At 64.0% G+C, this 228481-nt stretch carries 213 protein-coding genes and 1 riboswitch (2 of these 214 cut by a window edge); of the genes, 111 read left to right on the top strand and 102 right to left on the bottom strand.

The window, feature by feature from the left end; all coding sequences use genetic code 11:
* Window positions 1-195, bottom strand: the 5' portion of a protein-coding gene (crtI, locus tag MA07_RS24595) for a phytoene desaturase family protein (RefSeq protein ID WP_036358342.1). The gene continues 1356 nt to the left of window position 1, outside the view; only the first 195 of its 1551 coding nucleotides appear in the window; it begins with the start codon at window positions 193-195; the stop codon falls past the left edge of the window.
* 318 nt (window positions 196-513) lie between these two features.
* Here crtI and MA07_RS24600 point away from each other — a divergent pair, with 318 nt between their 5' ends.
* From MA07_RS24600 to MA07_RS24630, 7 genes are all read left to right on the top strand, one after another.
* Window positions 514-903, top strand: coding sequence for a septal ring lytic transglycosylase RlpA family protein (locus MA07_RS24600; protein WP_244445347.1), 390 nt, complete (start codon window positions 514-516; stop codon window positions 901-903).
* A 58-nt stretch (window positions 904-961) separates the two neighbouring features.
* Entirely contained in the window at window positions 962-1318 is a 357-nt protein-coding gene (locus MA07_RS28180) for a hypothetical protein (RefSeq protein ID WP_052003507.1), read from the top strand.
* Between the two features lie 72 nt (window positions 1319-1390).
* Window positions 1391-1696, top strand: coding sequence for a hypothetical protein (locus MA07_RS24610; RefSeq protein WP_200879427.1), 306 nt, complete (start codon window positions 1391-1393; stop codon window positions 1694-1696).
* 168 nt (window positions 1697-1864) lie between these two features.
* Entirely contained in the window at window positions 1865-2176 is a 312-nt protein-coding gene (locus tag MA07_RS24615) for a polyhydroxyalkanoic acid system family protein (protein ID WP_036359130.1), read from the top strand.
* Window positions 2177-2384: 208 nt separating this feature from the next.
* A complete protein-coding gene (locus MA07_RS24620; protein WP_244445348.1) occupies window positions 2385-3587 on the top strand; it encodes a glycosyltransferase family 1 protein in 1203 nt (400 codons plus the stop codon).
* Between the two features lie 6 nt (window positions 3588-3593).
* Window positions 3594-4748: a UDP-galactopyranose mutase gene (gene glf / locus MA07_RS24625; protein ID WP_036358351.1), complete on the top strand. Its 1155-nt coding sequence runs from the start codon at window positions 3594-3596 to the stop codon at window positions 4746-4748.
* 73 nt (window positions 4749-4821) lie between these two features.
* Complete coding sequence (locus MA07_RS24630; protein WP_036358353.1) at window positions 4822-6996, top strand: family 1 glycosylhydrolase; 2175 nt, start codon at window positions 4822-4824, stop codon at window positions 6994-6996.
* A 123-nt stretch (window positions 6997-7119) separates the two neighbouring features.
* Here MA07_RS24630 and MA07_RS24635 read toward each other — a convergent pair whose 3' ends face one another.
* Complete coding sequence (locus MA07_RS24635) at window positions 7120-9870, bottom strand: glycoside hydrolase family 2 (RefSeq protein ID WP_052003508.1); 2751 nt, start codon at window positions 9868-9870, stop codon at window positions 7120-7122.
* Between the two features lie 328 nt (window positions 9871-10198).
* Here MA07_RS24635 and MA07_RS24640 point away from each other — a divergent pair, with 328 nt between their 5' ends.
* From MA07_RS24640 to MA07_RS24660, 5 genes are all read left to right on the top strand, one after another.
* Window positions 10199-10489, top strand: coding sequence for a hypothetical protein (locus MA07_RS24640; RefSeq protein WP_036358356.1), 291 nt, complete (start codon window positions 10199-10201; stop codon window positions 10487-10489).
* A 199-nt stretch (window positions 10490-10688) separates the two neighbouring features.
* A complete protein-coding gene (locus MA07_RS24645) occupies window positions 10689-13244 on the top strand; it encodes a DUF3772 domain-containing protein (RefSeq protein ID WP_036358359.1) in 2556 nt (851 codons plus the stop codon).
* Window positions 13241-13738: a CAP domain-containing protein gene (locus MA07_RS24650; RefSeq protein WP_036358362.1), complete on the top strand. Its 498-nt coding sequence runs from the start codon at window positions 13241-13243 to the stop codon at window positions 13736-13738. The genes MA07_RS24645 and MA07_RS24650 overlap by 4 nt, the downstream gene beginning before the upstream one ends.
* Window positions 13739-13839: 101 nt before the next feature.
* On the top strand, window positions 13840-15636 hold the full coding sequence (locus MA07_RS24655) for a glucan ABC transporter ATP-binding protein/ permease (protein ID WP_036358365.1): 1797 nt from the start codon (window positions 13840-13842) through the stop codon (window positions 15634-15636).
* Window positions 15633-16502: an alpha/beta hydrolase gene (locus MA07_RS24660; RefSeq protein WP_036358368.1), complete on the top strand. Its 870-nt coding sequence runs from the start codon at window positions 15633-15635 to the stop codon at window positions 16500-16502. The genes MA07_RS24655 and MA07_RS24660 overlap by 4 nt, the downstream gene beginning before the upstream one ends.
* Window positions 16503-16548: 46 nt before the next feature.
* Here the strand turns inward: MA07_RS24660 and MA07_RS24665 are convergent, their stop codons facing one another.
* Genes MA07_RS24665 through MA07_RS24675 form a run of 3 tightly spaced genes read right to left on the bottom strand, consistent with a single transcriptional unit; the run spans window position 16549 to window position 19620 of the window.
* On the bottom strand, window positions 16549-17847 hold the full coding sequence (locus MA07_RS24665; protein WP_036358371.1) for an HlyC/CorC family transporter: 1299 nt from the start codon (window positions 17845-17847) through the stop codon (window positions 16549-16551).
* Window positions 17848-17851: 4 nt separating this feature from the next.
* A complete protein-coding gene (gene aroB, locus MA07_RS24670; protein ID WP_081929156.1) occupies window positions 17852-18991 on the bottom strand; it encodes a 3-dehydroquinate synthase in 1140 nt (379 codons plus the stop codon).
* Window positions 18988-19620, bottom strand: coding sequence for a shikimate kinase (locus MA07_RS24675; protein WP_081929157.1), 633 nt, complete (start codon window positions 19618-19620; stop codon window positions 18988-18990). The genes aroB and MA07_RS24675 overlap by 4 nt, the downstream gene beginning before the upstream one ends.
* Before the next feature lie 138 nt (window positions 19621-19758).
* Here MA07_RS24675 and MA07_RS24680 point away from each other — a divergent pair, with 138 nt between their 5' ends.
* Window positions 19759-19908, top strand: a complete 150-nt coding sequence (locus MA07_RS24680; protein WP_036358377.1) for a hypothetical protein — start codon at window positions 19759-19761, stop codon at window positions 19906-19908.
* Window positions 19905-20837, top strand: coding sequence for a site-specific tyrosine recombinase XerD (gene xerD, locus MA07_RS24685; RefSeq protein WP_036358380.1), 933 nt, complete (start codon window positions 19905-19907; stop codon window positions 20835-20837). The genes MA07_RS24680 and xerD overlap by 4 nt, the downstream gene beginning before the upstream one ends.
* A gap of 163 nt (window positions 20838-21000) precedes the next feature.
* On the opposite strand, the gene metW is transcribed toward xerD, so the two are convergent.
* Both metW and MA07_RS24695 read right to left on the bottom strand, forming a co-directional pair.
* Window positions 21001-21645, bottom strand: coding sequence for a methionine biosynthesis protein MetW (gene metW, locus MA07_RS24690; protein ID WP_036358383.1), 645 nt, complete (start codon window positions 21643-21645; stop codon window positions 21001-21003).
* The gene (locus MA07_RS24695; protein WP_036358385.1) at window positions 21642-22811 is read right to left on the bottom strand and encodes a homoserine O-acetyltransferase; all 1170 of its coding nucleotides are present in this window, start codon (window positions 22809-22811) and stop codon (window positions 21642-21644) included. Before MA07_RS24695 ends, metW begins: the two co-directional genes overlap by 4 nt.
* A 625-nt stretch (window positions 22812-23436) precedes the next feature.
* Between MA07_RS24695 and MA07_RS24700 the strand changes: the two genes are divergently transcribed.
* Genes MA07_RS24700 through MA07_RS24710 form a run of 3 tightly spaced genes read left to right on the top strand, consistent with a single transcriptional unit; the run spans window position 23437 to window position 26373 of the window.
* Entirely contained in the window at window positions 23437-24276 is an 840-nt protein-coding gene (locus MA07_RS24700; RefSeq protein WP_036358386.1) for a chorismate mutase, read from the top strand.
* Between the two features lie 47 nt (window positions 24277-24323).
* Entirely contained in the window at window positions 24324-25430 is a 1107-nt protein-coding gene (gene hisC, locus MA07_RS24705) for a histidinol-phosphate transaminase (protein ID WP_036358388.1), read from the top strand.
* Window positions 25423-26373 (top strand): prephenate/arogenate dehydrogenase family protein, encoded by a 951-nt coding sequence (locus MA07_RS24710; RefSeq protein ID WP_036358391.1) that lies wholly within the window; start codon window positions 25423-25425, stop codon window positions 26371-26373. Before hisC ends, MA07_RS24710 begins: the two co-directional genes overlap by 8 nt.
* 241 nt (window positions 26374-26614) lie before the next feature.
* Here the strand turns inward: MA07_RS24710 and MA07_RS24715 are convergent, their stop codons facing one another.
* On the bottom strand, window positions 26615-27667 hold the full coding sequence (locus tag MA07_RS24715; RefSeq protein WP_036358394.1) for a DUF2125 domain-containing protein: 1053 nt from the start codon (window positions 27665-27667) through the stop codon (window positions 26615-26617).
* Window positions 27668-27739: 72 nt separating this feature from the next.
* On the opposite strand from MA07_RS24715, the gene MA07_RS24720 reads away from it, so the two are divergent.
* Window positions 27740-28276, top strand: a complete 537-nt coding sequence (locus tag MA07_RS24720; protein ID WP_036358397.1) for a gamma-glutamylcyclotransferase — start codon at window positions 27740-27742, stop codon at window positions 28274-28276.
* Here the strand turns inward: MA07_RS24720 and MA07_RS24725 are convergent.
* From MA07_RS24725 to ftsE, 5 genes are all read right to left on the bottom strand, one after another.
* The gene (locus MA07_RS24725; RefSeq protein WP_081929158.1) at window positions 28264-28662 is read right to left on the bottom strand and encodes a hypothetical protein; all 399 of its coding nucleotides are present in this window, start codon (window positions 28660-28662) and stop codon (window positions 28264-28266) included. The genes MA07_RS24720 and MA07_RS24725 overlap by 13 nt on opposite strands.
* A 330-nt stretch (window positions 28663-28992) precedes the next feature.
* Complete coding sequence (locus MA07_RS24730; protein WP_036358399.1) at window positions 28993-29760, bottom strand: lysophospholipid acyltransferase family protein; 768 nt, start codon at window positions 29758-29760, stop codon at window positions 28993-28995.
* Between the two features lie 70 nt (window positions 29761-29830).
* Entirely contained in the window at window positions 29831-30610 is a 780-nt protein-coding gene (locus MA07_RS24735; RefSeq protein ID WP_081929159.1) for a YdcF family protein, read from the bottom strand.
* 69 nt (window positions 30611-30679) lie between these two features.
* Window positions 30680-31654 (bottom strand): ABC transporter permease, encoded by a 975-nt coding sequence (locus MA07_RS24740; protein WP_036358406.1) that lies wholly within the window; start codon window positions 31652-31654, stop codon window positions 30680-30682.
* Between the two features lie 5 nt (window positions 31655-31659).
* Window positions 31660-32370 (bottom strand): cell division ATP-binding protein FtsE, encoded by a 711-nt coding sequence (gene ftsE / locus MA07_RS24745; RefSeq protein ID WP_036358409.1) that lies wholly within the window; start codon window positions 32368-32370, stop codon window positions 31660-31662.
* A gap of 471 nt (window positions 32371-32841) precedes the next feature.
* Between ftsE and hpt the strand changes: the two genes are divergently transcribed.
* Window positions 32842-33414 carry a hypoxanthine phosphoribosyltransferase gene (gene hpt, locus MA07_RS24750; protein WP_036358411.1) on the top strand — a complete coding sequence of 191 codons (573 nt, stop codon included), beginning with the start codon at window positions 32842-32844 and terminating at the stop codon, window positions 33412-33414.
* A gap of 164 nt (window positions 33415-33578) precedes the next feature.
* Here the strand turns inward: hpt and MA07_RS24755 are convergent, their stop codons facing one another.
* Entirely contained in the window at window positions 33579-34088 is a 510-nt protein-coding gene (locus MA07_RS24755; protein ID WP_052003509.1) for a TspO/MBR family protein, read from the bottom strand.
* 72 nt (window positions 34089-34160) lie between these two features.
* Here MA07_RS24755 and MA07_RS24760 point away from each other — a divergent pair, with 72 nt between their 5' ends.
* From MA07_RS24760 to MA07_RS30310, 4 genes are all read left to right on the top strand, one after another.
* The gene (locus MA07_RS24760; protein ID WP_036358417.1) at window positions 34161-35312 is read left to right on the top strand and encodes an aminotransferase class V-fold PLP-dependent enzyme; all 1152 of its coding nucleotides are present in this window, start codon (window positions 34161-34163) and stop codon (window positions 35310-35312) included.
* Between the two features lie 157 nt (window positions 35313-35469).
* A complete protein-coding gene (locus MA07_RS24765; RefSeq protein ID WP_036358419.1) occupies window positions 35470-37413 on the top strand; it encodes a bifunctional 2',3'-cyclic-nucleotide 2'-phosphodiesterase/3'-nucleotidase in 1944 nt (647 codons plus the stop codon).
* A gap of 130 nt (window positions 37414-37543) precedes the next feature.
* Window positions 37544-37768: a hypothetical protein gene (locus MA07_RS24770; protein ID WP_036358422.1), complete on the top strand. Its 225-nt coding sequence runs from the start codon at window positions 37544-37546 to the stop codon at window positions 37766-37768.
* Between the two features lie 162 nt (window positions 37769-37930).
* On the top strand, window positions 37931-38074 hold the full coding sequence (locus tag MA07_RS30310) for a hypothetical protein (RefSeq protein ID WP_160195495.1): 144 nt from the start codon (window positions 37931-37933) through the stop codon (window positions 38072-38074).
* 134 nt (window positions 38075-38208) lie between these two features.
* On the opposite strand, the gene MA07_RS24775 is transcribed toward MA07_RS30310, so the two are convergent.
* Window positions 38209-39099, bottom strand: coding sequence for a YihY/virulence factor BrkB family protein (locus MA07_RS24775; RefSeq protein WP_036358425.1), 891 nt, complete (start codon window positions 39097-39099; stop codon window positions 38209-38211).
* A 199-nt stretch (window positions 39100-39298) separates the two neighbouring features.
* Between MA07_RS24775 and MA07_RS24780 the strand changes: the two genes are divergently transcribed.
* Entirely contained in the window at window positions 39299-40165 is an 867-nt protein-coding gene (locus MA07_RS24780) for a DMT family transporter (RefSeq protein WP_036358428.1), read from the top strand.
* Window positions 40166-40429: 264 nt separating this feature from the next.
* Here MA07_RS24780 and MA07_RS30550 read toward each other — a convergent pair whose 3' ends face one another.
* The 5 genes from MA07_RS30550 to MA07_RS24800 all read right to left on the bottom strand — a co-directional run bounded on the left by MA07_RS30550 (window position 40430) and on the right by MA07_RS24800 (window position 45167).
* Entirely contained in the window at window positions 40430-40594 is a 165-nt protein-coding gene (locus tag MA07_RS30550) for a hypothetical protein (RefSeq protein ID WP_200879428.1), read from the bottom strand.
* A 220-nt stretch (window positions 40595-40814) separates the two neighbouring features.
* Window positions 40815-41906, bottom strand: a complete 1092-nt coding sequence (locus MA07_RS24785; protein ID WP_036358431.1) for a twin-arginine translocation signal domain-containing protein — start codon at window positions 41904-41906, stop codon at window positions 40815-40817.
* A 262-nt stretch (window positions 41907-42168) separates the two neighbouring features.
* Window positions 42169-42783 carry a hypothetical protein gene (locus MA07_RS24790; RefSeq protein ID WP_036358435.1) on the bottom strand — a complete coding sequence of 205 codons (615 nt, stop codon included), beginning with the start codon at window positions 42781-42783 and terminating at the stop codon, window positions 42169-42171.
* A 304-nt stretch (window positions 42784-43087) separates the two neighbouring features.
* Entirely contained in the window at window positions 43088-43813 is a 726-nt protein-coding gene (locus MA07_RS24795) for a DUF4142 domain-containing protein (protein ID WP_036358437.1), read from the bottom strand.
* Window positions 43814-43892: 79 nt separating this feature from the next.
* Window positions 43893-45167 (bottom strand): glycoside hydrolase, encoded by a 1275-nt coding sequence (locus tag MA07_RS24800; RefSeq protein WP_200879429.1) that lies wholly within the window; start codon window positions 45165-45167, stop codon window positions 43893-43895.
* A gap of 185 nt (window positions 45168-45352) precedes the next feature.
* Between MA07_RS24800 and MA07_RS24805 the strand changes: the two genes are divergently transcribed.
* The 4 genes from MA07_RS24805 (at window position 45353) to MA07_RS24820 (ending at window position 48618) form a co-directional block, all read left to right on the top strand.
* Window positions 45353-46456, top strand: a complete 1104-nt coding sequence (locus MA07_RS24805; RefSeq protein ID WP_036358440.1) for a trypsin-like peptidase domain-containing protein — start codon at window positions 45353-45355, stop codon at window positions 46454-46456.
* Window positions 46457-46555: 99 nt separating this feature from the next.
* On the top strand, window positions 46556-46990 hold the full coding sequence (gene raiA / locus MA07_RS24810; protein ID WP_036358443.1) for a ribosome-associated translation inhibitor RaiA: 435 nt from the start codon (window positions 46556-46558) through the stop codon (window positions 46988-46990).
* A 180-nt stretch (window positions 46991-47170) separates the two neighbouring features.
* Window positions 47171-48064, top strand: coding sequence for an NAD(P)/FAD-dependent oxidoreductase (locus tag MA07_RS24815; RefSeq protein ID WP_036358446.1), 894 nt, complete (start codon window positions 47171-47173; stop codon window positions 48062-48064).
* Window positions 48065-48156: 92 nt separating this feature from the next.
* The gene (locus MA07_RS24820) at window positions 48157-48618 is read left to right on the top strand and encodes an Rrf2 family transcriptional regulator (RefSeq protein ID WP_036358450.1); all 462 of its coding nucleotides are present in this window, start codon (window positions 48157-48159) and stop codon (window positions 48616-48618) included.
* Window positions 48619-48681: 63 nt separating this feature from the next.
* Here the strand turns inward: MA07_RS24820 and clpB are convergent, their stop codons facing one another.
* Complete coding sequence (gene clpB / locus MA07_RS24825) at window positions 48682-51303, bottom strand: ATP-dependent chaperone ClpB (RefSeq protein ID WP_036358453.1); 2622 nt, start codon at window positions 51301-51303, stop codon at window positions 48682-48684.
* Window positions 51304-51481: 178 nt separating this feature from the next.
* Between clpB and MA07_RS24830 the strand changes: the two genes are divergently transcribed.
* From MA07_RS24830 to MA07_RS24845, 4 genes are all read left to right on the top strand, one after another.
* Window positions 51482-51805 carry a hypothetical protein gene (locus MA07_RS24830; protein ID WP_036358455.1) on the top strand — a complete coding sequence of 108 codons (324 nt, stop codon included), beginning with the start codon at window positions 51482-51484 and terminating at the stop codon, window positions 51803-51805.
* 7 nt (window positions 51806-51812) lie between these two features.
* A complete protein-coding gene (locus tag MA07_RS24835; protein ID WP_036358459.1) occupies window positions 51813-52076 on the top strand; it encodes a hypothetical protein in 264 nt (87 codons plus the stop codon).
* A gap of 90 nt (window positions 52077-52166) precedes the next feature.
* Window positions 52167-53528, top strand: coding sequence for an NAD(P)/FAD-dependent oxidoreductase (locus MA07_RS24840; protein ID WP_036358462.1), 1362 nt, complete (start codon window positions 52167-52169; stop codon window positions 53526-53528).
* A gap of 200 nt (window positions 53529-53728) precedes the next feature.
* Window positions 53729-54511, top strand: coding sequence for an MOSC domain-containing protein (locus MA07_RS24845; RefSeq protein ID WP_036358465.1), 783 nt, complete (start codon window positions 53729-53731; stop codon window positions 54509-54511).
* 219 nt (window positions 54512-54730) lie between these two features.
* Here the strand turns inward: MA07_RS24845 and MA07_RS24850 are convergent, their stop codons facing one another.
* The 6 genes from MA07_RS24850 to MA07_RS24875 all read right to left on the bottom strand — a co-directional run bounded on the left by MA07_RS24850 (window position 54731) and on the right by MA07_RS24875 (window position 62103).
* Window positions 54731-55768, bottom strand: a complete 1038-nt coding sequence (locus MA07_RS24850) for a DUF4167 domain-containing protein (protein ID WP_052003510.1) — start codon at window positions 55766-55768, stop codon at window positions 54731-54733.
* Between the two features lie 384 nt (window positions 55769-56152).
* The gene (gene prmC, locus MA07_RS24855) at window positions 56153-57001 is read right to left on the bottom strand and encodes a peptide chain release factor N(5)-glutamine methyltransferase (RefSeq protein WP_036358470.1); all 849 of its coding nucleotides are present in this window, start codon (window positions 56999-57001) and stop codon (window positions 56153-56155) included.
* Window positions 56998-57423 (bottom strand): FosX/FosE/FosI family fosfomycin resistance hydrolase, encoded by a 426-nt coding sequence (gene fosX, locus MA07_RS24860; protein ID WP_036358478.1) that lies wholly within the window; start codon window positions 57421-57423, stop codon window positions 56998-57000. The genes prmC and fosX overlap by 4 nt, the downstream gene beginning before the upstream one ends.
* Window positions 57420-58508, bottom strand: a complete 1089-nt coding sequence (gene prfA, locus MA07_RS24865; protein ID WP_036358481.1) for a peptide chain release factor 1 — start codon at window positions 58506-58508, stop codon at window positions 57420-57422. The genes fosX and prfA overlap by 4 nt, the downstream gene beginning before the upstream one ends.
* The gene (gene ptsP, locus MA07_RS24870) at window positions 58508-60775 is read right to left on the bottom strand and encodes a phosphoenolpyruvate--protein phosphotransferase (protein ID WP_036358484.1); all 2268 of its coding nucleotides are present in this window, start codon (window positions 60773-60775) and stop codon (window positions 58508-58510) included. Before ptsP ends, prfA begins: the two co-directional genes overlap by 1 nt.
* A gap of 89 nt (window positions 60776-60864) precedes the next feature.
* Window positions 60865-62103: an aspartate kinase gene (locus tag MA07_RS24875; protein ID WP_036358487.1), complete on the bottom strand. Its 1239-nt coding sequence runs from the start codon at window positions 62101-62103 to the stop codon at window positions 60865-60867.
* 133 nt (window positions 62104-62236) lie between these two features.
* Here MA07_RS24875 and ubiG point away from each other — a divergent pair, with 133 nt between their 5' ends.
* Window positions 62237-62980, top strand: coding sequence for a bifunctional 2-polyprenyl-6-hydroxyphenol methylase/3-demethylubiquinol 3-O-methyltransferase UbiG (gene ubiG, locus MA07_RS24880; protein ID WP_036358490.1), 744 nt, complete (start codon window positions 62237-62239; stop codon window positions 62978-62980).
* Here ubiG and nhaA read toward each other — a convergent pair.
* The 7 genes from nhaA to MA07_RS24915 form a co-directional block, all read right to left on the bottom strand.
* Entirely contained in the window at window positions 62949-64169 is a 1221-nt protein-coding gene (gene nhaA / locus MA07_RS24885; RefSeq protein WP_036358494.1) for a Na+/H+ antiporter NhaA, read from the bottom strand. The genes ubiG and nhaA overlap by 32 nt on opposite strands.
* Window positions 64170-64270: 101 nt before the next feature.
* A complete protein-coding gene (locus tag MA07_RS24890) occupies window positions 64271-64792 on the bottom strand; it encodes a metallophosphoesterase family protein (protein WP_036358496.1) in 522 nt (173 codons plus the stop codon).
* A 58-nt stretch (window positions 64793-64850) separates the two neighbouring features.
* Window positions 64851-65084 (bottom strand): hypothetical protein, encoded by a 234-nt coding sequence (locus MA07_RS24895; protein ID WP_152569015.1) that lies wholly within the window; start codon window positions 65082-65084, stop codon window positions 64851-64853.
* Window positions 65085-65248: 164 nt separating this feature from the next.
* Window positions 65249-65695 carry a DUF1178 family protein gene (locus MA07_RS24900; RefSeq protein ID WP_036358502.1) on the bottom strand — a complete coding sequence of 149 codons (447 nt, stop codon included), beginning with the start codon at window positions 65693-65695 and terminating at the stop codon, window positions 65249-65251.
* 44 nt (window positions 65696-65739) lie between these two features.
* Window positions 65740-66603 carry a carbon-nitrogen hydrolase family protein gene (locus tag MA07_RS24905; RefSeq protein WP_036358505.1) on the bottom strand — a complete coding sequence of 288 codons (864 nt, stop codon included), beginning with the start codon at window positions 66601-66603 and terminating at the stop codon, window positions 65740-65742.
* 16 nt (window positions 66604-66619) lie between these two features.
* Window positions 66620-66877: a glutaredoxin 3 gene (grxC, locus tag MA07_RS24910; RefSeq protein WP_036358508.1), complete on the bottom strand. Its 258-nt coding sequence runs from the start codon at window positions 66875-66877 to the stop codon at window positions 66620-66622.
* Window positions 66878-66930: 53 nt separating this feature from the next.
* Window positions 66931-67713: a ComF family protein gene (locus MA07_RS24915; RefSeq protein ID WP_036358511.1), complete on the bottom strand. Its 783-nt coding sequence runs from the start codon at window positions 67711-67713 to the stop codon at window positions 66931-66933.
* A gap of 225 nt (window positions 67714-67938) precedes the next feature.
* On the opposite strand from MA07_RS24915, the gene MA07_RS24920 reads away from it, so the two are divergent.
* From MA07_RS24920 to MA07_RS24935, 4 genes are all read left to right on the top strand, one after another.
* Window positions 67939-68817, top strand: coding sequence for a methyltransferase domain-containing protein (locus MA07_RS24920; protein ID WP_036358514.1), 879 nt, complete (start codon window positions 67939-67941; stop codon window positions 68815-68817).
* Window positions 68818-68898: 81 nt separating this feature from the next.
* On the top strand, window positions 68899-69264 hold the full coding sequence (locus tag MA07_RS24925) for a DUF427 domain-containing protein (protein WP_036358517.1): 366 nt from the start codon (window positions 68899-68901) through the stop codon (window positions 69262-69264).
* Between the two features lie 94 nt (window positions 69265-69358).
* Window positions 69359-70507, top strand: coding sequence for an iron-containing alcohol dehydrogenase (locus tag MA07_RS24930; RefSeq protein WP_036358521.1), 1149 nt, complete (start codon window positions 69359-69361; stop codon window positions 70505-70507).
* Between the two features lie 8 nt (window positions 70508-70515).
* Complete coding sequence (locus MA07_RS24935) at window positions 70516-70950, top strand: thioesterase family protein (protein ID WP_036359141.1); 435 nt, start codon at window positions 70516-70518, stop codon at window positions 70948-70950.
* Here the strand turns inward: MA07_RS24935 and MA07_RS24940 are convergent.
* On the bottom strand, window positions 70934-71860 hold the full coding sequence (locus MA07_RS24940; RefSeq protein WP_036358524.1) for a DMT family transporter: 927 nt from the start codon (window positions 71858-71860) through the stop codon (window positions 70934-70936). The two genes, MA07_RS24935 and MA07_RS24940, sit on opposite strands and share 17 nt — an antisense overlap.
* An 8-nt stretch (window positions 71861-71868) precedes the next feature.
* Complete coding sequence (gene mutT / locus MA07_RS24945; protein ID WP_036358527.1) at window positions 71869-72279, bottom strand: 8-oxo-dGTP diphosphatase MutT; 411 nt, start codon at window positions 72277-72279, stop codon at window positions 71869-71871.
* Window positions 72280-72302: 23 nt separating this feature from the next.
* Here mutT and MA07_RS29815 point away from each other — a divergent pair, with 23 nt between their 5' ends.
* A complete protein-coding gene (locus MA07_RS29815) occupies window positions 72303-72797 on the top strand; it encodes a hypothetical protein (RefSeq protein WP_152569016.1) in 495 nt (164 codons plus the stop codon).
* Here the strand turns inward: MA07_RS29815 and MA07_RS24955 are convergent, their stop codons facing one another.
* A complete protein-coding gene (locus MA07_RS24955) occupies window positions 72798-73190 on the bottom strand; it encodes a hypothetical protein (protein WP_036358534.1) in 393 nt (130 codons plus the stop codon).
* 352 nt (window positions 73191-73542) lie between these two features.
* On the opposite strand from MA07_RS24955, the gene MA07_RS24960 reads away from it, so the two are divergent.
* Both MA07_RS24960 and MA07_RS29820 read left to right on the top strand, forming a co-directional pair.
* Complete coding sequence (locus MA07_RS24960; RefSeq protein ID WP_052003511.1) at window positions 73543-74253, top strand: hypothetical protein; 711 nt, start codon at window positions 73543-73545, stop codon at window positions 74251-74253.
* 86 nt (window positions 74254-74339) lie between these two features.
* Window positions 74340-74711 carry a hypothetical protein gene (locus MA07_RS29820; RefSeq protein ID WP_152569017.1) on the top strand — a complete coding sequence of 124 codons (372 nt, stop codon included), beginning with the start codon at window positions 74340-74342 and terminating at the stop codon, window positions 74709-74711.
* A 33-nt stretch (window positions 74712-74744) separates the two neighbouring features.
* Here the strand turns inward: MA07_RS29820 and argJ are convergent, their stop codons facing one another.
* Window positions 74745-75986 carry a bifunctional glutamate N-acetyltransferase/amino-acid acetyltransferase ArgJ gene (gene argJ / locus MA07_RS24965; protein WP_036358539.1) on the bottom strand — a complete coding sequence of 414 codons (1242 nt, stop codon included), beginning with the start codon at window positions 75984-75986 and terminating at the stop codon, window positions 74745-74747.
* Window positions 75987-76150: 164 nt separating this feature from the next.
* Between argJ and MA07_RS24970 the strand changes: the two genes are divergently transcribed.
* The gene (locus MA07_RS24970) at window positions 76151-76363 is read left to right on the top strand and encodes a hypothetical protein (protein WP_036358542.1); all 213 of its coding nucleotides are present in this window, start codon (window positions 76151-76153) and stop codon (window positions 76361-76363) included.
* Window positions 76364-76445: 82 nt separating this feature from the next.
* Here MA07_RS24970 and MA07_RS24975 read toward each other — a convergent pair whose 3' ends face one another.
* A complete protein-coding gene (locus MA07_RS24975) occupies window positions 76446-77339 on the bottom strand; it encodes a peptidylprolyl isomerase (RefSeq protein WP_036358545.1) in 894 nt (297 codons plus the stop codon).
* Window positions 77340-77588: 249 nt separating this feature from the next.
* Between MA07_RS24975 and secA the strand changes: the two genes are divergently transcribed.
* The 4 genes from secA (at window position 77589) to MA07_RS24995 (ending at window position 83393) form a co-directional block, all read left to right on the top strand.
* Complete coding sequence (gene secA, locus MA07_RS24980; protein WP_036358548.1) at window positions 77589-80399, top strand: preprotein translocase subunit SecA; 2811 nt, start codon at window positions 77589-77591, stop codon at window positions 80397-80399.
* Between the two features lie 91 nt (window positions 80400-80490).
* On the top strand, window positions 80491-82113 hold the full coding sequence (locus tag MA07_RS24985; RefSeq protein ID WP_036358551.1) for an ABC-F family ATP-binding cassette domain-containing protein: 1623 nt from the start codon (window positions 80491-80493) through the stop codon (window positions 82111-82113).
* Window positions 82114-82296: 183 nt separating this feature from the next.
* Window positions 82297-82680: a response regulator gene (locus MA07_RS24990; protein WP_036358554.1), complete on the top strand. Its 384-nt coding sequence runs from the start codon at window positions 82297-82299 to the stop codon at window positions 82678-82680.
* 5 nt (window positions 82681-82685) lie between these two features.
* Entirely contained in the window at window positions 82686-83393 is a 708-nt protein-coding gene (locus MA07_RS24995; protein WP_036358558.1) for a protein phosphatase CheZ, read from the top strand.
* Window positions 83394-83541: 148 nt separating this feature from the next.
* Here the strand turns inward: MA07_RS24995 and MA07_RS25000 are convergent, their stop codons facing one another.
* From MA07_RS25000 to MA07_RS25010, 3 genes are all read right to left on the bottom strand, one after another.
* On the bottom strand, window positions 83542-84801 hold the full coding sequence (locus MA07_RS25000) for a murein L,D-transpeptidase family protein (RefSeq protein ID WP_036358561.1): 1260 nt from the start codon (window positions 84799-84801) through the stop codon (window positions 83542-83544).
* 259 nt (window positions 84802-85060) lie between these two features.
* Entirely contained in the window at window positions 85061-86014 is a 954-nt protein-coding gene (locus tag MA07_RS25005; protein ID WP_036358564.1) for an acetyl-CoA carboxylase carboxyltransferase subunit alpha, read from the bottom strand.
* Between the two features lie 136 nt (window positions 86015-86150).
* Window positions 86151-86885 (bottom strand): class I SAM-dependent methyltransferase, encoded by a 735-nt coding sequence (locus MA07_RS25010; RefSeq protein ID WP_036358567.1) that lies wholly within the window; start codon window positions 86883-86885, stop codon window positions 86151-86153.
* Window positions 86886-87002: 117 nt separating this feature from the next.
* Here MA07_RS25010 and gloB point away from each other — a divergent pair, with 117 nt between their 5' ends.
* Together gloB and MA07_RS28185 are read left to right on the top strand one after the other, a co-directional pair.
* Window positions 87003-87770 (top strand): hydroxyacylglutathione hydrolase, encoded by a 768-nt coding sequence (gene gloB / locus MA07_RS25015; protein ID WP_036358570.1) that lies wholly within the window; start codon window positions 87003-87005, stop codon window positions 87768-87770.
* Window positions 87771-87939: 169 nt separating this feature from the next.
* Window positions 87940-88704 (top strand): GNAT family N-acetyltransferase, encoded by a 765-nt coding sequence (locus tag MA07_RS28185; protein ID WP_052003512.1) that lies wholly within the window; start codon window positions 87940-87942, stop codon window positions 88702-88704.
* Here MA07_RS28185 and MA07_RS25025 read toward each other — a convergent pair.
* The 3 genes from MA07_RS25025 to MA07_RS25035 form a co-directional block, all read right to left on the bottom strand.
* Window positions 88676-89551, bottom strand: a complete 876-nt coding sequence (locus MA07_RS25025; RefSeq protein WP_036358573.1) for an EamA family transporter — start codon at window positions 89549-89551, stop codon at window positions 88676-88678. The genes MA07_RS28185 and MA07_RS25025 overlap by 29 nt on opposite strands.
* A 73-nt stretch (window positions 89552-89624) precedes the next feature.
* Window positions 89625-90350: an acetoacetyl-CoA reductase gene (gene phbB / locus MA07_RS25030; RefSeq protein WP_036358575.1), complete on the bottom strand. Its 726-nt coding sequence runs from the start codon at window positions 90348-90350 to the stop codon at window positions 89625-89627.
* 173 nt (window positions 90351-90523) lie between these two features.
* Window positions 90524-91702: an acetyl-CoA C-acetyltransferase gene (locus MA07_RS25035; RefSeq protein ID WP_036358578.1), complete on the bottom strand. Its 1179-nt coding sequence runs from the start codon at window positions 91700-91702 to the stop codon at window positions 90524-90526.
* Between the two features lie 224 nt (window positions 91703-91926).
* On the opposite strand from MA07_RS25035, the gene phaR reads away from it, so the two are divergent.
* Window positions 91927-92502 carry a polyhydroxyalkanoate synthesis repressor PhaR gene (gene phaR, locus MA07_RS25040; protein ID WP_036358580.1) on the top strand — a complete coding sequence of 192 codons (576 nt, stop codon included), beginning with the start codon at window positions 91927-91929 and terminating at the stop codon, window positions 92500-92502.
* 9 nt (window positions 92503-92511) lie between these two features.
* Here the strand turns inward: phaR and MA07_RS25045 are convergent, their stop codons facing one another.
* From MA07_RS25045 to mtgA, 3 genes are all read right to left on the bottom strand, one after another.
* Window positions 92512-94146 (bottom strand): GGDEF domain-containing phosphodiesterase, encoded by a 1635-nt coding sequence (locus MA07_RS25045; protein WP_036358583.1) that lies wholly within the window; start codon window positions 94144-94146, stop codon window positions 92512-92514.
* A 209-nt stretch (window positions 94147-94355) separates the two neighbouring features.
* Complete coding sequence (gene rpmF, locus MA07_RS25050) at window positions 94356-94541, bottom strand: 50S ribosomal protein L32 (RefSeq protein WP_036358586.1); 186 nt, start codon at window positions 94539-94541, stop codon at window positions 94356-94358.
* Window positions 94542-94690: 149 nt separating this feature from the next.
* Window positions 94691-95377: a monofunctional biosynthetic peptidoglycan transglycosylase gene (mtgA, locus tag MA07_RS25055; protein ID WP_052003513.1), complete on the bottom strand. Its 687-nt coding sequence runs from the start codon at window positions 95375-95377 to the stop codon at window positions 94691-94693.
* Window positions 95378-95480: 103 nt separating this feature from the next.
* On the opposite strand from mtgA, the gene MA07_RS25060 reads away from it, so the two are divergent.
* Complete coding sequence (locus MA07_RS25060) at window positions 95481-96407, top strand: polyprenyl synthetase family protein (protein ID WP_052003560.1); 927 nt, start codon at window positions 95481-95483, stop codon at window positions 96405-96407.
* Here the strand turns inward: MA07_RS25060 and MA07_RS25065 are convergent.
* The 8 genes from MA07_RS25065 to MA07_RS25100 form a co-directional block, all read right to left on the bottom strand.
* Window positions 96404-98077 carry a PAS domain-containing hybrid sensor histidine kinase/response regulator gene (locus MA07_RS25065; RefSeq protein WP_036358590.1) on the bottom strand — a complete coding sequence of 558 codons (1674 nt, stop codon included), beginning with the start codon at window positions 98075-98077 and terminating at the stop codon, window positions 96404-96406. The two genes, MA07_RS25060 and MA07_RS25065, sit on opposite strands and share 4 nt — an antisense overlap.
* Window positions 98077-98898, bottom strand: a complete 822-nt coding sequence (locus MA07_RS25070; protein WP_036358593.1) for an alpha/beta hydrolase — start codon at window positions 98896-98898, stop codon at window positions 98077-98079. The genes MA07_RS25065 and MA07_RS25070 overlap by 1 nt, the downstream gene beginning before the upstream one ends.
* Before the next feature lie 155 nt (window positions 98899-99053).
* Window positions 99054-99599: a GNAT family N-acetyltransferase gene (locus tag MA07_RS25075; RefSeq protein ID WP_036358596.1), complete on the bottom strand. Its 546-nt coding sequence runs from the start codon at window positions 99597-99599 to the stop codon at window positions 99054-99056.
* A 154-nt stretch (window positions 99600-99753) separates the two neighbouring features.
* The gene (locus MA07_RS25080; protein WP_036358599.1) at window positions 99754-101700 is read right to left on the bottom strand and encodes a potassium transporter Kup; all 1947 of its coding nucleotides are present in this window, start codon (window positions 101698-101700) and stop codon (window positions 99754-99756) included.
* A 183-nt stretch (window positions 101701-101883) separates the two neighbouring features.
* On the bottom strand, window positions 101884-103170 hold the full coding sequence (gene ispG, locus MA07_RS25085; protein WP_036358602.1) for a flavodoxin-dependent (E)-4-hydroxy-3-methylbut-2-enyl-diphosphate synthase: 1287 nt from the start codon (window positions 103168-103170) through the stop codon (window positions 101884-101886).
* 157 nt (window positions 103171-103327) lie between these two features.
* Window positions 103328-103831: a Fur family transcriptional regulator gene (locus MA07_RS25090; RefSeq protein ID WP_081929161.1), complete on the bottom strand. Its 504-nt coding sequence runs from the start codon at window positions 103829-103831 to the stop codon at window positions 103328-103330.
* A gap of 156 nt (window positions 103832-103987) precedes the next feature.
* Window positions 103988-104632, bottom strand: a complete 645-nt coding sequence (locus MA07_RS25095; RefSeq protein ID WP_152569018.1) for a methyltransferase — start codon at window positions 104630-104632, stop codon at window positions 103988-103990.
* A complete protein-coding gene (locus MA07_RS25100) occupies window positions 104629-105795 on the bottom strand; it encodes a glycosyltransferase family 4 protein (protein ID WP_081929162.1) in 1167 nt (388 codons plus the stop codon). The genes MA07_RS25095 and MA07_RS25100 overlap by 4 nt, the downstream gene beginning before the upstream one ends.
* A gap of 108 nt (window positions 105796-105903) precedes the next feature.
* On the opposite strand from MA07_RS25100, the gene MA07_RS25105 reads away from it, so the two are divergent.
* The 7 genes from MA07_RS25105 to MA07_RS30315 all read left to right on the top strand — a co-directional run bounded on the left by MA07_RS25105 (window position 105904) and on the right by MA07_RS30315 (window position 111584).
* Window positions 105904-106233 carry a SemiSWEET transporter gene (locus MA07_RS25105; protein WP_036358605.1) on the top strand — a complete coding sequence of 110 codons (330 nt, stop codon included), beginning with the start codon at window positions 105904-105906 and terminating at the stop codon, window positions 106231-106233.
* A gap of 27 nt (window positions 106234-106260) precedes the next feature.
* Complete coding sequence (locus MA07_RS25110; RefSeq protein ID WP_036358609.1) at window positions 106261-107433, top strand: DNA topoisomerase IB; 1173 nt, start codon at window positions 106261-106263, stop codon at window positions 107431-107433.
* A 128-nt stretch (window positions 107434-107561) separates the two neighbouring features.
* Window positions 107562-107912: a hypothetical protein gene (locus MA07_RS25115; protein WP_152569019.1), complete on the top strand. Its 351-nt coding sequence runs from the start codon at window positions 107562-107564 to the stop codon at window positions 107910-107912.
* A gap of 83 nt (window positions 107913-107995) precedes the next feature.
* Complete coding sequence (locus MA07_RS25120; protein ID WP_036358615.1) at window positions 107996-108874, top strand: MBL fold metallo-hydrolase; 879 nt, start codon at window positions 107996-107998, stop codon at window positions 108872-108874.
* Window positions 108875-108946: 72 nt separating this feature from the next.
* Window positions 108947-110383 carry a cytochrome ubiquinol oxidase subunit I gene (locus MA07_RS25125; RefSeq protein ID WP_036358618.1) on the top strand — a complete coding sequence of 479 codons (1437 nt, stop codon included), beginning with the start codon at window positions 108947-108949 and terminating at the stop codon, window positions 110381-110383.
* A gap of 11 nt (window positions 110384-110394) precedes the next feature.
* Window positions 110395-111444: a cytochrome d ubiquinol oxidase subunit II gene (cydB, locus tag MA07_RS25130; RefSeq protein ID WP_036358621.1), complete on the top strand. Its 1050-nt coding sequence runs from the start codon at window positions 110395-110397 to the stop codon at window positions 111442-111444.
* Complete coding sequence (locus MA07_RS30315; RefSeq protein ID WP_160195496.1) at window positions 111444-111584, top strand: hypothetical protein; 141 nt, start codon at window positions 111444-111446, stop codon at window positions 111582-111584. The genes cydB and MA07_RS30315 overlap by 1 nt, the downstream gene beginning before the upstream one ends.
* Here MA07_RS30315 and MA07_RS25135 read toward each other — a convergent pair.
* A complete protein-coding gene (locus tag MA07_RS25135; RefSeq protein WP_052003514.1) occupies window positions 111575-112432 on the bottom strand; it encodes a hypothetical protein in 858 nt (285 codons plus the stop codon). The genes MA07_RS30315 and MA07_RS25135 overlap by 10 nt on opposite strands.
* A gap of 406 nt (window positions 112433-112838) precedes the next feature.
* On the opposite strand from MA07_RS25135, the gene MA07_RS25140 reads away from it, so the two are divergent.
* From MA07_RS25140 to MA07_RS25175, 8 genes are all read left to right on the top strand, one after another.
* Window positions 112839-114608, top strand: a complete 1770-nt coding sequence (locus tag MA07_RS25140) for a type I secretion system permease/ATPase (protein ID WP_036358624.1) — start codon at window positions 112839-112841, stop codon at window positions 114606-114608.
* Window positions 114609-115934, top strand: a complete 1326-nt coding sequence (locus MA07_RS25145) for an HlyD family type I secretion periplasmic adaptor subunit (RefSeq protein WP_036358627.1) — start codon at window positions 114609-114611, stop codon at window positions 115932-115934. It begins immediately after the preceding gene.
* Between the two features lie 245 nt (window positions 115935-116179).
* Complete coding sequence (locus tag MA07_RS25150; RefSeq protein ID WP_036358629.1) at window positions 116180-118414, top strand: trehalose-6-phosphate synthase; 2235 nt, start codon at window positions 116180-116182, stop codon at window positions 118412-118414.
* A gap of 22 nt (window positions 118415-118436) precedes the next feature.
* Entirely contained in the window at window positions 118437-119189 is a 753-nt protein-coding gene (gene otsB, locus MA07_RS25155; protein WP_036358632.1) for a trehalose-phosphatase, read from the top strand.
* 1 nt (window position 119190) lies between these two features.
* Window positions 119191-120999, top strand: coding sequence for a glycoside hydrolase family 15 protein (locus tag MA07_RS25160; protein ID WP_036358635.1), 1809 nt, complete (start codon window positions 119191-119193; stop codon window positions 120997-120999).
* A gap of 45 nt (window positions 121000-121044) precedes the next feature.
* Window positions 121045-122043: a glucokinase gene (locus MA07_RS25165; protein WP_036358638.1), complete on the top strand. Its 999-nt coding sequence runs from the start codon at window positions 121045-121047 to the stop codon at window positions 122041-122043.
* Window positions 122044-122109: 66 nt separating this feature from the next.
* Entirely contained in the window at window positions 122110-123225 is a 1116-nt protein-coding gene (locus MA07_RS25170) for a succinylglutamate desuccinylase/aspartoacylase family protein (protein ID WP_036358641.1), read from the top strand.
* 273 nt (window positions 123226-123498) lie between these two features.
* Window positions 123499-125082: a peptide chain release factor 3 gene (locus tag MA07_RS25175; protein ID WP_036358644.1), complete on the top strand. Its 1584-nt coding sequence runs from the start codon at window positions 123499-123501 to the stop codon at window positions 125080-125082.
* 320 nt (window positions 125083-125402) lie between these two features.
* Here MA07_RS25175 and MA07_RS25180 read toward each other — a convergent pair whose 3' ends face one another.
* Both MA07_RS25180 and MA07_RS25185 read right to left on the bottom strand, forming a co-directional pair.
* The gene (locus MA07_RS25180; protein ID WP_081929163.1) at window positions 125403-126869 is read right to left on the bottom strand and encodes an HWE histidine kinase domain-containing protein; all 1467 of its coding nucleotides are present in this window, start codon (window positions 126867-126869) and stop codon (window positions 125403-125405) included.
* A 72-nt stretch (window positions 126870-126941) separates the two neighbouring features.
* Window positions 126942-127892: a sugar kinase gene (locus tag MA07_RS25185; RefSeq protein WP_052003515.1), complete on the bottom strand. Its 951-nt coding sequence runs from the start codon at window positions 127890-127892 to the stop codon at window positions 126942-126944.
* Window positions 127893-128067: 175 nt separating this feature from the next.
* Between MA07_RS25185 and MA07_RS25190 the strand changes: the two genes are divergently transcribed.
* Window positions 128068-128796 carry a Crp/Fnr family transcriptional regulator gene (locus tag MA07_RS25190; protein WP_036358650.1) on the top strand — a complete coding sequence of 243 codons (729 nt, stop codon included), beginning with the start codon at window positions 128068-128070 and terminating at the stop codon, window positions 128794-128796.
* Between the two features lie 38 nt (window positions 128797-128834).
* Here the strand turns inward: MA07_RS25190 and MA07_RS25195 are convergent, their stop codons facing one another.
* The 4 genes from MA07_RS25195 to MA07_RS25210 form a co-directional block, all read right to left on the bottom strand.
* Window positions 128835-129743 (bottom strand): BadF/BadG/BcrA/BcrD ATPase family protein, encoded by a 909-nt coding sequence (locus MA07_RS25195; RefSeq protein WP_036358653.1) that lies wholly within the window; start codon window positions 129741-129743, stop codon window positions 128835-128837.
* A 33-nt stretch (window positions 129744-129776) separates the two neighbouring features.
* Entirely contained in the window at window positions 129777-130667 is an 891-nt protein-coding gene (locus tag MA07_RS25200) for an N-acetylmuramic acid 6-phosphate etherase (protein WP_036358655.1), read from the bottom strand.
* 109 nt (window positions 130668-130776) lie between these two features.
* Window positions 130777-131796, bottom strand: a complete 1020-nt coding sequence (locus tag MA07_RS25205) for a serine hydrolase (RefSeq protein WP_036358658.1) — start codon at window positions 131794-131796, stop codon at window positions 130777-130779.
* Window positions 131797-131803: 7 nt separating this feature from the next.
* Window positions 131804-132901 carry an anhydro-N-acetylmuramic acid kinase gene (locus MA07_RS25210; protein WP_036358661.1) on the bottom strand — a complete coding sequence of 366 codons (1098 nt, stop codon included), beginning with the start codon at window positions 132899-132901 and terminating at the stop codon, window positions 131804-131806.
* Between the two features lie 140 nt (window positions 132902-133041).
* On the opposite strand from MA07_RS25210, the gene MA07_RS25215 reads away from it, so the two are divergent.
* The 4 genes from MA07_RS25215 to MA07_RS28190 all read left to right on the top strand — a co-directional run bounded on the left by MA07_RS25215 (window position 133042) and on the right by MA07_RS28190 (window position 136815).
* Window positions 133042-134541 carry an ABC transporter substrate-binding protein gene (locus MA07_RS25215; protein WP_036358663.1) on the top strand — a complete coding sequence of 500 codons (1500 nt, stop codon included), beginning with the start codon at window positions 133042-133044 and terminating at the stop codon, window positions 134539-134541.
* Window positions 134542-134604: 63 nt separating this feature from the next.
* Complete coding sequence (locus MA07_RS25220; protein WP_036358665.1) at window positions 134605-135552, top strand: ABC transporter permease; 948 nt, start codon at window positions 134605-134607, stop codon at window positions 135550-135552.
* Window positions 135553-135556: 4 nt separating this feature from the next.
* Entirely contained in the window at window positions 135557-136381 is an 825-nt protein-coding gene (locus tag MA07_RS25225; protein ID WP_036358668.1) for an ABC transporter permease, read from the top strand.
* Window positions 136378-136815, top strand: a complete 438-nt coding sequence (locus MA07_RS28190; protein ID WP_052003516.1) for a GNAT family N-acetyltransferase — start codon at window positions 136378-136380, stop codon at window positions 136813-136815. The genes MA07_RS25225 and MA07_RS28190 overlap by 4 nt, the downstream gene beginning before the upstream one ends.
* A gap of 4 nt (window positions 136816-136819) precedes the next feature.
* Here the strand turns inward: MA07_RS28190 and MA07_RS25235 are convergent, their stop codons facing one another.
* Genes MA07_RS25235 through MA07_RS25255 form a run of 5 tightly spaced genes read right to left on the bottom strand, consistent with a single transcriptional unit; the run spans window position 136820 to window position 141742 of the window.
* Complete coding sequence (locus MA07_RS25235; protein WP_036358671.1) at window positions 136820-137887, bottom strand: Gfo/Idh/MocA family oxidoreductase; 1068 nt, start codon at window positions 137885-137887, stop codon at window positions 136820-136822.
* 13 nt (window positions 137888-137900) lie between these two features.
* Window positions 137901-139034: an N-acetylglucosamine-6-phosphate deacetylase gene (gene nagA / locus MA07_RS25240; protein ID WP_036358674.1), complete on the bottom strand. Its 1134-nt coding sequence runs from the start codon at window positions 139032-139034 to the stop codon at window positions 137901-137903.
* The gene (locus tag MA07_RS25245; RefSeq protein ID WP_244445349.1) at window positions 139034-140089 is read right to left on the bottom strand and encodes an SIS domain-containing protein; all 1056 of its coding nucleotides are present in this window, start codon (window positions 140087-140089) and stop codon (window positions 139034-139036) included. Before MA07_RS25245 ends, nagA begins: the two co-directional genes overlap by 1 nt.
* The gene (locus MA07_RS25250; RefSeq protein ID WP_036358679.1) at window positions 140079-140864 is read right to left on the bottom strand and encodes a GntR family transcriptional regulator; all 786 of its coding nucleotides are present in this window, start codon (window positions 140862-140864) and stop codon (window positions 140079-140081) included. The genes MA07_RS25245 and MA07_RS25250 overlap by 11 nt, the downstream gene beginning before the upstream one ends.
* Entirely contained in the window at window positions 140861-141742 is an 882-nt protein-coding gene (locus MA07_RS25255; RefSeq protein WP_036358682.1) for a BadF/BadG/BcrA/BcrD ATPase family protein, read from the bottom strand. Before MA07_RS25255 ends, MA07_RS25250 begins: the two co-directional genes overlap by 4 nt.
* A 354-nt stretch (window positions 141743-142096) precedes the next feature.
* Between MA07_RS25255 and MA07_RS25265 the strand changes: the two genes are divergently transcribed.
* The 4 genes from MA07_RS25265 (at window position 142097) to ugpC (ending at window position 146376) form a co-directional block, all read left to right on the top strand.
* Complete coding sequence (locus MA07_RS25265) at window positions 142097-143386, top strand: extracellular solute-binding protein (protein ID WP_052003517.1); 1290 nt, start codon at window positions 142097-142099, stop codon at window positions 143384-143386.
* A 69-nt stretch (window positions 143387-143455) separates the two neighbouring features.
* Window positions 143456-144418, top strand: coding sequence for a sugar ABC transporter permease (locus MA07_RS25270; protein WP_052003518.1), 963 nt, complete (start codon window positions 143456-143458; stop codon window positions 144416-144418).
* A 13-nt stretch (window positions 144419-144431) separates the two neighbouring features.
* Entirely contained in the window at window positions 144432-145259 is an 828-nt protein-coding gene (locus MA07_RS25275; protein ID WP_036358687.1) for a carbohydrate ABC transporter permease, read from the top strand.
* A gap of 25 nt (window positions 145260-145284) precedes the next feature.
* Window positions 145285-146376: a sn-glycerol-3-phosphate ABC transporter ATP-binding protein UgpC gene (gene ugpC, locus MA07_RS25280; RefSeq protein WP_036358690.1), complete on the top strand. Its 1092-nt coding sequence runs from the start codon at window positions 145285-145287 to the stop codon at window positions 146374-146376.
* 10 nt (window positions 146377-146386) lie between these two features.
* Here ugpC and MA07_RS25285 read toward each other — a convergent pair whose 3' ends face one another.
* The 4 genes from MA07_RS25285 to MA07_RS25300 all read right to left on the bottom strand — a co-directional run bounded on the left by MA07_RS25285 (window position 146387) and on the right by MA07_RS25300 (window position 152236).
* On the bottom strand, window positions 146387-147088 hold the full coding sequence (locus tag MA07_RS25285; protein ID WP_036358692.1) for an ATP-binding cassette domain-containing protein: 702 nt from the start codon (window positions 147086-147088) through the stop codon (window positions 146387-146389).
* A complete protein-coding gene (locus tag MA07_RS25290) occupies window positions 147075-148652 on the bottom strand; it encodes an ABC transporter permease subunit (RefSeq protein WP_052003519.1) in 1578 nt (525 codons plus the stop codon). Before MA07_RS25290 ends, MA07_RS25285 begins: the two co-directional genes overlap by 14 nt.
* Window positions 148653-148658: 6 nt before the next feature.
* Window positions 148659-149663, bottom strand: coding sequence for a thiamine ABC transporter substrate binding subunit (thiB, locus tag MA07_RS25295; RefSeq protein WP_081929164.1), 1005 nt, complete (start codon window positions 149661-149663; stop codon window positions 148659-148661).
* A 70-nt stretch (window positions 149664-149733) separates the two neighbouring features.
* Window positions 149734-149840: riboswitch (TPP riboswitch) on the bottom strand.
* 50 nt (window positions 149841-149890) lie between these two features.
* Window positions 149891-152236: a Tex family protein gene (locus MA07_RS25300; protein ID WP_036358695.1), complete on the bottom strand. Its 2346-nt coding sequence runs from the start codon at window positions 152234-152236 to the stop codon at window positions 149891-149893.
* 183 nt (window positions 152237-152419) lie between these two features.
* On the opposite strand from MA07_RS25300, the gene MA07_RS25305 reads away from it, so the two are divergent.
* The 3 genes from MA07_RS25305 to MA07_RS25315 all read left to right on the top strand — a co-directional run bounded on the left by MA07_RS25305 (window position 152420) and on the right by MA07_RS25315 (window position 155550).
* A complete protein-coding gene (locus MA07_RS25305; protein ID WP_036358698.1) occupies window positions 152420-153730 on the top strand; it encodes an Hsp70 family protein in 1311 nt (436 codons plus the stop codon).
* 99 nt (window positions 153731-153829) lie between these two features.
* Entirely contained in the window at window positions 153830-154753 is a 924-nt protein-coding gene (locus tag MA07_RS25310; protein ID WP_036358701.1) for a dihydrodipicolinate synthase family protein, read from the top strand.
* A gap of 17 nt (window positions 154754-154770) precedes the next feature.
* Window positions 154771-155550, top strand: a complete 780-nt coding sequence (locus MA07_RS25315; protein ID WP_036358704.1) for an SDR family oxidoreductase — start codon at window positions 154771-154773, stop codon at window positions 155548-155550.
* A 33-nt stretch (window positions 155551-155583) separates the two neighbouring features.
* Here MA07_RS25315 and chrA read toward each other — a convergent pair whose 3' ends face one another.
* From chrA to MA07_RS25330, 3 genes are all read right to left on the bottom strand, one after another.
* Window positions 155584-156984 carry a chromate efflux transporter gene (gene chrA, locus MA07_RS25320; protein WP_036358706.1) on the bottom strand — a complete coding sequence of 467 codons (1401 nt, stop codon included), beginning with the start codon at window positions 156982-156984 and terminating at the stop codon, window positions 155584-155586.
* A gap of 1 nt (window position 156985) precedes the next feature.
* Entirely contained in the window at window positions 156986-157810 is an 825-nt protein-coding gene (locus tag MA07_RS25325) for a sulfurtransferase/chromate resistance protein (protein ID WP_036358709.1), read from the bottom strand.
* A 136-nt stretch (window positions 157811-157946) separates the two neighbouring features.
* Window positions 157947-158735, bottom strand: a complete 789-nt coding sequence (locus tag MA07_RS25330; protein ID WP_036358712.1) for a TIGR00730 family Rossman fold protein — start codon at window positions 158733-158735, stop codon at window positions 157947-157949.
* 492 nt (window positions 158736-159227) lie between these two features.
* Between MA07_RS25330 and MA07_RS25335 the strand changes: the two genes are divergently transcribed.
* From MA07_RS25335 to MA07_RS25345, 3 genes are all read left to right on the top strand, one after another.
* Window positions 159228-160424: a fumarylacetoacetate hydrolase family protein gene (locus tag MA07_RS25335; RefSeq protein WP_052003520.1), complete on the top strand. Its 1197-nt coding sequence runs from the start codon at window positions 159228-159230 to the stop codon at window positions 160422-160424.
* Between the two features lie 2 nt (window positions 160425-160426).
* A complete protein-coding gene (locus MA07_RS25340; protein ID WP_036358715.1) occupies window positions 160427-161902 on the top strand; it encodes an aldehyde dehydrogenase family protein in 1476 nt (491 codons plus the stop codon).
* 415 nt (window positions 161903-162317) lie between these two features.
* Window positions 162318-163106, top strand: coding sequence for a hypothetical protein (locus MA07_RS25345; protein WP_052003521.1), 789 nt, complete (start codon window positions 162318-162320; stop codon window positions 163104-163106).
* 53 nt (window positions 163107-163159) lie between these two features.
* On the opposite strand, the gene MA07_RS25350 is transcribed toward MA07_RS25345, so the two are convergent.
* From MA07_RS25350 to MA07_RS25360, 3 genes are read right to left on the bottom strand one after another with little or no spacing between them, the layout of a single operon-like run.
* The gene (locus MA07_RS25350) at window positions 163160-164005 is read right to left on the bottom strand and encodes a lytic transglycosylase domain-containing protein (RefSeq protein ID WP_036358718.1); all 846 of its coding nucleotides are present in this window, start codon (window positions 164003-164005) and stop codon (window positions 163160-163162) included.
* Between the two features lie 48 nt (window positions 164006-164053).
* On the bottom strand, window positions 164054-164521 hold the full coding sequence (locus tag MA07_RS25355; protein WP_036358721.1) for a hypothetical protein: 468 nt from the start codon (window positions 164519-164521) through the stop codon (window positions 164054-164056).
* 6 nt (window positions 164522-164527) lie between these two features.
* Window positions 164528-164881: a DUF6152 family protein gene (locus tag MA07_RS25360; RefSeq protein WP_036359191.1), complete on the bottom strand. Its 354-nt coding sequence runs from the start codon at window positions 164879-164881 to the stop codon at window positions 164528-164530.
* A gap of 193 nt (window positions 164882-165074) precedes the next feature.
* Here MA07_RS25360 and MA07_RS25365 point away from each other — a divergent pair, with 193 nt between their 5' ends.
* Together MA07_RS25365 and MA07_RS25370 are read left to right on the top strand one after the other, a co-directional pair.
* Window positions 165075-165374: an HlyU family transcriptional regulator gene (locus tag MA07_RS25365; RefSeq protein WP_036358725.1), complete on the top strand. Its 300-nt coding sequence runs from the start codon at window positions 165075-165077 to the stop codon at window positions 165372-165374.
* A gap of 232 nt (window positions 165375-165606) precedes the next feature.
* Complete coding sequence (locus tag MA07_RS25370; protein ID WP_036358729.1) at window positions 165607-167322, top strand: catalase; 1716 nt, start codon at window positions 165607-165609, stop codon at window positions 167320-167322.
* A 54-nt stretch (window positions 167323-167376) separates the two neighbouring features.
* Here MA07_RS25370 and MA07_RS25375 read toward each other — a convergent pair whose 3' ends face one another.
* The 4 genes from MA07_RS25375 to MA07_RS25390 all read right to left on the bottom strand — a co-directional run bounded on the left by MA07_RS25375 (window position 167377) and on the right by MA07_RS25390 (window position 171639).
* A complete protein-coding gene (locus MA07_RS25375) occupies window positions 167377-168240 on the bottom strand; it encodes a YihY/virulence factor BrkB family protein (protein ID WP_036358732.1) in 864 nt (287 codons plus the stop codon).
* 59 nt (window positions 168241-168299) lie between these two features.
* Window positions 168300-170099, bottom strand: a complete 1800-nt coding sequence (locus MA07_RS25380) for a hypothetical protein (RefSeq protein ID WP_052003522.1) — start codon at window positions 170097-170099, stop codon at window positions 168300-168302.
* A 19-nt stretch (window positions 170100-170118) separates the two neighbouring features.
* Complete coding sequence (locus MA07_RS25385) at window positions 170119-171183, bottom strand: NAD(P)-dependent alcohol dehydrogenase (RefSeq protein WP_036358735.1); 1065 nt, start codon at window positions 171181-171183, stop codon at window positions 170119-170121.
* A gap of 111 nt (window positions 171184-171294) precedes the next feature.
* Window positions 171295-171639 (bottom strand): hypothetical protein, encoded by a 345-nt coding sequence (locus MA07_RS25390; RefSeq protein WP_036358737.1) that lies wholly within the window; start codon window positions 171637-171639, stop codon window positions 171295-171297.
* 87 nt (window positions 171640-171726) lie between these two features.
* Here MA07_RS25390 and MA07_RS25395 point away from each other — a divergent pair, with 87 nt between their 5' ends.
* From MA07_RS25395 to MA07_RS25425, 7 genes are all read left to right on the top strand, one after another.
* Entirely contained in the window at window positions 171727-173673 is a 1947-nt protein-coding gene (locus tag MA07_RS25395; protein WP_036359196.1) for a PrkA family serine protein kinase, read from the top strand.
* Between the two features lie 29 nt (window positions 173674-173702).
* Complete coding sequence (locus tag MA07_RS25400; protein WP_036358738.1) at window positions 173703-175010, top strand: YeaH/YhbH family protein; 1308 nt, start codon at window positions 173703-173705, stop codon at window positions 175008-175010.
* Window positions 175007-176551: a SpoVR family protein gene (locus tag MA07_RS25405; protein ID WP_036358741.1), complete on the top strand. Its 1545-nt coding sequence runs from the start codon at window positions 175007-175009 to the stop codon at window positions 176549-176551. Before MA07_RS25400 ends, MA07_RS25405 begins: the two co-directional genes overlap by 4 nt.
* Before the next feature lie 132 nt (window positions 176552-176683).
* Window positions 176684-177145 carry a hypothetical protein gene (locus tag MA07_RS25410; RefSeq protein ID WP_036358743.1) on the top strand — a complete coding sequence of 154 codons (462 nt, stop codon included), beginning with the start codon at window positions 176684-176686 and terminating at the stop codon, window positions 177143-177145.
* 71 nt (window positions 177146-177216) lie between these two features.
* Complete coding sequence (locus MA07_RS25415; RefSeq protein WP_036358745.1) at window positions 177217-177507, top strand: hypothetical protein; 291 nt, start codon at window positions 177217-177219, stop codon at window positions 177505-177507.
* A 154-nt stretch (window positions 177508-177661) separates the two neighbouring features.
* Window positions 177662-178615: a zinc-binding dehydrogenase gene (locus MA07_RS25420; protein WP_036359199.1), complete on the top strand. Its 954-nt coding sequence runs from the start codon at window positions 177662-177664 to the stop codon at window positions 178613-178615.
* On the top strand, window positions 178615-179643 hold the full coding sequence (locus MA07_RS25425; RefSeq protein ID WP_036358747.1) for a Gfo/Idh/MocA family oxidoreductase: 1029 nt from the start codon (window positions 178615-178617) through the stop codon (window positions 179641-179643). Before MA07_RS25420 ends, MA07_RS25425 begins: the two co-directional genes overlap by 1 nt.
* An 85-nt stretch (window positions 179644-179728) precedes the next feature.
* On the opposite strand, the gene MA07_RS25430 is transcribed toward MA07_RS25425, so the two are convergent.
* The 6 genes from MA07_RS25430 to MA07_RS25455 are packed head-to-tail and all read right to left on the bottom strand — an operon-like array spanning window position 179729 to window position 185052.
* Window positions 179729-180658 carry a beta-xylosidase gene (locus MA07_RS25430; RefSeq protein WP_036358748.1) on the bottom strand — a complete coding sequence of 310 codons (930 nt, stop codon included), beginning with the start codon at window positions 180656-180658 and terminating at the stop codon, window positions 179729-179731.
* Window positions 180655-181428, bottom strand: a complete 774-nt coding sequence (locus MA07_RS25435) for a TIGR04290 family methyltransferase (protein ID WP_036358750.1) — start codon at window positions 181426-181428, stop codon at window positions 180655-180657. Before MA07_RS25435 ends, MA07_RS25430 begins: the two co-directional genes overlap by 4 nt.
* Window positions 181429-181436: 8 nt before the next feature.
* On the bottom strand, window positions 181437-182249 hold the full coding sequence (locus MA07_RS25440; protein WP_036358752.1) for a nucleotidyltransferase family protein: 813 nt from the start codon (window positions 182247-182249) through the stop codon (window positions 181437-181439).
* 2 nt (window positions 182250-182251) lie between these two features.
* Window positions 182252-183361, bottom strand: a complete 1110-nt coding sequence (locus MA07_RS25445) for a glycosyltransferase (protein ID WP_036358754.1) — start codon at window positions 183359-183361, stop codon at window positions 182252-182254.
* Window positions 183358-183957, bottom strand: a complete 600-nt coding sequence (locus MA07_RS25450; RefSeq protein WP_036358756.1) for a histidine phosphatase family protein — start codon at window positions 183955-183957, stop codon at window positions 183358-183360. The genes MA07_RS25445 and MA07_RS25450 overlap by 4 nt, the downstream gene beginning before the upstream one ends.
* A gap of 12 nt (window positions 183958-183969) precedes the next feature.
* Complete coding sequence (locus MA07_RS25455; protein WP_036359202.1) at window positions 183970-185052, bottom strand: inositol-3-phosphate synthase; 1083 nt, start codon at window positions 185050-185052, stop codon at window positions 183970-183972.
* 407 nt (window positions 185053-185459) lie between these two features.
* On the opposite strand from MA07_RS25455, the gene MA07_RS25460 reads away from it, so the two are divergent.
* The 7 genes from MA07_RS25460 (at window position 185460) to MA07_RS25490 (ending at window position 193309) form a co-directional block, all read left to right on the top strand.
* Complete coding sequence (locus MA07_RS25460; protein ID WP_081929165.1) at window positions 185460-186572, top strand: SDR family NAD(P)-dependent oxidoreductase; 1113 nt, start codon at window positions 185460-185462, stop codon at window positions 186570-186572.
* Window positions 186569-187684: an SDR family NAD(P)-dependent oxidoreductase gene (locus MA07_RS25465; protein ID WP_052003524.1), complete on the top strand. Its 1116-nt coding sequence runs from the start codon at window positions 186569-186571 to the stop codon at window positions 187682-187684. The genes MA07_RS25460 and MA07_RS25465 overlap by 4 nt, the downstream gene beginning before the upstream one ends.
* A gap of 42 nt (window positions 187685-187726) precedes the next feature.
* Entirely contained in the window at window positions 187727-188860 is a 1134-nt protein-coding gene (locus tag MA07_RS25470) for a glycosyltransferase family 4 protein (protein ID WP_036358759.1), read from the top strand.
* Window positions 188857-189969, top strand: a complete 1113-nt coding sequence (locus tag MA07_RS25475; protein ID WP_036358762.1) for a glycosyltransferase — start codon at window positions 188857-188859, stop codon at window positions 189967-189969. The genes MA07_RS25470 and MA07_RS25475 overlap by 4 nt, the downstream gene beginning before the upstream one ends.
* Complete coding sequence (locus MA07_RS25480; protein WP_036358764.1) at window positions 189966-191060, top strand: glycosyltransferase; 1095 nt, start codon at window positions 189966-189968, stop codon at window positions 191058-191060. Before MA07_RS25475 ends, MA07_RS25480 begins: the two co-directional genes overlap by 4 nt.
* Window positions 191057-192166 (top strand): glycosyltransferase, encoded by a 1110-nt coding sequence (locus MA07_RS25485; protein WP_036358767.1) that lies wholly within the window; start codon window positions 191057-191059, stop codon window positions 192164-192166. Before MA07_RS25480 ends, MA07_RS25485 begins: the two co-directional genes overlap by 4 nt.
* 108 nt (window positions 192167-192274) lie before the next feature.
* The gene (locus tag MA07_RS25490) at window positions 192275-193309 is read left to right on the top strand and encodes a UDP-glucuronic acid decarboxylase family protein (RefSeq protein ID WP_036358771.1); all 1035 of its coding nucleotides are present in this window, start codon (window positions 192275-192277) and stop codon (window positions 193307-193309) included.
* A gap of 206 nt (window positions 193310-193515) precedes the next feature.
* Here MA07_RS25490 and MA07_RS25495 read toward each other — a convergent pair whose 3' ends face one another.
* Complete coding sequence (locus MA07_RS25495; RefSeq protein WP_036358773.1) at window positions 193516-194706, bottom strand: YihY/virulence factor BrkB family protein; 1191 nt, start codon at window positions 194704-194706, stop codon at window positions 193516-193518.
* A 211-nt stretch (window positions 194707-194917) separates the two neighbouring features.
* Here MA07_RS25495 and MA07_RS25500 point away from each other — a divergent pair, with 211 nt between their 5' ends.
* The gene (locus MA07_RS25500; protein ID WP_036358775.1) at window positions 194918-196096 is read left to right on the top strand and encodes a glycosyltransferase family 87 protein; all 1179 of its coding nucleotides are present in this window, start codon (window positions 194918-194920) and stop codon (window positions 196094-196096) included.
* 12 nt (window positions 196097-196108) lie between these two features.
* Here MA07_RS25500 and MA07_RS25505 read toward each other — a convergent pair whose 3' ends face one another.
* From MA07_RS25505 to MA07_RS25535, 7 genes are all read right to left on the bottom strand, one after another.
* Complete coding sequence (locus tag MA07_RS25505) at window positions 196109-197731, bottom strand: hypothetical protein (protein WP_052003525.1); 1623 nt, start codon at window positions 197729-197731, stop codon at window positions 196109-196111.
* Window positions 197732-197733: 2 nt separating this feature from the next.
* A complete protein-coding gene (locus tag MA07_RS25510) occupies window positions 197734-199350 on the bottom strand; it encodes a hypothetical protein (RefSeq protein WP_152569020.1) in 1617 nt (538 codons plus the stop codon).
* A complete protein-coding gene (locus MA07_RS25515; protein ID WP_052003527.1) occupies window positions 199347-200963 on the bottom strand; it encodes a hypothetical protein in 1617 nt (538 codons plus the stop codon). Before MA07_RS25515 ends, MA07_RS25510 begins: the two co-directional genes overlap by 4 nt.
* Window positions 200964-200989: 26 nt before the next feature.
* A complete protein-coding gene (locus MA07_RS25520) occupies window positions 200990-201733 on the bottom strand; it encodes an SDR family oxidoreductase (protein ID WP_036358778.1) in 744 nt (247 codons plus the stop codon).
* Window positions 201733-203067 carry an FAD-binding oxidoreductase gene (locus tag MA07_RS25525; RefSeq protein ID WP_036358780.1) on the bottom strand — a complete coding sequence of 445 codons (1335 nt, stop codon included), beginning with the start codon at window positions 203065-203067 and terminating at the stop codon, window positions 201733-201735. Before MA07_RS25525 ends, MA07_RS25520 begins: the two co-directional genes overlap by 1 nt.
* A complete protein-coding gene (locus MA07_RS25530; protein WP_036358783.1) occupies window positions 203064-203459 on the bottom strand; it encodes a GtrA family protein in 396 nt (131 codons plus the stop codon). Before MA07_RS25530 ends, MA07_RS25525 begins: the two co-directional genes overlap by 4 nt.
* Before the next feature lie 80 nt (window positions 203460-203539).
* Window positions 203540-205087: a UbiA family prenyltransferase gene (locus tag MA07_RS25535; RefSeq protein WP_348270425.1), complete on the bottom strand. Its 1548-nt coding sequence runs from the start codon at window positions 205085-205087 to the stop codon at window positions 203540-203542.
* 359 nt (window positions 205088-205446) lie between these two features.
* On the opposite strand from MA07_RS25535, the gene MA07_RS25540 reads away from it, so the two are divergent.
* Complete coding sequence (locus MA07_RS25540; protein ID WP_036358786.1) at window positions 205447-205662, top strand: hypothetical protein; 216 nt, start codon at window positions 205447-205449, stop codon at window positions 205660-205662.
* A gap of 43 nt (window positions 205663-205705) precedes the next feature.
* On the opposite strand, the gene MA07_RS25545 is transcribed toward MA07_RS25540, so the two are convergent.
* Window positions 205706-205942 carry a hypothetical protein gene (locus MA07_RS25545; protein ID WP_152569021.1) on the bottom strand — a complete coding sequence of 79 codons (237 nt, stop codon included), beginning with the start codon at window positions 205940-205942 and terminating at the stop codon, window positions 205706-205708.
* A gap of 73 nt (window positions 205943-206015) precedes the next feature.
* On the opposite strand from MA07_RS25545, the gene MA07_RS25550 reads away from it, so the two are divergent.
* The gene (locus MA07_RS25550) at window positions 206016-206399 is read left to right on the top strand and encodes a response regulator (protein WP_348270423.1); all 384 of its coding nucleotides are present in this window, start codon (window positions 206016-206018) and stop codon (window positions 206397-206399) included.
* Window positions 206400-206418: 19 nt separating this feature from the next.
* Here MA07_RS25550 and MA07_RS25555 read toward each other — a convergent pair whose 3' ends face one another.
* Together MA07_RS25555 and MA07_RS25560 are read right to left on the bottom strand one after the other, a co-directional pair.
* Window positions 206419-207303 carry an aldose 1-epimerase family protein gene (locus MA07_RS25555; protein WP_036358794.1) on the bottom strand — a complete coding sequence of 295 codons (885 nt, stop codon included), beginning with the start codon at window positions 207301-207303 and terminating at the stop codon, window positions 206419-206421.
* Between the two features lie 144 nt (window positions 207304-207447).
* Window positions 207448-210099, bottom strand: coding sequence for an EAL domain-containing protein (locus MA07_RS25560; RefSeq protein WP_348270424.1), 2652 nt, complete (start codon window positions 210097-210099; stop codon window positions 207448-207450).
* A 1164-nt stretch (window positions 210100-211263) separates the two neighbouring features.
* On the opposite strand from MA07_RS25560, the gene MA07_RS25565 reads away from it, so the two are divergent.
* The 5 genes from MA07_RS25565 (at window position 211264) to MA07_RS25585 (ending at window position 217105) form a co-directional block, all read left to right on the top strand.
* The gene (locus MA07_RS25565; protein ID WP_036358797.1) at window positions 211264-211950 is read left to right on the top strand and encodes a response regulator transcription factor; all 687 of its coding nucleotides are present in this window, start codon (window positions 211264-211266) and stop codon (window positions 211948-211950) included.
* 698 nt (window positions 211951-212648) lie between these two features.
* Window positions 212649-215450: a hybrid sensor histidine kinase/response regulator gene (locus tag MA07_RS25570; RefSeq protein ID WP_036358799.1), complete on the top strand. Its 2802-nt coding sequence runs from the start codon at window positions 212649-212651 to the stop codon at window positions 215448-215450.
* Between the two features lie 2 nt (window positions 215451-215452).
* Window positions 215453-215941 (top strand): chemotaxis protein CheW, encoded by a 489-nt coding sequence (locus MA07_RS25575; protein WP_036358802.1) that lies wholly within the window; start codon window positions 215453-215455, stop codon window positions 215939-215941.
* Between the two features lie 59 nt (window positions 215942-216000).
* Window positions 216001-216384 carry a response regulator gene (locus MA07_RS25580; RefSeq protein WP_036358805.1) on the top strand — a complete coding sequence of 128 codons (384 nt, stop codon included), beginning with the start codon at window positions 216001-216003 and terminating at the stop codon, window positions 216382-216384.
* 19 nt (window positions 216385-216403) lie between these two features.
* Window positions 216404-217105, top strand: a complete 702-nt coding sequence (locus MA07_RS25585; RefSeq protein ID WP_052003563.1) for a protein phosphatase CheZ — start codon at window positions 216404-216406, stop codon at window positions 217103-217105.
* Between the two features lie 75 nt (window positions 217106-217180).
* On the opposite strand, the gene MA07_RS25590 is transcribed toward MA07_RS25585, so the two are convergent.
* The 3 genes from MA07_RS25590 to MA07_RS31340 form a co-directional block, all read right to left on the bottom strand.
* Window positions 217181-219925 (bottom strand): heparinase II/III family protein, encoded by a 2745-nt coding sequence (locus MA07_RS25590; protein WP_052003529.1) that lies wholly within the window; start codon window positions 219923-219925, stop codon window positions 217181-217183.
* A 182-nt stretch (window positions 219926-220107) separates the two neighbouring features.
* On the bottom strand, window positions 220108-220728 hold the full coding sequence (fixJ, locus tag MA07_RS25595) for a response regulator FixJ (RefSeq protein WP_036358807.1): 621 nt from the start codon (window positions 220726-220728) through the stop codon (window positions 220108-220110).
* A complete protein-coding gene (locus MA07_RS31340; RefSeq protein ID WP_081929167.1) occupies window positions 220697-223432 on the bottom strand; it encodes a PAS domain S-box protein in 2736 nt (911 codons plus the stop codon). Before MA07_RS31340 ends, fixJ begins: the two co-directional genes overlap by 32 nt.
* Before the next feature lie 393 nt (window positions 223433-223825).
* On the opposite strand from MA07_RS31340, the gene flgB reads away from it, so the two are divergent.
* The 8 genes in view from flgB to flgH are tightly spaced (at most 32 nt apart) and all read left to right on the top strand, a layout consistent with a single transcriptional unit that may run on beyond the window.
* The gene (gene flgB / locus MA07_RS25605) at window positions 223826-224215 is read left to right on the top strand and encodes a flagellar basal body rod protein FlgB (RefSeq protein ID WP_036359235.1); all 390 of its coding nucleotides are present in this window, start codon (window positions 223826-223828) and stop codon (window positions 224213-224215) included.
* On the top strand, window positions 224212-224628 hold the full coding sequence (flgC, locus tag MA07_RS25610) for a flagellar basal body rod protein FlgC (RefSeq protein WP_036358809.1): 417 nt from the start codon (window positions 224212-224214) through the stop codon (window positions 224626-224628). Before flgB ends, flgC begins: the two co-directional genes overlap by 4 nt.
* 1 nt (window position 224629) lies before the next feature.
* A complete protein-coding gene (locus MA07_RS25615) occupies window positions 224630-224962 on the top strand; it encodes a flagellar hook-basal body complex protein FliE (protein WP_036358811.1) in 333 nt (110 codons plus the stop codon).
* A gap of 12 nt (window positions 224963-224974) precedes the next feature.
* Window positions 224975-225763, top strand: coding sequence for a flagellar basal-body rod protein FlgG (flgG, locus tag MA07_RS25620; protein WP_036358814.1), 789 nt, complete (start codon window positions 224975-224977; stop codon window positions 225761-225763).
* A gap of 24 nt (window positions 225764-225787) precedes the next feature.
* Window positions 225788-226252 carry a flagellar basal body P-ring formation chaperone FlgA gene (gene flgA, locus MA07_RS25625; protein WP_036358817.1) on the top strand — a complete coding sequence of 155 codons (465 nt, stop codon included), beginning with the start codon at window positions 225788-225790 and terminating at the stop codon, window positions 226250-226252.
* On the top strand, window positions 226252-227349 hold the full coding sequence (gene flgI / locus MA07_RS25630; protein WP_036358820.1) for a flagellar basal body P-ring protein FlgI: 1098 nt from the start codon (window positions 226252-226254) through the stop codon (window positions 227347-227349). The genes flgA and flgI overlap by 1 nt, the downstream gene beginning before the upstream one ends.
* Window positions 227350-227381: 32 nt before the next feature.
* Window positions 227382-227858 carry a MotE family protein gene (locus MA07_RS25635; protein ID WP_244445350.1) on the top strand — a complete coding sequence of 159 codons (477 nt, stop codon included), beginning with the start codon at window positions 227382-227384 and terminating at the stop codon, window positions 227856-227858.
* A protein-coding gene (flgH, locus tag MA07_RS25640; RefSeq protein WP_036358823.1) for a flagellar basal body L-ring protein FlgH crosses the window boundary here: on the top strand, window positions 227855-228481 show its 5' portion. Its footprint extends 72 nt past the window's final position; the window shows 627 of its 699 coding nt (coding positions 1-627); its start codon is at window positions 227855-227857; the stop codon falls past the right edge of the window. Before MA07_RS25635 ends, flgH begins: the two co-directional genes overlap by 4 nt.

Consider the following 228481-nt stretch of genomic DNA (forward strand, 5'->3'; position numbering starts at 1 on the left):
GAGGAAGAAGGTGGGGCCGATGTCGAACTTATAGCCGCCCGGGGCGTGGATCGTGCGGGTGCGGCCGCCGACGGCCGGCTCGCGCTCGAAGATCGTGACCGGGATCCCCTCACGGGCCAGCAGCATGGCGGATGCCAGGCCCCCCGGGCCCGCCCCGATGATGGCGACGTGCTGTGACTGCGTGGAAGTCGGCATGAACCGGCAGCCTTACCCTCGTGGAACGATGGCTGCTGGAATTAGAACACCTTGACGGTCCTGGTAGGGGCGGCATCGGGTGCTCACGGAAAGGTGAAACATTCCCCCGGGGCAAAAAGAAACAATGTTCCAAATATAAACAGAGTGGCAAAAAAATCTTCAGGCTAGTTTTGCCAATAATTCCATATCTCTGAAGTATGAAAGGCATCTGAAAAAATATAAGCGCCTTATTCTTGCCTTTTTGAAGATCAGCTTCACTTCCAATCAAAACGGAAGGGGAGACTGTCCTTGAAGAATATCCTCACCCGAGCATCTGCAATGGTGCCACTTCTTTTCATGGCGGCCTGCAATACAACCGCCTCCAACGACCCCACGGTCACGGGATCCATCTCGACGGCCAATATCGAGACAGGCAAAGCCTTTCAGCGCGGCACCGCGTCCTGGTACGGGCCCGGTTTCCATGGTCGCAAGACCGCCAGCGGCGAGCGCTTCAACTCCTACGACATGACGGCCGCCCACCGGTCCCTGCCGTTCGGGACGCGCCTCAAGGTCGTCAATGAGAACAACGGCCGTTCCGTGGTGGTGCGGGTGAACGACCGCGGTCCTTTCGCCCACCGGCGCATCATCGACCTCGCCAAGGGGCCGGCACAGGCTCTCGGCCTGACCTCGTCCGGGGTCGGGTACGTGTCGCTTCATCGGCTCGATTAGGCGCTTCTTAATCCCTTGCGGCGATTCTTGGCCCGATTCGGGACCAAGGGTTGCTTACATGGAATCGAGATCGTCTCAGCCGACGAACGTCATCCGCTTTCCGGGCGCGCGCTCGTCGGCCAATCCGCGCGACGACCAGAAAAGCCTCATGGATGCGGTGTATTCCGCAGGCTCGCTGACGATCGGGGCCGGTGATCGCGCGACGAAGGCCATGGCGACGCGGCTCACCATCTTCGGCTTCGTGGTCATCGATGAACTCCAAGCCGACGGCATGGGCCGGCGGCTGCGCCCCTCCGAGGCTTTTCATGCCTCCACGGCCTTGCCCTGGCGGATCTCGAAGCCTTCCGGCCGTTACCGCATCGATGACGGCATTCCCGAAACGGACAGGGATCTGTTCGCGGTCCTGCAGGCCTGAGGCGCCGGGTCTCGCCTTTCCCTTTGGCTGAACTATGTCCTGCATCTCTCCGTGGCGTTTCAGGAGATAGCGATGCATCTGGTTCAGATCCTTCTGCCGCTGGCCGATAATGCGGGCCGCCGCTTCGACGGCGCGGCCTATGGGCGCGTGCGCTCGGAGCTGGCCGAGCGGTTCGGCGGCATCACGAGCTTCACTCGCGCTCCGGCCGAAGGCGTCTGGAAGGAAGGCAGCCACACGACCCACGACGACATCGTCGTGTTCGAGGTCATGACGCGCGAGATCGATCATTCCTGGTGGGAACGATATCGCGCCGATCTGGAGCGCCGCTTCGATCAGGAAGCCATCGTGATCCGGGCGATTCGCGTGGAAATGCTCTAGTGCATCGTGCGAAAAGTGGATCCGGTTTTCGCCCAAACGATACGCTATCTTGGGAATTGGAGCATCGAGCGGGCCCCAAAAGTGGCGTCCACTTTCGGGTTGGATGCTCTAGCGATGGAACCGATACGGCACGGCTTCGCTTGTTCCCTCAAAAAGCGGAGCACCCTTATGTCGAAGCCCCTCGTCGTCTCCATTCCCCATAACCTGGGCCAAGCCGAAGCCATGCGGCGGCTCCAGGGCGGCATGGCGGGCGTGAAATCGCAGTTCGGGGACAAGGTCGCGTCCATTCAGGAAACCTGGAGCGGAAACAGGATGGATTTCCGCGTCGGCGCCATGGGCCAGAATGTCAGCGGCCATCTCGAAGTCATGCAAGATCAGGTGCGCGTCGAAGTCCAGTTGCCGTGGATACTTGCGATGGTTGCGGAGAAGGCAAAGACCTTCATCCAAAAGCAAGGAACGCTTTTGCTAGAAAAGAAGTGACGTCCACTATTCTCATGAATAGCCGTTCACGAAGATGAACGCAGATGGAACCAAACTGCTCCGTCTGAGTTATAAATTCGATTGCGACCGCGACCCTTCGCCGGTGCGCTTCATTAAAGACATCGCTTTATTCGCTCCGGACCGGGTTCTTCTGTCCGATCGTGACAACACACCTTTATCTGAGGTTCGCGCTATGCATGAGCGTTTGATGACGCAGTCCCATGCCCTTCGTATGCCTATCAAGGCCGGTTCAGAAAAGCCCCTCCTTGTCTGCTTTTCCCACCTCCGCTGGGACTTCGTCTGGCAGCGCCCGCAGCATCTCCTCAGCCGGGCCGTCAAGCATTACAACGTGCTGATCATCGAAGAGCCGGTGTTCAAGCCGGGTGCAAAGCCGCATGTGGATGTGAGCGACCGGCCCCAGGGCGTTACGATCGCCGTGCCGGTTCTGCCGGAAGGCTTGTCCCATGAGGACATTCTTGTCGAGCAGCACGACCTCATCGAGGAACTGATCGGGCGCGAATCCACCGGCTCGCGCGTGTTCTGGTACTACACGCCGATGGCCATGGCCTTCACGAGCGATCTTGAGTGCGACCTGTGCGTCTACGACAACATGGACGAGCTCTCGCTCTTCCGCGGCGCGTCGCAGGAGCTTCTCGATCTCGAGAACGCTCTGTTCGCACGGTGCGATCTGGTCTTCACCGGCGGCATGAGCCTCTACGAGGCCAAGAAGAGCCGTCACCGGAGCGTTCACGGCTTCCCGTCCTCCATCGACTTCAACCACTTCTCCCAGGCTCGCTCCATCGACAAGGATCCCGAGGATCAGGCGCATATTCCGCATGTCCGCCTCGGCTTCTTCGGCGTCGTGGACGAGCGCATGGACATCGATCTGCTCGCGCAGGTCGCCGAACTTCGCCCCGATTGGCAGTTCGTGATGATTGGCCCGGTGGTGAAGATCGATCCCGCCAGCCTGCCGCAGGCGCCCAACATCCATTGGCTCGGCGGCAAGTCCTACAACGAGCTGCCGCATTATCTCGCCGGCTGGGATGTGGGCTTCATGAACTTCGCCCTCAACGAGGCGACGAAGTTCATCAGCCCCACCAAGACGCCCGAGTTCCTGGCCGCCGGCGTTCCCGTCGTGTCGACGGCGATCACCGACGTGGTGCGCCCCTACGGCGAAAAGGGTCTGGTCGAGATCGCAAGGAACGCCAAGGAAGTGGTCGCTAAGGTCGAAACCGTTCTGGCCCGGCCGAAGGATCCCTGGCTCGCCAGGGTGGACCGGCACCTCGCCGCCGGCTCGTGGGACAAGACCTGGGGTTCCATGCACAAGCTGATGCTGGATGCCACCGGCGGAGCCGCCACGGATCGTCCCGCCTCGTCCCTTCCCGTTTATGCCACCACGCCTGCGGAGTGATCTGGAATGTATGACTGGCTGATTGTCGGCGCCGGCTTTGCGGGCAGTGTTCTGGCTGAACGTCTTGCGAGCGAGCGCAACGAGCGCGTCCTCCTCATCGATCGCCGCCCCCATATCGGCGGCAACGCCTATGACCGTTACGACGATGACGGGTTGCTGATCCACCAGTACGGACCGCACATCTTCCACACCAATTCCAAGCAGATCTTCGACCATCTGTCGAAATTCACCGAATGGCGCTTCTACGAGCACCGAGTGCTGGCCGAGGTGGACGGCATGCAGGTGCCGATCCCGATCAATCTCGACACCGTCAACAAGCTCTATGGCCTGAACCTCACCTCCGAGCAGTTGCAGGACTGGTTCGCGGAGCGCGCCGAGTCGATCGGCGAGATCAAGACATCCGAAGACGTCGTGGTGTCCGTGGTCGGCCGCGAGCTCTATGAAAAGTTCTTCCGCGGCTACACCCGCAAGCAATGGGGCCTCGACCCGTCCGAGCTCGACAAGTCCGTGACCTCGCGCGTGCCGACCCGCACCAACCGGGACGACCGCTACTTCACGGACGAGTTCCAGTTCATGCCGAAGCACGGCTACACGCGGATGTTCGAGAAGATGCTGAGCCATCCGAACATCGACATCATGACGCAGACTGAGTATGACGACGTCAAGAATGTCATCCCGCATCGCCGCGTCATTTATTGCGGGCCGATCGACGAGTACTTCAATTTCCAGTTCGGCAAGCTGCCCTACCGCTCGCTGCGCTTCGAGCACGTGACGCTCGACAAGGCCTGGCACCAGTCCGTCGGCGTGGTGAATTTCCCGCAGACCAACGACTACACCCGCGTCACGGAATACAAGCACCTGACCGGTCAGGAACACGCCAAGACGGCACTCACCTACGAGTATCCGGCGGCCGAAGGCGACCCCTATTATCCGATCCCGAAGGCGGAGAACCAGGAGCTCTTCAAGAAGTACGAGCGCCTGGCCCTGGCCACCCCCGACGTTTGGTTCGTGGGGCGGCTCGCCACCTACCGCTACTACAACATGGATCAGATCGTCGGCCAGGCGCTCGCCACCTTCCGGCGCATCAACGAGTCCTTGCCCGTCGGCGCGGACACATCGTCCGTCAAGGTCGTGTCGGCATCGGCAGGTCTTGTTTCGTAATGAAAAAATTCATCGAACAATCCGCGCTAAGAATTGTTGAAGAACGCTTAGTGAAATAGCTCGGAGTTGTACGATGAAGCGACCACTAGAGCTTTGGGGCGGTTTGGAATGTACTGTCGCAAGAGTAGGCGACGACTACCGCGACCAAAGCCTGGAGACCGGTTATCAGGATCGGATCGAGGATCTCGATCGGATTGCTGAACTCGGAATCCGCACTCTGCGTCATCCGGTGCTCTGGGAGAAGATCTCTCCCGAGAGCCCGGACCGGACGGACTTCTCCTGGCATGATACGCGCCTGAAGCGCCTTCAGGAACTGAACATCCGCGCCATCGCGGGGCTGTGCCATCACGGCAGCGGCCCGCGCTACACGAACATGCTCGATCCCGCCTGGCCCGAGCTTCTGGCGCGCCACGCTGCCCATGTGGCGCAGCGCTATCCCCACCTCGACCTCTACACGCCCGTGAACGAGCCGCTCACCACGGCGCGGTTCTCGGGGCTTTATGGCCATTGGTATCCGCACGGTACGAGTCTTGAGACATTCCTCAGGATCCTCGTCAACGAGTGCAAGGCGACCGTTCTGTCCATGCGGGCCATCCGCAAGGTGCGTCCCGATGCGCAACTCGTCCAGACGGACGACATGGGCAAGACCTTCTCGACGCCGACGCTCGCTTATCAGGCGGAGCACGAGAACCAGCGCCGTTTCCTCAGTTTCGATATCCTGTGCGGCATGGTCGATCGGGACCACCCATGGTGGGACAAGTTCATCAAGAGCGGCGTTGCGCAAGCCGACCTCGAGCTCTTCCTCGATGCGCCCGATGCAGCCCCCGACATCATCGGCATCAATCATTACCTGACGAGCGAGCGCTATCTCGACGAGCGCATGAAGCGCTATCCCGAGCACCATTGGGGCGGCAACGGCACGCATCGATACGCCGACGCGGAAGCCGTGCGCATGCCGCTGCCTGCGGCGGATCTCGGCCCGGCCGCCCGCCTGCGGGAGGTGTGGGAGCGCTACCGGCGGCCGATCGCCGTCACGGAAGCCCATCACGGCAGCACCCGCGACGACCAGCTCCGCTGGCTCATGGAGGTGTGGAACGACGTCAACACGCTGCGTGACGAAGGCGCCGATATTCGCGCCGTCACCGTTTGGTCTCTTTACGGGGCGGTGGACTGGAACAGCCTTCTCACCCGCCGCAACGGCTTCTACGAGCCGGGGCCCTTCGATGTTCGCACAACCGTGCCACGGCGCACGGCGCTGGCGCATGCCGCCGAGGCGCTGGCCAAGACCGGCACCTTCGATCACCCGGTTCTCGACCGTGCCGGCTGGTGGAAGCGCGACATCCGCTTCTACAAGCCGCCGGCACGGCAGTCGAAATCCTGCTGGCTGGCCGACGAGCCGCGCCAGCTCCTGGTCACGGGTGCCACGGGAACCCTGGGGCGCGCCTATTCGCGCCTGTGCGATTTCCGCGGCCTCAATCACGCTCTGCTCTCGCGGCAGGATATGGACATTGCCGATCCGGCGAGCGTTGCCAAGGCCCTGGAATGCTACCGGCCCTGGGCGGTGATCAACACCGCCGGCTACGTGCGTGTCGCGGAGGCCGAGAACGATCGCGAAGCCTGCTTCCGCGAGAACGCCAGGGGCGCCGAGGTTCTGGCCACGGTCTGTGCCGATCTCGGCATACCGCTCGTGACCTTCTCGTCCGATCTCGTCTTCGACGGCTCGCTCGAGAGGCCGTATGTGGAGAGCGACGCGGTCAACCCGACCACGGTGTATGGCGAAAGCAAAGCCGAGGCGGAGCGACGCGTTCTGGAAGCGCACGACAGGGCGCTCATCCTGCGCACGAGCGCCTTCTTCGGCCCGTGGGATCGCTACAACTTCGTCTGGTCCATCCTCAATACCCTGAGCAAGGGCGAGGGCGTGGAAGCCAGCCTCGATGTGGTGTCGCCCACTTACGTGCCCGATCTCGTGAACACCTCCCTCGATCTGCTGATCGATGGCGGCACGGGCATCTGGCACATGGCCAATATCGGCGAGACCTCCTGGCGGGATCTCGCCGCCATGGCGGCCGAGCGCGCGGGCTTCGATCCTAGCCTCGTCACTGATGCAGGCGGTCCGCCTGCACTCAACACGGCGCTGTCCACCGAACGCGGCATCCTCATGCCGCGCCTTGAGAGCGCTCTCGACCGCTTCTTCACCGACAACGAAGTGGAGTGGTCGGAGAGCGTTATGAAAATGGCGGCCGAGTAACCATCCTCATCCTGATGATGCCCAGAAAAGGCCGGCCTTGCGCTGACCTTTTCCATATGAGGTGCAAAGAAAAGGGCGGCGCAGAGGTTCTGCGCCGCCCTTTTGCGGGTGGTGTGGAGCGCCTTAAGCCGCCGCTTCCGCGGCCCGGACCGCTTCTTCGAGACGGGCAGCCCGCGACTCGACCGCGAGCTCCACCAGGGCATCCATCAGCATCGTCGCCGTCGGGTCGGCCATCGGCGCATCCCGGAACAGGCGCAGAGTCGAGGCGACCAGGCGGCCGCGCCCGTAGGAGCGCTCGACGCCGAGCGCCACCGGCTTGTGGATCCAGCCGACCACGAGACCGGCGAAGACACGGGCCTGGAAATCGAGCAGGTTACAGCCCGAGATCACGTAGTCCGGCAGCACCCGGTCCATGGTCTCGTCGAGCAGCGGCCCGGAGGGGAAGCGGGCGAAATGGCCCGACCGCCGCAGCCAGCCGAAGGACGAGGCCCAGTCGCCCGACCAAAGCGTGCCGTGACGGGCCTGCACCTTCACCGCCTGCCAGTGCGGGAAGAACGGGTACAGGCTCATGTCGCTCTCCGGCAGCAGCAGGAGCTTGGCGCCGGCTCGCACATGGTCGGCAATCGCCTTCGTGTGCGTACGGGCGACGACGAGGGTCGATTCCTCGAAGGCGCGCGCCAGGGTGTAGCCCAGCGCCTGGAAGCGCTCGCGGATATCCTCGTCCGGCGACCACACCAGCTCACGTGCATGAACGGGCCGCGTGCGCTTGGGATGGATCGCGATGTCGTGGTGGTTGTGCGCGATCAGGCGACCGTCGGAGCCACGCAGATCGAAATTGATCCGCCGCAGGGAGGGCTCGTCCATGACGGGCAGCTTGATCTCCACGCGACCGAGATCCAGCACGTCCGGCGCCTCGATGCGAGGCAGAGGCAGCGTCTGGCTCTCGCCGGCGACCGTGACCTCCAGCTGGCAGTCTTCCAGAACAGGGCCCGCTCCATGCGCCACCGCCAGGTCCAGGGCGACCGTTTCGCCCGACCAGTAGGAGGCGCGCTCCCACTTGGGCACGATGACCGTGTCCGAGTTGATGATGGGGAACAGCTCGTGGAACACGCGCGTGTTGCGGCGCATGTCGAGAAGGCCGTTCGATTCCCAGTGGCAGTCGTGCAGCTCGGTGATGACGTAGCCGGCGAGATTCGGCTTCCGGCGCATGGATTCGATCTCGTACTTGAACGCCCGGAACTGCTGCCACTGAGCCGCGATCACGAAGCGGCGCAGATCGCCGAAGACCCGGTCCAGGCTCCAGTCCGAGAAGCGGTTCTCGACCCCGTGGGCGTACATCACGCCCTCGCCCCAGTCGTGACCGGTCTCGAACCACCAGGGCTCCTCGCCCTTCTCGTCGCGCAGGTCCTTCGGATAGGGCAGGCCCCAATTGCCGAACTCCGAGCACATGAGCGGCTCGCGGCCGGTGATGACCGCATCGCCATGGGGCGAGTAGAGCCAGGAGGCGCGGCCCGACAGCTCGTCCACGAACTGGTCCCACTGGTCCCGGTGATCCGGATAGGCGGCGTAGAAGTGATAATCCGCGATGTCGGATTCCACGTGGAAGCTCGGCGCCAACGGCGAGTTGTCGACCACGAGGCGCGTGGGATCGTAGGCCTTCAGCCACGCGAAGGTGCGCTTGAGCCAGTCGCGGTGATCCGCGTCGTTGACGAGGTCGACGCCCCAGTTCTCGTTGATGATCGTCCAGATGATGATCGACGGATGGTTGCCGTCGCGGTCGACGATGCCCTTCAGGAGCTTTTCCTTGCGCCCGCGCGAGCGGTCGGTGGCCATGCCGCCGTTGGGCAGCTCGGTCCAGATGAGCAGGCCCATCCGGTCCGCGACCTCGTAGTAGCGCGGATCGGCCGCCTTGATGTGGCAGCGCAGGCAGTTGAGCCCCATCTCCTTCGCCTTGCGGAACTGGTCCTCCAGGAACTCCACCGAGGGCACGGTGCAGATCGTGTCCGGGTAGTAGTCCTGGTCGAGCGCGGAGCGCAGGTAGAGCGGCTCGCCGTTGAGATAGAACTTGCCGTTGCGCGTCTCGATGGAGCGGAAGCCGAAATTGTCGGCAATCTCGTCCTTCACCTCGCCGTCACGCATGAGCTCCAGGCGGATGCGGTAGAGATGGGGATGATCGGGCGACCAGGCGCGCACGTCGTCGAGGGTGAACTCGAACGGCATGGAGGTGACGCCCACCTGCGTCTCGTGCATCTCGTCGAGCACCACGTCGCCCGAGGGATCCGTCACCTGGATGCGGATCTGCGTCGCGTCCGTGAGCGGACGCGCGAAGAACACGCCCGAGGTCACGCGGCCAGTGGTCAGGTTGGGCACGAGGCGCACCCGGTTCATGTGGTCCGGGATGCGACGCTCGAGATAAACCGACTGCCAGATGCCGGAGAGCGGGCCGTACCAGCTCTGCTTGCCGAACGGGATCTCGGCGAAGGGCGAGTCCGGGAACTCGGCCGGGTTGTCGGTGGGGCTGTCGACGCGGACCTTGATCTCGTTCGCACCGGGCTTGAGATAGGCGGTCACGTCGAAGGAGAAGGGCAGGAAGCCGCCCTCGTTGTGGCCCACCGCCTCGCCGTTCACGAAAACCTTCGTGTTATGGAAGACTGCGCCGAAGCGGATCCAGATGCTGTCGTGGAGCCACTCCTCCTCGACCTCGATCGTCCTGCGATAGATGCCGATGCCGGCCCGCATCCGCAGGTCCGAGAACTGGGCCTGCCATGGACTGGGCACCGTGATCTGGCGAACCTCCGCCGGGCCAGCGAGACGGTCGTCGGCCACATGCAAAAATTCCCAAGTCCCGTCCAGACTGATGCGATTGTCCAGCATGATCTCTCCTTGAATCAGAGATTACCCAAGGGTCCCGAAAACGGCGAAAACATGGCTGAGAGCAGCTCGGCGGGGGCTGTTGCCCACCCTGCGACACCTCGTGCACGCCCGCTTGCTCGACCCATCGGCCCCTCGTCTCTGACCGTGATTGGCGGCCTGTGTCGGACAACGGGAAAAAGCTTCGTTGGATCCAGCGGGCAGGAGCGCACGGAACGCCGAACGGTCAAGATCGTGTCCGGCAGGAACCGCCACTCCCATCTGGCGTTGCCCTGATAACGCCGAGCCTTGCTGCTCGCTCAACAGACACACCTACTGAAAGAGGCTGGAGATGGCTCAATTGATCCCCGACGATCGGACCCGCCAGGGAGGCTCCGGCCGCCCGGTTCTGGGCGTGCTGATCGGCTCACTCCTGCTGCTTGCCGTTGCCGTCGGCGGGTACATGATCTGGGTTGGGTCGACCTCGCCCGACGATCCGGGCACGGATGCCGCCCGTGCACAGACGACCGGCTCCACGACCGGCTCGTCCAATGCCAACCCCACCAACCGGATCTCGCCCTCGAACCCGGCCTATCCGGCGCCCAACGCGCAGCCCTCGGCCAATCCGACCCCGCAGCAGTAACGCATCTTCCCTAAAGGCAGCCGGGCGAGGCCATGTGCCTCCCCGGCTTTTTTGTTGCGCGTGGTCTGCCCTGCGGCGAGTTTTCGCCGTAATGATTCGCAAAGAACCGTCCCGCTTACGCTTCGTGCGAGAACGGAACCGGCAGAGCGGGGGCATGGGACAAGCCCCATGCTCCAAGGAATGCGATAGGGTAGACCGAATGACGAGTATTGGCTTCAAGCGGCTCTTCCAGGCCGCCGTGATCGTGCTGGCGGTTGCCACGGGCGGCACGTCCGACGCGCAGCAGACTCAGCCTGCTCCCAATCCTCCGGCGCAAGCACCGGCTCAACCGCTGCCCCAGGCGTCTCCCGCGCCTGCACCTGCAGCCGCCGCACCTGCCCCTACGACCATTTCGGCTGAAACCAAGGCTGCCCGTGCCAAGCTCGACGGCTACAAGGCCGATCTCGACCAGAAGGAGGCGGCGATCCAGGGCCGCGCCATGGCCGACGCGGATCTGCAGAACATCCGCCAGCAGATCGAGCCCATCATTGCCGAGATCCGCACCGTCGTGGACGAGCAGACCCCAAGGCTCGAAGCCAGCAAGCAGCGCCTCAGCCAGCTCGGGCCCAAGCCCGAGAAGGGACAGCCCGAGGAGAGCGCCGACGTCGCCCGCGACCGCGCGGAGCGCGAGGCGGCCGTGGCGGAGCTCGACGAGACCCAGCGCCTCGGCCGCGCCCTGCTGGTGCAGGCCGAACAGCTGAGCACCCAGATCGGAGATCTGCGTCGTGCGGGGTTCACCCGCGCCCTGTTCGAGCAGAGCGACGGCCTGCTCAGCCCGAGCCTCTGGATGAATGTGGTGCAGGCGGTTCCGCGGGAACTGCGGGCGCTCCGGATCATCGGCGAGGACGCCCTGGATCAGCTCCGGCGCAGTACGACGCTGGGCGTCCTGCTGCTGCTCGGATTGGCTACCGGCATGGCCGTGGCCCTTTATGTCGGGCGGCGCTCCATCGCCCCCCGCCTCGTGCGGCGCGACCGCGCCATTCTCGATCCGTCGCGCCGCAGCCGTCTCCTGGCGGCCCTGGGCGTGCTGCTTCTCGGAGCGGCTCCGGCCATTGCCGGCAGCTGGATCGTGTGGGTGGTGTTCGATGCCGTCGATATCGTGCCGAGCCGCCTGGAGCAGGTGGTCAAGGCCATGCTCAGCGGGCTCGCCTTCATTGCCTTCGTGCGGGCCCTGATCGACGCCATCCTGGCGCCGGATCACACCTCCTGGCGGCTGATCCCGGTGCGGGATGCCTCCGCCACCCGGATCATGAGCTTCTCCATCACCCTCGCGACCGTCATGGTCGTCGGCAAGGTGATCGAGGCCTTCAACAAGGCCATTGCGGCGGCCCTGCCGATCACGGTGATCACCCGGGCGGTCTTCGCGCTCGCGGCGGCTTTCGTCTTCGCCGAGCTGCTGCGCCGGTTCGCGGCCCGCGAGTCGCAGGACGAGGCCTGCCTCGGGCCTTATGTTCCGCAGGAGGTCGATATCGGCGGTCCCCTGCGCAGCCTGGGCTGGTTCATCGTCGCGTTGATCATCGGCAGCGTGGTGGGCGGCTATATCGCCCTGGCGTCCTTCCTGGTCGATCAGGCGGTGGGGATCTCCATCATCATCGCCCTGCTGGTGCTGGGCATCGCCTTCGCCGACGAGTTCATCGGCGGTTCCCTGCGCAGCCAGAGCCGGATCGCCACTACGCTCCAGGCCAATACCGGGCTTCGCCGCCGCTCCGTGGAGCAGATCGGCATTCTGGTGAGCGGCGTCGCGCGTCTTGCGCTCATCATCATCGCGATCCTGCTCGTGCTGCTGCCCTGGGGCATCGAATCGGCCGATGTGACCGGATCGCTCCGGGCGCTGTTCTTCGGCTTCAACGTCGGCGACGTCACCATCTCCCTGTCGTCGATCCTGATCGCGGCCCTGCTCTTTGCGGGCGGCTTCACCATCACCCGCATCATTCAGCGCTGGCTCGACAACACCTTCCTGCCGGCCACCGATCTCGATGCGGGCCTGCGCAACTCGATCCGCACGGCGGCGGGCTATGTGGGCATCATCACGGCGGGCGTGGTCGCCTTCACCTATCTGGGCCTGAGCCTGGAGCGGCTCACCATCGTGGCCGGCGCGCTGTCGGTGGGTATCGGTTTCGGCCTGCAATCCATCGTCAACAACTTCATCTCCGGCCTGATCCTGCTCTGGGAGCGTCCGATCCGCGTGGGCGACCTCGTGGTGGTGGGCGATGCGGAGGGGTATGTGCGCCGGATCAACGTGCGCTCCACGGAGATCCAGACCGGCGACCGCGCCATGCTGATCGTGCCGAACTCGAACCTGATCTCGGGGGTGGTGCGCAACCGCGTGCGCAACGACCGCGTCGGCCGGGTCCTCGTCACCGTTCCGGTTCCCCGCGCGTCGTCCGACCCGGATCAGGTGGCGGAGATCATGCGCCAGGCGGCCCTGGCCCATCGCGAGGTGATGAGCGAGCCCAGTCCCCGCGTGCTGTTCAAGAAGGTGACGGAGAACACCATCGATTTCGATCTCGTCTGCTTCGTCGACGACATCGATGCGGCGGGCCGGGTGTCGAGCGATCTCTATTTCGAGATCTTCCGCGGCCTGCGAAAGGCCGGCATCGGGGTCCCCGCGCCCGCGGCGGCTCCCGAGCCCGAGGAGGAACCGAAGGATAAAGCTCCGAAAGCGGACGAGGAGGACGAAACCTTAACCCTTCTCAAGGATAAGACGCCCGCATGAAGCGTCTCGTCCTCATCAGCCTGTCCGCCCTTGTCCTGGCCGCCTGCCAGAGCGAGAAACCCGTCGCCCGCAGCCAGACCCCGAGCTTCTACGTCTCGATGGCCAAGGCCGACGCGCAGGTGGATGCCGCCATGGCCCGCGACATGATCAGCGCCTACCGCGGCAACAACGGCCTGCGCCCCCTGGCTCTCGATCCGGACCTCCAGGCCGCCGCCCAGGCGGAGGCCGACGCCATGGCGCGGGCCGACAAACCGAGCTCCGCCGACAGCTTCAAGGCGCGGCTTGCCTCCACGGGCTTCGCCCAGCCGGCCGCAAACCTCTCCGCCGGCTATCATACCCTGGCCGAAGCCTTCTCCGGCTGGCGCGAGAGCGCGCCGCACAACCGGGTGCTCCTCGACGCCAGAGCGACCCGGATCGGCATCGCCACGGCCTATGCGCCGAACTCCAAGTACAAGGTCTACTGGGCTCTGGCCGTCGCGGCCGACAGGCGCTGAGCCGGATCTCCCGCCTTGCGGGGGTGCGAACGGGCATGCAACCCTGGAACGGGGGCGGAGTTTCCCAGACTCGCGCTTCTTGATGTTTCAGGCAAAGCCCCATGCGGCTGATCAGGCTCTATCTTCGTGTTCTCGGCCAGCTCGGGTCCGATCTCCGGGTCGGCGCCCTGCTCGCGCTGGCCAATGTGGCGCTGGCGATCTCGGCCTTTGCGGAGCCCATCCTGTTCGGCCGCATCATCGACGTGCTCACCCGCGGTCAGCTGCCTGATACGCCGCCCGTGACTTTCGGGGTCCTGACGCCGCTCATCCTCGCCTGGGTGGCCTTCGGCATGTTCTCCATCGGGGCCGGCGCCCTCGTGGCGCTGCACGCCGACCGGCTCGCCCATCGCCGGCGCCTGGCCGTGGTGGCCAATTACTTCGAGCACGTGCTCGAATTGCCGCTCGCCTTCCACACCTCCACCCATTCGGGCCGCGTCCTGAAGGTGATGCTGGAAGGATCGGGCAGCATGTCATGGCTGTGGCTCGGCTTCTTCCGCGAGCACATGTCGGCCCTAATCGCCCTTGTCCTGCTGTTGCCGCTCACGGTGTTCCTGAACTGGCGCCTCGGGCTTCTGCTGGTTGCGCTCGTCGCCGTGTTCGCGGTGCTCACCGCCATTGTCCTGCGCAAGACCGAGACCCTGCAGGGTTCCGTCGAGCGCTACCACTCAAACCTCGCGGAGCATGCCTCGGATGCGCTCGGCAACGTGCCGGTGATCCAATCCTTCACCCGCGTCGAGGCCGAGACGCGCTCGCTTAGGACAATCATCCATCAGTTGCTCCAGGCCCAGAACCCGGTTCTGTCCTGGTGGGCGCTAGCCGCAGTCGCGTCGCGGGCGTCGGCCACCATCACGGTCACGGCGATCTTCCTGCTCGGCACATGGCTGCACCTGAACGGGCTCGCCACCATCGGCGAGATCGTCATGTTCATGAGCATGGCCACCATGCTGATCGGGCGGCTCGAGCAGGCCGTGAGCTTCATCAACCAGCTCTTCATGCAGGCGCCGAAGCTGCAGGAGTTCTTCGAGATCCTTGACACCACACCGGCCGTGCGCGACCGCCCCAACGCCAGGAACGTGGAGCGCTACCGGGGCGACGTGGTCTTCGACAATGTCAGCTTCTCCTATGACGGCAAGCGCTCCGCCGTGCAGGACGTCTCCTTCACCGTTCATGAAGGAGAGAACGTCGCCCTGGTGGGCGCCACCGGTTCGGGCAAGTCGACCACGCTGGGGCTCCTGCATCGCGCCTTCGATCCGCAATCGGGCTGCATCCGCATCGACGGGCTCGACATCCGCGACGTCACCCTGTCGTCGCTTCGCCGCAACATCGGCGTTGTGTTCCAGGAGCCGATGCTGTTTGCCCGCACCATCCGCGAAAACCTGCAGGTCGGCCGGCCTGATGCGACGGACGCGGAGATGATCGAGGCCCTGGAGCGGGCGCAGGCCATCGAGTTCATTGCACGACAGACGGACGGCCTCGACACGGTGATCGGCGAGCGCGGGCGCTCTCTGTCCGGCGGGGAACGCCAGCGCCTGTCGATTGCCCGCGCGCTTTTGAAGAACCCGCCCATCCTCATTCTCGACGAGGCCACGAGCGCCCTCGACGCCGCCACGGAACGCAAGCTGCAGATGGCCCTCGATGAGGTGATGAAGGGCCGCACGACCTTCGTCATTGCCCACCGCCTCGCCACGATCCGCAACGCCAATCGCATCCTTGTGTTCGATCAAGGCCGCGTCATCGAAAGCGGCACCTTCGACGAGCTTGTCGCGACAGGCGGCCGCTTCGCGGAACTGGCCAGGGCGCAGTTCATGGCCTCAGACGATCCACCGAAGCGGCCAGCAAAGGTGTCGGCACACGCATGAGTCAAACCTTCGATCCCAGCACGCCCGGCCATCGCACCCGCACCAACGGCATCACGCTTCACGGCGTCGAGGCGGGGCCGGAGGACGGCCATCTCATCATCCTCCTGCACGGCTTCCCTGAATTCTGGTGGGGCTGGCGCTATCAGATCGGCCCGCTGACTGACGCAGGCTTTCGCGTGCTCGTGCCCGACCAGCGCGGCTACAATCTCAGCGACAAGCCGGAGGGCCGGCGGGCCTACGATCTCGACATTCTGGCCAAGGACGTCGTCGGCCTGGCCGATGCTCTGGGGCGGCAGACGTTCTCCATCGTCGGCCATGACTGGGGCGGGCTCGTGGCCTGGTGGACGGCCTCGCGCTACCCGGATCGCGTGAAGAGCCTCGGCATCCTCAACGCACCCCATCCGAACGTCGCCGGCGCTTACATGCGCTCGCATCCGAGCCAGATGGTGCGAAGCCTCTATGTAGGCTTCTTCCAGATCCCGCTCCTGCCTGAAACCATGCTCTCGGCCAACGGCCACCGCAGTCTCAAGGATGCGCTCCAACGCACGAGCCGCCCCGGCACGTTCTCGGACGACGACATCGCTGTTTACGAGAAGATGTGGTCGCAGCCCGGTGCGCTCACCGCGATGCTGAACTGGTATCGCGCCCTGCCGTTCAAGCCCAGCATGAAGGATGCGACGGTGCGCGCCCCCACCCTGGTGATCTGGGGCAGCAAGGACCAGTTCCTGGAGAAGGGGCTTGCGGAGGCGAGCCTTGCCTTGTGCGAGAAAGGCAGCATCCGCTGGATCGAGAGCGCCACCCACTGGGTCCAGCATGAGGAGCCGGAGGCGGTCAACGCGGCGCTGGTGGAGTTCCTGAAAGTCTAGTGTGCCGACGGAAGAAGCGTAGAGCCAACCGTCGAAGTTCCAACACTCACTCGGCCCTTGGCCGCACCAGCGACAGCGGCGTGATCCTCACCGCCATGATCCGGTTGCGGGACTTTCGGAGCACCTGAAAGCGGAAGCCGTGGAAGGTGAAGATCTGGCCCGTGTCGGGAATGGCCTGCGCCTCATGGATGATGAGGCCCGCGATGGTGGTGGCCTCCTCGTCCGGCAGGTTCCAGTCCATGGCGCGGTTGAGGTCGCGGATCGGCACGCCCCCGTCCACGTTCACCGAGCCGTTGGGCTGAGGCCGCACGCCCTGCACGGAGAGATCGTGCTCGTCCTTGATGTCGCCGACGATCTCCTCGAGGATGTCCTCGAGGGTGATGAGGCCCATCACCTCGCCGTACTCGTCGACCACCAGGGCGAAGTGCGTCTTCTTGGCGAGAAAGGCCTTGAGCTGATCGCGAAGCGACGTGGTGTCGGGCACGAACCAGGTCTCCAGCGCAATCGCCTCCACCTTCAGCTTGCTCGCATCGCCGCCCACCGCATCGAGCGCGCGCAGCAGGTCCTTGGCGTGGAGCAAGCCGACGATGTTCTCCTGGCTTTCGCGCCACAGGGGCATGCGCGTATAGGGCGAGGAGAGAACCTCGCGCACGATCTCTTCCGACGACAGATCCGCGTTGATCGTGCGCATCTTGGTGCGGTGGACCATGACCTCCGAGACGCTCAGGTCCTTGAGGTCGAGCAGGCCGCCAAGCATGTCGCGGTCGGCCTTGGCGACGCCGCCCTCCTTGTGCAGCAGGGCCACCTGGCCGCGGATCTCCTCGCTGGCGGAAAGGATCGGCGTGTTCTCGCCGATCCGGATGCCGAAGGGGCGCAGCATGAGGCGCACCATGCGCTCGATGGCGATGGCCAGGGGCCCTAAGAGCGCCACGACCCAGGACATGGGCCGCGAGAGGAACAGGGACGCCTGGTCCGAGAAGGAAATGGCGATGGTCTTCGGCAGCACCTCGGCGAACACGATCACCAGGATCGACATGATCACCGTGGCATAGATCGCGCCCTCGTCGCCGAAGATCGCCACCAGCACGCTCGTGGCGAAGGCCGAGACGCCGATATTGACGATGTTGTTGCCGATCAGCACCGTGCCGATGAAGCGCTCGCGCATTTCGAGCAGGCGGTTCACCAGCTTGGCACGCCTGTCGCCGCCCCTCTCCAGCACGAGCATGCGGGAGCGGGAGGCGGCCGTGAAGGCCGTCTCGCTCGCCGAGAAGAAGGCCGAGAGCAGAAGGCAGAAAACGACGACCGCCGCTGCAAGCCAAAGATTGCCGGATGATTCTTCGACCATGACCTTATGCGCTGATCTCACCTGCAAGGAACGTGCGAACCTCGTCGGCCGCGATGCCCGGCGCGATGAAGCTCCGGCCGATGCCCCGGGCCAGGATGAAGGTCAGAGCGCCGCCCTTGACCTTCTTGTCCTGAGCCATGGCGTCGAGCAGCTCGTCGACCGTGCCGCAGCTTCCCGGAACCTGGGACAGGCGCGTGGGGAGCCCAGCGGCTTTCAGATGAGCCTCGACGCGCTCCGCGTCCGCCTGTGGGCTGAGCCCAAGGGACGCGGAGAAGCGGAAGGCGAGCGCCAACCCGATGGCGACGCCCTCGCCGTGCACGAGGCGTGTGGAATCGTAGGCCGTGATCTTCTCGAGCGCGTGGCCGAAGGTATGGCCGAGATTGAGCAGAGCCCGGTCGCCGTTCTCGTGCTCGTCGCGCACCACGACAGCCGCCTTGGCGCGGCAGCTCTGAGCCACGGCCTCGTCGCGCGCGTGGTCACCGGCAAAGACGCCACGCCAGTTCGCCTCGCACCAGGCGAAGAAGCGCGCGTCGTCGATGAGGCCGTACTTCACCACCTCGGCATAGCCGGCGCGCATTTCACGCAACGGCAGTGTGTCGAGCAGCGCCGTGTCGGCGAGCACGAGGCTCGGCTGGTGGAAGGCGCCGACGAGATTCTTGCCGTGACGCGAGTTGATGCCGGTCTTGCCGCCCACCGAGGAATCGACCTGGGAGAGCAGGCTGGTGGGCACCTGCACGAAGCGCACGCCCCGGCGCACCACGGCCGCGGCAAAGCCTGCGAGGTCTCCGATCACGCCGCCGCCCAGCGCCACGACGAGATCGCCGCGCTCGATTTTTGCCGCCAGCACCGCATCGCAGACCCGCTCCAGGCTGGCATAGGATTTGGTGGCCTCGCCGGGGGGCAGGGTGGTCACGGAGACGCGCAACCCTTGAGCCTCAAGGGAAGCCGCCAGGGCGGCGGCATAGAGCGGGCCCACATGGTCGTCCGTCACGATGGCGGCGGCGCGCGCGCCCAAGGCCGCAATGCGTGCGCCGGCGGACTCGATCAGGCCGCGCCCGACCAGGATGTCGTAGGCCCTGTCGCCGAGGGGCACCGGCACCGTGATGAAGGACGGGTTGTCCATCCTGGCGGATGACAGCGTCATGTCCGGGCGCTCTCCTGCTGTTCGTGCTCGAACCAATGGCGCAGGGCCTTGATGAGTTCGGCAACCACCTTGTCGTGCGGAGCCTCGTGGGAATCGATCGTGACGTCGGCCGTGGCATAGACCGGGTAGCGCAGGTCCATGAGGCGGCGCATGGTGCCCTCGGGATCCGGGTTCTGCAGCAGGGGGCGGGTCGAGCGCTTGCGCACCCGGCGCATGAGAACGTCGAGATCGGCCTTGAGCCAGATCGAGATGCCCTGCTCGGCGATCCGCCCGCGGGTCTCCTCGTTCATGAAGGCGCCGCCGCCCGTGGCCAGCACGATGGGGCCCTCCTGCAGGAGGCGGGCGATCACGCGGCGCTCGCCGTCGCGAAAGTGCTCCTCGCCGTGAACGGCGAAGATTTCGGGGATCGTCATGCCGGCCGCGGCCTCGATCTCGTGATCGGCGTCACGGAAAGGCAGCTTGAGCGCCTGCGCGAGCCTGCGGCCCACGGTGCTCTTTCCGGCGCCCATGAGGCCGACGAGCACAAGCGATCGCGTGCCGAGCAGGCGGCTGATGGGATGGCCGCGCTGGCTTGCCTGGTTTTGCCCGCCTGCTTCATCGAGCGAGTTGAAGCGGCTGATTTTGTTCATGGCTCCATGTCCTAGCATGGGCGCGTCGGCCTGTCACAAGGGTGTTACCTTCCGGCCCTCCGAAACTTAACCGAACACAGGGGGTTGCCTTCCGGGCCTTGGCATGGTTCTAGCGGGTTAACGGTTCAAGAGGCTCAGGTGCCCACGCTCTTTCGGTTTCTCCTCGTCGTCGCCATTCTCGCAGGCCTTGGCTTTGCCGCCATGTTCGCCTTGGCGACCCTTGTCGATCCCGACCCGCGCGAGATCAGCGTTCCGGTCCAGACCAGCCGTCCGCCTTCCTCTTCATGAGCGGCGCCCGCCAGGCCAGCCTCTTCCTCGACATGCTTGCCGCCGAGCGCGGCGCCTCCAAGAACACGCTCGATGCCTATCGGCGCGACCTCGACGATTACCTGAGCTTCCTCGCCGAGGCAGGCGCCCAGCCCGACAGCGCCACCTCCACCACGGTCCGGGGCTTCATGGCGAGCCTGGAAGAGCGGGGCCTGAAGGCGTCCTCCGCCGCCCGCCGGCTCTCGGCCGTGCGCCAGTTCCACAAGTTCCTCTACGTGGAGGGCTTTGCCCCGGCCGACCCGACGGCCACCGTGTCGGCGCCCAAGCGGGGCAGGGCGCTGCCCAAGGTGCTGTCCGTCGCCGAGGTCGACCGCCTGCTGCAGGTGGCCTCCGAGGGGATTACCCATCCCCAGGCCACGCAGCCTGAGCGCCTGCGGGCCGCGCGCATGACCTGCCTGCTGGAGCTTCTCTATGCCACGGGCCTGCGCGTGTCCGAGCTGATGGCCCTGCCGAAAAGTGCCGCCAAGACCCGCGACCGTTTTCTCGTGGTGCGAGGCAAGGGCGCCAAGGAGCGGCTGGTGCCGCTCACCGACGCGGCCCGCGAGGCGGCGCGAACCTATCTCGCCCTGCTGGAGGAGCAGAAGAAGGCCAAAGGCCCCTGGCTGTTCCCGGCCGACAGCGAAAGCGGCCACCTGACCCGCCAGGCCTTCGCCCGCGACCTGAAGGCGGTGGCCGGCGCGGCCGGCCTTCGCGCCGACAAGGTCAGCCCCCACGTGCTCCGCCACGCGTTCGCCAGCCACCTGCTCCAGAACGGCGCCGACCTGCGCGTGGTGCAGGAATTGCTGGGCCATTCCGACATCTCGACAACGCAGATCTACACCCACGTGCTGGACGAGCGCCTCAAGAGCATGGTGCGGGATCTGCACCCGCTGGCGGAGGGCGGGGAGTAAGCTTGCTCCCACTGTCATTCCGGGGCCGCATAGCGGAGCCCGGAATCCATAAACACGAGGTTGCCGGAAAGCGCGATTAGCGTTGCGCCTCTGTTTGCACCGTTAGCGGTTATGGATTCCGGGCTCTCGCTACGCTCGCCCCGGAATGACAGTGCTTGGAACGTTACCGCCGCTTCAGCAGAAACACCCCCTGGTCGCCGAACAGGTTCCACACCCACCAGGGCAGGGTGACGCGCATGGGCTGGCCGCCGGCATTGAGCGCCACAGCCTTTTCCATCTGGGCGCCGACCTCGCGGCACAGCTCCACGAAGTCGCGGATGGTGCAGAAATGGATGTTGGGGGTGTCGTACCAGGAATAGGGCAGGTTCTCGGTCATGGGCATCCGGCCCCGCAAGCCGAGATCGACGCGCACCCGCCAATGGCCGAAATTCGGGAAGGACACGATGGCCCGGCGCCCGATGCGCAGCAGATGCTCCAGCACCACCCGGGGCTGGCGCGTGGCCTGGATCGTCTGCGAGAGGATCACGTAATCGAAGGCATCGTCCGGATAATCGGCGAGGTCCGTGTCGGCGTCGCCTTGGATCACCGGCAGTCCCTTGGCGAGGCAGGCATTCACGCCCTCCCGCGAAATCTCGATGCCGCGCCCGTCGACGCCCCTGCGGTCGCGCAGGAGCGAGAGCAGCGCCCCGTCGCCGCAGCCGACATCGAGCACGCGGGAGCCGGGCTCCACCATGTCGGCGACCAGCAGGAAGTCGAGGCGGTGGCCGCTTTCCGTGTCGGTGAGGGGCAGGGTCGTCGGCAGATTCATGCGATCCCCCGCACCCGCGCGGCCGCATCGATGAAGCCGCGGGCGGCCGCGAACATCTCGGGCTCCTCGAGCAGGAAGGCGTCGTGCCCCTTGTCGCTCTCCACCTCCACGAAAGCGACGGACGCCGCCGCCGCATTGAGTGCGTGGACGATGGCGCGCGAGTCGGAGGTGGGGAACAGCCAGTCGGAGGTGAACGAGATCACGCAGAAGCGCGTGGGAGTGCCCTTGAAGGCGTTGGCCAGCGAGCCGCCATGCTCGGCCGCGATGTCGAAATAATCCATCGCCCGCGTCACGTAGAGATAGGAATTGGCGTCGAACCGCTCCACGAAGGCGATGCCCTGGTAGCGCAGGTAGCTCTCGATCTGGAAATCTGCATCGAAGGAGAAGGTGGGGGCGGCCCGGTCCTGGAAGTTGCGCCCGAACTTCCGGTGCAGGGCGACCTCGGACAGATAGGTGATATGCGCGCCCATGCGGGCGACCGCCAGCCCCTTGGAGGGGCGCGTCCCCTCGTTCAGGTAGCGTCCGGCGCGCCATTCGGGATCGGCCATGACGGCCTGGCGGCCGACCTCGTGGAAGGCGATGTTCTGGGCCGAGTGACGGGCCGCGGTGGCGATGGGCAACGCGGCAAATACCCGGTCCGGATAGCTCACGGCCCATTGCAGCACCTGCATGCCGCCCATGGAGCCGCCGACCACGCAGAACAGCTTCTCGATGCCGAGCCGGTCGATCAGCGCGGCTTGCGCGCGCACCATGTCGGGAATCGTCACGACCGGGAAATCGACCGCGTAGGGCTGGCCCGTGGCCGGATTGATCGAGGCCGGGCCCGTGGTGCCCATGCAGCCGCCGATCACGTTGGCGCAGATCACGAAGAACCGGTTGGTGTCCACCGGCCGGCCCGGTCCCACCATGGTCAGCCACCAGCCGGGCTTGCCCGTCACCGGGTTGTCGTTCGCCACATGCTGGTCGCCGGTGAGCGCGTGGCAGATCAGGACCGCGTTGGACTTCTCGGCGTTCAGCGTGCCGTAGGTCTGGTAGGCGATCTGCCAGGGCGCGAGCGCGATCCCGGCATCCATCATCAGGGGCTCGTCCGGGCCAAAGCGCATGACCAGGCTCGACGGATCGTCGACCTGGTTTCGCGGTTCGGAGACAAGGGGGGCAAAGGACATATTTCAGCGGAAACGTTCGTTCTTTCGAACAACCGGTACTGCGGGGCGGCAGTTGCGTCAACGAACATAACGCCTCTCCCGTCGTTCCCGATGAGGCGCGCGAACCCTCCCCCCTTTGCGGGGGAGGGTGGCGAACGCAAGTGAGCCGGGAGAGGGGCAGTCCGGCTGAGCGCGACCCCTCTCCCGACCTGCTACGCAGGCCACCCTCTCCCGCTGAAGGGGAGAGGGAAGACGAGTTCGTGTTCTTATTTTGTTCTTGACTATTGCTCTAAGCTGGGCTATAGCTATGGACATCCTCGCCCGACGAGGGGCGCGCTCGCGAGGCGTCGCAGATGCGGGGTGAGGAGCGGTCCCGCCGCAGGTCTCGCAAGCCTGCGATCGCGGGTGGCCGATCCTGGCACGATCCAGGTCCGCTGAAACAAACCGCGCGTGACGAGCAGTCTGGCTCTCACCTTCCACACCATAGCATCGAGCCGGGCTGCCCAACGCACCACCCTCGACTGACCTTCAGGCTCGCAGCGCAAGCTGCGGGCCCCAAGGTGCTGGCTCAAACCCATTGCGCAATCGGAGATGACAAGCCCGGCCAAAGCCGTCAAAGAAGAGCCTCTCCCTGAGGATTCCGCCCATGTCCGCCGAGAAGCCCGCGCCTGCCCTTGCCGAACTCCGCCAGGAGATCGACCGCCTCGACGAGGCGATGCACCGGCTGCTCATGGAGCGCGGCACCATCATCGACCGGCTGATCGCCTCCAAGAAGGCCTCGAAGACGGGCATTGCCTCGGCTTTCCGCCCGGGCCGCGAGGCCTCGATGATGAAGGCCCTGGCCGAGCGCCACGAGGGCCTGCTGCCGCTCGACACGGTGGAGAGCATCTGGCGGGTGATCATCGGCACCTTCACCTATGTGCAGTCGAACTATTCCGTTCATGCTGACGTGTCCGGGGGCGACGCGCCCATGCGGGACTCGGCCCGGTTCCATTTCGGCTTCACGGTGCCGTATGTGACCCATCCCAGCGCTGCGGCGGTGATCGAGGCGGTGGCCTCCTCCGGGGGCGATCTCGGCATCTTCCGCCTCGACCAGGGGGCGACGAGCGGCGCCTGGTGGCGCACGCTGGCCGACCGGGAGCGCCCGAAGGTCATCGCCCGCCTGCCCTTCATCGAGCGGCCCGACCATCCGGCCGGCACCCCGGTCTTCGTGATCTCGAAACCCCTGGTGGACGCCGCCGTGCGTGACGTGGTGCTCTATGCCGCCCAGTTCGAGCGCTGGCACCGGGGCGCCAACGAGGCGCTCGTCCGCCTCGGCGGCGAGGTGGTGGCGAGCGCCGCCGATGCCCATGGCCTGTCGGAACTCATTGCCGTTCCCGGCGCCGTCGAGCCGGCGCAGCTGCACGAGACCCTGACCAAGGCAGGCGCCAGCCTCGCCCAACTGGCCGAGGTCGGCAGCCATTCCGAACGTTTCCACGTGAAATGAACCCCGACCTGCGCTAGAGCCTGTCCCGTTTGATCGATCCTTAGGAAATGAATATGTCCGTTCGTCCCCAACCCCGTCCCGGCGTGATGCAGATCGACGCCTATGTGCCCGGCAAGAGCAAGGCCGCAGGGGTTGCCAAGATCCATAAGCTCTCCTCGAACGAGACGCCGCTCGGCCCCTCACCGAAGGCCATGGAAGCGATCCGGACTTTCGATCATCTCGAGCTTTACCCGGACGGCGCCGCCACCAAACTACGCGAGGCGATTGCGGCCCGCTACGGGCTCGATCCGAACCGCATCGTCTGCGGCACAGGCTCTGACGAATTGCTGTCGCTGATCACGAACGCCTATGTAGGCCCGGGCGACGAGGGCATCTTCACCGAGCACGGCTTCCTCGTCTACCGCATCGCGATCCAGGCTGCCGGCGGCACGCCGGTGGTGGCGCCGGAGAAGGATCTGCGCACCGACGTCGACGCGATCCTCAAGAAGGTGACGGACCGGACCAAGATCGTTTTCCTCGCCAACCCCAACAACCCGACCGGCACCTACATTCCCTTCGACGAGGTCAAGCGCCTGCATGCAGGGCTGCCGCCGCATGTGCTGCTGGTGCTCGACGCGGCTTATGCGGAATACGTGCGCCGCAACGATTACGAGGCGGGCTTGGAGTTGGTCGCCACCTCCGAGAACGTGGTGATGACCCGCACCTTCTCGAAGATCTACGGACTTGCCAATCTGCGTCTCGGCTGGATGGTGGCGCCTCCCCACATCGCGGATGCGATCAACCGCATCCGCGGCCCGTTCAACGTGAGCGGCCCGGCAATCGCCGCCGGCATCGCGGCGATCCAGGACGAGGCGCATATCGCAAAGGCCATCGAGCACAACGAGCGCTGGCTTGCTTGGCTCACCCGCGAGATCGAGGCGCTCGGCCTGAAGGTGACGCCGAGCGTCGGCAATTTCCTGCTCGTCCATTTCCCGCAGGAAGCCGGCCGGACGGCGAAGGAGGCCGATAGCTTCCTCTCCTCACGCGGTCTCATCCTGCGCCAGGTCGAGGCCTATGGCCTACCCGATGCCTTGCGCCTGACCGTCGGCAGCGAGGAGGCGAACGGCCTCGTCGTGGCGGCGTTGCGCGATTTTCTCGGTGGCAAGAATGCCTGAGCGTCTCGGCCCCCCGCGCGATACGCCGCTCGTCGAGCGCGTCGCCCTCGTCGGCCTTGGGCTGATCGGCTCGTCGATTGCCCGCGCGGCCCGGCATCTCAATCTCGCCCGCACCATCGTTGCGGTCGATGCGAGCGAAGCCGTGGTGGCGCGGGTGCGGGAGCTCGGCATCGCCGACGAGGCGACCACCGACGTGGCGGCCGGCGTGCGGGATGCGGATCTCGTGATCCTTTGCGTGCCGGTCGGCGTCTGCGGCAAGGTGGCGGAAGCCATGTGGTCGGGATTGAAGCCCGGCTGCATCGTATCGGATGTGGGGTCGGTGAAGGCGTCCGTGGTGGCGCAGGTGCAGCCGCACCTGCCGGACGGCGTGCATTTCGTGCCGGCCCATCCGGTGGCCGGTACGGAGCATTCGGGGCCTGACGCGGGTTTCTCGACGCTCTTCCACAATCGCTGGTGCATCCTCACCCCGCCCGAGGGCACGGACGAGGTGGCGGTCGAGCGCGTGCGCGCCTTCTGGGAGGCCATGGGCTCCAACGTGGAGGTCATGAGCGCGCAGCATCATGACCTTGTGCTCGCCATCACCAGCCACGTGCCGCATCTGATCGCCTACAACATCGTCGGCACGGCGGCGGATCTGGAGACGGTCACGCAGGGCGAGGTGATCAAGTTCTCGGCCGGCGGCTTCCGCGATTTCACCCGCATCGCGGCCTCCGACCCGACCATGTGGCGCGACGTCTTCCTGCACAACCGCGAGGCCGTGCTGGAGATGCTGGGACGCCTCAACGAAGACATCGCCCTGCTCGCCCGCGCCATCCGCTGGGGCGAGGGCGACAAGCTCTTCGATCTCTTCACCCGCACCCGCGCCATCCGCCGCGGCATCATCTCGTCAGGCCAGGAAACCCCGGAGCCGGATTTCGGCCGGAGGCGTGAGGACAAGGCCTAAGGCGGCACCTTTGTTGGTAGACGACATCTCCGCTGTCATTCCGGGGCGAGCGCAGCGAGAGCCCGGAATCCATAACCACGACGCTTCAAAACAGAGCGATCGGCGTCGCGCCTCTTTCTGTAACGTTAGCGGTTATGGATTCCGGGCTCGTCTCTTACGAGCCGCCCCGGAATGACAGTGGGTTCACCCCTCGCATCGAGATCACCGGCACAAGGCCGGTGATGGCGCGGCGGAAAAGCCCTCAGTAAAGCGGCAGCAGCCTCACGTTCGGGATCACGAACGGCCCCATGGCGAGAAAGCCGTTTTCAAGCCGCAACGGCGGCAGGGAGGCGAGCTGCGGCTTGGCGTTCGGCTGAGCCGCATTGGCGCGCGGATTCTGTCCCAGCAGCATGCCCAACAGATTGCCGCCGAGCCGCCCGCCCGTCAGATTGCCGAGAAGACCGTCGAGGCCTGCAGCCGCCACGTTGATCTGACCCGCCGGCCGGTGCTGCTCGTCGAGGCGCAGCTCGCCCTTGGTCTCGATCTGGCGCGTGCCCTTGGTGGCTGAGAGCATCAGGATGTCGAGCTTGCCGCCGGCTTTCCGCCACAGCTCCATCTCGTCCGCAATGGTGCCGCCCTTGAAACCATCGGCTTGCGTGACCGTGACGTCCGCGTTGAGGTTCGTCGGTTCGGCACCGCCGATAAAAGCATCGAGAAGGGGAATGCGCGCCTCCGTCACGGAGGCCGCCACGTCGCGCGCCTGTTCGGCCGCCCGCGAAGGATTGGGCCGGACATGGAGCTCCAGACGCTTGCCGGATCCGGTCACTTCGCCGGCCGGCAGGCCGGTGACGGTCACCTTCGGGGCATTGGCGGCAATGGACACGCGCTGCAATCCGGTCTGCGAGGCATTGACGCTGGCCTGCAGCAGATCCCAGCTGCCCTGCACCGTCACGGTTCCGTCCGTAACCTTCAGGGGACCGGCTACCTCTGTGATGATTCGGCGGGGCTGATAGACCTGCGCCACCGCCTCGGTGCGACCGAAGGAGGCCGTCACGGCACCGCGCTTGAAGTCGAGCGCGTTGCAGATCACCTCGATGCGGAACGGATAGCCCACAATGCTGCGGTCCGCGCAGGTCCATTCCCGACCCGCGCGCGCTTCCGCGGCGAGCCAGCCGTCCAGCGCCTCCGCGGTGCGGTTGCGGATCACGAACCAGGCGACGCTCCAGGCGATGGCCAGCAGAAGCAGCAGGACGAAGGGCGTGTAGAGCCAGAAGCGACTGCGGCGAACATTCCCCGTCGGGGCGGCCTGATCCATGCGCGATCTCCTGTTGTGTTGGCGCTTGGTAACTGGTAGCGCGCGAACCTGGCAAGGTTCGGGCGGGGTGACATGGACGACCTCACGGAGGATTTATGGGTGTTCGGCTACGGCTCGCTCATGTGGCGGCCGGGCTTTCCCTATACCGAGCGCGTGCATGCCCATCTCTACGGCTATCACCGTTCGCTGTGCGTCTTCTCTCATGTCCATCGCGGAACCCCTGAGCATCCCGGGCTGGTGCTCGGTCTCGACCGCGGCGGGCGGTGCCACGGCGTGGCCTTCCAAGTCGCCCCGGAGGAGGCTCAGGCCACGATCCAATACCTGCGCGAGCGCGAGCAGGTCACCGCCGTCTATCTGGAGCGCCGTCTGCCGGTGCGGCTGGCCGATGGCCGCCGGGTCCGCGCCCTGGCCTATGTGGTCGATCGCTATCACGGGCAATATGCGGGGCGCCTGTCCTTCGAGGACGTGTTGAAGCATGTCCGGCAGGGCAACGGGGTGTCCGGGCGCAACCCGGATTACGTGCGCAACACCTACGATCATCTCATCGGCATGAGCGTGGTCGACCCGCTGCTGCACAAGATCCTGGATGCGTTGGATCAGGAGGCCTGAGTCTCGTCTTCGCGCAGATCCTCGAAGATCGCGCGGCGATCCTCGTCCGTTTCGGCCAAGCGATGGATGTGAAGCTCGGTGGCGCCCGATGCCTGCACTTTGGCGAGCCAGCGCATGCGGGTGTGCTCGGCCGGCTCGGATGCGGCCATGGCGGCATCAACCACCATGCCGGTCCCGTCCCGGTCCCGCTTGACTGCCAGGATCACGGCGTCGGTGACGTCGAGCAGCTCCGCCTCGTTGAGAGGATGCACGCCGACGATGTAGCGCCGGCCCGAACGGCCGCGCCAGGAACTCAAGGTGGAAGAGGAGCGAAGCCCTGCGGTCGCCCGTAGCCTTTCCTCGCGCACACCAGCCCTCCGCATTCGGTCGTTGCGGAGATCCCGCATGGCCGCGTTCCAGGATATGGTTCGTTTGTTCGCCATATGTTCTTATATGTAAGAACGAGCAAGTGAGTCGTCAAGGTTGATGAAAGCTTGGCAGGGCTTGGGTTTTGCGGGTTTTTGAAGGGTTTCGTCGTCCCCGGCGCACGCAGTGCGGGAAGGGGATCCATTCACACGCGCTGAGCCATGGATTCCCTTCCCTCGCTGACGCTCGCCGGGAATGACACCCTCCACGTCATGGCCGGCCTTGTGCCGGTGATCCCGACTCGAAAGGCGCGGCACGCTTCAAAACGAGATGGCCGGCACAAGGCCGGCCATGACGAGATGAAGTGGTTGTTACGCCTTCGACAGCGATGCTTCGGACGGCGACGCAGGACTGAGGCCGAGCTCCTGCCGACCCTCTTCGTAGAGCCGGTTCGAGGCCGTCTCGATCTCGGCTTGAACCCGCTGGAAAAATTCATCGCGCGGCAGGTCCGGCGGGATAGGATCGAGCACCTCGATACGCACCGTGCCGGGGCGGCGGATGAACTGGCGGCGCGGCCAGTAGAGCCCGGCGTTCAGGGCGATCGGAATGCAGGGAAAGCCGAGGTTCTGGTAAAGATGCGCCACGCCGTACTTGTAGGCCGGCGGCGCCCCCGGCGGGCGGCGGGTGCCCTCGGGGAAGATGATGATCTGGCGCCCGTGCTGGGCCTCTTCCTTCGCCCGCTGGGTCATCTGAACCAGGGCGACCGTGCCGGCCTTGCGGTTCACCGGGACGCAGCGAGCCTTGGCCAGATGCCAGCCGAAGATCGGAATCCACATCAGCTCCCGCTTCAGAATGTAGGTGGGATCGTCGAGGATCGTCACGATGGCGAAGGTCTCGAGGAACGATTGGTGCTTGGCCGCCACCAGCGCCCCGCCCGGCGGGATCTTCTCACGGCCGGTGATCTCGACCCTGACGCCGGCAATGACCCGCAGGAGCCAGATCGACGTGCGGCCCCAGAGCTTGACCATTTCCATGAAGGTCCGGCGCGGCGCCAGGAGGCCCGGGATCAGCAGGAACAGCCACAGGATCAGGTTGGCGTAGAAGGCGACGTTGAACAGCAGTGAGCGGAGGATCAGCATGGCGTCTTGAAGCGGAAAAGCGGAGCAAGAGGCTCCGGGGCGCTCACCATAGAGGGTTTTCGCCAGGGGTCTAGCGCCAGAGAGGTTCCGCGATCAGCTGCTTCTTGACCGGGGACCCGCCGCTGATGAGGTGGGCCACCGAGGAGCGCTCCGGATCGTCCTCCAGGTGGGTGCGCACCCAGACGGCCAGGAACTTCAGGTATTCGGTGAAGATCACCCGGGCTACCGCCGGGTTGTGCCACCAGTCGTGCGGGTCGATGGTCGCCGCAACCGGGTAGGGGATCTTCTGCAGGTTCGGCAGGGCGTGGTCGAGCTCCGCCAGGGTGCGGGGCATGTGGTAGTTCGAGGTCACCACGATGATGGTGTCGAAGCCGTTCTTTTCGGCCCAGCGCCGGGTTTCGATGGCATTGCCGATGGTGTTGCGGGCCCGGTAGTCGAGATCCACGCAGCAATCGAACAGGCGCCGCTGGCCGGGATTGAGCCGGGCGATCTGGTCGCGGCTGGTGTTCTCGTTGACGCCCGAGATCAGGAGGCGCTTGGCATAGCCCTTGTCGAGGAGGTCGATGGCATCGCCGATGCGCTGGGCACCGCCGGTGAGCGCAACGATGCCGTCGGCCCGGGTTTCCGGCCGCTGCTCCGACCGGTCGAGCCTATAGACGAAAGCGAGAAAGCCCAGAAAGCCGATGAGGGCGGCACATGTCGCGGTCCAGAAGCCCAGGCCCAGGACGCGACGCGCCCACGACCGCCGGGCGGGAACCCTAGGCGATTCCGGCATCGTCCAGCCCCAGCCTACGGCTTCCGTGGTGTCCATGGCGTCCGGCGCAACCCAACTCTGCGTTCGCGAGGTCATTCTGGACGAGGATAGTGGAGATTGCGGCAATGGAGAGGCAGCCCGCTTTTTCCTTGTTAACTCTCACTATCAACCATTCTCGTTAAGAAAGCGTCTCACGGTCAGGCGCGACACGATGCCCGTGATGACGGCCACGAAGAGTGCGATCAGCACCACAATCGCATAGCCCCGCCAGCTGATCGTGAAGGCGCCGAACAGAGCCTCGATCTGGTCCCCCGTGGGGCTTGCCCGCCAGGAGCGGGTCACGAGCCCCAGGATCAGGGTCAGGACCATGGCGCCGCCTGCCCCGATGGCCGCTCCGCGCAGCCCGAGCCGGAAGAAGCGGCGCTGGAATTCCTTGGCGATGAAGTCGTCGTTGGCGCCGACGAAATGGAGCACGTCCACCACCTCCCGGTTGCTCGCCATGGCGCCCCGGGTGGCGAAGATGACGGCAAGCCCCGCCGCGACCAGCACCAGGCTGACCAGGAACACGCCGACGCCGATGATGGTGTTGGCCATGGTGGAGAGCCGCGAGACCCAGAGGGCGTGGTCGTCGAGGGTCGCCCCCGGCACGTCCCGCTGCAGGAATTGCCGCAAGGTGCTGAAATCCGGCTTCGCGCCCTCCCGGATCTTGATCACGATCAGGCGAGGCACCGGCAGGTCGTTGAAGTCGAGACCGGTCCCGAGCCACGGCTCGAGCAGGCGCTCGGATTCCTCCTTGGTAAAGGCCTGGGCCGCCTCGACCCCCGGCGCCTGACGGGCCAGCGCCACAGCGCGTTCGACATCCTGGTCGATGGAGCGCTGGGCGTTGGGACGGATCTGGATCGTGACCTCGCGGGCAATCTCGGAACGCCACTGGGCGGAAGAGGCCGCGACAAGCTCCGCGCCGCCGGCGCACAGGGCCGCCAGGAAGGTGAGGATTGCGATGACGGCCGCGAGCGCCTGGCCGCCGGCCGAGTCCACCGGCACGAGGGGGGCGTTCCGGCTCAACGAGGCGGGCAGGGAGCGTTTCTGCCCGTCCGGAGCGGCAGCCTTCTTGAGGCGCGGTTGCGGGGAAGCGCTCATCCGGCTCACTCGTCGATGTGCAGCCGGCCGTCGCCGAGCACGAGGCGGCGCACGTCGAGCTGATCCATGAGGCTGAAATCGTGGGTGGCGATCACCACCGAGGTTCCGAGCCGGTTGAGTTCGATGAAGAGGCGCAGCAGGCGGCGGGCGAGCGAGGGGTCCACGTTGCCGGTGGGCTCGTCGGCAAGCAGCAGGTCGGGGCGCACGATGAGCGCGCGGGCGATGGCCGCGCGCTGCTTCTCGCCGCCAGAGAGCACGGGCGGCAGCATGTGCATGCGGTCGCCGAGGCCTACCCAGCGCAGCAGCTCGACAACCTCGGCCCGGTAGCTCGCCTCCTCCTTGCCCTGCACCCGCAGCGGCAGGGCCACGTTCTCGTAGGTGGTCAGGTGATCGAGCAGGCGGAAGTCCTGGAACACCACGCCCATGCGACGGCGCAAGGCGGTCAGCTCGTCCTTCGAGATGCGGGAGACGTCCTCGCCGAACATGGAGATCAGGCCGCGGGTCGGTCTCACCGAGAGCAGGATGAGGCGCAGCAGCGTCGTCTTGCCGGCGCCCGACGGGCCGGTGAGGAACTGGAAGGAGTTGGGCTCGATGGAGAAGGTCAGGTCGCGCAGGACCTCGGGCCCCATGCCGTAGCGCACGCCCACATTCTCGAAATGCACGACTGGCGCCGTGTTCTCATCGTAGTGATAATCGTCGTGATCGAGCGGTTTCAAACGTGTCCGAGCCATCCTTGAGCGTTTCAGGCCTGTGGCGGGAGAAGTCCACGATTCGCTTCCTTATCACCCGGTTATGGTTAGCAAGCCATAAACTTGCAGGAGTGTAACGGGAAGCGAGGCTCTCGCGGGATAGTGCCGCAGGAGGCCAATCAATAACACCCCTGTCATCACCGGCCTTGTGCCGGTGATCCCGATTGGAGAGGCGTCGCGCTTTTCATGATCGAGATGGCCGGGACAAGCCCGGCCATGACGCGGAGGGTGTCATCCCCGGCGAGCGTAGCGAGGGAAGGGGATCCACTCACACGCAGTGCGCTAGGGATTCCCTTCCCGTCCGCTTCGCTACGGCCGGGAATGACACTGGTGTTCAGGGATTCGCCCGAAAAACAACCAACTCCGTTTGACATCCCGAACCAAGCATGGTCGTGAAGGGGCGGCTTTGAGAGCCTAATATTTCTTTTCTGGACGATCATGATGAGCACTGCCCACCGCATCCGGGTTCTTTTCGACGAAGATACCATCGCCAAGCGCAACGAGGCGCTGGCCCAGGAGATCGCGGCCGCCAAGCCCGAAAACCTCCTCGTCGTGGCGATCCTCAAGGGCAGCTTCATGTTCGCCGCGGACCTGATCCGCGCCCTGCATCGGTCCGGGCTCGCGCCCCAGGTCGAGTTCGTGCACCTGTCGAGCTACCTGAACGGAACGGTCTCCACCGGCAACGTCACCATCCTGCGCGACATCGAAAGCGACGTGCGCGGGCGCGACGTGCTGCTCGTGGACGACATTCTTGAATCCGGCCGCACCGTCACCTTCGCCAAGGATCTGCTCATGGCGCGCGGCGCCAAGAGCGTGAAGACCGCCGTGCTGCTGGAAAAGCCCGGCAAGCGCGCCGTGCAGATCCACCCGGACTACGTGGGCTTCACCTGCCCGGACGTGTTCGTGATCGGCTACGGCATGGACGTGGCCCACTCTTACCGGCAGCTGCCTTTCGTCGGCGTCCTCGATCACCACGACAAGGACCCGGATCTGTTCGACAAGCCGGAATAGCGCGCTTCAAAATATACGGCTCTCGTCCTGAGAGGCTGCTGAAGACTTAGTCTCCCCGTCATCACCGGCCCTGTGCCGGTGATCTCGATTAGGAAAAGCGCTGAGTGTCACAGCATCGGGATGGCCGGGACAAGCCCGGCCATGACGGTGAGGGCGAAGCAAGGCTAAGCGTTCAGCCGCCAGATCGTCCCGTTGAGCAGGGCCGCATAAGCCACCCAGGCGAGATAGGGCACGAGCAGCCCGGCTGCCGTGCGGTCGAGCCTCCAGAAGGTGCGGATTGTCGCGAGGATCGCCACGATCAGGGCCGCGATGACCACGAGGCCGGCCGCGGGGCTTTTGCCGCCGAAGAACGCGAACGACCACGTCCCGTTCAAGACCAGCTGCACGAAGAACGCCACGATCGCAGCCCTGCGGCCGGGCCGGTTCGCGGGCAGCGAGAGGATGCGCCAGAGCGCATAGGCCATCATCGCGTAGAGGATCGTCCAGGCGACCGGGAAGGCCCAGTTCGGCGGCGTGAAGCCGGGTTTCTGGAGGCCCGCATACCAGGCAAGGATGTTCGGCTGCGTGATGAGGCTTGCCGACACCGCCACCGCCACCACCGGCAGCACCGCCACCAGGAACCGTGGCAATGGCGCCATTGCATGGCTCCCCGTCGCAGTTTGATCTGTATGCATCCCCGAATTCCCTTTAAGGACGTTGCGTCATTTCTCTCGTGACGCAACCGTCACGCTTGCCGGAGGTTCCCCATGTCGTCATCGCGTTCCCCATGGTCGAAGCGCAGCCTGACCGCTCAGGCCATGGGCCATGTGGATCCGATCACCAAGGCGGTCGTGCCGCCGATCCATGTGGCGACCACCTATATCCGCGATGAGGACAATGCCTATTCGTCCGGCTTCGTCTATGGCCGGCCGGACAATGCCACCATCCGCGAGGCCGAGGAAGTGCTGGCCATGCTGGAGGAGGCCGAGGCCGGCGCGCTGCTGTTCTCGTCCGGCATGGCAGCCGCCACCGCCGTGTTCCAGGCCCTCGATCCGGGCGACCACATCGTGGCCTCCAAGGTCATGTACTGGGCCCTGCGCAGTTGGCTGATGACTGAGGCCGTCCGCTGGGGCCTCAAGGTCAATTTCGTCGAGACCGACAACCTCGACGCCCTGCGCCAAGCCGTGAAGCCTGGCGAGACCAAGCTGGTCTGGATCGAGACGCCCTCCAACCCGCTCTGGACCATCACGGACATCGCCGGCGCCGCCGAAATTGCGCACGCGGCCGGCGCGCGACTGGCCGTGGATTCCACCACCGCCTCGCCAATCCACACCCGTCCGCTCAACCTCGGCGCCGACATCGTCATGCATGCGGCGACGAAAGTGCTGAACGGCCACTCCGACGTGGTGGCAGGCGCTCTCGCGGGCGCCAAGGCTGACGCGTTCTGGGCGCGGGTGGCCAATATCCGCAAGATGCAGGGCGCGATCCTCGGGCCGTTCGAGGCCTATCTCCTGATGCGCGGCATGCGCACGCTCCATGTGCGCACGGCAGCCCAGGCTAAGAGCGCCCTCGACCTCGCGCAACGCTTCGCCGCGCACCCGAAGGTGGCCCGCGTGCTCTATCCCGGCCTGCCGCAGCATCCCGGCCACGACATCGCCGCCCGGCAGATGGAGAACGGCTTCGGCTACATGCTGTCGATCCAGGTGAGTGAAGGCGAGGCCGCGGCGATCCGCACGGCGGCGCGGGTAGGCCTGTGGAAGCGGGCGACGTCGCTGGGCGGCGTCGAGAGCCTGATTGAGCACCGCGCTTCCATCGAGGGGCCGGGCACCCCCTGCCCGCCGGATCTCCTGCGCCTGTCCACCGGCATCGAGGATGTCGAGGATCTCTACCGCGACCTCGACGAGGCGCTGAGGGGCTGACGCTCTGTTACCCCTCTCCCGTTTGGGAGAGGGAGCTTGCGTCAAAACTAATTGGGCGTCTCCTTTGCCAGCTATATTGATTCTGTCACAAAACCTGTGCTTCTGTCGTGTAGAGGCGAATTAAGTTTCACTGCACAACAAGACCAAAGGGAAGATCATGACCCAATCCATCACCCGCCGCCGCGTCCTGCAGACCGGCGTGGCCGCTGCCGCTCTCACCGGAATGTCCGGGGTCAGCTGGGCTGCCGGCCCGGTCGTGAAGCTCCGCATCCTGGAGACCACGGACCTTCACGTGAATGTCTTCCCCTACGACTACTACCGCGACGCGGCCGACGACACGGTGGGTCTCGCCCGCACCGCCACCCTGGTGAAGGGTGCCCGTGCGGAAGCCAAGAACACCATGCTGTTCGACAACGGCGACCTGATCCAGGGCTCGCCGCTGGGCGACTTCATCGCCTATCGCCGCGGCATGAAGAAGGGCGACGTGCATCCCATGGTCGCCGCCATGAACGAGCTGAACTACGATGCCGGCACGCTGGGCAACCACGAGTTCAACTACGGCCTCGAGTTCCTGCAGAACGCCATGGGCACGGCGAAATTCCCGCTGGTCTGCGCCAACGTGCTGAAGGCCAATGGCGAGACCCTGCAGAAGCCCTGGATCGTGCTGGACCGCGAGTTCACCGACGAGGCCGGCGCCAAGCAGACGATCAAGGTCGGCGTGATCGGCTTCGTGCCGCCGCAGATCGTCCAGTGGGACAAGTCGCATCTCGACGGCAAGGCAACCACCATCGACATCGTGGACGCGGCCAACAAGCATATGCCTGACCTGAAGAAGGCCGGGGCCGACATCGTCGTGGCGCTCTGCCACTCGGGCATCGCCGGCGGCGAGCGCAAGGGCGGCGAAGAGAACGCGGCCCTACATCTGGCCAAGGTCGAGGGCATCGACGTGATCCTCACCGGCCACCAGCACTTCACGTTCCCGGGCGGCAAGGAATTCAACAACATTCCGGGCGTCGACGCGCAGAAGGGCACGCTGCACGGCAAGCCCGCCGTCATGGCCGGCTTCTGGGGCAGCCACCTGGGCCTCGTCGATCTCGAACTGACCAAGGAAGGCAATGCCTGGAAGGTTGCGAACTTCCGCACCGAGGCGCGCCCGATCTACGACCGCGTCGACCGCAAGGTCGTGGCCAAGGTGGAATCCGACGCGGCCGTGATGGCGGCCGCCAAGGAAGGCCATGAGGCGACGCTGAAATACGTGCGCGAGCCCGTCGGCACGACGGCGGTGCCGATCCACTCCTACTACTCGCTCGTGTCGGACGACGCCTCCGTGAAGCTCGTGACCGAGGCGCAGGCCTGGTACGTGGCCGATCAGCTCAAGGCCTCGGCCTTCAAGGACCTGCCCATCCTCTCCGCGGGCGCTCCCTTCAAGGCCGGCGGCCGCGGCGGCCCGAACTACTTCACGGAAATCAAGCCGGGCCCGCTCGCCATCAAGGACATGGCGGACATCTACATCTACCCGAACACGATCCGCGTGGTGAAGATCACCGGCGCCCAGGTGCGCGAGTGGCTCGAGCGTTCGGCCGGCATCTACAACCAGATCGACGTGGCCAAGGGCGGCGAGCAGGATCTCATCAATCCCAAGTTCCCGGCCTACAACTTCGACGTCATCGCCGGCGTGCAGTACAAGATCGATCCCACGCAGCCCGCTCGCTACGACGACAACGGCAAGGTGGTGAACCCCGATGCCCGCCGCATCAAGGACCTGACCCACAACGGCAAGCCCGTGACGGACGACCAGCAGTTCCTCGTGGTGACCAACAACTACCGCGCCGGCGGCGGCGGCAACTTCCCGGGCGCCGACGGCTCCACCATCGTGTTCGAGGCGCCGGACCTGACGCGCGACGCCATCATGCGCTTCATCATCGAGAAGAAGGAAGTGGCCCCGAAGGCCGACGGCTCCTGGTCGCTCGCGGTTCCGGCCGGCGTGACCATGACGTTCACCACCGGCCCGAACGCCGCCAACTACCAGCCGGCCGGCATCAAGGTCGAGAAGATGGGCGACGCGCCGGAAGGCTTCGTGAAGTACAAGATCGTGAGCTGATCCTCACATCATCGCGAGAAGATGCGGCCGGGCACGTGCCCGGCCGTTTTCATTTGGGGCGAAACGGCCGAACCCGAACCCGTCAGGCTTTCAACCGTTGGGTTCTCGATCCTCGTGACCGGAGAACACCGTGGGACAGATCACCTTCGATGGCCTCGGCCCCTATGACCTGCCCGACGCCACCCATGCCGATGCCCAGAAGGACGGCGATGGGTTCATGCTCTCGTTCCGCATGTGGAAATCGGACAAGGAATGGACCCTGGTGCGCATCCGCGTCGGCGCCAGGGAGGCCGACAAGCTCGTGCGCCAGATCGGGGACGAGCGGGTGAGAACGGACGGCTCGACGATCATCTGACGAAGCTATCGCGGAGATCGGTCATAACGCATGGACGCCGGCTCCACTTACAAATGACGCATTGGTCCTGTATGGTTCATCCATCAGCGATTCCTTAGTCGGCCGCTGCCCTTTTGGGCGCATCATGCGTCTCGAAGCTGTCCAGGCTTTGGAGCATGAACCATGCCTGTCGATCTCCCCCCGCAGAAGAAGCTCGCCCAGGCCGTTCCGGCCTCCTGGAACCTGGTCTTCGATCGTTCGCTCAACTGGCTCGCCGTGGTCGTGGGTCTCGGGCTCTGCCTCTGGATCGTCACCCTCGGCGCGTGAAGGGAGACCGGTTCTTGGACCCCGACCGTGGAAGCAAGTACCCCTGGCTCAGCCTCATCGGCATCGCCGCCATCGGCCTGTTCGGGCTCGTGCTGATGGCGATCCTGACTCCCTGAGCATGGACGGGCGCCCCGTTACGGCAATGCGATCACGTCGTTCAGGTGCTCGGGCTTCGGCTCCTTGCCGAGCCGGCGGCGCTTGGCCAGGATGATGGTGCCGTTCAGTTCCCCGCCGAACAGGAAGATGGCGGAGAGCGTATAGAGGAAGATCAGCGCCACCATGGCGGTGGCGAGCCCCCCATAGGTGGAGGCATAGGCCCCCGGGTAGAACGCGAGATACCAGCTGAAGGCGAAGCCGCCGAGGAGCCAAAGCACCAGCGTCACGCCCACGCCCGGCAACACGGCGCGGAAGCTCCGCCGCCCTGACGGGATGAGCTTGTAGGCGAGGAGCAGGCCCACCACGATGACGGTGCTCGCCACCCCGATCCGCAGGAATGCAATGAGCCCATCGAAGGGTTGCAGCGCCGGCACCCAGTTGAGCACGATGCGCCAGAGGAAGGGGCCGAGCACCACGAGCAGGGCGAGCGCCATCAGCATGAGGGCGCCGGCGATCACGAAGGCGATGGATTCGAGCCGCGTCAGCCACCAGGCGCGGGTCTCGCGCACCCCATAGGCGCGGTTGAGCCCGACCCGCAGGCTCTCCACGCCGCTCGATGCGAAATAAAGCGCGAGCACGAGGCCCAGCGTCACCACGTCGCTGCGCTTGACCGAGAGGATGGTGTGCACCTCGCCCGCGATGGGACCGGCGATCTCCCGCGGCCAGGCCTCAAGGATGATGTCCGCCACCTCGTCCGCCAGGGTCCCGGTGCCGAACAGGCTCGCCAGCGCCGTGACCAGGATGAGGAACGGGAACATCGAGGTCAGCACCGAGAGGGCGATATGGCTCGCAATCGCCCAGGCATCGTGCAGCACGAAGCGGGTGGACGCGATGGCGACGAGTTCGAGCCAGAGGCGAAGGCGGTTCAACAGCGAGGTCTCCAGGAGGCTGGAGATGGTGCGGCAGGGGTCGAGGGCAAGGAAATGTCTCGTATCAGGTCTCGGGGAGTCGGGCCACTTTGCCGTGACCCTGAGGGCGACGTTTGGATGAGGCTGGATGCATCGACAAAGGATGCGGCTCGGGCCTACAAGGCCATTCCTCTCTTACGGTATCGTTCCACGTCCCGCCATGAGCCCGACCCTTTTCGCCCGCCTCGCGCCGCCGCTCTTCGTGCTCATCTGGGCCACCGGCTTCATCGTGGCGCGCCTCGTGGCGCCCCATGCCGAGCCGCTGACGTTCCTGTTCGTGCGCTATGTACTGGCCACCCTCGTTCTGGCCGTCATCGTCGTGGTGGCGCGGGTCTCCTGGCCGCGCCAGTGGAGCGACTGGCGCAACAGCATGATCGCCGGTGTTCTCCTGCACGGGTTCTATCTCGGAGGCGTGTTCTGGGCGGTCAAGCACGGGCTTCCGGCCGGGATCTCGGCCCTGGTGGCGGGGCTTCAGCCGCTGGCGACGGGCCTTCTCGCCGGGCCCCTGCTGGGCGAGCGGGTGTCGCCGCGGCGCTGGGCCGGCATCGGCATCGGCTTCATGGGGGCGGCCCTCGTGGTGGCCCCGAAGCTCGGGGATGGCGGCGTGCCGCCGCTGGCGCTCTTCATCTGCGTGCTCGGCATGCTGTCGATCACCTTCGGGACGATCTGGCAGAAGCGCACCGGCAGCAATCTCGACCTACGGGTCAATGCGACGATCCAGTATATCGGGGCCGCCATCGTCACCTTGCCGCTGGTGCTGCTGCTGGAGGAGGGGCACATGGATTTCACACTTCCGCTCCTCGGCGCGCTCGCCTGGGCGGTGTTCGGCCTGTCCATCGGGGCCATCGGGCTGCTGCTGTTCCTGATCCGTCAGGGCGCGGTGGTGGGCGTGGCGACGCTGCTCTATCTCGTGCCGCCTGTCGCGGCCCTTATGGCCTTCGTGCTGTTCGACGAGACCCTGAGCCCGATCCAGCTCGCCGGCATGGCCCTCGCGGCGCTGGGCGTCGCGGTGGCGAGCCGGAACTGACACGGATAGGAGCGTCTGAACTTACCACTTGGACCTCATCCTGAGAGCCTGGTTCGCTATTCGCGTCCCTTGCCGTCATGGCCGTCCCCGGACTTGATCCGGGGATCAGTCCCGGCCATCCCGATGCTGTGAGTCGCGGCGCTCAAGCAATCGAGATCACCGGCACAAGGCCGGTGATGACGTGAGGAGTCTCTTTCGAGGCGATCGCTTACGCGACCTCCTCAGGATGAGGGCACAATTTTGAGGTCAGCCTCTGAGAGCGGGTTACTTCGTGATCTTCACGGACACCGGGTCGCTGGCGGGAAAGGTCTCTTCCACGCCCTCGTCGAGAAGCTCTTCCTGGTGCTTCTTGGTGTTCTCGGACTGCGTGTCGTCCTGAGCCTTGTTCTTGTCCTGAGAGTTCTCGTCAGGGCGGTTCTTGTCGGTCATGGCCTGCCTCCTGTGTTGGATTGCTCGTCTTGTCAGGAGGACAACGCAAGGCGCCAAGCTTCGATCCAGTTCCGGACACTTACTCACGTCATCACCGGCCTTGTGCCGGTGATCCCGATGCGAAGGGCGCAGGGCTCTTCTAATCGAGATGGCCGGCACAAGGCCGGCCATGACGAGGAGTGTATCGTCCCCAGGTGAGGGTAACGAGGGACCGGAAGCCTCAGCGCGGCTGGCCCTGCTGCTGGTTGACGAAGTAGTCGAAGGGCAGCTCGGCGATGCGGAACCAGGTGAGCTCCTTCTCGCGGAAGGCGTTCCAGGAATCGAACACCTTCTTGAACTTGGCGTTCGATGCCGCGAGCTCGCCGTAGAGCTTGTAGGCTTCCTTGTAGCTCTGCTCCATCACGTCGCGCGGGAACGGACGCAGCTGCACGCCCTGGCCCACGAGGCGGCGGATCGCGTCGGCGTTCTGCGCGTCGTATTTCGCCACGCACATGGCGTTGGCCTCCGCGCAGGCAGCCTCGAGGATCGCCTTGTAGTGGGCGGGCAGCTCGTTCCACTTGTTCATGTTCACGTAGAGCGAGGGCTGTGCGCCGCCTTCCCAGAAGCCCGGATAGTAATAGTACTGGGCCACTTTCACGAAGCCGAGCTTCTCATCGTCATGCGGGCCGGAGAACTCGACCGCATCAAGGGTGCCGCGCTCCAGCGCCGGGTAGATGTCGCCGGCGGCGAGCACCTGGGGCACCACGCCGAGCTTCTGCATGATCTGGCCGCCCATGCCGGCAATGCGCATCTTGAGGCCGCTCAGGTCCGCGATGGACTTGATCTCCTTGCGGAACCAGCCGCCCATCTGCGCGCCGGTCTGGCCGGCCGGGATCGGGTACACGTTGTAGTCCTTCATGAACTCGCGCATGAGGTCGAGGCCGCCGCCGTAATACATCCAGGCATTGTGCTGGCGCACATTCATGCCCCAGGGCACCGAGGTGTCGAACATGAAGGTGGGGTCCTTGCCGATGAAGAAGCTCGACAGGGTGTAGGAGCACTCGACCGTGCCGTTCTGCGTGGCGTCGAGGGTCTGGAGCGCGCCGACGATCTCGCCCGCGGCGAACGGCTGGATCTGGAACTTGTTGTCGGTGGCGGCGGCCACCCGCTTGGAGATCATCTCGCCCGCGCCGAAGAGGGTGTCGAGGCTCTTCGGATAGGCCGACGCCATGCGCCAGCGGACATCCGGCTGGGCCTGCGCGATGGCCGGGGACGCGACCGCGCCTGCTGCAGCTGCCAAGCCTGCGCCTTTGAGAACTTTTCTTCTGTCCATGAGCGTTTCCTCAACCGTTTTATGTCGTCACTGCCGGTTCGGCTGAACAATCCATAAAGCGGGAGGCACGGGGCTGTCACTCCACCTTCCGTAGAGACAGCTATGCAGTGGCGTCATTGGGTCATCCCTGACGCAGGGTGTTGGAGGAGGGGCGTGTCATTCCCGGCGGCCGCAGGCCGGGAAGGGGATCCACTCACACGCACTGCGCCATGGATTCCCTTCCCCTCTGCTACGTGTCCCTCCGGGAATGACACTGTTGGAGCTACCGCTCCTCGCTGCCGCCCTTGGAGAGGGGACGCTGACCCTGCGGACCGCCGGCGCGGCCGGACCGCTTCGGAGGCTTCTCGTCGCCGGTGGAGGAGGTCGACTTTCCGCCGGACTGGCTGGCCGTGGGATGGCCGCGCACCAGGGTGCCCTTGGGCACGTCCACCGCGTTGCCGGGCGCCGGCACCCGGGCCCGGGAGGCCGCGCCGCCGCTCATGCCCGTGGGGCCCGTCGTGCCCTCGGTCTGAGCGGCGCGGGGAGCCGGGCTCTTGTTGGCCGTGGTATTGACGCCTTCGGCGATCTCCTCGTTCGACATCTGGAAGCCGGCGTCGTCGTCCTCCTCCTCGGGCACTTCCTTGAAGGAGTGGAGGCCGGCCTTGGAGCCGCTCTGGACGCGGTTGTCGTCCACGTGGCTGATGTCGAGATCGGGATCGAGCTTCTTCGAGGCGCCCATCACGCCGGTGGCCTTGGCGGCCGCGCGCTTGGTGTTGCCGACATCGTTGCGCTGGGTCGGTCCTGCGACGAAGTCGTCGCCGGTCTCTTCCCGGACCAGCTCGTTCATCACCTCATCCACGTCCGGCTCTGTGGGCTGTCCGCGCTTGTCTCGCGCCATGAGCTATTCCTCTTCTTGGTTTTGATGCAGGCCGGCCGGCCTGCCGCTTCCGCATCGGACCCAAAAGTGGATCTGCACTTTTGGGATCCATCCGATGCTCAATTCTTAGAGCAGCGCATCGTTGGACGCGGAAAACCGGATCCACTTTTCACTGACGCGGCCCTCCGGGTCTGCACGATGCGCTAGAGGCAACGTCCTTTTCAGGACGGGTGTTCCGGCCCTGCGACAGTGAAAAGGCAGGGCCGGTCGATCATCGTGATGCGTCGTCCTGTCGGCGAACCGGCATCCGCTTCACGGAAGGATGCTACTGGCTAAGCTCTTTCTGGATGTCCTGTAGCATCGCGAGATGCTCCTGGATCTGGTTGCGCGCGAGCTTGGCCACGTTCGTGGTCTCGCGGTTGCCGGAGCCCTGCTGCAGATAGGTCTCCTGCAGCTTCAGCAGTTCCTGATGTCCCTGGATCTGCAGGGCGACGTAATCCTTGTCGAACGCCGCTCCTCCTTGAGCCTTCGACAGTCGCTCCATGGCCTGGGCGTCCTTGGCGGGCAGCTCGGGTGCGGTCGAGGCTGCAGCCTGGGCGCCGCGGGTGGTGGACGCGGTGGCGTTCGGATCGGCGAAGGAATGCATGATCTCGGTGAGCAGGTTCTGCTCGCCCACCTCGAACTCCGCGAACTGCTTCACGCGCGGGTTCTGCGCCTTGCTCAGCGCGAAGTTCGACTGCTGCAGCGACACGGTGCTGAGCGCCAGCGCCTGCTGGATGTACTGCCGGTCGGCCTGCGACTGCTCCTGGCCCATGGCGGCCGGTGCGCTGTTCGCCTGACCCTGGCGGGCAGGGGTCTGCGTGTCCTGCGGGGCGCCGCCCTGCTGCGTGCGCTGCTGACGTTCCTGCGCGTTCTGCCCGAGGGCTGGGTTGACCCGCTGTTCCGTGGGCTGCGGCGCGACGGAAAACGGAATGGCCTGGTTCTGCTGCTGGGCGAAGGCGGGTACGGCAACGGCGGCCATGAGGCCGGCGATCACGAGACGGCGGGACATGAAGGATTCTCCTGCAAAGGAACTGTGAGAGCGAACGTTTGCAGGTGGGTTTGGTTCAGGCTTCAGGGCGAAGCCGTGATCAGTGCCAATCCTTGTCCGAACTCATCTGCATCTCGTCGGCCGCTTTCCTGATGTCGGCGAGATCCACCGAATCGCTGAACGGGTCTTCGTCGAGTTCCGTCACCCGGTTCAGGCGTTTCTGCCAGTGCCGCAGCTCGTCGATATAGGGCCTGTAGGGCACGCGCTTGAGGCGCCCGTTCTCCTCCACCAGATCGCACAGGCCGTTGTGCAGCCATTCGCCAGTGTGCCAGTCAGGCATGTCGACGGCGGGAAACAGGCACACGCCGTGCAGGTCGATGCCCTTGCGCACGGCGGCAAGCGACTCCTCGACGATGTCGCGCAGCCAATCCGGACGGCCCTCGCGCAGGCCGCTGGTCTCACCCACGATCATCGGGCGGCGATAGCGCTCCCACGCATAGGTGAGCAGGTCGCCGAGCGGACGGATGCGCTCGTCATGGGGCTCGAGCGAGGCGTGCGGGCCGTTCTCGCGATATTCCATCTGGCCGAACGCGTAGGCGTTGACGCCCACGATATCGAGCACCTCCGGCGAGCCGCCAAGCTCCGGGTGGCGCCGTCCGGCGATCACGTCCCAGGCATAGAACGTGTCCGTATACGTCTCGTGCTCCGCCTCGTCCTTGAGGTCGGGGCGGTCCCGCGGCGCGACCACGAGAATGAGCGGATCGATATGGACCATGCGGGCTTGCGCATCGACCGCGCGGATCGCCTTCACGGCCGCGATATCGGCCCGGCAGAGCGCAAGGCGCAGGCGCCGGCGATCCTCGTCGGACTTGCGGAACGGCGCGGTCCAGGCCCATTCGCCGCCCATGAAGGCGAAGAAGGTGATCTCGTTGATGGGCGTGAAGAAATGCGGGCCGCGGATCCGCGGCGTCACGTACTCCGCCGCCGCTTTCGCATAAGATGCGAAGCGATCGGAAAAATCCTCGGCGAAAGGATCGACATCGTCCGGATAACCGTAATGGCACAGGTCCCAGATCGGCAGGATCTGATGGCGGTTCATCGCCGCGATGAAGGGATCGAGCCCGGAGAAATCGTAAGTGCCGCCCTTGTCCACGAAGGGCCACGGAATGCCCTGGCGCGCCACCGCGATGCCGAGCGAGCGGAGGAAGGCGTAATCCTCGTCCACATGCTCGCGGTGCTGGGTCTCGGCCACGAGATCCCGGCGGCCCTGATCCTTCCAGATGAAGGTGGAGCACTCGAAGCCCGACAGGAAGAAGGTCGGGAAGATGCCGGCATGAACGGCGGGACGGCTTCCTGACAGTGAGGGATCATGCAAGGCAGCATCCTCCTGGGCAAAACGAACAGGTGAGGGCTTGTCCGTCGCCGGACACGCTCAACCATCATTCGCTGGGACAAGCGGATTAGGCTGGCCGGGTTCCTCCGACGGGTCGCGCCGATGTGAGATGAACTTCGCTCAAGCGTGTCCGTTGTGAGAGGGGGTGATCGGACACAGGAGACACAATGCAGGACCGGACGACGCGAATCATCATGCTGGTCGTGGCGGTGCTGCTCGCGATCCTGGTGCTGCAGCCTTACGTGAATTCCTATCTCTATTCCGCCCGTGAGCCGCGGCCCGTGGCGGCGCGGGGCGACTTGGCGGAGTTCGAGCGCACGACGATCCAGGTGTTCGAGACCGTGGCGCCCTCCGTGGTGCAGGTGGTGGCGCTGCAGGGCCGCGGACCCGCCGGCGGAGAGCCGGCCGGCTCCGGCACGGGCTTCGTCTGGGATGCCGCCGGTCACGTGGTGACGAACCAGCATGTGGTGGAAAACGGCTCCTCCTTCGCGGTGCGCCTGGCATCGGGAGAAGTTCGTCCGGCCGAGGTGATCGGGCGCGCGCCGAACTACGACCTCGCCGTCCTGCGGCTCCAGCGCCAGGGCGCCCTGCCGGCGCCCGTGAACGTGGGAAGCTCGGCCGATCTGAAGGTGGGGCAGACCGCTTACGCCATCGGCAATCCGTTCGGGCTCGACCAGTCGCTCACCACCGGCATCATCAGCGCCCTCAAGCGCCGCCTGCCGACGAGCGGCGGGCGCGAGGTCGCCGATGTGATCCAGACAGACGCAGCCATCAACCCGGGCAATTCCGGCGGCCCGCTGCTCGATTCCGCCGGGCGCCTGATCGGCGTCAACACGGCCATCTATTCCCCGTCCGGCACGAGCGCGGGCATCGGCTTCGCCATTCCCGTCGACGTGGTCAACCGGGTAGTGCCGGAGCTCATCCGCACCGGCCGCGTTCCCACGCCGGGCATCGGCATTCTCGCCGGTGACGAGACGCTGGCCGCGCAGCTTGGCGTGACCGGCGTGGTCGTGGCCGACGTCGTGCCGGGCTCGCCGGCCGACCGTGCAGGCCTGCGCGGCGTCGATCAGCGGGCCGGCATCATCGGCGATGTGATCGTGGGTGTCGAAGATGCGCCCGTGCGCCGCCTGTCCGATCTGACCGACAGGCTCGAGCGGATCGGCGTCGGCAACACGGTCTCGCTCAAGATCGTGCGGAACAACCGCTCCGAGACCGTCGCGGTCACTGTCATCGATGTGGAGCAGCAGGGCGCGCGGGCACGCAGGCCCTAAACAACATACAACCTTGGCAGGAACGGTTTTGTTTCAGGGCGGCGAAACCTTCTTGCAGCCGCGCCGTTAGCCATCGAACCTTCACCCAAGGAGGAGCGAATGGATCTCGAAGGCGCCGATAACAACATTCTGGTGCAAAGCTCGACTGTCGATCTGGGCGACAACTTCCCCGAATATGCCAAAACGAACATCCGTCAGGTCGCCGGAAAATATTTCGGGCGGTTGAGCACGGCCTCCGTGCACGTCACCCGCGAAGGCATCACCTATCGGTGCACGGTCAACATGCAGATGGGCGCGCTCAAGATGATGAGCGGCGAGGCCAAGGACAAGGATCTCTACACCGCCTTCCGGGCTGCCCTGCAGAAGACCGCCAAGCAGCTCCGCCGCTCCAAGCGCGAGCTGCGCGAGGACAAGGCCGAGCGCATCGACAAGGACATGCTCCTGCGCGAAGGCGCCCGATCCTCCGGACGCGACCGCGACGATGCCGGCCTGCCCATGAACGACGAGGGCGATTACCGCGCGGCCGCGGAGTAACCTCCAACCCATCGATTCAACATCATGGCCGGCCTTGGGCCGGCCATTCTCGTTTTGGTTGCCCCATCCACGTTGCTCCATAGCTATCGATGGCTCACGATACATCAAAAGTATCATGACTCTCCCCATTGTGCCGGTCATGTGTCATATGATGTCACGTGATAAGCAGAGGAGTGAACCATGAGCTATGATGTCATCATTATCGGGGGCAGCTATTCTGGACTGGCGGCGGGACTTCAGCTCGCCCGTGCCCGCAGGCGCATTCTGGTGATCGACGCCGGCATGCGCCGTAACCGCTTCGCTGCGGCGTCCCATGGTTTCCTGACACAGGACGGAACCCCGGCTGCGGATATTGCTGCCAAGGCCCGCTCGCAGCTCATGGCCTACGACACGGTTGAGTGGGTATCCGGCCACGCCACCGATGCGCAGGCGACACCACAGGGCTTTCGCGTTGCGATTGGAGCCGAGGAGCGACAGGAGACCGGGCAGCGCCTCATTCTGGCGCTGGGCATCAAGGACGAGCTGCCCGCCGTTCCCGGGCTGGAGGAGCGCTGGGGCAAGAGCGTGTTCCATTGCCCCTACTGCCATGGCTATGAACTCGACCGGGGGCGCATCGGCGTTCTGGCCACATCGCCCAAATCCATCCATCACGCGCTGATGCTGCCGGACTGGGGATCGACCACTTTCTTCCTCAACGATGTCTTCACGCCTGATCCGGAGCAGCTGGAGCAGCTTCGACGGCGCGGTGTCGTGATCGATGACGGGACCGTTGAGCGTCTCGACGGCGAGGGGGCCACGATCGTCATGCGCGACGGGCGCATCGTTCCCCTCGACGGTCTGTTCGTCATGCCGCGGACGAGCATAGCGAGCCCCATTGCCGAGGAGCTCGGCTGCGCGTTCGATGAAGGAGCGACGGGGCCTGTCATCCGCACCGATGCCATGAAGGCCACGAGCGTTGCGGGCGTCTTCGCCTGCGGTGATGCCGCCCGGATGGCCGGATCGGTGACCTTCGCGGTCGCGGACGGCGCCATGGCCGGCACGGCGGCTCACCAATCCCTGATGTTTGCAGGCTGAGACATCCGTGCCCCGTCGACGCCGAGGAGCGTCGCGTGACGATGGTTCGGGAAATGTGGTAGCAACAGGCGGTTTGAAGGAAAGCGTTCCCTTTGCGACAGAACGGAAGCCTCTCCCGGATTCTCCACGTGCTGCTCCACATGGACCAGCACCGGGACACCCTGACCTCGGAGCAGATCGGCCAGATGCTGGGCACCAATCCGACCGTGGTGCGCCGGACCATGGCGGGCATGCGCGAGGCGGGATATGTCAGCTCGGTGAAGGGACACGGCGGTGGCTGGACCCTGGCGCGGCCGCTCTCCGAGATGACGCTGCTCGACGTCTACAAGGCACTGGGCGCGCCGGAGCTGTTCGCGCTCGGCCTTGCCACGGATGCACCAGCCTGCCTCGTGGAGCAGGCCGTGAATACGGCCCTCGGGCGGAGCCTGGAAGAAGCCGAGCGCCAGCTTCTGGCAGGCTTCGGTCAAGTGAAGCTGTCGGAGATCGCGGCCGATTGCGAACATCGCGCCGCGCGCTCGAAACATCGGACCTGCAAGGTGACGCACATGGCCTGACGGCCGCGTCTTCATCGCAAATGCAAAATGGCCGGGCTCTGCACCCGGCCATCGTCTTGAGCGTTAGTTCAACCGCACGCCCTGCGGCGGGCGCTCCGTGCCGCTGACGGTCACGTCGCCGATCATCAGGCCCATGGGGCCTGCATGCACCGGCACGGTCTCGCCGTCCTTGATCTCGCCGGCGAGAATCAGCTCCGCCAGTGGATCCTGCACGTGCTTCTGGATCACGCGCTTCAAGGGACGCGCGCCGTAAGCCGGGTCGTAACCCTTGTTCGCGAGCCAGGCGCGCGCCTCCTCGTCGAGCTCCAGGGTGATCTTGCGATCGGCAAGCAGCTTCTGCAGGCGGCCGAGCTGGATGTCCACGATGGCGCCCATCTCCGAGCGCTGCAGCCGGTGGAACAGGATGATCTCGTCCACGCGGTTGAGGAACTCGGGCCGGAAGTGCTGGCGCACCACGCCCATGACCTCGTCGCGCACCTCGTCGGTGTCATGGCCTTCCTGCTGGTTCACCAGATACTCGGCGCCCAGGTTCGAGGTCATGATGATGAGCGTGTTGCGGAAGTCCACGGTGCGACCTTGCCCGTCCGTGAGGCGTCCGTCGTCGAGCACCTGCAGCAGGACGTTGAACACGTCCGGATGCGCCTTCTCGACCTCGTCGAACAGCACCACCTGATAGGGCCGGCGGCGCACGGCTTCCGTCAGAGCGCCGCCCTCCTCGTAGCCCACATAGCCGGGAGGCGCGCCGATGAGCCGGGCGACCGAGTGCTTCTCCATGTATTCCGACATGTCGAGGCGCACGAGCGCGGTCTCGTCGTCGAACAGGAAGCTCGCCAGCGCCTTGGTGAGCTCGGTCTTGCCGACGCCCGTGGGGCCGAGGAACATGAACGACCCGATGGGCCGGTTCGGATCCTGCAAGCCTGCACGGGCGCGGCGCACGGCAGTCGACACCGCCGCCACCGCCTCGGCTTGGCCGACCACGCGCTTGGCGATCGCCTGCTCCATCTGCAGCAACTTCTCGCGCTCGCCCTCCAGCATCTTGTCGACCGGCACGCCGGTCCAGCGCGACACGACGCCAGCCACATGGTCGGGCGTCACCGCCTCTTCCATCAGACCGCCGCCATCGGCATGGGCCTCGACATCGGTGAGCTGCTTCTCCAGGCCCGGAATAACCCCGTAGGAGAGCTCACCGGCCTTGGCCCAATCGCCCGCGCGCTGTGCCTGGCTGAGCTGGTTGCGGGCTTCCTCAAGCTTCTTCTTGAGATCGGCCGCGGTGCCGAGCTTGTCCTTCTCGGCCTTCCAGCGGGCCGTGATGGAAGCGGACTGCTCCTCAAGCTCTGCCAACTCCTTGGTGAGGCGCTCCAGGCGATCACGGGAGGCGGCATCCGTCTCCTTCTTGAGGGCTTCCTGCTCAATCTTGAGGCGCACGATCTCGCGGTCGATGTTGTCGAGCTCCTCCGGCTTCGAGTCGACCTGCATGCGCAGGCGCGACGAGGCTTCGTCGACGAGGTCGATCGCCTTGTCCGGCAGGAAGCGGTCGGTGATGTAGCGGTTCGACAGCGTGGCGGCTGCAACGAGCGCCGAGTCGGTGATGCGCACGCCGTGATGCTGCTCGTACTTTTCCTTGAGGCCGCGCAGGATCGACACGGTGTCCTCCACCGTGGGCTCGCTCACGAAGACCGGCTGGAAACGACGGGCAAGCGCCGCGTCCTTCTCCACGTGCTTGCGATACTCGTCGAGAGTCGTCGCGCCGACGCAGTGCAGCTCGCCGCGGGCGAGCGCGGGCTTGAGCAGGTTCGACGCGTCCATGGCGCCGTCCGCCTTGCCGGCGCCGACCAGCGTGTGCATCTCGTCGATGAACAGGACGATGCCGCCCTCTGCCGACGTCACTTCGCTGAGTACGGCTTTCAGCCGCTCCTCGAACTCGCCGCGATATTTCGCGCCCGCGATCAGCGCGCCCATGTCGAGGGCCAGCAACTGCTTGTCCTTCAGGCTCTCAGGCACGTCGCCGTTGACGATGCGCAGCGCCAGGCCTTCCACGATAGCGGTCTTGCCGACGCCGGGTTCGCCGATCAGCACCGGGTTGTTCTTGGTGCGGCGCGAGAGAACCTGGATGGTGCGGCGGATCTCCTCGTCGCGGCCGATCACCGGATCGAGCTTGCCGTCGCGGGCAGCCTCCGTGAGGTCACGGGCATACTTCTTCAGCGCATCATAGGCGTTCTCCGCCGTCGCGTTGTCGGCCGTGCGGCCCTTGCGCAGGGTGTTGATGGCGGTGTTGAGGCCTTGAGCGGTCACGCCGGCCTGGGCCAGCATTTTTCCGGCCTCACTGTCCTTCTCAACGGCGAGCGCCAGCAGCATCCGCTCGACGGTGACATACGAGTCGCCCGCCTTTTCGGCTGCCTTCTCGGCGGTGTCGAAGAAGCGCATCAGGTCGCGGGTGGCCTGGGGCTGGGCTGCGGAGCCGGACACCTTCGGCTGCTTGGCGAGCCATTGCTCGACCGCCGCATGGGCATCGCGGGAGCGCCCGCCGGCCCGGTCGATGAGACCGGCGCAGAGACCTTCCGGATCGTCCAGCAGGACCTTGAGCACATGGCCCGGCGACAGCTGCGGGTGGCCTTCCCGCATGGCGAGATTCTGGGCCGCCTGAACGAAGCCCCGGGCCCGCTCGGTGTATTTTTCGAAATTCATCAATCATCCCTCCTCAGGTCAGCCCGCCCTCTTGGAGGCACAGGCCGACCCTGCGATGTCGGACCTCCTCAATGGAGCGTCCGCTTCCGCTTAGTTGGTGTGTCCCATTCGCCACAACAAGAGGGGGAACCTGCTCGCAGTGCTGGCATTGACCCCACGACAGTTTGAGGAGGTTCTCATGACACGCGACCCGCGCTCGGAGGCCGAAAAAGCCCGTGCCGCCCTTGCCCGCAACGCGGAGATGGGCTTGGGCGTGCCGCAAAGCCCGGTCGAGCAGCAGCCCTCCGTGACGCCGGAGACCTTCGGCGACACCACGGAGAACGGCCGGGTGATCCGGGACGACAAGGGACCGGCGGGCAACGAGGCCGGCCGTGACATCGGCGATTCCACCGGCACCATCGCGACCTCCCGCGACATTCCCGTTTCGCGTCAGAACGTTCAGTCCCCGCCGACCCATCGCAGCGACGAGAGCGACCACGTCCTCTCCCGCGCCAAGGAGTGATCACACCATGGCTCTTTCCGATATTTTCTCCATGTTCAGCCCCAAGAAGCGCAAGGCCGAGAAGGCCCGCGAGGAGCTGATGGCCAATGCCGAGAAGGCGCTGCGCATGAAGCAGGAGGCCGGCCCGCAATCCACCATCCCCGAGCATCAGACTGCCAACGAGGGGATGAATCCCAAAACCACCAACGAGGATCACATCCCGGCTCGTGAAGGGTACTTCACACCTGAGCTCAAGCGCACGAACGTGGCCCGCTCGGGGGACGCTTCGTAAGATCGGATTGCGTGCGTGAAGAAAAGCCCTGCCGCTTCGGCGGGGCTTTTTCTATGATGGGGAGACTTTCCTCGACCAAGCGAGGGCGCCATGACGGCTGACGTGCCGAAGGTTGTGATTGTGGGGGCCGGGTTCGGCGGGCTGACGGCCGCTCAGGCGCTCGCCCGCGCTCCGGTTGATGTGACCCTCATCGACCGCCACAACTTCCACTATTTCCAGCCGCTGCTTTACCAGGTCGCGACCGCGGCCCTGTCGCCGGCCGACATCGCTTGGCCGATCCGCGGCATCGTCCGGCGCCAGAAGAACATCACGGTCCTCATGGCGGAGATCGAAGGCGTGGATCCGCAGGCGCGGCTCATCCACGCCGGCGCGACCGCCGTTCCCTATGATTTCCTCGTCCTTGCCACCGGCGCCACCCACTCCTATTTCGGCCACCCGGAATGGGCCGCCGTCGCGCCGGGGCTGAAGCAGATCGAGGACGCGACGCGCATCCGCCGCAAGGTCCTGCTCGCCTTCGAGGAGGCGGAGCTGATCGATGACGAGGACGAGCAGCGGCGGCTGCTCACCTTCGTGGTGGTGGGCGGCGGCCCCACGGGGGTCGAGATGGCGGGAGCCATCGCGGAGGTGGCCCATTATGCCCTGCCGTCCGAGTTCCGGCGCATCGACCCGCATGCCGCCCGCGTCATCCTCATCGAGGCCGGGCCTCGCCTGCTGCCGACCTTTCCGGAAGACCTCTCGGCCTATGCCGCGCAGGCCCTCGGGAGGATGGGCGTGGAGGTCATGACCTCGGCACGGGTGACCGATTGCGACGGGCGCGGCGTCGATCTCGAAGGAGCGCGGATCGAGGCCGGCACCCTCGTCTGGGCTGCGGGCGTCATCGCCTCACCGGCCGGCGAGTGGCTCCAGGCGGAGCGAGACCGAGCGGGACGGGTGACGGTGGGGCCGGATCTCACGGTTCCCGGCCGCCCCGAGGTCTTCGTCATCGGCGACACGGCGGCGGCCGTGGATGCACAGGGCAAGACCGTGCCGGGCATCGCGCCGGCCGCCAAGCAGATGGGGGCCTATGTGGCCAAGGTCATCGCCGCGAGGGCCTCCGGCCGTATGGCACCGGGGCCTTTCCGCTACCGCCACCAGGGCGATCTCGCCACCATCGGCCGCAAGGCGGCGGTGGTGAAGCTCGGCAGCATTCATCTCACCGGCTTCATCGGCTGGCTGTTCTGGGGCATCGCCCACGTGTACTTCCTGATTGGCCTGCGCAACCGGGCCGTGGTCGCCTTCACCTGGCTGTGGAACTACCTGACCTACCAGCGCGGCGCACGCCTCATCGTCGACGGGCCGGGCGGCCAGGAGGAGGCACGGGCCGAGAAGGCCAGGCCGCAGGCGCCGGCCGTCGAGGCAGGCCGCGCCCGCAGCCGGGATCAGGCTCCTGCCGAGGGAACGGACTGGCGCTAGGGCGTCGGGCCGGCCTCGTCAGCGCTGGACGAAAGTGGCGCGCCCAACCCTCTCCCGCTAAAGGGGAGAGGCAAGCCCACGCTCCATCCTGCACCCGATCCCGGATCTCCGCTGCGCTCCGTCCGGGATGACGAAGGCGGAGAGGAGAATGCACGATCCATTCCCTTGCCCCGCTTACCCACGCGCTTTATCGCTAAGCCATGACCATCCGCATCGCCTCCCTCCAGCGCTATCCGGTCAAGGGCCTGTCGCCCGAGACCCTGTCCTCCGTCACCCTCACCAAGGGCGACTACTTTCCCGGCGACCGGCTGTTTGCCGTGGAGAACGGACCGGCCGGGTTCGAGCCGGACAACCCGCAGCATCAGCCCAAGATCAAGTTCCTGATGCTCATGCGCAACGAGGGCCTGGCGCGGCTGAAAACCCGCTACATCGACTCCATCACGACGCTCTTCATTGAAGAGGGCGGGCGCCAGGTGGCCAGGGGCGATCTCTCGACGCCCGAGGGGCGGCTCGCCATCGAGGCCTTCTTCCGCCGCTTCATGCCGAAGGAACTGCGCGGCCCGCCGAAGGTGCTGACGGCTCCGCAGGGCTTCCGCTTCACCGATTCCCGGCGCGGCTTCGTCTCGCTCATCAACCTCGCGAGCGTGCGGGAGCTGGAGAATGTGGTCGGCGCGACTATCGATCCCCTGCGCTTTCGCGGCAACATCCACATCGAGGGGCTCGCGCCATGGGCCGAGTTCGACCTCGTGGGCAAGGTGCTCACTGCGCCCTCCGGCCTGCGCCTGAAGGTCACCAAGCGCATCGAGCGCTGCGCGGCCACCAACGTGGACCCGGACACGGGCATCCGCGACCTGGAGATCCCGAAAAGCCTGATGAAGGCCTATGGGCACTTCGACTGCGGCATCTATGCCGAGGTGGTGGGTGATGGCCCGCTGGAGGCAGGCGAGAGCCTGGAGCCGGAGCAGGCGGAACTGGCGCTGTAGAGGACGGGAGGCGGCCAAGCTGCCTCGGTGTCATCCCCGGCGGCCGTGAGGCCGGGAAGGGGATCTACCGGCACGCTCGGCACTATGGATTCTCTTCCCCTCCGCTCCGGCTGGGAACGACACTGAAACGATCCAGGCTGCGAAAGCGATAAGGCACTGTCGCCAATAAAAAAAGGGAGAGCCAGGCTCTCCCTTTTCATGTCTCAGGTCCGGTGCGCCTTACTCGGCGGCCGGGGTCTCGGCCGGATCCGGCGTGAAGCCGGCGTTCTCGGCATTGGCCGCGTCGATCATCTCCTGGCGGGTGCGGCGGCGGCGGCGCGGACGGGCCACGGCCTCGTCGTTCGCTGCTTCCTGCATCACCGGTGCGGGAGCCGGAGCCTCCGTCTCGGCAGCCACGGGAGCGGGGGCGCGGACCGGGTTGGTCAGGAAAGCCGGCAGGGTGCCCTGGTCGGATGCCTCGTCGTCCCGGCGGCGCTCGCGCGGGAAGCGCTCGCGGCGCTCGCCACGGTCGAAGCGGTCGTTGCGCTCCGGACGGTCGCCACGCTCGGGACGATCAGCCCGATCCTGACTACCCCGATCTTGGCGGTCGTTGCGCTCGGGGCGGTCCCCACGGTCGAAGCGGGCAGGGCGTTCATTGCGCTCAGGGCGTTCGCCATTCTCGGAACGGGCCTCGAAGGGCTGCTCGTCGCGGGGCTGGTAATCCTGGCGCGGGCCGCGGTCACGGGGCTGGAAGCGCTCGCGACGGTCGCCGCGGTCCCCGCGATCAGGACGATCGCCACGGTCCTGGCGGTCACCACGCTCGGGACGATCGCCACGATCCTGACGATCGTAGCGCGGCTGGCGCTCGGCCCGGTTCTCGTAGGGCTGCGGCTGGGAGCCGAAATCGCCCTCGTCGCCGTTGCCGAAATCCTGGCCGCCGGCACGCTCGAAGCTCGGGCGCTCACCCTGGGTGAAGCCCTCTTCCTCGTTGCCGTCCTCGTCGAAGGACCGCTGCTGCTGGTAGCCGTACTGCTCGCGCAGCTGCTCCTGGGCGGCCGCGATGATGCGGAAATAGTGCTCGGCGTGCTGGAAGTAGTTCTCGGCCGCCACCGGGTCGCCGCTGGACTGGGCATCGCGGGCGAGCTGGCTGTATTTCTCGGCGATATGCTGAGCCGTGCCGCGGATCTTCACGTCCGGGCCGTTCGACTCGTAGCTCTTCGTCAGGGGATTGGGCCCCTTGTTGTTGTTACTGCGGTTGTTGTTGTTACGACCGCGCATACGCCTGTTTTGTCCTGGTCTCATTTTTCGCTCTACGAGCCTCGCTGGTTCTTAAAAGCCCACGCGATATGCAAGCCAATGGTCAACGAACGGGCTTAACGCCCACCGTTCGCGTGGCAAACCGTCTGTCGTTCAGCCATAGCCTTCCAGAGGCTCGGCCATCCTTCAGTGTCGGGTTCAGGTGATCGCGCCAGGCCGTTTCGTTCAAAAGCCCCTGCCTGCGCGATTGATATCGTTTGGTCTTCCGGCATGCCCCCGAGGGGCTGCCGATTTGTTTAGACCGAGGACGATCTCTACGCTCGAATCTAGCGGGTTCCTCTCGGTCCAACAAGGGCTATTTCCGACTTTATCCCGTCCTGGGACAAGAAAGCCTCACCCGGGCCATCACAATCGCTTCATGGCGATGCAGCGCGGGTTGCCTGATAGATCGTGTGCGATCCGCAGGATTTCAAGGTCATGAAGCTTGGCCAGGCCCGCCAGGGCCTCGGCCTGATCGTAGCCGATCTCCACCGCCAGCAGCCCTCCGGGAGCCAGCAGACGCTTCGCTTCGCCCAAGAGAATCCGGTAGGGCTCCAGCCCATCCGGGCCGCCGTCGAGGGCGAGCCTCGGGTCGTGCTCCCGCACCTCCTCGTCCAGACCTGGGATCACCCCGGAGGCGATGTAGGGCGGGTTCGAGACGATCAGGTCGAACGGCCCCGATACCGCATCGGCCCAGCGGGACAGGGCGAAATGGCTGCGGCTGCCGACCCGGTTGCCAATGGCATTGGTACGGGCTGTCACAAGGGCGCCAAAAGACAGGTCGATCCCGAGCCCGGTGGCGTTCGGCAGTTCATGGAGCAGGGCGACCAGGATGCAGCCTGACCCGGTCCCGAAATCCACCATCCTGAGGGGTGCCTGACGATCGGGAAGCAGGTCGAGGACAGTCTCGACCAGAGTCTCGGTGTCCGGGCGAGGGACCAAGGTCTCCGGGGAAAGGCGGAACGGCAGGCCCCAGAACTCCCGTTCGCCGACGATCCGGGCCACCGGCTCATGGTTCAGGCGGCGCTGGGCGAAGGCCGCGAGGGTCTCGGCCTGCTCCGGCGTCAGGGGCACGTCAGATCCGGTAATCAGCTCCGTGGCGGAGATCCTGAGGGCCTCGAGCAGGAGCAGCCGGGCGTCCAGGGCCGCGGTGTCGAACCCGGCCCCGGTGAGGGTCCGGCGCAGCTCCCTCAAGGCGCCAGAGCGGGTTTTCAAGGATTTCGGCCCCGCCGGTAGCGTTCCAGCCGCTCCTCCAGGGTGCCGGTATGCAGCTCGAACAGGTGGTTGTCGTCATCGTAGAAATAGAGCGAGTGGCCTTCGCCCTCGACCCGGGGCCGGGATTCGCGGATCTCCAGGCCCAAGGCCTCGATCCGCCGACGGTACGCGTCGATGGCGGCGGCCGGGATCTTGAAGGCGATGTGGTTGTAGGTCCTGCTGGGAAGGCTCTCGCCCTCCATCACGGCGATCCAGAGCCCGCCCACATCGAAGAATTTTTCGCGGGAGAGGGAGAAGGTATCGTCGCCGGACGCATAGATCTCCCGGCCGCCGAGCGCCCGCTCAATGATGGCACTCATGCGGGCAAGATCGCGGGTGATGAGGGTGATGTGGCTGAGGCCCTCAATCCTGCCCTCGCTCATGCCGCCTGATCCTGAGCGGCGAGCTGGGCCGCCTGGTGCTCGGTCACAAGGGCATCGATCAGCTCGTCGAGAGCGTTGCCTGCAACCACCTCCTCCAGCTTGTAGAGGGTCAGGTTGATGCGGTGGTCGGTCACGCGCCCCTGCGGGAAGTTGTAGGTGCGGATGCGCTCGGAGCGGTCGCCGGAGCCCACCTGGGCCTTGCGGTCGGCGGCACGGGCCGCGTCCTTGGCGGTGCGTTCGGCGTCATAGAGGCGGGCACGTAGGAGCGCCATGGCGCGGGCGCGGTTCTTGTGCTGGGAGCGCTCGTCCTGGACGAAAACCACCATGCCGGTGGGGATATGGGTGATGCGGATCGCCGACTCGGTCTTGTTCACGTGCTGACCGCCGGCACCCTGCGCGCGCATGGTGTCGATCTTCAGGTCCGCATCGTTGAGCACGATGTCCACGTCCTCGGCTTCCGGCAGCACGGCCACGGTGGCGGCGGAGGTGTGAATGCGGCCTTGCGTTTCCGTATCCGGCACCCGCTGGACTCGGTGGACGCCGCTCTCGAACTTGAGGCGGGCGAACACGCTCCGGCCCTTGATCTCGGCCACCACCTCCTTGTAGCCGCCGGCCGTTCCCTCGCTCTCGGAGACGATCTCGACCTTCCAGCCCTTCAGGTCCGCGTAACGGGTGTACATGCGCAGCAGGTCGCCCGCGAAGAGGGCTGCCTCGTCGCCGCCGGTGCCGGCGCGGATTTCCAGGATGGCGCTCTTCTCGTCCGCCTCGTCCTTGGGCAGCAGCATCAGGCGCAGGTCCTGGGCTGCCTTTTCCAGATCATCCCGGGCCTGAGGCAGCTCGTCCTCGGCGAGCGAGCGCATCTCGGAATCCATCGACGGATCATCGAGCATGGCCTGAAGGCCATGCAGGTTGTCCTCCATGGCCCGATAGGCGCGGATGGCCTCCACCACCCCGTCGAGCTCGGCGAGCTCACGGGAGAGCGACACGAAGGTCTCCGGGTCGGGCCCGGCATTGAGCGTCGCCGTGATGATGTCATGGCGGGCGAGAATAGCGTTCAGGCGATCAGAGGGAGGGGCAATCGACATCAGACCGGGATACCATGCGTTTCCGCAAAATGAGCGAGCTTCGGGCGCAGCGTCTCGCCGCCCCCGGCATGTTTCAGTTCCTCGCGGATCAGAGCGCTGATCTCCGCGACGTTCATCTCCAGCAGCATGGCCTTGACCGGGCCGATGGAGGCCGGGGACATGGAGAGCGACCGGAAGCCGAGACCGATCAGGGCCATGGCCTCGAGGGGGCGTCCGCCCACCTCGCCGCAGACCGTCGCCACGCAACCGGAGGCCTCGGCATGCTCCGCCACCATGTTCAGGGCCCTCAGCATGGGCGCGCTCAAGGGATCGAAACGGTCGGCCACGCGCCGGTTCTCGCGATCGCTGGCGAAGAGAAACTGCATCAGGTCGTTGGTGCCGAGCGAGATGAAATCGGCGCTTTCGCAGATTTCCTTGAGCTGGAACAGGAGGGACGGCACCTCAAGCATCACGCCGAGCTTCAGGTCCGACGGAAGCGGATAGCCATGATTGGCGAGATGAATCTTCTCCCGCTCCACGTACTGCTTGGCGCGCTCGAACTCGTCGCAGGTCGCCACCATGGGGAACATGATCTTCAAGGGCCGTCCAGCGGCCGCCTTGAGCAGAGCACGGATCTGGGCGCGCAGCAGGCCCGGACGGTCGAGGCCGATGCGGATGGCGCGCCAGCCGAGGGCCGGGTTCTCCTCCTCGACGGACTGCATGTAGGGCAGGATCTTGTCGCCGCCGATGTCCAGGGTCCGGAAGGTGACGGGCCGGTCGCCGGCCTCCGCGAAGACGGTGCTGTAGAGCGCCTGCTGCTCGGAGGCCGAGGGCATGCGCTCGGCGATCATGAACTGCAGTTCGGTGCGGAACAGGCCGACGCCCGCAGCCCCGGTCTCGGCCAGGTGCGGCAGGTCGACCACGAGGCCGGCATTGAGCTGCAGGGTGATCTCGACGCCGTCCTTGGTGACGGACGGTACGTCCCGCAGCTTGAGATACTGCTCCTGCCGGCGGGCGCGCAGCCGCGCCTTCTCGGCATAGGCGGCCTCGACGTCCGGGTTGGGCCGGATCTGCACCTCGCCGGCGGCGCCATCGACGATGATGGCATCGCCCGGTTCCGTGAGCGAGGTGGCGTTCGACACCTCGCCGACCGCCGGGATGCCCAGCGCTCGCGCCACGATGGCGATGTGGCTCGTCGGCCCGCCTTCTTCGAGCACAAGGCCGCGCAGGCGCGAACGGTCGTAGTCGAGGAGCGCCGCCGGACCCATGGAGCGGGCCACGAGGATGGCGTTCTCGGGAAGGTTCTCGCGCTCGGTGACGAAGTCCCGCCCCACCAGCCGGTGGAGCAGGCGGTTGGCAAGATCGTCGAGGTCGTGCAGGCGCTCGCGCAGGTAGGGATCCGTCTGGCGCAGCATGCGGGCGCGGTTGTCGGACTGCACCCGCTCCACGGCTGCTTCCGCCGTCAGGCCCGACGTCACCGCCTCGCGCATGCGCCGCAGCCAGCCCTGGTCATGGGCGAACATGCGGAAGGTCTCCAGAACCTCCCGGTGCTCGCCGTGATGGGCGACGTCGCCGCGCTCGATGAGCTCGTCGATGGACAGGCGCACCTCGCCTATGGCGGCATCCAGCCGCTTCAGCTCCGCCTCGATATTCTCGGCGATGAGGTTCTTGACCACCACCCGCGGCTCGTGGAGCACCACGTGGCCGAGACCCACGCCGTCGGCCAGGGCGACGCCCTTCTGATAGACGGGGCGGCGAAGCGCAATGCCGGTATCGACCGGAGCCAGCGCCTGGAGCTCGCCCGTGGCGAGCATCTCGGCCACCACCATGGCGGTGGTCTGAAGGGCCTCGACCTCTTCCTCGGTGTAGACCCGGTAGGTGCGGTTCTGGACGACCAGAACGCCAAGCGTGTTGCCGGCGCGCAGCAGCGGCACGCCTAGAAAGGCGTGGTAGATCTCTTCGCCCGTTTCGGGCTTGTAGGAGAAGGCCGGGTGGCTCTGGGCGTCGGACAGGGCCAGGGGCTCCGCCGTCGACGCGATGAGGCCGACGAGGCCCTCGCCCGACCGCATGACGGTGAGGTGGACGGCTTCCCGGTTCAGGCCCTCGGTGGCGAACAGCTCGAGCACGCCGTCGCCGCGCATCACATAGACGGAGCACACCTCCGCCACCATGTTGGCGGCGATCTGGGTGACGATCTTGTCGAGACGGTCCTGCGCCCCGACCGGCTCCGCCATGATCTCGCGGAGGCGGCGCAGCAGAAGGCGCGGACCGCCGGGAGCGCTTGGCATGAGCTTCTCTGTTCCCGTCCTATCAGGGCCGGCAGGGCGGACCGGCGGCCGGCAGGTTCACTGTCGCAGCCCGACCAATCCCTCGTCAATCAGGCTTGATCAAGGCCGTATAGCGAGTGGAGCGTGCGAACCGCAAGCTCCGTATAAGCCGATTCGATCAGGACCGAGAATTTAATCTCAGAGGTCGTGATCGCCCGGATGTTGATGCCCTTGTCGGCCAGGGCCTTGAAGGCCCGGGCGGCCACGCCCGCATGGCTGCGCATGCCGACGCCGATCGCCGAAACCTTCACCACGTCCGTGGCGCCCTGGAGATCCTGGAACCGGATCTCGTCCCTGCGGGCGGTCAGGATCGCGCAGGCCCGCTCGTAATCGGCAGTCGGGACTGTGAAGGTCAGGTCCGTGGTGGCCGCGTTGTCGGACACCACCTGGATGATCATGTCCACGTTGATGTTGGCGTCGGCCAGGGGCACGAAGATCGAAGCGGCGATGCCCGGCTTGTCGGCAATATCCCGCAGCGTGATCTGGGCTTCGTCGCGCGAATAGGCGATGCCCGTGACAATCTGCTGTTCCATGATGTCTTCCTCGTCGCAGATGAGGGTGCCGAGCTTGGGATCGGCAGGATCGTCGAAGCTGGAGCGTACATAGGTCGGAACGCGGTGCATCATGGCAAGCTCCACCGAGCGCACCTGCAGCACCTTGGCTCCGAGCGAAGCCATTTCCAGCATTTCCTCGTAAGAAACCCTATCCAGGCGGCGCGCCTTGGGCACGATGCGCGGATCGGTGGTGTAGACGCCGTCGACGTCCGTATAGATGTCGCAGCGCTCGGCCTGGATGGCGGCGGCCAGCGCCACGGCGCTGGTATCCGAGCCGCCGCGGCCCAGGGTTGTGACGCGGCCCGTGGGCTGGTGGACGCCCTGGAAGCCGGACACGACGGCCACTTCCTTGCTGTCGGTGAAGCCCTTGAGGATCCCGGTGCCGTCGATGGCGGCGATACGGGCCGAGCCGTGGGCCTCAGACGTCATGATCGGGATCTGCCAGCCCTGCCATGAGCGGGCCTTGAGGCCCATCTCCTGCAAGGCGAGCGCCAGGAGGCCTGAGGTCACCTGCTCGCCGGAGGCGACGACCACGTCGTATTCCTTGGAATCATAAAGCGGGGAGGCTTCCTTGACCCAGCCGACGAGCTCGTTGGTCTTGCCCGCCATGGCGGACACCACCACGGCCACGTCGTAGCCTGCCTCGACCTCGCGTTTCACATGCCGGGCCACGTTGCGGATGCGCTCTACGGTGGCGACGGATGTTCCGCCGAACTTCATGACGAGACGGGGCATGGTCGAAGAAGGCCGTTAAGGGTTCAGGGAAAATTTTGCCCTTCGCGGCGCGAAAGGCGCGTATACATGACGGTAGGGCCGCGCCCTGTCAACGCGCGGGAATCATTTCTTCCTCTTAAGGAATCAGGCTCCGATGACCCACGGCGCATCCACCACCATCGACCCCGCCGAGGTCGCCCGTTTCGATAAGATCGCCGACACCTGGTGGGACCCGAAAGGACCCATGAAGGTCCTGCACAAGTTCAATCCGGTGCGTCTGGCCTATATCCGCGACGAAGCCTGCCGCCGCTTCGGACGCGACCCCCGTTCGGCGCGCTCGCTCGAAGGGCTGACCATTCTGGACGTGGGCTGCGGCGGCGGCGTGCTCTCCGAGCCGCTCGCACGCCTGGGAGCAAGCGTGACGGGGCTCGATCCCGCCCCCACGAACATCTCCGTCGCCCGCCTCCATGCGGAGCGTGCAGGGGTGGCGGTCGATTACCGCAACGACACGGTGGAGGCGGTGGTCGCCAGGGGGGAGACCTTCGACATGGTGCTCGCCATGGAGGTGGTGGAGCACGTGGCCGACCGGCAGGCTTTCGTGCAAGCCTGCACCAAGGCCGTGAAGCCAGGGGGGGTTCTCGCCATGGCGACGATCAACCGGACCCTGCGCTCCTTCGCGTCCGCGATCGTCGGAGCCGAGTACATTCTGGGCTGGCTGCCCAAAGGCACTCACGAATGGGACAAATTCGTCACCCCCGAGGAGCTGAGAACCGCCATCGAGGGTGCGGGCTTCCGGGTCGATGACCTCAAGGGCGTCGCCTACAGCCCGCTGCGGGACAGCTGGTCGCTGTCCCGCGATACGGCCGTCAATTATATGCTGCTGGCCTCGAAGGCTTGAGCGGGATTTCCCGCGGGGCGAGGCTGAGGAGCAGGAAGCCTGCGAGCGCCGACAGGATGGAGCCCATGAGAACACCGATCTTGGTGGCATCTCCCAGCTCCGGCTGGCCCGGGAAGGCGAGCGCACCGATGAACAGGCTCATGGTGAAGCCGATCCCGCACAGAAGCGCGACGCCGTAGCATTGGACGCGCGTCGCGCCGGCCGGCACATCGGCAAGGCCGAAGTGAATGACGGCATGCGTGAAGCCATAAACACCTATCTGCTTGCCGATGAAGAGACCCATGGCGATGCCGAGGGGCAGAGGGCTCAAGAGTGCGTCCAGGGAGAGTCCGGAGAGCGACACGCCCGCATTGGCGAGGCCGAAAATCGGAATGATCCCAAACGCAACAGGGCTATGAAGCGCATGCTCCAGCCGGTGCAGCGGCGCATCCTCGGCTCGCGTTTCCTTCGGCTTGGCATGAAGCGGGATTGTGAGCGCCAGGGCAACGCCTGCGAGGGTCGCATGGATTCCGGATTTCAGGACGAAGAACCACAGCACGGCACCCACGGCGAGATAGGGCAGGAGCGCCGTCACATTGAAGCGATTGAAGGCGATGAGCACGAGAAGGCAGATGCCGGCTGCACCCAGCATCGCAACGGAGAGGTCGCTGGTATAGAAAAGGGCAATGATGATGATCGCGCCGAGATCATCGAGGATCGCCAGCGCCGTCAGGAAGATCTTGAGGGAGGTCGGCACCCGGGAGCCGAGGATCGCCAGCACGCCGAGCGCGAAGGCGATGTCGGTGGCGGCCGGGATCGCCCAGCCCTGGCGCAGATGCGGCTCGTTCCAGGTAATCGCTAGATAGACGATAGCCGGCACGACCATGCCGCCCAAGGCGGCGACGCCGGGCAGGATCCGCCGCGGCCACGTGGAGAGCTGCCCGTCGAGCATCTCCCGCTTGATCTCGAGGCCCACCAGCAGGAAGAACACCGCCATGAGCCCGTCGTTGATCCAGTGTAGGACGCTGAGACCCAGGACATAAGTCTTGAGCAGGCCGAAATAGGCGTCTGCCAGGGGCGAGTTGGCGATCACGAGGGCGATCACCGTCACGCCCATGAGAATCATGCCGCCGGAGGCCTCGCTGTCGAAGAACCGGCGCATCAGCGAGATGCGTCGGGTGGGCCTCAAGTCGCTCTTCGGCAGATCCATACCTGTCTCCTTTTGAACCCAACCGGTCATAAGGCGAAATGTTCGAAGGGAAAGCGCCGAGCGCCCTTTTCCCATCACAAAACCAGGAGCAACCCCGCGAATTACACCGTCTTAGAGGCTACACGCCGACGCCTCGTGCCGAGCACCGTATCAAGAGTGACAGGCCTATAGTCCCAGGCATCCACGCCCACATCGTATTGCCGGGTCTGTGGCCTGAGCTTGCCGTGCGAATGCCCGTGCAGGTCGATCCAGCCGCGGCCCATGTTCTTCCAGGTGCGGAAGGCGTAGTGGCACATCACCACCGCCTGCCCATCGAGCATCAGTTCGGCGTAAGATTGCACGCTCTCCCAGCCTTTGGCCGCAAGGGTCGCCGCACCGTCGTTGTTGCCGGTGATCAGGTGCTTGCGACCGTTGAGAACTCCCAGCAACTCGTCGATGCGCTCCGGACGCACATGCAGGGCGAAGTCCCCCAGATGCCAGACCTCGTCGTCGGGCGAGACGACCTCGTTCCAGCGGATGATGAGCGCCTCGTCATGCTCGGGGATCGTCTTGAACGGGCGCTTGTCGATGCGCAGCACCCTGGGGTCGCCGAAATGGGTGTCGCTGGTGAAGAAGACGGTCAAACGCAATCCCTGAACTGCCGCTCAGGCACAGATGGGGCATGAGCCGGAAAGGTCGAGATCACAGGCAGACGAGCCGGTAATGTCCGAGAACGTCCTGCAAGCGATGAGCATCATCGAACGTGAGCTGGACGATGAAGCGCTCGACGCAGGGAAAGTCCTGGCGCTCGAACAGAAATCTCCGGTCCTTGTCCTCAGCCGATCCCACAGCCTTGAAGCCTTGCGAACTCAAGGTTTCGACCACGCTCTCTTCCCTGCTGCCCGGAGGCAGGTTCCGACGAAGCTGCTCCGTCATCGTGCGACTCACCTGATCCCATTCCGCAGGATTTCTGCGCACCGGGAGATCCCCAAGCAGGTCAGGGATGGGCTCCGGTCGGAGCATCCAGAACGCCACGCCGAGCAAGGCTGCCAGGATGATGGAAGAAGCGGCCGCGAACTTGAGGATCAGGGTCGTGATCTTCAGTTCCGGTCATCCGGCACGACCGGCAGGGGCAGCACGTCGATGCCTTCCTCCAGGAGCGCCTTGGCCTCGGCGAGATCCGCCTCGCCGTAGATGGAGCGCTCCTCCGTCTCGCCGTAATGCATCTTGCGCGCTTCCTCGACGAAGTCCTTGCCCACGTTCTCGGAGTTCCTCATCACGTGCTCGCGCAAGGCCCGCAGGGCCGCCCGCAGTTCGCGCTCCCGGTCCGAGAGAACCGCCATGGGCTGGGGCTCTGGAACAGGAGCCACCGGCGCCTTATCCGTGCGTGCGACGGAAGGTGCCATGATCTGCTTCTCGACCTTGGCGGAGTCGCAGAACGGGCAGGTCACGAAACCGCGCTTGCGCTGCGTCTCGAACGCTTCGCTCGAAGGAAACCAGCTCTCGAACTCATGGGCCTGCTCGCAGGCCAGGGCGTACTTGATCATGTCCGGTTGAGACGTAAGGACTCAGGCTTGGAAAGGGAAGGGGATCAGGCAGTGGCGGCCCGATCCGTCTCGATGGTGGGCACGACCTCGACCTTGAACGGCCGGGCATTCTTGAGCGTGGGAATGCGCCCGCGCACCTCCGCCACGAGGGCGGTGTCGATCTCGGCCAGGAACACGCCGGGCTCCGTGCCGCCTTCTGCCAGCACGCGGCCCCAGGGATCGACGATCAGGGAGTGACCGTAGGTCTCGCGCCCATCCTCGTGGAGCCCTGCTTGCGCGGCGGAGATCATGAAGGAGCCCGTCTCGATGGCGCGAGCCCGGTGCAGCACGTGCCAGTGCGCCTCGCCCGTCTGCTTGGTGAAGGCGGCCGGGGCCGACAGGAAGGAGGCGCCGTTCTCGGCGAGAGCCTTGTAGAGGGCGGCAAAGCGCACGTCGTAGCAGATCGTCATCCCGAGATAGCCCCAGGGCGTCTCGGCGGCCACGGCCGAGGCACCGCCCGTATAGGTGGCCGATTCGCGCCAGCTCTCGCCGTTCGGCAGGTCCACGTCATAAAGGTGGATCTTGTCGTAGGATGTGATGACCTCGCCGTCCTGGTCGATCAGGAAGGCCCGGTTGGCGACCTTGTCGCCCTCCTTCACGGCGATGGAGCCGATCTGGATCACGATGCCCCGCTCCCGCGCGACCTGGCGCAGAGCTGCGAGTACCGGATCCTGCGCCTCCGGCCCGACTTTGTCGAACAGTTCCGCCCGATCCCGGCAGACGAGCGACGTCATCTCCGGCGTCTGGGCGAAATGCGCGCCCTGGTCGGCCGCCTGGCGCACGAGGGCCACGGCATCGTCGCGGTTCTTCAGGACATCGCGCCCGGAACGCATCTGGATGCAGGCGGCGGTGAAGCGGGTCGGGCTCATGAACTATCAGTCTCCGTCAGGCCTGCAATAAAGGCTCAAGCTGGCCCCTGTCATCAAGATCATACAGGTCATCGCAGCCGCCAACATGCTTTTCGCCGATAAAAATCTGCGGAACGGTGGAGCGGCCCTTGGCCTTCTGGATCATCTCGGCCCTGGCTTCGGGCTTCTTCTCGATGTCGATCTCGGTGAACTCGGCGCCCTTCTCGGCGAGAAGTTTCTTGGCGGCCGAGCAATAGGGGCACCAACTCTTCGTGTAGATCGTGATGGCAGGCATCGTCAGACAATCTCCTGTGGTCGGGAGGGGATATAGGAAGCTTTGCGCCTCCGTCACAACTCCTTCACCACCCGGGCGAAGGCCAGAACGTCGACGGAAGCCGCCCCGCCGCGCAGGAGCGCCCGGGAGGCGGCGTTGGCTGTGGACCCGGTGGTCAGCACGTCGTCGATGAGGAGCACCCGCTTGCCTTTCAGCCGCGCCTTCACTTCGGCGGGGACGCGGAAGGCCCCTTGCAGGTTCTCCTGCCGCTGCGCCTTGGTGAGCCCCACCTGCCGCCGGGTGCGCTTGACGCGGGCGAGCAGGAACGGATCGCAGGGCACGCCGCTCTCGGCCGAGACGGCTTTCGCCAGCGCCATGGCTTGGTTGAAGCGCCGCCACCAGAGCCGCCAGCGATGGAGCGGCACGGGCACGATCACGTCCGCGTCCGCCAGCAACTCCATCCCGGCGCGCGTCATCCTCCCGCCGAGCGCACGGGCGAGTTCGAGGCGGTCATTGTATTTCAGGCGGTGAATGAGGAGGCTCGCGGTGCCGTCATATTCGGCGACGGCCCGGGCCCGGTGAAACACCGGCGGGTCGGCGATGGCAGCCGGCGAGAGCAGGGGCTGGCCGAGATCGACGGCAAACGGCGTTCCGAGCCGCTCGCAATAGGGACGTTCGATGAAGCGCACCCCCGACCAGCAGACGGCGCAGAGTGTGTGGGGCTCCCCCGTGGCCGCCTGGCAGGCGATGCAGGTCGACGGGTAGAGCAGGCCGAGCGCCGAGCGCCAGGCCTCCCGCGCTCCATGACGGAGGCGGGCGCGGAGCTGGATCGGCTCAACGTCGAGGGGCTCGCTCATGGGCGAAGCTTAGCCGATGAGTTTGAGAAGGGCGAGAAAGGATCATTTGGAGTTATAGGGTCCTGGTGTCATTCCCGGCCGGAGCGCAGCGGAGGGGAAGGGAATCCACCCGCACACTCGGCGCTATGGATCCCTTCCCGGTCCTGCGGACCGCCGGGGATGACAAGGGCGTGTACCTAAAAAATCCTTGGTTCCTGAGCCCGCACACGCCATATCCAGCGCCTCATGAGCACGCCTCTTGTCTTCGACCGCCCCCTCGTCCGCCGCCGCATGGCCCGCGCGATGCGCCAGCGCTATGCCGATTTCCTGCTGGTCCGCGCCGTTGAAGACCTGGAGGAGCGGCTCTCGGCCGTGCTGAGGGAGTTCCCGCTCGCCCTCGATGTGGGCACCCCCACAGCGGCCGCAGCAGGAGCCCTGCGCCGGAGCGGGCGCGCCGGGACGGTGATCCGCCTGTCGCCGGTGCCGGAGCCGGGGAGCATCCTAGGCGACGAGGAGCGGCTGCCGTTTTCCGGCGAGCGCTTCGATCTCGCCGTGTCGCTCCTGTCCCTGCATTCGGTGAACGACCTGCCGGGCTCCCTCATCCAGATCCGGCGCGCCCTCAAGGCCGACGGCCTCTTCGTCGGAGCGCTGCTCGGCGGGAACACGCTCACCGAGCTGCGCCAGTCCCTCACGCAAGCCGAATCGGAGCTGGAGGGCGGCGTCAGCCCCCGGGTGGCGCCCTTCGCGGACCTGCGCGACATCGGCGGCCTGCTCCAGCGCGCGGGCTTTGCCCTGCCGGTGACGGATTCCGATATCGTCCGGGTGCGTTATGCCAATGCCTTCGCGCTCATGCGCGACCTGCGCCAGATGGGGATGACCAACGCGCTCAACGACCGCCGCCGGATCCCGCTGCGGCGCGCCACCCTGATCCGGGCGGCGGAGATCTATGCGGAACGCTTCGGCGAACCGGATGGCCGGATCCCGGCGACCTTCGAGATCGTGTGGCTCTCCGGATGGACGCCCCACGAGAGCCAGCAGAAGCCCCTGCGCCCCGGCTCCGCCAAGGTGCGGCTGGCCGATGCCCTCGGCGTAAAGGAGGGCGCGCCCAAGTCTGAGAAGGATTAGCCGGCCCGCTCGCGCCTTGGGGTGCAACCAGGTTGCCCTATCTTCATTCTCCAGAGAGCCTGTCTTGGAGAAGGAAGCGCCATGAAGGAGCCCGGCCCGGATCATCCGATCACCATCACGCAGAACCCGCACCGCATCCGGGTCATGCTCGGCGGCTTCATCGTCGCGGAAACCACGCAGGCGCTCACCCTGCAGGAGGCGAATTACCCGCCGGTGCAGTACATCCCCCGCGAGGATGTGCACATGGACCTGCTGGACTCCACGGATCACCACACCCATTGTCCCTACAAGGGCGAGGCCTCCTATTTCACCGTCAATGGCGGCGGGCTCGTGCGGGAGAATGCGGCCTGGAGCTACGAGGAGCCGTTCCCCTCCGTGGCCACCATCAAGGAGCATCTCGCCTTCTATCCGAACAAGGTGGATGCCATCGAGGAGTTCAAGGATTAGGGCCTTTCTCCTAAGGACGTAACGGATCCGGGTTGCTGCTTCGGCAAGCACGAGGCATCTTCGGCGCACACAAATCCCATCTCGGGAAACACCCATGTCGCCGTTCACCTTCAACACCGCTCCGTCCCTGGTCTTCGGTTCCGGCAGCATCGCACGCTTGGGCGAGATCGCGGCCCAGCGTCTCGGACCCCGGGTGGCGCTCGTCACCGATGCCGGTCTCGTGAAGGCCGGGCTCGTCGCACCGGCCCTGCACGCGCTGGAAGAGGCAGGCGTCGCCGTCGACGTGTTCGATGCGGTCGTGGCCGATCCGCCGGAAGACGTGGTGCTGGCTGCTGTCGAGAAAGCGAAGGCATTCGACGCGCGCGCCGTGATCGGCTTCGGCGGCGGCTCTTCCATCGATGTGGCAAAGCTCGTGGCGCTGCTGGCCGCCAGCGGCGAGAGCCTGCCCGACATCTATGGCGTGGGAGCCGCGAAAGGGCCGCGACTGCCGCTGCTCGCCATTCCCACCACTGCCGGCACTGGGTCCGAGGTGACGCCGATCTCCATCGTGACCACCGGGGCGCACGAGAAGAAGGGTGTGGTCTCGCCTCTCATCATTCCCGACATCGCGCTGCTCGATCCCGAACTCACGCTCGGTCTTCCATCTCATGTAACGGCAGCCACCGGCATCGACGCGATGGTGCATGCCATCGAGGCCTATACTTCGACGAGCGCCAACAACAATCCGGTGTCGCAGGCGCTCGCCAAGGAGGCGCTGCGCCTGCTCGGGCGCAACATCGAGCGCGCGGTGCACCAGGGGCAGGATGTGGAGGCGCGCTCCGCCATGCTGCTGGGCTCCATGCTGGCCGGTCAGGCCTTTGCCAATTCGCCGGTCGCCGCCGTGCATGCCCTGGCCTATCCCATCGGCGGGCATTTCGGCATCCCGCACGGGCTTTCCAACGCCCTCGTGCTGCCGCACGTGCTGCGCTTCAACGCGAGCGCCTGCGAGGCGGCTTATGCGGAGCTCGCCCCATACTCTTTCCCGGAGCTCGAAGGCCGCGCGACGGGATCGGCCTTCGTCGAGGCTTTGGCCTCCCTGTGCAAGAAGGTGGGCTTGCAGCCGCGCCTGCGCGATGTGGGCATCCCGCAGGATGCGGTGCCGATGATGGCCGAGGATGCGATGAAGCAGACGCGTCTGCTCGTGAACAATCCGCGCCCGCTCACCCTTGAGGATGCGCGCGCGATCTATGAAGCGGCCTGGTGAACGGCACCATGTCGGACCGCCCCTCACGCCCCGATCGTTCCGCCTTCCGGCTGTTTCGCCCCATCGCCACGCGCTGGATGGACAACGACGCCTACGGGCACGTGAACAACGTGCATTACTACTCGTATTTCGACAGCGCCGTGAACGGCTGGCTTGTCGAGAAGGGACTCCTCGCGATCACCGAAAGCCCGATCATCGGCCTCGTGGTGGAGTCGGGCTGCACCTATTTCGAGAGTGTCGCCTTCCCCGACGCGCTGGAGGCCGGCATTGCGGTGGCGCATCTCGGGCGCTCGTCCGTGCGCTACCGAATCGGAATCTTCAAGCAGGGTGCTCAAGTAGCCGCCGCGCAGGGGCATTTCGTCCATGTCTATGTGGATCGTGACACCCAGAAGCCGGTGGAGATTCCGCGCGAGACCCGCGTCATGCTCAGCGAGCTGACTTGAACCGCCCGCTCAACGACACGAGAGCCACGCCCGACAGCACGACGGCGCCGCCGATGATCTCGCGCAACCCAATGGTCTCGTTAAGGAACATGACGGCGAGGACGGCGGTCCAGACCGGCTGGAGATAACCGACCATCGAGGCCCGGGTCGGACCGGCGCGACGGATGAGTCGCATGAAGAGCAGGATCGGCAGGGCGGTGGAGACGATGCCGAGCGCCAGCAGCGAAGCCGCGCTGTTCGGCACGCCCGCGAAGGCGGACGGGCCTGCGACGACGAGTGCCAGCACGGTTGCCGGAATGGCCGAGCAGATCTGCTGGCCGAGGGCGAGGCGGGCCGGGTCCGCCTGCTTGATGGAGCGGACATAGAGGTTCGCGGTCGCATAGCTGAGAGCGGTCGCCACCATGGTCATCGCGCCCCAGGCGCTGATGCCGCTGTCCGGCAGGGCGGCAGGTCCGATGAGGATGCCCATGCCTGCAATGCCGACGATAACCCCCACGAAGCGCTGCGGGGTCAGCCGCTCGTCCGCGTAAAGCAGGTGCGACAGGACCGCGACGATGAGCGGCCCGGACGCCTGGATCATGGCCGCCGGTGCGGTTCCGATCTGGGTCAGCGCATGCGCCACGAGGACGTTCGGAATCCAACCATTGAGCGCGCCGAGCACCACCCAATGGTGCCACTGTCCGTTGTCGGGGCGGATGCTCTTGGCCTGCACACCGAACCAGACGAGGAGGGCGGATGCACCGACGAGGCCACGGATGGAGGCAAGCACGAAGGGGTTTATGGTTCCGCTCAGCTTGATGAACAGGAACGAGGTGGACCACAGCATCGAGCAGACGAGGAGGTTCGCCGCCAGGAAGACTGGAGTCGGGGCTGTGGGAAGCGCTGGTGCTTCGCCAGGTGTGGCGGACATGCGCGATCTCAGGCCAGGAGATCGACGAGAAAGGGGATCAGCGGCTCATCGGCCGGCGGCATGGGATAGGAGCGCAGCTCCTGCGGCTTCACCCATTTCAGCCCCTGTCCCTCCAGGGGCTGCACGAAGCCTTCCCAGCGGCGGCAGATATAAAGCGGCATGAGCAGGTGGAAGGTCTCGTAAGCATAGCTCGCAAAGGTCAGAGGCGCGAGGCAGGGCTCCTTCACGGTGATCCCGAGCTCCTCGCGCAGTTCGCGGATCAGCGTCTCCTCCGGCCGCTCGCCCGGCTCGACCTTGCCGCCGGGGAACTCCCACAACCCCGCCAGCTGCTTTCCTTCCGGACGCTGCGCCAGAAGGATGCGGTTGTCGGTGTCGATCAGGGCGACGGCGACGACGAGGGTGAGCTTGAGTGAGGACACTAATCTTGAACCGGGAGGTTGGTATGTTTCATTCGAGCCGCTCTCATATCCTGATTTTCATCTTGAGGCGAACCGGCAGCCTGAGCTTGACAAAGGTAACTTCGGAACGCAACTTGGGATGGTATAACGAAGTATGTTCCGGGGCATCTATGCGTAAATTTCCTGTAGCAACTCTCAGCGTTTTCATTGCTCTGGGAGCCAACGCTCAAGCGCAGGACTGTTCCGTCACTCCAATGTCCTTCAACTCGCATATGGCCAACATTGAAGGCGAGATGACCGTGAGGGCTGGGAAAGGCTGCGGCTTCGGCCTCAACGGAATTCAAGGGGCGATCACCGAAGCGACCATCGTCCAGAAACCGAAGGCGGGCATGGCTGGTGTGCGTGGCATCATGCCCTTCTATGTGGCCAAGCCCGGCTATCAGGGAGCGGACGAGTTCTCCTACGCGATCATCGGAACGGATCAGTATGGCGGACCGATGAGGGTGACCACGAAGATGAAGGTTACCGTCGTACCCTGATCAGGGCATTGTCACCGAGCCGCCTGTTCCCGTGCCGCCGGTGGCCGACCCGCCGGTAGACCGGGCGGACGATGTGCCCTGCACGCTGACTCTCGTCTTCGTTCCGTGTGCTCCGATGCCGAGGGCAACGCCTGCGCCGGCTCCGTTGAGAAACGCAGTCACGGGAGCCTGCGCGAAACCTGCCGCGACTGGCGTGTAGCGGCCGGGGCGCTCCTCCAACAGAACCACATTGGTCGGCGGGGTCACCCCATCCCCGGGGTTGGATACCATCGCGACGCGCTGGTTGGTGGACAGGACGCTCTCACGAACCGTCATGGTGTTGCAGGCGGACACCAGGAAACCCAAGAGGCAAACAGCGGCGATACGGGACTTGGGAGGTGCTTCTGCCGGCATCGACGATACTCCCGGATCAGGTCTCTGCTGAATCTAGGCAGGGCTCGGCACGATAGCCAGAAGCTATGCTGGATATTCTGTAACCCTTGGTCAGTACCTCCTAGGCCCAAGGCGCTGAAGTGCCAAGGCTGTTCGGTTAATGGCCTAGTGCACTGCCATCTTGGCAATAATAAATTTGATTTAATCGTTGTGAACAAAATCGAGTTGTTATAGTTTTCGCGGCAGTCGGGGTAGTAATCGCCGTCCAATGCTTCCCTGAAGGCGGGATATCTTCAAATCACGGGGCAATATTCACATCCGAAAGCTATGGGCCATTGGAATTTCTATGGTCTTGGCATGAAGGAGAGAAGCCATGGATTTCCCTAAGATCGCACGATATGCGTTGATTACTGCTTTCCTTGCCGGCAGCTCATCTTTTGCTCTCGCACAATCGACAGGCGGATCTGCCAGAGGCGGTGACGCCACCAGCGGCGATGCCACAGGCGGGAGCGCCTCCGTCGGAGGAGGCGATACCGGTGGTACAGGCGGCGGTGGAACCGCAACCGGAGGGAGCGCCACCAGCGGCGAGGCTACAGGTGGAGCCGGCACCTCCGATGGCTCCGGGGGCACCGCTACGGGCGGCAATGCGACCAGCGGCAACGCCACGGGCGGCAACGCGTCTGTCGGCGGCAGTGGTGGAGGTACGGCCACAGGCGGAAACGCCACCAGTGGTAATGCCACGGGCGGTGCCGGCAGTGTCAGTGGCGGCACGGGCGGCGGCAGCGGAACCGGCGGCAGCGCCACGAGCGGCAATGCCACCGGCGGAAATGCAAACGTAAATGGCAATGTCGGCGGTGAGGCGATCGGCGGGTCCGCTCTCAGCGGGAACGCTCTGGGCGGTGCAGGCAGTGTGACCGGCAGCGGCAGCGGCGGCGGCACGGCCACGGGCGGCAGCGCCACGAGCGGGACCGCGCTCGGCGGTGCCGCTTCCATCGGCGGTGCCGGCGGCGGCAACGGCGGCAATGGAGGCACGGGCGGCGGTACGGCCGCACCCGTGATCAACACGGATCGCAGTTCGGACTAACAGGTCGAAGAGGCGGCTCGGCTGAGGCTGAATGTCGGCCGAGCCGCTTCCACATGGTCCTTGCAGGTCAGCACCGGAGGTGCGCCATGAACCGGGGAATCCTAGCTGTGCTGCCGTTTATGGTTGCATTCTGCTTCTGGCCTCACGATGGAGGTCTTGCCCAAGACGGGCCTGCTCCCCGGCACCAACCCTTCCATCCCGGAACGGCCATAGGCGGCACGGCTCGCGGCGGCGATGCAGTGGGAGGCAGCGCCCGCGGCGGAGACGCCCAAGGCGGACGGGCTGTCGCCGGTCGGTCGAATTGCGAGTCGGCCCTCGTCAGAGGGGCTGACGCCAGGGGGCTCGTTGCGGCGGGTGCCGGCGCACGAGGCGGTGATGCAACAGGCGGGGACGCGATAGGATGCAGCGCCAAAGGCGGGGATGCCGTCGGCGGCAGCGCTACGGGCCGCTCCAACTGACCCGCCGCTCGGCAGGCGGCGTTCGAGCCGGGATCAGCTCCGGTAGTCGCCGTTGATCTCCACATAGGCCTTGGTGAGGTCGCAGGTCCACGCGGTCGCCTCGCCGCGGCCGAGGCCGAGATCCACCCGGATCGTGATCTCGTCGCCCTTCATGTAGGCGGAGGTCCTGGCCTCGTCGTAGTCCGGATCCCGGGCACCCTTCACGGCGACGCGGATGTCGCCGAACCAGATCGCGAGCTTGTCCCGCTCGGCGGGCTCGCCGGCTTTGCCCACCGCCATGACGACGCGACCCCAGTTGGCGTCCTCGCCCGCCACCGCGGTCTTCACCAGGGGAGAGTTGGCAATCGCCATGGCGATGCGCTTGGCGGACGTTGCGCCCGTGGCGCCGGTGACCTTCACGGTCACGAACTTGCGCGCGCCCTCGCCGTCGCGGGCAACCTGCTGGGCCAGATCGCACAGGAGGCCCTCCAGCGCCGCGCGGAACTCCTTGAGGCGCCGGTCGCTCGGCAGCGAGATCGTGGGCGCTCCCTTGGCGGCCGCCGTGCCCGTGGCGAAGAACAGGAGCGTGTCCGACGTGGAGGTGTCGCTGTCCACCGTCACGCAGTTGAAGCTCTTGTCGGCACCCTTCTTCAGCAATGCCTGCAACGCGGGAGCGTTGATCGGCGCATCGGTGAAGATGAAGGAGAGCATGGTCGCCATGTCGGGGGCGATCATGCCGGCGCCCTTGGCGATGCCGTTGATCGTCACGTCCACGCCGCCAATCTTGGCCGTGCGCGTCGCCACCTTCGGGAAGGTGTCGGTGGTCATGATGGCCTTGGCCGCGTCGGTCCAGCCGGTGGATTTTGCCTTCTTCTCGCAGGCCGCGAGAACGCCCTGGAACTTGGTGGCGTCGAGGGGCTCGCCGATGACGCCGGTGGACGCGATGAAGATCTGCGAGGCGCGGCAGCCTGCGGCCTCGGCGGCGATGTCGGCGGTGAGCTTCACCGCTTCCGCGCCCTTCTTGCCGGTGAAGGCATTGGCATTGCCGGAGTTCACCACCAGCGCCCGCGCGATGCCCTTCGCCAAATTCTTGCGGCACCAGTCGACCGGCGCGGAGGGGCATTTGGAGCGAGTGAAGACACCCGCGACAGTCGTGTCCTTCGGCAGCGTCACATAGAGAACGTCCGTCCGGTTCTTGTATCGGATGCCGGCTTCCGCGGTGGCGATCCTGATGCCCTCGAGGGAGGGAAGCGTCGGGAACGACGTAGGCGCGAGCGGAGACACGGTCTTGGACATGGAGGATCCGGACAAGAGCTGTTGGGATACGACGTTGCGAGCGCGACCTGTGGTTTTTTAAGGCTTTTTGTCAAGTCAAAGCTTCACCGAGCGTCCCTGCCGCAACGCGGAACGACCCCTCGCGCCTGCCGTTGACCCGGTCTCAAGAACAACGGAGGCCTTCCGTGACAGGCAAGCACCCCAAGACCCAACCCCAGGACCGCCCCCGCAGCGATCTCGACGTCGATCCCGGCATCGGTCGGTCGAAAGGCTCCACCATGGCCGGCGAGGATCCCCGCGACCTCGACGGCGGCTCGACCTTCCAGGGCGACGTGGAGAACCAGACCAACCGCGAAGGCGGCGTCGATCCGAACCGCATGGGCCGGACGAACAAGTGACATTGCCCGGCCGGGCAATGTCACTCCGAAACGAAAAGGGCAGCCCCCGGGGCCGCCCTAAACTCTTCTGAAGCTGAAAACCTTACGGCTGCTTCTGCTCGACGAGGTTGCCCTTGGCGTCCAGGCGCTCGACCTTGGCGTTCTTGCGCAGGCCGAGGATCAGGTCCTGCTGGGCCTTGCGGGCGAGGTAGGTTTCCACCTGGTCCTTGGTCTCCTCGAAGGTCGGAGCCGGCTTGTTGCGCTTCTCCTCGACCTTGATCACGTGCCAGCCGAACTGGCTCTTGACGGGATCGGAGATCTGGCCGGCATCGAGCTTGAAGGCCGCTTCGGCGAAGGGCTCGACCATGCGGTCCTTGGTGAAGAAGCCGAGGTCGCCGCCGTCGGTCTTGGAGCCTGGGTCCTTGGAGACCTCGCCGGCCACCTTGGCGAAGTCCTCGCCGCCCTTCACGCGGGTTGCGATCGCCTTGGCCTCATCTTCGTTCTCTACCAGGATGTGGCGGGCGCGAACCTCCTGCTCGGCCGGCACGCTCTTGACGGTCTCGTCATAGAGCTTGCGCGCGGCCTCCGGGGTCACGGCCTTCTTCGATTCCTGCTCGAGATACTCGTCGAGAAGGGTCTTGTCCCGGTTATAGGCGAGCTTGCGGGCGAATTCGGCGCCGCTGCCGACCTTGGCAGCCTCGGCCGCCTTGGCGCCGAGCTTCAGGTCGATCAGGTAGCCGGTGAGAAGCTCGCGCTTCTGCTCATCGGGGACGTTGGGCATCTGCAGGGCCGAGTCCTCGGCCGCGATGGCAAGGTCGCCTTCCGTGATCTCGATGCCGTTCACGCGGGCGACCACCTTGGCGGGGTCGACGGCCGGAACGGCAGCCGCCGAGGTCGCGGGAGCAGGAGGGGTCTGGGCGAGGGCGGGACCGGCCAGGAGCGGCAAGGCGGCGCCGAGGGTCAGAAGGCTCTTCCGGACGTTCAATGAGCGATTCATTCGTGTTTCCTCTGGTGAGCGTGATCGCCCACGGACAGCGACGATCAGATGGCCGAATGTGTTTACGTTTGCAAGAGATGGCATATTTATGTCACAGCATCGCCGCTCGCGGGGTCTTGAACGACCCTCTGGGAGGCCCTTGAGGCTGCGCCACTATAGGCACAGCCTTTAAGATGCACTCCGGCATGATTAGGTCTATAAGGCGGCGCAAACGCTCCTGTCTCTTTACGGAATTTTCGAAGGCTCCCGATGTTCGGCTCTCTCGCGAAGAAAATCTTTGGCTCAGTCAACGATCGCCGGCTGAAGTCCTACCGGCCCAAGATCGCGGCCATCAACGCGATGGAGGCCGAGCTCGAGGCCCTGTCCGACGAGCAGCTCCGCGCCCGCACGGAGGACTTCAAGGCCCAGCTCGCGGCCGGCAAAACCCTGGACGACATCCTGGTACCGGCCTTCGCAACCGTCCGCGAGGCGGCCAAGCGGACCCTGGGCCAGCGCCACTTCGACGTGCAGCTCATCGGCGGCATGGTCCTCCACGAGGGCTCGATCGCCGAGATGCGCACCGGAGAGGGCAAGACCCTGGTGGCGACGCTTCCGGTCTACCTGAATGCGCTCGCCGGCAAGGGCGTGCACGTGGTCACGGTGAACGACTACCTGGCCAAGCGCGACTCGGAGTGGATGGGCCAGATCTACCGCTTCCTCGGGTTGTCCGTCGGCGTGATCGTCCACGGCCTCGACGATGTGGAGCGCGCCCAGGCCTACGCGGCCGACATCACCTACGGCACCAACAACGAATACGGCTTCGACTATCTTCGCGACAACATGAAGTACGAGATGGCGCAGATGGTCCAGCGGGGCCACAACTTCGCCATCGTGGACGAGGTGGACTCGATCCTGGTCGACGAGGCCCGCACGCCGCTCATCATCTCCGGTCCGCTCGACGACCGCTCCGATCTCTATAACGCTATCGACGTGGTGATCCCGCGCCTCGACAAGAGCGATTACGATCTCGACGAGAAGCAGCGCTCCGTGTCGCTCACCGAGGCCGGCACCGAGAAGATCGAGGGGCTGCTGCGGGAGATCGGCCTGCTCAAGGAGGGCGACCTCTACGACGCTCAGAACGCCACCCTGGTCCATCACATGAACCAGGCGCTGCGCGCCCACACCCTGTTCCAGCGCGACAAGGACTACATCGTCCGCAACGGCGAGGTGGTCATCATCGACGAGTTCACCGGCCGCATGATGCAGGGCCGCCGCTATTCGGAAGGCCTGCACCAGGCGCTCGAGGCCAAGGAAAAGGTTCAGGTCCAGCCCGAGAACCAGACGCTGGCCTCCATCACGTTCCAGAACTATTTCCGCCTCTACGAAAAGCTCGGCGGCATGACCGGCACGGCCGCCACCGAGGCCGACGAGTTCATGGAGATCTACAACCTCGAAGTGGTCGAGATCCCGACCAACCGGCCGGTCTCCCGCATCGATGACGACGACGAGGTCTACCGGACGTTCGAGGAGCGCTATCAGGCGGTGATCCGCGACATCGAGGAAGCCTCCGCCAAGGGCCAGCCGATCCTGGTGGGCACCACCTCCATCGAGAAGTCGGAGCATCTGGCCGAGATGCTGGTCAAGGAGGGCTACACCCTCATCGACTTCGAGAACCCGCAGGCCCTTGAGCCCCTCTATCGCGATGCCCGCGCCGGTCGCGGCACCAAGCACTTCGCGGTGCTGAACGCCCGCTTCCACGAGCAGGAGGCCTTCATCGTCGCCCAGGCCGGCGTGCCGGGCGCGATCACCATCGCGACCAACATGGCCGGCCGCGGCACCGACATCCAGCTCGGCGGTAACGCCAAGATGCGCGTCGAGCGCGAGCTTGTCGGCGTCGAGGGCGAGGAGCGCGCCCGCCGCGAGAAGGAAATCCTCGACGAGGTGGCGTCCTTCAAGGAGAAGGCGCTCGCCGCAGGCGGCCTCTACGTGCTCGGCACCGAGCGTCACGAGTCGCGGCGCATCGACAACCAGCTGCGCGGCCGCTCCGGCCGCCAGGGCGATCCCGGCCGCTCAAAGTTCTACCTGTCGCTTCAGGACGACCTGATGCGCATCTTCGGCTCCGACCGCATGGACGGCATGCTGCAGAAGCTCGGCCTGAAGGAAGGCGAGGCCATCATCCATCCGTGGATCAACAAGGCCATCGAGCGGGCACAGGCGAAGGTTGAGGCACGCAACTTCGACATCCGCAAGAACATCCTGAAATACGACAACGTCATGAACGACCAGCGCAAGGTCGTGTTCGAGCAGCGCAAGGAGTTCATGGCGCAGGAGAGCGTGCGCGAGACCATCGACGACATGCGCCACGGGGTGATCGAGGACATCGTCGCCCGCGCCATCCCCGAGAACGCCTATGCGGAGCAGTGGGACGTCGAGGGCCTCAAGGCGAACGTCCTCAACTTCCTCAACCTCGACCTGCCGGTCGAGGAATGGGCCAAGGAAGAGGGCATCGCCGACGACGAAATCCGCGAGCGCATCACCAAGGCGGCCGACGAGGCTTATGCCCAGCGCATCGAGGCGAACTCGGCCGAGGTCATGAACTACGTGGAGAAGCAGGTTCTGCTGCAGAGCCTCGATCACCTCTGGCGCGAGCACCTCGTGACCCTCGATCACCTGCGTCAGGTCATCGGCTGGCGCGGGCTCGCCCAGCGCGATCCGCTCAACGAGTACAAGTCCGAAGCCTTCGAGCTGTTCAACGGCCTGATCGGCCATCTGCGCGAGCAGGTCACGGGTCAGCTCATGCGCATCCAGGTGGTGTTCCAGCAGCCGGAGCCGCAGGAACTGCCGCCCATGTTTGCCCAGCACCTCGATCCGGCCACCGGCGAGAACGAGTTCGACATGCCCCAAGGCGCGGGCTTCGGAGCCGGTTCGGCGCTCGGCTTCGCGGCCGCAGCAGTCACCGAGCCGACGCCGTCCCGCGACCCGAACGACCCCTCCAGCTGGGGCCGCGTCAGCCGCAACGAGCCCTGCCCGTGCGGTTCGGGCAAGAAGTTCAAGCACTGCCACGGGCAGTTCGTGGCTTAAAGCCGCCACACGCTGAACCCATTCCATGAAAAGCCCGGCCTCATGGCCGGGCTTTTCTGCGCCGCCCACCATCTTCAAGTTTCAAAGACCCATGATTCGCATCGAGAACGTCAGCAAACAGAGCAGCCACCGGATCCTCTTCATCGAGGCCTCCGGCACCCTTCAGAAAGGGGAGAAGATCGGCCTCGTTGGCCCCAACGGGGCGGGAAAGACCACGCTGTTCCGCATGGTCACCAAGGAGGAGTTGCCGGACGAAGGCCAGATCTCCGTCGATCGCGGCATCACCATCGGGTATTTCAGCCAGGATGTGGGCGAGATGGCGGGCCGCAGCGCCGCCGCCGAGGTGATGGAGGGCGCAGGCCCCGTGAGTGCCGTGGCGGCTGAGCTGCGCGAACTCGAAGCCGCCATGGTGGACCCGGACAAGGCGGACGAGCTCGACAAGATCATCGAGCGCTACGGCGAGGTGCAGGCCCGCTACGAGGAGCTCGACGGCTATTCGCTGGAGGGCCGGGCGCGCGAGGTTCTCGCAGGCCTCGGCTTTTCGCAGGAGATGATGGACGGCGACGTGGGCGCCCTCTCGGGCGGCTGGAAGATGCGCGTGGCGCTCGGGCGCATCCTGCTCATGCGCCCGGACGTGATGCTCCTCGACGAGCCGAGCAACCATCTCGATCTCGAGAGCCTGATCTGGCTGGAGGAGTTCCTCAAGGGCTATGACGGCGCGCTGCTCATGACCTCGCACGACCGCGCCTTCATGAACCGCATCGTCAACAAGATCATGGAGATCGACGGCGGCTCGCTCACCACCTATTCGGGGAATTACGAGTTCTACGAGCAGCAGCGCGCGTTGAACGAGCAGCAGCAGCAGGCGCAGTTCGAGCGCCAGCAGGCGATGCTCGCCAAGGAGATCAAGTTCATCGAGCGCTTCAAGGCGCGCGCCTCTCACGCCGCTCAGGTTCAGAGCCGGGTCAAGAAGCTGGAGAAGATCGACCGGGTGGAGCCGCCCAAGCGCCGGCAATCGGTGGCGTTTGATTTCCTGCCCGCGCCGCGCTCGGGCGACGATGTGGTCAGCCTCAAGAACGTGCACAAGCGCTATGGCAGCCGCAGCATCTATGAGGGCTTCGACTTCGGCGTGCGCCGGAAGGAACGCTGGTGCGTCATGGGCGTCAATGGTGCCGGCAAGTCCACGCTCCTGAAGCTGGTGGCAGGTGCCACCGCGCCCGACGAGGGGTCGGTGACCATCGGGGCGAGCGTGAAGATGGGCTACTTCGCCCAGCACGCCATGGAGGTGCTGGAAGGCGACCGCACCGTGTTCGAGTTCCTGGAGGACTCGTTCCCGCAGGCCGGGCAGGGATCCCTGCGCACGCTCGCCGGCTGCTTCGGCTTCTCAGGGGACGATGCGGAGAAGAAGTGCCGCGTGCTCTCGGGCGGCGAGAAGGCGCGCCTCGTGATGGCCAAGATGCTCTACGATCCGCCGAACTTCCTGGTGCTCGACGAGCCCACGAACCATCTGGACATCGCCACCAAGGAAATGCTGATCGACGCGCTGTCGAAGTACGAGGGCACCATGCTCTTCGTCTCGCACGACCGCCACTTCCTGGCCGCCCTGTCCAACCGCCTCCTGGAGCTCACGCCGGACGGCGTTCATCAATATGGCGGCGGCTACACAGAATACGTGGCGCGCACCGGCCAGGAGGCGCCGGGGCTGCGACACTGAACCCTGAACATCATACGATTGAAGCTTCGAAGCCCGGCCCCTTGGCCGGGCTTTTTGCTGCGGCGACGCCAGCTTGAGGCAAGCATCGTGAGGGATAAGGCAGGCACCAAACAACCTTTTCGAGAAGCGTCCCTCACAGGTCCTTCTTCGCATTTCCTTTCTCACTTTGCAGGCCGAACCATCATGGCATTGAACACGTCTCTCCCGGTGCTCATCGTTGACGACTACCAGACGATGCTGCGCATTATCCGCAACCTGCTGAAGCAGATCGGCTTCAACGACGTCGACGAGGCGAAGGACGGCTCGGAGGCTCTGGGCAAGCTCAAGGAGAAGAAGTACGGGCTGGTGATCTCCGACTGGAACATGGCGCCCATGACCGGCTTCGAGCTTTTGCAGCAGGTGCGGGCCGACGCGGAGCTGGGCAGCCTGCCCTTCATCATGATCACCGCCGAGGCCAAGACCGAGAACGTGGTCGCGGCCAAGCAGGCCGGCGTCAACAACTACATCGTCAAGCCCTTCAACGCCGATACCCTGCGCTCGAAAATCGCCGCCGTGCTGGGTGAGTAGTCGCCATGCGTCTCCCACCGCCTGTTTCCTTTGACCCCCTGAGCCTGGATCTCCTGGCCCAGTCCCGCGAGAGCATCGCCGCCCGTCGGCATGCCGAGATCATGCGGGGCATGGCTGCGATCCATGCGGCTCTCGAGCCCAGCAGCGGGGCCTCTAAGGCCCTTCTCGACCAGATCCGGACCGATCTGCGCGAGGCGCTCCACCTCAAGGACGAGCTCGACGCCATCACCGAGTCGATCCAGCGTACCAAGCGCGAGATCGCAACCCTGCACTCCCACAGCCCGGGCGGGCAGGTGACCAGCGTCACCGACGAACTCGGAGCCGTGGTGTGCGGCACGGAGGCTGCCACCAACAGCATCCTGGCGGCCGCCGAGGAGATCGACGAGATCACGGGAAAGCTGGCCGCCCAGCTATCCGGCCCCGACGCCGAGATGGCGCGGCAGATCTCAGACCGGGTGATCACGATCTTCGAGGCCTGCAATTTCCAGGACATTACCGGCCAGCGCATCAGCAAGGTCGTGGGCTCCATGAAATTCATCGAGGAGCGCGTGACCCAGATGGCGCAGATCTGGGGCGGCCTGGAAAGCTTCAACGACGTGGAAGCCTTCAAGATGCCGGAGCGGGAAGGGGACGAGGCTCTCCTGAACGGGCCGGCCCTGGACGGCGACCCGAACCGCACCTCGCAGGATGCCATCGACGCCCTGTTCGGGTGACGGAGAACCCGGAGTCCGGAGCCGATCAGCGCCGCCTCACAGGGCGGCGTTTTTCGTCGGTCTCGCAATACCGGGTCGATGCCCCCGAGCGCGGCAGCAAAAAGCCCGCCGGTGAGGCGGGCTTTTCATATTGTGATGAGCTGTCAGGTCAGTTCGCGTTCGCGACCTTCACGGCTGGTCCGGCCTGAGCCCGCTTCTGCAGCACAGGCTTCGCCGCGGGAGCAGCTGGCGCCACCTGCACCGTCTCGGCCACCGGCTGTGCTGCCGAGGTGCTGAAGAGGTCGGCGACGCCGCCGAACATCTTCTTGTAGAACGGGGTCTCGCCGGACGCGGGCGCTGCTGCGGTCGCGGCCACCGGGGCCGTCTGCTGGGTCACGGCCTCCCGGGTCTCGGCCTGCGAGACGGGGACTTCCTTCATGGATGCGAAGGCCAAGGCGGTCGGCGGCGCCTCCGGCACTTCCTTGCCGGTGTCGTTGAGGGCGATCACCCGCGGGCCGGACGAGATGCCCTCGGTCCGGCTCACATAGCCGAGCTTGGTGTCGGTCACGCCCGTGACATTGGCGAGCGCCGTGCGGAAGGATTCGTGCGTGTCGCCATCGTGGTAGACGAGCTTGATCGGCTTCTCGCCCTTGGCGACCAGTTCCGCCACTTCCTGCTCGTCCCGAGCGCGCTTCTGCGTCACCACGGAGGCGGAGTCGGGATCGAGGTTGAACTCGTAGCGACCACGACCGACGGCCACCCGGACCTCGTCCTTCGTGACCTCGAAGGCGTCGGCACCTTCCTTCAGGTTCTTCCAGAAGGCGATGTTCGGATCGAGGCGGTGCTTGGCCAGGTTCTCGGCCGTCATCCGGAACGGATAGGACTGGAACTGGAAGCCGCGCTGGCCGGCGCCGAGCGCCTCGCGGGCGATGGCATAGATCTCGGCCACGTTCTGGTCCGTCATGGCGAAGCAACCGCGCGACGAGCACGAGCCATGGACCATGATGTCACCGCCGTTACGGCCCAGCGAGCGGTCGAACGCGTTCGGATAGCCGGTATCGAACGAGAGGTAGAAATTCGAGTTGGGGTTCATCTGCGCCGGAGTGACCGTGTAGAAGCCTTCCGGCACCTGACGGTCGCCCTCGCGGTTCTTGGGGCCGAGCTGTCCTGACCAGCGGCAGACCGGGTAGGTCTTGAGGAGCGCGTACTTCCCGTTGGAGCCGCGCTTCCAGATCTCCAGCTCCGATTCCTTCTTGTAGGCCCGGATCAGGATCGGGTCTTCCTTGGACATGCCCTTGGTCGACATCAACGCCATGGTGGCTGACGGAATCGGCACAAGGTGGCGCGTGGAGCCACGGGAGAGATTATCGTCCTGGCAGGCAGCAAGCGCGAGCACCAGGCTCGCGGCCAATGCGATACGCTTCATCATGGGGACCCCGCAATTTTTGATCTGCCCGGCGCCTTTGCCGAACAGTTCCCCTTTACCCCTAAATCGTTAGCCTTAACCCGCCCTTACTGCAAGCGGGGCCATGATGGAGTCGTGGTGAATGGAAGGTAAAAAATCCGCCTTTGGCGGCTTTTCAGCCCGTCTCTTTGGAGAGGGCTACTCTCTTTGGAGGTAAAGCGAGGCCAAGGGCGCCGGAGCCCGCCCTTATCAAGCGCACTCCGTCTGTCCTTGGGAGGCCAGATCAGAGCTTGCGGCCGATCGCCAGGAACTTGTCGGCCCGGTGGTCGCGGATTTCGGCCGGTCCCATGTTGCCGAGGTCGTGCAGGGCTTCCTCGATGGCGGTGCCGGCAGCCTCGATGGTGGCCTGCGGATCGCGGTGGGCGCCGCCCACGGGCTCCGTCACGATGCCGTCGATGATGCCGAGCCGCAGGAGGTCCTGGGCCGTGATCTTCATGTTGGTGGCGGCGTCCTGGGCCCGGGCCGCGTCGCGCCAGAGGATCGAGGCCGCGCCTTCCGGCGAGATCACGCTGTAGATGGCGTGCTCCAGCATCAGCACCTTGTTGGCGGTGGCGATCGCGATGGCGCCGCCCGAGCCGCCTTCGCCGATCACGAGAGCGACGTTCGGAACACCGAGCGAGAGCTGCATCTCGGTGGACCGGGCAATGGCCTCCGCCTGCCCGCGCTCCTCCGCCTCGATGCCCGGATAGGCACCGGCTGTATCGACGAACGAGATCACCGGCAGGCTGAAGCGGTCGGCCATCTCCATCAGGCGCACGGCCTTGCGGTAGCCCTCGGGGCGGGCCATGCCGAAATTGTGCCTGATGCGGGTCTCGGTGTTGTGGCCCTTCTCCTGACCCATCACGCAGACCGGCTGGCCGCGGAAGCGCCCGAAGCCGCCGACGATGGCCTCGTCCTCGGCGAACTTGCGGTCGCCGGCGAGCGGGGTGAACTCGGTGATGAGCCCGGCGCAGTAATCGACGAAATGCGGCCGCTGGGGATGCCGCGCCACAAGGGTCTTCTGCCAGGGGGTGAGCCTGCCATAGAGATCCTTCAGGGCATCGGCCGCCTTGACCTCCAGGCGGGAGATGTCATCGGCGATGGAAACGGCGTCCCGGTTCTCACCGAGCGCCCGAAGCTCCTCGACCTTGGCTTCCAGCTCGGCGACGGGCTTTTCGAAATCGAGATAACTGCGCATCGAACTCTATGGGAAAATTGAAGACCGGCGTGGCCCGATAGCCCTGCCGAAGCGGGGCGGACACTGGCGTTTCAGGCAGCCCAAGTCAAGTTGAGCCCTGCTTTAGTCCTGTAAAACGCGGCGGAATCAAGGACAATCAGCCTAGATGCGAGGCGGGAGCCGGCACGAAAACCGGCGAGAAGCGGCGCGAGCGCTGCACGGCCCGCACGGCGCCGGGCCGATAGAGCTGTTTGGTCGCCTCGACGATGTGGAGGCCCGCGAAGGGCAGGGAGAAGCTGGCGCCGACCTGCTCCCAGGCCTGGGCGGTCTGGAGCAGGAAGCGGTTGCGTAAGGGCGGAACGTAAAGGGTCTCGGCCCAGCCCTCGGGAGAGAACCAGGTCTGGCGCATGAGGCTTTTCAGCTGCGAGCGGCTGTAGGGCTGGCCATAGCCGAACGGCGTGGTATCCATGCGGGCCCAGAGCCCGCGCCGGTTGGGCGCCACCAGAATGATCCGGCCGCCCGGCGTGAGAATGCGCCAGATCTCGTGCAGGAGCTCGCTCGGGCTCTCCACGGTCTCCAAGGCATGGACCACGAGAACCCGGTCGATGGAGGCGTCGGGCAGGGGCATCATCAGCGGGTCGACGAGGGCCGAGGCCGAGGCCCCGGTGCTGGGCCAGTTCACCACGCCCTGGTTCGCCGGCATGAAGGCGAGTGTCCGTTCGCTCTCGTCCTTCACGGCCGAGAGGTAGGGCGGCGCATAGCCGAGGCCGAGCACGCGCAACCCGGTCAGCGGGCCCCAGAACCGGTCGATGGCCCGGCCCACGAAGCGGCGCGTCACGGCCCCGAGGGGGCTGGCATAGAAGCCGCGCAGATCGGTGATGTCGATGCTCATGACCTCAACAGGCTGCCTCTCGGGCTCGTCCGACACTGGCAATCGAGGGTTCGGGGTCTGGTTTCACGGGCCGACTGTCCCATGATAGCTCAGAGCACATCAAGACAAGGTTCCTCGATGTCAGCCCAGATCCACGCCTTTCTCTGCCTGCAGGACAATATCGGTGTTCTGATCCACGATCCCAACACAGGCGCCTGCGCGGCCATCGATGCGCCTGACGAGGGAGCGATCCTGGCGGCCCTGGCGGAAAAAGGCTGGCAGCTCACCGACATCCTCGTCACCCACCGCCATGGGGATCATGTGCAGGGGATCGACGGCCTGAAGCGCCGCACCGGCTGCCGGGTGGTGGCGCCGATCAAGGCCCGCGAAGCGGTGCCTCATGCCGACTCTTACGTGCGCGAGAGCGATACGGTGCATGTAGGCGGCCTGCAGGCGCATGTGTGGGAGACACCGGGCCATTGCCTCGACCACGTCTCCTACTGGTTCGCTGCGGATCGTGCGCTCTTTGCGGGAGATACCCTGTTCACCCTCGGCTGCGGACGCATGTTCGAGGGCACCTACGCGGAGTTCTGGCACTCGCTGCAGCGCCTGGCGGCCCTGCCGGACGAGGCGCGGGTCTATTGCGGGCACGACTATACGCTCTCGAATGCGCGCTTCGCGCTGGCAGCCGATCCGGATAACGCGGCGCTGAGGGCCCGAGCTGAAGAGGCGGAGGAGGCCAAGGCCGAGGGACGCTTCCTGGTGCCGTCGACGATCGGCCAGGAGAAGGCGACCAATCCCTTCCTGCGCACCGGGGAGCCTGCGCTCGCGAAATCCGTTGATAAGCAGGGGGCCAGTCCCGTGGAGGTGTTCCAGGCCTTGCGCGAATGGAAGAACCGGTTCTGACTAGAGCATCGGACCCAAAAGTGGAATCCACTTTTGGGATCCAATTCGATGCTCCAACTCTTTGCTGGCGCATCGTTGAGTGCGGACCCAGAGGGCCGCGTCAGCGAAAACCGGATCCACTTTTCCGCACGATGCGCTATTGCGGGACCCTGCAGGAGCGGACAGCCTCATGAGCGACCACAGCCTCATCATCGGACTTGAGAGCCGGCTCCTGAACGCCTGGCCCTCGTTCGATTACCAGACCTATGACGGCTGGATCCTGCGGCTCGCCAACGGCTATTCGAAGCGCGCCAATTCGGCCACGCCTTTCCTGCCTGGTGCAACCCTCGACGACGAACTCATCGACACCATGACGGCCCGCTTCGTCGAGGCCAATGTGCGCCCGACCTTCCGCCTCAACGGGGTGGAGGCATCCGATGTGGACGAGCGGCTGAAGCTGCGCGGATTCAAGGAGATCGAGGCGACGCATGTGCTCACCGCGCCCATCAGCAGCGAGGATTGCGAGCGCGATCCCGAGGTGGCACTCGAACCGCAGGTCTCCAAGCGCTGGGTGCGGGAGGCCGCGGGGTCCTATGGCGGCGACAAGGCCGATGACGAGACGCTGATGAAGATCGTCTCCCGCATCCGCCAGAAGGCGGCGTTTGCCACGCTCAGCCTGGACGACAGGCCTGTGGCCTGGGGCCTGGGGGTGGTGGAGCGTGGCTATGTCGGCCTCTACGACATCGTCGTCGCGCCGGACCTGCGCGGCATCGGGCTGGGCCGTCGGGTGGTCTCGAGCCTCATGGCCTGGGGCTGCGGGGAGGGGGCGCACACGGCCTATCTTCAGGTGCGGGAGGAGAACGAGATCGCCCGCTCGCTTTATGGGGCGCTCGGTTTCGGAACCGCCTACCGCTACACCCACCGGGTCATGCCGGGACGCTCTTCTTCGGCGTGAGCGTGGCCACGAGCGCTCCTGCCACGATGAGGCCGCAGGCCAGCGCCAGCGAGAGGGTCAGCGCCGCATAGCCGGCCACCACCAGCAGCAGGGTCGAGAGCACCGGCGTCGCGTAGGAGGCGACGCCGAGGAAGCGGATGTCGCCCTGCTTCATGCCGATGTCCCACACATAGAACGCCGCGCCCACCGGGCCGATGCCGAGCGCCACAAGGGCGAGCCATTGCGTCGTCGTCTCGGGCCACACGGTGGTCTCGAAGGCGAGATGGCACACGAGGCTGAGCAGCGAGGTTACGAGGCAGAAGCCCGCCACCGCGTCGGTCGGCACCTGGCCGAAGCGGCGCGAGAGCACCGAATAGCCGGCCCACACGAAGGCGGCCACGAAGGCGCACAGATAGCCCGGCATGTATTCCGCCCGCGCGTCGAAGGCGCCGCGTCCTGCGATCAGCACGATCACGCCGGCGAAGCCCAGCAGCGCTCCGACGAGATGCGCCCGACGCAGGTGCTCTCCCGGCAGGAAAGACGAGAAGAGCACGATCAGGAGCGGCCAGAGATAGTTGATCAGCCCCGCCTCGGCCGGCGGCGCCCAGCGGAGCGCAGCGAAGTAGAGGGCGTGATAACCGAACAGGCCGCCGACGCCCAACGCCCAGACGACCGGCTTCTGGCGCAGGGCCTTCAGCCCCTGCGGTCGCGCGACCCAGCTCGCAACGCCCACCAGCCCACCGACCAGGAAGGTCATGGCATTGAGCTGAAACGGCGGGATCGTGCCGGTCGCCGCCGTGAACAGGGCGAGCATGGACCAGAGTAGGATGGCCGTGAGGCCGATGGTGGTGGCGGTGCGAGTCGTCATGCACCCGCCATAAACGAAAGCCCTCCCGATGAGGAGGGCTTTCAGTGCTTTGCCTAAAGTTGAATGAGAGCCTTCAGGCCATGTACTGACCGCCGTTCACCGACAAGGTCGAGCCGGTGACGAAGCCGGCATCGTCAGCGGCCAGGAAGAGCACGGTGCGGGCGATCTCTTCCGCCTCGCCGAGGCGGCCCACCGGGATGAGCGGCAGGATCTTCGATTTCAGCACCTCTTCCGGCACGGCCTTCACCATCTCGGTGGCGATGTAGCCCGGAGCAATGACGTTGACGGTAACGCCCTTGTTGGCATTCTCCTGGGCCAGCGCCTTGGCGAAGCCGATCACACCGGCTTTGGCGGCGGAATAGTTCGCCTGTCCCATCTGACCCTTCTGGCCGTTGATGGACGAGATGATGATGATGCGGCCGAAACTGCGCGAGCGCATGCCGTCGATGACGGGACGCGTGCAGGTGAACATGGAATCGAGATTGGTGCGGATGACGGCCGACCACTGGTCGAAGGTCATCTTGTGGAACATGCCGTCGCGGGTGATGCCCGCATTGTTCACGAGAATATCGACCGGGCCGAGTTCGGCTTCGACCGCTCTGATGCCTGCCTCGCAGGCGGCGGCATCCGACACGTCGAACTTGAAGACCGGGATGCCGGTCTCACCCTTGAACTGGTTTGCGGCTTCATCGTTGCCGCCGTAGTTCGCAGCAACCTTGTAGCCTGCCTGCTTGAGGGCTGTTGAAATCGCGGCACCGATGCCGCGAGTGCCGCCGGTGACCAATGCAACGCGCGCCATGCTGTTTCCTTCCCAGGATCGTTCTGCGGATCTCTCAAGGATCCATTCATTGTGGGGCGGACCGATTCAGCCCGCCCCACAACATAGCTTACGATATGTGGCAGAACGTGGAAGGGTGAAGCTCCGTAATTTCCCCTAACGGAGCCTCCTATCGTCTTAGCGCTCGAGGCAGCTTATCTCTCAAGGCACATGGCGACGCCCATGCCGCCGCCGATGCAGAGAGTAGCGAGGCCCTTCTTCGCGTTGCGGCGGCCCATCTCGTGCAGCAGGGTCACGAGCACGCGGGCGCCCGATGCACCGATGGGATGCCCGATGGCGATGGCGCCGCCGTTCACGTTCACGATGGACGGATCCCAGCCCATGTCCTTGTTGACCGCAAGGGCCTGCGCGGCGAAGGCCTCGTTGGCTTCGACGAGCTCAAGGTCCTGAACCTTCCAGCCGGCCTTCTCCAAGGCCTTGCGCGAGGATGGGATCGGGCCCGTGCCCATGATGGCCGGGTCGACGCCGGCGGTGGCCCAGGAGGCGATGCGGGCGAGCGGGGTGAGGCCGCGGCGCTCGGCCTCCGCTTCCGTCATCAGCACGAGGGCGGCGGCACCGTCATTGATGCCCGAGGCGTTGCCGGCCGTGACCGTGCCGTCCTTCGAGAAGGCGGGCCGCAGCTTGCCGAGCGCCTCGACCGTGGTGCCGGCGCGGATGTACTCGTCCTGATCCACCACGATGTCGCCCTTGCGGGACGCAATCGTGACGGGCGTAATCTCGTCCTTGAAGCGGCCTTCCTTCTGGGCGGCCTCGGCCTTGTTCTGGGAGCTGGTGGCGAACTCGTCCTGCTCCTCGCGGGTGAGCTGCCAGCGCTGGGCCACGTTCTCGGCGGTGTTGCCCATGTGGTAGCCGTTGAAGGCGTCCATCAGGCCGTCCTTCAACATGGTGTCCACGAGCTTGAAGTCGCCCATCTTGGTGCCGGAGCGCATATGCGCTGCGTGCGGAGCAAGCGACATGGACTCTTGCCCACCCGCCACGATGATGCTGGCGTCGCCGTTGGCGATCTGCTGCATGCCGATGGCGACCGTGCGCAGGCCCGAGCCGCAGAGCTGGTTCAGCGCCCAGGCGGTCTTTTCCTGCGGGACGCCTGCCGCCATGGCAGCCTGACGGGCCGGGTTCTGGCCCTGGGCCGCCGTGAGGATCTGTCCGAGGATCACCTCGTCCACTTCCGAGCCGTCGACCTTGGCGCGCTCCAGGGCCGCCTTGATGGCGATGGCGCCGAGATCATGGGCCGGGGTATTGGCGAAGGCCCCGTTGAACGAGCCGACGGGGGTGCGCGCCGCTCCGACGATGACGATGCTGTCTCCGGCCATGCCTCTCTCCTATGCTGATCCGTGTGGTGCTGGAACGTATGTAGTGCTTGCTCGATGAAAGCCCCAGGGGGTTGGATGTCAAGGATAGGATCATCCGACCCGGTCTCAAGAAGCCTTAGACTTTTGGCGCTTTGCACCTCTCTTATAAGGCTTATAATCAAGGAAGGCCGACATCCGAAAGGGTGCCGGGCCCGGTGGATTTCCCAGGAGCGTATCGGGACAACATGGCGACGGACAAACAACCGACGGTTATCAAGAAATATGCCAACCGCCGCCTCTATCACACGGGCACCTCGACCTATGTGACGCTGGAAGATCTGGCTGGCATGGTGCGCAAAGGCGAGGACTTCGTGGTCTATGATGCGAAGTCGGGCGAGGAGATCACCCGCTCGGTGCTGGCCCAGATCATCTTCGAGCAGGAGAACAAGGAAGGGCCGAACCTCCTGCCCGTGACGGTTCTCCGCCAGCTGATCCGCTTCTACGGAGACAGCATGCAGGCCCTGGTGCCGAGCTATCTCGAGTTCTCCATGAACAACCTTTCCCAGGAGCAGCAGAAGCTCCGGGAGCAGATGGCGCAGGCCTTCGGCCCTTCGGCCTTCCAGGCCATGGAGGAGCAGGTGCGCAAGAACATGGGCTTCTTCAGCGAGGCCATGCGCATGTTCTCGCCCTTCCCGAACGGGGCCCCGGGTGTGCCGGAGACAAAGCCCGCTCCCAAGGGAGAGGGGCCCGATGACCTCAATACCTTGAAGCAGCAGATGGCCGACATGCAGGCCAAGCTCGACAAGCTGGCGAGCAAGTGACCTGATGGTTTAGCCGCGCGCCTTCTTCAGCATCCGCTGCAGCGAGGACGGCTGCGCGATAGCCTGGGGCTCGCCGAACAATCCGCCTTGCAGATAATCCACGCCCCAGGCGGCGAGCAGCCGGGCGGCTGCCTCGTCGTCGACCCATTCGGCCGCGATGGCGATGCCCATATTATGAGCCCGGTCGATGAGGGTGCGCACATGGAGCCGGTCGTCCGTGGAGCGCTTGAGCGGCTGGATGAACACCCCGTCGATCTTCAGGAGATCGATCGGCAGCACTCGCAGATGGGCCGGCGGCACATGACCCGCTCCATAGCCCGTCAGCGCGATGCCGACGCCGAGCGCCTTCATGGCATGGAGCCGGCCGAGATTGCGCCGGCACTCCACGATGGCGACCTCCGGAATCTCGAGAACGAGCCGTGCCTCGATGCCCGGGCGGGCGCCGAGATGCGCCGCGAGAAGCGGCAGCCATTCCGCATCCTGAAGGGTCTTGGCTGAAACCGGCAGCGCGAGGCGCTGATCCGGATGCCGGGCAAGGTGATCGGCGGCCAGTTCCAGCATGCGCCCGTCGACGAGCAGGGGAAGATTCGCCTGCTGCAGCCCGGGTGCGGGACCCAGGGCGGTGATGCGTCCGTCGGCTCCAGCCACGGAGGCGCAGGCGTGAGTCAGCATCGGCGCACGGGTCTGTGCATCCACCACGGGCCTGCAGGCCAGGGTCAGGCTGCGGTCGTTGAGGGCAGAAATCCAATCGAAGGGCGCTTGCTCGACAGCATGCGCCGCCTTGGCGGAACGGGCCCTGTAGAGAGCCGACCCTTCATTCCGCTCCGTGGCGGCTGCCAGAGACTGCTCGGCAAAGCGCAGCAGCTTGGTGGCCTTGAAGGTGTGGTCCGGCGCGCAGGCGGCGCCCAGGCGCAGAGAGGATCCGGCCGGATGATCCTGCAGGAGCCCGGACAGGCGCCGCATGGCGCCTGCGGCGTCCGCAGCCGGGCAGCAGGTGAGAGCCAGGGCGAAGCGGTTCGGCCCGAGTACCGCGAAAAGATCGTTGCGGCGCATCATCGGGCGGATCCGGCGGGCAATCTCCGCCATCTCGTCCGCTTCGTCCCGGTCGAACGCACCGAGGATGAGGGTGCAGGTTTGGGAGACGCGGACAGCCTCGTTGATGGCGTCCTGAATGCCGCACAGAAGCGCCGAGCGCTCCTTCAGCCGGGCAGGCAGAAGATCCCGGGCGCCGGAGGCGGGATCGACGCGCAGCTGGCCCCGCGCGAAAGCGGGGCGGCCCTGGACATCCGGCTGCCAGCGACCGGCATCCTCGATCATGACGACCCGGTCGGGCTCGAGTCGGAGCGCGTAGCGGGTCTCATAGGCGTGGTTGGAGGTGTCCGAGGCCGCGATGGCATCCTGGCGGGACGGGCCGCAGCCCGGCTCGATCAACTGGGCGAAGGCGTGACCGGTCTTGGGCAGGTCCCTCGGCGAGAGCTTGAGGGCTTCGGCAGCGCCGGGTCCCCAGGCTAGGGCATCCGTAATCATGTCCCAGGCATAGAGCACGCCGGCGCCGGACGAGCGGGGGGCCGCAGCCTGGCTCTTGCGCGGCAGCCGGGAAGCTCCCTTGAACAATCCCATCGGGCCCTGCCGCTTCGCTGCCATCACTCTCACCCTCGGAAATACGCAACAGATCCAGGATGGCGACACAGGGGTCGCAGGTCGGGGCCGGTCCTGGAGAACAAGGGGGCAGGATCGGCCCTCAGGCTTAATGAAGTGTAAAAAGCCTTGGAAAATCAGGAGTGTTGGGGATTGCGGGCATAAAAAAACCGGCGCTCTAAGCGCCGGTTTTTGATATACGCATCGCGCAAGAATTACGCGTCAGCCTTCACCTTCAGGACCTGACGGCCACGGTACATGCCGGTCTTCAGGTCAACGTGGTGAGGACGGCGCAGCTCGCCGGAATCCTTGTCCTCGATGTAGGTCGGGGCCTTCAAGGCATCGGCGGAGCGACGCATGCCACGCCGCGAGGGCGACGTTTTTCTCTTAGGAACGGCCATTTCTCGTCTCCGGTAAAAAAGCGGAGCGCCCGCTCAACCGGGGAACGCTCACATCTCAAACTTGATGAGGTTGCGCCTCATACAAGGTCTTCGGGCAAATATCTAGTCCCCTGGCGCATTCGGCATGCTTTTCATTGCCGCAGGGAGCGTCAGGGCCTGAGGCAGTCGGTAAAGGGCGCGGCCCTCACCATCCGCACCTGCAGCTGCCCGGCGAGCGCCCGGTGCCCCGGCCTTGGGTTAGCCGGGTTGCGCACCAGAGGATTGGGCAGGGCCCTGGCCAGGAGAGCGGCTTCACGGGCATTCAGGTTCCTGGCCGACTTTCGGAAGTACTTTTGCGCGGCGGCTTCCGCCCCGAATACCCCATCGCCCCATTCGGCGATGTTGAGATAGACCTCCATCATCCGGCGCTTGGACCAGATCAGGTCGAGATAAAGCGCCACCGGGATCTCGAGCCCCTTGCGGATGTAGGAGCGGCTCGGCCACAGGAAGAGGTTCTTGGCCACCTGCATGGGAATGGTCGAGGCGCCCCGGGCCGGGCCCTCCCCGTCGGCCGCCTCAACGACCTCCCTGAGGGCATCCCAATCGACGCCATTATGCTCGCAGAAGCGGCTGTCCTCGGCGGTCAGAACCGCCAGCGGGAGGCTCGGCGAGATTTCGTCGAGGCTCACGAAAGTCCGCTCCACGGGCTGGAAGGTGAGCCAGCGGCCGAGCATCAGGGTCGAGGCCGGCGGCACGGCCCAGTACAAAAGCCCTAGCCAAAAGACCGCGCCGACCCATAAGAGAACGAGACCGAGGCCGATCGTGACGATGCGGCGGAGGAAGCGGCCAGCCGTCATGGGCTTCCTGGGCCGTCCCGACCGCAGCGTCCATTTCGGCGTCGATCGTTCACCCACGTTCCCCTCGGGCGGAGCGGCGGCCCCACCCGAATCCAGGCTCATCATGATGCCATCTACCCCTACTTTCACGACGCGGCTCTCCGAGGCCGCCAGAACCGTCGAAGCCAGCCTCGAAGCCTTGCTATCAGACAAAGCCGCTCCCGGCGAGATTGCCCGGCCGCCCCGGCTCATGGCCGCCATGCGTCACGCGGTCCTCGGGGGCGGCAAGCGCCTGCGCCCGTTCCTGACCATCGAGGCGGCGCGCCTTCTCGGTGTGGAAGGGCAGGGAGCCCTGCGGGCCGGCTGCGCGGTCGAGCTTCTGCACTGCTATTCGCTGGTGCATGACGACCTGCCCTCCATGGACGACGACGACCTGCGCCGGGGCCGTCCCACGGTGCACAAGGCCTTTGACGAGGCCACCGCCATTCTCGTGGGCGACGCCCTCCAGACCCTGGCCTTCGAGGTGTTGGCCGATCCGGCGACGGATTCGGATCCGGGTATCCGCTCCGACCTCGTGCTCGGCCTTGCCCGTGCCTCGGGTCTCGGCGGCATGGTGGGCGGCCAGCTCCTCGACCTCTCGGCGGAGGGGCGTTACGGACCGGCGGAGCTGGGAGAGGCGGATGTGCGCCTGCTCCAGATGATGAAGACCGGCGCGATTCTCACCTTCTCGGTGGAAGCAGGAGCGATCCTCGGCAGGGCCGATGGTTCTGCACGCCAGGGCCTAGTGGACTACGGCCGCGCGCTCGGCGCCGCCTTCCAGGTTGCCGACGATATCCTCGACCGGGAGGCCTCCGCGGAAGCGCTCGGCAAGCGCACCGGCAAGGACCAGGAGAAGGGCAAGGCCACTCTCGTCGACCTGCTTGGCATGGACGGCGCCCGCCGCGAATGTCGCCAGCTCCTGGAAAAGGCGCATGCCTCCATCGAGAGGTTCGGAACAGAGGCGGACACGCTGCGGGAGGCGGTGCGGTTCGTGGTCGAGCGGGAGGTTTAGTCCTCAGCCTCGTTGTCGAGCATCTGACGCACCTTGGCGGCAAGGTCCGCGTATGTGAAGGGTTTACCGATCAAGTGCATGCCGGGGTCGAGGCGGCCATGGTGGACGATGGCGTTCTGCGTGTAGCCGGTCGTGTAAAGAACCGGGAGCCTCGGATTGCGCCGTGTGACCTCGTCTGCGAGCGCGCGTCCATTCATGCTGCCGCCGAGAACAACGTCCGTGAAGAGCAACTCGATCTCAGGATGTTGCTCGACGATCGACAGAGCTGCTCGCCCATCAGCAGCCTCAAGCACACGGTATCCAAGGTCGCGGAGTGCCTCGACTGCATAAACCCGAAGGGCGGGCTCATCTTCCACCACCAGAATCGTCTCGCCCGATCCTCTCACCATCACGGGAGGCTTGGCCGGCATCTCCGCAGGCGCGTCATCCGAGCCGAGCAGACGGGGCAGGTAGATTTTGATCGTGGTGCCTTCGCCGAGCTCGCTGTAGATTCGGATGTGTCCGTTGGACTGGCGGACGAAGCCGTACACTTGGCTTAAACCAAGGCCGGTTCCCTTGCCTACGCCCTTGGTGGTGAAGAACGGCTCGAAAACCCTCTCCATGGTCGCCCTATCCATGCCGGTTCCGGTGTCTGAGACAGCCACAAGAACATATTGCCCGGGCGGGACGGGTTCGGCCAAGACCTCGACATAGGCCTGATCCAGACGCGCGTTGGCCGTCTCGATGGTGAGCTTGCCGCCACCTGGCATCGCATCACGGGCGTTCACCGCCAGATTGACGATGGCGTTCTCCAACTGGTTCGGGTCGGCCTGCGTGCGCCAGAGGCCGCCGGCGAGAACGGTCTCCAGCACGATCGTCTCGCCAAGGGTCCGCCGCAGCAGTTCCGACATCCCGGCCACCAGCTTGTTGGCGTCGATGGGCTTGGGGTCGAGCGGCTGGCGCCGGGAGAAGGCAAGCAGCCGTTGTGTCAGAGTTGCCGCTCGGCGTGTCGCCTCCATGGCATGATCGGCAGCTCGCAGGAGCCGCTCGCTGCCTTCAGGCAGGCGGCGCTGCAGCAGTTCGATGTTGCCGACGATGATGGTGAGCAGGTTGTTGAAGTCGTGGGCGATGCCGCCTGTGAGCTGACCGACCGCCTCCATCTTCTGAGCCTGCCGCAAGGCCTCCTCGGCCTTGATCCGCTCGGCGACTTCCTCCGCGACCCGCTCCTCGAGGGTTTCGTTCAGGCGCTTGAGTTCCTCGGTGGCCTGCTCCGCCTTCTGGCGCGCAAGGAGCAACTCCCGCTCGTACTTCCGCCGATCGGTGGCATTGAAGAGGGTGATGCGATGAACGAGCGGGCGACCGGCCGCATCCCGCTTCTGGACGGTGTTGGCCAGAACCGGCAGCTGTCGCCCATCCGCACAGGTCAGATCGAAAGCGATCTCATTCACGAAACCCTGCATTCGCAGCAGCGGCGCGAAGTGCGTATCGTAGAAGATCTTTCCGCCGATGTTCAGGAAGTCCTGAAAGCATTTATGGCCGATGAGATCCTGCCGATCGATCCCGATCCAGGTGAGGAAGGTCTGATTGGCGCGAACGATGGTGCCGTTTGGCAGAGTCGAGAGATAGCCGCAGGGCGCACTTTCGTAGAGCTCCTCGACCGTCTCGATGAGCGAGCCCTGGTCGATGGTCACTAAGCTGCCGTCCTGATAGGGGCCGGATCCCGCAGAAAGGCTTTCATGGCCGCGATCGTCTCCTCAGGTGCGCTCAGGTTCGGACAGTGCCCCGTCGCCTCCATCAGGACGAACTCGCTGCCCGGAAGGTTCTGATGCATGTAGCGCCCGACCGCTTCGGGGGCAATGACATCCTGCGAGCACTGGAGGATGAGCGCCTTTGTCTTAAGGCTGGGCAGGTCGGCCCTGTTGTCGGAGAGAAACGTCACGCGCGCAAAGTGTTTGGCGATGTCCGGGTTGGTGCGGCAGAAGCTGTTGGTGAGCTCCTCGCCGAGTTCCGGCCGGTCCGGGTTGCCCATGATCACGGGAGCCATGGTGCTGGACCAGCCGAGATGATTGCCGTCGAGGAAGTCGAGCAGCCCCTCGATGTCCTCCTGCTTGAAGCCTCCGACGTAGTCGCCATCGTTGATGTAGCGTGGCGAGGGGCCGATCAGGACGAGCCGATCGAACCGATCCGGCTCCCTGATGGCCGCGAGAACCCCGACCATGGCGCTGACCGAGTGGCCGACGAAGATGACATCCTTCAGGTCCAGTTCCCGGCAGATCGCCAATACGTCTTCCGCGTAGCCATTCAGCGTGGCGTACTTCGCCGGGTCAAAGGCACGCGCATCCGACTGGCCGTGCCCGACATGGTCGAAGAGGACGACTTTGTACTGCTCCTCGAAGGCAGGCGTGATGAAGCGCCACATGTTCTGGTCGCAGCCGTATCCGTGGGCGAAGAGCATCGGCTGCTTGCCTCTCCCGGTGACTTTCACGTTGTTCTGCTCGAGGGCGGAAGACATAAGCGCTCCTTGCGTTTCGAACCGTAGCCGGGACCATGCCGGGTTTCAATAAAGGCTGCAAAGCCAAGCTTCGCGTTTTTCCGACCGAGTTAGCGTTCACTGGCTCTCGATCAAGAGTGGATCCGTGTACGGCATGGCCTGTGCTTCGGATAGCCTCATTGTGTCGGCACCCAGAACCGGAGCTTCACATGACCAGGTCTCGTGCTGTGCGGGACCGTTCCGGCAGCCTCGCCGCCATTGGCGAGAATCACCTTGCGCGATGCCTCGTTGTCATCGTCGCAGGTGATCAGGACACGCGAGAAGCCCTCCCCACGGCAGACCGGCAGGATCATGCGCAGGGCCTGGGTGCCATAGCCGCGCCGCTGCTTCCACGGCACGATGGTGTAGCCGATGTGACCATAGGCACTGGGCGGCAGCTCTTCCGTGCCGCGCTGGAAACGAAAGCCGATCCGGCCGCAGAATTCGCCGTCGCTGATCCAGAAGTCGTGCGCGGGCAGGCGCGGAACTTCCCGGCCATCCGCCAGTCGGATCATCGGGCTGTTGTAGAGATCGTGCAGGAAGCGTTCGGGATTGCGGCGCAGCTGCCAGAGCTGCTCGCGGCTCACGTCATGGTCCGTGTTGGGCGACCAGCCGCGGGCAAGAGCGTCTTCGTAAGCGGGCAGCCAGGCGAGGCTTGGGCGGAGGAGGGTAATGTCGGTCATGGCGGCTCGAAGGTGACATCCGGCCGCCACGAGGGCAATATGCTCTCGCATCGTGCGAAAAAGTGGCCCCGGTTTTTCGGCCTACACGATGCGCAAGTTTTAGATCAGGCATCGGATGGATCCCAAAAGTGCATTCCACTTTTGGGTCCGATGCCTATACCGTCACCTGCGTGCCAACCTCGACCACGCGCCCGGTGGGAATCTGGAAGAAGTCCGTCGCGTCGCTTGCCGATTTCGCAAGGCTGATGAACAGCTTGTCCTGCCAGAGCGGCATGCCCGACTGGCTCGCCGGGCGGATCGATCGCCGCGACAGGAAGAACGATGTCGCCATGATGTCGAACTTGAAGCCCCGCTTGCGCAGGATCGCCAGCCCGCGCGGGATGTTGGGCGTTTCCATGTAGCCATAGCTCAGGCGGATCCGCCAGAACGAATCGCCCACATGCTCGATGGAGACGCGGTCCTCGTCCTCAACGCGCGGGATATCCGCGCTGTTGACCGTGAGGATCACGTTCTTCTCGTGCAGCACCTTGTTGTGCTTGAGGTTGTGCAGGAGCGCGGCCGGCGCTGTGTCCGGATCGCTCGTCAGGAACACGGCCGTGCCCTTGACCCGGTGCGGCGGGCTCTTCTCCAGCATCTGCACCAGCTCGACGAAAGGCACGTCGATCTTGCGGGTCTTCTCGAACAGGATCCGGGTTCCCTTCACCCAGGTGAACATGACCACGAAGAACGTGCCGGCGATCAGCAGGGGCACGTAGCCGCCGTCCAGGAGCTTCACAAGATTCGAGGACAGGAAGGTGAGGTCGATGAGCAGAAGCGGGATCATCACCAGGCCTGTCTTCACCGGACCCCAGCCCCAGCTCCGGCTCATCACGATGCAGGCGAGCAGGGTGGTCACGACCATGGTGCCGAACACCGCGATGCCATAGGCGCTGGCGAGGCTGCTCGACGAGCCGAACAGGATCACGAGGGTCACGACGGCGGCAAGCAGGAGCCAGTTCACGCGGGGCAGATAGATCTGCCCCTGGTGGGTCTCCGACGTGAAGCGCACCTCAAGGCGCGGCAGGATGCCGAGCTGGATCGCCTGCCGGGTCAGCGAGAAGGCGCCTGTGATCACGGCCTGACTCGCCACGATGGTCGCAAGCGTCGCCAGGATGACGAGCGGCAGGAGCAGCCATGGCGGCGCCAGCAGGAAGAACGGATTGGCGATGGTCTCCGGGTTCGACAGGACCAGGGCGCCCTGGCCGAGATAGTTCAAGGCGAGGGCCGGGAAGACCACCGTTCCCCAGGCCATGCGGATGGGCTTGCGGCCGAAATGGCCGAGATCCGCATAGAGGGCCTCAGCTCCGGTCACCGCAAGGCACACGCTTCCGAGAATGGCGAAGGCGGTTCCCGGATGGGTGACCAGGAAGGACACGCCGTAATACGGGTTGAAGGCGAGAAGAACCTCCCAGTCATCCGCAATGTGGAGAAGGCCGAGACCGGCCATGGTCACGAACCACAGAAGCGTGAGAGGCCCGAAGAAGGCCGCCACCTTTCCGGTGCCGCGGCTCTGGACGGCAAACAGGCCAATGAGGATCAACAGGGCGCCCGGCAGAACATAGCTCTCGAAGGAGGGAGCGACGAGCTTCAGGCCCTCCAAGGCGGAGAGCACGGAGATGGCCGGCGTGATGGCGGCGTCGCCATAGAACAGGGCCGCTCCGGCCATGCCCATCACGAGCACGGGCAGGCTTCGGCGTCCAAGTGCCAGCTGCGTCAGGGCCACCAGCGTCAGGGAGCCGCCTTCGCCCTTGTTATCGGCCCGCAGCAGCAGAATGACGTATTTGATGGTGACCGTCAGGATCAATGCCCAGAGCAGCAGCGACAGGATGCTGATGATCAGTTCACGGGTCAGGTCCACCGGCACGCCGTGATGCCCTCCGGTGGCGGCTGCCACCGTCTCACGCATGGCGTAGAGCGGGCTGGTGCCGATATCGCCATAGACCACACCGATGGCGCCAAGGGTCAGGGTCCAGAAGCTCGCCTTGTGGTGGCTCTCGGGAAGGGTAGCCTCAGGGACTGCGGAATCCGCATGTCCAGGGGCGACGGCGTGCTGTTCTGCCATAGGTGCTTTTCTTTGCGGATGTGCCCGCGGACGGCCCTTGTTGAAAGTCCCTGCAAGCGACGAAGGGCGGCCCCTTCTTGAATAACGCAGCGGCCGTCACTGCCGGCGCGGCGGGCTTCTAGCACATCGCGCCTGAGCTTAAAACGGAATTTCTCTCAGGGTTCCACGGTCCAGCTTGCAGCCTCATTCCGCGGCATCGCGACCGGGCTGACCGTAATTCTTGTCGATGTAGTCGATGACGATCTTCTGGAAGTCCTGGGCAAGGGTCGGCCCGCGCAGGGTCATGGCCTTCTTGCCGTCGATGAAGACCGGGGCCGCCGGCTGCTCGCCGGTGCCGGGAAGCGAGATGCCGATATTGGCGTGCTTCGACTCGCCCGGCCCGTTCACGATGCAGCCCATCACGGCCACGTTCAGGTTCTCGACGCCCGGATGGGTGCGGCGCCATTCCGGCATCGAGGTGGAAATCCAGGTCTGGATGTCGCGGGCCAGCTCCTGGAAGACGGACGAGGTGGTGCGCCCGCAGCCGGGGCAGGCGGCCACCAGGGGCACGAAGGTGCGGAACCCCATTGTCTGGAGCAGCTCCTGGGCTGTCTTGACCTCCAGGGTCCGGTCGCCGCCGGGCTCCGGCGTGAGCGAAAAGCGGATCGTGTCGCCGATGCCCTGCTGGAGCAGGATGCCGATGGCGGCCGACGAGGCCACGATGCCCTTCGACCCCATGCCGGCTTCGGTCAGTCCGAGATGGATGGCATAGTCGGAGCGGCGGGCGAGGTCCTGGTAGACGGCGATCAGGTCCTGCACGGCCGAAACCTTGGCCGACAGGATGATCCGGTCGCGCCCGAGGCCGATCTCCTCCGCGCGGGCGGCCGAGAGCAGCGCCGACTGGATCATCGCCTCGCGGGTGACCCAGCGCATGTCGCGCGGGTTCGCCGAAGCGGCGTTCTCGTTCATGAGATGCGTAAGCAGTTCCTGATCGAGGGAGCCCCAGTTTGCGCCGATGCGCACGGCCTTGTCGTGCCGGATCGCCTGCTCGACGATGGCCCCGAACTGCCGGTCCTTCTTCTCCTTGAAGCCCACGTTGCCGGGATTGATGCGGTACTTGGCCAGCGCCTCGGCGCAGGCCGGGTGATCGGCCAGCAACTGGTGGCCGATATAGTGGAAGTCGCCCACGAGGGGCACGTCCACGCCGAGCCGGTCGAGCCGCTCGCGGATCTTCGGCACGGCGGCCGCGGCCTCGTTGCGATCCACCGTGATGCGCACGATCTCCGAGCCCGCCCGGGCGAGCGCCGCCACTTGGGCGACGGTGGCGTCCACATCGGCCGTATCCGTGTTGGTCATCGACTGGACCACGATTGGAGCGCCGCCGCCGACCATGACGGAGCCTACGCGCACGCCTACCGTGCGGTGGCGCGGAGCGGGGCCGCCTAAGCTCTCGGATGCGGGATCGGTCTCAGGAGACGAGATGAAGGACATGCTGCAATCCACGACGGCAGCTCCGGGCTGCCGCCGTTTAGCTGATGCCAAAAGCCCTCCTCGTCAAGCGCGGCTTAGAGCATCGGTCCCGAAAGTGGACCTGCTCGTCTGGGGGCTCCGCCGAACTCCACCCCCCTGAGCGGCGAAAGCTCACGGATTAGTGAACATCCTGGCAATGAGGGCACTGGCCGGTGATCTCCAGGGCGCGGGCCAGAGGCTGGTAGCCCTGCGCCGTCAGCACCCTGCGAACGGTTTCCGCCACGTCGGTGCAGGTGATCTCGGTCGCCTCGCCGCAATCCTCGCAGATCAGGAAGGCCGGGACCCCATGGCCGCTCGTGCTGGCGATGTAGGCGTTCCGGCTCGCGAGGCGATGAGCCAGGCCGTGCTCGATCAGGAAGTCCAGGGCGCGGTAGACCGTGATAGGGGCCATCCGCCGTCCCTGGGAAACGAGGGCATCCGCCAGGTCGTAAGCCCCGAGCGGCTTGGCGGCGCCGAGAAGCACCTCGAGCACGCGCCGGCGGATCGGCGTCAGCCGCACGCCCTTGGCCCGGCATAGAGCCTCGGTGTCCGCCAGGATCTTCCCGGTGCCGGAGGCCGGGGAGGCCTGGAAGCGAGCGGTTTCGCCAGGAAGGTGGTGCTGCAGGGATGGAGTGTGGACCATCGGGATCCCTCTTCGAATAAGGCTGAAGGTTGAAGGCGATGCGGCACCACACCTGAAGTTCAGGCATATCCACCTCGTTCATAGATGTTATAACACTACATGTTTCGAGGGGTAAACAGCAAAGTCTGTTGTTCGACACTTAAAAGTCGATCGCGACTACCGAAAACGCCAGACACTCGACTTCTTGATGTCGGAGTCCTCTAGGGTCCGCGTGACCGGCACCTCGTACATGGCCAAGCTCTCGAGCCGATCCTTCGGCAGATAGCTGCGCCCCGGATCGCCGATCAGGACCGTCGCTCCGCGATTGCTCAGGCTGAGCAGCCACTCAATCACGCGGGCGGCAAGATCATGCTCGTAGCAGATATCGCCGGCCAGCACCGTGTCCCACCCCCGGTCCTGTCCGACGATATCGGCGGCAAGGGGGGCGACGGCAACGCCGTTGGCCTGCGCATTCACACCGATGGCCGCGATGGCGAAGGGGTCGATGTCGCAGGCAATCACCTCGGCAGCCCCGGCCTTCATCGCCGCGATCGCCACGAGGCCTGACCCAGAGGCAAAGTCGAGCACGCGTCGCCCACTCACCGTGTCGGGATGATCGAGGATATAGCGCGCCAGCGCCTGCCCGCCCGCCCAGGCGAAGGCCCAGAAGGGTGGGGGTAAGCCGATCTCACCGAGCTCCTCCTCGGTCCTCTGCCACAGCTCCGTGGCCTCGTCCGCCACGTGGAGCATGATCTCCGGCGCATGGGGGACCGGGAGGAGCCGGGTCTCGGCAAGGATGAAAGCGACCGGATCGGTGATCATGAGGCCAGCATGGAGCGGTACAGCTCCTTGACGCTGTCCATCACGTCCCGTTCCGTGAATCCGTCGAGAACCCGTAAGCGGACGGCCTCGCCCATGCGGACGACGCGATCCGGCTGGCCGGAGAGAGTCAGGAGGGCTTCGGACAGGGCTCCGGCATCGCCCGGCGGCACGAGCAGTCCCTCGACGCCGTGCCGCACGAGGGTCCGGCAACCGGGCACGTCGGTCGTCACGATGGCACGGCCACAGGATGCTGCCTCCAGAAGCGTGCGCGGCAGGCCCTCGCCGCCGCGGGAGGGCAGGCAGGCCACGTGATGCTCCCGCCAGACGCCCGCGATATCCCGCGTCGCGCCATGCCAGGCGATGCCGGGCTCCTCGCCCCAGGCCTTCAGGGTCGCTTCGGGGATCGCCTTCGGGTTCGACGGGTCGGGGGCGCCGTAGAGGGAGAGCTCGATGGGTGCCCCTTTCGCCCGCGCCGTGCGGACCGCCTCCACGGCCACGTCGATGCCCTTGGACCAGAGCATGCGGGCGACCACCGCAACCTTGAACGGTGGCTGGACCCGCAGGGGGCTGGGCTTGAGGGCTTCAGGATCGACGCCGGCTCCGCCCAGGATGGTGACGTGGGCCCCTGCCGGGTCGAGGCCGAGGAGCTTCGGATCGTCGGTGTTCTCGAAAACGTAGTGGGTCCGGCTCGTCTGGAGGCCGCGCATCAGCAGACGGATCGCTCGCTGCGACAGGCGTCCGACCATGTCGGTCCGGGCGCCGAGAAACCCAAGGCCGGTGAGCGCATAGACCCGCCGCCCGACACCGGCCAAGGTGGCGGCAAAACCGCCGAGCAGGATGCCCTTGAGGGCAATGCAGTGGACGAGATCGGCTTTCTCGGCCTTGAGAATGGCCGCCAGCTGTCCGGAGGCATCGCCCATGGTGATCGGGTTCAGGCTGCGGCGCTCGATGTCGAGCGGAACGATCTTGACGCCCAAGGCCTCGATCGCTTCCCGGTGCGCCCGCACCCGTGTGACCACGGTCACTGCAAGCCCCAGTTCGCGGGCGGCCCTCACCATCGGCAGGAAATGGGAGGCGAAGAACCAGTCCTCGGTCACGACGAAAACGAGCTTGCGGCCAAGGATCTCGGGAGCTTGGGTCTCAAGAGCGGGAGAGGAGGGCAAAGGACGATCCGGGTGAAGCAAGGCGCCCTTGTAACCTCCCCATGAGGGAAAAGGGAACTCCCCTCGGCTGCACCCGTTGCCGTCAACTTGTGCAACGGGAGGAACCTCATGGCGGATTGGCTGCCGACAGTTCTGGCGACCATCGCGGGCATTCTCTCCACGTCGAGCTTCGTTCCCCAGGTGCTGAAGGCCTGGCGCGAGAGGGACACGGCCGCCATCTCCAAGCACATGTACATCGTGACCGTCACGGCTTTCATCCTGTGGACGGCCTATGGATTCCTGATCGGTGCTTGGCCGCTCATCGTCTTCAACCTGTTGAGCCTGGGCCTCAGCGCCACGATTCTCATCCTGAAGCTCCGCAACGATCGCAGCGGGACCGGCGCGCCGTCCGCTGCGTCGACCTCACGCAGGGAACCTGAGGCAGCACGGCCCGGTTGACGTTCTGCTCTTCAGACAAGGCGCCCCATGCTGCTGGAACCCAACGCCACCACCGAGAACATCGTCGACCCCCGGGATGCCGCCGAAACGGCAGGCCTGCTTTACGTCTCGGACGAGGAGCCCGGCATCCGGCGCAAAAAATCCGGCAAGGGCTTCACCTATCAGAAGCCCGATGGCTCAAGGGTTGCCGACAAGGCGACGCTCGATCGCATCAAGTCGCTGGCCATACCGCCGGCCTACACGGACGTGTGGATCTGCGCGAAGGCGAATGGCCACATCCAGGCGACGGGGCGCGATGCCAAGGGCCGCAAGCAGTATCGCTACCACCCGGCGTTCCGCGAGGTCCGCGAGAGCACGAAATACGAGCACATGCTCGAATTCGCCCGAGGGCTGCCGGCCATCCGCGAGACCATCGACGCGCATATGAGCCTGCGCGGGCTGCCGCGGGAGAAGGTGCTGGCCACCGTGGTGCACCTGCTCGAGAACACCCTCATCCGCGTCGGCAATGCCGATTACGTGAAGCAGAACAAGAGCTACGGCCTCACCACCCTGCGCGACCCGCATGTGAAGGTCGAAGGCGGCGAGCTGCGCTTCCAGTTCAAGGGCAAGAGCGGCAAGATCTGGAAGCTACAGGTGAAGGATCGGCGCATCGCCAGGATCGTGAAGGCCTGCCAGGACCTTCCCGGACAGGATCTGTTCCAGTATCTCGACGAGAACGGCGAGCAGCAATCGGTCACGTCCGCCGACGTGAACTCCTATCTCAAGGAGATCACCGGCCGCGAGATCACGGCCAAGGATTTCCGCACCTGGGCCGGCACGGTGCTCGCCGCGCTCGCTCTTGCGGAGTTCGAGGAGTTCGACAGCGACGCCAAGGCCAAGAAGAATATCCGGGCCGCTATCGAGAAGGTCTCGGCCCGGCTCGGCAACACCCCGAGCATCTGCCGCAAATGCTACGTGCACCCCGAGGTGTTCTCCTCCTATCTCGACGGCGAGCTTCTTCTTGAGGTCAAAGAGGAGATCGAAACGGAGCTGCGCGAGGAGCTGCCATCCCTCAAGCCCGAAGAGGCCGCGGTTCTCACCCTGCTGCAGGAACGCCTCTCCCGCGAGGTGAAGAAGCAGGAAGAGGCGAAGCCTGCCAGGAAGCGACGTGCATCGTCGGGCAAGGCGCAGGCCAAGGTCCAGGCCGAGTTGCGCCCCTGAAATTCACCGTCATCCCGGATCGGCTTCGCCGTCCGGGATCGTCAGAAAAAGTTCAAGGCACCTACAGTGACTTGACCCGCCACAGCTCCCATGGTCCATCGCATCCACATCAAGCGTGACCGGATGAGATGACTCGTTCTCTGAAATCAATAATCTCTCTTGCGGGGTTGCTGGCCGCCATCTTTGCCGGCGGTGTTTCGCATGCCGTCGCTCAGAGCACCCCGCCAAAGTCTTGGCCCGAGGTGAAATGCGAGCGCTATGGAAAGGCCTGGGCAGAGGCGCTTATGCGGCGGGGCAGGCAGGGCCTGAGCCCGGAGTTCATCGAGCGTCACGAGGCTTTCCTCGCATCCGGCTGCACGACGAAGGCCGATGTCTGCCCCAGGTCCACGGAGGAACTCGACATGGCCAACATCATGGTGGTCGCAGCCATGAATGCCGGCACGGCGAGCACCTTTCCGCCCTTCGCCTGCCGCAAGTGATCGTCGGCCTGGGATTTCAGCCTCTCGAACATTTTCCTCAAGCCCCGCGTTAGGCCCTCGTCCCTTCTTTCAGCGAGGTTCCCATGCGCATCCATCACCTCAATTGCGGCTGCATGTGCCCGGTGGGCGGACGGCTCTGGGATGGGGTGAGCCGCGGGCTGACGGCGCATCTGGTCTGCCACTGCCAGCTGATCGAGACGGATCGCAACGGGCTCGTACTCGTCGACACGGGGATCGGCGCCCGTGACGTGGAGGATCCCTACGAGCGCCTGAGCCCGCTTTTCGTTCACGTGAACCGCATTCAGCTGGAGCACCGCTACACCGCTGTCGAGCAGGTGAGGAGCCTCGGCTTCTCTCCGCGCGATGTGCGCCACATCGTGCTGACGCATCTCGACTTCGATCATGCGGGCGGCCTCGAGGACTTTCCGGATGCGACGGTGCACGTGCTGCGCGCCGAACTGGAGGAGGCCGAGGTTCGGCAGGGCTTCATTCATCGGCGCCGCTACCGTCCGGAGCAATGGGACGGCGTTCGCGACTGGCGATTCTACGACCGGACAGGTGAGCGCTGGTTCGGCTTCGGCTCCGTGCGCGACCTCGACGGCCTGCCGCCCGAGATCCTGATGATTCCCCTGCCGGGCCACACGATGGGCCATGCGGGCATCGCCATCGACACGCCCCAGGGGTGGCTGCTGAACGCGGGCGACGCCTATTTTCACCGGCACGAGATGGACGAGGACCCGTCCTGCACGCCGGGGCTGCTGGCTTACCAAAAGCTGATGGAAGAGAACCGGCCGCTGCGCCTTCACAACCAGGAGCGCCTGCGGGACCTGGCGAACGATCCTCGCAGCAACGTGAAGATCTTCTGCAGCCACGATCCCGTGGAGCTCGAAGCCCTGCAGCGCCTGAGCAACGGATGGCGTCCGCTTCGCTCGGACCACGGGGCCGGAATGGGGGTCCGCTAGCCGTCCGACCCCTGGTCCCGGCCTGCCGCCGCCCTAAAAGCAGGCAGGTACGTCGACAAGGGGAAAGCGGATATGGAATTTGATGCCCTGCTGCTCTCGCGCATCCAGTTCGCGTTCACGATTGCCTTCCATATCATCTTTCCGGCTTTCACCATCGGTCTCGCCAGCTGGCTCGCGGCGCTGGAATTCAACTGGCTGCGCACGGGCAACCCCCTCTACCGCAATCTCTTCCGCTTCTGGGTGAAGGTCTTCGCGGTCTCCTTCGGCCTCGGCGTCGTGTCCGGCATCGTCATGAGCTACCAGTTCGGCACGAACTGGTCGCGGTTCTCCGAGTTCACGGGCAACGTTCTCGGGCCCGTCATCGCCTACGAGGTCATCACGGCGTTCTTTCTGGAAGCGGCATTTCTCGGGATCATGCTGTTCGGCTGGGAGCGTGTCGGCGACCGCCTGCACTTCTTCGCCACCTGCATGGTGGCCCTGGGCACGCTCATTTCCGCGTTCTGGATTCTCTCCGCCAATTCCTGGATGCAGACGCCGGACGGCTTTGCCATCGAAAACGGCAAGGCGGTTCCGGTCGACTGGTTCAAGGTGGTGTTCAATCCATCCTTCCCCTTACGCTATACCCACATGGTGATGGGCTGCTATCTGACAACGGCCTTCGCGGTTGCTGGCATGTCCGCCTGGATGCTGTTGCGCCATCCGCACGATGCGCCGGAGTCAAAGCTCGCCGCCTCGCGGCGTTCGCTGTCCATGGCGCTGTGGTTTGCCACGATCTTTGTGCCGGTCCAGATCATCATCGGCGATCTTCATGGTCTCGGCGTGCTGAAATATCAGCCGACGAAGCTTGCCGCCATCGAAGGCAACTGGGATCGCATGTCCAACATGCCCCTGCGGCTCTTTGCGATCCCCGACGAGGTGGCGGAGACGAACCATTACGAGATCGGCATCCCGAAGATCGGCAGCTGGATCCTGACCCATGCCTATGACGGCGAGGTTCCCGGGTTGAAGGAAGTGCCGCCCGAGGATCGCCCGCCGGTCTGGCCTGTCTTCTTCTCCTTCCGCATCATGGTTGCCATCGGCTTTGCGATGCTGGGCATCGGTCTGTGGAGCCTTTACCTGCGGTGGAAGGGCACGCTGTTCACCAACAGAACCTTCCTGACCGCAGCCATGATCATGACCCCGTCGGGGTTCGGTGCGGTGCTCTTCGGCTGGTTCACCGCCGAGATCGGCCGGCAGCCCTGGGTGGTCTACGGACACCTGCGCACGGCGGATGCGGTCTCGCCCGTCACGGCCGGCGCGGTCACCGCGTCGCTCCTGACGTTCGTCGTCGTCTATGCCTTCGTGTTCGGCTTCGGCTCCTACTACCTCGCCAAGCTCCTGCGGCGCGGCCCCGATCCGATCGAGGACATCCGCGGCGATGATCTCGGCAAGAAACCGAAGCGTCCGTTCTCCGTGCCGGACGAAGGCATCGAAGGACGGCCCGGCGACAAAGCCCTGCCTGCGCGATAGGAGACGGCACCATGTTCGGTTTCGGAACGGAATACGAGGGAATGGCCTTCTGGCTGCCGCTGATCTGGTCGGGCCTCATCGCGGTCGCGGTGGCCATGTACGTGATCGTCGACGGCTTCGATCTCGGCGTCGGCATCCTGTTCAAGGCGGCTCACAACGAGAACTGGCGCGACCGCATGATGTTTTCCGTCGCGCCCATCTGGGACGGCAACGAGACCTGGCTCATCCTCGGCGGCGGCGGGCTCTTCGCCGTGTTCCATGTAGCCTATGCGGTTCTAATGCCGGCGCTCTATGTGCCGATCATCCTCATGCTCATCGCGCTCATCTTCCGCGGAGTGGCGTTCGAGTTCCGCTTCAAGGCGGACCGCTCGAAGTTCCTGTGGGACAACGCCTTCTTCTTCGGCTCCCTGCTCGCGACCTTCTTCCAGGGCATGGTGCTCGGCGCCTTCGTGCAGGGCTTCGCCAATGATGGGCGCCAGTTCACCGGCGGCACCTTCGACTTCCTCACGCCGTTCAGCGTGCTCACGGGCATCAGCCTGATCTTCGGCTATGCCCTTCTCGGTGCGACCTGGTGCGTGATGAAGACCACCGGCGAACTGGAGATCTGGGCGCGGCGCATGGCGGTGCGGTTCTTGGCTCTCACCATCATGGGCATGGCGGCGGTGTCCCTGTGGGTGCCGTTCCTCGGCCGCGAGATCGAGACGCGCTGGTTCTCCTGGCCCAACATTGCATTCCTGGCGCCGATCCCCCTGGTCACGGCCTATCTGGCCTACCGGCTCTTCCGCGATCTGGAGGAGGGGCGCCATTACCGCCCGTTCTTCCTGACGATCGGCCTGTTCCTGCTGGGCTACCTGGGACTGGGCATCAGCCTCTTTCCCTACAACGTGCCGCCGAACCTCACGATCTGGGACACGGCCAACACGGTCAGTTCCCAACTCTTCGCCCTGGTGGGCTTCGCCATCGTGATGCCCATCACATTCGCCTATACGGCCTACGCCTATTGGGTCTTCCGCGGCAAGGTGGCGGAGGAGATCTCGGGCGGCGGCTACGGGTATCACTGATGCGGGACGATACGCATCGGTCTGGAGAGCGGCGCGGGAAGCGCCTGCTCTGGTTCGTCTTTCTCTACGTGGCGAGCCTCGCGATCTTCGCGGGGCTCGTCTACAGCCTGCGGGGCTTGGTGGCTGACGTTTACCGATAGGTACCGATGAAGCCCTTATCGGTCAGCACGACCCAGCGGGCGCCGCGACGCTCGATGGCCTCGACCTTGCCGACACCGGGAAGGATTCCGCCCGGCATGACCTCATAGAGACGGCGGTTGCGGCTCTCCACGAGCGCTGCGCCGTTATAGACCTCGCGCAGCACCCAGCCGTCGACCGGCTCGCTCTTGACCGGCTTCGGCGCGGGCGCCTCCTCACGGGCTGCGGCCTCGGTGACCGGAGGTGCCGGGGGTGTGGCGGGAGCAGCCGGTGCGGCAGGCTTCGTGTTCAGGGCCGCCAGGGTGGTCATGATCTGGCTTTCCATCCTATCCAGCCGCCCCTCGAGGGAGGAGAGCTTCTTGGCAGGCTCCTGAAGGCTGATCGCAAGCCGCTCGACCTTGTCGGTGAGTTTCGCCTGGTCCGACTTCGCCGCGGTGGACGACGTGTGCTCGATCTCCCTGAAGGCCGTGGCCGTGTTCTTGAGTGTCTCGAGGTCGCTGCTCAGGCGGGCCAGGATCTCCTGGCTGCGGGCCGTCTCGGCTTCCAGCTTTTCGATCGCGTCGCGGTTGGCGAGCGTTCCCAGATAGGAGGCGGACCAGCCGGCGCCGACCAGCAGCAGGGCGATGGCCGCCTGGGCGATGACCTGGGAAGGGACAAACCGGCGGCTCGCAGCATCGACCGCCTTCGCGCCGGAAGTCGGCGGTACGGGCTTGGCGCTCTCACGCGCGCTATTGACGGCCTCGGCCAGGGCAGCGCTTGCCGGAGAGACGATCTGGACAGCGCCGTCGGACGACGCGCCGGTCTCCGGCTTGGCTGGGCTGCGATCCTGAAGACGTTTGTTGGTGTCCATAATGCGACCTCATTTGCAGGTCACAGACGATTAACCACGAATGTTTACCAAAGCGTTATGGTTAAGTTTTTTGGCTGCATCGCAACCCCCTCTAAACAAAGAGGAAAGGTAACTTTGCGCACATTGATAAACTTCTACTAAGAAATTTATATTGACATAGTTACATATAATAGGGTTACAACAGGTGGCGTAACGGAAAGCGACACCTTAGGGGCATCTCAATACCCATAAGAGTAAGAGCAACGCAGGCCCCTGGGCCTAACTATGAAGAGATACTCTTGTGGGGCCAAAATCCCCGATAAGGCAGCCATCGCCAAATGGCCTCCGCTATGCTAGGTAATAACCTTGCTGAGCGGCACTGCAATCAAGCTGGCGCCGGTGACGCGTGCGCTGATGGAAAGAAGACATGAAGCAGGCATCCAGAAATCGGGAAGAAAGCACAGAGGTCCAGGACGCTCTGAAATCCTGCCTTCCCTCATTCACGGGGGTTGCCGTCTTTTCGGCGGTGGTCAACCTTCTGGCGCTGACGGGCTCCATCTACATGCTCCAGGTCTATGACCGGGTGCTGTCGAGCCAGAGCATCGCCACCCTTATCGGCCTCTCCCTGATCACGCTCGCGGCCTTTGCCCTCTCGGGCGGCCTCGACATGATCCGCAGCCGGATGCTGGCGCGCATCGGCGCCCGCTTCGACGAGCTCCTGTCGCACCGGGTGTTCGACCTCGTGGCCACGATGCCGCTGAAGGGCGCCAAGCAGACGGAGAGCATGCAGCCGATCCGCGATCTCGACACGATCCGCGGCTTCCTCTCGAGCCTCGGTCCCACGGCCCTGTTCGACATGCCCTTCATGCCGATCTTCCTCATCGGCTGCTTCATGATCCATCCGGGCATCGGCGTCCTGTCGGTGGTGGGCGGCGTCATCATCATCGGCCTGACCATCTACACGGACGCCAAGAGCAAGGGCCCGTCCTACGAGGTGACCAAGAGCGGCGCCGAGCGGCATGCGATTGCCGAAACCAGCCGCCGCAATGCCGAGTCCATTCGCGCCAACGGCATGCTGGGCTTCCTGGCCAAGCGCTACGACGAGGTGCATGTCCGCCACGTCAATGACGGCCTGATGGCGAGCGAATCGTCTGCCGGCATCAGCGCCTTCGCCAAGGTCTTCCGCATGGTCCTGCAGTCGGCCGTCCTGGGTCTGGGCGCCTATTACGTGATCAAGGGCGAGATGTCGGGTGGCCTGATGATCGCCGGCTCGATCCTGATGTCCCGCGCTCTGGCGCCCATCGAAATCGCCGTGGCGCACTGGAAGGGCTTCACCGCCTCCCGCCAGGCCTATCGCCGCCTTGCGCACATCATGTCGATCGTGCCGGCCCAGGGCCAGCGCATGCCGCTGCCCGCACCCAAGTCGACCCTGCTGGTGGACGAGGTCTATGTCAGCGCGCCCGGCGCCTCGCTGCCCATCGTGCAGGCCGCCACCCTCCAGCTCCAGGCTGGTCAGGGCCTCGGCCTCATCGGCCCCAGCGCATCCGGCAAGTCGACGCTCGCCCGTGCCCTCGTCGGCGTGTGGCCGACCCTGCGCGGCGAGATCCGCCTGGACGGTGCGGCTCTCGACCAGTGGGAGGCCGATCCGCTCGGCCGTCACATCGGTTACCTGCCGCAGGACGTGGAGCTGTTCGAAGGCACCATCGCCGAGAACATCTCCCGCTTCCAGCCCGATGCCAAGCCGGACGACGTCATCGCGGCGGCACAGACGGCTGGCGCCCATGAGCTCATCCTCAACCTGCCCGACGGCTACGACACCCGCATCGGCGAAAGCGGCGCGTCGCTCTCGGGCGGCCAGCGCCAGCGTGTGGCGCTCGCCCGTGCCCTCTACGGCAACCCGTTCCTGGTCGTGCTCGACGAGCCGAATGCCAGCCTCGATGGGGCCGGCGACGAGGCCCTGAACCAGGCCATCCTGTCGGTGCGCAAGCGCGGCGGCATCGTGGTCGTCATCACGCACCGCCCGGCCGCGCTCGGTCAGGTCGATCAGGTCGCCATCATGGAAGAGGGCCGGATCAAGGCCGTGGGCCCACGCGACGAGGTCCTGCAATCCGTCATGAAACGCAATGCGGCGCCGGCACCGGTGCGCCCGCAGCAGGCGCCGGCCGCCCAGGCTGCTAACCTGCGAGAGGTTGGTTAAATGTTGGTCATTCAAGCTCCCGAAAAGAAACCCTCCACCCACCAGCGGATCCTGCGCCAGTCCACCATCGGCGGCATCGCCATGATCGCCCTGTTCGGCGGCACCATCGGCCTGTGGGCGGCAACCTCGACGCTCTCCGGCGCCGTCGTGGCGGGCGGTCAGTTCGTGGTCGATACCAGCGTCAAGAAGGTCCAGCACTCCACCGGCGGCATCGTCGGCGAGCTGAAGGTCAAGGAAGGCGACCGGGTCTCCCAGGGCGATCTTCTGGTCCGCCTCGACGAGACGGTGACCCGCGCCAACCTGCAGGTCGTCTCCAAGCAGCTCGACGAGTATCTCGGCCGCCAGGCCCGCCTGGAAGCCGAACGCGACGGCGCGTCCGAAGTCGCGATGCCGGTCGAGTTCGCCAACCGGCTCAACGACCCGGCCGTTCAGAAGATCATGTCGTCCGAGAAGACCCTGTTCACCGCGCGCCGCGCCTCGCGAGAGGCGCAGAAGGATCAGCTCAAGAAGCGGATCACCCAGTCCCGGGACGAAATCGTGGGATTGAAGGCGCAGCAGAACGCCAAGACCCGCGAGGCCGAGCTGATCGTGGACGAGCTGAAGGGCGTCCGGGACCTCTACCAGAAAAACCTGGTTCCGATCACGCGCCTCAACGCCCTCGAGCGGGACGCCGCCAGCATCGAAGGCCAGCGCGGCCAGCTCATCGCTGCCGTGGCCCAGGCTGAGAGCCGCATCGCCGAAACCGAGTTCCAGATCATCCAGATCGACGAGCAGATGCTGGCCGAGGCTGTTCAGGAATTGCGCGAGATCCAGGGTAAGGTCGCGGAATACACCGAGCGGCGCGTGGCCGCCGAAGACCAGCTCAAGCGCATCGACATCCGCGCGCCGAGCGACGGCTTCGTCCACCAGCTCAACGTTCACACCATCGGGGGCGTGATCTCGCCTGCCGAGCCGGTGATGAACATCGTGCCGGTCAACGACAAGCTCGAGCTCGAAGCCCGGGTTCTGCCGAACGAGATCGACCAGGTGAAGATCGGCCAGAAGGCCAATGTTCGCGTCCATGCGTCTAACGCCCGCAACACGCCGGAACTGCATGGCAAGGTCAGCCGGATCTCGGCGGACGTGACCAAGGACCAGCAGACCGGCATGACCTTCTATACCATCCGGGTCGACCTGCCCCAGGATGAGGTCAAGAAGCTTGAAAACGTGCACCTCATTGCCGGCATGCAGGCGGAAGTCTTCGTCGAGGTGAACCAGCGCACCCCGCTGCAGTACTTCTTCAAGCCCATGCAGGAGCAGATCGCCCGCGCTTTCCGCGAGCACTGATCGTCCTGTCATGACGTGATCAAGCGCGGCCGGACCCACCAGTCCGGCCGCGTTTTTTGTTGCAAGTCCGGGCTGAGCCTGTCTCAAGCTCCGCCCAAGTCTGGAAAGTTCCGTCCGAGAACCCATAACAGGGGGCGAAGGCCGCATCCCCGTGGCTCTCCGTCGAAGGCAAATGTCGAAGGCTCGCTTTGAGGCCAGGCCTCCTCCTTCGACGATGGTGCAGGTTTCTTGAGGAACTGAGTGTTTTGAGGATCATCTTCCGCTTTGGCGGCATCGCATTGCTGGTTGCGGCCATCGTCATCCTGGCGGTGCTGCCCTTTGCGACATCCTTCGTGGAACAATGGTCGCGCCGCGATGTCGAGCTGCGATCCCGCCTTGTGTTCAACTCCGTCCGTGATCAGGTCACCGGCCTTCTTGCCCGCAACGATGCCCAGCAGGTGGCTGGCCTGTTCGAGCGAATCGCCTCCGACGAGCGCGTCCTGGCCATCGGCTATTGCGACGGACAGGAGTTGCGCTACCCCACAGTCAACATGCCCAAGTCCTTCTCCTGCGCGGAGGCCGCCCGCTCCGATGCGGAGAGCTTCTCCACAGTCAGGAACCAGGATCACAACGTTCTGGTCAGCTCCTTTCCCCTGAGCGCCGGCGGACGCTCGGGCCATCTCGTGGTCCTGCACGATCTGAGCTATGCCGATCAGCGCGGCGGGGAGGCGAGAAACTATCTCTTCCTGGCCCTTGCCGGCGTCGCTTTCGGCGCGGCGGCCCTCGCGGCCATGATCGCCGCCCTGATCATGCGGCGATGGCTCGCCTCCATCCGGCAGGCGCTGGAGAACGCCCGCGCGGGCAATGCGCAACCGGCCGCCGAGGAGAACATCATCCCCCTCGGCAAGGAAATCCGCGACGTGCTCCAGGAACTGGAGGCCTCCCGGCGGACCATTGATGCCGCGCACACGGATTGGAGCCCGGATACATTGCGGGCGGCGCTCGCCAACGAGCTGTCAGGCTCCGAGGTCATCGTGGTGTCGAACCGCGAGCCCTATATCCACAATCGCACCGAGGCAGGGGAGATCTCCCTTCAGATCCCCGCAAGCGGCCTCGTGTCGGCCCTGGAGCCGGTGGTGCGCGCCTGCGGCGGCACCTGGGTGGCCCATGGCAGCGGCACGGCGGACCGGGAGACGGTGGACGCCAACGACCGGGTGCCCGTCCCACCGAATCACCCGTCCTATACCCTGCGCCGGGTCTGGCTGACGGAGGAGGAGCAGGATGGCTATTACTATGGGGCTGCCAATGAGGGCCTCTGGCCGCTCTGCCACATTGCCTTCGTGCGGCCGATCTTCCGAGAGGCGGACTGGCAGCTCTACCGCTCGGTGAACGAGAAATTCGCCGAGGCCATCGTGGCGGAGGCCAAGCGCGAGGATCCAATCATTCTGGTGCAGGATTATCATTTCGCCCTGTTGCCGCGCTTGATCCGGGACCGGCTGCCCCAGGCCACCATCGTGACCTTCTGGCATATTCCCTGGCCCAATGCCGAGACCTTCGGCATCTGCCCATGGCGCGAGGAGATCATCGATGGTCTGCTCGGCTCGTCGATCCTCGGCTTCCACACCCAGGCCCACTGCAACAACTTCCTGGACTCGGTCGATTCCTATGTGGAAAGCCGCATCGACCGGGAGAGGGATTCGGTGTTCTTCGGCGGCGAGGAGACCCTGATCCGCCCCTATCCAATCTCCATCGAGTGGCCTCCGACCGCCATGGAAGGCCAGAAGCCGGTGGAGGAGTGCCGCCGCATCGTGCGCGAGCGCCTCGGCCTGCCGCCGGACATGCGCCTCGGCGTCGGTATCGAGCGGTTCGACTATACCAAAGGGATCATCGACCGCATGCAGGCCATCGACGCGCTGCTGACGGAGCATCCCGAGTGGCACGGCAACTTCGCCTTCGTTCAGGTCGCGGCGCCGACCCGCAGCAAGCTGACGAACTACCGCCTGTTGCAGGAAGAGGCGGAGGCGCTCGCCCGCGACATCAACGAACGCCATGGCGGCAATGGGTACGAGCCGATCAAGCTGCTCATCCGCCATCACGAGCCCAATGAGGTTTTCGAACTCTTTCGCGCGGCGGATCTCTGCATCGTGTCGAGCCTGCACGATGGCATGAACCTCGTGGCCAAGGAATTCGTGGCGGCCCGCGACGACGAGCAGGGTGTGCTCATCCTCTCGGCCTTTGCGGGAGCCTCCCGCGAACTCTCCGAAGCGCTGATCGTGAACCCGTATAATGCGCACGCCATGGGACAGACCATCAACCGCGCGCTGACCATGGCGCAACCCGAGCAGCGCGAGCGGATGCGGCTGATGCGTGATCAGGTCAAGGAACGCAACGTTTATCGCTGGGCCGGGCAGATGCTGCTCGCGGCGTCGCGCTTGCGCAAGCAACAGCGGATCAGGCGACTGATCGCCAGGGGGCGCAGGCAGGCGGTAGCCAATGCGTAATGTTTCCGCAGGACAGAAGGTCATGGCCAAGACAAACGAAAATTTCGCGCTGTTCCTGGATTTCGACGGGACCCTCGTCGACATCGTCGAGCGTCCCGACGCGGTTGCGGTCGATCCGGCCTTGCCCAAGGTGCTCACGGATCTGCAGAACCGGCTCGGCGGTGCGCTCGCCATCATCAGCGGGCGCCCGATTGCCTTTCTGGACGGGCATTTCGTTCCGCACGCGTTCGACATCGCCGGGCTTCACGGGCTTGAGCAGCGTATCGCCGGGCGGCTCTCCATGTGCGATCCGGACGAGCATCCGGCCTTGCGCGAGATGGTCGAACGCTTGAGCACGATCGTTGCGGATAAGGAAGGCGTCCTGATCGAGGACAAGGGCTGCTCGGTGGCCATCCATTGGCGGCTGGCCCCGCACGAGAAGGACTTCGCGCTGGCCACCGCGCGCGCCGCCGTCGAAGCGCTGGGTGCGGATTATCGTGTTCAACACGGGAAAGCTGTGGCAGAAATCCTGCCCTCGGCGGCAGGGAAGGGCAAGGTGATCGAGCGGTTTCTTCACGAAGCTCCGTACAAGGGGCGGCGCCCGATCTTCATCGGCGACGATCTGACCGACGAGAACGGCTTCAAGACCGTGAACGCCCATGGCGGCCTGTCCGTGCGCATCGGGGGCGGCGAAACCATCGCCAAGATGCGCCTTGGAACGCCCGCTGACCTGCGCCGCTGCCTGTCCGCATGGGCAACTGAGGGTTCTCTTCCTTTCAACGAGGATGATTGTTGATATGAGTTCGTTGGATCTTGCCGTCATCGGCAATTGCATGATCTCGGCCCTGGTCGATCGCCGCGCGCAGATCGTCTGGAGCTGCTTTCCGCGCTTCGATGGCGACCCCGTCTTTTCGGCCCTGCTCGATTGTCCGGAAGGACGGAGCGATGCGGACCAGAAGGGCGTCTTCGCCATCGACATGGCCGGCCTGGTGAGCTGCGAGCAGCGCTATCTCCAGAACACCGCGGTTCTCGTGTCGCGCATGACGGATTCCCACGGCAACATCGTCGAGGTCACGGACTTTGCGCCGCGCTTCAAGCATTTCGACCGCACCTTCCGCCCACCCATGCTGATCCGCCGGGTTACCCCTGTGAAAGGACGCCCGCGCATCCGCGTCCGGCTGCGCCCTCATTTCGAATGGGGCGAGCATCCGCCCGGACTGACCCGCGGCAGCAATCACCTGCGCTTCGTCGGCCCCGACTCGTCGCTTCGCCTGACCACCGACGCGTCGATCTCCTATGTCCAGGATGAGCGCTTCTTCGTGGTGGACCGGCCCATGTCGTTCTTCTTCGGCGAGGACGAGCCCCTGCGCTCGGAGGCCGACACCACGGCCCGCGCCTTCCTCGACAGCACGGTCGATTTCTGGCGCGACTGGGTGCGCTCGCTTTCCGTCCCGTTCGACTGGCAGGAGGCGGTGATCCGCGCCGCCATCACCCTCAAGCTTTGCAACTTCGAGGAGACGGGCGCCATCGTGGCGGCGCTCACCACCTCGGTGCCGGAGGCGCCCCATACGCAGCGCAACTGGGATTATCGCTATTGCTGGCTGCGCGACGCCTATTTCGTGATCCAGGCCCTCAACCGGCTCGGCACCACGAAGACGATGGAGGAATACCTCACCTATATCACCAACATCGTCGACGACATGGATGCCGATCCGAACCAGAAGGACATGCCGCCGCTCTTCAGCATCACCCGCTCGCCCGATCTCGAGGAGCGGGAGGCGACGGCGCTGGCGGGATATCGCGGCATGGGGCCGGTGCGCGTCGGCAACGCGGCCTACACGCAGATCCAGAACGATGCCTATGGCAGCGTCGTGCTCGCCTCCGTTCACGCCTTCCTCGACAAGCGCCTGATCCGCACCGGCAACCAGGCCCTGTTCGAGCATCTGGAAAAGCTCGGCCACAGGGCTATCGAGGTGTTCGACAAGCCCGACGCCGGCCCCTGGGAGCTGCGCACCAAGGCGGCCGTGCATACCTTTCCGAGCGTGATGTGCTGGGCGGCCTGCGACCGGCTCATCAAGATCGCCGAGGCCATGGGTCGCGAGGACCGGGCCGTCTTCTGGCGCGAGAACGCCGAGCACATGCACCGGGTCATCGACGAGCGCGCCTACAACGCCGACACGGGCACTTTCGTGTCGTCCTTCGACGGTGCGGACCTCGACGCCACGCTCCTGCTCCTGGCGGAACTCGACTTCGTGAAGGCGGACGATCCGCGCTTCATCGCCACCGTGGAGGCCGTCGGGACGAAGTTGCGACGGGGCGACCTCCTTCTGCGTTATGATGTGGAAGACGATTTCGGGCTCATGCACACGGCTTTCATGATCTGCGGCTTCTGGTACGTGGATGCCCTGAACGCCATCGGGCGCAAGGAGGAGGCGAAGGAATTGTTCGAGCACATCCTGAGCCTGCGCAATTCCTTCGGCCTCTTCTCCGAGGATGCGGATTTCACCACCGGGGAACTGTGGGGCAATTTCCCCCAGACCTATTCGATGGTCGGTCTCATCAACTCGGCGGTGCGCTTGAGCCGGAGCTGGGAGGAGGCGTTCTGATCGTAATGATCGGGCGTCAAAGGCAACAAAGGACGATAGGATTCGATGTTCGCATTTCCCGTTCTGCTCGGCGATATCGGCGGCACCAATGCCCGCTTCGCCGTTCTGCCTGCCCCCGGCGAGCCGGTTCAGCTCCTGCCGCGTGCCCTGACGGCCCAGACGCCGGATCCGGTCGGGGCGATCAGGATCGCGCTCGAGGCCTACACGGGCGCAGCCCCGCGGTCGGCCATCATCGCTGTCGCCACCCGGGTGGATGCGCCCGCCATTCGCCTCACCAACGCCCACTGGCTGATCGATGCCGAGGCCATCGGACGGGCGCTGAATCTCGAGCGCGTGACCCTCGTCAACGACTACACGCCGGTCGCAGCCTCGGTGACGGTGCTCGATGAAGCCAAGGGCGATCTCGCGGCCCTTGGGAGCTTCCCGCAGGCCAGGTCCGGCGCGCGGGTGGTGCTGGGGCCGGGCACGGGACTGGGCGCGGGCGCCCTGGTCCCGGTGGAGGACCGCTTCGCCATCCTGGCGACCGAGGCCGGTCACATGGAGTTCGGCCCGACGGATGACGAGGAAACCGCCCTCTGGCCGCATCTGGAGCGGGTCGGCGGGCGCGTCTCAGGAGAGGTCGTGCTCTCCGGTCCCGGCCTCTTCCGCATCGCCAAGGCGCTGGCCGCCCATCGATGCGTGGACTGCCCCTTCACGATGCCCAACGACGTCCTGGCCGCAGCCCGCGAGGGCGACCCTCTGGCGAAGGATGCGCTGGACCTGTTCGCGCGCTTCCTCGGGCGCTTCGCCGGAGACCTCGCGCTGACCTTCGAGTCCTCCGGCGGCGTCTTCATCGCGGGCGGCATCGCGCCCCGGATGGTCGACATCCTCCAGGCCGGCGGTTTCCGCGAGGCCTTTGACCGCAAGGCGCCGCACGATGCCTGGGCCAGGAAGGTGCCGGTCTATGCGATCACCAACCCAGAACCGGCCCTGCAGGGCTTGGCCGCCATCGTGACGAATCCCGACCGCTTCGTCTTTCCATCGCAGGGGTGGAAGGCTACCTGAAAGAGCCTGCCGCAAACGCGCCGAACGGCCCATGGGGCCGCCGGCGCTTCAACCAGCTGATTGGTGATGAGAACAGAACAGATCGCCCTTGCTCCGCTGGCTCCCGGAGCCGACCTCTCCCTCACGGTCCAGCGCTTCGGCGGGCAAGGCGCCCGCCCGCGCATCTATGTCCAGGCCTCGCTCCATGCGGACGAGATCCCCGGCATGATCGCCGCCCACCACCTGCGCGAGCGCCTCGTCGCCCTCGAGAACGAGGGCCGGATCACGGGCGAGATCGTGCTCGTGCCCTCGGCCAATCCCATCGGCCTGGCGCAAAGGGTGCTGGGAGATCATATCGGCCGCTTCAATCTCTCGGACGGCATCAACTTCAACCGCGGCTATCCCGACCTCGTGCCGAAGGTCGCTGATCGCATCGACGGCAAGCTGACGGGCGACGGGGACGCAAATGTGCGGCTGATCCGCGAGGCCCTGCAGGCCGAGCTCGAGGCCTGGGAGCCTGCCAACCCGGCCGAGGTGATGAAGAAGGCCCTGCTGGGCCTCGCGCAAGGTGCCGACATCGTCCTCGACATGCACTGCGACTCGGAAGCCGTCGTGCATCTCTATACGCACACCCGCTCGGAGGAGGCGTTCGCGCCGCTCTCCGGGCTGATCGGCGCCCATGCCTATCTGCTGGCGGATGTGTCGGGCGACGAACCGTTCGACGAGGCCTGCAGCCGCCCCTGGGCGGAGCTGGCCGACCGCTTCCCGGATCACCCGATCCCCTTCGGCTGCCACTCCACGACCCTGGAGTTCCGGGGCGAGCGGGACGTGAGCCACGAGACGGGCCGGGCTGATGCGGCCGCCATCGTCGATTATCTGATCCTGCGCGGTGCCATCGCCGGTGAGGCTCCGCAGGTGCCGGAGGCACTGTGCCAGGCCACGCCGCTGGCAGCCTCCGAGCCGGTCCAGGCTCCGGCCTACGGCATCCTGGTCTTCAAGGCGAACATAGGGGACCGGGTGAGGGAGGGCGACGTGATCGCCGATGTCATCGACCCGCTGACGGGTGCTCTGGCCGAGGCCAAGGCGCCCTGCGACGGCGTGATGTTCGCCCGGATCGCCCAGCGCTTCGCCACGAAGGGCATGCGCCTCGCAAAGGTGGCCGGCATCGAAGCACGGCGCACGGGCAAGCTGCTCAGCGCCTGAAACAAGAAAGGCCGCCCCGAGGGGCGGCCTTTCCATTGTCGGTTCCACGGCCCCGAAGAGCCGCCCTTAAAGGTGCGTTACGCACAAATCTCAGCAGAGGCCAAGATCCAGGTCGCGGCAACCGGGGAACGTAGGGTATGACAATGAGACACTAGATCACCTCCTTTCGTTGTTGACGGGAAACCCCCATATGGGGTGAGAAGAGCCCAGCGAAAGGGCAGGGCGCTGCGGCGTTCTGTCCCCCATGTCGATCCCAGAGAATTTTTGAAAACCATGACCGATCTTCCGGCCCCTGTGGGCCGCCGCCGAACCTTTGCGATCATCTCCCACCCGGACGCGGGCAAGACCACGCTCACCGAGAAGCTGCTGCTGTTCGGGGGCGCGATCCAGCTTGCCGGCGAGGTGAAGGCCAAGAAGAACCGCGTCTCGACCCGGTCCGACTGGATGGGCATCGAAAAGGAGCGCGGCATCTCGGTGGTGACCTCGGTCATGACCTTCGAGTACGGCGACTGCGTCTTCAACCTGCTCGACACGCCGGGGCACGAGGACTTCTCGGAGGACACCTACCGCACGCTCACCGCGGTCGATTCCGCCATCATGGTGATCGACGCGGCCAAGGGCATCGAGGCGCGCACCCGCAAGCTGTTCGAGGTGTGCCGCATGCGCGACATCCCGATCGTGACCTTCATCAATAAGATGGACCGCGAGGCGCGCAGCCCCTTCGACCTCCTCGACGAGATCGAGAAGACGCTGGCGCTGGATACCGCTCCCGTCACATGGCCGATCAGCCAAGGCAGGAGCTTTGCCGGCACCTTCGACCTGCGCCGCAACATGGTCCGCCGCATCGACACGGACGAGGAGCCGACGGAGGTCTCAGGGCCTGACGATCCGAACCTCATCAGCCTGCTGCCGCCGGAAGAGAAGGATGCGTGGCAGGAGGAGGTCATGCTGGCGCAGGAGGCCTGCAAGCCCTTCGACCTGGAGGCCTTCCGCGAAGGGCACCTCACGCCCGTGTTCTTCGGCTCGGCCCTGCGCAATTTCGGCGTGCGCGATCTCATCGACGCGCTGGCCGCCTACGCGCCGCCGCCGCGCGGCCAGGAGGCCGACAAGCGCCTTGTCGAGGCGAGTGAGCCCAAAATGTCGGGGTTCGTGTTCAAGATCCAGGCCAACATGGATCCCAACCACCGCGACCGCATCGCGTTCATGCGCATCTGCTCAGGCAAGCTTCAGCGCGGCATGAAGGCGAAGCTCGTGCGCACGGGCAAGCCCATGAGCCTGAACTCGCCGCAATTCTTCTTCGCGCAGGATCGCGCGATCGCGGACGAGGCCTGGGCCGGCGACGTGGTGGGCATCCCGAACCACGGGACGCTGCGCATCGGCGATACGCTCACCGAGGGCGAGGACATCGTCTTCCGCGGCGTGCCGAGCTTCGCGCCGGAAATCCTGCGCCGCATCAAGCTGCAGGACGCCATGAAGGCCAAGAAGCTGCGCGAGGCCCTGCAGCAGATGGCCGAGGAAGGCGTCGTTCAGCTCTTCGTGCCGCAGGACGGTTCCGGGGCGATCGTGGGCGTTGTCGGCGCGCTGCAGCTCGACGTGCTGAAGGAGCGCCTGGCTGCCGAATACGGCCTGCCGATCGATTACGAGCCGACGCGCTTCTCCATCTGCCGCTGGATCACGGCGGACGACCCGCGGGAGCTCGACAAGTTCATCGAGAGCCACCTGTCGTCCATGGCGCGCGATCTCGACGACGCACCCGTGTTCATGGCGCCGAACCAGTTCAACCTTCAATATGAGGTGGATCGCTACAAGGCGATCCAGTTCTCGGACGTGAAGGATTACCAGAAGAAGGCGGCGTAAAGCGCGAGCGTCCTTCTGGGATTGAAACTCCTGTCATCACCGGCCTTGTGCCGGGGATGACCATAACATGATGGGCGTAGCACTCACTGTCATTCCGGGGCCGCGCAGCGGAGCCCGGAATCCATAACCACTAACAGTGCAGGATGAGGTGTGACGCTGCTCACCCTCCCTTGAGACGTCGTGTTTATGGATTCCGGGCTCGGCCATGGGCCGCCCCGGAATGACAGTGAGGGAAAGGGATCCGCGATCAAGCACCGAACAATGGATTCCCTTCCCCTGCGATGGCTTTGCCATCTCCGGCCGGGAATGACATTTCCGGATCAGGCTTCCAACTGATTCAGCGGCAGGTCGATGCGCACCTGCAGGCCTTCCGCGCGCCAGTCATACGCGATGGCGCCGCCGAGCTGGTCCGTTACGCTCCGGCGCACGAGCTTTGAGCCGAACCCTTCCGTGCCCGGCACGCTCTGGATCGCCGGCCCGTTCTCCTCCTGCCATGTGAGCGTCAGCGTCACACCGCGCACCCAGCTGATCCTCAGGTGGCCCTCGGGAACGGAGAGAGCCCCGTATTTCAACGCGTTGGTGGCAAGCTCGTGGAGCACCAGGGTCAGGATCGTCGCGGCCTTCGGGCCGATCCGCACCGGCGGCCCTTCGAGCGTCATCGGGGAGGGGGAGCCCTGGCTGATGTGCGGGGCCAGGATGGCCTGCACGATCCCGTCGACCGAGGTCTCACCATCGGTCGGCTCGCTGCCGGTGATGGCCGGGCGGATCAGCTCATGCGCCCGGGCCAGGGCGTCGATGCGTCCCCGCAAGGCCGCTGCCATCTGCTTCGGCGACTCCGCCGTCCGTGCCGTGAGAGCAATCATGCCGCTCGTCATGGCGAAGAGATTCTTGACCCGGTGGTTGAGCTCCTGCACCAGGAGCTGCCGAACTTCTTCGTTCCTGCGGCGCTCCGTGATGTCGATGATCGTTCCGAGAACCCGGGCAGGCTTCAGTTCGCCGTTGACGATCTCGTAGAGCATGCGCCCGCGGCTGAGGATCCAGCGGACTTCCCCGTCGGGGCGGACGACCCGGTGCTCGACCTGGATCTGCCCTCCCGAGCGGGGATCGCTCAAGGACCCGACGCTGCTCACCACTTGCTCGCGATCCTCAGGATGAATGGCCGAGTACCAGAACTCGTAAGATGCGGGCTGATCCTTCGGCAGGCCGAAGATGTCCTTCTGCCGGTCCGACCAGAAGGTCTCGCCGGTCTGGGCGTTCCATTCCCACAGTCCCATCTCCGTCGCCTCGACGGCGAGCGCCAGACGCTCGTTGTGGAGCGCGACCTCCCGGGCCTTGATCTCGGCTTCGCCGCGGGCCCTGACCCGCTCCGTCACATGGGCGGCCAGAGCCAGGATGCCGCTGATCTGATCGCCCCCATCGCGGACAGGCAGAAACTTGATGTCCCAGTAGGTGGTGATGCCGGGGGTAAGGACGAGGGGATGATCCTTCAGCTCCTGCGATTCGCCGATCTGGAACACCTTCTCGCGCAAGGCCCAGAGCTCAGGGGTGTATCGTTCCCCCATGACCTCGGGCACGGTCCGGCCGACGATGTCCTCGTCGGGGATAGCCAGGGCCGACCGGAACAGGCGGTTCGCAAAGGCGAATTGCTGGTCCGCCCCAAGGGTCACGGCGATGGCCAGCGGCACATTCTCGAGAAGCTCGGACAAAGCCTCCCGGCTGAACCCCTCCGCTCCCCCCTGGAGGCGAATCTCATCCAGTCCATAGGCCCAGGGTTGAGAGGGACTCACGCGGACATCCTTTACGAAGGCACATGAACGAGAGGCGTCAATGCCACAATGATCGTGGGTTGCAATATTGTTCTAGGCAGTCAGCTTGCTTTGTCCAGCCATATCCGAGGCATCCAGCAAGGCCCTGGACGCAGCCTTCTCCGGAAACTGCGTCTGCACCTGTGCGATGTCAGCGATCGTCGGCAGGCTCGCCTCGTTGCCGAGGTGCTGGATGGCATGGGACGAGGCGCCTCGGGCGAAGATGAAGTGCTCGCGCCAGGGCAGGTCGGGCCGGGCCATGGCGGAATAGACATAGGCGCCGTGGAAGATGTCGCCGGCGCCGTTGGTGTCCACCACCTTGTCGCCCGGAACGTCGAGGGCGGGCAGGACACCTTCCTGGCCGGTCTCGTCGTACCAGACGAGGCCGCGCTCGCCCAGGGTTACGCCGCCGATCCTGCAGCCGCGGCTCTTCAGATAGCCCAGCATACCGGCCGGACTCAGGTCCATCTGCTCGCACAGGCGCTCGGCCACGATGGCCACATCGATGAATTCCAGGAGCTCGTGGGTGTTGGAGCGCAGGCCCCCGCCATCCAGCGAGGTGAGGATCCCGGCCTCGCGGCAGGCCTTGGCATAGTGCATGGCCGCATCGGCCTGGTGGCCGTCGAGATGCAGCGCCCGGCAGCCCTGCAGGTTCAGGGGCGGGACAGGATGCAGGTAATGGTCGTCGCGGCAGCGCACGATGGCGCGCTTGCCGCCGCGGGGCATGATGAAGGACAGGGAGGATTCGTGAACCTTCCGGTGATGGACCGAGATGCCGTATTTCGCCGCCATGTCGATGAACATGCGGCCGAGCCAGTCATCGGCAATCGATGTGAGCAGGTCCGGTGGCAGTCCCAGCTTGGCGCAGGCGAAGGCCGCCGTGACCGCATTGCCGCCGAACGAGATCGCATAATCCCGGGCCACGGTCTTCTCGTCCCCAGTCGGCAACTCGTCCGCCAGGAAGGTCACGTCGATATAGGTCTGTCCGACAAAGAGAGCATGCATCGCTAAACATCGTTTCGCTGGATTCGCCGCCAAAGTCTTGGACGAGCGGGCATGAATAGGCAAGCCGTAGAGATTTGATGGGGCGATCAAGCCCCCCATCGAAATTACCGCTTGCTTGAAAGTCCCCCCCCCCCCCCCGCGCATAACGTAGCAGGGGTGAAGGAAAGACGAACCCGTGGTCAAGCCGCTCATCCAGAAGCTGGAACAATTCGCCAAACTGTCGGACGAGGACAGGCAAGTGCTCGAGGATGCCGCCCGTGACGTGAAGGTGATCGGCCCTCGTCAGGACATCATCACCGAGGATGACGAGCCGAATGACGTTCACCTGATCCTCGACGGGTGGGCGGCCCGCTACAAGATGATCCCGAACGGCGATCGCGCCATCCTGGCCTACCTCATTCCCGGGGACCTCTGCGACATCCATGTGACCCTGCTCAACCAGATGGACCATTCCATCGGGGCGCTCTCAACCTGCAGGGTGGCTTTCATCCCGCGCCAGAAGATGGACGAGATCATGCGCCGGGACGGACAACTCGGCCGTGCGATCTGGTGGTCCACCCTTGTGGACGAAGCAATCCTGCGCGAGTGGCTGGTCAACATGGCGCATCGCTCCGCCGACAAGCGGCTGGCCCATTTCATTTGCGAGATGCTGCTGCGGTCCAAGGCCGTGGGCCTCACGGACGACGACAGCTTCGAACTGCCCCTCACCCAAGAGGAGTTGGGCGACACGATGGGCCTGTCCACCGTTCATGTGAATCGCACCCTGCAAGACCTTCGGGCGCAGGGCCTCATTACGAGCAGGGGCAAGCGTCTCATCGTGAACGACGTGGACCGGCTTTTCGAATTCTCGGATTACAATCCAAACTACCTCCACCAAGTCGGCGGGCATAAACGCGACCGGTAGGCTCGACCTCTCCATCGACACCCATGAGTCGGGGTCCGTCACACCCTGTTGAGCGTCGCGGCCAAGCGGGCCGCCGTCAGGGCTGCGTCCAGATCGGTCGCGATGAACTCGACGGGAGCAACAAGCCCCTTGCGAAAGGCGCTTGAGACGATCGGGTGGAGGCGTGCGCTGCCGCCCACCAGAGCAACCGGCCGGGGACCGAGGCGCTTGATCAGAGCATTGGCCAAGCGCGCCAGTTCCTCGCCGGCTTCTCTGAGGATGCGAAGGGCCGTGCCGTCGTCCGCATAGGCCGCCTCGCCCACGGCGCGGGCCAGCGACCCGATCTTGCCGCGGTCGCCGCCATAGACGTAGGAGCGGACGGTGTTCCAGTCGGTGCCCCCGAGCGCCCGGGCCAGGCAGGTGCCGAGCGTCGAGGTCCAGCCCGTGCCGGGGCTTTCCTCCTCCACGCGCAGGACGGCCTTGAGCGCCTCGCGGGCGATCCAGAAGCCGGAGCCGCCATCGTCGATGAGGTTGCCGCGCCCGCCGACCCGGATCACCTGCTTGTCCTCGGACAGATAATAGCCGATGGAGCCGGTGCCGCTATAGACCAGGATGCCTTCGCCAAGGGCGAAATAGGCCAGGTAGGCGATCCACATGTCCTCCGCGACGAAGACCTTGTCGGGCGTCAGCTCGAACGTCTCCGCGAACATCGCCCGCATGGTGACCTCGGCCGGAGTCTCACGGGTGAGCCCGGTGATGCCCGCGATGATGCCCAGCGGCTTGCCGGTCTTCAGAACGGCTTGAGCCATATCGAGGACGATCTGCCGGGCGCGCTCTTCCGCAGCGGCGGAGAAGAGATGGCCGGTCAGAGGCGCAACGGAGCCCTCGGCGACGCATCGGCCTTGTGTATCCGCCAGCCGCCAGCGCGTGGCGGTTCCGCCCGCATCGATGCCCAGCCCCAGCCCCATGCGCCCGCTGCCTTCTTGTCCGTGTCAGCTTTGTTAGGACGTCTTGGCGAGATCCGCCAGGGCTTTGCGCAGATTGCCATCGTGGCGCTCGAGAGCGGCTTGCGCATCGGTTGGGTTGCCGCCCATCGCGATGAGAACGGCCGTCTTCAGGTCGCCGCCGGCCTCCAAGATGGCGTCCGTCGCCGTTGCCTCGTCGCAATCGGTGATCTGCATGACCATGATCTCGCTGCGGCGGCGCAGCTTGGCGTTCGTCGCGCGCATGTTCACCATGAGGCCGCGATAGACCCGGTCCATCCTGACCATGATCAGGGTGGAGAGCAGGTTGAGAATCACCTTCTGGGCGGTGCCGGCCTTCATGCGCGTCGAGCCCGCCACCACCTCCTCGCCCGTGTCGGCCAGGATCGGATGGGAGCAGACCTCGAGCAGCGGCGTGTCGGGGTTGTTGGAAATGCCGATGGTCTGGGCGCCTCGCGCGGCTGCTTCCTTGAGGGCCGCGATGGTGAACGGCGTCCGGCCGCTGGCCGCCACGCCGATCACCACATCGTCGGGTCCGATGGTGTTGTCGCGGATGCCCGCGATGCCGTCCTCGACCGAGTCCTCGGCATTCTCGACCGCCTGCATGATGGCGCCTTCGCCGCCGGCGATCAGGTAGACGATACGGTCGTCGGGCCAGTTGAAGGTCGGCGGAAGCTCCGTCCCATCCTGAACGCCGATGCGGCCCGAGGTGCCGGCACCCGCATAGACGAGGCGCCCGCCACGGCGCAGGCGCGGCACGGCCTCTTCCGCTGCGGAAGCAATCGCCGGGAGAGCAGGCCTGACGGCCGCAACGGCGGAGAGCTGTCCCTCAAGAAACGCCGAGAGCACATCGAGGCTCGGCCAGGTGTCGAGGTCTTGGTAGCGGGTACTGAAATGTTCTGTCGCCATTATGCCAACTTTCTTCCAGACCAATATAGGACCAGTTGAGATCCGCAACAATCGCCTGGAGAGGCCTGACAGGCCCTAGCCATCAACTTTTCTGTTGGCATCCTTGAAGTCACGACTGTCGGTCGAACAACGCGATCACCTGCTCGCCCGTTGCACGGCGGAGGGGAAGGATTCCGCTGTCCTTGTGCCGGCTCGGATGGACCCGGTTGGTGAGGAGCGACCAGGCCAGCCCACGTTCGAAATCGATCCACAGGCCGGTGCCGGTGAAGCCGGTGTGGCCGATGGTGTCGGGCGAGCAGGAATCGCCGCCGTGCCAGCCGGGATAGGAACCTTCCCAGCCTACGGTTCGCTTCTCGGATTCCCGCGTACGAATGGCCTTGATGGAGGCTGGCGACAGTCCCGTGCTGTCGAGGAGCGAGCGGGCGAAGTCGAGCACGCCGTCGATGGTGCCGAAGAGGCCCGCATGGCCTGAGGCGCCGCCGAGCGCAAAGGCGTTCTCGTCATGCACCTCACCGCGGATCACGCGCCCGCGCCACGTGTCCTTTTCGGTTGCGGCACAGAGCTTCGGATCCGGCCGGAACGAGAAGCGTTCGGGAAGCGGCTGATCGATCAGCGCCTGTCCGGTGACGCGCTCGATGGCGATGCCGAGCAGCATGTAGTTGATGTCGGAATACACCGGCGGCCCGGGCTGCCAGACGCGCTGCAGGATGAAGGCGCGCAGGGTGTTCGGATCCTGGCCATAGGTGTAGAGCGGTTCCACCGCCGGCAGATGTGTCTGGTGCGCGAGGCACTGGCGAAAGGTGAGCCGCCGCTCGGCTGCGTTCATGTCGTACTGGCGCAGATCCGGGATGACCTTGACCAACGGATCGTCGAGGGCGATCCGGCCTTTTTCGACCAATTGCAGAACGCGTGTGGTCGTGAAGATCACCTTCGTGAGCGAGGCGAGATCGAACCATATTTCACGGGAAACATCTTCGCGCTCCGGCTCGATCTGCGCGTAACCGGCCCATTGCACGGCACGCTCGCCATCCGTCGTGACCAGCCCGAGAACCGCGCCGGGAATGTTGCCGCTCCGGATCGAAGCGGCAGCGGGCGCGAAGGCCTCCTTGATCAGATCCATCAGCGCCATGGCTGTCTCACGCAGCGCGGTGCAGTTCACCGCCGGGCATCGGCTGCGGCACGCCGGTTGTGGTCGGCAGGCTCAAAGGCAGGCCGAGGGTCGACCGCACGGCGAGATAGCCGAACGCCTGCGCCTCGATGAAATCGCCGTCCCAGCCCACGGCTTCCACCGGATCGACAGCAACACTGAGTTCCTCATGCAGGCGCGTCATGAAATGAGCGTTGCGCCGCCCGCCGCCGGTCACCAGCCAGCGCTGTGGTGCACGCGGCACATGGCGCAGGGCTGCGATGACGGATTGAATCGTGAGCTCAGCCAGGGTCGCCGCGCCGTCCTCGTCCGAGAGCGCTTCAACGCCTTTGGCGCGGGCATGAAAATCCTGGCGGTCGAGAGATTTCGGTGCGGGCCGGTCAAAGAACGGGTTCTGCATGAACGCGGAGACGAGTGTCCCGTCGACCGTGCCGGAGGCGGCGAGCTGCCCGTTCTCGTCAAAGTTCAGGCCCCGGCGGCGCAGCACGAAATCGTCGAGCAGCGCGCTCGCCGGTCCGGTGTCGAAGGCGATCACCACGTCGCCGTCGATATAAGTGACGTTCCCGACGCCGCCGAGATTGAGGATCATGACCGGCTGCGCGAGGTCGCTGGCGAGCGCACGATGGTAAAGGGGAACGAAGGGTGCCCCTTCGCCGCCAGACGCAACATCCGCATGACGGAAGCGATCAACCGTATCGATGCCGAGTGCCTCGGCGACTTTCGCGCCAAGACCGAGCTGGCGCGTGAAGCGGACCTCCGGCCGGTGGTAGACGGTCTGACCATGGAATCCGATGAGCTTCACCTCCGCGGCGCTGATCCCGGTCTCCTCCATGAAGCGCCGGACAGCTCCGATATGAGCCTCCGTCACGGCCTGCTCGAGATCCTCCAGCGGTTCGCTCTGCGCCCGCGCCGGCTCGGCAATCAAGGCCTGAAGGGTTTTCCTCAAATCATCCGGATAGGAGAAGGTGCGTCCGGGCCCCGGCCTCACCACCGTGTCGCCGTCCGTCTCGACGATGGAGACGTCGATCCCGTCCATCGATGTGCCGCTGATCACCCCGATGGCTTTGACGATGGAACGATCCGACATCTGTTTCTCCGGCCTTGTCTATCTGTCGCGACCATAGCACAGCCGAGGAGCCGGTCCAGAGTGGTATGATATTGGACCATGACAGGTCCGCCACGATGACCTATAAATCGTTCTGCGGCTTCCAAGGGAGGAATAGACGGATGGTCAGGTCAGCTCTGCGCGGCGCAATCGGCGCAGGTTTCATGGTGGCGGCAATCGCCTCCGCCTCGGCTCAGGTTCTGGAAATCGGCGCGGATGCCGGCCCGACGGGGCTCGATCCGCATCTCATCACCGCGTTCCCGAGCTTCATGGTGGTGAACGGCAACATCTATGAGGGCCTCACGGCCATCGACAAGGATCTCAAGACCGTCCCGGGGCTGGCCGAATCCTGGACCGTCGCGCCGGACGGCAAGACCTATACGTTCAAGCTGCGCTCAGGCGTGAAATTCCACGACGGCTCCGACATGAACGCAGAGGATGTGGTGGCCTCCATCAAGCGCGTGCAGAGCAAGGACATCGCCTCGCCCCTGGCGAGCCGTCTCGCTGCGGTGGAAAGCGCCAATGCGGTCGATCCCCAGACCGTCGAGCTGAAGCTCAAGGAACCGTCCGCTGCGCTTCTGTCGTCGCTCGCGACCATTGCCATCGTGCCGAGCGCCATGGAGGCGAACAAGGACGCCCTGCAGAAGGCGCCGGTCGGCACGGGTCCGTTCAAGTTCCAGGAGTGGCAGCCCAACGGCTTCATCCTGCTCACCAAGAACGACGCCTATTGGGAGAAGAGCCTGCCAAAGCTCGCCGGGCTCAAGTTCAACATCGTGCCTGAATCGGCCACCCGTCAGGTGGGCCTGAGCAACGGACAATACGCTCTCCTGCCCAACATCGATGCGGCCACAGCCCTGCAGCTCAAGGGCAAGCCGAACGTGAAGCTCGCCGAGACCATGGACCTCGCCTACACGCTCATCGGCATGAACGTGTCGAAGCCGCCCTTCGACAACGCGAAGGTGCGCGAGGCGGTGAACTACGCCATCAACCGGCAGGAGATCGTGGACGCAGCCCTCTTCGGCGCCGGCGTTCCGGGTGGTCCGCTCTCGCCGGCCCTGAAATCCTGGGCGCTTAACGTCAACCAGTTCGCTTGCTACAAGCCCGATCCGGCGAAAGCCCAGGCGCTCCTGAAGGAGGCGGGCGTCGCGACACCGGTGGCCGTCACCCTGAAGGTCCTGCCGCGCCAGGACGTGAAGGACATCGCCCAGGTGGTGCAGGAGCAGCTGAACAAGGCGGGCTTCAAGGTCGAGCTGGTCAACCAGGAGCAGGGCCAATTCATCCAGGACTGGCGCAACAGCAATTTCGACATGTTCGCCTCGATCAATGCCGGCCAGCCGGATCCGGACGAGTATTTCTACCGCACCTTCCGCACCGGCGGCTCGACCAACGTGTTCAAGTACTCGGATGCGGAGATCGACGGCCTGCTCGACCAGGCGCGCAGCCAGCAGGACCAGGCAGCGCGCAAGACGGCCTACGACAAGGTGCAGCAGAAGCTCGCCTGCTCCGGCCCCGTGGCGCATCTGACCTACGGCACCCTGTTCTCGGCCATGAACAGCAAGCTGCAGGGTTATGACGTGATGCCGAACCGGTCACTCCTGACCCTGCGCAACGCTTCCTATTAAGAGCCGACGATTGCCCCGGCGCCGCATCTGTGGCGCTGGGGCGTATTTTGAGAGCCCCTCTGTATGAACCGAGTCCTGCTCGCGCGCCTCATCGATCTGGTCATCGTCCTGTTCGGCGTGTCGATCATCGTGTTTCTGATGATCCGCCTGATCCCCGGCGATGCGGTGGCGATCATGCTCGGGGCGAACACCGAGATCACCCCTGAGCGCATGGCGGAGCTCAACCGCCGAGTCGGTCTCGACCGTCCCATCGTCGAGCAATACCTGCTTTGGGCGGGCTCCGCCCTGCGCGGCGATTTCGGGACCTCGCTGTGGACAGGCCGGCCCGTGGCCGGCGAGATCCTTCTGCACCTGTGGCCGACGCTGGAACTCACATTTCTTGCGCTTCTCATCGGCGCCGTGCTGGCGGTGCCCGTCGGCTGCCTGATGGCGCAAACGCGCGGCGGTGCTGCCGACGTGACGATGCGCGTGACAGCCATCGCCGGCCTGACGATTCCCTCCTTCTGGCTCGGCATCGTGCTGATCCTGCTGCTTGCCAGCTGGGCGCCGGGCTTCGCATCCCTCGGCTACGTGCCGTTCTCGGAAGATCCTGTCGGCAATCTCCAGCGGATGACCTTGCCGGCCATCGCCCTGGCGCTGCCGATCCTCGCCAATCTCTCGCGCCTCGTGCGCTCGGCCATGCTCGATGCGCTGGGTCAGGACTATGTCCGCACGGCGCGTGCCAAGGGCTTGGCTGAGCGCAAAGTCGTCTACAAGCATGCCTTACGCAATGCGCTGATCCCGTTCCTCACCAGCGTCGGCATCATGACGGGCTATCTCCTCGGCGGCGCCATCGTGGTCGAGCAGGTCTTTGCCATTCCGGGCCTCGGCCGACTCATTCTCGGAGCCATCGCCGAGCGCAATTACCCGCTCATCCAGGCCACCATCCTGGTGGTCACGGCAGGCTTCGTCTTGGTGAACTTTCTCGTCGACCTTCTCTACATCGTCGTCGATCCTCGCGTGAGGGCTTAGAGCCGTGCAGCGTCTGGCCAAGAACAAGCTACTCACCTTCGCGGTCGTCCTGGTGGCGATCCAGATCATCCTCGCTCTCGGCGCGCCCGTGTTCGCACCTTACGACCCGATGGCGCAGAGCGTGGCGCGACGCCTGCGCGCGCCGACCGAGCTGAACTGGTTCGGCACCGACCAGCTCGGCCGCGATGTGCTGACCCGGATCCTCTACGGCTATCGCACCTCGCTCATCGCCTGCCTGCTCGCCGTCAGCGTTGCCCTCTTAGCGGGAGGGGCCCTCGGTCTCGTGGCCGCCTATTACCGCGGCTGGCTCGACCGGATCATCATGCGCATCATGGATGTGCTCTTCGCCTTTCCGGTGATGCTGCTCGCCATCGGCATCATCGCGGTACTGGGGCCGCACACCTACAGCGCAGCCGCCGCCATTGCGGTCGTCTACACGCCGATCTTCGCCCGGCTCCTGCGCGGCCCGGCGCTGGTGCTGTGCGAGAGCGAGTACGTGGCAGGTGCCCGCGCCATCGGAGCGTCGGATGCCCGCATCATCTTCATGCACATCCTGCCGAACCTCGCATCCGTCATCCTGGTTCAGACGACCCTGCTGCTCTCCGCCGCGATTCTTGTGGAGGCCTCACTCTCGTTCCTCGGTCTCGGCACCCAGCCGCCCACGCCGTCGCTCGGCCTGATGCTGTCGGAAGGCCGCAACTTTCTCATGCTCTCGCCCTGGAGCGCGATCTTTGCTGGCTTTGCCATCCTGTTCCTGTCCTTCGGCTTCAATCTCCTGGGCGACGCCCTGCGCGACACCCTCGATCCGCGCCTGAGAGGACAACCGTGATCGTACGGTCTGCCGGAGCGGATGATGTCCCGGCCCTAGCAGCTATCGCCGAAAGGTCTTACCGGGCTGCCTTTGAGAACATCCTGGAACTGGATGTGATCGAAGGCCGAGACGCCACCTTCTTTGCGACGCGCTTCGCCTCCTCATGGGAGCGCGTGCTGGTGGTTGCCTCGGAAGGCAGACCTGTCGGCTTCCTGCTCATGACCGACGGGCATATCGACATGCTGTTCATGGATCCTCCGGTGAGCGGCAGGGGAGGTGGCGCGCTTCTCCTGAAAGAGGCTGAGCAGCGAGGGGCGAGAAGCCTCGAGTGCTTCCGCGACAACCATGCGGCCCGTCGCTTCTATGAGCACCATGGTTGGCGCGTGGAGCGGGAATACGACCGGGAGTTCGCCGGAAAAAGCCGCAGCTTTGTCTTCTATGTGAAGGACTGACGCCTCAGAGCGTCACCACCCGGCCTGTCCGCACCGCCTCGTCGGCGGCGAGCACGATGCGCAGGGAGCGAACGGCATCGTTCATATGATCCGTCAGGTCCAGATCCTCCTGGATTGCCCGCAGAAGGTACCGCTGCTCGCGCTCGCACAGATCGTCGTGGTCCGGTTCGTCCGTGGTGCTGATCCGCTCGTCCGCCTTTGCGAAGGCTCCATCATCCTTCAGAGCCGCATGGTGGAGCAGGATCTGGTTTGTCTTGGTATGAGCGTTGATGTCGTCGGAACGGATGTCGCCGACCGTCTCGGCCATGACGATGCTGACGCTGCCCTTCGGGCCGATCACGTCCTTCACGAAATAGGCGGTCTCACTCATCATCGGGCCCCATCCGGCCTCGTACCAGCCGACGGAGCCGTCGTCGAAGGTCACGTGGAGATGGCCGTAATTGTACATGCCGGCCGGCATGTCCTCGGTCAGGCGCGTGCCCACGCCGTGAACCTGCACGGGCTTCGCCTTGGTGATCTGGCACATGACGTCGACATAGTGCACGCCGCAATCGACGATGGGCGAGAGGGATTGCAGCAGCCGCTTGTGGGCCTCCCAGGCGGCGCCGCTCGATTGCTGATTGAGGTTCATGCGGAAGACGTGCGGCGTGCCGAGCGTCCTGGCGATCTCGATGAACTTGATCCAGGACGGGTGGTGGCGAAGGATATAGCCGATGACGAGCTTGCGCCCGGTGCGCATGGCCGTATCGACCACCCGCTGCGCATCCTCGACGGTATCTGCCAGGGGCTTTTCCACGAACACGTGCGCACCCGCTTCCATTGCCCGGATCGCATAGGGCGCATGGGTGTCCGACCAGGTGTTGATCGACACCACGTCCGGCTTTGTCGCCGTCAGCGCTTCCTCGAAATCGCTGAACCGGGGAGCCCCGCGCAGAGCCTCGGGAAGCTCCATGCTGTCGATGTTGCGCGTGCAGAGGCCTGCAATCTCGTAGCCCTCGATCCGCGTATAGGCGAGGGCATGGGACAGGCCCATATTGCCGAGGCCGACGACCAGAACCCGCTGCACGCTCATCGACGCTTTCCCCTTATTCGCTTTGACCACCGATCCAAGTCTGCCGCACCTGCAGGCTTTCGTCGAGAAGGACGAGGTCGGCCCGATAGCCCGGCGCGATGCGGCCGAGTTCATGATCGAGCCGCAGGAAACGCGCCGGCGCAAGCGATGCCATGCGCAGCACATCCGGCAGGGCAAGGCCCAGACGCTCGACGCTGTTGCGTACGGCGCTTGCCATATCGAGATCGGAGCCCGCGAGCGTTCCGTCCTCCGTGGTGAGCCGTCCGTCCTTGCGGTAGATCGTGCGGCCATGGAGCTCGAAGCTCGTCAGGCTCGTGCCGGTCACCGACATGGCATCGGTCACGAGCATCATCCGCTCCGTGCCCTTGGCGGCAATCGCCACCCGCAGCGATGCATCGCTCACATGGTGCCCGTCGATGATGAGGCCGCACCACGTGTCCTGGCTGTCGAGGGCAGCACCCACCGGACCGGGATCCCGGCCGGCAAGCGGCGGCATGGCGTTGAAGAGATGCGTGAAGCCGCGCAAGCCATGACGTGTGGCTTCCATGACGGTGGCGTAGTCGCTCGCGGTATGTCCCGCGCAGATCAGCACGCCGGCCGAGGCGAGCCGCGCAATGGCCTCCATGCTGTTGCGCTCGGGCGCGAGCGTCACCAGAGTGCGGCCCTCCTTCAGCGAGGTCAGGATCGCGATGTCCTCCTCGTCCATCGGGCGCATGAAGGCGGGATTGTGCACGCCCTTGCGCTCGGGGCTGATGAAGGGACCTTCGACATGGATGCCGAGAACGCCGGGAATACGGGAAGCCAGAGCTTGCCGCATGGCCTCAACCGCTTCCGCCATCGTCTCGCGCGTGTCGGTGATGAAGGTCGGCAGGAGGCCGGTGGTGCCGTAGGCCCGGTGAGCTTGCGCAATTTTCCCGATGCCCTCGACAGAGCGCACGTCATTGTAGAGAACGCCGCCGCCGCCATTGACCTGCACGTCGATGAAGCCGGGAGCGAGCAGGCCGCTCACCGCGCGGCGCTCGATTCCGGCTCCGAGATCCTGCTCATGCGGCACGCCGACGATGCGGCCGTTCTCGATGACGACAGCGCGGCCGTCGAGCATGTGCGACCCGTCGAAGACGCGGGCACCGGTCAGAGCAACGGCCATCAGACGGTCTCCGTCACCTTGCGCAGCCGCGGCGGGCTGTCGGGGTTTCGCCCACGCGCCAGCGCAACAGCGTTTACGAGGGGATAGAAGCTCTGGATGAGGGCGATCGGTGCGAGATAGGGGTGCACATCCTCAACGGGCGGCAGCATGACCGAGGCGGGACCCTCGGCCGCACCCGCGACCACGACGGGAACGCCCTGTTCGTTCAGCTTCGTCACGAGATCGTTGACGCCGCTCAGGGTCTCGTCCTGTTGGCTGAGCACCAGGATTGGAAAGTGGTCGCCGGCCAATGTCCAGGGGCCGTGCATCAGCTCGGCGGCGCTCATGGCTTCCGCATGCACGCCCGACGTTTCCTTGAGCTTGAGGGCTGCTTCCTGCGCGACCGCAAATCCCACGCCGCGTCCGACGACGAAGAGGTTGTCGGCATCCGACAGGAGAGGCAGCGCGGGCGACCAATCGACGGCGGAGGCCTTGGCGAGAACGTCCGGCAGCGTGTCGAGCGCGTTCAGCAGATCCTGATCTTGAGACCAATGCGCGACGAGCTGCAGGCCCGCCGCGAGCGCCGCGATGAAGGACTTCGTGGCCGCCACGCTCTTCTCGGGCCCCGCGTGCAGCGGCAGCACCACCTCGCAGGTGGAGGCGAGCGGCGAGGTGGTGTCGTTCACCAGCGCGACCGTTAGCGCGCCGTCATCGCGTCCCGCTTGAGCGAGGTTGAGAATATCCGGGCTGCGGCCCGACTGTGACACGGCGAGGAACAGCGCATCGCGCATGCGCGGACGCGCCTCGTAGACCGATGTCACCGAAGGGCCGACGGAGGCGGTCACCAGGCCGGAATGGATCTCGAGCAGGTATTTGACGAAGGTCGCCGCATTGTCCGAGCTGCCGCGCGCGCAGGTCACTGCGAAAGGCGGAGGAGAGGCACGCAGGCGCTGGCCCAGCTCCCGGCAGAGGGGCGCATTGCGCTCGAGCAGGGATGCCACCACCTGCGGGGCCTCCTGCGCTTCGCGCAGCATGGCCGTGATGGTGGAAACAGCGCTGTTCGTTTCAAGTGTCATCATTGTGCATCCGTTCGGGCTGGCTGATGGTCAGCTCAGCCACGAAATCATAGGCATCGCCCCGGTAATAGGACGAGGTGAACTCGACCACTTCGCCGGTGGCCGTGAAGGAGCGGCGCTCGATGTAGAGCGCTGGGCTCTGGGGCGGAACGCCGAGGAGCGAGGCCTGTTCCTCGCTCAGGAGCACCGCGTGCAGCCGCTGCAGGGCACGGGTCGGCATGTAGCCCTGCTCGTGCAGCACGGCATAAAGCGATTGTTTCACGAGCGAGGGGTCAGGCAGGACGCGCGACGGGATGACGGCGTTCTCGATCGCCATGGGAATGCCGTTCGCCATGCGCAGGCGATTGACGCGACTCACCAGATCTCCAGGCGAGAGACCGAGCGCCATCAGCTCGTCCGTCGAGGCTTGGCCGGTCGACTGGCTCAGCATCACGGCCGAGGATTTCAGGCCGCGGGCCGACATGTCGTCCGTGAAGCTCGACAGGCGGGACAGGGGCTGCTCCAGCCGCATCTGCTGAGCGATGAAGGTGCCCGAGCCCCAGCGCTGGACGAGCACGCCCTTCTGCACGAGGCCCGTGATGGCCTTGCGCACGGTGACGCGCGAAATGCCGAGTTGCTTGGCGAGATCCCGCTCGCCGGGCAGCGCGGCATCGGCCTTGAGCGCGCCCTTTCGCACCGCCTCCTCAATGGATTGCTGGAGCTGAAGGTATAGGGGTGTGGGATTGGCCTCGTTCAGCGGAAGAAGCGACAGGGCCTCGCCGGCTTGATCGCTCATGAGGGCCTCCCTGTCAGGGCCGTGCGGGCGAGCAGGATCGCGCCGTCGACCGCGTCGGCCTTGGGGGCCGCAATGGTGCGCTGGACCGGGGGCGGGAGCCAGGGCCGTATGGGCTCGGCCAAGCCGCCGAAGAGGCAGATTGCCGGAGCGCCGAGGTCGAGGAGACGCGTGGCGATCAGACCCAACCCCGTGGCCGCATTCGCAACAAGGTCGATGGCGAGCGGGTCCCGCCGTTCGGCATAGTCAAGGACGAGCGGCGCATAGCGCCCGTAATCGCTCGGTCGGGCTTTGCCGACCCAGTCGACCAGGGTCTCAAGGTCGTTCTTGAACTCGGCCAGCACGGCATCCGAGAGCGGGGTCGAAGGCGCGCGTCCGTCATGGGCCCATATGCAGCGGCGCAGGAGTTCCCGCCCGATGGCGGCACCACTCCCCTCGTCGGAAACTTCATAGCCCCAGCCACCCACATAGTGGCATTGGCCGCTCACGCCGCCATAGCCGCAGGAGCCGGTACCGACGATGAGAATCGCCCCGTCGCCTCCGTTGAAAGCGCCGAGCCAGGCGGTGTGGGCATCCGTCTCGATCTCGAAGGATGCAAAGGGATGGGAGCGTGCCAGCAGGCGCTCGACCGCGCTTGTCTGGCCCGCGCCTGCAGCACCCATGCCGGCATGAATCCGGCCGAGGTCGCTCTCCTGAAGCCCAGCCTGGGACAGCGCTTCGCGGCATGCGGTCAGAAGGGAGTTCCAGACCACGTCAGGGTCGAGGCGGATGTTGGACGGGCCGCCCGTTCCTTCCCCCAGCAGATCGCCCTGCGCGTTGCGCAGACGCGCCCGGCACTTTGTGCCGCCGCCATCGATGCCAAGGAACAGGAGGTCGGTCATGCGCGGATGGATCTCAGGAACGGACAATCGGACGGCACAATGCCACTTAATATCCAGTTCGGGAAGGGGCGGCAGCTTCATTGCCGGGAGCCTCGTGCACCTGCCCTGTGGATGCAGATTCGCGAGAGCGGGGAGGGAAGCCGGCGATTTCCAGAGGATCCGGCCGAGGGGGAGTTGTCTTTGAATTTTGTCGATACCAATATGAGGTCACTTGTCCAACGCATCGACCAGTGAAACAGTCATGGCTGCCTGCTGGGAAGCACAAGAATGCACATAATGGGCACGGGGCAACAAAAGGGAACATGCTCGGAGGTGGGCTTCGACGCCGCCTCTGGGGTACGGAGGACGAAAACGATGAAGACGCTCCATTCGAAGGCTTTCCGGCGCCGTGCGGGACAGCTGCTGGCGACGGCATCCGTCGTGGCGGCCGCTCTGGCTTTCGCCAACGCCGCCTCGGCCCAGACTCTCACCATCGAGAGCTGGCGCAACGACGATGCGGATGTGTGGAACACCAAGATCATTCCAGCCTTCAACAAGAAGCACCCGAACATCAAGGTGCAGTTCAAGGCCGATCCGCCGACCGAATACAACGCCGCCCTCAATGCACGCCTCGCCGGCGGGACGGCCGGGGATCTCATTACGTGCCGTCCGTTCGACGCATCCCTCGACCTGTTCAAGAAGGGCAATCTCGTCTCTGTCAACGACGTGAAGGGCCTTGAGAACTTCTCCGACGTGGCGAAGAGCGCCTGGTCCACGGACGATGGCAAGACCACCTTCTGCATGCCGATGGCCTCGGTGATCCACGGCTTCGTCTACAACAAGGAAATCTTCGACGAGCTGAAGCTCACGCCGCCGAAGACCGTGGCCGAGTTCCACGCGGTGCTCGACAAGATCAAGGCTGACGGCAAGTACACGCCCATCGCCATGGGCACGGCCGACCAGTGGGAAGCCGCCACGATGGGCTTCCAGAACATCGGCGTGAACTACTGGAAGGGCGAAGAGGGCCGCAAGGCGCTCATCGAAGGCAAGCAGAAGTTCACCGATAAACCCTATGTGGATGCCTTCAAGGAGCTGGCGAGCTGGGCTCCCTATATGGGCGACGGCTACAAGGCGCAAAAATATCCGGATACGCAGAACCTGTTCACCCTAGGCCGTGCGGCCATCTATCCGGCCGGCTCCTGGGACGTTCCGATCTTCCGCAAGCAGGCCGATTTCGAGTTCGACGCCTTCGCGCCGCCCGTGGTGAATGCCGGCGACAAGTGCTACATCAGCGACCACACGGACATTGCCATCGGCATCAATGCCAAATCGCAGAATATGGAAGCCGCCAAGACCTTCCTGTCCTGGGTGGCGTCACCTGAATTCGCCGAGATCTACGCCAACGAGCTGCCGGGCTTCTTCCCGCTCTCCAAGGCGAAGGTCGATGTGAAGGACCCGGTGGCGGCCAAGTTCGTCGGCTGGCGCGGCACCTGCGAAAGCTCGATCCGGAATTCCTACCAGATCCTGTCGCGCGGCACGCCGAACCTCGAGAACGAGCTCTGGAACGTGAGCGCCCAGGTGATGAACGGCAGCATGAAGCCCGAAGAAGCGGCCAAAAAGGCCCAGGACGGGCTTGCCAGCTGGTACGAGCCGCACAAGAAGTAAGTGAAGCATTAAGAGCGGGCCGCTCGGATGAGCGGCCCGCTTTGACTTTCCTCGGTTTTCCAGGGCAGCATGACGGATCTCACGGCCCCCAGCGTACACTCGACGGACGTGGTTTCCGCCCGCTCGCGTTTTCCGGTCCATATCGCGGTGTTTCTCGCACCTGCGCTGGCGATCTATACCCTGTTCTCAATCTATCCGCTGATCGACACGATCCGCCTGAGCCTCTATGCCGGCGACGAGACAGGTGCGCGCAGCTTCGTCGGCCTCCGGAACTTCTACACGCTCCTGACGGATCCCAACTGGTCGGGCCAGTTCTGGAATGCATTCACCAACAATCTGATCTTCTTCGCCATTCACATGGTGGTGCAGAACGGCATCGGCTTGGGATTGGCCATGCTGCTCAGCCTGCCGCGACTCATCGGCGGCAGTGTTTACCGAACGCTGATCTTCCTGCCGACCATGCTGTCCGTGGTCATCATCGGGTTCATCTGGCAGCTGATCCTGAATCCGCTCTGGGGCATCGCGCCGAGCCTGTTGAAGGCGGTGGGGCTCGGCAGCTTCTTCGGTCCCTGGCTGGGACAGGAATCGACCGCCCTGCTGACGGTCTCGCTCATTTCGGTGTGGCAGTTCGTCGGCATCCCGATGATGCTGATCTACGCGGCTCTCCTGAACATTCCCGACGATCTGCTCGATGCCGCGACCGTTGACGGGGCAGGGCCGTTCAGCGTGTTCTGGTTCGTGCGCCTGCCGCTCATCCTGCCGACTCTCGGGGTCGTGTCGATCCTCACATTTGTCGCCAATTTCAACGCCTTCGACCTGATCTACGCCATCAAAGGCGCGCTCGCCGGCCCGAACTTCTCCACCGATATTCTCGGCACCTTCTTCTATCGCACCTTCTTCGGCTTCCAGCTCCAGGTCGGCAGCCCGACCATGGGTGCTGCCGTGGCGACCGCCATGCTGGTCATCATCCTGATCGGCGTGCTGATCTATCTGTTCGGCGTGCAGCGGCGCCTGCAGCGGCATACGTTCTAAAGGAGACCGGGCCATGACCATCAGACCCGGCCGCATCGCCGTTCACATCGCCCTGGTCCTCTACACGATCCTGGCGCTCGGCCCGATCTTTCTGATCCTGATCAATGCCTTCAAGACGCGGCGGGCGATCTTCGCCGACCCGCTCGGGCTTCCCAATGCCCAGACCCTCACCACAATCGGCTTCGACCGGGTCTTTGCCAATTCCGATTTTGGCCTCTACTTCTTCAACAGCCTGACCGTCACGGTCGTGTCGCTGGTGCTGATCGTGCTCATCGGAGCCATGGCAGCCTGGGCGCTGACCGAATACCGCTTCCGCGGCAGCACGATCCTCAGCCTTTATCTCGCCATCGGCATCATGGTGCCGATCCGTCTCGGGAGCGTCAGCATCCTGCGCATGATGGTAGAGCTCAACCTCGTCAACACGCTGACGGCGCTCATCCTCGTCTATGTGGCGCAGGGGCTGCCGCTCGCCATCCTGATTCTCGGCGAGTTCATCCAGCAGATTCCGAAGGACCTGCGCGATGCGGCCCGGTGCGATGGGGTCAGCGAGTACCGGATCTTCTTCAGCATCATCCTGCCGCTGATCAGCCCAGCCATCGCGACGGTGGCGGTATTCACCATGGTGCCGGTCTGGAACGATCTCTGGTTTCCGCTGATCCTCGCACCCGGCGACGGCAAGCAGACGATCACGCTCGGCGTGCAGCAGTTCATCGGCCAATACGTAACGGATTGGAACGCGGTGCTCGCCTCCCTGACGCTGGCGATTGCGCCCGTTCTCGTTCTCTACCTTCTCTTCTCGCGCTATCTCGTGCGCGGCCTGACCGCCGGCGCCGTGAAGTGACAGCTTCTTCCAGGAATTGACCGCAATGGCTGATGTTTCCCTCCACGGAGTTGCCAAGTCCTTCGGCGCCACCGAGATCCTGCGCGATATCAATCTCTCCGTCGAGGATGGGGAGTTCGTCGTCTTCGTCGGCCCATCGGGCTGCGGCAAGTCCACGTTGCTGCGGATCATTGCGGGTCTTGAGACAGTCAGCGGCGGCGAGATCAGGATCGACAAGAAACGCGTGAATGAGCTGCCGCCAGCAGATCGCAAGATTGCCATGGTGTTCCAGTCCTATGCGCTCTACCCGCACATGAACGTCTACAAGAACATGGCTTTCGGGTTGAAATTCGCCAAGACCGACAAGGCGGAGGCCGACCGCCGGGTGCGGCAGGCAGCCGAGATCCTTAAATTAACGCCGCTTCTCGACCGCAAGCCGCGCGAACTGTCGGGCGGCCAGAGGCAGCGCGTCGCCATCGGCCGCGCCATCGTGCGCAACCCCAGCGTCTTCCTCTTCGACGAGCCGCTGTCCAATCTCGATGCGGCGCTTCGCGTCAACACGCGCCTGGAGATCGCCAAGCTGCACCGGGATCTCGGCGCCACCATGATCTATGTCACCCACGATCAGGTCGAGGCCATGACGCTTGCCTCCAAGATCGTGGTTCTGAACCAGGGCCGGATCGAGCAGGTCGGGGCGCCGCTGGAACTCTACCGCTCTCCACGCAACCTGTTCGTCGCCGGGTTCATCGGCTCGCCGCGCATGAACTTCATCAAAGGGCAGGTTCTTCGCGCGGAGGGGAGCCGCGTCACCATCGGCTTCGCCGGCACGGAGGCTGCCCTCGACGTGAGACCCGGCAGCGTGAAACCCGGCGACCCTGTAACGGTGGGCATCAGGCCCGAGCACATGGAAGCGGGGGGAACGGATTCCACCTCTCTCAGAGGCACCATCGACGCCGTGGAGCAGCTTGGCGAGTCGAGCTATGTCTATATGAGGCTGGCCAGCGGAGACGATGTGATCGTCCGGGCTCCCGGTGAAACCGAGGCGACGCCGGGCGGCACCTATATCGCCCATGTGCCGAGCCGTGCGCTCCATGTCTTCGATGCATCAGGCCTGTCGGTTCTGCCTGACCGTTCTTGACGCGCGACCTCTACGAATTCGATACGGCTGCCGCGATCCTCGGCGCCAGCGCGCTGTTGAGAATTTCGGCGGGCCGGCCTGAAGCAACGACCTTGCCGTCCGCGACGAATGCCATCTGATCGGCCATGTCGGCCGCATCCTCGGGCGTGTGGATGGTCATGAGAATGGTGACGGGGCGCTTGCGCCGCATCTCATCGACCAGGAGGATCATGTCGCGCCGCAGGGTGGGGTCGAGGCTGCTGAAGGGCTCGTCGAGCAGGATCAGCGGGCGGCCCGAAACCAGGGCGCGGGCGAGGGCCACGCGCTGGCGCTGACCTCCCGACATCTCGCCGGGCCTGCGGGAGCCGAAACCCTCAAGACCGACGGCTTCGAGGGTTTCTTCGATGAGCAGCTTTTCATCGTCGGCCAGACGCAGCGACGGCCGCAGGCCCAATCCCACATTCTGCGCGACGTTCAGGTGCGGAAACAGATTGTGATCCTGGAACACGATGGCGACGGGGCGCTTGGCCGGTGCGAGCGGCAGCAGGTTCTGGCCATCGAGGGTCAACGAGCCGCTCTCCGGCGTCTCAAAGCCGGCGATCATGTGCAGCAGGGTCGTCTTGCCGCCGCCCGAGGGGCCGATGACGGCGCAGAGGTGTCCCGCCTTCACCGTCAGTGAGTAATCGGCCACGAAGTCGGGCCAGAACAGGCGGCAGTTCTCAATCACCAGCATGGGACAAGCGACCTGAAATGTGGGCGAGAAGGAAGGCGACGAGAACGATAACGAGGCCGACGGCCGAGGCCTCATCCAGACGATAGGCGCCGAGGCGCTCATAGAGAAGGTAGGGCAGCGTCACCAGCTCCGTGCCGCCGAAAAGGGCGATGATGCCAAAGTCACCGAACGACAGGGCCATGGCGAGGGCAAAACCGGCCGCGAGCGGGCGCTTGAGCACGGGCCAGTCCATGATGTTCAGCTTCGCCCAGCCGGTGACGCCGAGCGAAGCCGCCACCCGGCCATAGCGCTCCTCCACGGTGAGCAGATGCGGCGCGACAAAGCGGTAGGCGAAGGGTACGGCGGCCAACCCGTTGATGAGCGGCAGGAGAATGAGACCGGCGGATGACCGATCCCCGAAGCGCTGGATCAGCAGGAATAGGCCGGCCGTGAGGGCAAAGGGGGGAACGGCCAGGAGCGTGTCGGGCAGGAAGTCATAGAAGGCAGCAATCCTCGGTGAGCGTAGGACGAGGCGCCTCCGCCGTGCCGCAGAGGCAAGCGCGAGAGCGAGCAGGCAGGCGATCGCGGCCGCTGCGGCGGCGATGATCATGCTCGTGACAAAGGCCTGGAGAAGGTCCGTTCCAAGGATGTCGGCGATATTGGGAAGGCCGGTTAGGACGCTGAGAGCGAGCGGCGCAATGAACAAGGCGGCAATCGCGAGAACAACGCCGTCCAGAACCTTCAGGCGGCGATCCTCCGCATCCGGCCGGCGGACGAGGCTGCGGATGGTGTGGCCGACGGGCGGCCGCGTGAAGGCCCAATGCAGCAGCACCGTCATCGACAGGCAGATCGCGAGCTGGATCAGCGCCAGCCAAGCGACGCGACCGAAATCAAGATCGATCTTGAGCGCCTCGTAGATCGCCACTTCGAGAGTGGAGCGGCTAGGGCCTCCACCGAGAGCCAGCACGATGGCGAAGCTCTTGAAGCACATGAGAAAGATCAGGCCCGCGATGCCGGGCAACTCGGCGCGCAGCACGGGCCAGTCGAGATGGCGGAAAACCTGCGCAGGCGTGAAGCCGAAGGCAGTCGCAAGCCGCCAATGCTCGGTGGGGATCTGGTTCAAGCCGTCCAGGGTGATCCGGGCCACGAAGGGAGCGTTCAGGAACACATGGGCGATGAGAATGCCCGGATAGCCGAAGATGCTGATGCCGCCCGGCCAGCCGAAGAAGGCGAGCCCTTCGGAAAGCCATCCGCTCCGGCCATACACGGCGAAGACCGCAAAGACCGCGACAATGGTCGGCATCACCATCGTGGTGCTCAAGGCAGCCAGAACGATGCCTCGTCCGGGGAATGAGCGGCGCACGAGGGCAAGCGCCAGCGCGATGCCGAGGGCAAGCGACAGAACGGTCGAGAGGGTGGCCTGGATGATCGAGAAGGCGAGCACGCGACCAAGATAAGGTCCGATGGAGAAAAGCGTCGGCGTTCCTCCATCGAAGGTGGCAAGCGCGATGAAGCCGCCCGCAACCAAGCTTAAGATGGCGAAAGCCACCAGGGTTCCGGGATGGGGCAGCCTCAAGGTCAGCATGGGCGATCAGCGCGCCGTGGCGTTGAGCCAGGCGTCGGTAAAGGCGCGGCGGTTCTGCTGCACCTCCTCGGGCGTGAAGAGAAGCGCCTGACTCGGCTGGATCATTCCTTTCAGAGCCTCCGGCATGCCGGAGGGCGGGTTCTTCGCTGGATACATCCAGTTGGTTTCGGGGATCGCCGTCTGGAACCCTTCGCTGAGGATGAAGGCCATGAACTGCTTCGCGAGTTCCGGCTGCTTCGTGGTGCGGGTCATGCCGGCGAGCTCCACGTGAAGGTAATGGCCCTCCGTAAAGGCGGCAGCCTTGTAGTTGTCCTTCTTCTCCGCGACGATGTGATAGGCGGGAGACGTCGTGTAGGACATCACCATGTCGGCTTCGCCCTTCATGAAGAGGCCATAGGCCTCCGACCAGCCCTTGGTGAAGGTAACGATGCGCGGCTTCAGCTTGCCCCAGGCCTCACCGGCGTTGTCGCCATAGACCTTCTGCATCCAGAGCAGGAGGCCAAGGCCCGGCGCGCTGGTGCGGGGATCCTGCAGGACCACCTTTGGGCCGTTGGGATTGTCGACGAGTTCCTTCAGGCTCTTCGGCGGATTGGGCAGCTTGTTGGCGTCGTACACGAAGGCGTAGTAGCCCCAGTCGAAGGGAATGAAGGTGTCGTCCTTCCATTCGATAGGAAGCGACAGGTCCTTCACCTCGGCGCCGTGCGGGGCGAAGAGGTTGAGGGATTTTGCCTCCGCCACGAGGTTCATGTCGAGGCCGACGACTGCATCGGCCTTGGTGTTCTGGCCTTCGAGGCGCAGCCTCCCGAGCAGGCTGCCCGCATCCTCGGCGGTGACCCAGGTGAGGTCGCAGTTGCAGGTCGCCTCGAAGCGTTCCTCGACGGTCTTGGCGGGACCGTACTTCCCGGCAAACGAGCTGTAGGTGTAGACGGTGAGCGTCGGCTTGGTCTGGGCCTGGGCAAGGCCTGTGGCCAGCCCGAGCGAAACGAAGGTGAGAAGCAGTCGGCGTAACATCTTAAGGGCGCTCCCATGCATGCGGCAGGCCGGACAGGCGGCGCAAATTGCACGGGGCATAGCTTTTATGGCGATGTCGCATGCTCATTCCCTCCGCCGGCATGACCCGGATCAGGTTCGACGGGTCGGTGGCCTGGCCACCTCTCAGCCTCGTATGAGGCTCCCCGTGAGACGCTTCGCTTCTAGAACACTTCAGGGGCGGCCACAAGCCACCCCTGTTTTGATTGTCAGCGGCGGCTGCCCTTGTCCTTACCGTTGGCCATTGAGGCCCGGCGCAGGGCATCCGCCAGGGCGCCGCCGGAGGAGGGAGCCTGCGCGGCAGGCTTCCTCTCATTCTGAGCCTTGTGCTTCTGAAAAGCCCCCCGGTTATCGTCCTGCCGACCGGCCGGCCGCTTCTCGGCCGGGTCGCTCATGCGCATGGTAAGCGAGATGCGCTTGCGCGGGATGTCGACCTCGAGCACCTTCACCTTCACGATATCGCCCGGCTTCACCACGGTGCGGGGATCCTTCACGAAGGTGTCGGCGAGCGCCGAGATGTGCACGAGACCATCCTGATGCACGCCGATATCGACAAAGGCACCGAAGGCCGCCACGTTGGTGACGACGCCTTCCAGCATCATGCCGGGCTTCAGGTCGCTGATCTTTTCAACACCTTCCATGAAGGTCGCGGTCTTGAACTCGGGACGCGGGTCACGGCCGGGCTTTTCCAGTTCGCTCAGGATGTCCTTGACGGTTGGGACGCCAAACTTCTCGTCGGTGAAGCTCTGCGGATCGAGCTTCTTCAGCACCGCGCCGTTGCCGATCACGACCTTGATGTCGCTCTTCGTGGCTTCCAGGATGCGGCGTACCACCGGATAGGCTTCCGGGTGAACGCCGGAGGCATCGAGCGGATCGTCCCCATTCGGGATGCGCAGAAAGCCTGCGGCCTGCTCGAAGGTCTTCGGCCCCAGGCCCGAAACCTTGGTCAGCGCCTTGCGGGTCTTGAACGGGCCGTTGGCATCGCGATGGGAGACGATGTTCTGCGCCACCCAGTCGCCGAGGCCGGAAACGCGGGCGAGCAGCGGCGCGGATGCCGTGTTGAGATCGACGCCGACGGCGTTCACGCAATCCTCCACCACCGCGTCAAGGGAGCGGGAAAGCTTGTACTCGGCGAGATCGTGCTGGTACTGCCCGACGCCAATGGATTTCGGGTCGATCTTCACGAGCTCTGCCAGAGGATCCTGCAGGCGGCGGGCGATGGACACGCCGCCGCGTATGGAAACGTCGAGATCCGGCAGTTCCTGACTGGCGAAGGCGGAGGCCGAATAGACGGAGGCGCCCGCTTCCGAGACCATGATCTTGGTGAGCGTCAGGTCCGGGTGCTTCGACACCAGCTCGGCCGCGAGCTTGTCGGTCTCGCGGGATGCCGTGCCATTGCCGATGGCGACGAGTTCGACCTTGTGCACGCGGCAGAGACGCGCCAGGACCGCGATGGATTCGTCCCATTGCCGCTTCGGCTCGTGTGGATAAATCGTGTCGGTGGCCACCACCTTGCCGGTGGCATCCACCACCGCCACCTTCACGCCGGTGCGATAACCCGGATCGAGACCGAGGGTCGGGCGGGCGCCGGCGGGCGCCGCCAGCAGCAGGTCGCGCAGGTTGCCGGCGAACACCTTCACGGCCTCGTCCTCCGCGAGCTGCCAGAGCTTCATCTTCATGTCGAGTTCGATGGAGAAGCGCAGCTTCGTCCGCCATGCCCACCGAACGGTATCGAGCAGCCACTTGTCGCCGGGGCGGCCCTGATCGGCGATGTTGAAGGCAAGCGCGACCCGACCCTCGTAGCGGCTCACATAACCCGGCTCGGCAGCATCCTTGTCCTCCTCCATGCGCAGATCGAGGATCTCCTCCTTCTCGCCGCGGAAGAGCGCGAGGATGCGGTGGGAGGGCAGCTTGGGCAGAGGCTCGGCGAAATCGAAGTAATCGGAAAACTTCGCGCCGTCGTTCTGCTTGCCGTCGCGCACCTTGGAGGTGAGGCTGCCGCGCTCCCAATAGATGTCACGCAGGGCGCCAAGGAGTTCGGCATTCTCGGCAAAGCGCTCGACCAGAATGGACCGTGCGCCTTCAAGAGCCGCTTCCGGCGTTGCCACTCCCTTCTCCGGATTGACGAAGGCAGTCGCAGCGTCCTTCGGCTCGCGGGTAGGATTGCCCAGGAGCTGGTCGGCCAGCGGCTCCAGGCCGGCCTCCTTGGCGATCTGTGCCTTGGTGCGGCGCTTGGGCTTGTAGGGCAGGTAAAGGTCTTCGAGCCGCGCCTTGGTATCGGCGGTGTTGATCTGGAGCGCCAGCTCGTCGGTGAGCTTGCCCTGCTCGCGGATGCTGTCGAGGATCGTCTTGCGGCGGCTCTCCAGCTCGCGCAGATAGCTCAGGCGCTCCTCCAGGGTGCGCAGCTGGGCGTCGTTCAGGGTGCCGGTGACTTCCTTGCGGTAGCGCGCGATGAACGGCACGGTCGAACCGCCGTCGAGGAGGTCGATGGCCGCCTTGACCTGCCATTCCTGAACATTCAGTTCGTCCGCGATGCGCTGACCGATGGATAGCATGGAAGTCTCCGAAAGGTTGAGGCGCGGCTTCTACGGTGCGGGGCACCCTCGGGTCAACGGCCCGTCCACAGCGCCGGGGTCGCAGTAACTGAAGGGAAAGCACTTTCTCCGGCGATTTCGCTTGGCTCCGAAAGCCTTGGCGTATAGACCGTCCGGCCCTTCCCGCCCGATCCCGAGGTCCTCATGCCCCATTCCAACGATTTTTCCATCGGCATCGATTTCGGCACCAGCAACACGGTCGTGGCCATCGCGGGGCCGGACGGTCAGGTGGAGGCGCTGACCTTCGAGCACGGGGGCGAGCGCCTCAAGGTCTTCGTGACCGCGCTCTGCTTCTGGGACGAGCGGCACGGCAATGGCCTGCGGACCGAGGTCGAGGGCGGCCCCTGGGCCATCGAGCAGTTTCTCGAAGGGCTCCACGCCCATCGATTCATCCAGTCCTTCAAGACCTTCGCGGCGAGCGCCACCTTCAAGGAGACCCGCATCTTCCGGGAGCGTTACGGTTTCGAGGACCTGCTGAGCGCCTTCCTGCGCACCCTCGTACGTCATGGCGGCTCACGCCTGGATTGGGGTGCACGGAACGTGATCATCGGCCGGCCGGTCCAGTTCGCCGGCTACAACCCCGATGACGATCTCGCCATGCAGCGTTACCGGGCTGCCTTCGGGCGGCTTGGGGCGGAGCAGGCGCGCTATGTCTACGAGCCTGTGGGGGCCGCCTTCTTCTATGCGCAGCAGCTCGATCACGATGCGACCGTCCTCGTGGCCGATTTCGGCGGCGGCACCAGCGACTTTTCCGTCATGCGCTTTTCCAAGAAGGGCGGAGTGCTGCGGGCCGAACCTCTGGGCCATGCGGGCATCGGGATTGCGGGCGATGCCTTCGATTACCGGATCGTCGACCGGGTGGTCTCGCCCCGCCTCGGCAAGGGCGGGCTCTATCGCTCGATGGACAAGATCCTCTCGATCCCCAACCACTACTACGCCAACTTTGCCCGTTGGAACCAGTTGGCGATGATGAAGGGCAGCGGAGATCTGAAGGAACTGCGGGAACTCGCCCGTGCGGCCATTGAGCCTGGACCGCTCGAGAAGTTCATCGACATCATCGAATACGATCTGGGCTTTGCCCTCTACCGCGCCGTGTCCTCGGCCAAGGTGGCTCTCTCGAGCCAGGAAGAGACGGATTTCCGGTTCGAAGGAGAGGGCGTCGATATCCGGGCGCGGATCACCAGGGCCGATTTCGAGGGCTGGACCGGCGAGGATGTTCAAAAAATCGCCGGCACCGTGGATGAGGCGCTCACGAAGGCCGGCGTGAAGCCGGAGCAGATCGAGCGTGTGTTCCTCACCGGCGGCACGTCCTTCGTGCCCGCCATTCGCCGCCTGTTCGTGGAGCGCTTCGGCGAGAGCTGCCTGACGTCTGCCGACCAGTTCGAGTCCATTGCCTACGGTCTTGCTCTCATTGGCCAGACGGAGGAGCCAGGCCGCTGGGCTGTTGCCAATTAGAGTTCGCGATCTAACGAGTCTGGCTCCGGTCGCGTTAGGGTAGTGCGCCGGGCGGAAAGCAGGTGTATGAGGGTCCCAGACCCTTTGCCAAGCTCTGCCATGGAGGAAGCCTTGCTCACGAGTTCAGCCGCCGGCGTCTATGTCATCTGTCCCACGCCCTTCGAGAGCGACGGGCGGGTGGACGTCGCCTCGACCGACCGTATGGTCGAGGCCTACCTGAAGGCCGGGGCTACCGGACTGACCATCCTCGGCATTATGGGCGAGGCGCCGAAGCTTGCCGCCGACGAGGCGCTCGCCTTTGCCCGCCAAGTCATCAAGGCGGTGGCCGGCCGTGTTCCCGTCATTGTCGGCGTCTCGGCGGCGGGTTTTGCCGCCATGTCGGGCCTGTCCTCCAAGGTGATGGATGCAGGCGCTGCCGGCGTCATGATCGCCCCGCCGTCGACCCTCAAGACCGACGATCAGATCGTGTCCTACTACGCCGATGCAGTGGAGGCCATCGGCACGGATGTGCCGTGGGTCATTCAGGATTACCCGCTCACCACCAACGTGGTCATGAGCCCGAAGGTGATCATGCGCATCATCGAGCAGAGCCCCTCTTGCGTCATGCTCAAACATGAGGACTGGCCGGGCCTCGACAAGATCACGACGTTGCGCCGTGCGAGCGATGCCGGCCAGGTTCGCCGCGTGTCGATTCTCTGCGGTAATGGCGGCATGTTCCTGCCCTTCGAGATGGAGCGGGGCGCCGACGGCGCCATGACGGGCTATGCCTACCCTGAGATGCTGGTGGGCGTGGTCAACCTCATCAACGAGGGCAAGCGGGCGGAGGCGCACGATCTCTTCGACCGGCATCTGCCGCTGGTGCGCTACGAGACCCAGCCTGGCGTGGGGCTCGCCGTGCGCAAGTACGTGCTGAAGCGGCGCGGCATCATCGCGACCGACACGCTGCGCAAGCCTGGGCCGAAGCTGAGCCCGGAGACGATCGCCGACATCGAATGGCTGATGGAGCGCATCGAGCGCCCGTAACAACAAGGGATTCTAAGATGAAAACAGGATTGGAAGGCAAGCGCGCGCTCGTTCTCGGCGCGAGCAAAGGTTTGGGCTTCGGCATCGCCCAGGGACTGGCGGAGGAGGGCGCCCGTGTGGCTATCGCGAGCCGCACGATGGAAGGCTCGAAGGCCGCCGCCGACAAGATCGGCAAGGATGTTCTGCCGTTCGTCTGCGATACGGGCAAGGTCGATCAGGTCGATGCTCTGGTCAAGGATCTGACGAATGCGTTGGGCGGTGTCGACATCCTCGTCCTCAACAGCGGCGGTCCCCCTCCCGGCAAGGCGCAGGGCGTGTCGTCCGATCAGTGGCGGCAGTCGTTCGATGCGATGTTCGTCAATCTGGTGCGGATCGCCGATCAGTTGCTGCCCGGCATGATCGAGCGCAAGTTCGGCCGCATCATCTCGGTGATCTCGTCCGGTGTGATCCAGCCGATCCCAAATCTTGCTATCTCCAATGCCATCCGTCCCGCGCTTGTGGGCTGGGGCAAGACGCTGGCGAGCGAGGTTGCCGCCTCGGGCGTGACGGTGAATGCCATTGCGCCCGGCCGCATCGCCACCGACCGCCTGAAGCAGCTCGACGCCGCTAATGCCGAGCGCACGGGCCGCTCCGTGGAGGATGTGGCCGCAGCCGCTCGCGCGGGCATTCCGGCGGGCCGCTATGGCGAGATCGAGGAGTTTGCGGCAGCGGCCGTGTTCCTCGCCAGCGAGAAGGCCTCGTTCATGACGGGCTCGATCCTGCGTGTGGATGGCGGTCAGATCTCGTCCGTGACCTGATGAAAATGGGTGAGGCAAGATCCTGCCTCACCCTCACGCGATGGCACCGGCTGCGTACAGAGCAATCCCCGCAGCCGACGTCGCGGCCAGGGTTGGCAGCATCCCGACCTTGAAGCGGAACATGGCGACGATGGCGGCGGCCGACAGGAGCAACGCCCAGAGATTCACGCTCTCCCACACAGGCGCGTCAAAGTTGAGAACGCCCCATTCTACGGGTCGAACGTCCCTGAAGATCGTGTGGATGCCGAACCAGATAGCGAGGTTCAGGATCACGCCCACGACGGCTGCCGTGATAGCCGTCAATGCGCCGCTTAAAGAGCGATTGCCGCGCAGCACCTCAATGTAAGGGGCGCCGAGAAAGATCCACAGGAAGCAGGGCGCAAAGGTCACCCATGTGGCGAGAAGGCCGCCCAGCGTGCCTGCAAGAAGCGGAGGAAAGGCGCCGGCATCCCGAAAGGCTGCCATGAAACCCACGAACTGCAGCACCATGATCAGCGGCCCCGGCGTCGTCTCGGCCATGCCGAGGCCATCCAGCATCTCGCCGGGGTTTAGCCAACCATAGGTCTCGACCGCCTGCTGCGCCACATAGGCCAGAACCGCATAGGCGCCACCGAACGTCACCAGCGCCATCTTGGAGAAGAAGACGGCAATCTGACTGAAGACATTGCCGTCGCCGAGAAGCAGCAGGAGGGCTGCGACGGGCACGAGCCAGAGCGCCAGCCACACGGCGGCTATGCGCAGGCTTCGTCCTGTATTGGGTCTTGCGTGAGCTGGCAGCTGCTCTCCAAGGAGGTTGTCGCCTTCCTCTGCGCTTTGACTGCCATGCCCACCGACCTGGAACTGCGGCAGGCTTGCTCTTCCTCCAAAGAAGCCCACCAGGCCGGCGGAGAGGATAATCAGCGGGAAAGGAGCGTCGAGAAAGAAGATCGCCACGAAGGCAGCCGCCGCAATCCCGATCAGGACCGGGTTCTTCAGGGCGCGTTTGCCGATCCGCACGACCGCCTCGAGCACGATGGCGAGCACGGCCGCCTTCAAGCCGAAGAAGAGCGCCGCGACAAAACCGATCTTGCCGTAGAGGGCATAGATCCAGCTCAGGCCCATGATGGCGATGATGCCTGGCAGGATGAACAGGCCGCCGGCCATGAGGCCACCGCGCGTGCGGTGCATGAGCCAGCCCACATAGGTGGCAAGCTGCTGCGCTTCGGGACCGGGCAGGAGCATGCAGTAGTTGAGCGCATGCAGAAACCGGCTCTCCGAGATCCAGCGCTTCTCCTCGACCAGGACGCGATGCATCACGGCAATCTGGCCCGCAGGTCCGCCGAAGCTTAGCGCGGCGACCCGCAGCCAGACGCGAAAGGCTTCTCCTAAGGAGACGCCATGGCTTGGCGAGAACTGAGGATTTGAGTTCTGCCTATCCTGTATTGTCTCGCTCATATCAAGTTCCCGGCTTCTTTGACGGCCAGTTGTGGGTTTCGTCCGTTGCATCCCGACACCAGCGGTAGAAGGCGTCGTAGAGCAGAAGCCCAGCCTCGAGTTGGGCGAGATCGTCCGAATACATGCGCGATAGTCCCAGGGAGGCGGCCAGCAGGCCTGACGACTCAGGGGCGAGGTCGAGCCGAGCCGTGTCGGCGCCTCTCACGATCAGGGCGAGGCGTCTTAAGGGATTGGTGCCAAGCCCGAACTCCTCGACCATGACATCGAAAGTGCAAAGCTCCCCGCGATGGCTCCAGAAGATGCCTTCACCGTCAATATCAAAAGGCGTGGCTCCAAACCGCTCCACGACACCGGGAACTTCCGAAGTCGGAACGAACAGGAATACCGCATTCGGATCGACGAAGCGGCGGATCAGCCACGGGCAGGCAATCCGGTCGATCTTCGGGCGCGAGCGCGTCACCCAGATTGTTCGTCCCTGCAGATCGCGGGGTGGGATCCTAGCGGTGGGCACCATAGGCAAGTTAGCTCGAGCCCAGGCTAGACTCCCTCCTTCAAGGGTGTTGGCCGGGATGCCTGCATGACGGAGCCAGGCTGCAACGCCATGGCTGAGCTTCAGCCCTTTTTGGCAGATCACGATGGCGGATCTATCCGTAAAGTCATGTGCCCAGTCTGAAACCGTATTGAATGGGCGTCTGATGGAGCCTGGAATGAGACGCGGGTCGCCTTCAAAATCCTCTTCAGTGCGTACATCGATGAGGACCGGGCACTTGGGTGTGCCGACAAGGCGAGCAAGCTTTTCAGCCGAGATGGTGTTGAATGACGACATGATGCATCCGTGAGTGTCTGGTGCGGATGCGATGCTTGGGCATGTCGCCTCGTGGGGAGATCGCGGTCCCCATGACTGCCATCAAAGTTCAGCCCTGCGGTTTTGTCAAATCAATTCAAAGGTCTCTGAAACAACCTCAGAAGTCCTGCTCGGCGCTCCGCTCCAGCGTCTGAACCACGAGGCCATTCTCGACAAGCGTGTGCCAAACGTCTTCGGCGGTATCGGCGAAGTTGACCAGTTCGCGATCTCTCTCGCTCACCATGCCGTGTTCGAGGAGTGCGTCGAACTTGATGACGGATTGCCAATAGGCTTTGTCGAAGAGCACGATGGGCAAAGGCGGCGCCTTGCCCGTCTGCCGGAGGGTCAGGATCTCGAACAGTTCGTCCAGGGTGCCGAAACCTCCGGGGAACACCACGAGCGCATTGGCCCGCATGGCCAGGTGCATCTTGCGCATCGCGAAATAATGGAAGCGGAAGTTCAGGTCCGGGGTCGAATAAGCATTCGGCTCCTGCTCGTGCGGCAGGGTGATGTTGAAGCCGATCGACGGCGCCCCCACGTCGGACGCTCCCCGGTTGGCCGCCTCCATGATGCCGGGTCCGCCGCCCGTGGCGATGACATTGTCGCGCGTTCCGCTGGTGACGGTCAGGGCGCCTCCGCGCTGCGAAGCGATGGCGCCGAAGGACCGGGCCTGCCCGTACCAGAACGGGTGCCGCCCGGGCCCATCCTCCCGGATGCGCGCGCTGCCGAACACCACGATGGTCGAGCGCACGCCCCAGGTGCGAAGATGCTCCTCGGCTTTGGCGTATTCCAGCATGAACCGCACGCCCCGCGTGGAGTCGCCGAGCAGGAAATCCTGATCGAGCGCGGCTAGACGATAGGAGGGCGAGGCCATGTTGGCCGCAGCCGAACGCTTGCTGTCATCCATGGGGTGGGGCTCCTTTGACCCGGCCACGCACAAAGCACAGTTTCGAAGCCGCGTTAATTCCCCATTGGGCCGATTGGGAGTTCCTGAGGTCCGGAGGGAGGAATCCCCACCGGCTCGGCTGGACTGGGTGCCTCGCTGGGGGTGACGGGCGGGACGCCGACCGGTTCCTCAGGAGCCGGGATGCCCGCAGGTCCCGGATCGGGATGCACGGGCTGGGGCATCGGACTGGGCACGTCGGGTTGTGGATTGGGGGACGGCGTATCGGACATGTCTCGCATCCTTCCTGGCTCGGTGCCGGCCGGCACCCCTATGGCATCGCAATGGCATAACTAGGCTGCGAACGGGGGATGAACTGGGTTTGTTCCGAGCCCTCCCTACAGGGCAAGGCTGCAATGAATTTTCCCTATAGCCCCTCGCGTCGCGCTCGCTATATCAAAGGCGCACGAAGGAAGAGGGCGAAGCACAGCCCTCAAGGAAAGCGAGCGCCAGCCGATGGACCACCTGTCTTCAACGAACATTGCCCGTATTCTGCCGGTGGACGGGTTCCAGGGGGCCCTTGTCGGGCGTGTCTGGCGTCCGGGTCTCGGGCCTTCGGTGGTAGCCGTCAGAGAGGATGGCCTCTTCGACATTTCCTCCACATGCTCCACGGTCAGCGATCTTGCCGCCATGGATGATCCGGCGCGTGTCGTGAAGACCGCACAGGGCGAGAGGATCGGCTCACTGGAGGAGATTGCCGCCAATACGGCTCCCGACAGCCGCGACTCCTCGAAGCCCTGGCTTCTGGCGCCGATCGACCTTCAGGTCGTCAAGGCTGCCGGCGTCACTTTCGCGGTCTCCATGCTGGAGCGCGTCATCGAGGAGCGGGCGCGTGGCGACGCCAGCGCGGCAGCGGCGATCCGGGCCGAGGTTCTCCGACTCGTGGGCGATGATCTCAGCCGCCTCAAGCCGGGCTCGGCCGAGGCCATGGCGCTGAAAAAGGTTCTCATGGCCCAGGGAGCCTGGAGCCAGTATCTCGAGGTGGGCATCGGGCCGGACGCGGAGGTCTTCACCAAGGCGCCGACCCTGTCCTCCGTCGGTGCCTTCATGGATGCCGGCCTGCATCCCAAATCCACCTGGAACAACCCTGAGCCGGAAGTGGTGGTGATCGTCACCGCTGAAGGAAAGATCGTGGGCGCGACCCTGGGCAACGACGTGAACCTGCGCGATTTCGAAGGACGCTCGGCTCTGCTGCTCTCGAAGGCGAAGGACAACAATGCGTCCTGCTCGGTCGGCCCCTTCGTGCGGTTCTTCGACGAGACCTTCTCCCTCGATGATGTGCGCCAGACCACGGTGACGCTCACGGTCGAAGGGGAGGATGGGTTCAGGCTCGAAGGTTCGTCCTCGATCACGAAGATCAGCCGGGATCCCGAGGATCTGGTTGCACAGACGGTCGGGCCGCACCATCAGTACCCGGACGGTTTTGCGCTTTTCTTAGGGACGATGTTCGCTCCCACGCAGGATCGGGGCGAGCCCGGCATGGGCTTCACCCACAAGCATGGTGACATCGTCACCATCGCGGCTCCCAAGCTCGGCGCGCTCGTCAACCGCATGAAGCCCAGCTCCGAATGCGAGCCCTGGACCTTCGGGTTGCGCGCACTCATGTCCAACTTGGCCCAGCGGGGCCTCATCAACACCAGACAGGCAGGTTAACGATGACGAAGAACTATATTGCGGGCGAGTGGCTTGCCGCGTCGGAGGCCTCGCCGAACATCAACCCGTCCAATACCAACGACGTGCTGGGCGAGTTCGCCCGCGCGTCTGCGGCTGAAGCCGAGCGCGCCATTGCTGCGGCCTATGACGCCTTCCCGGCCTGGTCGCGCTCCTCGATCCAGCAGCGCCACGACATCCTGAAAACCGTCGGCGACGAGATCCTGGCCCGCAAGGAGGAGCTGGGACGTCTTCTCTCCCGTGAGGAGGGCAAGACACTGCCCGAGGGCATCGGCGAGGTCACCCGCGCGGCCCAGATCTTCCACTTCTTCGCCGGCGAATGCCTGCGCCTGGCCGGCGAGAAGGTGCCGTCCGTGCGCCCGCTCATCGACGTGGAGATCACCCGCGAGCCGGTGGGCGTCATCGGCCTCATCACCCCCTGGAACTTCCCCATCGCCATTCCGGCCTGGAAGATTGCCCCGGCGCTGGCCTACGGCAACACCGTGGTGTTCAAGCCTGCCGAACTCGTGCCGGGCTCCGCCCACGCGCTCTCCGAGATCATCATCCGGGCCGGCGTGCCGGCCGGTGTGTTCAACCTAGTCATGGGCAAGGGCTCGGTGGTTGGCGAGGCGATGCTGCAGAGCCCCAAGGTCTCGGCGATCTCCTTCACCGGCTCGGTGCCCACCGGACGCCGCGTGGCCCAGACCTGCATCACGGCCGACCCCATGAAGAAGCTACAGCTGGAGATGGGCGGCAAGAACCCGATGGTGGTGCTCGATGATGCCGATCTCAAGGTGGCGGTGGACTGTGCCGTCAACTCGGCCTTCTTCTCCACCGGCCAGCGCTGCACCGCCTCCTCGCGGCTGATCGTGACCGAGGGCATTCATGACCGGTTCGTGGCCGCCATGCAGGAGCGAATGGCCGGTCTGGTGGTGGACGATGCCCTCAAGGCCGGCACCCATATCGGCCCGGTGGTGGATCAGGGCCAGCTCGATCAGGACCTGAAGTACATCCGCATCGGCCAGGAGGAAGGCGCCAAGCTGGTGGCGGGCGGCGAGCTTCTGAAGCGAGATGCCCCCGGCTTCTATCTGGAGCCTGCCCTGTTCACTGAGGTGGACAACCGGATGCGGGTGGCGCGCGAGGAAATCTTCGGGCCAGTGGCCACAGTGATCCGGGCGAAGGATTACGACGAGGCGCTGGAGATCGCCAACGACACGCCGTTCGGCCTGTCGTCCGGCATCTGCACCACAAGTCTGAAATACGCCTCCCACTTCAAGCGCAATGCGGAGGCCGGCATGGTGATGGTGAACCTGCCAACAGCAGGCGTGGACTACCATGTGCCGTTTGGCGGGCGCAAAGGCTCATCCTATGGTCCGCGCGAGCAGGGCCGCTATGCAGCCGAGTTCTACACCACGGTGAAGACCGCCTACACCTTCGACGGAAACTCACCCTACGTGCCGAAAACCACAGCAAGCGAGTAGGCTCTTCTCACAGCTTTCAACTCCGGCATCTCATTCATGCAGATGCCGGAGCCAAGCTCTTTAACCTATGTGATTGGTTCACGCCGGCCTGCCACGTCTTGTTGAGCAACATGGGCGGTCTCCGGCAGCGGCGCGTTGGCCGTCGGCCATCATGTTCTGAGCTGCATTAACTCTATCGACAAAACTCGGGCAGCTTTTTGCCACATCCATTGAACTTTGCCACGCGAACGCCATCATAGGCTTTCAAAAGAATTCGGCTTACACGCTTGGAATTCCGCAGTATCAAACGTTGTTGCATGTCAAATCCAGGCGAGTTGCCTCGGGAGTATGAATTGTAACCTCGTTGTTTTGGGGCAGGATGCTGTAAATTCTTCGAGCTGGTACGCGGCACTCGGTTAATAGTAGAGAACTTAATATGGTTACTTCCCGGCGTTACCTCATTGCCTCTTCCCTCGCGCGGCTCATTCGCAAGGAGAGAGGAGGCAATCGTGTCACGGAAGGCCACTTCCCCAATCAGGCCGACCGCAGTTCGTTCGTGGTCGTGGAGGGTGACAAGGGGAGCCTCGTCCTGGTTCACGCGAGCGCCAGCGGGCCCATTGAGGAGCGCACCGAGGTTCCGCGGGCCCATGCCGAGGCGCTTCTCGACGTCACGCCAGGCAAGCTCGATTACCTGCTCACGCATCTGACGGTCGGCACCCGCGACATCCAGATTCTCCGCTTCGTGACGCCGGGTCCCCTGGACCTGATCTCCGTGTTCTTCGAGAGCGAAGATGAGGCCCGGGATTTCCGTCCTCTGTCATGGTTCGGTGCGGACGTCACGACGGAAGTTCCTTATCAGAACCGCTCCATCGCCCTGGAAGGCGCCCCTCAGGCGCCGGACGTTCCCATGTCGAACGCCGCTCTCAACAGCCTGCTCGACGCTCTGGAAAACCGCTACGTGGCGCCCCGGGGCTATACGGCTCATGCGCCGGCGCGCAATCCCGTGGAGCAGGCAGGTGGGCAGCAGCGGAATGCCCCTCCGCCGCCACCGGCGGCCCAGGCCAATGAGAGGCCGGCGGCTCCGCAGCGCGGTGTGCTGTCCAGGCCCGCCGCTGATGCTGACATGCATGACGACGACAACAACGATGACAACGACCTGAACCTCAACATCGAGGACAATGTCATCCGCGAGCTGGCCCGATCGCTCCGGCCCCAGCGTCGCTGATCCGGGTCATTCGAATTCGAGAAAGCCCCGATGGAAGCATCGGGGCTTTTTATTTAGCTCGGCAGCACGATGCAGCTGCCTCCCGCCGAGCGGATGTCGCGGCACAGCTGCTCCGCCGCCTGGCGCGTTTCGGCAGGCGCCCGCACGCGATAGAAAGTTCTGGTTCCGCGGTAGCGCAGGCGCGTGCCGATGATCATCGGTCGCGCGTCCTTGATCAGGGACGCATAAGTCCGACTCGCACGCCTGAAGCTTGCCAGCGCTTTATCCTTCGAGAAGTTGCCGGCAAGCTGAACGCCCCAGGGGGCGAACGGAGCCTCGATCGTGTCGCCACGGCCGGGCACACGCAGAGTGGCGACGATCTGCAGGCATGTCTGTGGCTCGGTGGCGGACGCCTCTTGGCCCGTATCCTTCTTCTCCCTTGCATCCGAAGCCCATTCCTCCGCCGAGCGGCCCGTCACGGCCACAACGTAATTCTGGGTCTCCGCCGGTAATCCTCCTCGACCGGCCAGCCATGTGGCGACCCGAGCAGGGCCGCCGTTATAGGCAGCAGCCGCCAGGCCCAGATTGCCGAATTGATCTGCAAGCTGAGCGATGAATTCTGCCGCCTTCGGAATGGCCTGCTCGGGATCGAAGGGGTCAGCCAGTCCGCGTTCCTTGGCCGTGCCTGGCATGAACTGCGCAATGCCCTGGGCTCCCGCCGGGCTGACCACATGCGGGCGGAACGAGCTTTCCTGCCAGATCAGCTTTGTGAGCAGGTCGCGCGGTATCTTCTGCGTTCGTGCAGCGCCCTCGATCAGCCGGCACAGGGCCTGCTCCACCGTTTCACCGGATGATGGGGAATTGGCGGAGACGGCGCCGCAGCAAAGAAGGATTCCGCAAAGCGCCAGCTGCAAGCGCATGAATACCTCAATGGTGAACGGGGGCGTGTGACAACAGAGTGTGCCAGGCTACAGATAGGCGATCATGCGTCCTGCCAAGAGCGTGACGATCCATGCGAGGAGCGACACGAGAGCATAGGTGCGAGCTTCCGGAGGCAAGGCTCCGGCACGCAGGGCCGATCCGAAGCGGGCATGAAAAAGAGCGACATTGACGAGGCCCAGCGCAATGAATGCGAGCTTCACGTAGAAGGCAGGGTTGGTCCCAAGCGCGCGGGCCTCCACGGCGAGGAGAAGCACGCCCGTTGGGATCTGCAGGAGCAGGCCGGCAGCCGCGATGGGAATGGCATGGCGCCCCACCTGCCAGGCATGTTTGCCATGTTCCGCCAGCACCTTGAGGTCGAAGACCGCGATGCCGCCGACCACGAAGGCAGCCCCGAGCACATGCAGCAGGTTCGCGGCCGTATAAAGCCATGCGGAATGGCGCCCTGCATGACCGAGCCATGAGCCCTCCAAGGCGGCGAGCAGGTCGAGATACATGAGGTGCTAGCGCAGTTCGTAGGTCTTGCCGCCCACCACGATGCGCTCGGCCCTCATCTCGGTTTCCATGCGGGTAGAAGGGTAGCCCTCGAGCCGAACGGACGTTCCGGGCTTGAGCATGTCCGGGTTCAGGCCTCTCGCGCTCATTCGGAAAGGCGGCGCCAGCACCGCGTCCCAGTTCTTGTTCTCATGAGTGACAACCACCGTCACGTGGGGATTTTCCCAGTTGGCCTGCTGGATATTGCTCGTGACCGAAACGAGCCGGCCCGCGTCGTAGCTCCCCCAGCCATGGTGTGCAGCAGCGAAGCCGCCGGTCAGAAGGGCCCCTGAGAAGAACAGACCGAACAGAGGATACTTCATGATCGTAGGCTCCATAATCCCGCAAACAGCATACTTCCTCGCAGAGTTGGCTGGAGCACAAGCGCCGTCAAGGCGCCGACACGAAAAGCCCAAGCCTGATCATGGGATCGTGAAGGGATAGGGCACGATTCGCTCCTCCGCCGAAGCCCGATTATGCTTCGGCCTCGCGAATCATCACAGCTTGAGTTCAGTCATGCCCTCGATCCTCAAAGACCTCTGGAACCGTTTTGCAGGCGGAGGCAGCGCGGGCGGCCGCGAGGAACCTGCCGCCGAGGCGGTCGAGTACAAAGGCTTCCGCATCCGTCCTGCGCCCTACTCGGCCAAGGGCGGCTACCAGACGGCGGGGATCATCGAGAAGGATTCCGAGGCCGGAACAAGAGAGCACCGGTTCGTGCGCGCCGAGACGCACCCCAGCAAGGATGATGCGACCGCCTTTGCGATTACAAAGGGCAAGCAGATCATCGACGAGCAGGGCGACCGCATCTTCGGCTGAAGCACATAAAGGTGCAAAGCCCCGAAATTTTCCGGCGTATCATCTGCATCCGTGGCGAAACCAATGCCGATTCCGGCTGTTGCCTTCGCGAACGTGCGGCAGCCTGCTGGACAGCCCAATCAGATAATCTGATCGGGCCTCATAGAAATATCGATTGGTGTTGATCACTGCGGGACATTTAAGGTGCCTCGGGGGCGCATCGCAATCAACCGTTCACCCAAGGGAGAGAGCCATGGACAAGAGCCCCAAAGCACCGTCGGGAACACCGGATCAGGTCCTGACGAACCGGCAGGGCCATCCGATCACCAACAACCAGTCCCAGCGCACCGTTGGAAGCCGCGGCCCGGCCACGCTGGAGAACTACCAGTTCCTTGAGAAGATCACCCATTTCGACCGCGAGCGCATCCCTGAGCGTGTCGTCCATGCCCGCGGCTTCGTGTGCTACGGCGAGTTCGAGGCGACCGGCAAGATCGGCGACGAACCCGCCTCCAGGTACACCCGGGCCAAGCTGTTTCAGGAGGCCGGCAAGAAGACGCCGCTCGCCATCCGCTTCTCGACCGTGATCGGCGGCCGCGACTCCTCCGAGACCGCCCGCGATCCGCGCGGCTTTGCCGTTAAGTTCTACACGGAGGATGGCAACTGGGATCTTGTCGGCAACAACCTTGCCGTTTTCTTCATCCGCGACGCTATCAAGTTCCCGGATGTGATTCACTCCCTGAAGCCCGACCCGATCACGTTCCGCCAGGAGCCGAACCGGATCTTCGACTTCATGAGCCAGACGCCTGAGTCCATGCACATGCTGACGCACCTGTTCAGCCCGCGTGGCATCCCGGCCAGCTACAGGCACATGGAAGGCTTCGGGGTCAACACCTACAAGATGGTCAATGCCCAGGGCGACACCGTGCTGGTGAAATACCATTTCCATCCGCGCTGCGGCCTGGCGAGTCTGACGGCCGAGGAAGCCGCCAAGGTGCAGGGCCAGGATCTCGGCTCCGCCTCGAAGGATCTCTATGAGGCGATCGAGCGCGGCGAGCACCCGCAATGGGACATGTACGTTCAGATCATGGAGGATCACGACCATCCCGAGCTCGAGTGGGATCCGCTCGACGACACCAAGATCTGGCCGGAGAAGGATTTCCCGCTGCGCCACATGGGCGTCATGACTCTCAACCGCAACGTCCAGGATCACTTCAACGAGAACGAGCAGATCGCCATGGGCACGGGCGTTCTCGTGGACGGGCTCGACTTCTCCGATGACAAGATGCTGGTGGGCCGGACCTTCTCCTATTCCGACACCCAGCGCTACCGCGTCGGCACCAACTACCTGCAGCTGCCGGTGAACCAGGCCAAGAACGCCAAGGTCTCCACCAATCTGAACGGCGGGCAGATGTCCTATCGCCGCGACCTGGCGCCGGGGCAGAACCCGCATGTGAATTACGAGCCGTCGATCCATAACGGACTGCACGAATCGCCGCGCGAGGAGCCGAACAATGCGCCCGAGATCCGCGGGCGCCTGACGCGCAGCGTCCTTGAGCGCCGCAACGATTACGTCCAGGCGCGGGGCCGCTACTGCACCATGATGGATTGGGAACGCGACGACCTCGTCCTAAACCTGGGCACCCTGCTCGGCCAGTGCGAGCGCGACGTGCAGGAGCGGATGGTTTGGCACCTCCTGCTGGTCCACGATGACTACGGCAACCGGGTGGGCGAGATGATCGGCATCACGGCGGACGATGTGCGCAACCTTCAGCCACTGCCGAAGCAGGTGCTGACGGACGAGGACAAGCGTCGGCTGCAGAACCTGGGCAGGAACGGCGACACAATCGACCCGACCGTCTGGGGGCAGTGGACGAGTTCCGTGAAGAACTACAAGGCCTCGGCCGAAGAGGTGCTCGGCGGTATGCGCGACGTTCCGACGGAGCCCGCGACGAAAGAGGCTGCCGAGTAGGCAGCACTGCCGGACGACAGCTGAACGGGCCAGGGCTTCCTGGCCCGTTCCTCGTTATGGTTCCGTGGTTGGGCGCCCCCTTCGGCTCCCGCGGCTTTCCGCATAAGCCTTCGTGAACTCCGCGCCGAAGAGCAGGATCAGGGACGAATAATAGATCCAGAGCAGGATCGTGATGATCGAGGCGGCGGCTCCGTAGCTCGAGGCGACGTTGCTCTTGCCAAGATAGTAGCCGATCAGGAACTTGCCCACCGTGAACAGGAGTGCCGTGACCAATGCGCCCGTCCAGACGTCGCTCCATTGGATCTCAACGGCCGGCAGCAGCTTGAACATCATCGCGAACAGCAGCGTGGCGACCGCAAAGGCGACGAGGCTGTTGAGGAAGCGAAGGAGGATCGTTGCGCCCGAGAAGTTTGCTTCGAGATAGGACCCGAGCGCCGTCAGTCCGGTGTCGACGACCAGGGAAACGAGAAGCAGAAAGCCGATCCCGAGCACCAGCGCGAGGCTGACGAGTCGTGTGCGGACGAAGCTCATGACGCCGTAGCTGGCAGGTGGCTTTGCCTTCCAGATGATGTTCAGATCGTCCTGGAGCTCGACCACGGCGCCCGTGACCAGCAGCAGAAATGTCACGATGCCCACAGCGGTGCCGATAATGCCCGAGCCTACATTGCCGGCGCTGGCAATCATGGTTTCCAGGAAGGAGGCTTCGTTATTGCCGATCATGCCGCCGAGTTCAGCCACGATGGCGCCCTGTGCCGCCTCGCGACCGAAGGCAAGCCCGGCGACCGCAATGGCAGCCAGCAGCATCGGGGCCAGCGAAAAAACGGTAAAGAAGGCAATGGACGCGCCAAGGCTCATGGCGCGGTCATTCCACCAGCCTGCGAATGCCACCTTCAGGAGCTGCCATGTTTCGGAAAGCATGCAAGAACCGATCCTGCCGGACAGATCGGTCCGGCCACGCAAGTGTATTGCCTTGGCGTTTAACTGGCCGGCACTTCTTCTTGTTCCTGCAAAGGTTCAGGTCCGCCTATGCGAGCTAGGTGATCGTGGAGGAGACGCCCGTACCGGTTGGCGGCCCGGCGCAGGCGGGTGACCTCTGGTCCATCCCCCAGTGCCCCGGCCGCCATGAGGTGGGCACCGAGCTGGAAGGCGAGATAGCAGGGAAGCATGAAGGCGAGCAGGCCCTGATCCAGCGGTTGCCCGCTCTCCTGCTGCACGATCTGGCACAGCCGTGCGGCCTCGTCCTGGGAAAAGTCCAGTTCGACGATTGCGCCTGCAACATCCCAGCTCACGTCCTGGTGGCCGACGAGATCGTGGGCCGCGCTGTGATCGAGCGCGTCCGTCTTGATCAGCCTGTCGCCTGAAACGAGCCATTCCCAGACATGGAGGCGATTGTCGGTGCAGATCCGGCGCAATTTGTGCTCGAGGATGCTCGGGTCTGCCAGGGACTGCTCCAGGTCTGCGGCCGCGGCTTCGCCGAGGGCTTGGCCGGTATTGTAGATTGCCATCTGGTGCAGTGCGTCGAGGGAGGCACCCTGATGCTGGGCTGACGGGAAATGCCGGGCGCGGAAGCCCAGATAGGCGCCGACCTGATCGACGAGGCTCTTGCGGCTGATGCGGGCCTGATCGAGGCCATCCAGCTCTTCGTGCCAGCGCTCCACGAGAAAGCCATGGCGGCAGCCAGCCGGCTCCGGCGTGAAACCCGCCTCGTGAAGCTTCTGAGCGATGCGGAATTTCTGCGCGCCGATCTCACCCAAGCCTGCAAACTTGACCAGCCATGCCGTGCCGTTCGCCCGCGCGAGGAACTTGCGCCGTTCCTGCTGGATGTTGGCCGGGGGCCACGAGCCTTCGTCCGGGTAGCGACGGGATCGCCAAGCGCCGCCCGAGATCTCTTCCAGAGATTCATCCAACGGGCCGAGGAGGCTCTCCACCCAGCTCTCGATGCGGTGGGCAGGCGATCCGCGCAGCAGGAGGTCGTCCATGGTGACGAGATGGCGCGGAGCGGAGCTCCATCGCTCGCGATGCTCGGCACTGGCCTGCGGACCGAGCCCGCCGCCGTGGCTTGGGAAGAAGTGGATCTGGTGCCTCGGGATGCCAGCTTCCTCCAGCCAGTCGGCTACCGCACCGAACGAACTTCCGGACAGTCCTGGACCCTCGTCGACGATGGCAAAGGCTTTCCGGCCATCGGATACAAGGTTTTTGGTGAGGTCTAGATCAACCTTCACTTCGCGTCCGAAGGGATGGCCAACCGGGCGCAGGGTGATGGGAGCAGGAGCGCCGAGTTCTGCCGCCACGAGGGCGCTCAGGCCCGTGCCGATGCTGCGGATGCCGATGACCTGGGTGTTGGAGCTTAAGCCTGAAGCTCTGGCGGCCTCCAGGTAGCTTTCAGGATAGAGGGCATAGAAGGCATAACCTTCCGCATGCTTGGTGCGAATGGTGCGCGACGGAGCGAACCCGTGGAGCTTCTCGGAAAAGGCAGGAGGCAGCGGTGAAAGCTGCCGGAAGCCGCTGTGCCAGGACTCACCGACGGCTCGAGCGAGGATGGAAAGGCATTCCATCCCTGCTGCATGGTCCTTGGTCCAGGCATCGAAGCCGCACTCGTGAAACTCCGCATCGATGATGCCCTGGACGAGTTCGCTTGCGCTGATGAAAGCGGTGACGAGAACTCCATGCCGCTCGATGCCAGGCGGCATGGAAAAGGTCTCTGTCAGGAGGCTCGTGATGGCGGCCTGCTTGGCTCCAACCGTCTCGACCCGCTCGATATCCCCGTAGACCAGCATCTGAGGCTGCTCGCCGGGTTTAGGCTGCGGCCTCCTGCTTCAGCGAGGCCATGTCGATCACGAAGCGGTACTTCACGTCGCTCTTGAGCATCCGCTCATAGGCCTCGTTGATCTTATGGATCGGGATGATCTCGATCTCGGCGGTGATCCCGTGCTCGGCGCAGAAGTCGAGCATTTCCTGCGTCTCCGCGATGCCGCCGATCAGCGAGCCGGCGAGCTGGCGCCGCTTCATGATCAGGTTGAACACCGTGGTGGCCGGATGCGGCTCGGCGGGCGCGCCCACGAGCACCATGGCACCATCACGGGCGAGCAGCACGAGGTAGCTGTCGAGGTCATGTGGGGCGGCGACGGTGTCGAGGATGAAGTCGAAGCTGTTGCGGTGCGCCTTCATGGCTTCCCGGTCCTTGGACACGACCACTTCGTGGGCGCCCAGCTTCAGGGCATCCTCGCGCTTGTTGGGAGAGGTGGTGAAGAGCACCACATGGGCGCCCATGGCGCGGGCGAGCTTCACCGCCATGTGGCCGAGTCCGCCAAGGCCCACGACGCCCACCTTCTGTCCGGCCTGAACGCGCCAGCGGCGCAGGGGCGAGAATGTGGTGATTCCGGCGCACAGGAGGGGCGCCGCAGCGGCTGGATCGAGACTGTCCGGCACGCGCAGGACGAAGCTCTCATCGACCACGACAGAGTCGGAATAGCCGCCATAGGTATTGGCGCCGGTCCCCTGTTCCGGACCGTTATAGGTGCCGGTGAATCCGACTTCGCAGTATTGCTCAAGACCCTCTCGGCAGGAGCGGCAGGTGCGGCAGGAATCGACCATGCAGCCGACCCCGACAATGTCGCCTGCCCTGAACTTCTGCACCCCTGAGCCGACCCGGGCGACACGGCCCACGATCTCATGGCCCGGAACGCAAGGATAAAGCGTGCCGCCCCATTCTTCCCGAACCGTGTGCAGGTCGGAATGGCAGACGCCGCAATAGAGGATGTCGATCTGAACGTCGCGCTCGCCTGGCTCCCGGCGCTCGAAGCTGAAGGGGGAAAGCGGCGTGGATGCATCCTGGGCGGCGTAGCCGAAAGCTTTGATCACAGGAAAGTTCTCCAGGTGGAGCGGACTGAAGGGGTAAGCCCGCTGGGTATTCAAGCGCTACAGACGATAGGTTTGATCGACCCGTCGTCAATGGAGGCGCGCGGAGTTTGTTCAATCTGAGGCCAAGCTTTTGCTGCATTGCAGCGGATGCGGGCTTTCCACATGGTCACGGGCAATTGAAGTGCCGATGACTGGCTTCCTCACCGGTTCTTCCCACATCTTGATAAGGGCTTGCGCCTGCTTGAGGAAAATTCGCTCCATGGCACTGCGGGCGGCAATGCGGCACATCGAAATAGGCTGCTGGTGAGAAACTTTAACTTGCCGTTGCGCCCGCAATCCGCGACGCTGTTCGTCAGGGCGGGCGAAATTCCAAGTCGCACAGACGGACCCGAGATAAGCCCGATCTGTCGCGACCTGAACATCAGCCGCCACAACGAAAGGGTTATGCCGCACCATTTGGCCGCATCATAGTATCGCATGGTCTGGGCAACCTTAGCGGTGCACAATCGTTGTCTCTGAGAGGGATTGGATTTCGGTGGCGCCATGCTTCATTCCGACGACCTGTTCTCGAGTTTCCTGAAGGCCTATGAGACCCGCCGCGAGGCGGAGATGTCCCTGGCGGAATACCTGGAAGGGTGCCGCACCGATCCCATGATGTATGCAAGCGCTCCAGAGCGCATCCTGGCGGCCATCGGCGAGCCTCAGCTCGTCGATACCTCGAAGGATGCGCGGCTCGGCCGCATCTTCATGAACCGCACCATCCGGGTTTATCCGGCCTTTTCCGAATTCTACGGCATGGAAGAGACGATCGAGATGATCGTAAGCTTCTTCCGACATGCGGCCCAGGGACTGGAGGAGCGCAAGCAGATCCTCTACCTGCTCGGGCCTGTCGGCGGCGGCAAGTCCTCCCTGGCCGAGCGTCTGAAAGCCCTGATGGAGGTGAATCCCATCTACGTTCTCAAGGCCGGCGATGAGATCAGTCCGGTTTTCGAGAGCCCGCTTGCGCTGTTCGATCCGGAGCAGATGGGAGACGCCCTGGAGGAGCGCTACGGCATCCCCCGGCGGCGTCTGACGAACCTGCTCAGCCCCTGGGCGATCAAGCGTCTCGACGAATTTAAGGGCGACATTTCCAAGTTCCGGGTGGTCAAGATCAACCCTTCCCGGATGCGGCAGATCGGTGTCGCCAAGACGGAGCCGGGCGACGAGAACAACCAGGACATCTCGTCCCTGGTCGGCAAGGTCGACATCCGCAAGCTCGAGACGCTGTCCCAGAACGACCCCGACGCCTACAGCTATTCCGGCGGCCTTAACCGGGCGAACCAGGGTATCCTGGAATTCGTCGAGATGTTCAAGGCGCCGATCAAGATGCTCCACCCCCTGCTCACGGCCACGCAGGAAGGGAACTATGTCGGCACGGAGAATATCGGCTCCATCCCGTTCACGGGCATCATCCTGGCCCACTCCAATGAGGCGGAATGGCAGACCTTCCGCACCAACAAGAACAACGAGGCGTTCATCGACCGCATCTACGTGATCAAGGTGCCTTATTGCCTGCGGGTCACGGAGGAGCAGAAGATCTACGAGAAGCTGATCCGCGGCTCCGAGCTGTCAGGCGCCCCCTGCGCGCCGGCCACTCTGGAGATGCTGGCCCGGTTCTCGGTCCTGTCGCGCCTGCGGGCGCACGAGAACTCCAACTTCTATTCGAAGATGCGGGTCTATGACGGCGAGAGCCTGCGCGAGGTCGATCCGCGCGCGCGCAGCCTGCAGGAATACAAGGACTCGGCGGGCGTCGACGAAGGCATGGACGGAATCTCGACCCGCTTCGCCTTCAAGGTTCTGTCCGCGACCTTCAACCACGACACGATCGAGGTTGCGGCCGATCCGGTGCACCTCATGTACGTGCTCGAACAGTCGCTCCGGCGTGAGCAACTGCCGCAGGACGTGGAGAGGCGCTATCTGGAGTTCATTAAAGCGGAGCTTGCCCCGCGATACGCCGACTTCATTGGCCATGAGATCCAGAAGGCCTATCTCGAGTCCTACCACGATTACGGCCAGAACCTCTTCGACCGCTACGTGGCCTACGCGGATGCATGGATCGAGGATCAGGATTTCAAGGATCCCGATACCGGCCAGCTTCTCAACCGGGAGCTCCTGAACCAAGAGCTGACCAAGATCGAGAAGCCGGCAGGCATCGCCAACCCTAAGGACTTCCGCAACGAGGTGGTGAAGTTCTCGCTGCGCGCACGGGCCGGCAATAACGGCCGAAACCCGTCCTGGACGAGCTATGAGAAGATCCGCGACGTGATCGAGCGCCGGATGTTTTCCCAGGTGGAGGAACTCCTGCCTGTGATCAGCTTCGGCTCCAAGAAGGATGGCGAGACCGAGAAGAAGCACGGAGAGTTCGTGCAGCGGATGATGGAGCGTGGCTACACCGAGCGCCAGGTCCGGCGTCTCGTGGAGTGGTACATGCGGGTGAAGCAGGCGGGCTGACAGAAAGCGGAGGCAGATCAGGCGTTCCTATGTACATCATCGACCGGCGCCTCAACCCAGGAGGCAAGAGTCTGGCGAACCGCCAACGCTTCCTTCGTCGCGCGAAAGCGCAGATTCAGAGGGCGGTGCGTCAGACCGCAGGAGACCGGGACATCACCGATCTCGAACGGGGAGGGGAAGTCACGATCCCAGCCGATGGTGTTCGCGAGCCCAGCTTCAGACGTTCGGGCGAGGGGGGCGTGCACGATCACATCCTGCCCGGCAACAAGCGCTTCGTCGAAGGCGATACCATCGACAGGCCCCCAGGCGGCGGTGGCGGCAGCTCCACCGGTGGCGATAATGGCGAGGGTGAGGACGATTTCCGCTTCGCCCTGACCCGCGACGAATTCCTCGATCTCTTTCTCGATGACCTCGAACTCCCGGATCTCGCCAAGCGGCGGGTCGCCACGGTCGAAACACAAGGCATGCGGCGGGCCGGCTATACGGTCACGGGCTCCCCGGTGAACCTGGCCCTGCTGCGCTCCATGCGGAATGCCCTGTCGCGCCGCATCGCCATGCGGCGTCCCAAGCCTGAGGAATTGCTGCGCCTCCAGGAGGAGATCGAATGCCTTGAGAAGCAGGAGGGTCCGTCCGATCAGCTTACTGCGCTGCGACAGGAACTCGAGCAACTGAAGCTGCGCACCAAGCGCTTTCCTTATATCGACCCGCTCGATCTGCGCTATCGCCGCTTCGAGCCGGTTTCGCGGCCGGTCGCGCAGGCGGTGATGTTCTGCCTGATGGACGTCTCGGGCTCCATGACGGAGCACATGAAGGATCTCGCCAAACGGTTCTACATGCTGCTCTACATCTTCCTGACGCGCCGCTACAAGCACGTGGAGATCGTCTTCATCCGCCACACGCACGAGGCGAAGGAGGTGGACGAGGAGACCTTCTTCAACAGCCCTGAGACGGGCGGTACGGTGGTGTCGTCGGCGTTACGCGAGATGCAGCGGATCGTGGAGGAGCGCTACTCTCCCGACAGCTGGAACATCTACGCGGCTCAAGCCTCGGACGGCGACAACTCCCCCAACGACGGCAGCACCAGCGCAGCCCTCCTCAGGGACGTGATCCTTCCCGTCTGCCAGTATTACGCCTACCTGGAGGTCGGCAGCGACAGCGACCGGATGCAGACCGGCTTCATCAACCACAAGACGTCCCTGTGGCAGACCTACGAGACGCTGCAGGAGCAGGGTGCCAACCTCGCCATGCGCAAGGTGAACCACAGGCGCGAGATCTATCCCGTCTTCCGCGAACTCTTCCGCCGGCGCGACGCAGAGGCAGGAGCCAGGGTGCCATGAGCCTGATGGAGCACGATCATCTTCTGTTCCAAGGCGCTGACTGGGACTTCGGCCTCATTCAGCGCATCCACGACGCCATCGAGACGATCGGCGTCGGCGAAATGGGGCTCGACGTCTACCCCAACCAGATCGAGGTCATCACCGCCGAGCAGATGCTCGATGCCTATGCCTCGATCGGTATGCCCCTGTTCTACAAGCACTGGTCCTTCGGCAAGCGCTTCGCCCTTCATGAGGCGAGCTACCGCCAGGGATTCATGGGACTGGCCTACGAGATCGTCATCAATTCGAACCCGTGCATCTCCTACATCATGGAGGAGAACTCGGCGACGATGCAGACGCTCGTGATCGCCCACGCGGCCTTCGGGCATAACCACTTCTTCAAGAACAACTATCTCTTCCGGGAATGGACCGACGCCGACGGAATCCTGGATTATCTCGAATTCGCGAAAGGCTACATCACCCGTTGCGAGGAGCGGTACGGCCATGCTGCGGTGGAGCGGGTGCTCGACGCGGCCCATGCGCTGATGTCCCACGGCGTCCACCGCTATCCGCGCAAGAAACGCCCCGATCTGCGCTCCGAAGAGCGGCGGGAGAAGGAGCGGCATCTCCATCTGGAGCAGACCTTCAACGACCTCTGGCGCACGGTGCCCACGAAGGGAGCGGCCGCAAAGCCGCAGCTGAGCGATGAGCGCCGCCGTGCCCTCCTGGAACTCCCGCAGGAAAATCTCCTGTACTTCCTCGAGAAGTCCGCCCCGCGCCTTCAGCCCTGGCAGCGCGAGATCCTGCGCATCGTCCGCCAGATCGCGCAGTATTTCTACCCGCAGCGGCAGACCAAGGTGATGAACGAAGGCTGCGCCACCTACTGCCACTACCGCATCATGACCCGACTGCACGAGACGGGGCAGATCAGCGATGGCTCCTTCCTGGAGTTCCTGCAGTCCCACACGAACGTCACACGCCAGCCGGAATACGACGATCCACATTACGGCGGCATCAATCCCTATGCCCTCGGTTTCGGCATGATGCAGGACATCGAGCGCATCTGCATCAAGCCCACGGCGGAGGACCGGGAGTGGTTCCCAGAGATCGCCGGCCGCGGCGATGCCATGGCGGTCCTGCGCGATGTGTGGGCCAACTACCGGGACGAGAGCTTCATCTCGCAGTACCTGAGCCCGCACCTGATGCGTCAATGGCGCATGTTCCATCTCGTGGATGACCCCGACCAGCCCGAACTCAGGATCGAGGCCATCCATGACGAGCGGGGCTATCGCCGGCTGCGGCGCTCCCTGTCGCGCCACTATGATGTCGGCTGGAGCGATCCCGACATTCAGGTGATCGATGTCGACCTTGCCGGCGACCGGCGCCTGATCCTTCACCATCATGTCCTGAACCGAACCCTCCTCCACAAGGACGATGCGCAGAGGGTCTTGCAGATGGTGGCCAATCTCTGGGGCTATGCGGTCGTGCTCAAGGAGGTCGAGCCCGCCACCGGCGCGATCTTCCAGGAGCACGTGGCTCATCCGCACGAAACTCTCTTCTGACGTGCGGAAAACCGGGGCCACTTTTCCGCACGAAGCGCTCGTTTGACGCAAAAAAGCCAGGGACTCGGAGGATCATAGGTTCCCCTGGGCTCGGCCCGGATCGCGGGTCGGCTCCCTTGCAGGAGAATACCTATGGAACACAAGCCTGTAGAGAAGCTGCGTAGCGTCGCTGAGGTGCATGAGTTCAACCAAGGTTTCCTGTCCCGCCGCGAACGCCTCGAACGCTGGGCCGAGGTGCTGGAGCGCCAGCCGAAGCGGCGCCTGAGGTCTCTGGGAGAGATCGAGTTCGTCCCGAAAGACAAGCGACCGCAATTGCGGTCTGACGAGTCGCCGATCACGGTCGCCTTCGAGGATCCGATCCTGCGCGCCGCAGGCTTGAAGGGCGATACGCTCGGAGACGCCATGGAGTTCTTCGAACTGTCCGAGGGAGCCTCTCACCGCCTACTCTGCTCCTGCATGAACGGCTGGAGCATGGAGGCCGGGAGCACCGCCCGAAAAGTTCATCGTATCGCGAACCCCGATCATCGGTTCACGTTATTGACGGCAGCCGGGTTGCTGACCGCGGCACCCGCTGTGCTCTATATGCTGAGCTGAGGAAATGCTGCAGCGTCGAGCCCTCCCGGAACGAGAGGGCTCGATGGCTGGGTTAATGTGGGGCAACGGGAATGACCAACGAGCCGGCGCGTCGGATCGGATTGCCATGGTACAGTCGTGAGGATTACCAGCGCATCCGCGAGATAATGGCCGACCGGCACAACCTGGCGCCCACCTACGAGAGCTGGCTTGCGGCCGCCGAAAATAATGAGGCCGTCGGCAGACAGGCCGGTCTTCACGTCAGCCGCATCCTGATCGAGCCTGAAGCTTTCGCCCGCTGGTGCGCGGAGAAGAACGTGGAGCCCGACAGCGCAGCACGCAGGGATTACGTCGCCCAGAAGAACTCCGAAAACGCTCCTTGATAGCGGCCATAAAGCCAAGCCTTGAAGTCTCCTCCCCGGTTCCTAATTGCTCGGGCATCACAGTGGAGGGCCAGACTTGCTGAACGAGAGCGGCACGAGCAGCGATATTTCCACACTTTCGCATAAGAGCGATCAAGCCGGAGCGGCTCAGGCCATGCGGGCGGCTATCCTGACAGGACCTGGTCAGATCGAGGTGCGCCGAGTGGCACGCCCGGAGCCCGGCCCCGGTCAGGTCCGCCTGCGCCTGGAGGGTTGTGGCGTCTGCGCCTCGAATCTGACCCCCTGGGCCGGCCCGGAATGGATGCAGTACCCCACCGAACCGGGTGGGCTTGGACACGAAGCCTGGGGCTTCGTGGATGCCCTCGGCGAGGGTGTCGACGGTCTGTCGGTCGGTGATCGCGTCTCGGCGCTCTCCTACAAGTCCTATGCCGAGTACGATCTCGCCGATGCAGAGGCAGTGGTGCCGCTGCCGAAGGCGCTTGAAGGGCAGCCGTTTCCTGGCGAGCCGCTCGGCTGCGCCATGAACATCTTCCGCCGCAGCGAAATCGAAGCCGGGCAGACTGTTGCCATCATCGGCATCGGCTTCCTCGGCGCCATCCTGACGAAGCTTGCAACCGACGCCGGTGCCCGCGTGATCGCGATCTCGCGCCGGCCCTTCTCGCTCGACCTCGCCCGCCGCATGGGCGCGGCCGAGACGATCCCGATGGACGATCACAACGGGATCATTGAGAAGGTGAAGGAGCTGACGGCCGGCACGTTCTGTGATCGCGTGATCGAGGCTGTCGGCAAGCAATGGCCGCTGGATCTTGCCGGAGAACTCACCCGCGAGCGCGGCAAGCTGATCGTCGCCGGATACCATCAGGACGGTCCCCGGCAGGTGAATATGTGGCTGTGGAACTGGCGTGGCATCGATGTGATCAACGCCCATGAGCGCGACCCGAAGATCTACATGCAGGGTCTTCGCGAGGCGGTGGATGCCATTGCATCGGGCAGACTCGATCCGAGTTTCCTCTATACTCATACTTATCCCCTGGACCGGCTGGACGAGGCGCTCGACGCCACGCGTGACCGGCCGGATGGATTTCTCAAAGCTCTGGTAACCTACTGATGGCGCAGCAGGCTCTTCAAAAGGAACAGTCCGAAACCTCTCTTGCCCGCCCCCGCCTCGGCTTTCTCGGGGTCGGCTGGATCGGCCGGCACCGCATGCAGGCGATCCTCGGCACAGGAGCGGTTGACGTGGCTGCCATCGCCGATCCGTCGCCGGAGATGGCCTCGGAGGCCGGCAAGCTGGCGCCGGATGCAAAGCTGGTCTCGACGCTCGACGAGATCCTCGATGCCGGCGTCGACGGTGTGGTGATCGCAACGCCCAGCGCCATGCACGCGGAGCAGTCGATCCGCGCATTGGAGCGCGGTGTTGCGGTGTTCTGCCAGAAGCCGCTCGGCCGCACGACCACGGAGGTGCAGGCGGTGGTCGATGCCGCCCGCAAGGCCGACCGGCTGCTCTGCGTCGATCTCTCCTACCGCTTCACGGAAGGCATGCAACGCATTCGCGAGATCATCGACTCGGGAGAGCTGGGGCACATCTATGCCGTGGACCTGGTGTTCCACAACGCCTATGGCCCTGACAAGCCGTGGTTCTACGATCCGGCTCTCTCCGGCGGCGGCTGCGTGATGGATCTCGGCGTCCACCTCGTGGATCTCGCCCTGTGGAGCCTGAACAACCCCGCCATTGCCAGCGTCACGGGCAAGCTCTTCGCGGGCGGTGCGCCCCTCAAGGATACGGCCAATCAGGTCGAGGACTACGCGGTTGCAACCGTGGAACTGGAAACCGGCGCCGTGGTGCAGCTCGCCTGCTCCTGGCGGTTGCAGGCCGGATGCGAGGCTGTGATTTCTGCCACCTTCTACGGTACTCAGGGCGGCGTGTCGCTGCGCAACGTGAACGGCTCCTTCTACGATTTCACCGCGGAGCGTTATCATGGCACGTCCCGCGAGGCGTTGACGACACCTCCCGACGAATGGGGCGGACGCGCGGCGGCCGACTGGGCCTCACGGTTGGCGGCGGGCGAGCGGTTCGATCCCGCGGCGGAGCACTTGGTGGATGTGGCCCGTGTGCTGGACAGAATTTACGGACGATAGGGATCGGCTTCCAAAGGGCTGACATTGAAAGAGGCGGCTGAACCGAGTTCAGCCGCCTCTTTGTTGAAAGGTTCGATAGTCGGACTCAGAGCACTTCCAGAACCTTGCCGGCTGGCGCCGACTGATTGGCAGGCGCATAGCGCCGGACCATGGTGGCACAGAACTCGGCGAACTCCTCCTTCACCTGCGGGGCGCTGGTGTGGTGGGGCGCGATTCCGCGATGCTCGGGCGTGAAGCAGAAGGTCACCGTCACGTCGAAATCGGCGAGCGCTTCCATCTGGCGGTCGAACCAATCCATCGCATTGGGACGGAAGCTGTCGGCCCAGGACAGCCCTGTGCGCAGATACTTCACGCCCAGGCGCTTCATCCACATCACCGCATCGTCGAGACGATGATCCTCGAAGTGGAACCACTGACACAGGCCCATCTGGGATGCGTACTTCGCATATTCCTCGAGAGAGGGCTTCGGCGTGCCGTCCTCGCGCAGCAGGCCCATGTAGAAGTGGCGGTAATAGGAGGATCCTTCCGCCTCCCGGTGTCGCGTCGTGGCCTCCCAGGCGCGGGGCAGGTCGTAGAGGCTGTACCAGTGGATCTTCGGCACCTTGCCGATGAGAAGCTCCGCGGTTCTGTTCAGGCCCCAGACCTGCACTTCCTCGGCTCCAAAGGTCGAGATGCCGACTTCGCTCACCCAGATAGGCTTGTCCGTCACGGCCCGGATCTCATCGATCTTCGCCGGCCAGTCATGAATCTGCCACAGGTTCCAGTCGAGCGGAAATCCGTGGACGGCTACGATGTCGAGATGATCGAGGGCGCCATGCTCCTCCAGCTTCCTGATGAAACCTGGATCGATGGGCGAGATGCCACCCAGCACGCGGGGCAGGTTGGGGTTCTCGGCCTTGATGGCCTGACCGGCGGCAATCACCATGTCGGAGAAGAGCTTCCAATCCGGATCGATCTCAGGATCCCAGTGGGACTTGTTGTTCGGCTCGTTCCAGATCATTGCGGCTTCGATCATGCGGTTCTCCCTTGGGCCGGGTAGACGGCGCCCGCACCGGGCGGGGCATCGACACGGCGGCAGATGTAAACTTCGGTTTCGGGATGCTGGACGATCTCGAACCCGGCACTGCGGAGCATGGCTTCCACGCAAGCCGAATTCGGCGCCCACCAGTTAGTCGGATCATCGGCATAGCGATGTTCGATGAAGTGCATCTTCGGGTAGCGCGGATCGTCGAAATGGTCCGTCTGCCAGAAGGTGTAGTTCTCATCGACCGGCATGGCCTCCGATGAGCCGCGCTGCATCGACTGGAACACGAGGAGGTCCTTGGCAACGTGTTCGTGGATAAGATCAAGAGCGAGTAGCGGGTGGCGCAGGTGATAGAGGACGCCCATGAAGAGCACCACGTCGAACGTCTCTCCAAGCTGCCCGAGGTCGTAGACCGAAAGCTTTCGGAACTCGATGTCGCAGCCCATGGTCTGAGCGGCAAAACGGGCCTGTGCAAGATAGGCGTCGTCGAAATCGACACCCAGCACGCGCTCCGCTCCGCGCTTCTTCATCTCCATGGAGTAGAAGCCGCCGTTGCAGCCGATGTCGAGCACGCTCTTGCCGGTAAGGTCCTGCGGGATCGCCTCAGAAAATTGCTGCCACTTCACGGCAGGGTAGTTGCCGAGGAAATGGTCAGGCGCGGTCCAGACGCCGCCTTTCAGCTCGATATTATGAAACCAGGGGCCAAGCGCTTCGGCTTTGCGGCGGATTTCTTCCGGTGGCATTGGATCGATTGCGTTCATCGTGGAGTCTACTCCCTGTTCAAATCATGGAGGCCACGCGGCAGCCGGCCGGCAGGCCAGCCCAGGGCCACCCGCGCGCCTGTGACATTCTCCTGCTGGGCCGCCTCGCTGAGCAAGCCGATGGCGGAGCGATAGCCGTGGAGCGTCCCGACATCGACGTAGGACGCACCGGCCTTGACCCCGATGGCCTCGCCACCTTGAGCCAGATAGGCATTCACCAGGGTGCCGAAATATTCATCCTCGCGATTGCGCGAGAGCCAGAGCTGGCGCAGCGCCTGGAGGACGTGACCCGGCATCTTGAAGGCACCCCAGATCCAACGGGAGGACGCATCCTCCCGCTTCACCTGAATCTCCTGCACGTGCATCGTCTCGTCCAAGACGACGGCGTCGAAGACCTGCGGGTTGTCGACCGGAAAAAGCAGGAACGAGAGGGTTCCTTCCGGAAGCTCCGCGAGTGCCGTCTCGGGAAACCAGACCGTATCCGGCAAGCCGACGATCACACTCTCATCGGCCGGGATCAGAGGGGCCGCCTGGAAGATGGCGTCGCACAACCCACTCGCCTTGGGCTGAACCACATAGGCGATGGAGGCGGTCCCGTAGCTCGCGCCGTAATATTCCATGATATCGGACTTACCGGGCGAGATCACGAAGCAGATCTTGTCGGCGCCGCCATGGATCATGCGCTCGACGAGGTACTCGCTGACCGCGCAGGGACGCTCAACGCCGTCGTCGAGGCGGCTGCCCACCGGGAGAAGTTCCTTCGAGAAAGCCAGCGGCTGAATGCGACTGCCGATCCCTGCTGCAGGTATGATCCCCCACATGGTCAGGCCTCCATCATGGCGGCCGAGCCGCCGGTCGAGGATGAGGGGGAACTGGCGCTCTCCAGCAGGATCTCAAGCTCGCGAGCTCGATGCTCCGAGGTGTGCTCAGCGAGCACCCGCTCGCGGCCCGCCCTGGCGATGCGTTCCAACTCTGCGTCCGTGAGATCGAGAGCGCTGACGGCATCTTCACGCGTATCCGCGATTAGGATCTCCTGACCGGGCTCGAAGAAGCTGTCGAGGCCTTCCCAGTTATCGGACAGGATGGGCGCGCCGCAGGCAGCCGCCTCGAACAGACGCCCTGAGGGGCACCAGCCCATATCGGCCATGGCCTGCCGGGTGATGTTGAGCGTCAGGCGCGAGGACGAGAAGAAGGCAGGGTGTTCGGATGGTGGCAGATGCCGGACGAAAGAGATGTTGGGCTGCCAGGGGAAGTCGGCAGGATACTGCGCGCCCCCGATCAGGAAGTGATGGTTCGGACGCAAGCCCGCAGGATCGATGAACAGGCGCTGCAGGGCGGCCTGACGATCAGCCGCATAGGTGCCGAGATAGGAGAGGTCCGACCTATAGTGGTCTGCCGGCTGCACCGGGTGGTGCACATCGGGATCTACATGACCGTAAAGCGGCGCAACACGGCGGGCTCCGAGCTCCGACTGAAGCCTGGCGAGAGCGCGGCCGCCCGTGTAGCTGAGCGCCAGATCGAAGTCGCGCAGGCCTCGCGGGCCGATATAGGTGATGGGCTCCCCTGCCTCCAAGCGCGAGAAGGTGACCGGCGTGTCGAGATCGTAGAACACATGGAGCGGGCGCGGCGCATCGAGCAGGAGCTCGCTGGCCGCGATACCGTCCGGGCAATAGGAGGTCGCCATGGCCACATCCGCATCGATCAGCTCGGCCTCGGCGCGCTGCCGGATGTCGCCCCAATCCTGGTAGAAGACCAGATCTCCGCCCGGAATCTCGAAGAGATCCCGGTTGGCCGCATAATAGGGCGCATCCTTCTCAAAAAAGACGACCCTGTGTCCGCGCCTCGCAAGGGCACGGATGAGACCTCGCCAGAGCGTCGCGTGGCCATTGCCCCAGGATGAGGAAACCGTGAGGCCGAAAATGACGATCTTCATGCGGCCACCACTTCGTTCAAACGCAGCACTTTGGAGCCCCAGTCGCCGACCGCGAGGGTGCTGATGGAGGCAGGCTCGATGTCGAAACGCCCATAGGCATCGACCGGCAGGCCGAGATGGTAGAGCAGGGCGGCCTTGATCACGTCGCTGTGGCTGACGAGAATGACGGTACGATCCGAATAGCGGTGGCGCAGCTGCTCAAGGGCGCCCACGATGCGCGCCTGTGCTTCGAGCATTGTCTCCCCATAGGGTGGGCGGCTGTTGCTGCGGGCATTGTTCCATGCCGCCCAGCGGGGATCCTGCGCCAGTGCTTCGAAGCTCGTGCCGGACCAAGCTCCGAAGTCGATCTCAGCAATGTCCTCGGATACTTCAAGCGACTGTCCGAGACGGGCCGCAATAGGCTCGGAAGTCTCCACAGCCCGCTCGAGAGGACTTGTGTGAATTGCGGCCACGTTCTCATTGGCAAAGCGATCCGCCAAGCGTTCAGCCTGAGCCTTCCCCAGTGCGCCGAGATGCACGCCCGGCATGCGGCCGCACAAAATCGTCCCGACACGGTCATGGGCTGCATGGCGCACAAGATGGAACGTGGTGGTCACGCCTTGGCGTCCCTATTCTTCATCGCCGTTGATGAATTGAATGGTTCTCTCGCGGGCTTCATTGTCGGTGAACTGCTGCGGCGGCGACTTCATGAAATAGCTGGAGGGGCCGGTCAGTGCGCCGCCGATCTTGCGATCCATGGCGAGCTTCGCACAGCGCACAGCGTCGATGACGATCCCGGCGGAATTCGGCGAGTCCCAGACTTCCAGCTTCACCTCCATGTTCAGCGGTACGCCGCCGAACGTGGTGCCTTCCAGGCGGATATAGGCCCACTTCCGGTCCGTGAGCCACGGCACGTGGTCGCTTGGTCCCACATGGATATCGCCCGCGGGCAGGGGGATGTCGAGTTGGCTTGATACAGCCTGAGTCTTGGAGATTTTCTTGGATTCGAGGCGCTCCCGTTCCAGCATGTTCTGGAAATCGGTGTTGCCGCCGAAGTTGAGCTGGTAGGTTCGGTCAAGCCGCACCCCGCGCTCACGGAAGAGATTGGCCAGCACGCGATGGACGATGGTGGCGCCGACCTGGCTCTTGATGTCGTCACCCACGATGGGCAGGCCGCGCTCCTCGAAGCGCTTGCGCCATTCCGGGTTGGAGGCGATGAACACCGGAATGCAGTTGACGAAGGCGCAGCCCGCCTCCAGCGCCCGCTCGGCATACCATTCCGTTGCTTTCTGGGACCCAACAGGCAGATATGAGACCAGGACATCGGTCTTGGACTGGCGCAGGATCTCCGTCACGTCGGCTTCTTCCTGGCCCGATTCCTCAATCTCCTCGCGCAGGTACTTGCCGAGCCCGTCGAGGGTCTTGCCACGATGAACGATGATCCCGCTCTCGGGAACGGCCGCGAAGCGCTGCGTGTTGTTGGGCTCGGCGAAGATCGCCTCCGAGACGTCGCGACCAACCTTCGAGGCGCTGATGTCGAAAGCTGATGAGACCTCCACATCGCTGATATGATATCCGCCGATGTCCACATTCATCAGCCCCGGCACAGGCTCGTTGCCTTTGGCGTCCTTGTAATAGGAAAGGCCCTGCACGAAGGACGAGGCACAGTTGCCGACGCCCACGATCCCGACGCGGACCTTTCCCGTACTCATGGTCGAATCTCCCTTGTGCATTCGAACGATTGCCTGCACTCTCGCGGTGCGCCCAAAGGCGGCGGCAGGCAAATACCGGGCAGCATTGTCCCAAGCTTGGCCGTCAACGTTCGAGAAAGGTATGTAGTTCCCTCTCTCGATTCCTGGCTTGGGTCTCTTGTCTTAGCGCGGCAGCGCCCAAACTACTCAGCAGGTGCAGGAACAAAGATGAAGCTTCGGCGTTTCCAGTGGGAAAGGCCAAGCTTGCGAGGGGAGTGCGCGGCGTGACCGGCGCCTGATGGCTCCGCCAACGCCCATTCCTGCCTGGAAATGGCGGAGGTCTCGCGTCGCTTTTCCAGTCGGGGAGCAGGATACCTCCCGCTCTGCTCATTGGCCTGCTGAATCGACAACAGATCCGGAGTCATCTCGTGACGGATACCATCCTCATTACCGGCGGTGCGGGTTTCATCGGACGCTATGTTGCTCGCGCCTGCCTGGAGCGCGGCCACCGGGTTCGCGTGCTCGACAGCCTTATCGAGCAGGTCCACGGCGACAAGACGCAGGCCGACGGGCTCGATCCCGAGGTTGAGGTGGTTGTCGGCGATGTGCGTGACGAGACGGCCGTCCTGAGGGCCTTGAAGGGAGCCACCAAGGTGGTTCACCTCGCGGCTGAGGTCGGTGTCGGTCAGAGCATGTACGCCGTCGACCGTTATGTCTCCGTGAACGATTACGGCACGGCGGTGCTGTTCCAGCAACTCATCGACAACCCGGTCAAGCGGGTGGTCGTCGCCTCGTCCATGAGCATCTATGGCGAGGGCCTCTACAAGGATGCGGAAGGACGGATCCGTGAGGATGTCGTGCGCACGCCGCGGGCGAGCGAGAGTGATCCTTGGGATCCTCTCGACGAGCAGGGGCGTCCCCTCATTCCGGTGCCGACGCCGGAATGGAAGAAGCCGGCATTAGCTTCCGTCTATGCCCTGTCGAAATATGTTCAGGAGCGGCTCACGCTGACCCTCTGCCCTGCTTACGGCATGGAGGGTGTCGCACTCAGGCTCTGGAACGCCTATGGTCCCGGGCAGGCCCTGTCCAATCCTTATACCGGCGTTCTCGCAATCTTTGCCTCGCGGCTCCACAACGGTCAGCCGCCGATGATCTTCGAGGATGGCCAGCAGCGTCGCGACTTCGTTCATGTCGAGGACGTGGCGCAGGCCTTCGTGCTGGCCCTCGAGCACGAGAAGGCGCCGGGCGGCGTCTACAATGTCGGCAGCGGCCAGGATCGCAGCGTTTCCGAAGTGGCAGAGCTGCTGTCCCAGGCCATGAACCGTCCCATGGCGCCCGAGATCGCCGGCAAGGCACGCATCGGCGATATCCGCCACTGCATTGCCGACATCACGAAGATCCAGCAGGAATTGGGCTACAACCCGAAGAAGGATTTCTCGGAAGGTCTGGCCGAACTCGCCGAGTGGGTCGCCAAGCAGGAAGCCAAGGATCTCGTGCAGGAAGCTCGTAAGGAGCTTGAGGCGAGAGGCTTGGTGGCATGAAGACAACCGACGCACCTGCCGGTGCCCCTGCCGTCGTTCGCCGGAGGCCTGTTCTGGTCACCGGCGGCGCGGGCTTCATCGGCTCCAATCTCGCTGACCGCTTCGCAAGCGAGGGTCATGACGTTCTGGTCTATGACGCCCTGGCGCGCCCGGGCGTCGACCGCAATCTGGAGTGGCTGAAGAAGCGGCATCCAAACAAGATCTCGGCTGTCGTTGGGGACATTCGCGACGAGACCGCCGTAGCCGATGCTGCGGGTGATGCCCAGGCCGTGTTCCACATGGCGGCACAGGTCGCCGTCACGACGAGCCTCGTCGATCCGCGCGAGGATTTCGAGATCAATATCCGCGGCACGTTGAACCTGCTCGATGCGCTCCGGCAGCGCGACGAGCGGGTGCCGCTGATCTTCGCCTCCACCAACAAGGTCTATGGCGATCTTGCGGATGTGGAGCTCGAAAGGACGAACGACGCCTACAAACCCAGCGATCCCGCAATCCGGGATGCGGGGATCGGCGAGACACGGCCCCTCGATTTCCACACGCCCTACGGCTGCTCCAAGGGAGCGGCCGATCAGTATGTTCTGGACTACGCCCGCTCCTTCGACATTCCCACCTGCGTGATGCGGATGAGCTGCATCTATGGCCAGCGGCAGATGGGGACCGAGGACCAGGGCTGGGTGGCTCACTTCCTGATCCGCGCTCTCGAAGGCGAGCCGATTACAATTTACGGCGATGGCTGCCAGGTCCGCGACGTGCTCAACATATCCGATGCGGTCGATGCCTATGCGGCCGCGTGGAAGCGGATCGACGTGGTCCAGGGCCGGGCCTTCAATCTCGGTGGAGGTCCGACGAATGCCATCAGCCTGCGCCAGCTCATCACCCACATCGAGGATGTGATCGGCCGCCCGGTCGAGACCATCTATTCCGACTGGCGGGCCGGCGATCAGCGCTACTACGTCTCCGACACCCGTCTCGTGACGCGGGAACTCGGCCTGAAGCAGCCGATCTCATGGCTCAAGGGCGTCGCTGCCCTGGCGAGCTGGCTCCAGGCGGAGAGAGGACACGCGCCGTTGCAGTCGGCTCCCCGTCTGCAGACCGCCGAGGCTCTGTCATGAATGCAGGCCTTGGGCTTTGGTTGCGTATTGTCGAGAACTGCAATGACCACGGCTGACGCCGCAAAAGGCCTGCATGTGCTTATGACGGCCGATGCCGTCGGCGGGGTTTGGCAATATGCCCTCGACCTTGCCGGCGGTCTGCGGACGCACGGTGTCAGAACGACCATTGCGGTGCTGGGTCCGGTACCCTCGACGGATCAGCAGGCCTTGGCCGAAGCGATTGGTGCGGATCTTGTCTTGACAGGCCTGCCGCTCGATTGGACCGCATCTCACCAGGACGAAGTGAAGGAGGCAAGCCGATCCATTGCGCGCCTCGCAGCGCAGATCCGGCCGGATCTCGTTCATCTCAATGCGGCGGCGCTGGCAGCCGATGGGCGATTTGACGTTCCGGTTGTGGCAGCATGCCATTCCTGCGTTGCCACTTGGTGGCAAGCGGTCAAAGGTGGGGCGCTGCCGGAGGATTTCATCTGGCGCACTAAGCTCGTCCAGCGGGGCTATGCCGCTGCAAGCAAACTTCTCGCGCCCACTCTTGCATTCGCAGATGCAACAGCGGAGGCCTATGTTCTCACGCAGCCTCCTGCCGTTGTGAGAAACGGAAGGCGCGCTCTGCAGGGTGAGGCGAATGCTCACTCCGACGTTCTCGCTTTCACCGCGGGGCGTCTCTGGGACGAGGGGAAGAATTTTGCCGCCATCGATCGCATGGCTGCGCGGCTGTCGATACCGGTTCTCGCCGCAGGCCCGCTAGAGGGACCGAACGGCGCTCGAATCGAGGCCCATCATGCCAAGCCTCTCGGCCGCTTGAGCGACGAGGATGTCGCCCGGCATCTCGGTCAGCAGCCGATCTTTGTGTCGACCGCGCTCTATGAACCCTTCGGCCTCGCCGTGCTGGAGGCAGCCCAGGCCGGGTGCGCTCTTGTCCTCTCCGACATCCCGACGTTCCGGGAGCTGTGGGAGGGCGCGGCCCTGTTCGTGGATCCACGAGATGCGAATGAGGCTGCCGATGCAGTCGAGCGCCTGGCGCAGGACCCGGAGGCACGAGCCGTTCTCGGACGTGCAGCCAGAAGAAGGTCCGCGGCATATACCGTCGAGGCCATGAGTGGAGGTGTTCTGACGGCCTATCAATCCGTGCTCGCCGGCACATCCCGTCAATCCTCCCTTGAGGGCGCCGCCGCATGAAGTTCGTCTATTTCACGCATTCCCTTGCCTCCTGCTGGAATCACGGCAACGCGCATTTCCTACGCGGCGTGCTGCGCGATCTCGTTCACCGCGGGCATGAGGTGCTGGCCTATGAGCCCAGGGGCGCCTGGAGTCTCGAGAACCTGCTGAAGGATCATGGCGGGGCGGGGCTTGACGCTTACCACAGTCTTTATCCCGAACTGTCATCGACCGTCTTCGATCCTGATCTCGATCTCGCAGAGACGCTCGCCGATGCCGATGTGGTGATCGTCCACGAATGGAATGATCCTTGGCTTGTTGCCGCTATTGGCAAGGTGCGCAGACAAGGCGGCCGCTTCACGCTCCTCTTCCATGACACGCACCACCGGGCCGTAAGTGATCCCAATGCCATCCGCCAGTTCGATCTCGACGGATATGATGGCGTCCTCGCCTTCGGTGAAACTCTTGCGGAGGTTTATCGACGCTGGGGCTGGGGAGAACGAGTTTACGTCTGGCACGAAGCTGCCGACACACGCCTGTTCCATCCTCCTGCTCAAGAAGGAGAGCGGGAGGGCCTCGTCTGGATCGGCAACTGGGGCGATGATGAACGAAGTGCCGAGTTGGAGAGCTTCCTCTTCCGCCCGGCACAGACCGTTGGCTTGCCACTGGACATCTATGGAGTTCGGTATCCCGAGCACGCGCTCCAAACGCTTGCCCGCTATGGGGTGACCTATCGCGGCTGGCTGCCTAATGCTCGTGCGCCGGAGATCTTTGCGCGGCATCTGGCAACGGTGCATGTGCCGCGCCGCTTCTATGTCGATATGCTGCCGGGCATCCCCACCATCCGTGTGTTCGAAGCCTTGGCTTGCGGCATCCCGCTGATCTCTGCCCCCTGGAGCGACTCGGAAGACCTGTTCAATCCGGGAACGGATTATCTGGTGGCACGAGATGAAGCCGAGATGGAGCGCCATCTTAACGCCGTTCGCAACGATGCCGACCTGCGCCGCTCACTGGTCGAGAATGGCCTCAACGCCATTCGCAGCCGCCATTCCTGCGCCCACCGGGCCGAACAGCTTCTTGCCATCCTCGCTACTCACGGCGCCGGAGCGCCGATGGAGATGCCCGTATGAAAATCGCCTTTTATGGCTCAAGCCTCCTCTCCTCCTACTGGAACGGCGCCGCCACCTATTATCGCGGTCTGCTGAGCGATCTCGCCCGCCGCGGCTACAGCATCACCTTCTACGAGCCGGATGCCTTCGATCGCCAGAAGCATCGCGACATCGAGCCGCCGGAATGGGCCGAGGTGAGGGTCTATCCGGCCACCGAGGAAGCCATGCGCGGCGTGGTGGCCGAAGCCGCGAAAGCCGACGTGGTGGTGAAGGCTTCCGGGGTCGGCGTGTTCGACAACGAACTTCTCGAAGGCATCGTGGCGGCATCGCGCCCTGACGCCATCCGCATCTTCTGGGACGTGGATGCCCCGGCAACCCTCGCCGAGCTGCGGGAAAGCCCGGACCATCCGCTCCACCGCACCATGCCGGCGCTGGATCTGGTGCTCACCTATGGCGGAGGCCCGCCGGTGATCGCGGCCTATGAGGGGTTTGGCGCCCGCCGCTGCATCCCGGTCTACAATGCCTGTGATCCGTCGACTCACCATCCGGTGCCGGCGGACGAGCGTTTCAAGGCGGATCTATCATTCCTCGGCAATCGACTGCCTGACCGCGAAGCCCGTGTGGAACAGTTCTTCCTGGAGCCCGCCGCTCGCCTCCCGAGCCGCAGCTTCCTCATCGGCGGCAATGGCTGGGAAACCAAAGGCATACCGTCGAACGTGCGCCATATCGGTCATGTCTATACCCGTGATCACAACGCCTTCAACACGAGCCCGCTGGCAGTTCTCAACATCGCCCGGGACTCGATGGCCACGACCGGATACTCGCCCGCGACCCGCGTCTTCGAAGCCGCCGGTGCCGGCGCGTGCCTCATCACGGATGCCTGGGTCGGCCTTGAGCTCTTCCTGAAGGAGGGCGAGGAGGTGCTCGTGGCCCGCGACGGCAAGGATGTGGCCGATCATGTCGAGGCGCTGACTCCGGAGCGCGCCCGTGCCATCGGCGACGCCGCCCGGGCACGGATCATGGCCGAGCACACCTATACCCGCCGCGGCGCAGAGGTGGACACGATCCTGCGCGAGGAGGCATCCCTGAAGCGTGAAAGGAGCGTGGCGTGAGCAAGCTTCGCGTCGTCGTTCTGGGCTTGAGCCTGTCCTCGTCGTGGGGCAACGGTCATGCGACGACGTTCCGCGCGTTGCTGAAAGCCTTTGCAGCACGGGGACACGACATCCTGTTCCTCGAACGGGACGTGCCCTGGTATGCTTCCCATCGCGATCTGCACGATCCCGAGTTCTGCCGTCTTGAATTCTATTCTAGCTTGGACGATCTCGGGCGCTACCGCGACGTGGTTGCAGGTGCGGATGCGGTCATCGTCGGTTCCTACGTGCCCGAAGGCGTCGCCGTCGGGCAGTGGGTGCAGCAGACGGCGCAGGGCGTGGTGGCGTTCTACGACATCGATACGCCGGTGACGCTCGCGAAGCTGGAACGGGGCGATCACGAATATCTCACGCCCGCTCTCATCCGGGATTACGACGTCTACTTTTCGTTCACCGGTGGCCCGACCCTCGACTACCTGATGGAGCATTACGGATCGCCGGCGGCGCGGGCGCTCTATTGCTCGGTCGACCCGAAGGCATATCCTGCGCTCGACCGCGAGAAGCGGTGGGATCTCAGCTATCTCGGAACCTATAGTCCCGACCGGCAGCCGACTCTCGAGCGGTTGCTGATTGAGCCCGCGCGGCGTGCGCCGCATCTGCGCTTCGTGGTAGCCGGGCCGCAATACCCCGCCGACATAGACTGGCCATCCAATGTGGAGCGCATCGATCACGTCCCTCCGGGGGACCATCCCGCTTTCTACGCCCAGAGCCGGTACACGCTCAACGTGACCCGGGCCGACATGATCCGCGCCGGCTACAGCCCGAGCGTTCGGCTCTTCGAGGCAGCCGCCTGCGGAACGCCGATCATTTCCGATATTTGGGATGGCATCGAGACTTTGCTCAAGCCGGGGCGGGACATCGTCCTCGCCAAGACGTCAGACAATGTCCTCGATGTGCTGGGGACATGGACCGAGACCCAGCGAAAAGCCCTGGGTGCTTCGGCGCAGGCACGGATCCTGGCCGAGCATACGGCGGCGCACCGTGCCGCTTCCATGGAACGGGATCTCATGGAGGCCATGGATCGCCCGCGCAGGGATTCTTCCCTCGCCCTGGAGGTCGGAGCCTGACTTTGTGAATAGATTCAGAAGCCGGTATTGAACCAATGCCAAGCTTCAACGTTGGACCAAAAAGGTTTGTACCTCGGGACCCCGTTGTCGGTCTGAAGGAGCGTTCGCATGAAGAATGGCAAAAACAAGCACGTCCTTGTTGCGGGCGGTGCTGGATTTCTGGGATCCCACCTCTGCGATGCTCTTCTCAGCGAAGGCGCTCACGTGGTCGCTCTCGACAACTTCCAAACAGGTCGGAAGCAAAATCTCCGCCATCTGGAGCGGGAGCCTCGCTTCGACCTCGTCGATAGCGACATCATCAAGCCGTTGCCGGCTCGTCTGCGTTCCAAGCGCGTCAAGTTCGACGAAGTCTACAATCTCGCTTGCGCGGCCTCGCCGCCCCATTATCAAGCCGATCCCGAGCACACGATGCTGACGAGCGTCATCGGCACGCACAATCTTCTGACATTCTCGGAGGAGATTGGCGCACGCTTCTTCCTGGCATCCACGAGCGAGATCTATGGCGATCCCGAAGTTCATCCTCAAACCGAGAGCTACTGGGGCAATGTCAATCCCACAGGTCCTCGGGCTTGCTACGACGAAGGCAAGCGCGCCGCCGAAACCCTGACCTTCGACTTCGACCGTTCCGGTCGCGCCGACGTTCGTGTGGCGCGGATTTTCAACACCTATGGACCTCGCATGCGGGCCGATGACGGTCGCGTCGTCTCGAACGTGATCTGCCAGGCGCTGGCCGGCGAGGACATCACGATCTATGGGGACGGCAGCCAGACGCGCTCGTTCTGCTACGTGTCGGATCTCGTCGACGGCTTTCTCCGCCTCATGGCCTATCAGGGCGCGTTCCCGGGTGCCGTCAATCTCGGCAATCCGGTTGAATTGACGGTTGGCGACCTTGCCGAGAAGGTTCTGGCGATGACAGGTTCGTCCTCTCGTCTCGTCACCCGGCCTTTGCCGATCGACGATCCGCGTCGCCGCCGCCCCGACATCACGCGTGCCAAGCAGCTCCTCGGCTGGTCGCCGCGGACTTCGCTCGAAGTTGGTCTGAAGTCCACGATTGCGTGGTTCTCCGACGAGAGAGCTCACGATGGTAAGTCCGGTCGGACGTCGCCGGCTCTGGAGAGTGCAGTCACGATGGGGCAGGCCTAGTCCCCTTACTTCACATCCTTCAATCGAAGTTTCTATGAATGCGCTGGCGACAGTCAGCGCATTTTTTCTGCTCTGGCTCTTGAGAGCCTTGAGAATCTGATGCGCCTGACCGACTGGGCTCAGGTATAAACTCTGCCAAAATGGGCAAAGCACAAAAGAAAAGGGCGCTCCCGCAGGAGCGCCCTTGTTCGGCTATCTTAGCGGGGTCAGCTCTTTGCAACGCCGATCGTATCCGCCATCTGTGCTCCACGGGTGCCCATGGGCTGATGCGAGCCCTCCGTCGTGTCCTTGGCCGTCTGGTGCTCCATCTCGGCGTTGACCTCGGCCCCGAGCAGCACAACCACGCTCGAGATCCAGATCCAGGTCATGAAGCCGATCACCGCGCCCAATGAACCATAGGTCTCGTTGTAGCTGCCGAAGTTGGCCACGTACCAGGAGAACAGCATCGATACGGCAAGCCAGAGCACGGCAGCGATGATGCCGCCCGGTGTGACCCACTTCCACTCCGCTTTGTCGCGGCTCGGGCCGTAGCGATAAACCAGGGACAGTCCAAGAACGACCACAAGCAGCAGGACCGGCCAACGTGCCAGGGACAGAAGCCACTCGAGGCTGCTGCCTAGACCGATGAACTCCAGAAGGATTGGCAGAACGATGATTCCGGTAATGGCGAGGATAATGAAGACGATTGCTCCCAGGGTGAACGAGAGGGACATGGCGTTCAGCTTGATGAAGCTTCTCTTCTCCTCCTCGTCGTAGACGATATTGAGAGCATCGAAGACTGCCTTCATGCCGGCGTTGGCGCTCCAGAGGGAAATGACCAGACCGATGACAAAGCTGAAACCCAGGGTGCCTCCGCCTTGCGAGGCGATGCGCGTGACCTGCTCGCGGATGATATCGAGGGCGCCCCCAGGAAGCACGCCCGACAGGGTATTGAGGTGATCCTGCAGCGACGCAGGATCGGCAAAGAGGCCATAGAGCGAGACTAGGGCGGCAATGGCCGGGAAGATGGCAAGCAGGGCATAGTAGGTTACGCCAGCGGCAACGGACATCACCCGGTCCTTGCCGAATTCCTCATAGGTGCGCCACAAGATGTCCTTCCAACCCTGAGAGGGAATTTCGGTCGGCGTGTCCGCGCTGCGCCCGCGGCCCGGTTCGTTGGCTGCGTGAGGTGGGGCATGCTGCTTTTCAGAGAAACCGGTGTCGCGATCCCGATTTTGGCCGGCACCCTGCTGCTGAGGGCGCCGCAATGGGCGTCCGGCTGCAGCCGGGACGGGCCGGCGCTCCCCAGAGGCGACGAGCCTTACAAGGGCCCAGCCGAGAACCACAGCCCACATGGTCGTTGCGGCCGAGGAAGATTGCTGCGTTCCAGGTTGCTGGACAGCCGGATTATTCGCCATAGTCAGACACAGCCTCACTTGTCGGGTGCCAGCCGGAACGGCTTGGGCTCAAGCGTAAACCTCGTAAATAAGGCAGCGGTTCCAATCGGTTGCCTCACCGCCGGCGGCGACAGCGGCAGAAGTCCGGAAGAAACCCTTGCAGGGGTAGGTTTCGAATAAGGCTGCACTACAACCAAAAAGTCCCTTTCAGCCTTGACCATAAGGAGCAGCAATGACGGCAGCGGCGCGCTGGGCTACAGGCATTCTCACCGTCATAGCGGCTCTTCTTGCGATCAACGCCGAATTCCCCCGCATCATCCATGAGCCTGGTCTGTGGGATTTCGGATCCTTCGTGGCATCCGGCCGCGCAGCCGGCGAGGGGCTCAACCCCTATGGGGTCTATCCGCTGACCCTTCGCGTCGAGCTGCCGGGATTCGAGTCGTGGAACCCCAATCTCAACCCGCCGATCTCGGCGCTTCTGTTCCAGGCCTTCGATGTGGCCGATCCTTACGTGACGTACCAGGTCTGGCGCTGGATCTCCGTGGCTGTCTATGCAGCAGCGATCCTTCTTCTCGTCGCCCGGGTCGGCAATCGTGTCGAGGCGCTTATCATCACTGTATGGGCTTTAGCGCTTGCCGGATTCTGGGACACGCTCTTTCTCGGACAGATCTATCTGCCGCTGGTGCTCGCCGGCATCGCAGCGTGGCTGCTGCTTGAGCGCGGAGCAGGGCTCTGGGCGGGGCTCCTCATCGGCGTCATCGTGGCCATGAAACCAAATTTTCTGGTCTGGCCCGTGCTTCTCTTCCTGTCAGGGCATCATCGCTCTGCGATCGTTGCCTTCGTTACAGCCGGCGCCATCAGCCTGATCCCGCTGTTGATCTATGGACCCGAGGTCTACCGCCAGTGGTTCGAACTCGTCGCCGCCGACGGAAGCCGGGCTCTCTTCCTCACGAACGGATCCTTTGCAGGTCTTGCGGCGCGGGCCGGGATCCCATCCTTCGGTCTGGTGCTCGGCCTTCTTCTCCTGGCAGGGCTGGCAGTCTGGGCTTTGTGGCGGCGGCCCGATGTTCTCACGGGCAGCGCCATGGCGCTCCTGGCGTCAATTCTGGCTTCGCCGCTCGGCTGGATCCACTACACGCTGTTCCTGCTCCCCGTGATCGTGAGGCACTGGCACCAGCCCGCCATGCGCATCGTCGCCCTCCTGCTCATCATTCCGGTGCCCTTCATCATCGACCAACTGGGCAAGCCGGCCTGGATCCAGCTGACAACAGGCTCCGTTTATAGCTGGGCGCTGGTGCTGTGCCTCGCCATTCTCATCAATGATGAGTGGCGTCGTATCCGGCGGGGCGAACAGCGGGGATCGGCCGCGATGCCATTGCCCGAGCGTCATTACAGGCCGAGCGCTTCTTGAGGATGTGGGCGGTCAGCCGCCGCTCGAGGGAGATATCTTCTCCTCGTCCTGTTCGGATTCAGGCGAGCGGCTGACGGTCTCCGCGGGCTCGCGAAGGACATAGACCTTCCAGTCTTTCGTTTCCTCCTCAAGGTCATAATGGTCGGACAGGTAGCCAGCATAGATCTGGCGCAAGCCTTGAGCGGTTGCGAACTCGACGGGCCACTTCGGCTCCATCACCACGCGGACATCCTGAAAGAGCGTCTCCGGAGGGAGATGGTGGTGCTCGTTGATCGTGCGCCCCCAGTGGTGCCACGTGCTGTCGCCCCGCGGCGGCGCAAGGCCGAGACCCGCTGAAAAGGGACCCACGAAATCGAGAACGTGGACACGGCCCACCTCAGTCCCAAGGGCGGAGAGAGCCCGAGCTCCGTCGCCGAGGCTTTCGAGATAGCGGGAGAAGACCGGGTAGTTGTCTTCAGTCCACAACTGCACGAGCCTGACCCGGTCGAACTTCGGCAAAGGCACTGCTTGACCCTGGCTCGTGCTGGCAAGGGCGGCATGGAGTCCGAGGGTTGCGGCATGATGAGCGCTGCTGGGCAGAACGAAAGCGAGCAGCAAAAGCTGAGTGCCTGCAGCCAGGGCCGGAACCTTCCTGTTCACCGATGCCGGCGCCGACCGGGCCAGAAGCTCCGCCGCAACGGCCGCTCCGGCCGGAAGGGTAATGATGCCCCAGACTTGGAAGTTCTGCATGATCAGCATGAAGCCGGAGCCGGCGCAGAACCCATAGAAGAGGAAGTCTCGGACGCTCCGCGTTCGCCAGAGCGCGAGAGCGACGAACAGGGCAAACAGGGTAAAATCCGCGAGATTCCTGAGGAACACGGAGACGAGTTCATCCAGGGATTTGAAGCTGCCGCTAACCCCGCCTGCCAGCACAAGGTCGTCGATGTGGGATTCGGTTGCGCCCCAGAAGGACTCGATCAGCAATCCGCCCGCCAGAACCATGACGAATGCTGCCAACGCCCATCGCCGCTGCTGCGCGTCGAGCAGCATCAAGATGAGAAAGCCGAGCGCCACCAGCCCGTAGCTGAGCTTCATGTACAGCATGAGGAGGGTCAGCGAGGCGGCACAGAAGGCATCGAGTGCGCTTTGGAATGAGCGGCGGTGAAGCGGCCGGAGATACAGGATCAAGAGGAAACCAAGAGCCGCCCAGCCGACCCGGTTGTAGAACATGCCGAAGGAGAGGCCGGCGATGCTCTCACCTAAGTTGATGGGGACGGCTGCGACCAAAATCAAAAAGACAGAGAACGGCAGGGCGATGACAGGACTCAGGCGCGAGCTGACGATCTGGGCCGCAGCGAGCGCCATCATGAGAACCAGAAGAGCCATGCCCACAGGCATGGCTCCGCCGAGATGGCCTGAGACCCAGTAGCCCAAGACCGGCACGTAGTAGACGAGCGGGCCGAGAGCCGTATGGAAGTCGCGGTTGGGAACCTGCCCCTCGCTCACGCGATGCACGCCATCGAGGAAGATGAACAGATCGTTCAGGTAGCGTGTTGTGACCGTCTGGCCTGGCAAGGCAAGCAGCAGGGCGCAGATTACCGCCGCAGCAATGATGAGCGCCGCCACGGATGCCGGGCGTATCTTCGAAACATTCATGGTCACATTCCATCCCCAGCGCCAACACGGGATGGCTGTGCATGTTCCACCGACTGTCCGACCCTGCTGAGCATGCTTGCTTCACGGCGTTTATACACGGTCCATTGATCGGTATAACGAATGGGATCAAATGCCTCGCGGATGTAAGATCCGTAAGGAGTGCGAAGCGGGATGCCATTGATGCCGGCCTTCGGCACCATCAGCACATCGACTTCTCCGAGCAACTGCTCCGGAGGCAGGTGATGGACGTCATTAATGTTGCGTCCCCAGTGGAGCCACGCGTAATCGCCGCGGGAAGGCGGCAGATTCAGGCCTGCCGAAAAAGGATTGGCGAAATCCAGGACCGAAACGTTCCTGGGCTTTATGGGAAGTTCGCTCAGAAGGCGCGCGCCTTCCTGGGCGTCCATGAGATAGTCGGTCATGAAGTTGCGGTCGCCTGGCATCCAAAGATTGGTCAGCCTCAGCTCACCGAAACGAGGTAATCCGAAAGGCTGGCCTGTCCGGGTCGTGGCGGCAATGGCATGCACGCCGAGCGCCATGAAGCAGTGAAGGCCTGTCGGCAGGAGAAAGGCCAGCAGTAAAAGCGGAGCCCCGCGGGCCAGGATCCCGCTCTCTTCTTGATCGTTGTGCCGGCAAGAACGCAGCAGCAACTCCGTGGCCACGGCTGCCCCCGCAAAAAGCGTGATGATCCCCCAGGGCTGCGAGTTCTGATTCTGGATCATCAGCCCGGGGCCCGCGCAAATCCCGAAGAACAGGAGATCACGCAAGCTGCGGGTTCGCCACAGGACCAGGATGGCGAAGATGGCGAGAAGCACGTAATCGGCCAAATGGCGGAGGAAAGCGAGCGACAGATCAACGATGCCGCGGGTCCCGCTCACCCGGCCCGCAAGGGCGAGGTCCTCAAGATGAGCGATTGAGGATTGCCAGAAGGCTTCAATCAGCAGGGCCGATAGGACAAGCAGTCCGAGGGCCCACAGCACCCATCGCCTTTGGCGGGCATCGAACAGCATGAACGCAAGAAAGGCGAGGGCCACAAGGCCATAGGTCATCTTGGTGTAGAGCAACGTCAGACTGAGGGCGGCGGCACAGAGAGCATCGAGCAGATGCTGGCGGCCGTGTGACCTCTCGGGCTGAAGATACATGACGAGAAGCGTGCTGAGGACTGCCCACCCTATCCGGTTGTAGAACATCGCGAAGGACAACGACGCGATGCTCTCGCCGAGATTCATGGGAACGGCGACGATCAGGAGCAGGAACAAGCCATACGGGATTGCCACCGCCGGCCGCAGACGCGAACCGAGAATGTGAATCATCGGCAGGGCAAGCCCAATCGTCGTGGCCGCCATGGCTGTGGGCATTGCGCCGCCCATGCTGCCGGAGATCCAGTATCCGAGAGCCGGCACATAGAAGGACAGCGGGCCCAGGGGCGTGTGGAAGTCGCGGTTGGGAACCTGCCCGGATGCTATGCGGTGCGCACCGTCGAGAAAGATGAACAGGTCGTTGAGGTAGGCGGTCGTGACCGTCTGGCCCGGCAAGGCAAGCAGCAACCCGAAAACGGCCGCGGCACAGAGGAGCGTGCCGGATACCCAGAGCATTTGCCGTCCGGGAGGAGCCGTCATGAACGACCGCCCCGGTGCAAGGCCGCCTCAGGAGCTGAGGGAAGACGGCGCCGATGCAGCTTCCAATGCTGCGTCTCACCGGCCGTGTCAAAATGGGCTGCGATGTAAGGACCGTAGAGGGCTTGGAGCTGCGGCAGCGGCCCTTTCGCAGCATCAGGGCCATCGGGGGACTTCGGCTCCATCACGAACTGCACGTCGGCCAGCAGCGTCTCCGCCGGGACATGGTTCACGCTGCCGAGGGTGCGGTCCCATTGCAGCCACGGCGTATCGCCTTGTGCCGGAGGAGCGTCGAGCGCCATCGAGAACGCATTCCCCTGATCGAGCACGAAGATCCGAGACGGTTTCGGGTCGAGGCTCGACAAAGCATCGAAGCCTTCACGCAGAGTGGCCTGGTAAGCTGCGGCCGTATCGTAGTCGCTCCATGTCCAGAGGTTCGCCACCCGAACCTGCTCCAGGTTCGGAAGCGGGACGGGGTTGCCTGCCCTTATGGTTGCTGCGGCTGTGTGAAGGCTGAGCGCGGCCAAGCAATGGATGCTGGTCGGCAGCACCACGGCCAGGAAAAGCAGCTTTGCGCCTGCGGCCGTCGACCAACTCCCGTGGTCGCCGGCTCCTGCCCGGTGGTTCTCAGACCGGAGGATCGTCTCGGCGGCAACAGCCGCCGCGCCATGAAGCATGATGATGCCCCACGCCTGGAAGTTCTGATTGATGATCAGAAACCCTGCGACAGCGCAGAAGGCATAGAACAGGAGATCCCTGACGCTGCGGGTGCGGTACAGGGCTATCCCGGCGAAAAGGCCAAGCAGAACATAATCGGTGAGGTTGCCAAGGATGTGATCGGTGATCTGCCCCCAGGTGCCGCGCAAACCGCCGCCCACCTTGAAGGCCAACCGCAGATCGGCCAGATGGGCAAGGGAAGACTGCCAGACGAGCTCGATGATCAACGCGGCGAGTGCCGTGACCCCTAAGGCACTGGCGGACCAGCGGCGCTGCTGTCGATCCGAGAGCATGAGAAGAAGAAAGGCAAGCGCCACAACACCGTAGCTGAGCTTTGTGTAGAGCATCAGCAGAGTCAGACCGGTCGCACAGGCAATATCCAGGATCGTCTGGCGGCGATCAGTGCTGATCGGGCGCAGATACATCACCAGGAGCACGCCCAAGGCAGCCCAGCCGATCCGGTTGTAGAACTTGGCGAAAGACAAGGCCGTGACGCCCTCACCGAGATTGATCGGCGCCACCAGGATCAGGAGCAGGAACAGGCCGTAAGGAATTGCAAGGAAAGGATGAAGCCGCGAGCCGAGGACGTGCGCCATTGGCAGCGCGACCAGAAGCGTGATCAGGGCCATGGCCGTTGGCATGGTCCCGCCGAGAGTTCCCGACAGAACGTAACCTGCAGCCGAGAGATAATAGGCGAAAGGACCCAGAGGCGTGTGGAAGTCCTGGTTCGGCACCTGGCCTGCGGCGACCCGGTAGGCCCCATCCAGAATGACGAAGAGGTCGTTCAGGTAGCGGGTCGTGACGGTCTGCCCGGGAAGAGCGAGCAACGCGGCAAGGAGGGCCGCGGCTACGAGCAGAATCAGACCCACCTTCATGGGGCGCTCAGTCCAGAGCCGCATGATTTCTATCCTCCGTGTGTCAGGAGTTAGAGGCGCAAGCGCTTAAAGAAGCGTTCGGGAATGCTCCCGATTGCCATCATGACCGGCCGCCAGATCGGGCGCACGTAGATCACGTCACGGCCGCTCTTCTCGGCTGCCGTAAAGATGGCACGTCCGACCTCGCCGGGCTCCGCGGTGAGGACGGGGGGGAGCTTCATGCCGGCCGTCATCTGCGTGCGCACGAAACCGGGCTTGACCGTCACCACGCGCAGGCCCTTAGGGGCCAAGCGATTGCGCAGGCCCGACAGAAACGCCGTAAAGCCCGCCTTGGCGGCGCCGTACAGATAGTTGGATCCACGACCGCGATCACCCGCTACGGAACTCACACCCACGAGAGTGCCGGACCCGCGCGCCAAAAAACGCTCGGCGAGCGATCCGAGCAGGAGCGCCGGCCCCTCGAAGTTCGTCCGCAGCACGAGGGATGCGTGGGCCATATCGGCCTGGCCCTTCGCCTGATCGCCCAGCTCACCGACAACACACACCACCGTATCCGGCAGCCTCGGCAGGCTGTCGGCAAAGCTGTCGAAGTCGCCGGTCTCGAGGATGTCGATCCTGTGCACCGTCACCTCGGCGCCGGTACGAGCGCGGATGTCGTCAGCGTTGCGACGGGCTTCCTCCTCGTTCCTGGCGGCGAGCTGCACCTGCCAGCCTGCCTGAGCGTAGTGCAAGGCCGTGGCGCGCCCGATATCGGAGGTGCCGCCGACGAGAAGGAGGGTTTTCGAAGGTTCCATCAGATGCCCAGCCGTACCGATAGACGCGAAGAAATCCGGCCGGTCGCACCGATGGCCCGCCTCAGGTCGCGAAAGCGGGACAATCCGGGATAACCGGCCTCGAAGGTTGCAGGCGATTGCCTTGCATCCTTGGCTAGATAGAGCCGCCCCCCGGCTTCGACCACCCAGCGGTCAAGCTCGTCGAGCAGGGGGAAGACGTCGTCGCTCACGGGCAGGTCGAGAGTCAGGGTGAAGCCCTCGAGCGGGAACGAGAGATCTCCATGACTTGAGCCGAGCTGCTTGAGCACGGCCAGGAAGGATGCGTTGCCGTGCTTGGAAATGCGCTCGAGGATGCCGCCCAGGACACCCTGCGCCTGCCCCATGGGGATGACGCATTGATACTGCAGGAAGCCGCGTCGCCCATAGATCCGGTTCCAGTTGCCGACTCCATCGAGTGGGAAGAAATACGGATTCCAGTGGACCAAGAAGGGATAGCCGGATTTCACGGCTCCTGCCCGGAAGTACAGCTCGTTGAAGGCGGACACCGACAGACGGTTGAGGGTGAAGGAGGGCAGGTCGATTGGAACGCCCAGGCGCCCAAGCCTGGAGGACGGATAGGGCTCGGCTCCAGGCTGCAGGGCGTCCAGATCCCGGCGGGTGGCATGCTCGGCCGCAAAGATCAGAGAACGGCCGAGCGAAGCGCCTCGGGCGAGGCAATCGATCCAGGCCACCGAGTAGGTCGCGCTGCCCGTCTCCTGAAGGGCCCGGATGGCGCCGTCGAGATCGCGGGCGACGGTGGTCGTCTGGCGCATCCACCCGGTCTCGATGGGCCGGAGACGGAAGGTGGCATCGAGGATGGTGCCTGTGAGCCCCATCCCGCCGATCGTGGCGGACAGGAGTTCAGGATGCTCCGCACGCGAGCAGGTGACGACACCGCCGTCCGGCAGGGCCAGGGTGAGGCTTTCCACGTGGTCGCCGAACCCGCCGTCCCGGTGGTGGTTCTTGCCGTGGACATCCGAGGCGATCATGCCGCCGATGGTGACGAACTTGGTGCCCGGCACAACGGGCGGAAAAAAGCCTTTTGGCACCACGATGTCGAGCAGGTCGGAGAGCAGGACGCCTGCTTCCAGCTGGATACGACCTGTCGTCTGGTCGAAGGACCGGATGCGGTCGAGCCCCTGGGCCATGAGGGTGACCCGCTCACCAATGGCGGCATCGCCATAGGCGCGCCCGTTGCCACGGGCCACCAGCCCGGTCCGGGAGGCCATCAGGGAAGGGAGGGCTTTGGGGGACGGGGGGCTGATGGTCTCTGACGGATGGCGGGGGTAGCGTCCCCAGCCGGTGAGTTCCGTCATGCCTGCCGCTCCTTGAATACGAAAGTCCGATCCAGAAGGAACTTGGCGGCATAGCCGATCGCCAGTCCAATCACCGCACCGGTATATTTTGCCAGATCCGTCTGCCAGATCATCCAGAAAGTCACCTCGAAGCCCCAGAAGACCAAGGTGGTCAGGACGCTGAAGGCACCGTAGAGGGTGATCTTCTGAACCTCCTGACGGTGGCCGCCATAGTCGTCGTCGAACACCCACTTCTTGTCGAGCACGTATTTGAGGATGAAGCCGGCAGCCGTTCCCATCAGAATGGACAGAGTCAGGGGGGCAACCGGCGCGATCCGGATGACGACCTCCTGGGTGACCAGATTGACCAGAGTCGCCACGATGGCAAACAGGACATAGCGGACGAACATCATCGGTCACGCTCTCCCATGAGGATCCTGAGGAGGGTTCGAGAAGGGCTTGTGCTCTCGATTGCTCGCCGACGGGACATAGCTTAGACGGCAGCCACGATCAGGGCGAGGGCGGCGGCCACCGTCAGCAGGCTGCCCCTGTCCTGGATGGCGAACACCACCGGGTCGTCATCCATGATCCGCCGCCCGGCGAGCATCAGCGCACGGGCGATCCAGAACATGAGAAGCGGGCCCACAAGCCAGAGAAGCTGAGGCCGCGAGTAGAGATCGTTGACGCTGTCGCTGGAGATATAGAGCGCCAGGATGGTTACGGCATTGAAGCCAGCAGCCGCAGCCAGGGCCGCCACGATGTCCAGGTCGCTATTCTTGTAGTCACGGCTGGTCGGGTCCGGGAGGTTGGCATCGCGGCGGGCCGCCAGTTCAACATAGCGCTTGATCAGGGCCAGCGACATGAAGATCATCATGCTGAAGGCGATCAGCCATTCCGATACGGCGACAGATGCCGCGACAGCGCCGCCGATCACCCGAACCGAGTAAAGGCCTGCCAGCGTGATCACGTCGACCACCATCATGCGCTTGAGCACGAAGGAATAGGCGGTGGTGAGGGCGAAATAGCCCAGCAGCACGCCCAGGAAAGACAGCGACACGGTCGATCCGACTGCCAATGCCCCGAGAAAGAGAACCGGTATCGCCATGACGCCGTGCATCAAGGGAATGGCACCGCTCGGCAGGGGGCGGTTGCACTTGCTGCGATGCCCTCTGTCGTCCTGCAGATCCACCAGATCGTTGAGAATGTAGATGCTCGAGGCGCAGAGCGAGAAGGCAACGAAGGCCAGAACAGCTTGGGTGATGGCCTCCAGCGTGAACAGATGAGCGGCCAGGAGCGGGAGGAAAATGAGCGCGTTCTTGGCATATTGATGCACACGCAGCATCTTGGCCCATGTCCGCCATGTCGGGCGCGCATGGGTCAGGTGCTCTGCATCGGGGCATTGACTGGCGAGCTTTCGCCGAACGCCTGCCGGGGTGCGGATGGCGATGGACTTGGCGGCTTTCTCCCAGACGGGAAGATCGGCGGCGTCATTGCCGACATAGTCGAAGCCGCGCTCTCCGAAAGTCTCGACGAGCTGCTGGGCCTTCCTGTGGCCGGCCAGGTTCGTAGTTTCGTTGGAAGCGAACCATCCCGTGAAGAGGCCGAGGTGATCGGCGACGCTCTCCACCAGACGCTGGTGGCTTGCAGATGCAAGATAGACAGGACGTCCCGCGGCTCTGGCCTGACGAATCAGGGACAGGACCTCAGGATCGTAAGGCAACGTTCCTGGATTGAAATCGACGGGCTCGGACAGGCGGTGCTTCAGGGCAGCCTTGCCACGGGAGAGAGCCATCAGCATATCGACAATGGATTGCGGCCGACGACCCAGCTCCGAGAAGGCGGTTTCGATCAGCAGGTCGGAGGCGATCAGCGTGCCGTCAAGATCCACCACAAGAGGGCGGGATCCCTCCTGCCCAGGCGTTTCGATCTCAAGGGTGGTCCAATGCGCCTCATCCTTCTCGTACCGGCGCTCGGAGCGCTCACGAGTGCGAAGGTTGCGGGCACGATGGGGCAAAGTCTGCGGTTTGAGTTCAGATTGCACCAAGAGCCCGTGCTCCCTCTAAAAAAGCCAATAATGAACGTGTGGTCGCTTGTTCTGCCGCTGTGTACATGGAGCACAGCTTCCCCATGCCAAGCCATTTCTGTCCCATTCAGCCCATGAGCATCGTCACCTGGCTGATCCGGACTCGGCGGTTTATGGCAATCGGGCAGAACTTGACGGCGAACCAACAAACGCGGCTGTAAAAAGTTTCATGAACGGGTTTATTTCATAAGCCTGAAGCTCGTGTCCGAGACAGCAGCAGGGGACTAGTTAGGGGCAGAAAACGTTAACCATGGCCCTTAACCGAGCCGCAAGGATGTTGGGCCAGTGTTTGTCTCAATCCATGAGGAGGATCTGAGATGGACGAGTGGTCAGGACGCAAGTGGGAGCCTGTTACCGAGGAGCGCCTGCTCCGGGCGATTGATGTGCTCGTCGACATCGCAAAGGAGCATGGGCCAGCCTTCGATCCCGTTCTGGAAACAGTGAGGCAGGAGCTTCACGATTTCCGCCGTCGGCATTCAGCCACCGGACAGATTGAACGCGAACCTCGAGTTCCCCTTCGAAAGGCAGGCTGAGATCTGTCGCTGGTGGTCGGCCAAGGTTGCCCGAGCTCAAATATCAGATCGGCAGCAACTGCTCCTCGCGGACAAGGCGTGCGGGGCCGTCATGGGTTCCTCGCACGTGATACTGGAAGCCTGCCTGGTCGGCCGGAAGAAGACGGGTGACCTCCCATACGTCGTCAGGACGCGTGGTGTCGACCATTGTCACCATGTTGAGAAATGCCTCCACCGTGTTGGTGCTTGCAAGCTTGACGAGACGCACCCGATCTCCAACTTTGAACTTGTGCGACGTCATGGCGCGATCCCCCGCTCGATAACCACCTGAGCAGTAGGAACTAACATAGGTTAGTTTCGTTCCACGCCTCATGATGAACAGCTATTCACACCACTTGCCTGTCGTTCTGTTGGTCGAAGATGAGCCGCTTGTGCGCATGGCAGCGGCCGATGACCTCCAGGATGCCGGCTTCCATGTCCTTGAGGCTGCCAATGCCGATGTTGCGTTAGCGGTCCTGGAATCGTGTTCTGAGAACGTGCAGGTTCTTTTCACGGACATTGACATGCCAGGTTCCATGAACGGGCTGGACCTGGCCGAAAACGTCCAGCAGCGCTGGCCGCATATCTCGCTCCTGATTTCCTCAGCCTATCATCGGCCAAGTCCCGAGACGCTTCCCGATGATGGCCGATTCGTGCCGAAACCCTATTGCAGCGATGATGTCGTTCAGCAGATTCGCGAGCTCGTGACGAGCCATTGATCCCGACGTTCTGCCTGCCTCATTCGGATCGCTGCGTTGGAGGCTTGACAGTTATGGTCATCGCGAAGCGGCGAGTTTCGCCGGACTGAACGAAAACAATCCCCGGCTTGTCTGAGAAGTCGCCTGCGAAGCCCTGCGGATCCGCATAACCCTGCCAGGGCTCGATGCAGATGAAACCTGCTCCCGGTTTCGTCCAGACTCCCAAATGCGGCATGTCGGGATACTCGACACGAACCGAGGCGCCACCAGGTGCGCCGTACTCGACGGAACGGCTTCTCAGCTGATCGAACACCAGAGCATCCGCATCGAAGAGAGCGTCACGCAAGACAAGGGCGCGGCCCTGCACAGGGGTCGGTTCAGTCTCGCGCTTGATGAGACCTTCAAGAGGTCGGCGAATCGGTGCCGTCTCCTCCTGCTCGAACCGGATCTCGTGGGCCTCGCGCGGAGCATCGTAGGGCAGGGGCCATCGGAAGGCCGGGTGGAAGCCGAACGAGACCGGCATGTGGGAGGATCCGGTATTCGCCACGGCTGCGGTGATGCTCAATGTAGCGCCTTCAACCACATAGCTCACATCGAGCTGGAAAGGAAAAGGGTAGCGCTGAAGCGTAGCTTCACTCGAGCAGAGGCGAAGGCGGCATTGAGATGGGTTTGCCTCTTCGACTTCGAAGCGGGACGTGCGGGCAAAGCCGTGCCTGGGCAGCTCGTACTCCAATCCGTCGACACGGATGCGATCGTTACTCACACGACCGACAATGGGAAAGAGCAGGGGGGAGCGCCCGGTCCAGAAGGCAGGATCTCCGTCCCACAGCCAATCACGACCCTGCTCATCCTGGAGACGAATGAGCTCGGCTCCCTCCGCAGACACCTGCGCGCGCAGGTGTGGACTGGAGATGATGACGCTCATTCTTCAAGCTCCCTTTCCCATGGTGCTGATCCCGGCACGACGGCGCGGAGGGACAGATGGGGCTGGAAACAGGATCGGCAAGGCAGACGGAAGCTTGCAAGATAGAGATTCGAACTTCCCGGCCTGCTGCCAATGTAGCTTACGCTAAGACCTGTTCATCGCCTTATCGGAGCGGGGCCTCACAAGCATGGAATTCCACCGGCTTACGAGATCCGGAACCTGTGAGGCGGCCATCGGCTTCGCATACAGAAAGCCCTGGGCATGATCGCAACCCAACTCGCGCAGACGCCGAGCCTGCCCATGCGTTTCGACCCCCTCGGCCGTGACCTGAAGCTGCAGGCTCTTTCCAAGGCTGATAACCGCAGCTACGATCGCTTCATCGTCTGAGTCCTGCTCAAGATCACGCACGAAACTCCTGTCGATCTTGATATGATCCACGGGAAACTGCTTCAGATGGGTCAAGGAGGCATATCCGGTGCCGAAATCGTCCAGTGCGATCTGGATCCCCTGCCGCCGGAATTGGGCGAGTGCTTCGGAAACGTTGTGTGAGTTCCTGCCGAGTAGAACGGTTTCCGTGACCTCCACCTCGAACAATGAGGCCGGTACCCTCAAACGATCCAGCGTCCGCAACAGGTTGTCGACGATGGCCGCTTGACCGAACTCAGCTGGCGAGAGATTCAGAGCGATCCGGCCAAACAGGAGGTCCTGATCCAGCCAGCTGCGGACATCCGCAGCAATCTTTGTGATCAGCTTCTTGCCGATGGCCGCCGCGATATCGTGATCCTCGAAGACTGCGCCGAAGTACCCGGGGGTGAGGATGCCCTCGGTCGGATGCTGCCACCGTGCCAGCGCCTCAAGGCCGATGATCTCTCCTGTCGTGAGACAGATCTTCGGCTGATAGAAGGGAACAATCTCGTCGTTGGAAATGGCCTCGCGCATATCGCGTCCAAGGGAGACGCGTTGCTCGATGACGTTCCGCATTTCGGGCGAATACGTGATGACCCGGTTTCGCCCCTGAGACTTGGCCTGGTACATCGCAATATCGGCATCCTTGATGAGTTCCGCCGGATTCCCGTCATGATCGGGAAAGGCGGCGATGCCGATGCTCACCCGGCTGATCAGCGTCCGCTTCTGGTAGATGAACGGCTGACGAAGCATTTCGGCGATCAACGAGCCAAGCCTTGTCGCGTTCTCCAGCTTCAGCGGATCGACGACGAGGACAGCGAACTCGTCCCCGCCGATCCGTGCCACGGTATCGCATCCCCGCACCATGGTGGACAGACGGCGAGCCGTTTCTTGCAGCAGAGCATCCCCGGCGTCATGTCCGAGCGTATCGTTGATGTCTTTGAAGTCGTCTAGGTCGATCAGGAGAAGGCTGACACTTGTGCCGCTCTGCCGTGCATGGTCGAGAGCGGCATCGAGACGATGCTGAAACAGCGTGCGGTTGGGAAGACCGGTTAGGGCATCATGGTTGGCTGAGCGCCAGATTTCTTGTTCCGCTTCCTTCTGCTCGCTGATGTCGAAGGTAACGCCCACGATCCGATCAGGGCCGGCCTGTTCGCCACGGGCACGCAGCCATCGCGTCTCTCCGCTGGGCAGGACATAGCGGCACTCGATGGAACTGGCCCCGTCCGAACGGATCTCACGCAGGAACCCTTCGACTTTCTGATGATCATCGGGGTGAATGCCGGTCATGAAAGTTATGTCGACGCTTGGCCTAATTCCAAGCAGCGCCAAAGAATTCTCGGAACGGGTGGTCGCCCCGGACTGCGGGTTGAACTCCCACGCGATCATATGGGCGGCCTTGAGTGCCAGTTGCAGACGCTCCTCGCTTTTCCTCAGTGCCTGCTCCGACTCCTTGCGCTCGTGGATGTCCATGGCGATGCCGAACCATTGCTCGATCCTGCCTTGCTCGTTCTTCAAGGGTTGGCCGCGCACGATAAACCAGCGATACATGCCATCCAAGGCTCGCCGCAAAGGCATTTCGATTTCGAAAGATGTGCCCTTGCCGAGGGCATCATTCCAGATGCCGAGGATCCGCTCGCGCTGGAGCGGATCGATGACCGCGCTCCAACTCCCGGCCGGTCCGTCCTCGACACGTAAGCCGGTGTACTCGTACCAGACGTCGTTGCAATAGGTGAACTCTCCGTCCGGAGCGCTAAACCAGACGACCTGTGGGGAGTTCATGGATGCCGGCATGGCATCCACAAGGGTGCGAAGGCGCTTCTCGCTTCTCCGAAGGCGCTCTTCAGTGGCTCGAAAGTCCGTGATGTCCCGGGAGATGCAAAGGAAGCCCTGTGGAGTGCGGTCGTGCCCCAGAATTGGGGTAACGACGACATCCCACCATTTCTGGGTTCCTGTCATCGTTGCGCACGGCCCCTGAAAGCGACCGATCCCGCCCGACTTGACCGCCTCAATGGCTGCGGCGGACTCCTCGCCGGCGATGCTGCTCCAGATCTCGGTCCAGTGGCGTCCTTCAATTGTGCGAAAATCCTCGACTTCCATGGCGCGCATGCCGCCTTGGCTCATGAAGCGGAGACGCCCCTTCAGGTCGAAAACCTTGATGCAGTCATCGGAGCTTGCCAGAAGACGACGTGTAAACTCCTCGCTTTCGGCCGCCGTCTTGCTGGTCAGTCTCAGCTCGAGCTGACACATGACCGCTTCGGCAAGCGTGGCAAGCGCTTCTCCTTGCTGTTCGGTGAGGCCGTCAGGGCGCGCGATGTAGTCGAGAACGCAGAGCATCCCGAGCGGCAGGTCCTCTTTCGTCTTGAGCGGAACTCCCGCGTAGAATGACAAGCCGGGTTCGCCTTCCATTCGAACCCTGTCATTGAAGCGCGGGTCAAGGTTCAAATCAGCGACGACGAAAAGTCCTGGCTGCAGGATGGCATGATTGCAGACTGAGTTCTCGCGGGGGGTCTGTGTGAACTCCAGTCCAATCCTGGCTTTGAACCACTGTCGATGCTCGTCAAGAAACGAGATGCAAGCTATCGGAGTATTGCAGATCTGAGCCGCTAATTTCGCGATGTTGTCGAACTGAACCTCCGGCGCTGTATCCAGAATGGCGAAGTTCCGGAGCGCAGCAAGGCGTTCGACTTCCTCCCAATGAGGCAGCTCGCTGTGACCAGGACATTCTAACATGCAAAAACTGCCGGTTGAGAAGCATAGGGGCTTTGAGAAATGTCGGATGAGCCGACCCAACGGAGGGGCATCATGCCTCGAGCATTCACTCGATCCGTTGCGAACCTATGATCCGGGCCGACCGGTAAAATGGCAGTGCGTCATGCCGGTCCTCAACGAGGACCTGCCATAGTGCTGATAAACTCTTGTCTTTAGTTATCGAAAGATACTCAAACCAAAGGGGTAGCTGTCGTCTTACGCAAGGTCAAGAAATGGGGCGCGACACCCCGTTTCAGGGTTAACAGAGGCCTTCCATTCGTCTCACCCGCCAACGTGCAGGCCCCTGTTTCGCCTGCATGGCAATCTGTCGTTGTTGGCGCCTGAAAGAGCATTGATTCTCCGAAGTGCAGAAGACATGAGCCGTGCAATCTGACCTTGAGACGCTGCTGTCTTCGCAGGTTGCGTAGGTGGTTCTACGTAGCGTCGAATTTCGGGAACTACGTAGTTACAAGAGATCATAACGGCTCTTCCGGGACGAGTGAGAGAGAAAGCTACGTTCCAGCTTTGGAAAAACATGAGATCTGACAATCCTTTGTGCTTTCTGCTTGGTCGGCTCTGCCGTGAACAGATGGGACAATTTACCTGCGAAAGGTCTTCTTAACGTTGGTTAAGGAGCATTAACCATAAGCGAGTGGCATCTCCCATTATTTACGTATTGTCCGTTGAAGGGCCAAAATATAGTTTCTGTCTCAGCCGCTTAACGAAGCTGAATCAAGTAAATAAACGTGAGCGGCAAGCACACAATTAATGAACGCACTTAATTACTAAGGCGGGGCAGAAGAAATGTATATCGTCGTCGATGACCGGCAGATGGTTACGTCTGGATATGTTGCGAGCTTCAAGCGTGAAGGCATATCCTCCCTTGGCTTATACTCAGACGAGTTCAGCGATTGGCTGGAGACGGCCTCGGATTCCGACCTGGAGGCCGTGCAGGGCTTCGTGCTGGGCACCTTCGAAGAGCGGGTTCATTCCGCCGAAAGTATCCGGCGCTACTCCAAGGCTCCAATCATCGCCCTGAGCGATGTTCGCTCTCTCGAAGAGACCCTGGAGCTCTTCACTGCGAAGTTCGACGATGTTGTTCGTAAGCCTGTTCATGTCCGGGAGATTCTCGCACGCACCGAGGCTGTCTGGCGCCGCGTGAACGCGAACTCAGGAAAGAAGGCTCAGGACAGCAGTGACAGGTTGAAGGTCTTCTTTGATGGCCGCGATCCGGAGATCGATGGCCTTCCTCTCTCCCTCCCTCGCCGTGAAAGGCACATTCTCGAATATCTGGTTCGCAAGAAGGGGCATCGGCTCACCAAGAAGCAGATCTTCGACGCGGTCTACGGGATCTACAGCGATGATGTCGAGGACAGTGTCGTCGAGGGGCATATCAGCAAGCTGCGCAAGAAGCTGCGGCAGCGCCTTGGTTATGATCCGATCGATGCTAAGCGATATATCGGCTATTCCTATGTAGGTGTCGCCTCCTGATCCTGACGACTTCAATGTATGGCTGCCGCAGCTTGCTGCGGCAGCCATACTATTTTTGCTGATCCATGTTGGGCGCTCACGGTCTCCAGACGTTCAACATCGGACCCCTCGTTAACGACAACCCCCTCAGATCAAATTCTGTCAGATCGGCCGGATGAAGGTTCCGGTTGCAGCGACAAATACGTCGCCAGATTCCGCCGACAACGCATCAGTGCCAAATGCAACATTGATGCTGTTAAGGTGTGCGGCTTTTATCTGAAAATGAGTCGATTCAGCGCTCAACCCCTCTGCGCGTTAACTCTAATGCAGGAAACGCCGACTTATTCTTCCTCAACGTCATGGCTGCGACCCAAGAGGCGCAAAGCTCAATAGATCAACTCTTCGTCCGATGAGCGACGAAGAGTTGATCGGGTCCAGCCGCTCAGCCGCATTGGCTGACGAAGTGATGCAGTGAACGAGGCGTACTGGGGCACTATCATGAAGATCGGAATATCGCGGACGACCGTCTGCATGCGGACAATGCGCAGCAGGCGCTTCCCTGATTTTCAATCCTGATCCGATCCCTGCCCTTCAGTTCCCACGTCTGAACATGAGGTTCAGCGCTTTATTGCCGGCGTGAAGGCCGAACGATTCTCCCAATCTGAAGCGCCAGACGACCGGCGCCATTCAGTTCACATAGTAAGAGTTGAGACACGGCAATGGACGACCTTCTTCTTGAGTTTCTTACCGAGACCAACGAGCACCTCGAAACGGTCGACGTGGAGATGGTCCGTTTCGAGCAGGATCCGAACAACGAAGCTATCCTCAGCAACATCTTCCGCTTGGTTCATACGATCAAGGGAACCTGCGGATTTCTCGGTCTGCCCCGGCTCGAAGCACTGGCTCATGCAGCTGAAACGCTCATGGGCAAGTTCCGCGACGGAATGGCGGTCACGACTCCTGCCGTTTCGCTGATCCTCAGCACCCTTGATCGCATCAAGGAGATCCTCGGGGAGCTTGAGCGTCAGGGCGCCGAACCAGAAGGATCCGATGGCGATCTCATCGCATTGCTGGACAGGATGGCCTCGCAGGAGCCATCTGCTCCGGAGGCTGCCCTGGCTCCAAAGACGGCGCAAGCCTCGCCCACTCCCGTCTACCAAGTGCTCGAACGGGAGCTGAAGCCGGGTGAGGTTTCGCTCGACGAGTTAGAGCGTGCCTTTCAGGCGGCTCCCGGTCCAGAGAAGGATGTGACCGCCGGCACCCTGACCTACCAGGTGCTTGAGCGCCCTCTGAAGCCGGGCGAGGTTTCCCTCGATGAGCTGGAGCGCGCGTTCCGCGAAGCGCCGGGACCGGCTCGTCTCGTTATTGAGAAGCCTACCGAGAAGGCATCCAGCGAGATGCCAGCGGTTCCCGCTGCAGCACCTACGGCTCCCAAGAAGAATGGCGAATCGTCTGAGGCAGGAGAGGCCGGCGAAGGCATCTCGGGTAAGGTTCAGACGATCCGTGTCAACGTAGATACGCTCGAACACCTCATGACGATGGTATCCGAGCTGGTTCTTACTCGAAATCAGCTGCTTGAGATCGCCCGGCGCAGCTCGGAGGATCACGGCTACAAGGTGCCGCTACAGCGTCTATCGCAGGTTACGGCCGAGTTGCAGGACGGGGTGATGAAGACCCGGATGCAACCGATCGGAAATGCCTGGCAGAAGCTGCCTCGTGTTGTGCGCGACCTTTCGAACGAACTCTCGAAGAAGATCGAGCTCGTGATGCAGGGTGCGGACACGGAGCTCGACCGGCAAGTCCTTGAGGTCATCAAGGACCCTCTCACCCATATGGTCCGCAACTCGGCGGACCATGGCATCGAGAGCCCGGCCGAACGGAAGGCTTCCGGTAAGCACGAGAAGGGCACGATCCGCCTCAACGCCTATCACGAAGGCGGCTCCATCACGATCGAGATTGCCGACGACGGCAAGGGGCTGAACTTCGCAGCCATCAGGAAGAAAGCCGCCGAGCGGGGGATTGCAAACGACGCCGAACTGGAGCGGATGAGCGATGCCCAGGTGGCGAAATTCATCTTCCACCCCGGCTTCTCGACAGCCGCGAAAGTCACATCCGTCTCGGGCCGCGGCGTCGGCATGGATGTGGTCAAAACCAACATCGAGCTGATTGGCGGAACCGTCGACATTCGCTCCGAGCAGGGTCGAGGAACGACCTTTACGATCAAGATCCCGCTGACGCTGGCTATCGTTGCAGCACTCATCGTGTCGTCCAAGGATCAGCGCTTTGCCATTCCGCAGATTGCGGTATCGGAGCTCGTCCGGGTGTCGCCCGCCTCGGAGCATTCGATCGAGCGCATCAACGGAACACCGATCCTGCGCCTGCGCGACCGTCTGCTGCCGATCGTGCCGCTGTCGAAAGTCATGGGTCTGTCCGGAAATGAGGACGCCAATCACGGCTTCGTGGTCGTAACGCAAGTCGCACATCAGCGCTTCGGCATTCTCGTCGACGGAGTGTTTCATACCGAGGAAATCGTGGTGAAGCCGATGTCCTCGAAGCTGCGGCACATCCAGCTCTTCTCAGGCAACACCATCCTGGGCGACGGCGCCGTCGTGCTGATCATTGATCCTAACGGTCTCGCCCGCATGGTGGGTTCGGAGTCGGACCGCAATGAGTTCCAGGGCGATGCGGATCCTGAGCAAGCGGTCGTTGCTGCGGACGAACTGACAAGCCTGCTGGTCTTCCGTGGCGGGAGCGAGAGCCTGAAGGCTGTCCCGCTTTCCCTGGTGACGCGGCTTGAGGAGATCGAAGCATCCACGATCGAATGGTCGAGCGGCCGCCCCGTCGTTCAGTACCGCGGCCGCCTGATGCCGCTGGTCTCCTGTGACGAAGAACTCACGATCAAGCGTGAAGGCATGCAGTCGCTGCTGGTGTTCTCGGACGGCGATGTGTCCATGGGTCTGGCAGTTGCCGAGATTGTCGACATCGTGGAAGACAAGCTGGACATCGAACTTTTGGCCGAGCGCTCCGATCTCGTCGGCTCTGCCGTCGTCAGGGGGCGCACCACCGAAATCGTCAATGTCGCCCACTACCTGCCGATGGTTCTGGAGACCTGGTCGCGCAAGGAGCGAAAGGGCGGGCCGGAGCGGTCTCTGCTCCTCGTCGACAGCTCGACCTTCTTCCGGGACATGCTCGTGCCGGTTCTGAAGGCGTCCGGATATCGCGTCCAAACCGCTTCGACCGCACAGGAGGCTGTTCGCCTGCTATCGAACGGACTGCACGTTGACGTGGTCGTCACGGATCTTGAGCTTTCAGGACATTCCGGCTTTGCCCTGGTTGCGTCCTTGCGGGCCGATCCGCATCACAGCGTGACTCCTGTGATCGGTCTAACCGTCAAGCCCGACCCGCAGCAGATTGCCCTGGCCAGAAAGCTGCACATTTCCGAGATCGTCTCGAAAATCGACCGCAGAGGCCTGCTCTCCGCTCTCGCGGAGCTCAATGGAACGCTTGAAGAGGCTGCTTAATCATGAAGCTCATAGACTCAACCCCTTCGGGGAACGCGAAAACAGCCTCCAAGCAGATGGAGTTCGTAACGGTCACGGTGGCCGGACAGTTGCTGGGACTGCCGATCAGCCGCGTACACGATGTCTTTGTCGTGAGCGAGATGACAACCGTTCCTCTCGCGCCGGGAGAGATCGCAGGTCTTCTGAATCTCCGTGGGCGGGTCGTCACCGCGGTGTCGTTGCGACGTCGACTGGGACTGGGCGACAGCGCCGAAGCAGGACGGCGCATGGCTGTCGGCCTCGAGAACCAGGGCGAGGCTTACGGATTGCTCGTGGACGAGGTTGGTGAGGTCCTCAAGCTGGATCCAGACGAGATGCAGCCGAACCCGGTTCACATGGATCGAGGCTGGGTGGGCCTGTCGCAGGGCGTTCATCAGTTGCGCGACCAGTTGCTGATCGTGCTCGATGTTGACGCCGTCCTTGCCTTCGAGACGGAGCGGGAAGCTGCGTAAGCCCCGTTCTCCGAGCGCATGTGCTTCATTATATGTAATCAGAATACAGGAAGTTTGCCGTGAGCCTTGATCTATCCACCCCCGTTCTCATCGTTGACGACTACCAGACGATGCTGCGCATTATCCGCAACCTGCTGAAGCAGATCGGCTTCAACGACGTCGACGAGGCGAAGGACGGCTCGGAGGCTCTGGGCAAGCTCAAGGAGAAGAAGTACGGGCTGGTGATCTCCGACTGGAACATGGCGCCCATGACCGGCTTCGAGCTTTTGCAGCAGGTGCGGGCCGACGCGGAGCTGGGCAGCCTGCCCTTCATCATGATCACCGCCGAGGCCAAGACCGAGAACGTGGTCGCGGCCAAGCAGGCCGGCGTCAACAACTACATCGTCAAGCCCTTCAACGCCGATACCCTGCGCTCGAAAATCAGCGCTGTCTTTGGTGCGTGAGCAGAACGAGAACAAGATCATGATCCACAGGAAAAGCTATCGCATCGAGGCGAACCTGGGCGTTGTTTCAAGTGACGAGGGAGTTCTGGAACGTCATTCCGAAGTCATGGGCATGCTGTCAGCTATCAAGGAGTCGATCGTACCTGCAAAGGAGATCTCGACCTCTCTGCTGGAGGAGCACCGCCGTGACATGCAGGAGGCTCTTCGCCTGAAGGCAGAGCTCGATTCCATCTATGAAGCAATCGAGCGCACGAAGAAAGAGATCGCCACGCTTCGCTATGCCGGAGCTCAAGGGAAGGAAATCACCCGGGTTACGGACGAACTTGGTGCCATCGTCACCGGGACGGAAACGGCTACCAACTCCATCCTGGCAGCGGCGGAAAGGATTGACGATCTCTCCAGCAATCTCTCGTCCAGGCTGGCCGGAAGTGATCAGGATATCGCTCGTGAGATCCTCGATCACGTGATCAGCATCTTCGAGGCCTGCAATTTCCAGGACATTACCGGCCAGCGCATCAGCAAGGTCGTCGGCGCGATGAAGTTTGTTGAAGAACGTGTTCATCACATGATGGAAATCTGGGGTGGCATGGAAAGCTTCAAGGATGTCGAAACGATCGACGATCCGAAACGTCAGGGGGATAAAGCCCTCCTGAATGGACCCGCTTTGGCCTATGATAATGGCGTGACGTCTCAGGACGATATCGACGCGTTGTTCAACTAATCCGAGTTGCGCGACACGAGCCCAGCCTTAGAAAGCTGGGCTCGTGTCGCCAAGTGGGCAGACTTGCCGTACGTGTTACCTCAACAGATCTTGCACCCGTTGCGAGGCGATAAGACCCATGAGCCTCTTCAAGCCGTCTTCCGTTACTGCAAGCACTACGCCTCCGCATACTTCAGACGTGCCGGTGAAGCCATAGTTCAGCACATTGGAGGACTTAAGGCCGCCGGTGCCGTCTGAGAGGTAGCCCTGCATGGAACCGGCTCGGCCGGCGCGTCCATTCTGAACCGTGAAGCCTGTAAACTGCCCTGCAACAGGGTGAGGGATGATCCGCAGCCTATCCCGCTTGTGAAAGGCGATAGCGAGCTTGCTGTTAGCAAGAGCAACCGCAATGTTGTCCTCGAAGTGAAGATTGGCATCAACATTGGTCGTGCTTCGGGACGATCGAAAACGATCAAAGACGGCGACCGCGTTCATGTCGTCCAGGCACACGAAGATGCGTGAGTGATCGTAGCAGGGGCCGTGCACATTTGTGCCCACCCTCACCGCATGGGCTTTTTCGAGCGAGACCGTTGCCTCGACCCAGCCCAAGCCAGATGTCTGCTCACGAGAATCCGGCATGGCCACATTATGAGCCCTGGACGAGAGCAAGTACTGACGCACAGGACCTGCCTCCATAACTCCCGAGCCACCTGAATCCGTAATCCATCTCACTCCGCGAGCGGAGTAAACGAACGAGGTGCAGTCGTGATGTCCGTTGTCGTGCCTCTGCTCGCTGATCGAGGCGCAGAGATAGCTCCAGTCCGGCCTCTGCACATAGTTTCGGAAGGTGATCAGCCCGGAATGGTCCGATGTATGAAGCCTCGGGCCCAAGGGGTACGCCAGCTCCTCTGCGAGGGCCTGATCCGACAGGAGATGTCTTCCATATCCTGAGATGAGGCGCCGGAGCCAGGAGGCATGGTGGAGTTTGCTCGGAGTGTCTCCGAATGGAGCAAGCATGCCCGCCGGGTCCGTCGCCGCGACTAGGGCTTTCAGACTGTCTTTCAGGCGGTTATCGAGAAGCTGCCGGAGGTCCTCGGCCTCAGGTTGATCCTTGAGGTGTTGGGCCAGAATCATCCCGATTGAGGTGAGCTCCAGTCGGCAATGCTGGGACTGCTCATTCGATGAGCCCTGGGGACCGAGGAGATGGTCGAAGCCGTTGCGCAGTTGGGCGAGGGCTACGGATCTCCAATAGGGGGAAAGAGGAAAGTTCGGGAGACCGGCCGAGGCACTCAGGAGGGCGCAGGCAACCCGGACCTGCAGCATGGAATGCAGAAAGATGTTCTGACTCAAAATCTCGGCGAGCGCGAAGCCATGCTGAATAACCTCCGCAACGAGCGTGCGCGATTTTTCAGCCGGCCTGCCTTTAAGCGAAGTCGCAGCTGCGAGCAACTGGAGCAGAACATCTGTGCGTATGGCAACAGACGCAGGGTAGGCACTAAGAGGATCCTTGGAGTGGCCTGGCGGATTGGCACGCGACCAAGTGACGGCAAGGTCAACGGCTCTGTTCACTCCTCCTGCTTGTTGACTGCTAACCAGATCTAAGAGCCAGGACAGGGACTGATATTCCAGACGCCAGGCGGGCGACTGATAAGGATCTTCGGTCCAGTCCGGTGCTGAAGGCAACGGCCATGCCGGGAAGCTGCCGAGAGTAAGCTGATCCCCGGCAAAGGTTGTCGATTGACCTTGCTGAACCGCTTGCAGCTTGTCTTGTATGGTCGGAGCCGCTGCCAGGGTCTGGCGATCGATCAGGTTGGCATGCCCGATATTGGTACTAGAACCAGAGGCTGGTCGAAGGCGTCCGAAGATTTCACCGACAAGAGTGGAGGCATCGGAGAACTCCTCGCTGAGGATGTTCTCGAGCAGAAGATCGTCGCCTAATGAAGTCTCGAGCGGTGTTACAAGGCTGATCTGTGCCTCATCGCGCCAGACCTGAAAGCCAAGGTCCACGGTTACGGCCTGATCCGGTGAGGTGAGCTCAAGCGTGAAGCGCCTCGTCTGCCGGTTCACCGGAATGTCGATGTAGGTTCCGACAACAGGCGAGGTCGGCAGATCGTCCGGCGAGGCGACGATTTCCCCGTTCCTGTTGCGAAAGATGACCCGGGCCAAGGCTCCCTCGGCGCCTACATTCTGGTTGATTAGCTGGCCACGGATAAAAAGTGTCTTGGCCGGAACAACTCCAAAGGTAAGCCATGCGGGCTCAGTCTTCAGTCGAACCCAGGAGCGGCGAGGGTCATTCAGGGTTGGAGATTGAACTGCGCGCGTTGAGTTTGCTTGGGTATCGTCACCTGCAGGTTGGCCAACCTGCAGGAGCTTCGGGTCGAGAATCGTGAACGGATGGGAGTTGCGCCAGCTGCGGACGCTGACCGAGATGTGCTTTGCAGGAGAAGGAACCAGAAAGGTGCAATGAACCCTTCCACTGTGTGTCTGATCGCTGCTCCGGTCGTAGTAGTCGGGTCCCGCGACGTGACAGCTGTGAGGGTCGATCTGAGCCCTGGTCAAACCCGGAGCATAGGCAAAGTCGATGCTCGACCCATCCTCAGTCAGGAAGTCGACACCGATGACGGCGAAATCATGTGCTGTCCGGCTTTTTTCTTCAGGGTGCCAGCAGATCTGGAAAGTCAGCTCACACCAGGCATCCTGGGATAGATCCCTGAAGTCGAGAGTGGTTCGCGACCATCGATTCTGGTTCGAGACAGCGTACTGCCGGGTACCAGCTTCTTCCTGGGGTGCCTCGTCGCCACGTTCCCGAGGCGTCGGAAGGATTTGTCTGACATTGGCCATTGAGGCACCAGAATTCTAGGTTGGAAGATGGGTCGAGAAGAAGCTGCCCTAACACGCCTGCGCGGGACTGGTGGCATCGATAAGACTGTTGTGCTTCCGGCAGGTTCAGGCCTCAGTCAATTCGACCTTCGCAGTTCTCTGCAAAACAGTGGCCTGAGCCCCGACGCTGACTGCTGGTGGGCTTAGCTTCCCGTCGCGACCTCTAGGAACAGGGCCATGCGGATCAGCTCGGAGAGGCTCTTGGCTTCCATCTTCGCCATGACGTTTGAGCGATGAATCTCGACGGTCCGGATGCTGATGTTCAGCTCGTGGGCAATCATCTTGTTGGCCTTGCCGGCGACCAAGCCGTCCAGCACCTGCCGCTCCCGTTGCGAGAGAGACTGCAGCCGCGCCTGGGTCCTGAGGAGTTCCTGATTTCTGCGAACGCTCTTCTCGTCGCAGACCAGCGCAAAGCGGACGACCTCTAGGAAGCGGTCCTCCCGGAAAGGCTTCTCGAGAAAGTCGATGGCCCCCGTCTTCATGGCTTCGACGGCGAGTGGAATGTCCGCATGGCCGGTCATGACGATAACTGGGACGTTCAATCCACGCGCATTGAGGCGCCGAATAAATTCCAGGCCGTCGATGCCGGGCATCCGCACGTCCGTGACAATGCAGCATTGTCCGGGATCGCTGACCTCGTCGAGAAAGGCTTTGGCGGACTCATACAGGCGAACGTTCAGGCCAGCGGACACCAGCAGGAAGGAGAGAGCCTTTCGCACCCCGACGTCATCATCAACCACATACACGATCGGCGTGTTCGACACTGGCCATGTCCTCCTTGTCGACGGTTCTCAGAGTAAAATGAAAGGTGGTGCCTTCACCGGGAGCCGAATCAGCCCAGATCTTGCCGCCATGGGATTCCACGATCGTCCGGCTGATCGAGAGCCCCACGCCCATGCCGCTTCGCTTCGTGGTGGTAAATGGCTTGAAAAGGTTCTTCAAGACCTCCGGGGCGATCCCGGATCCCGTGTCCTGAACGCTGACCTGAACCATGGATTCGAGCGGCACAGGCCTTGCCCTGATCACCAGTTCGCGGCGGTCCGATTCCTGCATCGCCTCAATGGCGTTGCGGATCAGGTTGAGCAGAACCTGCTGGATTTGGACACGATTCACGAAGACCAGCGGGTTCTCGGACGGAAAGTCGTATTCGACCTTCACGTCCTTCTCCTTGGCACCCACAAGAGCCAAGGCACTGGCCTCTTCCACGAGACGCTGAAGTCCCTCGATCTGGTGCTCGCTTCCCCCCCTGGCGACGAATTCCCGCAATTGCCGAATGACTTCGCCAGCGCGCAGCGCTTCCTCGGCAGCCTCGTTCACGGCATGGCGAACGAGGGATATCTTATCGCCCTCCACGTTGCTCAGGATGAGGCCGCAGCCTTTCAGGTAGCTTGTGATGGCTGTGAGAGGTTGGTTGATCTCATGGGCCAATGTCGAGCCCATCTCTCCCAGGGCTGTAAAGCGGGACATGTAGGCGAGTTCGGCTTGCAATTCCTGCATCCGGGTTTCAGTGCGCTGGCGCTCCGTCAGATCGCGAATGAAAGCGGTGAAGAAGCGCTCCCCATCCGATTGCATCTCTCCGACCTGAACCTCCATCGGGAAGGTCGAGCCATCCTTGCGCTGGGCAACCGCCACACGCCCGCTTCCAATGATTCGCCGTTCTCCCGTCTCGCGATAACGGCGGATATAGCCATCATGCTGCTCGCGGTAGGGCAGGGGCATCAGGAACTTGACATTCGTGCCGATGACCTCCTCAGGCTGGTAGCCGAACATGTTCACTGCTGTAGCGCTGAAGGACCGGATGATACCGCTTTCGTCGGCTACGACCATGGCGTCGGGAACGGTCTCGAGAATGGATCGGAGATGCGCCTCGCTTGTACGCAGGCGCTCTTCGCTCGATCGCAGTGCATTCTCTGCCAGCTTGCGCTCCGTGATGTCCTGGACCGTTCCGATCTTACGAATAGGCCGTCCATCGTCATCGACCAAGGTGCGGCCGATGGCCGTAACCCAGCGCTCCTCTCCCGTATCAGCGCGGATGATCCTGAAGCTGCCGCTGTAGGTCAGGTCGCTGCCCGGCTGGTCATCATAGAAGGTCCTCGCCATTCGGGTACGATCATCGGGGTGAACGCAATCGAGGATGACCTCGCGCGTGATGGTCACATCCGGTGCCAAGCCGAGGATCTGTCGTGCCTCGGGCATCCACTGGCGGCGACTAGTGACAAGATCCTGATCCCAGATGCCTAGGGCTGTCGTTTCGATGGCCAAGCGCAACCTTTCCTCGCTGCTGCGCAGTCTCATCTCGGCTTGGCGCTGATCATGGATATCCGTGACGGTGCCGACCCATTCCTGAACCTGGCCGTCCTCATTCAGCAGGGGAACTGCCCTGGTGAGCATCCAGCGGTATTTGCCGTCGAGGCGGCGGACGCGGTACTCGACCGCCCCCGGTTCTTCCGCCGTGCGAATGGCCTGCCACTGCGTGAGAAGCTTTGCCCGGTCGTCCGGATGGACGGTGTTGAGGAACCCGAAGCCCGTATAGTTCTCGTTCGACTGGCCGCTGAAGGTCTCCCACCCCCATACCTTGGTGATTGCCCCATCTGTCGCCGCGCGCCAGACGATGGCGGAACTGGCTTCAATCAGGGCGCGGTACTGCTCTTCGCTTCGGCGCAGCCGTTCAGCGGCCAGCTTCTGCTCATGGACATCCGTAACGGTCCCGATCCATTCCTGAACCACGCCATCGGCATCGTGAAGAGGAACGGCTCTCATCAGGACCCAGCGGAATTCGCCGTCAGGCGCAAGCACTCGATACTCGTCGGTGCCTGCTTTCTCCGAAGCCAGCGTCTCCAGCCAGGCGGCAGTCACGCGCTCTCGATCTTCGGGATGAACAGCATCCAGCCAGGCATAGTCTCCGCCATTCTCCGATGGTGTAGAAGGAGAGGTGTCCCAACTCAGCGCCCCGTCGACGATCATCCCGCTGGCGTCTGCACGCCAGACCATTGCCGAACTTGCCTCGATGAGAGCCCGGTAACGCTCCTCCTGGGTTTTGAGGGCCGCTTCCGCGGCCATGAAGCGACTGATGTCGCGAGCCGTTAAAACAAAGTTGCAATCCGCGTCTGCATCGGAGCTGATCGCGTCAAGCGTTACCCGGCACAGGATGTGAATGCCGTCTTTGGTCCTGCAGCGTATCTGGTCGACAGAGTGTCCCGAAGAGGCCGCCGTAGTGAGATCTTGAAGCGGCTTTCCACGGAGCTGCGCATCCGAGGAGTAGAGAAGCGAGAAGTGGCAGTTCAGGATTTCATCCGATCGCCAGCCATAAATACGCTCTGCACCAACATTCCACGATATAATGTTTCCTGACTGATCTAGGGTGATCAGGGCAAAATCGGTCACGGCGTTGAGGACGCGGGCAGGATCAGGGCTCGCGTGAACCGTAGGCCCACTCATAGGGTCCCTTAACGCAGATGTATGAGTCATAACCCCCCAACCCAAGCGCTGCGTTGCTTGCAGGTTTTTAACGTATTGGCAAATGATCGCGCAAATCCCCAGCCCCGGCAGGATCGTGCGTCATGGGACAGTGTTTCGGCGACCGCGCTCTTCATGAGGATAGCTGGCTGAAAAGCAACTGATTCGGTTGCGACATGGTAGCGCTCAGACGCACACTGCAGCGTAATTTCATATCACCGGAGCATAACAGAGTTTCGCCTAGTCCCAGGCCAATCAGTAGAGGGCATGGCGCCCACAAGCTGAAAATTCGAAGACGCGGCTTGGCCTCACAATCTATGCCGTCGGCATCGGCAGAGGCCAGGTCAGCTTCGTGCAAGGTTGGAAGCTTAAATGCCTCTTTACCATGTTTGCTCGGAGATTCCTGTGACGGCACCTGTCTATCTGTTCGATCTGGCATCGCGACAGGCCCAGTGGCTTGCGGCTCGCCAGACGACCATTTCCGGCAATGTCGCCAATGCCAATACTCCCGGCTATCGCGCCCGGGATGTTGAGCCTTTTGCCGATGTTCTCGACAAGACCAAGCTGGTCATGGCGGCGACGAACAACGGTCATATCGGGATTTCTCCCTCGCGCGCAGAAGTTACGAAGGTGAAGAAGTCCGAGAGCTGGGACACGGTTTACTCGAAGAACTCCGTGAGCCTCGAGCAGGAACTCATCAAGGCCGGCGAGGTCAATCGCCAGCACACCCTGAACACGACCATCGTGAAGTCATTTCACAGAATGCTGCTGACCAGCGTGAGGACCCCGTCATGATCGATCCTTTGATTGCCTCCGGCAAACTGTCCAGCGCTGGTCTCGAAGCGCAGTCGGCGCGTCTGCGTGTGGTCTCCGAGAACATCGCCAACGCGAACTCGACCGGTCGGACTCCGGGATCCGATCCTTATACACGCAAGACGATTACCTTTCGCTCCGAGCTTGAACGGACGCTCGGTGCGGCTTCCGTGTCGGTGAAGGATGTTGGACAGGACGAGGCGCCTTTCCCGGTCGAATATGACCCCGGAAATCCGGCCGCCGACGAGAACGGCATGGTCAAGAAGCCCAACGTGAACATGCTGATCGAGATGGCCGACATGCGGGAAGCCAATCGTTCTTATCAGGCCAATCTGCAGATGATGAAGCAGGCACGCGCCATGATCACCGCAACCATTGATCTCATGAGAGGCTGATATGATCAGTGCCGTATCCTCCATCTCTTCCATGATCGACAGCCCAGCGTCGGTCACGGCCGTTCCGGCCTTCGGCACGACTGCGCCGGCCGCAGGCGCTGTCACAGGCGCCTCCCAGGTGAGCTTCAGCGACATGATGGCTCAAGTGGCCACGTCAGCCGTCGACACCATGAAGGCGGGCGAGGCTGCATCGATTGCCGGCATCCAGGGCAAAGCCTCGGTGCAGCAGGTGGTCGAGGCCGTGATGTCCGCCGAGCAGACACTTCAGACAGCGATCGCCATCCGCGACAAGGTGGTTGCGGCCTATCAGGAAATCGCCCGGATGGCGATTTAAGAGGATCAGACAATGAGAGCGCTTGCGATTGCTGCCACCGGAATGAACGCGCAGCAGCTGAATGTCGAGGTGATTGCCAACAACATCTCGAACGTCAACACCACCGCCTTCAAGGCGGCACGGGCGGAGTTCACGGATCTTCTCTATCAAACCGAGCGCTCCCAGGCGATTCCGAACCAGGCGGGATCCAGCCCTGTGCCCGAAGGGGCCATGCTGGGCCTGGGCGTGAAGACGGCGGCCATCCGCAACCTCCACCGGCAGGGATCCCTGACGAACACCTCGAACCAGTTCGACCTCGCTCTCAACGGACGCGGCTGGTTCCAGGTGAACGCGCCGAGCGGCGAGATCGTCTATACCCGTGCAGGTTCCTTCAACAAGAACGGCGACGGGCAGCTCGTCACCCTCGACGGTTACACCCTCAACCCGCCCATCATCGTTCCGCCCAACACGCTCGATGTGACGATCAACGAGTCAGGCGAGATCTTCGCGAAGATCGCCGGAGAGGCTCAGCCGCAGAACCTGGGCCAGCTGACTCTCGCGAACTTCGCCAACGATGCCGGCCTGGAGCCCATCGGCGGCAACTACTACCGCGAGACCTTGGCTTCGGGTGCTCCGGCCGTGGGCATCCCGTCCGATCCCGGCTACGGAAAGATCCATCAGGGCTATCTCGAAGCCTCGAACGTGGATCCCATCAAGGAGATCACGAATCTGATCTCGGCTCAGCGTGCCTTCGAGATGAACTCCAAGGTCATCCAGGCCGCGGACGACATGGCCGGAACCGTCTCAAAGGGCATCCGCTAAAGGCGGCATCCGGGTGATCTCATCATGAAACACTTCGTCCAGATCGTTCTTGCCACAATCGTCGTCAGCGTGGGAGCGCTGCATGGTGCGGCTGCCGAGGATCGTATCCTTCCGGTTCCAGCCGTCACCATCTATGCGGGTGATACGATCCAGGAGTCGATGCTCAAGGACAGGGCCTTTCCGGAGAATTACCGCTACCGCACCGCAGTTGTTGAATCCCCGCGCGTCCTGACCGGGAAGATGGCGCGCCGGACCCTCCTGCCGGGTGAGCCGATCCCGATGAATGCGGTTGACGATCCGAAGCTCGTTACACGGGGCGTTCAGGCCCAGATCGTGTTCGAGGAAGGCGGGCTCTCGATCATGGGAGTGGGCATTCCCCTGCAGTCCGGCACCATGGGTGAAACGATCCAGGTGAAGAATGTCGACAGCGGGCGGATCATCACCGGACGCGTTCAGGCCGACGGCCGTGTCCGAATTGGAGTCTATTGATGCTCCGCGTCATCGTCTATCTCCTCGCCGCTCTCTTTGCCGTGCAGGCTCAGGCAGCCACCCGCATCAAGGATGTGGCGTCTGTCCAGGGCGTCAGGGACAACCAGCTGATCGGCTATGGCCTCGTCATGGGCCTGCAGGGAACGGGCGACACCCTCCGCAACTCCCAGTTCACCGAGCAGTCCCTGCAATCCATGCTTGACCGCATGGGCGTGAACGTTCGTGACATCAACCTGCGCACCCGCAATGTCGCAGCGGTCATCATCACCGCAGACCTGCCGCCCTTCGTCGGAACAGGATCGCGCATCGACGTGACCGTCACCTCCATGGGTGATGCGACTTCGCTGAAAGGCGGCACTCTCATGCTGACTGCCCTGCAGGGTGGCGACGGCCAGGTCTATGCGGTTGCTCAAGGGGCGATCGTGGTGTCCGGCTTCTCCGCGCAGGGGCAGGCCGAGACCCTGACCTCCGGCGTTGCAACGGCCGGCCGCATTCCGAACGGGGCGCTGATCGAGCGTGAGGTTCAGGGAGGGTTCGATGCCGTCGGCGGACTCGCCTTCGAGCTCAAGAACCCCGACTACAAGACGGCGACCCTGATCACCGATGCGATAAACCAGTATGCTCAGCAGCGTTTCGGCGTCCGCGTTGCGTCCCCCCGCGACTTCCGAACCGTCGTTCTGCAGAAGCCGAAGAACATCGCGGCGACCCGCTTCATTGCCGAACTCGGTGACCTTGAGATCCGGCCTGATACGCCTGCCCGCATCGTCATCGATCAGCGAACCGGGACGGTCGTCATCGGCAAGAACGTGCAAATCTCGACCGTGGCCATCACTCACGGGGCCCTCACGATCCGTGTGACGGAGACGCCCGAAGTCTCGCAGCCGGATCCGTTCTCGATGGGCCAGACGGTGGTGGTGCCGCGCACGCAGATCACTGCGGCGGAGGAGCGGGTGCCCCTCGCGATCGTCCGAGGCTCGGATCTGCAGACCCTCGTCAAAGGCTTGAATCAGATGGGCCTCAAGCCGTCCGATGTCATCGCGATCCTCCAGGCGGTCAAGACGGCCGGAGCTCTTCAAGCGGAGTTGGTGATCCAATGATCTCTCGCATGTCGTGCCAGAATTTTCGGCGAATGGCGGTCTGCAGCTTGATCCTGGCAGCCGTGGCTTCCAGCGGTGCTCAGGCACAGGATGCGAATGCGTCTGCCAAGAACAACCAGTACTGCACCAATATTGCCGATGCCGCCTCCGATGCGCGCTTTGCCCTGCAGAAGCAGGCGCTTGCCGACATGGAAAAGGAAATCGAGGGCCGCATCAAGGTCCTGGAGGCGAAGCGCGCCGAGTACGAGGAATGGCTCAAGCGCCGCAACGAGGTTCTGGAGAAGGCGGATGAGACGATCGTCATGATCTACGCGCGGATGCGCCCGGACGCGGCAGCTCTCCAGCTCATGAACATGGACGAGGAGATCGCCGCAGCCGTGATCGCCAAGCTCAATCCGCGAGCCGCGAGCGCGGTCCTGAACGAGATGGAGCCGGCTCGGGCTGCTCAACTGGCCAATGTCATTACCGACGCTCCCAAGCGTGAAAAGAACCCCGTGAGGCAAAATTGAAGCATCTCATTGCCATCGTTGGCCTGTGTTTCCTCGCCGCCTGCGCGACAAGGCCGGAGGATCTGGGGCGTGAGCCGGGCATGACGCCGGTCGGCTCGGGTATCGCCGTTGAGCGTGAGCCCCTCCCGCACCTGTTCAAGGGCACCGGTCCGGCGGCGGCGAACTCGACCTGGAGCAATGCCAGTGCCGACCTCTTCACCAGCCCGCGGGCCCGGCAGGTGGGCGATATCGTGACGGTGAACATCCAGATCGACGACAAGGCGGAGTTCGAAAACGCCAGCGACCGGTCGAGGCGATCCTCAGTCAGCGCAGGCCTCGACTATGCTTTCTCGTTCAAAGGCTGGAACGCGGATGGAACGGCGGATGCCGGCATCAACTCCTCATCCGATTCGAAGGGTCAGGGAACCATCGATCGCTCGGAGAAGCTGCGCCTGTCGGTTGCCGCGGTCGTCAACGAGGTCCTGCCGAACGGCAACGTTGTGATCAGCGGATCGCAGGAAGTGCGCGTGAACTTCGAGGTTCGCGTTCTCAACATCGCCGGCATCGTGCGGCCCCGCGACATCTCGCCGAAGAACACCATCAGCTACGACAAGATCGCCGAGGCTAGGGTCTCCTATGGCGGA

Source organism: Microvirga sp. BSC39, assembly GCF_000739015.1.
Taxonomy (GTDB): Bacteria; Pseudomonadota; Alphaproteobacteria; order Rhizobiales; family Beijerinckiaceae; genus Microvirga.

Coding starts and splice junctions, on each gene's coding strand:
- MA07_RS24600 (WP_244445347.1), top strand. CDS start 514: ATGGTGCCACTTCTTTTCATGGCGGCCTGCAATACAACCGCCTCCAAC.
- MA07_RS28180 (WP_052003507.1), top strand. CDS start 962: ATGGAATCGAGATCGTCTCAGCCGACGAACGTCATCCGCTTTCCGGGC.
- MA07_RS24610 (WP_200879427.1), top strand. CDS start 1,391: ATGCATCTGGTTCAGATCCTTCTGCCGCTGGCCGATAATGCGGGCCGC.
- MA07_RS24615 (WP_036359130.1), top strand. CDS start 1,865: ATGTCGAAGCCCCTCGTCGTCTCCATTCCCCATAACCTGGGCCAAGCC.
- MA07_RS24620 (WP_244445348.1), top strand. CDS start 2,385: ATGACGCAGTCCCATGCCCTTCGTATGCCTATCAAGGCCGGTTCAGAA.
- glf (WP_036358351.1), top strand. CDS start 3,594: ATGTATGACTGGCTGATTGTCGGCGCCGGCTTTGCGGGCAGTGTTCTG.
- MA07_RS24630 (WP_036358353.1), top strand. CDS start 4,822: ATGAAGCGACCACTAGAGCTTTGGGGCGGTTTGGAATGTACTGTCGCA.
- MA07_RS24635 (WP_052003508.1), bottom strand. CDS start 9,870: ATGCTGGACAATCGCATCAGTCTGGACGGGACTTGGGAATTTTTGCAT.
- MA07_RS24640 (WP_036358356.1), top strand. CDS start 10,199: ATGGCTCAATTGATCCCCGACGATCGGACCCGCCAGGGAGGCTCCGGC.
- MA07_RS24645 (WP_036358359.1), top strand. CDS start 10,689: ATGACGAGTATTGGCTTCAAGCGGCTCTTCCAGGCCGCCGTGATCGTG.
- MA07_RS24650 (WP_036358362.1), top strand. CDS start 13,241: ATGAAGCGTCTCGTCCTCATCAGCCTGTCCGCCCTTGTCCTGGCCGCC.
- MA07_RS24655 (WP_036358365.1), top strand. CDS start 13,840: ATGCGGCTGATCAGGCTCTATCTTCGTGTTCTCGGCCAGCTCGGGTCC.
- MA07_RS24660 (WP_036358368.1), top strand. CDS start 15,633: ATGAGTCAAACCTTCGATCCCAGCACGCCCGGCCATCGCACCCGCACC.
- MA07_RS24665 (WP_036358371.1), bottom strand. CDS start 17,847: ATGGTCGAAGAATCATCCGGCAATCTTTGGCTTGCAGCGGCGGTCGTC.
- aroB (WP_081929156.1), bottom strand. CDS start 18,991: ATGACGCTGTCATCCGCCAGGATGGACAACCCGTCCTTCATCACGGTG.
- MA07_RS24675 (WP_081929157.1), bottom strand. CDS start 19,620: ATGAACAAAATCAGCCGCTTCAACTCGCTCGATGAAGCAGGCGGGCAA.
- xerD (WP_036358380.1), top strand. CDS start 19,905: ATGAGCGGCGCCCGCCAGGCCAGCCTCTTCCTCGACATGCTTGCCGCC.
- metW (WP_036358383.1), bottom strand. CDS start 21,645: ATGAATCTGCCGACGACCCTGCCCCTCACCGACACGGAAAGCGGCCAC.
- MA07_RS24695 (WP_036358385.1), bottom strand. CDS start 22,811: ATGTCCTTTGCCCCCCTTGTCTCCGAACCGCGAAACCAGGTCGACGAT.
- MA07_RS24700 (WP_036358386.1), top strand. CDS start 23,437: ATGTCCGCCGAGAAGCCCGCGCCTGCCCTTGCCGAACTCCGCCAGGAG.
- hisC (WP_036358388.1), top strand. CDS start 24,324: ATGAATATGTCCGTTCGTCCCCAACCCCGTCCCGGCGTGATGCAGATC.
- MA07_RS24710 (WP_036358391.1), top strand. CDS start 25,423: ATGCCTGAGCGTCTCGGCCCCCCGCGCGATACGCCGCTCGTCGAGCGC.
- MA07_RS24715 (WP_036358394.1), bottom strand. CDS start 27,667: ATGGATCAGGCCGCCCCGACGGGGAATGTTCGCCGCAGTCGCTTCTGG.
- MA07_RS24720 (WP_036358397.1), top strand. CDS start 27,740: ATGGACGACCTCACGGAGGATTTATGGGTGTTCGGCTACGGCTCGCTC.
- MA07_RS24725 (WP_081929158.1), bottom strand. CDS start 28,662: ATGCGGGATCTCCGCAACGACCGAATGCGGAGGGCTGGTGTGCGCGAG.
- MA07_RS24730 (WP_036358399.1), bottom strand. CDS start 29,760: ATGCTGATCCTCCGCTCACTGCTGTTCAACGTCGCCTTCTACGCCAAC.
- MA07_RS24735 (WP_081929159.1), bottom strand. CDS start 30,610: ATGACCTCGCGAACGCAGAGTTGGGTTGCGCCGGACGCCATGGACACC.
- MA07_RS24740 (WP_036358406.1), bottom strand. CDS start 31,654: ATGAGCGCTTCCCCGCAACCGCGCCTCAAGAAGGCTGCCGCTCCGGAC.
- hpt (WP_036358411.1), top strand. CDS start 32,842: ATGATGAGCACTGCCCACCGCATCCGGGTTCTTTTCGACGAAGATACC.
- MA07_RS24755 (WP_052003509.1), bottom strand. CDS start 34,088: ATGCATACAGATCAAACTGCGACGGGGAGCCATGCAATGGCGCCATTG.
- MA07_RS24760 (WP_036358417.1), top strand. CDS start 34,161: ATGTCGTCATCGCGTTCCCCATGGTCGAAGCGCAGCCTGACCGCTCAG.
- MA07_RS24765 (WP_036358419.1), top strand. CDS start 35,470: ATGACCCAATCCATCACCCGCCGCCGCGTCCTGCAGACCGGCGTGGCC.
- MA07_RS30310 (WP_160195495.1), top strand. CDS start 37,931: ATGCCTGTCGATCTCCCCCCGCAGAAGAAGCTCGCCCAGGCCGTTCCG.
- MA07_RS24780 (WP_036358428.1), top strand. CDS start 39,299: ATGAGCCCGACCCTTTTCGCCCGCCTCGCGCCGCCGCTCTTCGTGCTC.
- MA07_RS30550 (WP_200879428.1), bottom strand. CDS start 40,594: ATGACCGACAAGAACCGCCCTGACGAGAACTCTCAGGACAAGAACAAG.
- MA07_RS24785 (WP_036358431.1), bottom strand. CDS start 41,906: ATGGACAGAAGAAAAGTTCTCAAAGGCGCAGGCTTGGCAGCTGCAGCA.
- MA07_RS24790 (WP_036358435.1), bottom strand. CDS start 42,783: ATGGCGCGAGACAAGCGCGGACAGCCCACAGAGCCGGACGTGGATGAG.
- MA07_RS24795 (WP_036358437.1), bottom strand. CDS start 43,813: ATGTCCCGCCGTCTCGTGATCGCCGGCCTCATGGCCGCCGTTGCCGTA.
- MA07_RS24805 (WP_036358440.1), top strand. CDS start 45,353: ATGCAGGACCGGACGACGCGAATCATCATGCTGGTCGTGGCGGTGCTG.
- raiA (WP_036358443.1), top strand. CDS start 46,556: ATGGATCTCGAAGGCGCCGATAACAACATTCTGGTGCAAAGCTCGACT.
- MA07_RS24815 (WP_036358446.1), top strand. CDS start 47,171: ATGAGCTATGATGTCATCATTATCGGGGGCAGCTATTCTGGACTGGCG.
- clpB (WP_036358453.1), bottom strand. CDS start 51,303: ATGAATTTCGAAAAATACACCGAGCGGGCCCGGGGCTTCGTTCAGGCG.
- MA07_RS24830 (WP_036358455.1), top strand. CDS start 51,482: ATGACACGCGACCCGCGCTCGGAGGCCGAAAAAGCCCGTGCCGCCCTT.
- MA07_RS24835 (WP_036358459.1), top strand. CDS start 51,813: ATGGCTCTTTCCGATATTTTCTCCATGTTCAGCCCCAAGAAGCGCAAG.
- MA07_RS24840 (WP_036358462.1), top strand. CDS start 52,167: ATGACGGCTGACGTGCCGAAGGTTGTGATTGTGGGGGCCGGGTTCGGC.
- MA07_RS24845 (WP_036358465.1), top strand. CDS start 53,729: ATGACCATCCGCATCGCCTCCCTCCAGCGCTATCCGGTCAAGGGCCTG.
- MA07_RS24850 (WP_052003510.1), bottom strand. CDS start 55,768: ATGCGCGGTCGTAACAACAACAACCGCAGTAACAACAACAAGGGGCCC.
- fosX (WP_036358478.1), bottom strand. CDS start 57,423: ATGAGCGAGGGCAGGATTGAGGGCCTCAGCCACATCACCCTCATCACC.
- prfA (WP_036358481.1), bottom strand. CDS start 58,508: ATGTCGATTGCCCCTCCCTCTGATCGCCTGAACGCTATTCTCGCCCGC.
- ptsP (WP_036358484.1), bottom strand. CDS start 60,775: ATGCCAAGCGCTCCCGGCGGTCCGCGCCTTCTGCTGCGCCGCCTCCGC.
- MA07_RS24875 (WP_036358487.1), bottom strand. CDS start 62,103: ATGCCCCGTCTCGTCATGAAGTTCGGCGGAACATCCGTCGCCACCGTA.
- ubiG (WP_036358490.1), top strand. CDS start 62,237: ATGACCCACGGCGCATCCACCACCATCGACCCCGCCGAGGTCGCCCGT.
- nhaA (WP_036358494.1), bottom strand. CDS start 64,169: ATGGATCTGCCGAAGAGCGACTTGAGGCCCACCCGACGCATCTCGCTG.
- MA07_RS24895 (WP_152569015.1), bottom strand. CDS start 65,084: ATGACGGAGCAGCTTCGTCGGAACCTGCCTCCGGGCAGCAGGGAAGAG.
- MA07_RS24900 (WP_036358502.1), bottom strand. CDS start 65,695: ATGATCAAGTACGCCCTGGCCTGCGAGCAGGCCCATGAGTTCGAGAGC.
- MA07_RS24905 (WP_036358505.1), bottom strand. CDS start 66,603: ATGAGCCCGACCCGCTTCACCGCCGCCTGCATCCAGATGCGTTCCGGG.
- grxC (WP_036358508.1), bottom strand. CDS start 66,877: ATGCCTGCCATCACGATCTACACGAAGAGTTGGTGCCCCTATTGCTCG.
- MA07_RS24915 (WP_036358511.1), bottom strand. CDS start 67,713: ATGAGCGAGCCCCTCGACGTTGAGCCGATCCAGCTCCGCGCCCGCCTC.
- MA07_RS24920 (WP_036358514.1), top strand. CDS start 67,939: ATGAGCACGCCTCTTGTCTTCGACCGCCCCCTCGTCCGCCGCCGCATG.
- MA07_RS24925 (WP_036358517.1), top strand. CDS start 68,899: ATGAAGGAGCCCGGCCCGGATCATCCGATCACCATCACGCAGAACCCG.
- MA07_RS24930 (WP_036358521.1), top strand. CDS start 69,359: ATGTCGCCGTTCACCTTCAACACCGCTCCGTCCCTGGTCTTCGGTTCC.
- MA07_RS24935 (WP_036359141.1), top strand. CDS start 70,516: ATGTCGGACCGCCCCTCACGCCCCGATCGTTCCGCCTTCCGGCTGTTT.
- MA07_RS24940 (WP_036358524.1), bottom strand. CDS start 71,860: ATGTCCGCCACACCTGGCGAAGCACCAGCGCTTCCCACAGCCCCGACT.
- MA07_RS29815 (WP_152569016.1), top strand. CDS start 72,303: ATGTTTCATTCGAGCCGCTCTCATATCCTGATTTTCATCTTGAGGCGA.
- MA07_RS24955 (WP_036358534.1), bottom strand. CDS start 73,190: ATGCCGGCAGAAGCACCTCCCAAGTCCCGTATCGCCGCTGTTTGCCTC.
- MA07_RS24960 (WP_052003511.1), top strand. CDS start 73,543: ATGGATTTCCCTAAGATCGCACGATATGCGTTGATTACTGCTTTCCTT.
- MA07_RS29820 (WP_152569017.1), top strand. CDS start 74,340: ATGAACCGGGGAATCCTAGCTGTGCTGCCGTTTATGGTTGCATTCTGC.
- argJ (WP_036358539.1), bottom strand. CDS start 75,986: ATGTCCAAGACCGTGTCTCCGCTCGCGCCTACGTCGTTCCCGACGCTT.
- MA07_RS24975 (WP_036358545.1), bottom strand. CDS start 77,339: ATGAATCGCTCATTGAACGTCCGGAAGAGCCTTCTGACCCTCGGCGCC.
- secA (WP_036358548.1), top strand. CDS start 77,589: ATGTTCGGCTCTCTCGCGAAGAAAATCTTTGGCTCAGTCAACGATCGC.
- MA07_RS24985 (WP_036358551.1), top strand. CDS start 80,491: ATGATTCGCATCGAGAACGTCAGCAAACAGAGCAGCCACCGGATCCTC.
- MA07_RS24990 (WP_036358554.1), top strand. CDS start 82,297: ATGGCATTGAACACGTCTCTCCCGGTGCTCATCGTTGACGACTACCAG.
- MA07_RS24995 (WP_036358558.1), top strand. CDS start 82,686: ATGCGTCTCCCACCGCCTGTTTCCTTTGACCCCCTGAGCCTGGATCTC.
- MA07_RS25000 (WP_036358561.1), bottom strand. CDS start 84,801: ATGATGAAGCGTATCGCATTGGCCGCGAGCCTGGTGCTCGCGCTTGCT.
- MA07_RS25005 (WP_036358564.1), bottom strand. CDS start 86,014: ATGCGCAGTTATCTCGATTTCGAAAAGCCCGTCGCCGAGCTGGAAGCC.
- MA07_RS25010 (WP_036358567.1), bottom strand. CDS start 86,885: ATGAGCATCGACATCACCGATCTGCGCGGCTTCTATGCCAGCCCCCTC.
- gloB (WP_036358570.1), top strand. CDS start 87,003: ATGTCAGCCCAGATCCACGCCTTTCTCTGCCTGCAGGACAATATCGGT.
- MA07_RS28185 (WP_052003512.1), top strand. CDS start 87,940: ATGAGCGACCACAGCCTCATCATCGGACTTGAGAGCCGGCTCCTGAAC.
- MA07_RS25025 (WP_036358573.1), bottom strand. CDS start 89,551: ATGACGACTCGCACCGCCACCACCATCGGCCTCACGGCCATCCTACTC.
- phbB (WP_036358575.1), bottom strand. CDS start 90,350: ATGGCGCGCGTTGCATTGGTCACCGGCGGCACTCGCGGCATCGGTGCC.
- MA07_RS25035 (WP_036358578.1), bottom strand. CDS start 91,702: ATGGCCGGAGACAGCATCGTCATCGTCGGAGCGGCGCGCACCCCCGTC.
- phaR (WP_036358580.1), top strand. CDS start 91,927: ATGGCGACGGACAAACAACCGACGGTTATCAAGAAATATGCCAACCGC.
- MA07_RS25045 (WP_036358583.1), bottom strand. CDS start 94,146: ATGGCAGCGAAGCGGCAGGGCCCGATGGGATTGTTCAAGGGAGCTTCC.
- rpmF (WP_036358586.1), bottom strand. CDS start 94,541: ATGGCCGTTCCTAAGAGAAAAACGTCGCCCTCGCGGCGTGGCATGCGT.
- mtgA (WP_052003513.1), bottom strand. CDS start 95,377: ATGACGGCTGGCCGCTTCCTCCGCCGCATCGTCACGATCGGCCTCGGT.
- MA07_RS25060 (WP_052003560.1), top strand. CDS start 95,481: ATGATGCCATCTACCCCTACTTTCACGACGCGGCTCTCCGAGGCCGCC.
- MA07_RS25070 (WP_036358593.1), bottom strand. CDS start 98,898: ATGTCTTCCGCCCTCGAGCAGAACAACGTGAAAGTCACCGGGAGAGGC.
- MA07_RS25075 (WP_036358596.1), bottom strand. CDS start 99,599: ATGACCGACATTACCCTCCTCCGCCCAAGCCTCGCCTGGCTGCCCGCT.
- MA07_RS25080 (WP_036358599.1), bottom strand. CDS start 101,700: ATGGCAGAACAGCACGCCGTCGCCCCTGGACATGCGGATTCCGCAGTC.
- ispG (WP_036358602.1), bottom strand. CDS start 103,170: ATGTCCTTCATCTCGTCTCCTGAGACCGATCCCGCATCCGAGAGCTTA.
- MA07_RS25090 (WP_081929161.1), bottom strand. CDS start 103,831: ATGGTCCACACTCCATCCCTGCAGCACCACCTTCCTGGCGAAACCGCT.
- MA07_RS25095 (WP_152569018.1), bottom strand. CDS start 104,632: ATGATCACCGATCCGGTCGCTTTCATCCTTGCCGAGACCCGGCTCCTC.
- MA07_RS25105 (WP_036358605.1), top strand. CDS start 105,904: ATGGCGGATTGGCTGCCGACAGTTCTGGCGACCATCGCGGGCATTCTC.
- MA07_RS25110 (WP_036358609.1), top strand. CDS start 106,261: ATGCTGCTGGAACCCAACGCCACCACCGAGAACATCGTCGACCCCCGG.
- MA07_RS25115 (WP_152569019.1), top strand. CDS start 107,562: ATGACTCGTTCTCTGAAATCAATAATCTCTCTTGCGGGGTTGCTGGCC.
- MA07_RS25120 (WP_036358615.1), top strand. CDS start 107,996: ATGCGCATCCATCACCTCAATTGCGGCTGCATGTGCCCGGTGGGCGGA.
- MA07_RS25125 (WP_036358618.1), top strand. CDS start 108,947: ATGGAATTTGATGCCCTGCTGCTCTCGCGCATCCAGTTCGCGTTCACG.
- cydB (WP_036358621.1), top strand. CDS start 110,395: ATGTTCGGTTTCGGAACGGAATACGAGGGAATGGCCTTCTGGCTGCCG.
- MA07_RS30315 (WP_160195496.1), top strand. CDS start 111,444: ATGCGGGACGATACGCATCGGTCTGGAGAGCGGCGCGGGAAGCGCCTG.
- MA07_RS25135 (WP_052003514.1), bottom strand. CDS start 112,432: ATGGACACCAACAAACGTCTTCAGGATCGCAGCCCAGCCAAGCCGGAG.
- MA07_RS25140 (WP_036358624.1), top strand. CDS start 112,839: ATGAAGCAGGCATCCAGAAATCGGGAAGAAAGCACAGAGGTCCAGGAC.
- MA07_RS25145 (WP_036358627.1), top strand. CDS start 114,609: ATGTTGGTCATTCAAGCTCCCGAAAAGAAACCCTCCACCCACCAGCGG.
- otsB (WP_036358632.1), top strand. CDS start 118,437: ATGGCCAAGACAAACGAAAATTTCGCGCTGTTCCTGGATTTCGACGGG.
- MA07_RS25160 (WP_036358635.1), top strand. CDS start 119,191: ATGAGTTCGTTGGATCTTGCCGTCATCGGCAATTGCATGATCTCGGCC.
- MA07_RS25165 (WP_036358638.1), top strand. CDS start 121,045: ATGTTCGCATTTCCCGTTCTGCTCGGCGATATCGGCGGCACCAATGCC.
- MA07_RS25170 (WP_036358641.1), top strand. CDS start 122,110: ATGAGAACAGAACAGATCGCCCTTGCTCCGCTGGCTCCCGGAGCCGAC.
- MA07_RS25175 (WP_036358644.1), top strand. CDS start 123,499: ATGACCGATCTTCCGGCCCCTGTGGGCCGCCGCCGAACCTTTGCGATC.
- MA07_RS25185 (WP_052003515.1), bottom strand. CDS start 127,892: ATGCATGCTCTCTTTGTCGGACAGACCTATATCGACGTGACCTTCCTG.
- MA07_RS25195 (WP_036358653.1), bottom strand. CDS start 129,743: ATGGGGCTGGGGCTGGGCATCGATGCGGGCGGAACCGCCACGCGCTGG.
- MA07_RS25200 (WP_036358655.1), bottom strand. CDS start 130,667: ATGGCGACAGAACATTTCAGTACCCGCTACCAAGACCTCGACACCTGG.
- MA07_RS25205 (WP_036358658.1), bottom strand. CDS start 131,796: ATGGCGCTGATGGATCTGATCAAGGAGGCCTTCGCGCCCGCTGCCGCT.
- MA07_RS25210 (WP_036358661.1), bottom strand. CDS start 132,901: ATGTCGGATCGTTCCATCGTCAAAGCCATCGGGGTGATCAGCGGCACA.
- MA07_RS25215 (WP_036358663.1), top strand. CDS start 133,042: ATGGTCAGGTCAGCTCTGCGCGGCGCAATCGGCGCAGGTTTCATGGTG.
- MA07_RS25220 (WP_036358665.1), top strand. CDS start 134,605: ATGAACCGAGTCCTGCTCGCGCGCCTCATCGATCTGGTCATCGTCCTG.
- MA07_RS25235 (WP_036358671.1), bottom strand. CDS start 137,887: ATGAGCGTGCAGCGGGTTCTGGTCGTCGGCCTCGGCAATATGGGCCTG.
- nagA (WP_036358674.1), bottom strand. CDS start 139,034: ATGGCCGTTGCTCTGACCGGTGCCCGCGTCTTCGACGGGTCGCACATG.
- MA07_RS25245 (WP_244445349.1), bottom strand. CDS start 140,089: ATGACACTTGAAACGAACAGCGCTGTTTCCACCATCACGGCCATGCTG.
- MA07_RS25250 (WP_036358679.1), bottom strand. CDS start 140,864: ATGAGCGATCAAGCCGGCGAGGCCCTGTCGCTTCTTCCGCTGAACGAG.
- MA07_RS25255 (WP_036358682.1), bottom strand. CDS start 141,742: ATGACCGACCTCCTGTTCCTTGGCATCGATGGCGGCGGCACAAAGTGC.
- MA07_RS25265 (WP_052003517.1), top strand. CDS start 142,097: ATGAAGACGCTCCATTCGAAGGCTTTCCGGCGCCGTGCGGGACAGCTG.
- MA07_RS25270 (WP_052003518.1), top strand. CDS start 143,456: ATGACGGATCTCACGGCCCCCAGCGTACACTCGACGGACGTGGTTTCC.
- MA07_RS25275 (WP_036358687.1), top strand. CDS start 144,432: ATGACCATCAGACCCGGCCGCATCGCCGTTCACATCGCCCTGGTCCTC.
- ugpC (WP_036358690.1), top strand. CDS start 145,285: ATGGCTGATGTTTCCCTCCACGGAGTTGCCAAGTCCTTCGGCGCCACC.
- MA07_RS25285 (WP_036358692.1), bottom strand. CDS start 147,088: ATGCTGGTGATTGAGAACTGCCGCCTGTTCTGGCCCGACTTCGTGGCC.
- MA07_RS25290 (WP_052003519.1), bottom strand. CDS start 148,652: ATGCTGACCTTGAGGCTGCCCCATCCCGGAACCCTGGTGGCTTTCGCC.
- thiB (WP_081929164.1), bottom strand. CDS start 149,663: ATGTTACGCCGACTGCTTCTCACCTTCGTTTCGCTCGGGCTGGCCACA.
- MA07_RS25300 (WP_036358695.1), bottom strand. CDS start 152,236: ATGCTATCCATCGGTCAGCGCATCGCGGACGAACTGAATGTTCAGGAA.
- MA07_RS25305 (WP_036358698.1), top strand. CDS start 152,420: ATGCCCCATTCCAACGATTTTTCCATCGGCATCGATTTCGGCACCAGC.
- MA07_RS25310 (WP_036358701.1), top strand. CDS start 153,830: ATGGAGGAAGCCTTGCTCACGAGTTCAGCCGCCGGCGTCTATGTCATC.
- MA07_RS25315 (WP_036358704.1), top strand. CDS start 154,771: ATGAAAACAGGATTGGAAGGCAAGCGCGCGCTCGTTCTCGGCGCGAGC.
- chrA (WP_036358706.1), bottom strand. CDS start 156,984: ATGAGCGAGACAATACAGGATAGGCAGAACTCAAATCCTCAGTTCTCG.
- MA07_RS25325 (WP_036358709.1), bottom strand. CDS start 157,810: ATGTCGTCATTCAACACCATCTCGGCTGAAAAGCTTGCTCGCCTTGTC.
- MA07_RS25330 (WP_036358712.1), bottom strand. CDS start 158,735: ATGGATGACAGCAAGCGTTCGGCTGCGGCCAACATGGCCTCGCCCTCC.
- MA07_RS25335 (WP_052003520.1), top strand. CDS start 159,228: ATGGACCACCTGTCTTCAACGAACATTGCCCGTATTCTGCCGGTGGAC.
- MA07_RS25340 (WP_036358715.1), top strand. CDS start 160,427: ATGACGAAGAACTATATTGCGGGCGAGTGGCTTGCCGCGTCGGAGGCC.
- MA07_RS25345 (WP_052003521.1), top strand. CDS start 162,318: ATGGTTACTTCCCGGCGTTACCTCATTGCCTCTTCCCTCGCGCGGCTC.
- MA07_RS25350 (WP_036358718.1), bottom strand. CDS start 164,005: ATGCGCTTGCAGCTGGCGCTTTGCGGAATCCTTCTTTGCTGCGGCGCC.
- MA07_RS25355 (WP_036358721.1), bottom strand. CDS start 164,521: ATGTATCTCGACCTGCTCGCCGCCTTGGAGGGCTCATGGCTCGGTCAT.
- MA07_RS25360 (WP_036359191.1), bottom strand. CDS start 164,881: ATGAAGTATCCTCTGTTCGGTCTGTTCTTCTCAGGGGCCCTTCTGACC.
- MA07_RS25365 (WP_036358725.1), top strand. CDS start 165,075: ATGCCCTCGATCCTCAAAGACCTCTGGAACCGTTTTGCAGGCGGAGGC.
- MA07_RS25370 (WP_036358729.1), top strand. CDS start 165,607: ATGGACAAGAGCCCCAAAGCACCGTCGGGAACACCGGATCAGGTCCTG.
- MA07_RS25375 (WP_036358732.1), bottom strand. CDS start 168,240: ATGCTTTCCGAAACATGGCAGCTCCTGAAGGTGGCATTCGCAGGCTGG.
- MA07_RS25380 (WP_052003522.1), bottom strand. CDS start 170,099: ATGCTGGTCTACGGGGATATCGAGCGGGTCGAGACGGTTGGAGCCAAG.
- MA07_RS25390 (WP_036358737.1), bottom strand. CDS start 171,639: ATGGTGCGGCATAACCCTTTCGTTGTGGCGGCTGATGTTCAGGTCGCG.
- MA07_RS25395 (WP_036359196.1), top strand. CDS start 171,727: ATGCTTCATTCCGACGACCTGTTCTCGAGTTTCCTGAAGGCCTATGAG.
- MA07_RS25400 (WP_036358738.1), top strand. CDS start 173,703: ATGTACATCATCGACCGGCGCCTCAACCCAGGAGGCAAGAGTCTGGCG.
- MA07_RS25405 (WP_036358741.1), top strand. CDS start 175,007: ATGAGCCTGATGGAGCACGATCATCTTCTGTTCCAAGGCGCTGACTGG.
- MA07_RS25410 (WP_036358743.1), top strand. CDS start 176,684: ATGGAACACAAGCCTGTAGAGAAGCTGCGTAGCGTCGCTGAGGTGCAT.
- MA07_RS25415 (WP_036358745.1), top strand. CDS start 177,217: ATGACCAACGAGCCGGCGCGTCGGATCGGATTGCCATGGTACAGTCGT.
- MA07_RS25420 (WP_036359199.1), top strand. CDS start 177,662: ATGCGGGCGGCTATCCTGACAGGACCTGGTCAGATCGAGGTGCGCCGA.
- MA07_RS25425 (WP_036358747.1), top strand. CDS start 178,615: ATGGCGCAGCAGGCTCTTCAAAAGGAACAGTCCGAAACCTCTCTTGCC.
- MA07_RS25430 (WP_036358748.1), bottom strand. CDS start 180,658: ATGATCGAAGCCGCAATGATCTGGAACGAGCCGAACAACAAGTCCCAC.
- MA07_RS25435 (WP_036358750.1), bottom strand. CDS start 181,428: ATGAACGCAATCGATCCAATGCCACCGGAAGAAATCCGCCGCAAAGCC.
- MA07_RS25440 (WP_036358752.1), bottom strand. CDS start 182,249: ATGTGGGGGATCATACCTGCAGCAGGGATCGGCAGTCGCATTCAGCCG.
- MA07_RS25445 (WP_036358754.1), bottom strand. CDS start 183,361: ATGAAGATCGTCATTTTCGGCCTCACGGTTTCCTCATCCTGGGGCAAT.
- MA07_RS25455 (WP_036359202.1), bottom strand. CDS start 185,052: ATGAGTACGGGAAAGGTCCGCGTCGGGATCGTGGGCGTCGGCAACTGT.
- MA07_RS25465 (WP_052003524.1), top strand. CDS start 186,569: ATGAAGACAACCGACGCACCTGCCGGTGCCCCTGCCGTCGTTCGCCGG.
- MA07_RS25470 (WP_036358759.1), top strand. CDS start 187,727: ATGACCACGGCTGACGCCGCAAAAGGCCTGCATGTGCTTATGACGGCC.
- MA07_RS25475 (WP_036358762.1), top strand. CDS start 188,857: ATGAAGTTCGTCTATTTCACGCATTCCCTTGCCTCCTGCTGGAATCAC.
- MA07_RS25480 (WP_036358764.1), top strand. CDS start 189,966: ATGAAAATCGCCTTTTATGGCTCAAGCCTCCTCTCCTCCTACTGGAAC.
- MA07_RS25490 (WP_036358771.1), top strand. CDS start 192,275: ATGAAGAATGGCAAAAACAAGCACGTCCTTGTTGCGGGCGGTGCTGGA.
- MA07_RS25495 (WP_036358773.1), bottom strand. CDS start 194,706: ATGGCGAATAATCCGGCTGTCCAGCAACCTGGAACGCAGCAATCTTCC.
- MA07_RS25500 (WP_036358775.1), top strand. CDS start 194,918: ATGACGGCAGCGGCGCGCTGGGCTACAGGCATTCTCACCGTCATAGCG.
- MA07_RS25505 (WP_052003525.1), bottom strand. CDS start 197,731: ATGAATGTTTCGAAGATACGCCCGGCATCCGTGGCGGCGCTCATCATT.
- MA07_RS25510 (WP_152569020.1), bottom strand. CDS start 199,350: ATGACGGCTCCTCCCGGACGGCAAATGCTCTGGGTATCCGGCACGCTC.
- MA07_RS25515 (WP_052003527.1), bottom strand. CDS start 200,963: ATGCGGCTCTGGACTGAGCGCCCCATGAAGGTGGGTCTGATTCTGCTC.
- MA07_RS25520 (WP_036358778.1), bottom strand. CDS start 201,733: ATGGAACCTTCGAAAACCCTCCTTCTCGTCGGCGGCACCTCCGATATC.
- MA07_RS25525 (WP_036358780.1), bottom strand. CDS start 203,067: ATGACGGAACTCACCGGCTGGGGACGCTACCCCCGCCATCCGTCAGAG.
- MA07_RS25530 (WP_036358783.1), bottom strand. CDS start 203,459: ATGATGTTCGTCCGCTATGTCCTGTTTGCCATCGTGGCGACTCTGGTC.
- MA07_RS25540 (WP_036358786.1), top strand. CDS start 205,447: ATGGACGAGTGGTCAGGACGCAAGTGGGAGCCTGTTACCGAGGAGCGC.
- MA07_RS25545 (WP_152569021.1), bottom strand. CDS start 205,942: ATGACGTCGCACAAGTTCAAAGTTGGAGATCGGGTGCGTCTCGTCAAG.
- MA07_RS25550 (WP_348270423.1), top strand. CDS start 206,016: ATGAACAGCTATTCACACCACTTGCCTGTCGTTCTGTTGGTCGAAGAT.
- MA07_RS25555 (WP_036358794.1), bottom strand. CDS start 207,303: ATGAGCGTCATCATCTCCAGTCCACACCTGCGCGCGCAGGTGTCTGCG.
- MA07_RS25565 (WP_036358797.1), top strand. CDS start 211,264: ATGTATATCGTCGTCGATGACCGGCAGATGGTTACGTCTGGATATGTT.
- MA07_RS25570 (WP_036358799.1), top strand. CDS start 212,649: ATGGACGACCTTCTTCTTGAGTTTCTTACCGAGACCAACGAGCACCTC.
- MA07_RS25575 (WP_036358802.1), top strand. CDS start 215,453: ATGAAGCTCATAGACTCAACCCCTTCGGGGAACGCGAAAACAGCCTCC.
- MA07_RS25585 (WP_052003563.1), top strand. CDS start 216,404: ATGATCCACAGGAAAAGCTATCGCATCGAGGCGAACCTGGGCGTTGTT.
- MA07_RS25590 (WP_052003529.1), bottom strand. CDS start 219,925: ATGGCCAATGTCAGACAAATCCTTCCGACGCCTCGGGAACGTGGCGAC.
- MA07_RS31340 (WP_081929167.1), bottom strand. CDS start 223,432: ATGACTCATACATCTGCGTTAAGGGACCCTATGAGTGGGCCTACGGTT.
- flgC (WP_036358809.1), top strand. CDS start 224,212: ATGATCGATCCTTTGATTGCCTCCGGCAAACTGTCCAGCGCTGGTCTC.
- MA07_RS25615 (WP_036358811.1), top strand. CDS start 224,630: ATGATCAGTGCCGTATCCTCCATCTCTTCCATGATCGACAGCCCAGCG.
- flgG (WP_036358814.1), top strand. CDS start 224,975: ATGAGAGCGCTTGCGATTGCTGCCACCGGAATGAACGCGCAGCAGCTG.
- flgA (WP_036358817.1), top strand. CDS start 225,788: ATGAAACACTTCGTCCAGATCGTTCTTGCCACAATCGTCGTCAGCGTG.
- flgI (WP_036358820.1), top strand. CDS start 226,252: ATGCTCCGCGTCATCGTCTATCTCCTCGCCGCTCTCTTTGCCGTGCAG.
- MA07_RS25635 (WP_244445350.1), top strand. CDS start 227,382: ATGGCGGTCTGCAGCTTGATCCTGGCAGCCGTGGCTTCCAGCGGTGCT.